The sequence below is a fragment of the Paenibacillus sp. LC231 genome, from assembly GCF_001860525.1.
Taxonomy (GTDB): Bacteria; Bacillota; Bacilli; order Paenibacillales; family Paenibacillaceae; genus Paenibacillus_AQ.
Genome location: NZ_JFOM01000026.1, coordinates 1 through 230,686, shown reverse-complemented (window position 1 = coordinate 230,686; position 230,686 = coordinate 1). Strand labels below are relative to the sequence as shown.

The following is a 230,686-nucleotide window of genomic DNA, read 5'->3' as shown; positions in this document are numbered from 1 at the left end:
GTTGGCGCTTATCTTGGGCGCGATGATTTCATTTGACATGGGTGGTCCCGTGAATAAGGTTGCGTTCCTGTTTGGTTCGGCCATGATCGGTGAAGGAAATTATGTGATTATGGGCCAAATTGCCGTAGCCATCTGTGTTCCTCCGATTGCAATGGGACTGGCAGCAATGATTAACAAAAAGAAGTTTACACCTGCGGAACGTGAAGCAGGCAAAGCAACATTTACGATGGGACTGTTCGGTATTACCGAAGGAGCGATTCCATTCGCGGCGCAAGATCCTCTACGCGTCATTCCGAGCATCATGGTCGGATCGATGACGGGTTCGGTGGTTGCCATGTTTGGCAGTGTCGGTGACAGCGTAGCCCATGGCGGCCCGATTGTAGCCGTGCTCGGTGCCGTTGATCATGTGTTGATGTTCTTCCTCGCTGTCATTGTCGGCGCAGCCGTATCGGTTATCATGGTGAGCCTGCTCAAGAAAGACGTTTCAGCTGTGACTCCGGCAGTTGTTGGAGGAGCGATAGAGGATTCTGCCGAAGCAGGTGAGGCGTCCGTAGTAAATGTGGATGCACCCTTGGCTGCGGACTCAGCCGAAGCGGCTCCAACCGTAATGAATAACGGTACAGCAACGGAAGTTTCTGCTATCCGCGTTGAGAAATTGACGGATATTGTTACACCGGATCTCATTAACCTGAATCTGGTCGGAACGACACAGGATGCGGTTATCGACGAAATGATCGGTGTATTGGAGCGGAATGGGGCGGTAAGAGCTGACGGAGATTTTAAACAGGCCATATTAGCCCGGGAACAAGAAAGCTCCACAGGCATCGGCATGAATATTGCGATTCCTCACGGTAAATCGGATGCTGTCCTGAAACCAAGCGTGGTCTTTGGTATCCAGCAGGATGGTGTAGACTGGAAGAGTCTTGACGGCAGCGAAGCCAAACTGATCTTTATGATTGCCGTGCCGCGTAATAGCAAACAGAATGCGCATTTAAAAGTGCTGCAAATGTTGTCCCGCAAGCTGATGGACGATGATTTCAGAGAAGCGCTCTTGGCGGTGACAACGAAGGAAGAGGCCTATCAATTGCTCGATCAGGTGCATTAATTCATGATGCTAAAGCGACTCCACCTAGCCATTGGTTGGGTGGGCAAAAGTAGCCAAGGAGCTTGGCTTATCGCAGAAGGATAATGGCTGATCTATTGGAGATAATCCTGCCGTTATCTCATCATATTAGGGTTTTATTCCAATGAAGCCAGCCCCGCACAGAAACGAGCGGGGCTGGCTTCAATTTTGCACATACTTGAACCGAAGTAGGCATTTCGCCTTTCCATGCGTTTGGTACTCATATCTGTATATCTGTCATCTGATCTATTAAGGGTATGTTTTGCTGTCATATTTTGCATAATGACAATGATATCCAGAATATGATAAAGTTTGTTCATTCCGTGTCCAATGGATTTTGTCCGTTTAGAGTGGACAATAAACGAAAATAACATCTGTGGGTGATAACAGCATGAACATGAAAAAACTTGGCTTACTTCCGAAAATCCTTATAGCCATTTTGCTCGGCATTGCGATCGGATCGTTCTCACCGGAATGGCTGGTTGCCGGATTAGCTACCTTTAGCGGGTTATTTGGAAACTTTCTTGGGTTTGCCATACCTTTAATTATCATCGGATTCATTGCTCCCGGAATCGGGGAGCTGGGAAGAGGAGCCGGTCGCCTGCTGGGCGTAACCACGGGCCTTGCTTATCTCTCCACCGTAATCGCCGGACTGCTGGCGTTCTTGGCAGCGACGTTATTGTATCCGTATATGTTGGAGGTTGGCGGTCTGGTGAATTCCTACACCAATCCGGAAGAGGCGCTGCTGGAACCTTATTTCAAAGTGGAAATGCCGCCTGTATTCGGGGTGATGACTGCTCTGCTGCTTGCCTTCACGCTGGGGCTGGGAGCGGCCGTAATCAAGGGACAAGCGTTGCAGAAGGTCATGGTTGATTTCCGGGAGATTGTGGAGAAGCTGATTGCCTCGATCATCATTCCGCTGCTGCCGTATCATATCCTCTGCGTGTTTGCTAACTTAACCTATGGCGGGCAAGTGACCACGATCCTGTCGGTATTCGCCAAAGTATTTATTATGATCATTGTCCTGCATGTGCTGTTCCTGATCATACAATACTTGGTTGCTGGTCAAGTCGCGCATAAGAATCCGTTTGCCATGCTGAAGAATATGCTGCCAGCTTATTTTACGGCGATAGGTACGCAGTCTTCTGCCGCTGCCATCCCGGTTACGCTGCGCCAAACCAAGCTGAACGGAGTCAGTGGGAAGGTCGCTGATTTTGTCATCCCTCTATGCGCAACTATACATCTATCCGGCAGCACGATTACGCTGGTAAGCTGCTCGATGGCCGTCATGCTGCTGACAGGGATGCCGACCTCTCTTGGCATGATGTTCCCTTTCATTCTGATGCTGGGCATTACGATGGTTGCTGCTCCCGGAGTTCCCGGAGGCGCCGTCATGGCGGCACTCGGCTTGTTGGAGTCCATGCTGGGCTTCGATACGACGCTAACGTCGCTCATGATCGCCCTCTATATTGCGCAAGACAGCTTCGGAACGGCTTGTAATGTAACCGGAGATGGAGCTATCGCCGTGATTACGGACCGCGTGAGTAAATCTGAGCCTGCGTGAATAACGTGAGCACATTTACATCGCGAATGATCAGAATCCAGCACCCTATAAGAGTTAGGGAGAAGCCTGCCCATTTCCTAAGAGATGGGCAGGCTTCTTATTGATTTTTGTTGTACGATCGTACTAAAATATAATCATGAATACTAAAAATAAAACGGATGACCAAAAGGAAATGTCGTTTATTGAGAAGGCTCGCCGTGCGCAGATCGTGGCATGCGCGATCGAAACCATTGCCGAGGTCGGTTATGCCCAAGCATCGATAGGTCAAATCGCCAAGCGTGCCAACGTTAGCAAAGGAGTGATTTCCTATCATTTTGCGGGTAAAGAGGAGCTCCTGGAGCAGGTGGTGACGGAGTATTATATCGCCTATGAGTCCTTTATGCAGCCGATTCTACGTAGCGAAGCTTCTCCCAGAAACAGGCTCAAGAAGTATATTGAAGCGAATTTGGAGTTTATCGTGGAGCATCGGAAGATGGTTTTTGCCGTTGTGGAAATCGTGACGGGCATGTGGACAAAGGAGGGGAAACCTCGTTTTTCGGCGGATACGGATGAAGGTGTGGTTCAACCGATTGAGGCGATTCTGCATGCAGGGGCGAAAGAAGGAACCTTTCGAGAATTCACCCCGTTATCCTCCCGAGTCATGTCGCTCGCTATCCGGCATGCCATCGATGGATTCAGCCTGGAATTGATGAGAAACCCCGATCTTCACGTAAAGGCTTATGTGCAGGAGCTAATTACGATCTTTGATCACGCCACGCGCAAATAAGAACGCTCCCAGGGAGGTGAAAGCATATTGATTTATTATGAGGTGGAATGCTTTTGCTGCAAGAAGACATTTCGGCTGTACGAAGGAAGCGTGGGATATAAAAATTTCAAGGAAAACCAGAAAGGGAAATATTCCTGCGAGTCATGCAATCACAACGTACGGCTGGAGGCGATTTTTAATCTCCTTAGGAAATAAGAAGGAAGAAAAACAATAAAAAGATTAAGCTTGTGAACTGTTTAGATGGGGAGAGTTAAACGACGCCTACAGTTTGACGTACAGTGCGCAAGACTAGCGAGTGTCGGCTGAACCGGCACTCTTTTTTTTGCATGCAAATAAAGAATTGAAATTGTTGATCACACTGGAAAACCAATTGGTGAATTAGATGAGATCGACTTGGATAATGGTATTTTCTATGAAGATAAAGCAGCTAAGGGATTGGGTATGATTAATCGAATGTGTTTTTTATTTTCTATAAATATGGTTGCAACTCTAGTTTATTTACATTTTTTTGTGCAATATTTACTCTAGGAGAATATTACCTTAATATTTCCGGTTTACTATAAAATAGGAATTTATATTGATTTGCAAGACCATATTCTGAAAATGACGATAACTAGGAGGAATCATAGTGAAGAAGCTACTAACAAGTATTATGGCAGCATCTATTGTTTTCAATGCAGGTGCTTTTTCAGGATCAGCTCAAGCAAAACTGGATGAACATCTATTCTCCAAAGATCCAGGTCTTACTTTTGATGTCATTAGTGACATTCAAGGGGATCTCAATGACTTTAAGCATGTACTTAACGATATGAAAAAGGTAAACCCTGCTTCAAAAGCATTAATCGTGAACGGTGATATTACGGACCGAGGTTGGGATTTTGAATATCAAGCCGTACAACAGGTGTTAGATCATAATCCTCATCCGGATAATGTTTGGTACAGCATAGGAAATCATGAGTTTTATAAACCGAAATGGGCAACACCGAACAAATTAGCGCAAAACACGTGGCCGAATCATACGCCGGAATCCGAAATGCTCCAAAATTTTAATAACTTTACTGGCGAGGAGAAAGTCTACCATAAAAAAGAGTTAGACGGATATCCGTTCCTTTTCTTAGGAACCGAAAAATATATGCACTATCATGATGCGTCTTTGTGGGATGAGGTTTATCTTAGCGATGAGCAGCTTGATTGGTTAAAGCAGAATCTTGAGGAATATTCCAAGAACGATCCAAATAAACCGATCTTCCTCTTTAGTCATCATATCCTCAAGGACAGTATTTCAGGCTCCAATCAATCGCCGTATACAGGTGATTACTTAGACCAGGCTAAATTAGAAGCTATATTAAAGGACTATCCGCAAGTCATTCTTTTTACAAGCCACAGTCACTGGGATCTGAATCTTCCGGATTGGGCAGGTAAAAAGGTAGTAGAAGGTGGAGATCAACGTGGTTTTACTGTTGTGAACACAGCTGGGATTCAAGCGGGCTGGGCATCGGCAGGGCCTAATGGTGGTGAAGTGTCGACGGGCAATGATTTTAAACAGGGACTTCAGGTTGAAGTGAACGGAAATGATGTGAAAATAAAAGCGTATGATTATAAAACAGATAAAGTCATTAAAGAGCTGGGTGTGCATCATGGTACGGTTGCTCAATTACCACCTAATGTTCAAGCTGATGATGAAAAAAATGAACTCATTGGTGCTACCCAATACATGGAATACTCTGTGAATGGGAATGGGAATGGTCGCTGGGTTGACTATGATCCAAAGAACCCTCCGAAATTTGAAGGAAACCAAAATGTATTCGTTCGCCATAAAGGTGAAATGAACCTGGAAGATGGATTATCTAAGAAGGTGACTTTTAAAAAATAATGTTAGAAAAAAACAGAGCGTTGATTCTATCAACGCTCTGTTTTTTGCGTACATCAATGTGTATCGGGGAACAACAACATAGTTCCATTGAAGTCACAAGAACATGTTCCGATTTGATGGTGATCTAACACGATCTGACTTGGGCATTTCAATATCAACGTTTCGAAGTAACTGGTTCGCTATTCGTCCGCATCCATTTTAACTGCACGCCCAAACTGTACATAATAAAACGCAGCTACTACAACGATAAGAATAGCAAGCACCATAAAAATATTGCTATAGATGATAGTCGTGCTATTTTGTGGTATCGGATTTAAGCGAATGGTCGATGTGCCCAAATCCAGTATCTTGCCGATAACAGCTGTTGATGTTGCCGTAGAAATAAAAGTGATCATGGAGAATAATCCCATACCTACTCCTATATGCTCTTTTGATAGCGTTCGTGAAACGGTGTTCGACATCGCAATTTGCATGAACGATTGACCAACAGCACCAAAAATAAGAAAGATCCCAATAAAAACTGGCGACATGCCAACGACGGTAGATAAAGAGATAAAGCCAATCAGAAGAAGTGCCGCTGCTGTATAAACAAGGAACGGATTTCCCTTTTCATCTGCTAATTTGCCGCCGAGCCGACCCAAAAACGCGGCCATTAAAGATGACGGCAACATAACCATTCCGATGAAAACAGGTGACGAATGGTTTATAGAAGAAAGCAACTGAGGTGTAATGAATGGAATGGCAAAGCTAATCCCGATCATTACGAAAGTAATAATTAGACCGAATGTAAAAGGTTTGTTTCGAAATATAGCCGGGTTAATGAATGGCGCCGAAGTGTATCGTATACGTAATAAGAAAAAAATGAGAGTAATAGTACCCACCAAGGCAAACCAGATACTTCCGTTTGTTAAAGCCAGTAACAGAATGGCCACTGTGCCCGCCAAAAGCAATCCGCCAATAAAGTCGATATTTCTGGCAACTCCCTTTTCTTCATCTAAATATTTCCGATACATCGGTAACGTAAGCAATGATAAAAGCGAAATTACAAATAAAACCCGCCAGTTCCACGTACTGCTTACCACTCCAGCAATGATCGGACCCATTGCCAACCCGAGTGAAAATCCGATTGCAACGGTACCCAACGCACGACCGCGGCTTTCAGCAGAGAAGTAACGAACCGGGACGATCATTGCAATCGCTGGAATGACCGATGCACCAGCTGCCTGTACAATTCGACCCACAATTACCATCCAATATTGAATAGCCGCTAAGCCTACAACAGATCCAATTGCAAAAAGTAGCAGGCCAAACGTCAACAAATTCTTCAGGCTGTATCTGTCTGTCAATTTTCCATAGGTTACCGAGCCGATTGCGTATACAATCATATAGCCTGTGATGATCCAGCTCGCTTGCGATGGAGAAAGTTGAAACTGTTCGCTGATATTAGGAAGTACAATATTAAACATGGTTGCATTCATGACGGAAATAATGAGCGTAAAGACAAGTAAACCAAGTAATAACTCTCTGTTATTTTTTTGAACGCTTTGATTGGATTGCATTGGAATGCCTCATTTCTGTAGGATAAAACAGCATTGCAGGGGAATGCCTTTAAATACTTTGCTTGGTAGATGCTCATCGCCAAAATACTGAAAAGTCCTCAAAATTGAGGACTTTTCTGTTACTTTGGACAATTTGAATTTGAATTTGTTTTTGATCTTGCTCCCACAGCCGCAAATGATCGTATGCTTCAAAACTAGAATGGGCTGCTGGCACTTGGGGCATATATTTTGATGCTGCGTCGCTTGGAGCATTAGACTTTTCAGCTCTTGTTGTATAGGAACACCAAAATTTTCCATACCATCGTCTCCCATGCCTAAACAGCTTGGATTACTTGATTTCCCCTGTTGCCATGAGAACGGCTCTCCCCAGCGTATGGCTCAGCATGGTAAATCCAAGGAGAGCCGGTGTGGAGTTAGGGGCGACGCCAATATTCTCGACATCCAGCGCATGAACGACAAAATAATACCGATGAGGGCCGTGTCCCGCTGGAGGCGCCGCACCGATAAACCGTTCAAGTCGCAAATCGTTCGGCAGTTGCAAGGAGCCTTGCGGCAAACCACTGCTATGCTCGTCACCTGCACCGGTCGGCAGTTCGGTGACATTGGCAGGAATGTTGATGACGGCCCAGTGCCACAAGCCTGATCCGGTCGGGGCGTCCGGATCATACGCGGTTATGGCAAAACTCTTTGTGCCTTCGGGCGCACCCGACCATTTCAAATGGGGCGAAAGATCTTTACTGCCTTCCAATCCTGACATCTCCGAGTATTGCTGGGGCTGTAGAGGAAGGCCCTCCGCAATGTCGTTACTCGTCAATTGAAAGACTGCGACTTCTGGCAACTTGGAAAATGGATTGTTGTTCACTGTATATTACCTCCTTTTATTTTATAATGTCGATAATACACAACATAATCGATTCTGTAAAGAATAATCGTTTTATTTATACATTATTGAATTTAGTCTTTGTTTTTTTATAAATTTCGGTGTAAACTATCGAAATACGTATAATTATAATGTGCATGAAGGAAGGTGCTGCTTCATGGCCAAAAGGAACGGTTCGCCCACCTTAAGCGAGAATGTCACGAAGAAACTACAGTCCGATATTCTGACTGGACAATATGAACCCGGCTTTCCATTAAAAGTTTCGGAATTAGCCAGAGATTTTGAGGTCTCGGTTGCCGTTGTTCGAGAAGCGCTGACCCGATTGGCGACCAAAGGTCTTGTACAGCAAAACCCTAACCACGGATTTTCAGTAAAGACGGCGTCGGAAGAAGAGCTGAATAACATCATACAAGCACGGTTAATCAATGAATCCGAAGCTTTACGCTTATCCATCGCTTATGGCGATCTCACATGGGAGTCCAATGTAATCGCCGTTCATCACAAATTATCGCAAACGGCTGAGCACAAGGAAGTAAATGAAAAGATTACCATTCGCGAAGAATGGTCCGAGATCCACCGTCAATTTCATTACGAACTTATAGCTGCATGTCCCAATCCGGTTCTCCTGGATATCTGCAGCAACCTTTGGGATTTGAGCGAATTTTATCGACATTATTCGCCCCCTAAACAGCAAGTTCGCGATGGCCTCGCTGAACATAAGGCATTAACAGATGCCGTTCTTAGCCGTGACAGTGATCGTGCTGTACAGATCTTTAGGGAACACATCCAACTCACCGCGGATGTCCTGTTTGACAACCATTAAGGGGTTTATGTACAAATACCAACTTTCAAACCCGTTGTAGACAAGTGCAACATAGTCGGAAAGGTGGCTGCCCATTATTTGAGCACAGCTGCTCTGCCGCACCACCGTTGTATGCACGCGGTTCATAAGTTTGCGTGTTGTTTTCGAAGGACTTGGATAGGACGGGGCTGTTTGAGATTCGCCAGTGGCCATTGGGGAAACTGAATTAGGGCACCCACAAGGGTGCCCTAATTCATCATATTACGAAGTGCTGTCTTCAATTTTTTTTGTGTTTGAACCCCGCTTACCCACTCGAAGACCCAAACAGTCGCTAAGCCCTCTGAATAATTTTTTTATCCTCGATTTCATATACGGTATCGGCTACATTCTCTATCAAACGGATATCGTGCGATATGAAAATGATCGTTCCAGCATAGTTCTTCATCAATTTTTCCAGCGCTTCCACTGCAGGGAGATCCAGAAAATTGCTGGGTTCATCCATCAGCAAGATGTTATATCTCCCTAACAGCAGTTTGGCAAGCTGCAATTTCATGATTTCTCCGCCGCTTAAAACGGATAAATCCTTGCGTACATCTTGCTGAGAAAATCCCATGGATGCCAGGACAGCGCGAATTTCATACGGTCATAATTGTAAAGCTCCGGATCGTCAATGTCCAAAACATTGCACCCCGAATATTCCACCAAAATATCTTTTGCTTTTATCAATAATTCCATATTGTTTCCTCCTTCAAAAATCGCAGTTTCTGTTCGCAGGATCGCCTGCGATTGAAGAAGAGAGGTCTAAATAAAGAAGTACCAATGCATGGATCTCATAAGATTTGCTCCTTTTCATATTTATTTGTCTAAATTTCGGATAGATGGAAGCAGCACGCTTAGAACTGCAATACCTATGATGCATACCCCAGATAACATAAACCACGTATGAATTCCAATTCGATCTGCAAAAATACCCGACACGATTAATCCAATCGGCATGGCGAAGGACATCAGGCTGCCCAATAAGCCAAATACACGCCCTAAATACTCAGGTCGAATTTTCTCTTGGATCAGAGCCGTCTGTACACCATTGTAAAATGGACTTGAAAAGCCCATCAATGCACTGCACAGAACGAAGATCAGGAAACCGTGCATCGGCAGCAGGCCGGATATAAACAAAGCAATACCCATCAACGATATGGAAAAAATGATGCTCATCGCTCGGTTCTTGAAGCCGCCCCACACACTAAGCAGCAAGCTGCCAACCAACATTCCAACGGCAAAGACGATTTCAACAATCGAAGCGTGGGTTGCCGTCCCGCCGAAATAACTCATGCTCATTAAGGGAAACAATGCGTTGATTGGCATGAAGACAAACATATATAGCGCACCAATCCATAGCAATGAAAATAACTCCTTTGATTCCCGGAAAATGCGAAATCCTTCTTTTGCTTCCTCAAAAAACTTCCCTTTTACATCTTCGACTAGCGCTACTTGCTTCGGAATAGCAACCATCGCCACGGTGGTGCTGGCAATCAATGCACCTAATACATCCATGGCAATAATGGCGTTTAATTCCCATGTTGCATATAGAAAAGCTCCTATGGCAGGACTCAGAATATAACTTACAGATTGTACCGATTGGCTGTAACCAGCGCATTTCGTTAATTGATCTTCCGGTACCAGTAAAGGCGTTACGGCACTCAAAGCAGGTGTGTGAAAAGCCGTTCCGCTGCTACGAATAAACAATACGATCATCACGACCCATACCGGCAGCTCGATGAAGAGTGCGACCATGGCCAAGGCAGCACCAGCGGCTGCAACCATAAGGTCTGCACCGATCATAACCATTTTTCGATTCCAACGGTCAACCAAAACACCGATCAGGTAAAAAACCAACCATGGTTGCCATGGAGAGCACCATAGCTGATCCTGTAGTTTCGGTTAAGTGCCAAATGATGGCCATTTGAAGGACGGCGCTCGTAATTAGTGAAACCGCCTGACCTGCCCATACTGTAAAGAAACTTCGTTTCCAATTTTGTTGTATCATGTCCATTCTCCCTGTATTTTTTATTGTCCGGCTGTTTTTTGGCAATAAAAAATACAGATCCGAGTCCACAACGGGGCTTAAATCTGCATTAATAACGAGAGAAGATGGCGATATGAAGGCATAGCAAAAAAGCTATCCGGATCGCAATCTATGTCTACATACGCAGGAAATAAGCAGCACAAAAAAAGCCCACATTTGTGGTTGGAAAATCCGCTTTTTTATTGCCAGCTTATCTTATACGCATGGAATGTAACATAGATAACGAGCCTCCTCATAAATGATACGTTGAATGATAACATTGGCTGCTACACCTGTCAATAAATTAGAGTGCAAAGGGAATACCGGATATTCCAATCAAACTTGATGTTGATTTTACAGCACTCCAAAGACGATCATTACCCCTAAAACCCCCACGTTCTCCCAGCTACCCCCATCGTAAAACGATCACAAAAAAAGGCCAACCAGAAGATTCTGGCTAACCTGATGCTACGAAAACTCCCGTAAAATCAGGAGTTAGTTATCGTATTGAATGCCGACTCAAAAGAATCGTATAGGGAAGAAAGATAGACATCTTTCGTAATGACATCTTTTGTATTGTTCATTTTTTATTTCCGGTATAACTCTTTAAGGATGTTTAATCCTTTTAATTGGTTTTCTTCATCTTGCTGTAATAGCAGCGAGTTAATTTCTAATATGATCTCATTATCTTTTTTACCTAATGACATAAAGTCAAAGAAGTCGAGACTAAGAGCTGTTGTAATCTTTTCGAGGGTTTGCACTGTAAAATTGCCTTCTCCTCTTTCCAGCCTGCCGATATAGCTAAACGAGGACTCGATTTTTTCGGCAAGCTCCTCTTGAGTTAAATTCTGGCTTTTTCTTATTTCTCTTATCACAATGCCCAATCTCTCTGCAATCGATTTATCCATATATGTATCGACTCCTCTTATATAAGAAGTGTAGACAAAAGATAGTCAATATTGGAGTCACTAAAAGGTTTATTATATATTAATTATTGTCCTTAAAAGGCTATGGCCCTTGGAAGGTTTATTTGGTAAATTGTAAATATATTCAAGTATAGAGGGAATGATTCCCGAAGGTACTTCCTAAACAAAGTGGGTTTTGTGCGGGAAGATAGAATTATGCTTTAATTGACAGGCGTTAAATTAATCTATACTATTACTATTATTATATTGATATACTAAATTATGGATGTTCCGAATGCGGATATTCTTATTGGAGGTTGTTGAATTGATACATACAACCACGATACGATCAGAATTGGATTTTTACCTGAAAAAGACAGGATTAACTATAAATCAATTTGCGGAACAATCAAAAATTAACTCAGGGACGTTAAGCACTATTATTAAGGGTGTACGCCCCATTGCTGTGCAGCAATTAGATCGAATGGTATCGGCGATGGGACTTCCCGAAGGCAGCTTTTATGAGCTGTATGCGGATGAATGTTTTGCTTATCCGCTGAATTGGAGAAGACTAAAGCCATTTTTGTACCGCTGTGCTGAACTGGATAAGCTGGAGTTAATTCAGAAGGTTGTTCGTTACATGACGGATAACCTAGCTTATGCGCCGATGCTTTTTGACACGGCAGAGGATTTGTTTAATCAAGGCAAAAATTCAGCTGCCGCAATTATTTACGAATCAGTAGCCGAAAGTGAGAAATATCAACATTCTGAACGGTTAGCCCTATGCCATTATCGCCTGTTTACGATCTCATTAGGTCATGACCAAGACAAAAATCTTCGAGTAGCCACTAAATTTGAGGAATTCGTTGAACGTTTAGATGAAGTGGATCAACTTGATGCGTTGAAGGATCTTGCAAATACATATCTTTCACTTCGGCAATGGAGCAAGGTCGACGAAATGGCAGAAGAAATGGGCAGAAAGGCAACGATTCAGTATAAATTTAATCAGACCAGTAGATATGGTATACATAAGAAACCTAAACAACCGTTGTTTTTGTATATCATATACTCGCACCTACTACGTTCAGCTGTTTGTGACGAACGAGGTGAATACGAGGAAGCGTTAAAGTATGTTTCATTATATTCTGATTTGAGTTGGGTCAGGGAGGATACAGCGGAAGCTCTCCGTCTCAAAGAAGAATTTGCCATGCTTGCTGTTGTGAATACATGTTTATATCAGCTTATGATGGGACAAGTTAAAATTCTGCCACAGTATGTAAATTATATTGAATCAAGAGAGGCTGAAATTCTTCCAGCACTAATCAAAATTGTTCAAGCAGCTAATAAATATAATTTTGATATAGATTTTATACTTAAGAAATTTAAAGGCCAGATTTCTGCATTTGCAGTGAAACAAGCCGATATTGGAACATATACCTATCAAGTGGTGGCCGATCGGTATACACGTTTCTTAAGCGAGTTATCTCTTTATTACTTGCGTAATCAGCAATATGATATAGGTATTAACAACTTGCTAGATTGCTTGACATCAGCCATTGAAATTCACAATGATAATGCTATTCTTAATTGTGTACGAACGTTTGAGCAATTTAGACATGTTACATCTGTTGAAGCACAGAATAGATATAATATTCTAATTAGCGAGGTGCCTATGAAATGAAAAGAAAAATTGTATTATGGTTAGTTGCCTTGATTGTCACCATGTCTATTAGTGTTCCGTTACATACCACTGAGCCACTTTTTGTTCAACATAATACTCATGGTTCTGGAGGATATTGAGATTTAAGCTGGAAAACCCGCAAGAATATTACCAACAGTGATGCATATCCACAGAAACGGGATGGATTCTGTGAGATTATTCGTAAGTGACTAAGCAAGCATTTGGAAGAATAGGAAGGGGTAACTGGTGATCAAACCAGTTACCCCTTTAATTTAGTAGTTTCATTTAAACTGAAACAGGTTCTTTTATTCTCATACTGTCACTTTGACGATATTCCATTGCAGCCATGGTGGTTATGAATTCTACAGTTGGATCGATACTATGAACGATATTTTGAAGATCCTCCACACTCGCGTAGAAGAACTCTTTTCGTAGATTAACTTTGTTTACACGTTGAGTTTCCAGAGTCTGATGAAGTTGCTGTTCAAGGCCAACGGCATCGTCACTGAATACCAGTGCATGTACATCGAATTTAAACGGAACAGAAGCGTCACCTAATTCGTCTACCCGCTCCAACGGATCTAACCGGCGAGTCATCCCTACCTTAAACATGTTGTCACCGAAGGACCCTAAGTTTGAAATGACATAGACATACCCAGCTTTGCCATTTGCTCGTTTGATAACTTCTTCCTTTTTTTCCTCAAGTCTATCAAATTGTTCTTCGAGTTCTTTTAGCCTGGCTTCAAGAGCTTCGATTTTGATTATGTCCGTCTCTTTATTAAGTAATTCCCTGTTTTTAGCCATCTCTTGGAGATATTTCTCTTCTTCTTTTTCGATTTTTTTACGTTCTTCTTCTAATAGTCGTTTTTCCTCTGCTTCCTGCCTCATCATTTCACGGATTCGACGTTGTTCTTCTTTTTCTAACTCTTTCTGCATATAATACTTGTATTCAATTCTTATTGCGATCTCAAAAAGAGGCTCAAGTTCGGATAAGAAGCGGGTGATAGTTGGCAGAATACTCGCATTACCATTGGCTGCGATTCTTAGATATTTCTCTATTAATGTTTTTGAGTTTTCAAGAGCGGTATCGAGATTGCTATAACTTAAGGTATACAATATATTCTGTAACTCAGCTTGCAAGCCAATGACCATAAGTTCATATATTGTTGCATTTGCTTTTGTGTTATAACGCGATTGATAGGATGCTAACAAATTACGGATATCTTTATAATTGGCATTCATCTCTGATTTTAAAATCTTAGAATTTTTATGATGGAGGTCCAACTGCACAATCGGTTCAAGCAATCCTTCTTCCTTCAAGGATTCTTCAAAAGTACCCATATGCATCTCAATAACTGAGTAGTCAATTGCGGATGGGAACTGCTCCATAAGATGTTTAATACCAAGGAGCTCGGCTTTATGTTTCTTTGCCGTTTTGGCATATCTATTGATCTCTTTATTGGTCTTTGATAGGGATTCTTCTGCTTGCAGTACCTCATTTGTGAGCTGATCCTTTTTATCGATAAGCTCAATGATGTCTTTTTTTGAGTCCTCGAGTAGATTAGCAGCTGTTTTTTTTGATTCTTCCAGAATTAATGAAGCTTCCTCCTTTGCTGCTCTGATGATCTCAACTCCTCGATCTTCAATAGCAATTCGAAGCGGGGCCACAGTATCTTCAATGACTTGTTCAAGTTTGGCAGTCTTGGATTCCACTGCTTTAAGTTGTCTTTGTTTTTCTTGCAGCAGCTGATCTTTCTCCAGTAATGACTTATCTAATCTAAACAACTCTTTGATTTTTTTAATCATAAATCCTCCCGATTAATAATGTTGATATAAAAAAGTTCAGTCTTTAATATGCAGCGGATTAGTTGCTGCACTATTAGACTGAACCATAGATGTTGAAGTTTGAGGTTGTGTCATATGAATATACGAAGGAAAAAATAATCAAGATATAGTTCTAAGGTCTGAGTAGTTAACACATAGAAAGTATAATAGTTATTGGTGAATATTGTCAAACTATGATTGTTAAAAAATATATACCTTATATTGGATGACTATCAAGATGGGTATCTACTTTTATAAAATGTACATACATGACAACAATTCCTATCAGCTGTTTGTCGATTTTCCACTAAGGTCAATAGTGAATTTTGTGTGATCAGAGGAATATCATGTCGTTTAATTGAATAAGTCTATAGAACTATATTATAGTTTCATTGTAATAAGGAGGATAAGGAGCGACAATATGTGGTCAGAGATATCAAAATTAATAGGTGCTAATCCTATTACTACTTTAGTAATTATTATTGCGGGTACATCGACTATTTGGATGTACAAAGAGTTCAAGGAAATGATTAATCAGAATAACAAGGCGAAGATCAATAATATTAACGAGAAAATAAGGGTATATAGTCAATTACAAGCGAGTACCGCAGGCCTACTTCATGATAAGGGGCACAGAGAATTAAAACTTAGCCTTATTAATAAAATTGGAGATTTTAGTCCCTTCTTAAGTGAAGATGTTCGGCGAGTAGTAATGGACTATCACAGATATGGAGATCCGGCCTATTTGGAAACAATGCTAGCCTTTATTGAAGTTGATATGAGGAAGTTAGAGGAAGATAAAAAAAGACTTTCTGAATATGACAGCAGTACCGATGTTGAAGGTTTTATTAAGAGATTATCGGATCCTTTCAAACCGATCATGATGATATGGCTTCTTCTATGGTTCTTGTTGCTGGGCTACATTAAGTATCAATCTCAAGACACTTGGTATTCTAAATTGTTTGTAGGATCTTTTTTAACTTCAATTTTTGTAAGCGCAATAGCAATACTAGCAGTTATAACTCTGATAAAGAGTAACGTTAGGGATAAGGGAAGGACATATAAGTGGTTTTTATTTGGATATATAATACTTTCACCAGTTTTAATTTTCATTTATGAAGGTCTATCAATTTTGTCTTTAGTCACTCAAATCGTCAGCTTTTATCTACTGATAAGAATACAGAAGAACAAAAAGAATATGATCATCACCTTTGACTAACTAGTTCACATACTTTCTTTTAATATCGCATATAACATTTTCAGTGAAATTTAGAGTGTTCCAAATTTACAAAGCATATATAATCCCCTTTATTTGTGTTTACCTATCATTCACTACCAATACTCTATCGGTAAATTCTGGATCAATATTAAGGGGGGAATGGATAAAGGTAAAAAGCTGCGCCTAAATCCAAGGTGGAAAATCAGATTTTATCAAAATTAACTGCACCCTCCATGAGTCTATGGAATTACTGTGACATTCAATCGAAGACCTCTCACCTCAACAAAACACAACCCCAACCCAAAAAAACAAAGAGGCTGTCATGGCATAACTTCTATAATGGAGGTTATTAGACGGTTCTGGCCGATGGCCGGCCAGCGAGGAGGGCGTGTATGAAGCGGGACGAATACATGGATGGGGCAGGACTTATGCAGGAAAGGTCCAATGTTCTCGCAAGCAATAAGCTGGTAAATGATCATGATCGTAACCGTCGGATAGCCTGGTGGCGCGAAGCTCGCTGTGGGCTCTTCGTGCATTGGGGGCCCTATTCGATGCTGGGCGGGAAGTGGAACGGCGAACGGGTGGATGCAAATTATGCGGAGCATATCCAGTTAAGGGGGAAGATTCCGGTGGCCGAGTATGCGGAGGCCGCTGCGGAAATGAACCCGGAGGCTTTTGATGCGCATGAATGGGCAGCGCTGGCCAAGCAGTCCGGGGCAAAATATCTTATCATGACAGCCAAGCATCATGATGGGTTTGCGATGTACGATTCCAAAGTCAGCGAGTATTCGATTACTCGCCACGCTCATTTTCCAAGGGATCCGATCAAGGAGCTGGCAGAGGTCTGCGAAGCGGAGGGGATTCGCCTTGGAATCTACTACTCCCATGCCATGGATTGGCATCATCCCGATTCGCAGGGGAACACGCTGGATTATCCGGGGAATATCGGCGCGTGGGATGTGCTGGAGGAATGGATCGACGATGACGATAAGCGGGAACGCTTTGAGCGTTACCTTCACGAGAAAGCTCTTCCTCAAGTGGAGGAGCTGCTGACCGACTACGGTCCGATTGGTTTGATGTGGTTTGATTGCGGTCATAAGATCAGCGACGAGTATGCCGTATGGTTCCATGATCGGGTACGCCGGCTGCAGCCGGATTGCTTGATTAACAAGCGGCTGCGGGATGACCGGTTTGCGGATTACGGCAATCCGCATGATAACCAGCTCCGGTTCCATCCGGTGCAGTCGGACTGGGAATCGATTCATACGCTGAATGATTCCTGGGGGTTCCGTTATGACGATGACAACTGGAAGAGTCCGGATGAACTGATCGAACAGCTGCTGCGCGTGGCAGCTGCGAACGGCAATCTGGTACTGAATATCGGGCCGCTCGGAAGCGGAGCGATTGACGATACGTCGAGACGCCTGCTGGAGACGGTGGGCAGCTTTTTGGAGCGGAACGGCGAAGCGATATACGGCACGAGCGGCAGTCCGATCGGTACGCCGCAGTGGGGTTATTGTACATGGAAGCCGGATGAGAATCTCTTGTACCTGCTGGTGAGAGAATGGCCGCAGGATGGTTTACTGGTACTGCCCGGTATCGCTAGCGGAGTTCAATATGCGAGCCCTATCGGAACGAGAGCGAAGGAGGACAACCTGCCGATTCGACAGCTTGGGACATGGGATTGGCAGATTGATGTGCGTTCGGTACCTCAGGACGCCTATGCGACGGTGATCAAGCTGAGGCTGGATGGAGCGTTGGAGACGAATCTCACTCCAAGGTTTATCTCCCAGATGGCGAATACGTTCTGGGCTTATGATGGTGTTATCGAGGGCGATGGTCTGCGATACGATAACGGAAAACGTGGTCATGACGGCGTTACCGGCTGGACCACACCTTCTGCGGCTGTTCTATGGACGTTTCGATCGGAGGAAGAGACGCCGATTCTCTGCCGGGTCATGGTCACTTATTCTGCAGGAGCCGATCAGGCGGGTGGACGGTTTGAATTGTCCCTGGATGAACGGAAGCTCGCTTATACCGTTTGCGATACGGGTGGCGACGGATGCTGGGGAGAATTTGAAATGGGTCAACTGGCCATTCTCTCGGCAGGCGTACACCGTCTTGAAGTACGGGGGCTATCGCTGGTATCGGATTCCTTAATGAATTTGCGCAAGGTTACGCTACTACCCGTGAAGAGGAGTGAGGATTCATGAACATCGTATTTGCTCCTGCACCGGTTGCAGGAGGCTTTCGAATGCCGGGTTATTGGATATGGTGCGGCAGCGTCATCAAGGGTGAGGACGGACGGTACCATATGTTTGCTTCACGCTGGCCGAAATCCTTGCCCATGCATCCCGGCTGGCTTGCGGCCTCGGAGATCGTCCGTGCGGTCTCCGACCATCCTGCCGGACCGTATGTATACGAGGAGACGGTGCTCGGGGCCAGATCGCCGGCCTATTGGGATGGATGCAGCGTGCACAACCCACATATCGTGAAGGTTGAGGGCTCGTACGTGCTCTATTATATGGGCACGACGTTTCCGTTTCCGCTGCCTGAAGAAGGGGTGCCGCTGCTTCCGAATGATCCGCTCGTCGTGGTTGCCAGGGCCAACAAACGGATCGGCGTGGCGACTGCCCCTTCCGTAACCGGCCCGTGGACTCGAAGGGATCATCCGGTTCTGCTGCCCCGCCCGAATTATTTTGACAGCTTCTTGGTGTCTAATCCGGCCCCCTGTGTTCATGAGGATGGTTCGGTGAAGCTCATCTATAAATCTCGTCCCTATGAAGGGCATTCCTATGGCAACATGCAGCTGGGTTTGGCCTGCTCGGAATCGGTATACGGGCCTTTCGCCCGTCAGCCTGAACCGCTGTTTCCCCCAGCCATTCATATTGAAGATCCCTTCGTTTGGCGCACGGCTCGCGGGTACGAGATGATTGCCAAGGACATGGACGGCTCTATCTGCGGAGAGCGTTATAGCGGAGTCCATGCTTGGTCGGCGAACGGGGAACAGTGGGAGATGACAACCCAACCAGGAGAACCGGTTTACTCTCGCAGAGTACGGTGGGATGATGGCTCGGAACGGCTAATGGGTAACCTCGAACGGCCGTTTTTACTCATGGAGGACGGTCGTCCAGCCTGGATGTTTGCCGCGACCTCGGACGGAACCAACGGATTTCACGACTGTACGGAGACCTGGAATATGGCGATTCCAATTCGGGAGATCGTGGAGAACGACGACGAGTAAGAGCGAAACGTATCCGAAACGGGGCATCACATAAAAAGATCCTGAAGCGGATGTATTCTTGTATCCCATGAATCGCTATTTAGGGGGGAATTATAAACTTAAATATATAGGCGCGATCCATATTGTTGGGGAAGCCCCAATCATTGGAAGCATGCGCGGTGCAGCGGCCATGCCCGTGTACGGCTGCGTGTACACCCCGTGCAAGCCCTACTGCTTAACATGGCGGGTTTAGACATAGACCATGTTAAGCAGCAGGGCTTTTTTTTCTATTTCCGCCCCGCAACCCGCGATCTCCAAACACAATCGTAAAAAAACACATCGACAAACAAATGCCGCCATTGTTGGTATGGACCTCCGCTTATACGATGAATACGAAGGAAAACTTACAACGGGAGGTCCTTATGGCGAACATCAACCCAAGCACGCGGCTAACACCGTCAGCGCGGAGCCGGGAATGGTTATCCAGCTTTCGCAAGTACAAGGCGATATACCTCATCTCGATTCCGGGCATCCTCTATTTTCTGGTATTTAAATATGTCCCTTTATTCGGCAGCGCCATGGCATTTCAGGAGTACAACTTATTCAAAGGCATATGGGAAAGCCCATGGGTGGGGCTGGATCAGTTCTACCGGATGTTTCAGTACGAGGAGTTTCTGCGGATCTTCTGGAACACTCTGCTGATCGGGATGTACAGCATTGTATTTGCGTTTCCGGTACCGATCCTTCTGGCCTTGCTGTTAAACGAGATTCGTCTTGTCCTGTACAAGCGGGTGCTGCAGACGGTCATTTACATGCCCCACTTTCTGTCCTGGGTCATTATCGGGGGGATTGCGGTAGGCATTCTGTCTCCGACCACGGGGATCATTAATCAGATTCTGATGTGGGTGGGACTCGAACCGATTTACTTCCTTGGCGAGGAAAGCTATATTCGCAGCATTCTGATCGGATCCGGCATTTGGAAGGAAGCTGGCTGGGGAACGATTATTTATTTGGCGGCGCTGGCCGGGATCAACCCGGATCTGTATGAAGCTGCACGCGTAGATGGTGCGAACCGGTGGCGCCAGACTCTGGCGATAACGATTCCGTCGATTCTGCCCACGATTATGATTCTGTTCCTGCTGAACATCGGCAATTTCCTCGATTTCGGGTTTGAGCGCGTGTTTGTGTTCCTGAATGCCTTGAACGAGAATAAAGGCGACATTCTGGATACGTACATTTACCGCGTTGGTCTTCTCGGACAGCAGTACAGCTACACCACGGCCATCGGCCTGTTCAAATCCCTCATCGGGCTGCTGCTCATCGTGGGCGGTAACGCCATAAGCCGCAAAACGACCGGAAATTCCTTATACTAGGCAGGTGACCGAAAACATGATAAAACGATCAAAAGGCGAATCCGTATTCGAAGTTTTCAACTATATCTTTCTGGCGGTTGTGTCGGCTGCCATGATATTCCCAATCCTGCACGTTGCGGCGCAATCGCTCAGCAGCGATGTGGCCATTTCGCGGGGAGACGTCGGCCTGTGGCCGGTTGAGTTCACCCTGTCCAACTACGCGATTGTCTTGAACGATACTTCCGTATGGCGTTCTTTTATGATCAGCGTATTCGTGACCGTCGTGGGGACCGGGATCAACCTGATCGCAACGGCCTCGCTGGCCTATCCGCTGTCGCGCAATGAATATCGGGGACGAAAAGTCATCCTTATGCTCGTGTTGGTTACTTTTATTTTCAGTGCGCCCCTGATTCCGAATTATCTGCTCATTAAATCGCTGAACATGCTGGATACGGTATGGGCCCTGATCATTCCGGGCGCGATCAGCGCGTACAACCTGTTCATCATGCGCTCGTTCTTCATGAATCTGCCGAACGAAATTATTGATTCGGCCCGGATCGACGGGTGCGGGGAGCTGCGGATCATATCGAGCATCGTGCTGCCTTTGTCCAAGCCGGTCATGGCGACGATGGGGTTGTTTTACGCCGTTGCGCATTGGAATTCGTACTCGTCGGCTCTATACTATATCAATAGCCGTCAGCTGTTTCCGCTCCAGGTTCGTCTGAGAGAGATCGTCATAACCGATCAGATGGGAGAGATGGACACCACGTTTGAAAATCTGGCGAATATGTCCCCGGAGGGCATCAAGATGGCCACGATTGTGATCGCTACGCTGCCGATCATCCTGGTCTACCCGTTCCTGCAGAAATATTTTATTAAGGGCATGCTCATCGGTTCGATCAAATCTTGATCGTAAAAGAACACAATCCCATAATAAGAACGCCAATACTGCATATGAGGGTTATGAGCTACGATGAAATGGATTAAACGAAAGCGCTTACCTCATGAATGAGCCACTTGTCTATTTTTTCGTGAAAAAGGGGAGAGGTTGATGAAAAAAAGTTGGACGGTCTTACTGATCAGCGTCATGATGATGTCACTGCTCGCGGGGTGCGGGGGAAAAGCGGAAGAGGGAGCTGTCAGTAGTCCCAAGCCGGAAGAAACGAAGCAAGGTACAGACTCCAGCAAGCTGGCCTTCTCGATTTCTTTTTCCACGGGCGGCAACACCTACATCGAATCGTCACCCGATATCAATAAGGACAAATGGGTGCTGAAGCTGGAGGAGATGACGAACACGGATCTCGATATCCGCTTGATGTCCCACAAGGAATTTGATCAGAAGATGAGTCTGATGTTTGCAGGCAACGAAATCCCGGACGTTGTGGGCAATATGCGGGGAGGTCCAACGACAGGGTCCATGTCAGGCTCGGTGGAAGCCGGGGTGTTCATGCCGCTGGATGACCTCCTTAAGGAGCATGCTCCGAACTTGATGAAAATGGTCACTCCGGCAGCGTGGGAGGAAGTATCCTATAACGGCAAAATTTACGGCATCCCGGCCTGGCTGGAAAATCCGTCCCGCCGTGCCACTTTCATTCGCACGGATCTGATGGAGAAGGCCGGCATCAAGGAAGCGCCTAAAACCGTGGAAGAGTACCTGGATATGCTGCGTGCCTTTAAGAAGCTGGGTGTAGAGCACCCATACCAGTACCGTGAGGGCTTTAAATATGCGGATACTTTCCTTGGGGCATACGATGTGCTACCGTTCCAGTTCATGGAGCTGAATGGGGAGGTCGTACCGAAGTTCTTCGATGTTGAGAACATGACTAAGGCACTTCAGACGTATAAGACGATGTACGATGAGGGTCTAATCCCGAAGGATTTCGCTTCGCTCTCTCAGGAGGATTACGGACGCAATATCAATGCCGGCAAATCCGGGATGTGGGCCTCCAACGGCGAGGGATTGATCGGGTTCCGCACCAAGCTGAAGGAAGTGGATCCTTCGATGAAGGTGGATATTTACCCGTCCCCGACCGGACCGGACGGCAAGGGCGGACTCGGCTTATACAGCTCGGTATCGACCACGTATTATATCAATAACAAGGTTGGTAAGGAGAAAGCCGTCGAAATCATTAAATTCCTGGATTGGATGCTGACGGAGGAAGCCGATATGTTCTTCTCCTTCGGGATTGAGGGCGAGAATTACACGATGGAGAACGGGAATGTCAACTATAAGTGGCCTGTGACCAAACAAGAGGTCGATGAGGCGGGCTTCCGGGCCAACCAGCTGTGGTTCGTTCATGAGCTGACTTACAACAAGAAGCAGACGGCCCTTACCGAGGATGGTCAGGACGTGATCAAGGCGTTCAGCGATGTGCTGAGCAATGAAGGCCGCGGCGGCATTACGTTCATGGCCAATCTGAACAGCTTCTCCAAGTTCCCGGATTTGGCTTCGACCGGTGATACGGGACCTAAATTCATCCTGGACAGCATGGTGAAGATGATTTACGGCAAGCAGCCGATCACCGATTGGCCGAAGGTGCTGGAGGAATACCGGGCCAAGGGCGGGGATGAGATCATCAAGGAAGCGACGGAGCGCTGGAAGAACAAAGAGAATGTGGTAGACCGTACGAGATAACATCCAAGATAGGAAGCAGGGCATCTCCTGTTTGCCCCTTAAATCGTGTACAATAGATCCAATATGTAAGCGTTTAAACAAAAATGAGCGAAGGATGAAAAATCAAGGTATCCGCCGGTCTTACCATCACAGGTATCCGCCGCGGGTACCTTATTGTTCCATTCGATGTTTGCCTCATACTTATTCTTTTACATACAGGAGGCTAAAATGATATGCGGTTGCTTATTGCTGACGACGAACCTGTAATCCGAAGAGGGCTGGTCAAGATGGCGGAGACCTACCGTCTGCAGTTTGATGCCATCGACACGGCCGTGAATGGTGAGCATGCGCTCTCCCTCATCAAGGAATTCGAGCCGGATGTACTGCTGACCGATATCCGCATGCCACGTATGGGCGGGTTGGAGCTGTGTCAGGAGCTTCATGAGCAGTACGGGCACATTCAAATAATCGTTATATCGGGTTATGGCGAATTCCAATATGCGCAGCAATGCCTGGCTTACGGGGTTAAGCATTATCTGCTAAAGCCGGTCACTGGCGTAGTGCTGCACCAAACGTTTGACGCGATTGTCAAACACCGCAATAAAGGTATTGTATCGCTGGCTTCCTATGTCGATTGGATTGAAAATATCGGGCAGGAGATCTGGATGCTGCAGACTGAACAGCTTGATCGGCTGTTGCTCGATTGGAGGGCGCATCTGCAGGCGGCGGGACTCAGTGTTCCACAGCTTCAGCAGCTGCTGGATGATGCGGTGGGCATGATTTTCCGTCGTCTCGTCTCGAAGGGGTACATGGAGGTTTCGGTAATTGAACCCATCGGTCACCACACGGTGCAGGAGCAGCTGTTGAACGAGTTCGAGCTGAGGGTCAAGCAGATGACCGCCGATCTGGTAACGCAGCGGTGGGGGAATTTCAAGAACCCGCTGGATGAAGTGAAATCGTATATCGACACGCATCTGTCCGAGGAGATCACCCTTGAGGAAGTGGCGGAAATGGCCGGTTATACGCCGACGTATTTTAGCGCGATGTTTAAGAAGATGACGGGCGATACCTTTGTAAGGTACCGGATTCACCGGCGAATGGAGCGGGCGAAGGAGCTGCTGGCCCTGCCGCATATGCGGATCATCGACGTGGCGGCTAATGTCGGCTACGAGGATTACCCCCATTTTACGAAAATGTTCAAGAAGGTAACGGGACATACGCCGACGGAATATCGGACGATGCTGGGCTTTAACGGATGAAAAATAAACTGTACCGCAAGCTGTTTCTGTACTTTGTATCCATCATTGTGCTGACTACCTTGTTGATCGGCATCGTTACCTACACGCGCTCATCAGCCGAGCTGGACCGCCAGCTGGACCGGCATATGTCGCAAATCGTACAGAATGCCTTGAACCATACCGATCTGTACATTAAATCCTACGACCGCACGATGATCTCCTTATTGACCAACCGGGAATTGAAGAAATTCGTGGATTTGCCTAACCCGGCGGACCATTACGAGTACTATCAAATCAGCTCGACGATCAAGGATACGGTATTCCGTCCCCTCATGGATCGGGGGCCCGAGCTGCTGACCATGTATCTCCTGTCTTACAACGGAAATGCCACGTACAGCTTCGGCTCTGATTTTACCGCTCCGGTATTCAGTGCAGGGGAGAAGGCGAAGCAGCTGACGGACCTCCGCAATACGACGAAGGATGAAAGCGGTCTCATGATTCATACGGAGAGCATTATACCAGGACGCAGCGGCAGCGTTGTACGCATGACGAGACTGATCAAGGGTCTATCCTCCACAGCGGAAAAAGGCGTGCTCGCCATGGAAGTGCGTTCCCAGGAGTTATCCTCCCTCTGGAAGGGAATTGATCTTGGCGAACGCGGATACTTCTATATCGCGGATGCCAGCGGCCAAGTAGTCTACCAGCCAGAGGGGCTGGTGCATAACGCCTCGTCTCCGGCCGAGGATCCGAAGCTGACTGCCGCCATTATGGGCGCAGACGAGGAATCCTTCAAATATACGACGGCCGATGGAGATCAGAGGGTGTTTATGACGCGGATGTCTCCCTATTCCGGATGGCGTCTGGTGGCTTCGATGCCGCTGGAGGAGTGGCGCAAGCCGATTGCCAGCATTCGTTCTACGGTTTGGACGATCGGCTTGATCAGCCTCATTGCCGCTTGTTTGCTTGCTTACCGCTTTACCCGGTCCATTACGCAGCCCATCCAGACGATTATCCGCGGGATGCGCCAGACGGAACAGGGGCGGTGGATTCCCTTGGAGCTTCCTAAACGCGAGGACGAGCTGACGGAAATGATGCAGCGGTACAATCTGATGGTGACCCGGCTGTCGGAATTAATCGAGCGGGTATACGAGACCGAGCTGCAGCAGCAGAAAACGATTATCGAACGGCAGAAGGCCGAATTCCAGGCGCTTCAGCTCCAGATCAATCCGCATTTTATGTACAACACGCTGGAGACCATCGTGTGTTATGCCGAGGTCGAAGGTTCATCGGAGATTACTGAAATGGTGTCCTCGCTTGGCTTTATGATGCGGTATTCCTTGCTGACGTCGCTGGAGGAGATCACGATCGCGAATGAGCTCAAGCATGTGTTGAACTATATGACGATCATGAAGCATCGGCACGACCTGGAGTTCGATCTTCAGGTGGAGGTACCCCATGAGCTGCTTCTATATAAAATGGTGCGATTGACGCTCCAGCCCTTAATCGAAAATGCATTCCAGCATGCCTTTCCGGACGGAATCGAAGCATCGCAGTACATCATGATCTCTGCCGGATGCGATGAAAATTCCTTCTGGGTCAGCGTGACGGATAACGGTGTCGGCATGACGGATGAACAGCTGCGCGAGGTTGCGGCACGGCTGTCCTACGAGTACGACCATGTGAATCATGTGCCTGAATCCTCCCTGAACCTTAGCGGTACCGGAGGCATCGGGCTGCTGAATGTGCATCGGCGGATTCAGCTGGTATTCGGCGAGAATTACGGACTCCGCGTAACCTCGGCAGGCGAGGGAACGGGAACCACCATCCGCATGGTCATGCCGTGTCCGCCGCGAGCATAGTGTAAGGCCTGCCTCCGTATTGGAGGTCAGGCCTTGTGCTTTTTGAAGTAATAGGTATAACCCTCAGAGGTTTCCCCTTCTTATCCCGCAAGAATGATTGGGTTACATGCTCCCCGTTTGCGGCGTGAGATGGATGGAAACGCCGCCGTACACCTTGAGACGTATCTTGATGGTATCCTTGGCGCAGCACGTTTCCGTATGAACCTCAATGGGAGGAAGAACGGAACGATATCGATATTCGTCCGCTTCAGCCTGTTCCTGATAGATCACGGCTTGGTAGGCTTGGTTATCTTCAAGGAAATCCAGCGGGATCTGGATGTCTCGACCTCCCGCGGCGCAGATCGATGCGACAAACCATTCCTCGCCAGAACGTCTTGCTATCGTAACGAATCGGCCCGGATAACCTTCCAGCAGCCGAATCTCATCCCAGACGGTTGGAACGGCGGCCAGAAGCGGTTTGCCGGGATGATCCGCGAAGACCGAGATCGCATCCGCATAGTGCTGGATGCCGGATTCGAAGAGGATGGCCAGGGCCAGCTGCTGCCCTTGGGTGGTCGTGGTCCGTCTGCTGAACGTGACCGGCGTAAAATCCATGGAGCCGATCACATTCCTCGTGAACGGCAGCGTACAGAGATGAACTGCGTTAGGCCCTTCACTCTGCGCCCGGTAGTATTCCGCACCGTAAACGCCTTCTCTTGTCATCACATGAGGCCAAGTCCGATGCTCGCCGCTTGGTTTGGTCGATCCATGGAAATTGACCATCAGCCGATGCCTGGCAGCAGATTCGGCAATGGCATCATAGACCTGGAGCGTCTCCTGGTTGTCGCTGTCGAAGAAATCGACCTTGATGCCAACGGTGCCCCAGGATGCCCACAGGCGCAACTTCTCTTCACGAAGCTCCCTCGTCTTCAGTCCTTTATAATGCGTCCACAGCCAGATGCCGACGCCACGCTGTTTCGCGTAAGCGATAAGCTGCGGCACGTCCAGCTTGCCTTCCCAGCCGCCGTCCACGACGCTGTATTCCCATCCCATCTCGGCGGCAAAATCCACATGCTGTCGTTGAATATTCATATCGCCGCAGGAATCGCCTTCCGCGTACCAGGACCAGGCTGCTCGGCCCGGGGAGATCCAAGAGATATCTTGAAGCACGGACGGGGGGCATAGGTGAGTCGTTACCGAAGAGGAGACCAACTCCCCTAGCGATCCGATGATCATAACACGCCAAGGCGTTAAGAGTGGAAGCTGCGCAGCAATCGGCGTTTCCTGATCCGGGGCGTACGAGATGCGGAGCTTCCGGCCATCTTGCTCATCCACTGCGAGATGACTGGCGCCATAACCGCCATCCACGGCAGCTTCTGTCAGCAGCAGCCATTGATCCTCTGCCGATTGGACCAGCAGCGGGAAACCGAAATGCCTTCCCCGAAGATGTTCCGGCATGGCATGGTCGAAGGTTCGTTCATAACACCTCATGAACGGCTGCGCCCAAACGTTGAGCATCCGGTCTTCCGGAAGATGGAATCCGGAGAGCTCGTTCTCGATGCGAATATCTCCTTCTCCGTGCAGCTCATACCGGTATGCAACGCCGTCTTGAAAAGCACGGAAACGAATCTTCACCTGATGATTCTCCACCGAAGTCAGCAGCACCATCTCGCTTGCTTCGTAAGACTGCGATTTTTGCTTGCCGGTCACAAGCTCGTAACGCTCCGTGATCGTGTTGTACTCAACCCCTTGAATGATGCCTTGCTGAAATTTGTATTTGTCGGTTATCAGTCCGAGCGGTGACTTCTCGAGAACCCGGAATTGCTTGTTCATAACCGTATAAAAGAGGGGGCTGTTATGTTCTTGTTCCAGTGTGATCTGCAGATTCCCGTCAGGCGAATGAAGTTGTGCGTGAAAGGGGGCTGACGGAGGCCGGGATAACTCATGATCCATAAACGAAACTCCTTCCTTGTCGCTACAAGAATGTCGTATCCATTGCAGTTTCATTGTAACGGACACAGCGAAGCCTTAGCATACGGCTCCGTTCGCTCCGGGTTGTGTTTTCTTACGTTGTGTTACTCCATAAAAAAACACGGCCATTCCGCAAGTTACGGCATGGTCTGGCGGGCAGTCGCCGTTTTATCATGGAAGCATCATCAAAGGTGTTTGAAAGGAGGGAGTCATGTAATCGCGGGATGGATCGTAGTCACTACATATGACAAAGGATGGGTGATGATTGATGAGACAGGTACGCAAGCGTAACAGGCAGGCAAGAAGAGGAAGTTTCATACTGCTGCTGGGTATTCTTCTGTTTTCGCTCGGCAATCCGCCAATACAGGGTGAAACGGCGTTGCCGGATGCCATGGAGCGGGTCAACCTGGCTTTGAATAAGCAGGCGACGGCCAGTTCCGAGATCAGCGGGCGTGAAGCTGTGAAGGCCATTGACGGTAGTCGTGATACCTACTGGCAGCCGGCGAGCACAGACCGTGAGGACATGAGTGTATACATACAGGTGGATCTGGGAAGCGAGCAGTCCTTGAACCAGGTCGTCCTGGATTTGAACCGGGGAGATAATTTGGGAAGTATCGAAGTGGATTACTCCCGGGACCGTGAGTCCTGGACCAGAGCCTACACGAAGAACGGGGGTATTCGAGCGGACGGTCAGGAATCGATCACCTTTGATTCCGTAAGCGCTTCCCAAATTCGGGTATCGCTGCAGCTAAGCCGAAATCTCAATGTTCAGCTTAAGGAGTTGGAGCTTTATATGCAGGATGGAGATCAAGGAATCCCGTCCGATGTAACGGAGCTGGCCTTCGTGAAGCCGGATGGAACCCCTTATAACAACAATGATGAACTTACCTTGGACATAGGAGGTACATCTGTCGTGGAGGCGCGCGGCAAACAGGTGAACGGCGAGTGGATGACGCTGCCTCAAGGCCAGGTTCAATATCATGTAGTGGGAACCAGCGCTGCGGTTACTTCCGAAGGCACGGTAACCGGTGTCAAGGTAGGAGCCACCCGGATGTATGCGGAAACCAGCATCAACGGCCAAGCGATGCGTACGCCGGATTTCTGGATTGTCGTGAAGGACGACCAGGAATTCCAGGATGCGAAGTACATTGCTTTCAGTTCGTTCACGCATCCGGCATTGGTCCAAAAGATTGGCGAGGCGGCGATCTTGGGGGAAGGCAAGGAACTGCCAGTTGTAACGATCGCTCCGAATTTGGATGGAACCGTATCCGCCAGATGGTTCAAGGACGGTCAATCCAGAGGCTCGCTGGGCACGAAGTCGCTGCAGGCAGGGGTAACGCAATCGTTAACACTTCCGGATGGGATGAAGGTACCGGGCACGTATGAGGTGCGGATGACTTTCCAAGCCACTGACGGGGGAACCTACTACGACAGCTTGTTTTATACCGTCATGCCCAAGAAGGGAATTCCTGACGGTCAGAGCCAAATCGCCTTTACCGGAAAAGACGGCAAGATGGTGTATGTTCCCGATTATAAGGGGAACCGGATCATCGATTTCTCAAACGTCGGTTATAGGGGTGGCGGTGTGAAACTGCCCGACGTTCAGGCGAGAATTGCCGTACAGCCGACCGGCGGGGACGATACTATGATGCTGCAAGCGGCAATTGATGAGGTGTCCCGGATGCCGCGTGAAGCGGATGGCTTCCGGGGGGCGGTGCTGCTGAAGAAGGGCACGTATCTGGTCGGCGGTTCCCTGAACATTCAGGCCAGCGGGGTCGTGCTGGGGGGTGAAGGCAAGAGCGAGGACGGCACCATTATTCGCGGCACGGGAACAACTGCCAGAAATTTGATTGTCGTGGGCGGAACGAATGGTGCGGCAATTGTTGACGGGACGGAGACGGACATCCAGGATCTGTACGTTCCGGCAGGATCGCGATCATTCCATGTGCAGAATGCCTCCGACTATCAGGTGGGCGATTCTGTCACTGTACGAAGAATCGGCAATGACCGCTGGATTCATGAGATCGGCATGGACCATATCTACATGCGGCCAGGAACCGGGGGAACGCAGCAGTGGTCCCCGTTCAATCTGGATTTTGACCGCGTCATTACGGCCATTGACGGCAACCGGATTACGGTGGATGCTCCATTAGCGAATGCCATTGAACGTCAATGGGGCGGAGGCAAGCTGTTCAAGGCGACGGATGAGTCACGAATCGAACAGGTTGGGATTGAGAACATGCGAGCCATATCCGATTTTGATCCGAGCAAGACCGATACCAAGATGGATAACGATGTTCTGGATACCCCGTATTATTCCGATGAGGCACATGCGGAACGATTCATTATGATGAACAGCGTGAAGAATGCCTGGGTGCGCGAGGTGGACGGCTACCATTTCTCCTACGCCTTGGTGCAAGTAGGACGGCAGGCCAAGTGGGTCACCGTGCAGGACAGCGAAATGTACGATATGGTCAGCGTGATTACCGGCGGGCGTCGTTACAGCTTTTTCATCCAGGGGCAACTAAATCTGGTGCAGCGCAATTATGCTGAAACTTCACGTCATGCTTATGTTATTGAGAGCCGCGTACAAGGACCGAATGTCATGTACGACAATAAGGCCACTCGCGAATACAATACAAGCGAGCCGCATCATCGCTGGTCCACGGGCGGCCTGTACGACAACGTCAGTGCGCGTATCAGCGTCCGCGACCGCGGCTGGCTGGGCAGCGGACATGGCTGGGCGGGAGCGAATTACGTCATGTGGAATACCGAAGGCGGGCTGGTTGCGCAGAAGCCCCCAACGGCACAGAACTATGTCATCGGCCATATCCCGACCGAAGACGGTCTGAATGTGAAACCGCTCGTTCCGAATGATTATGATTCAAGACCGCGCGAGGACGGCTATTGGGAATACGCTGACCGGCATGTAGCGCTTCAGAGCTTATTCGTCCAGCAGTTGAAGGATCGCCTGGGGCAGCAAGCAGTGGATAATTTGGCACGTACGCCTGTGGGCGGCGGTTCGGTAGATATACCAGAGCAGCCATAATTATATGGAGCGAACAGGGGATTATCAGGGGAAACGCTGATCATCCCCTTCTTCGCGAAGAAGGAGACGTGTATGAAGGTGGAGAAGGTGGAGAGGGAGACAATTGGAAGAGATACGGAACGTTCTCTTGGGGGACATCATGCCGAGCCAGATCGTGCAGGACAGCACGGCAAGATTGAAGCGGCAGGTCATGAAACCGCATGGCGACAGCCTGATACATCTGCAAATCGGCGCTTGCGGTTATGGTACGCTTCCCCGGCGGCCGAGTGGAACGAAGCATTACCCTTGGGGAATGGACGCTTGGGCGGCATGGTTTTTGGCAAGACCTCGCTTGAGCGGGTGCAGCTTAACGAGGATTCCCTCTGGTATGGTGGTCCGGGAAGGGGAGCCAACCCTGACGCCACCGAATATTTGAGCGAGATCAGGCAGATGCTGCGGGATGGACGCCAGGCCGAGGCTGAGCATCTGGCCCGGATGGCGATGACTTCATCCCCGAAATACGAGCAGCCTTACCAGCCGCTGGGCGATCTGCTGCTCAAGTTCCTGGATGCCGAGGAAACGGTGGAGCATTACGAGCGAGAGCTGGATTTGGAGCGGTCCATGGTGACCGTATCCTATTCTTCGGGCGGCATAGGCTATCGCAGGCAGTATTTTGTCAGTGCGCCGGATGACGTGATGGTGATTCGCCTAACTGCCGATCGGCCGGGGGCGCTGACCTTTGCGGCGAACCTGATGCGTCGTCCTTTTGACAGCGGAACGGATTCGTTAGGGCACGATACCTTGCTGATGAAGGGCGAATGCGGTACGGACGGCATTTCCTTTTGCACGGCGCTGCGTGCTGTCGCTGAGGGAGGAAGGGTCCGAACCATCGGTGATTTTCTCTCGGTAGAAGGGGCGAATTCGGTTTCGCTGCTGCTGTCAGCCCATACGACCTTTCGATGTCAGCAGCTGGACAAGGTATGTCTGGAACAGCTGGATCATGCAGCAGGCATGTCGTTCGAACAGCTGGAAAGCCGCCATCTGGAGGAATATCGGGAGAAGTTTGAACGGTTCTCGATATTTCTCGGTTCCAGCAAGAAGGGTGTGAATCGAGCAGGGTTAACTGAAAGGGAAAATGGCATTCCGAATGGGACAGACCGTATCTCCGGCTCAGATCCAGTTGGAAATTCGGATTGTGCAGAGGATGATTGTTCATTCCTGCCCACCGATCAGCGGTTGAATTTGCTGAAGGAAAGAGTCAAGGCAGAAGGGGCCCTTGCAGAGAATAGTGATCCCGAATTGATCGCGTTGTATGTCCAATACGGGCGTTATTTGCTTATCTCCTGCTCGAGACCCGGATCTCTCGCGGCAAATTTGCAGGGGATATGGAATGACAGCTTTACTCCGCCCTGGGAATCGAAGTATACGATCAATGTCAACATTCAGATGAACTATTGGCCGGCAGAGCTGCTGAGTCTGGCGGAGTGCCACGAGCCGCTGTTCGACCTGATTCATCGCATGCTTCCGAATGGCCGGGACACGGCTCGCGAGATGTATGGCTGCCGTGGTTTCGCAGCGCATCATAACACAAATCTATGGGGAGAGACCCGGCCTGAAGGAATATTGATGACCTGTACCGTATGGCCGATGGGAGCTGCGTGGCTGTGCCTGCATCTATGGGAGCATTACCGGTTTGGCGGGGAAACGGATTTCCTGCGGGAGCGGGCGTATCCGGTCATGAAGGAAGCTGCGGTATTCCTGCTGGATTACATGACCGTGGATGAGGAAGGAAGACGGATAACCGGCCCTTCCGTATCGCCGGAGAACCGATTTGTGCTTCCGAACGGAGCCATCGGCAGCTTGTGCATGGGACCCGCCATGGATTCGCAGATTGCGACGGCCTTGTTCCAGGCATGTCTAGAGGCAGGCCATCTCGTTGGTGATGAAGCTGCCTTCCTTGAAGAGCTTCAAACCGTACTGCAAGAAATTCCGGCACCGCGGATTGGAAGGCATGGAGGGATCATGGAATGGCTGGATGATTACGAGGAGGCCGATCCCGGACATCGGCATATCTCGCAGCTGTTCGCCCTGTATCCTGGAGAGCAGATTGATCCTGTCCAGGCACCGGAGCTTGCCGATGCGGCTTACAAGACCTTGGAACGGCGGCTTGCGCATGGCGGCGGTCACACGGGCTGGAGCCGGGCCTGGATTATCAATTATTACGCCAGGCTGCAGCGCGGCGCGGAAGCGCACGAGCATCTGGTGCATTTGCTGGCTTCCTCGACTTATCCGAATCTGCTGGACTGCCACCCGCCTTTTCAAATCGACGGTAATTTCGGCGGGATTGCGGGTGTCGCCGAAATGCTGCTGCAATCGCATACGGGAGAGTTACGGCTTCTCCCCGCGCTGCCCCCGCAGTGGAACAGCGGTGAGGTGAAGGGGCTTCGTGCCCGCGGCGGCTTTGTTGTCGACATGCGCTGGGAGGAAGGGGAATTGACCGAGGTGAAGATTCGCGCCGACAAGACGGGGGAATGCAGGATATGGTCCCGTTCACCGCTGGTCCTGATGGAGGAGATACAGCTTGAGGAGATTACGCTGACAAGTACCACGATATCCGGAGGAGCGTATTGCTACTCGTTCTCGATGCAGCAGGGTGCAAGCTGTAGTTGGGGAAAGTCTGTGAGGGAGACATATAAAGCGGTTGAAGAATAAATTTAATTTAAAAGAATAGAGAAATCTATCTGTGAGGGAACAAATAGAATGTTATAACAACGAAAGTAACCCACTCCTAAGGTTGGCGCCTAAGTGGGTTACTTTCTCATTCCTGACTTGATACCTCAATAACGGATCGATTGCACAAAATACTAGTGAAGAGTAAGGATACTTGCTGCGATTGAGTCCTCAAGACTACACTAGTATCATAATGAAACAGACAAACATCAAAGGAGGGACTGCCTTGTATCATGCAATTGGAAAGACGCAATTGGCGACATTTGCTGGCGGTTGTTTCTGGTGCATGGTGAAGCCGTTTGACGAGCTTCCTGGTATTCTATCCCTGGTTTCGGGTTACACGGGCGGCCATACGGAGAATCCAACCTATGAAGAAGTGGGAACGGAAACGACAGGTCATTACGAAGCTGTGCAAATCCGGTTTGAACCCGATGTGTTCCCGTATACAAGGCTGCTGGACATTTACTGGCGCTTGATTGATCCAACGGATGAGGAAGGCCAGTTCATGGACCGTGGGGCGTCGTACCGGTCAGCGATTTTCGTGCATGACGGGGCGCAGCGCGAGCAGGCGGAAGCCTCCAAGCGCAATCTGCAGCTTAGCGGCCAGTTCAAGGGGAAGATCGTGACGCCGATCCTGCCGGCGTGTCCCTTTTATCCCGCGGAAGATGTCCACCAGAATTACTATAATACCCACCGTTATGACTATAACCGGTATTATGAGGGCTCCGGCAGAGCATCTTTTGTTAAGCGGCATTGGGATCGGAAACAGGACAAGGAAGAGCTGCGGAGGCGTCTTACCGCGCTCCAGTATGCAGTGACGCAAGAGGGCTTGGATGAGCCTGCTTATGATAATCCGCATTGGAATAACACAAGCCGGGGGATTTACGTGGACGTGGTGAACGGAGACCCTTTATTCAGCTCAACCGACCAATATGATGCCCGCACGGGCTTGCCGGCTTTTGTAAAACCTCTCCATGAGGGATATATCAGCAAAAAAGGAGATCTTCGCGGCGGCAAGGTACGTACCGCGCTCTATGGCAGATTGTCCGGCTCTTACCTCGGTCACCTATACCATGACGGACCTCAGCCTGGCGGCTTGCATTACCAGATAAACTCTGCGGCGCTGCGCTTTGTGCCGGAGGGGGAGATGGTTCGGGAAGGGTACGGTGAATTCGCACGATTGTTTGAGTAGGGACAGGGAAATTTATTGGAGGCTGTCAGTACATGAATAACCTGAAAGAACAGGAATTATTATCTCAGGCGGGAGGCTGCCAGTCATTGAGGTCCAGTTGCTGCTGTTATATAACAAAAGGGTTAGGCAGAGGGCATGAGTGCCCGATCTGCCTAACCCTTTTTTCACAACCCTCAACAACCATATAAATACGACTTTACGTCCCGCCCGATGTAGGCCCTCCATACAATCAGATTGTAAGGATCGTCCCAGTCGATGTTCTGCGGCTCCTCGAACATGCGGTGCAGGCGGTTGTTGTTGAAGATGATCGAGCCGCGCTGATCAAAAGCTACCCCGTCTACCCACAGCATTCTGTCGTCGGACAGCAGCTTGTTGAACGAGCGTGTGTACGGTGAATAGTAACCGATTCCCTTGCCTTCGAGCATGGTGTAGAATACACGGCCTTGATTGTCGGCATGCATGCCGTCGGTTGTCGTTCCTTTGCTGCCCAGGGTCTGAACGGAATCCCGGATGATCGAATCGGGAACATCGAAATTTCGCAGAAGCCGCGTATCGACAGCGTACAGATTGCGCCCCGTTACCTGGCAGTAGAATAGAGTTCCGCGATCCGCGGACAGCGCTATGCCATCGGCCCCGGTCCGAATCGGCTTGTTGCGGTATACCGGCTCGGTATCGATCTCAAACCGGAAACGGGGGACGTCCTGCGTACTGTAATGACTGTCGAGGACGCGCCGAAATTTCTTCGTTCTCATATTGTAGACGATGATTCCGCCATACAGCGGATGGTCCGGCCAGCCGGAGCCCGAATCGGTAATATAGGCATAACCGTTGCGGTTATCCACCACGATGTCGTTCAGGAACGATGTTCGGGGCGGGGCAATATCGTCCGGAATGACAATAGAGTCGAGCAGGCGGTTAGCGCTCAGATCCCAGACGAGCAGCTTTTGCGAGCCTACGGGCGAGGTATCGTATGCGATTTTTCCTTGATCCAGAATCCACATCCGATGATGTTCATCAATCTCGTAGCCAAGGACGGATTGCAGCACCCGAACATCCCCCGGCGTATTCCACTCCCAGCTTGGAAAAGCCTCCAGTACGGGCTTGCCGTTCACCATCACAATGGTATTCAGCGTAGCGGGAACCCCTTCAGCCCAGCGCGGAACCGATACATAGAAGCGTCCCTGCCGGTCTACTTTGACGCCTGCGGGCATGCAGTGCTTCCAATCCTGACGCTCTTCGAATCGCTGCTTCATCGCAGGGTTCGGGAAATTCCAGTCCAGGCGGTTCCAGTGGAAGAGCATCTGGTACGGACTTGTATAGCTATGGGTTTGTTTACAATGAGGGACAGCAGGCTGCTGCCACTGGCCCTCCACTGAATGATGCGGTACAACCATTTCAAGACCTCCGATAACATGCTCGGTTCATCCATTAACGCAGCGCAGATTATTCTTCGAGCTTATTCCTCAAGTTAGTTATATGCCCAGAGGGATGGATTGGCGCCGATTAAATTCACCGGGAGGTCTTTTGGGAAATTACAAGTTACACTTGCAGAATCTTAATCAGATTCGTGTTACCGGATTGACCGATCGGCACGCCGGCAGACAATACGATAATATCGCCTTTTTCGATGTAGCCTGTCTTGATGGCATTGCGGGTAGCGGATTCGAACATTTCGTCCGTCGTTGTGACTTTGTCGCCTTTTACCGGAATGACACCGGAGAGCAAGCAGATCTTGGCCAGCACTTCTTCATGCTGCGTGACCGCGATAATCGGTGCCTTTGGACGGTATTTCGAAATCATCCGCGCCGTAAATCCGCTCTCCGTTGCCGTAATGATCGCTTTGGCATTCAGCACGAGGGAGGAGCTAACCGCACCCTGGCTAATAACCTCGGTAATATCGGCTACCTGCTGTCTGGATTTGAAAGCGAATTGGTCTTTATAATCAATCATCGTCTCGGCGCGGCGGGCGACTGCCGCCATCGTGCGCACGGATTCTACCGGATATTTGCCGGCAGCGGATTCGCCCGAGAGCATGACCACGTCAGCGCCCTGGATCACCGCGTTAGCCACGTCGCTCACCTCGGAGCGGGTTGGACGGGGATTGACCTGCATCGACTCCAGCATGTGCGTTGCCACGATAACCGGTTTGCCTGCCAGGTTGCATTTATCGATCATTTCTTTTTGCATCATAGGCACTTCTTCGATTGGCACTTCGACGCCAAGATCTCCGCGGGCAACCATGATTCCGTCGGATGCTTCAATGATGTCGTCGAGGTTCTCCATGCCCTCTCCGTTTTCGATCTTGGATATGATCTGTACATGCTCCGCGCCGCGTTCTTTCAGGATGCTGCGGATTTCGCGGATGTTGTCGCCATGACGCACGAAAGAAGCGGCAATGATCTCAATGTCGTTCTCCAGGCCGAAGCCGATGCATGACGTCACGCTCGGTTACGCCGGGAAGCGTCGTTTTGATCCCAGGGAGGTTGACGCCTTTACGTGGTTTGAGCACCCCGCCGCTGATAATTTTGCAAAGAATGTCCGGTCCGTCGACGCGGAGAACGTTCAGGTCCACGAGGCCGTCATCGATCAGGATGCGGTCTCCCGGTTTAACCACTAGATTCAGCTCGGCATAATTGACCGAGATGCGCTGGGCATCGCCAAGAATTTCTTCGGTAGTCAGGATCAGCTCCTCACCTGGTTTCAGAAGGCAGGAAGCCTCCTTCAGCTTGCCGATCCGTACTTCAGGTCCTTTAATGTCCATCATGATCGGGACATACGTGTTTAATTCGGCTGCGGCCCGGCGAACATTCCGGATCCGGGTGACGTGATCCTCCAGCTCGCCATGTGCCATATTCAAACGGGCAACGGTCATTCCCTCCTCAATCATGTTCTTCAACAGCTCAATGGAATCGCACGCGGGTCCCATCGTACATATGATTTTAGTTTTTAGCATGGCTGTTTGTTCCTCCTTTTATTTGTTCTCTTCTGCTTTTATACAGCATTTCGACTTCATTCAAACTTCCCTAATGATCACATTGTAGCCTGTCTTGTCGAATCATGATATGAACTATAGTACAATGGATGGATTATAGTATCGCATTTGAGGTGAGTTATGATCACTCCGATAGAAGTAGAGCAAATTAGCGGTGTCGATTGGTATGAAGAAGCTGATCATGAGCAAAGAGCATGGCGCTTAAGCCTTGTGACCTATGGAAAATGCGTATATTGGGTGAATGGCGATAAGCAGATTATGGAGAAAGGGGAATTGCTGCTTATTCCAGCCGGCGTTCCGTATTATGGCAAAAGCATCCCTACCGTGACGCACACGCAAACCGTCGTTCAATGGACGGAAGGCGTCTCGTCGGTCTTATCCGTGCTGGATCGGAAAGAAGCCTTGAAGTTTAAACCGGGTGTTTATGAGTTAATCCGCGAACGGTTGAAGGTGATCCATCAGCAGTGGCAGGAACGCCCATCTTATTATGTCTTGATGATCGAAGCATTATTGACCGAAGTGTTGATTTATATCAGTCGTGAACTGGACAAGGGCGTCATCACGCCGGAGAAGCACTTGCACGTGGACCGGATGAAATCTTATATCGAGCGGCATTACCGTGAGAAAATAACGAAAGAGGAGCTGGGCGATGTCATCGGCAAAACCCCCAATTACGCAGCGGTACTCTTTAAAAGCGTTACAGGGCAGACCATCAGCCAGTACGTGCACGCTCAGCGGATCAAACGGGCAGTGTATTTGTTAACGGAATCGAAGCTGACGGTACAGGAGATTGCCGTATTTCTCGGATATCAGGACCTCTCCTACTTCTATAGAATCTATAAACGAGTCACGGGCACCGCTCCATCGGATTTATTGCATGAGCGTCCACGAACGATATAGAAGATTTAACGCAAAAAAGAGGGCTGTCTATGCCCTCTTTCGATGATCGCTATTTTATTCCGGCGTCATTTTCGAATAACTGCTTCACATACTGCTGCAATTTATTTTTATCTACGCCGAGCACCTGTGCCCGACCGACCTTCTCGTTGGTCAGCAGCGAGAATGGGGGGAGCTGCTGCTGGTCGATTTTATCCAGATTCACATCAAAACCCAGAGCCATCAACTTCAGCATTTCTTTAGGGCTTAGATCGGTTTCGATGTATGGCGCAATTGAATCCAGGATGCCGGGAAGCTTAATTAATGAGCCCGTGGTCTGCATCTTCTTGGCGACTTCCGTCATGAGAATCCGCTGTCGTTCCGTACGGGCAAAATCGGACCTCGCATCGTGCCGAAACCGGACGTATTGCAGTGCCATCTTGCCGTCGAGATGCTGCAGTCCTTGTTTTAAATCGATGTCGTACATATGCTTGTCGGCTTTACTTGTGTAATACATGTCTTTCTCCACCTCGATGTCGACTCCGTCAATGGCATCGACCAGGGCTATGAAGCCGACAAAATCGGTGTAAACATATTTATGTATGGGCAGGTCCAGCAGATCGCTGATGGTTTGTCTGGTCAGCTCGATTCCGCCGTAAGCAAATGCCGAATTCAGTCGTCCTTTGCCATGGCCGGGGATGTCCACATAGGTGTCCCGCAAAATCGAGAATAAATGAGCTCTTTTCGTCACAGGATCGATGGAGGCCACCAGCATGGTGTCGGATCTGCCGGCATCGTCTCCCCGGGAGTCTCCTCCAATCAGAAGAATATTTATGCGTTCTTTGCCCTCCCACTTGGGTATTTCGATGATTTCTTCCGATGCGGCACCCGAAGCTTCCATTGGCTTCGCCGGATTCGAAGCGGTCGATATTTGGTTTGAGAACTGAATGATAGCGTAGGTATAGTACGAGATAATCCCCAAGATTCCAACGGATACTAAGAGCATGGCGTATTTTAACCATTTCCTTTTCATAGTTCCTATAACATCCTTTCTGTTTGACTGACTGCATAATGGACCATTCTAGCAAAATTATGAACAAAAATCATATTTTCCCGCAAGAAACGATTCTCAAGAGGCAACAAACCTTAGATAAATAACGAATTTGACTCTCCTCCAAGGGGAGGCCTTAGACTGGAAGTCGAAGGAGGGAACAGCATGATGTTATATACGGTAAAAGAGGTTTCGGAGCTGTCCGGGGTGACTATTAAAACGCTGCATCATTATCATAAAATCGGTTTGCTTCTGCCCGCCGAGATCAGCGAAGCGGGTTATCGCTTGTACGGTGCAGCCGAGCTGGAGCGATTGCAGCACATTCTGTTTTACAGGGAAATGGATTTTCCGCTGGAACAAATCAAGGTGCTGATGGAGGAAACTCCTGAACGGCGGCAGATGCTGTTACAACAGGAGAAGTTGCTGATGGACCGCGCGGATCGATTGAATGCGATTCTGAAAACCTTAAGAATATCCATAACCAGTACAGAGGAGGGCAAGCGCATGGAGCCTCAGGAATTGTTCAAAGGTTTTGAGAGCGAAGAAGAATGGGAGGCAGCTTTAACGGAGCAGAATGAACACCTGAAAGAGCAGTATGATATGGATTTGCTCGAAGGTGAACCCGTCGATGTTCCAAGCATGAACGAGCAGGCAAGGGAAGCGGCTGCCTTTATGGCAGGCATGGCAAACGCGTTGATAACGGGGATTAAGCACGATGATGCGCAAGTAAGAGATTCGATTCGCGATCATCTGCAGTTTATGAATGAGCAGGGCCACGCCTTTACGGCTGCGGATTTTGCGGGTCAAACGAAGTTTTTCCTGAGTGACGACTTTCATCTCCGGATGCTGGAGGAGCAGCAGACGGGGCTGGCTTATTATCTGCATGCGGCTGCCGAGGCGTACGCACAACAGACATAATACAGGCCGTTCTCCATCGATCAAGACCGCTTAAATCGCGGTCTTTTTTGCTATGTCTATGATTTATTGTCCAAACCTCTCGAGATGGCATTCCATATGATGTCTGGGAGACAAGTTTATGGGGGGTCTGGACATGATAACGATTAGTTTGTGCTTGATTGTAAAGAACGAGGAGCAAGTGTTGGATCGGTGCTTAAACTCCGTTAAGGATGTCGTTGACGAGATTGTCATCGTAGATACGGGGTCAACGGACCATACGCTCGGAATTGCAGCCAAATATGAGGCTCGAATCTTTCATTTTGATTGGATCGACGATTTTTCCGCTGCAAGGAACTATTCGTTCTCTCATGCGACGAAGGAGTATATCTTATGGCTGGATGCGGATGATTGGCTGCAGCCAGCCGATCTGGAAAGGTTCAAGGCACTCAAACCAAATTTGGACCCGGCGGTGGACTCCGTATGCATGGATTACTACCTTGCCTTCGATCCGTTGGGGAAGCCCACGGCAGTTGTTAAAAGAAACCGGCTGGTGAAGCGTTCTAGGCAGTTTCAATGGCGTGATCCGGTGCATGAGCATTTAGAGGTTGAGGGAAATATCATGTTATCCGACATTGCCGTTAGTCATGGACGCGTACACACGGATTCCGGGCGGAATTTGCGTATTTATGAGGCCCATCTTGCGAAGGGAGGCACCCTCTCCAAGCGCCAGCTGCTGCATTATGCAATGGAATTGTCTGCGAGCGCCTATTATGACAAGGCCATTGAAATATATGAAACGATTATTCATGATCCGGTCAGCTATTTTGAGGAAAAACTGGATGCGTGTGATCGCATGGCGCATTGTTACCACGAGCTGGGACAAAAAGAACAAGAACTGCAATCCCTGTTAAAGACCTTTAATTATGACGTTCCGCGGGCCGACTATGTATGCCGGATCGCGTACTATTTCCAAGAACTCAACGATTATGAAAAAGCGGTTCACTGGTACGAATTGGCGCTCAAGCTGGAGATGCCGGGCAATCGATTATACGGCGTTAATCAAGCGGCCTGGACATGGTTTCCCCATTTGCAGCTGACGTATTGTTACGGAAAACTAGGGAAGCTGGAGCAGGCTTATGAACATAATGAGAGGGCTTTATCGTACGCTCCGGATGATCCCGACATTTTATATAACAAACAATTGCTGGAGGAGAAGCTCCGCTTGTAAGTAATCGACGGCTCTAACCGCCGCCCTGTCGGTTCTGTCATGTTGGAGTACTGGATCGTGCCTTTTTTATGTCGTTTGGGCATATGCCGTTTCTGCTAAATCTATGAATCGATATACTACTATGAAACTAGTTTCGTAGAGAATATGGATAGAACGACAGGAGGAGAGTGAAATGGCATTCAAACGATCAGGGTCCAGAAAGCCTGTCCACAAGAAAACACTCAGTAAGCATGCCGCATCTAAGAAGAAGCGTGTCGGCAAAATAAGAAAATCCGCGTTTAGAGCGGTTTCTGGCATCGACCAAGAAATCACTGACGGCGTATTCAGCAAAGTCCAATATCAAGTTGAAGAATTGGATCTTAAGAATGAATACAATTCATCAACATCGACCTTCACTCCTAAGCAAAGAGGTATCTACTCCCTGTTGGCCAGCGTTTCTTTTACAACGATCACGCTTACGCCTGTTCGAATGGATTTGGAGATTCGGGTTAACGGCGTCCCGAGAATATCGGAGGAAGAAAACTTTGAGCCGAGAACAGGGAAAATTGATGCTGCCGGACTCATACAATTAATGGCGCGCGATCGAGTGGAGGTATTTGCAAGGGCAACCGGAGAAAACGGTACTATTCTCAGCGGATTCGCTACCCGGTTTGAAGGGGTCCGGATCAATTGATATAGCAATATAGTTTGATGATTCAGCCGCGCGGGTCGCGGCTTTTATCATTTTACCGGTACATAGAAGCTGGGAACATCATGAGTTACCGCTGTTTAATCTCGATCGGACCGGGTAAGAAATAATCGGACTTACCATCACGCATACGAGGGAGGACGATATGGATGTTTATTCACATGAAAGAACTTCAGTTCCGGGCAAAACCTGAGAAGCCGGATCCGGTATACGCGAGAAAGCTTCAAGAGGTGTTGGGTGGCCAGTATGGTGAAATGTCCGTCATGATGCAGTATCTCTTCCAAGGATTTAACTGCCGGGCAGACCGGAAGTATCGGGATATGCTGCTGGATATCGGGACCGAGGAGATTGGCCATGTCGAGATGTTGAGCACGATGATAGCCCAGCTTCTTGACGGCGCTCCTGCGGATCAAGTCGATGAAGCGGCGAAGGACCCGATGATTGCCGCCGCACTCGGGGGCATGAATCCTCAGCATGCCATCGTATCGGGACTTGGAGCAACCCCGACGGACAGCAACGGATATCCATGGAACAGCAAGTACATCATAGCGAGCGGGAATCTGCTGGCTGACTTCCGTGCGAATCTGAATGCCGAATCCCAAGGTCTGCTTCAAGTTGTACGCTTGTATGAGCAGACGACGGATCCTGGCGTCCGGGACATGCTGTCCTTCATGATAGCGCGAGATATCATGCACCAGAACCAGTGGCTGGCCGCGATTGAAGAGATCGAGGCCATTGAAGGTCCAATTGCTCCTGCTTCGTTTCCGCGCGAACGCAGCGTAGAAGAAGCTATACGCCAATTCATGAATTTCTCGGTTGGCGAGGAGAGCAGTGCGGGACGCTGGGCGAACGGACCGCTGCCGGACGGTACCGGCGATTTCGAATATGTGACTAATCCGACAGCCTACGGTGACGCACCCGTATTAAATCCTCCGGCAAAACACCAGCATTCTACGCTTGGCACAGGTCCATATGTGGTGAATGAAGGATTTGAAAAGTAATGTTTAATTGTTTACGGATGGGTTAAATACATGACATAGCAGCAACAAAAAACAACTTAGGAGTGATGAACAATGGCTAACAACAACGGTAACAAAATGAGCAGAGAAGAAGCGGGACGCAAAGGCGGCGAAGCAACGGCCAAGAATCACGACAAGGAGTTTTATCAGGAAATCGGCCGTAAAGGCGGAGAAGCCACATCGGAGTCCCATGATAAGGAATTCTATGAGGAAATCGGCCGCAAGGGCGGAGAATCCCGCGGCAATCAAAACAATAACGATTAAATGTAATCTATAATAAAAAAATAGCAAGCTTAAAAAAGCAGCGGCGGTTCCGGTTAAACGGAATCCGTCTCTGCTTTTTTGTGCTGAACGCTGGTTCCAAGCACGGTTGCAAAGATACATCAAGTCAACTTGAAGTCAAGTCCACCGCGCCGCCCACAGCTTCATTTCCTTGCAGATGACATGCAGGTCCATGCCTTTCGGCGTCAGCGTGTATTCCACCGTAACCGGAACGGTAGGGAATACTTCGCGTTCAAGAACGCCCTGTTCTTCCAGATGGCGGAGCGTCGTGGTCAGCGCCCGCGGGCTGACATTCGGGATTTGCCGCTGCAGCTCGCCAAAACGCTTCGTGCCGCCAAAGAGCTCGCGGATGACGAGAAATGCCCATTTTCCGCCTAAGACCAACAGTGTTTTTTCAATATTACATTCGATATGTTCGGGTGTTTTCGGTATGTAACTGCTCGATTTATTTCCCATATGGGTAGGCTCCTTCCGGTATTCTATTAACTATACTCAAGTATATCAACTATCCTCTCTATAATATAGTGAAGAACATTTCACTTCTTCCCTGGGAATAGGAACTACTTTAGAATAGATAATGCAGCATCCAAGTTATTCGATTGAAGGAGGAATTGCCATGAAATACAGAAGATTAGGACGCACAGGTCTCAAGGTTAGTGAGATCAGCTTGGGAAGCTGGCTTACATACGGTGGTTATGTGGAACGCGAGAACGCGGTAAACGCAATTAAAACGGCTTATGATCTGGGCATTAACTTTTTTGATACGGCGAATGTATATGAAAAAGGTGCAGCGGAAGTGTTGGTTGGCGAAACCCTGAAAGCGTATCCGCGCGAGTCTTACGTGCTGGCGACCAAGGCTTTTTGGCCCATGGGCGATGGCCCGAACGATCGCGGCTTGTCCCGCAAGCATATTATGGAGCAGGCACATGCCAGCTTGAAGCGGCTTAACCATGATTACGTGGATATTTTCTACTGCCATCGTCATGACCCGGAAACGCCGCTTGACGAGACGCTTCGCGCGATCGACGACCTTGTTCGCCAGGGCAAGGTGCTTTATGTCGGCGTCAGCGAGTGGCAGGCATCGCAAATCGCGGAGGCATTGACGGTAGCGGATCGTTACCTGCTCGACCGCATCGTGGTCAATCAACCCATCTACAATATGTTTGAACGTTATATCGAAAAGGAAATCATTCCGCTCAGCGAGCGTTCCGGCATTGGGCAGGTCGTATTCTCCCCGCTGGCACAAGGCTTGCTAACAGGCAAGTATACTTCGACTTCCGATATTCCAGAGGGCAGCCGTGCCGCGAAGCTGGAGTGGATGCGCAAAGGCATTACCGAGGAGAAAATCGCGAAGGTTCGCGAGCTGGAGAAAATTGCGGGTGAGCTTGAAGTGTCGGTGGGCAATCTGGCGCTTGCCTGGATTCTGCGCCAGCCGAACGTAGCCAGTGCGCTTGTCGGCGCAAGTCGTCCGGAGCAGGTAACCGAGAACGCGAAGGCAGCCGGCATTGAGCTCAGCGAAGATGTTCAAACTCGTATTGAAGAGATTTTGAAATAGGGAAGTCTAATCTTCAGTGCTGTCTAAATTATAGTTTCTAAATCTAGATGAAAAAACAGAGCTGCGCCAAAAGGGCAATCGTCCCTAGCGCAGCTCTTCGATTTGTAATAACGCTGTTTACCCCAGTCGATAAGTCGCGAACGGCTTGGCATAAACAAAGTCGTCGCTGATTTCATCCAGGCTGGAACCTAGTGTCTCATCGATCTCAATCTCCAGGCTCTTCAAGTTATCGTCCAACTGCTCGGTTTTCGTAGCTCCGACAATGACAGTGGAGACAGCAGGACGATTCATCAGCCAGGCCAGGGACAGGGCGCTTGGAGAATGACCATGCTCTGCAGCCAACTGGCTGACCTGCTGCCCAAGCTTCAGATTGCGATCTTCCAGGAAGCGATTGAAGTTCGGGTCCGTTTCCGCACGTGAGCCGGAAGGCGTGCTGGCTCCTTGACCGTATTTACCGGTCAGAATGCCCCCGGCCAGCGGGAAATAAGGGATAATGCCAACGCCCTGATCGAGGCAGAGGGGAACAAGCTCCAGTTCCGGCGTACGGTCGGCAAGGGAATAACTCGTTTGAGTGGATACATACCGGGCGTATCCGCGAAGCTCACTGATCCCGAGCGCCTTCATAATTTCCCAGGCGGCATAGTTGGAAGCGCCGATATATCGGACCTTGCCCGACGATACCATATCATCCAGCGTGCGTAAGGTTTCCTCGAGGGGAGTATTCGGATCAAACGTATGAATCTGATACAGGTCCACATAATCGGTTTTTAGTCGCTTTAAGCTGTCCTCCAGTTCTTGCTGCAGATGATAGCGGGAAGAACCGCGTTCGTTCGGCCCTTGGCCGCTTACGAGCCCGGCTTTCGTGGCTAATACGACATTATGGCGTTTGCCGGCGAGCGCCTCTCCGATGATGCGCTCGGATTCCGAGCCTGCATAAATATTAGCGGTATCGATGAAATTGATGCCGTGGTCCAGTGCATGGTCAATGATGCGGGCGGATGTCCCTTGATCAGCCCTTTTGCCAAAAGCGTTCGTGCCCAGACCGAGCTGCGAAACCTTCAGTCCGCTGTTGCCAAGACGGCGGTAGTTCATCTTGATCCACTCCTTTATGTATTGATTTTCCTATAGTATAAACATGATTCCGGAATCGGTTCAAATGAATCGAACGCAATAGAATGATATAGATGTAAGATAATTATATCTTATAGCCTAATCGATGAAGTGGTATGTGCGCAAATACTAAAGGCCGTGCGAATGCCTTAGGACTCCTTGCGGTAGGCTCAATATTACGATAGGATAGTTACGAACCATTTGGAAGGGGGATTATCATATGAATGAAGCGATTTTTAACCAATTGGATTTTGCCAGAGGCGGGACCTTAAAGTCGGTAGAAAATGTAACGGAGCAAGAGGCTGATATCATCCCGGAAGGATTTGCGAACAGCATTCGCTGGAACCTGGGACATATCTATACCGTTCATGAGCAGTTCGCTTTTGCAACGGCGGGCGAGCAGCCCCGTATTCCGGAAGGATTCGAGGCGTGGTTTGCGACCGGAACCAAACCGGCTGATTGGACGTCGAAGCCGCCTGCGATTTCCGAACTGGTAGAGCTTTTGCAGGAGCAAACGACCCGAATTCGTGAAACCTTCTCCAATCGCCTCGGCCAGGCTTCAGCTCATCCGCTGACCATCGGTCCCCTGACGTTCCAAACCGTGGGGGAATTTCTTGTGTTCAGCTTGTATCATGAAGGAATGCACACGCAGACGATTAAGGCATACAGAAAATTAATAAAGTAACGATGAAAACGAAGCGATAGAAGAGTGCCCTCGCGCATCCTTCTATCGCTTTTGTTTGTCGCTGCCGTGATCGATCCTTATAATGGGATCAGGCACAGATGGGGATCATCGATTGGAGGATGTAATTATGGCGATTGAAATCGAACGCAAATACCTTTTGGAGGCTTATCCGGAAGACTTGATCTCGGAAGGAAGCATCGTGGTCGAGAAAGAGCAGTTCATCGAGCAGACGTATTTGGCGCTGGATGGGGATCAGGAACTTCGTGTCCGCAAAATAACGGATCTGACATCTGGTCAGATTGAATTCACCCATACGTTCAAAAAAGGGTGGGGCATTGCCAGGGAGGAAGTAGAGTTCGCCATTTCCGAAGGACTCTATGACCAAGTGGTGAAGGCGCATGGCGCGATTCCGCTGACCAAGAGACGGGTTACCGCCCGCTTAGGGAACACGATCATCGAAATCGACGATTATGCGCAGATTCAATTGCTGGTGCTGGAGGTAGAGTTTCCTTCTATGGAAGCCGCAGACGGCTTTGTACCGCCGGCGTGGTTTGGACAGGATATCAGCACGGAGAAACAATACAGCAACAAAAAGGTGTGGCGGGAACTGCAGCAGCAAGCTGGCAGGGAATTGTAGGGGAAGTCGTCACAAAAGGGTAGCTGACTTAGAAAATGCATGCAGCTGGGATGTGGATACTACGCGTTCTCATGTGGTTGCAAAAAGGCTCTTGCGAGCGGTCATACCGGACCGTCCGCGAAGAGCCTTTTTTATGGCATTTAACCACGCATCCTGTTGTAAGGCTTATAGTAATGGTCGATTGAAAAGTGTTTTGAGAAGCGTTCGACTTTTTTTGACAAAAGCATTGTAAACGTTTTATTATTATAATATAATATTATCATGATAATTAATTATTATATCTAATGGATGATATCCATAATAAATGATGGCGTATCAGAGAAGGGAGAGGCTCTTCATGAATGAAAACCAGCAGCTGCTTGAAAGCTATTTTCCGATTGCTTCTTTTATCGCGGCGATCATCGGACCTCAATGCGAGGTGGTCGTGCACGATATCAGCGATCCGGAACGCTCCATCATCTTTATTGAGAACGGTCATATTAGCGGACGTCGGATCGGCGATGCCTCCACGGACCTCGTATTGAAGATTTTGAAAGCGGAGGCCTACCGCGAAGAGCAGTTCATCGCGAACTACAAAGCTTCCGGCGCGCGGGGGCAGACTTTCCGATCGTCTACGTATTTCATTAAGAACAGGAGCGGCGAACTGGTCGGTCTCATGTGCTTGAACATTGACATTACGCATATGGAGGTTGCGGCCGACTGGATCAACAGCATTTTGCAGGGAGGATCGCTTACGCCGCCGGCAGCCCTGGATGCACCCAAGGAGGAGAAGCCGTCCACAGAATACCTGCAGGGGAACGTGGACGATTTGCTGCAGCATATTATCCAGACCGTCCTGGGCAAAATCAGCATTCCGGCGGACCGTTTATCTTCGAATGAGAAGATCGAGATTGTGAAGGAACTGAATGAGCAAGGCGTATTTCTGCTGAAGGGCGGAGTATCCAAGGTTGCCGCGGCTTTATCCATATCGGAGCCTACCGTGTACCGCTATTTGCAGAAGCTGAAATAAGCGGCTCTCATCCTAATCATAACGCATTGCATCCTGAGACAAATGGAAGGTGACATCATGACATTTAATTTCGATAAGGTTGTCAGCCGCTTTGGCACGAACTGCGCGAAATGGGACGGGATGGCGCAGAGCATGGGCGGCGACATGATCTCTCTCTCCGTGGCCGATATGGACCTGCCAGCACCGCCCATGGTGGTGGATAAGGTCGCGGAGGCTGCGCGTCACGGCATTTACGGATATACCGATCCGTTCCCGCCTTACTTCGAAGCTGTCCGCACTTGGCTTGATAAAGCCTATGACTGGAAGGTCCGGCCCGATTGGATCGTATTTTGTCCGCGCATTATTCAAGCCGTTTCGGTCATTATACAGAAGTTCACGGAGATTGGAGATCAGGTTCTTATCCACACGCCTGTTTATCAGCCTGTTGCGAAAGCGGTTACGTTAAATGATCGGATATTGGTTGAAAGTCCGCTTATCCTTACGGACGGGCGGTATGAGATCGATTTCGAGGATATGGAGCGGCAAATGCGGGAAGGGGTCAAGATGATCCTGCTCATATCCCCGCACAATCCGGTTGGCCGGGTATGGACAAGGGATGAGCTTGACCGCATGGCGGAGCTTTGCATCCGGTATGACGCACTGATTGTGTCCGATGATATCCATGCTGATTTCATTCATGAGGGACACGAGCACACCGTCATCGCCAAGCTGTCCGAAGAGGTTGCGAATCGTTCCATTATCTGCACATCACCGGGCAAAACCTTTAACCTGGCAAGTCTCGAAATCGCTAACATCATCATTCCCAATGATGAGCTCCGGGGGAGGTTTAAGCATGGTCTGCTGCAGGCCGGAATTCATAATCCCACATTCTTCTCCGTGCCTACGCTGGAAGTTGCATACACATCATGTGATGAATGGTTAACGGAACTTCGTGCTTATATCAAAGACAACATTGCTTATGCCAGAACCTTTATAGCCGATCATATGCCGGAGCTGGCCGTGATCGATCCTGAAGGGACGTATCTGTTGTGGATCGACTGTACGGCCGTGAGCCGCCAAGAAGAGGATCTGGTAGAGTGGATCCAGGAAAAAGCGCGCGTCAGCGTCAGCTTCGGTTCCTCATTCGGACCCGGCGGCGAAGGTTTCATCCGAGTCAACGTTGCTACGCCGCGCCAAATATTGCAGGAAGGCCTTGAGCGGCTTGCCGCGGCTTATCCGCTACAGCGTTAACAACCAAAGTTTAAGAGATCAGAAGGAATAAACTTCAAAGGCTTACCATCCTTATCTCGCAAGAAAACTTCCGCTATATGAGGTCTGTCTTCTGAGAAGGTACGTCGATATATGTTTTCTTATTTACATCCAGGGGGAATCCATGATGGCTAAACCAAAAGAGGAACGAATGATAAAGCAGCCGACCATGTTTCTGGCACTGCTTCCTATTTTTACGATGGTGATTTTGCTGTGCCTTGGTTACGTATTATTTGAGCTGCCGCCCGAACCGCTAATTATTGCATCCGCCATTGTCGCAGGCCTGATCGCGATTAAGCTGGGTTACAGCTACAACGATATTCTGGAGTCCATCTCGCAAAAAATTGCGAAAACCATGCCGGCGATCTTAATCCTGATTGTGGTCGGATTTATGATCGGTGCATGGATGGTCGGCGGAACCATCCCCATGATGATCTATTACGGCCTGAAAATCATCGACCCGCAATTTTTGTTGATCACCGCTTTTCTCGTTACGGCCGTGGTCTCCGTATGCACGGGCACTTCCTGGGGTTCCGCAGGGACGATCGGGGTTGCCTTCATGGGGGTTGGTGCCGGAATGGACGCCAATCTTGCGGCTGTGGCCGGCGCGGTTGTAGCGGGGGCTTACTTCGGGGACAAGCTTTCTCCGCTTTCGGATACAACCAACATCGCTGCCTTGTCCACCGGCGTTAACCTGTATGAGCATATCGGCCATTTGCTGTACACGACGCTGCCGTCCTTCTTCGTGGCGGGGATCGTCTACGTGGTTACAGGACTGAACACGCATGTGTCCAGCATAGGAGTTCCCGAGAAGGTAACCGACATTATGAACACCTTGGCAACGATATACGACTGGAACCTGCTCCTGATCCTGCCTGTGCTGATTGTTCTGTACGGCTCGATCACCAAGAAGCCTACGATTCCCGTCATGCTGCTGTCGTCGATTGTTGCGATGGTGAACGGCATGATATTTCATGGCTTCACGCTGCATGATGTGGTGACTTCGGTTGTCAGCGGATTCGATATCGCGATGGTTCATGTCAGCAATTTTGACCCCAGTGCCGTCATTGCGGATGTTCCGCGTCTCATTAACCGGGGCGGTATGAGTTCCATGATGGGGACATTGCTTATCTGTTTCAGCGCGATCACATTTGCCGGCACCATATCGCTGACCAAATCGCTGGAGCTGATCGTGGACAAGCTCTTGAAGCATGTGCGCTCCACCGGATCATTGATCCTGGCCACCATTGCAACTGGTCTGACCATGATTGGGGTAACCAGTAACGGGCAGGTCTCCATCCTGATGCCGGGCGAGATGCTCCGCGAGGCTTACATCCGACGAGGTCTGCATCCGAAGAATTTGGGGCGGACGGTGGAGGATTCCGCCGCCATTACCGAACCGATTCTGCCATGGACGGCAGCGGGTGCCTATATGGCCGGTACGCTGGGCGTAGCGACACTATCCTATTTGCCCTGGGCGGTGTTGTGCTGGACGGGGATTATTTTTGCAACGATCTGGGGCTTTACCGGGTTCGGCATCGCGAAGCTTACGCCCGAGCAGCAGAAGGAAATGCTGAAGGAGTACGACAATCCGCATAAAGGCAGCCAGAACAGGCCTCATGCGGATGATGCAGGAGCTGCATCTGTCCATTAATGCAGGATGAATATTTCTTGATCAAGGCAAGAAATCATCAATATAAATGCGTGATCTTATACGCAAAAGAGGAGAGAACACCATGACACAACAAGAGAGAAAAACCATCGCAACCCAGCAGGCTCCAGGAGCAATCGGCCCTTATTCCCAAGCGGTGCAATACGGAAATCTTCTGTTTACTTCCGGTCAGCTTGGTATGGATGCGTCGGGGCAATTTGCCCCGACGGTAGAAGAGCAGGCGAATCGCTCGCTGCTTAACGTGAAGGCAATTCTGGAAGCTGCCGGTTTTGGTATGGAGAATATCGTCAAGACGACGGTCTTCTTAAAGGATATGAATGATTTCCAAGCCGTCAACGAGGTATATGCTTCTTTCTTTTCAGAGCCGTATCCGGCACGGAGCGCCGTGGAGGTTGCCCGTCTGCCTAAGGATGGACTGGTTGAGATTGAAGTGGTAGCCAGCAAGTCATAACACCATCGCTTTTTCTTTGTACTGCAAATAGGAATATGAACATCATTAGTTTTCAATAAAACTGCCGGGCACTAAGCCCGGCAGTTTTGTTTATTTCGAGAACGGTTTATCCTTATTATTTCGTACGCCCATAATGCTTTCCGTAAGAGAGAACCTTATGGTACAGGCTCCGATCCTTTAACGTTTTGAGCGGATAAATTTGCGGTCTGGTGTTCACCTCGAGAATCCATGGTCTGCCGTTGGAGTCCACAGCCACATCGAGTCCCAGTTCTTTGAAACCGCGATAATGGCGGTCAAAGTTTTTGCCAACAGCCACGCCAAGTCCTTTGAGCTCGGACTCCAGCTGCTGGGTGTAGGTCGAGGTGAAATTGGCGCCGCTCATCGTTTTGCGGAACGTTCCAATGGTGCCGCCTTGATTATAATTGGTTGCGACTTTGTTAGGGTTGCCGACTTTGGTGAATAAGGCGGTGCTCACCCAGGCTCCCTGCTTAGTCTTCTGGACCATCACCCGGATATCGAATGGCTTGCCATTGCTTTTGGCCAAACGAATTCCTTTTTGCAGCAGGTAGGGTCTGCTCCCGGCAAAGCGGTTCAGATCACGGTACAATTGAGATGAGCTGGAGTACGACGTTTTCTTGGTATTCAGCTGGCTTTGGTAGCCCCCGTCCGTTTTGCGGATTCGGATGATGTTTACACCGCCTGAACCATCCGTAGGTTTGAAGAAAACCGTGGTGTAGTCCGCCAGCATAGCGTTCAGGTTTTTTTTGCTGAACGGCAATGTGTGCGGTACGTATTGTCTGAAATAAGAATCTTCGTTTAACCATTTCGTTTTCTTCCATTTGCTTTTGATGGTACTGCTTTTATATTTCATAGTTAAGAGGCTCACCTCTCTCTTTTTTGTTCAGCATATGCCGAAAAAGTAGAGCAAGCCTCCACGTTGGCCTTGAACCAAGCTATGTATTTGAAAAATTTTTTTTATCGAAAATAATAAGATGATAAATAAGACTGCTGCAACTAGATTGAACAGGGAAACATCATCTACTATAATCAAATAGATCTGATGAAAGAAGGAGAGAATTTCCAGATGCGAAGCCCACTCATTGCTTACTGTCTTTCCAAGAAAGCTGCAACCGAAGACTATCCGTTCGGACCGCTTCCAATCGTCATGAAAGTCGGGGGCAAAATGTTTGCCCTGATTACCACAACGGCAGGAGAGAAGGTCAGCCATATATCCCTGAAATGCGATCCGGTGATCGCAGAGAATTTGCGTCAGCAGCATGACGCGGTGCAGCCCGGATATCATCTCAACAAGAAACATTGGAATACGGTTGCCGTGGATGGTTCCTTAACGGAAGCGGACCTGCACGATATGATTGATCATTCCTATGATTTGGTGCTCAAGAGTTTACCGAAAGCTCAGCGCGTTGCAATCGCTCAGCGGCTGGTCTGAAGCCTGATGAATGAATCATCGCCCTGTGGCAGAGTGGAGGCAGGAAAACATCCATTTGCCAGAGGGCGATGATTAGAGGATACCATTATACCTGTTCCAACCTCCGTAGGAAGGTTTCGTATCAGAATGGTCTCATTCCCAGCGTATCTACTTTCTCTCCCGTAATATCAACACCCATACGGCTTGTAATATCGCGGTAATGGCCGGCGCGCTGCTGCACCGGGCTGCCCTCGGTTTCACCGAGGTTGGCTTCCAGGCCGTTCAAGACCATTACGGTCGTACCGAAGCCGGGATCGCCAAGCCCTCTGAACTTCTCGAGCGGGGAAGGTTTCCATCTGCCAACTATGACGTCGTGGGCGGAAGGCTTCGGGTCTTGCGGCGTCATCCAGAACAGGTTGGCGGTCATGTAGCCGATCTTACCGTCAGTGGCAACGATCTCCGGATGGTCCAGCAGCACGCTTTTGTCTCCATAGATGATGGAACTGAACAGGCCGTAGTTAAAGTTCCAGCTGAGCATGATCGGTCCCCGTCCATAATAGCGTTTGTCTGGTGTTCCGCTGGCAGGATCGACGAAGGCGTCTTTATTAACGCCAGTCCGGCCGGCGATGTTCTCGTTCCAGAACAAACCCCAACGGAGCGGGCCTCCAGGTGCGGTAGCCCAGCCTCCGCCCGTCTCGTGGGACAGATTGGCGAGGAAGGCTGCCAGTTCGCGCTTACGGTCCTTCTTGAGCCCTTCCCTCAGGAAAGTGCCGCCATCAATGATAACGGTTTCAATCGTTTTGTTAAGGTTCTCAGCCGAATGGAAGTCAGCTGAACGCACAACGAGTGTTTCAACGCGGGCGTCCTTGTCTAATCGGTAAATCTCCTGTGCGGAAGGAGTTCCTTGCCGCGTGCTGATCTTGATCTTGAGATTGGAGACCTCCGCGACCGCGTTGATGAGATTATCGTATGAGAAATAGTCTGTCTGATCGGCTTTGTAGTATTCTTTGCCACTGGCGACTTTAAACCATTCCGCCGAACCCAGCCGGTAAGGGAACAACGCCTCGAAATCTTCCTCCGATAGCAGCGCTTTAACGGCTGCGATCGCATTCTCCGGTGTATAATCCGGATCGAGGCCGTCCCAGTTCTGGTCGATCTCCTTCCGGCTGATCAGCCTATGCTTCCCGATCGCCAGGGAACCGATTGGACTCTCCGTGATTTGTGCTGGAGCCGAGGTGCCGGATCTAGCGCCGGCTGCCGAATGAGTGGAAGATGCATCGGCTTGGGGCGCTTCATCGGCTGCAAAGGCATGAAGCGGGGGCATGAGGAGGGCAGGGCCGAGGGCTGCAATCATACTTCGCTGGATCATCTTGCGAGATAACGGATATTTCCACACGGTCATACACATTCTCCTCTGCATCATTGGGATTGGATTACACTGCCATCATATATACGGTATGTTAGTAAAAACATTATAATGTTATTATGTTTTTGATTCTATGATTCTATGATTCTAATGAAAGGATCCTTCACTTCATTTTGTTCTGTTCATTTGCGTAATTTCATATATATATTAGAGATTCATCATCTTATAGACAAAGAAGGGTTAACTGACATGAGTTTATTTGTTCGCGAAAAAGGGTTCTACAAAAGTTTTTTCTGGCTGACGCTTGTCATCGGGATGCAGAACCTGATATCGGTCGGCGTGAATTTGTCGGACAACGTCATGCTGGGAGGATACAGTGAATCGGCGCTATCGGGCGTTGCCCTCGCGAACCAGATCCAATTCCTGCTGCACATGCTGGTTTTGGGCGTATGCGAAGGATTGGTCATCATGTCATCCAGATTCTGGGGGGCGAAGGATTTAGGCTCCATCAAAAAAGCGGCAAGCATCGGCATGCGCATGGCGATCTTCCTCAGTATTGTGTTATGGATAATCGTGTTCTTTTTCCCGCATGAGGTATTGTCTTTGTTTACGAAGGAAGAGAATGTCATCGCCGCCGGCGTGGACTATTTACGAATCATCTGTTTTTCTTATATCTTCTTTGCCGTCACTAATTCCTTGCTGGCTTCACTGCGTAGCGTGGAAACGGTAAAAATCGGCTTTGTGGTATCGTTATCGACCTTGATAATCAACATCTGCCTGAACTATATCCTCATCTATGGGTATTTGGGTTTTCCTGAACTGGGCGTTGCCGGATCGGCTATCGCTACTCTGACGGCAAGAATCATTGAATGCGTGATTGTCATCGTTTATATTAAGCGGTTCGACCGTAAAATCTTGTTAAAAATGCAGGATTTCCTGCAGTTCGATATGGAACTCTTCAAACAGTACATTCGCGTAGGCTCCCCGATTCTGATGTCCAACACGATATGGGGGCTTGCCATGGCGGCACAAACCGCCATCCTGGGGCATATGGGAGAATCGGCGATCGCTGCCAACAGCATTGCCACAACGATTTTCCAGATGGTGACAGTCATCGTATACGCTTCGGCCAGCGCAACGGCTGTGCTGATTGGGAAGACCATCGGAGAAGGTTTGATGGACAAAATCATATCCTATGCCAAAACGCTGCAGATTCTGTATATCCTTCTTGGCTTGCTGACGGGCACCGTGCTGTTTGTGATTAAGGATTTCGTGCTGGGCTTCTACTCCATCTCCGATGAGGCGAAGACACTCGCGCTGCATTTCATGACGGTGTTGTCGATCACCGTCGTCGGAACGGCTTATCAAATGCCGGCATTGACGGGCATTGTGCGAAGCGGGGGAGACACCCGCTTTGTGCTCTACAATGATTTGATTTTTATGTGGCTGATCGTGCTGCCATCATCGGCATTATGCGCGTTTGTGTTCCATTTATCACCGCTCGCCATATTCATTTGCTTGAAGTCCGATCAGATTCTGAAGTGTTTTGTGGCGATCGTGAAGGTCAACCGATTCAAATGGATACGATCCTTCAGCTCATGATGGGTAGACGATAGCCATAAGATAAGGAAATCCATAGAGTAAAAAAACCTCGGGAATGCGTGAAGTGCACCCCTTAGAATGGACATTGGAATAAACCCCTGGTTTATCCGATGAAATTCTAGGGGGTGCATTTTTGTATGGTTATAAGTTCAATCCTCCAGCAGGTTTAATGACTGGGCTTTAACCAGAGCCTGGGTGCGGGTAGTCACGCCGAGCTTGCCATACAGTCTGGATAAATATACTCGAATCGTTCCTTCGGACAGGCCGAGTGCAGCGGCCATTTGTTTATTGGCGGCACCTTGCCGGATCAGGCGCAGGAGATTCATTTCGTTCCGATTCAGTTGTTCCGGGAGAACAGGAAGGTGTACTTTGGCCGATGAAGGATCCCCTTGGGAATAAACCGGGAAATGCTCCAACAGCATGCTTACATATTCAAGCAGCTGATGCTGCTCCGGCTTTATGCCGACTTCTTGTCTTTGGTGGTTTGCATACAGCCTCAGCAGCTGGTACATCTCCTCTCCTTCGTCCAGGAAGGAACGGACATAACTGTTCAGTACTCCTATACGCAAAGCGTCGCCAAGGAGAAGAAGCGACTGCTTTCGCTGACCACGCTGATATTCCAGCAGCGCTTGCAGGCCTGTGATTTCTATGATGCTGGATCGCTGCTGTTCGCGCTCAGCCTGGGGTTTCAATAGCTCCAGGAGGTGAAGCGCCTCGGCTTCCTTGCCCTGTTTGCCTAATAGGCGAACGAACGCCAGATATTCGATTTCCCGGCTGTAGGTTGGTTTGTCTTTGACGGAAATGGGGAGGCCGGCAGCTTCCTTCCGGGCTTCGGTTATACGCCCCTCCCTGATATAGAGTAAACATCGTATAGCCTTTAACGGAGCAAGCCATGAGCTTGCTTTCCTGGCCAGGACAGCGGTCCACGCTTCATCCAGAGCATAATGAGCCAGATGAAACTTGCCTTCCGCAGCGTACAGCTTGGCATCGGTTATATGAAGCGGCACGAACAAACCCATGGTTTCCTTGGCGGGGGCCGCATTTCGAATCTGCACCAGCAGCTGACGGCATTCGGCAAGCCGGTTCCATTCGTAATACCCCTCGCACAAGGATGCCTTTACATATAAATTCATGAGCGAATGCTCCCATCCATGGGATTCCAGCACACCGGTGAACAGATGCGCGATCCTCTCCGTATCGGCGGAAAGAGCTCCCTTCATGCCGAGAGGGGTACGTCTTACGTAAGGCTCACGTCGGTTGTAATCGAATTGGTAGTATATCGGATTGTCGGGCACCAGGTTGTCAAGGATGCCCTCACTGAAAGTGAACCATTTACCGAAGTCCCCGTTCAGAAAAACAAGATTGGAACGCACGAACAGGATGCTGCTGCGGAGCTGCTCCCGTCGATCCGATGGCGCGAGTGCGGCGCACGTTTCTTCAATACGGGACAGCATGCGCTCCGACCGCTCCAGATCCCCTGACAGAATCACGATAAAGGCATGCGCTAATGACATTTCAAGCGTAATCGAAAATTGGGATGGGATGCGGTCAAACCATTCCAGCAAGGTAGCAATTTCCCCCCGTTCAAGCACGGTTTGCATATGCTGCTCTAGCAAGTTCACGGCACTCTCCATATCCTGTGCTGCAAACATATGGTTAATGGCCTCATCCATTGAACCGATGGAAATGTAATATTGCCCGGCAAGCCGATGACGCTTTATATACTCCCCGTTATATTTACGTCGCAGGAGGTCCAGCAGAAACTGCGAGAACAGATGATGATAGCGAAAGCAGGTGTGATGATCATCCAGTGGAACCAGAAACAGATTCAGCTTCAGCAGCTCCTCCAGCATCGGGCGGCTCTCGCTGAGATCGGTTACAGCATCGCACACCTGAGGATGAAGCTCGGATAGGACTGCGGTCTGCAGGAGAAAAGTGAGCACCTCGGAAGGTAGCCTGCCTATCACCTCCTGAAACAGATATTTTGAGATTAGAAGTTGATTTCCCTTCATATCTTCGATGAATGGCTCCAGATCGTTGCCGGCTCGAAGGGAAAGCGAGGCAAGTTGGAGCCCGGTTATCCAGCCTTCCGTTTGATTAAGTAATGTATCCAGCTGTATCGGAGAAAGACGGGGCTGGCTGCTATCTGATTCATGACGGAAAAAGTGCTCCGTTTCATCGGAGGTGAATTCCAGCTGCTTCATGCCGATATGGTTGACCTCATGGTTAACCATCCCTTTCATCGTGGGGAATGGGAGCTCGGTTCGGGATGAGATGAATAGATGAATATGCTCAGGGAGGTAATCAATCAAGTAGGAAATTCCCTCATGGATTGCCTTATAGTGAATGCAGTGCAGGTCCTCGAGAATGAGATTGAGGGCTTCTTGCTCCTCATATAATTCACTGATCAGCGTGTCCAAAAAGGTTTCAATCGAGGCGCTTGGCAGCAGATGCGTATGGTTCATAAGCCGATCTCCTTGCTGTTGTGGAAGAACCGAAGCCAAGGCGGCTGTTACGTATCGCCAAAAGCGGACGGGATCGTTATCCCGTTCATCCAGTGACACCCAGGCGCATCGCTCGTTGGCTCCATGAACCCATTGGGCCAGCAGCGTCGATTTGCCGTATCCGGCAGGGGCAATAATGGCAGTCAGTTGTCCATTGTGACCTGCTGTCATCGCTTGAATAAGCCGATCCCGGTGAATGAGATGCTTTTTTAGCCCGGGTAGGCTTATTTTCGTTTTCAGGATGGGTGAATCGGTCAGTAATTTCATAGGTACCTCGCCATATACGAACGTTATTTTTACGGAATTTGAGTCAAGATAACTAGATTATATGAAAAAAATGATGAAAAGTTAACGTTTGTCAATCGTTTCCCTTCCATTTATTTGATAGCATCCTTGGTACCACGGTCCCGATCCGGATTGTGGTTTATAAGCGCTGATGAAATGAAGGAGGAGGAGATGATGATAAAGCGTTCAGGGAAAATCCTGCTGTGCATAGCTTTGTTGTTGATGCAGATGGATGGGGTATTCGGATACCGGCAAGCCTTCGCGGCCACCGCGGTTGCACCGAAGCTTGTTGCCGGTTACTATCATACCGTTTCGCTCGTAAGCAGCGGTGAGGTTTACTCTTGGGGGTATGGAGACAGGGGGCAGCTGGGCGACGGCAGTTGGAATACCCGGATCGCTCCGGTCATGGCGAAGAATTTGAACCATGTCATTGACATACACTCCGGCGTCCGCAGCTCCATGGCGCTCCGACAGGACGGAACGGTATGGACCTGGGGGGCAAACGAGAACGGACAGTTAGGAATCGGTACGACAACGAATGTGAACGCTCCCGTGCAAGTTGCGGGTTTAAGCGGGATCAAGGCCATATCGGGCGGATTGGGCTATCACGGCATGGCGCTTACCGATAACGGCAGCGTATGGACTTGGGGGAAAAATGACAACGGCGAGCTGGGCAATGGAACGAGAATACAACAAAACGCTCCGGTTCTGGTGAACGGTCTAAGCGATGTGACGGCGATTGCGGCTGGGGGATACTACAGTCTTGCACTGAAATCGAACGGTACCGTATGGGCCTGGGGCGTGAACGGAAGCGGGGAGCTTGGCGACGGGACGACAACGGACCGATACGTTCCGGTGCAGGTTGACGGGCTGACGGACGTCATTGCGATCGCTGCCGGGGGTTCCCACAGTTTGGCCGTTAAACAAGACGGCACCGTCTGGGCATGGGGAAAAAACACATACGGCATGCTTGGGGACGGCACGAGAACAAACCGAACGAAACCGGTGCAGGTTCGGAACCTGGAGCATATTGTTGCGATTGCAGGCGGAGGGTACCACAGCCTAGCAGTGGACCAAGCAGGAAACGTATGGAGCTGGGGGGATAACAGTCAGAAGCAGCTCGGCCTGGGCTCTAATGTTTCCGGCCTAATTCCGGTCTCTGTGTCAGGGATCGAGCATGTTCGTGAAATTTCCGCGGGAGGCTTTCATAGCGTGGCCATGAAAAAGGATGGAAGCGTCTGGGCATGGGGCTCTAACGCCGGAGGACAAATTGGGGATGGGACATACAATAATACGAGGGATATTCCTACCCTGTCGAAGGCCGTGCTGGATACCACGACCCCGGATCCAGGGGGCGGGATCTTGAATCCGTACAGCATTACCTCGGACTCGGTTGGATTGGAGTGGCCTAAGGCCCGTGACAATATGACGGAGCAGCACGAGCTGCAGTATCTGTTATATATATCCGGCAGCCCGAATGTCGGGGATGTCAGTCAAATGGAGAGGAATGGAATGCCGGTCGGAAGCTACGCGGCGGATCAAACCGGACTTGTAGTAAACGGACTTACGGAAGGTACGGATTATTATTTTAATGTCATTGCCAAAGATGCCGTCGGCAGGAAAAGCGCATACCGCATGCTGAAGGTGACAACCAATTGGCCGCAAATCTACTCGTTAACCTATGACGGCAATGGACATACCGCAGGGAATGTTCCGGTAAGCAGTGGTTTGTTTGCCAGAGGCGACGAAACGGTTGTGGCGGGCAATACGGGTCAGCTGGGTAAGGAGGGGTACACCTTCGTCGGCTGGAATACGGAGGCCGATGGAAGAGGGATCGATTATCCGGCCGGCGGCAAGATTACCTTCGGAACGCAGGATGTCACGCTGTATGCCAAATGGAGTAAGAACCCGGCACCGACCGAACTTACGGCGGTATCGTATATACCGGCTCATCAGTCAGTAGGCGTTGAAAGTGATGCGACCCTGCAGATTGTCTTTAATGAAGACGTGATGGCTGTGTCCGGTAAGTCGATTACGATTAGGCAAGCTGCGGATCAGCGCGTTGTGGAGAGTTTCGATGCTGCCGATGCAGGTAAAGTAGCGATTCTCGGGAACGCGGTGACTCTAGATCCGTTGGCCGATTTCGACTATGGAAAGAGCTATTATGTTGAGATTGAGTCGGGGGCCTTTGCCGGTAACCATTCGGGCACCTATTTCACCGGAATTCAAGGTGCTGATACCTGGAGCTTTACGGTCAGGGAACCTGCGGCCCCGGCGTATGACGCCACCTTGCAAGTATTGGCGCTGAATTCACCTGGAGGAGAAGTCGGTCTGAGCCCTGCATTCAATAGATATCACTATGATTACAAGGCACAGGTAGCCAACGAAAATGATCGCCTCACGGTGACTGCTCAGGTGTATGACGCCCGTGTGCAGGTAACGGTTAGCGTGTACGGGGAAGCCGGGGATTTGGAAGTGGGGCCGATCAATATCCTCTCCGGCCAGGAGAGCCCGGAATTGCCGGTTTCCGTCGGCAACCATGTCATCGAGGTCGTTATGACGGCGCCCGATGGCCAGCACCTGAAATATAGAGCGATGGTCACAAGAGCGTCGTCAACCGGAGGTGGAACGCCTGAAGAACCGGGAGGAGGTTCGTCTCCTGGAGGCACCGGCTCAAGCTCGGAATACGCTAATTCAGGTGCATCAGGCAGTGCCACGCCATCAGAGAATAAGGTGAATGTCAGAGTTACGCTAAACGATGAATCTCAGGAAGGGATGGTTACAGGCTTGTTCCATGAGACAGATGGACATACTGTCGTTTCGATGAAACTGGATACGGCAAAGCTGGAAGCACGTTTAAGGACCGTGGAATACAATCCGGTTATCGTCATTGCGCTTGCACAGCCTGCGGATCATGTCTCCCTGGAAATAAGCGGAGCTGCAATTAACCATCTTGATGCTAAGCAAGGCGCCATCGAAATCCGATCTGTTCTCGGTACATTCCGTGTTCCTGCTGCGGTGATGGCGTCATCGCGCTGGAAACAGTCGGGAAGTTTGGATCAGCTGATAGCAGCGGATCCAATGTTGGTGACTCTGACGATGGCGGCCAGCAATGCAGCTAAGGTAAAGGCCGTTCAGAAGGCGGCGCTGCAATCCGGCATAACCCTTGTCGGTTTGCCTGTCGATTTTGAGATTACAGCTAAGATTCATGACCAATCCCTGCAATTGGATCCGTTTCAACAATATGTGGAGCACCGAATTTCTTGGCCACAGGGACTGTCTGGCCCAATGACTACAGCTGTTGGGTTGGATGAGAATGGAGATTTCTATCATATACCGACGCGAATAGAGATGAAGAAGGATGGAAGCAGCGAGGCTGTTTTGCACCGTCTCGCTGCTGGAACCGTTGCTTTCGCATCTCATCAAGCGAGCGTTGCCGATGTTTCGTTTCATTGGTCCAAGGATGCCGTCAACGATCTTGCTTCGCGAATGATCCTGAATGGAAACGGACTTGTCGATGCTGCGGCAGGCACAAGTGCGAATCAGTCCGCGGCGCTTCATTTCGCGCCGAATGCTCAAGTGAACCGTGCGGAGTTTGCTGCTATGATCGTGAGGGCACTCGGTATGCCTGAGGCGAAGGGCGAAGTCCCTGCTTTTCAGGATGTCAGCGCAGGCGACTGGTATTCCGCCGTCGTTGCACAAGCTGGGCAGTATGAGCTTCTTCAGGGGTATGAGGACGGCCGTTTCCGGCCGGCTCAAGGCATCACGCGCCAAGAGGCGATGGCGGTCATGGGTAGAGTCATGGAGTTGGCAGGATTAACGACTGCAATGAATGAGATGGAATCAGCTGCTGTCCTTTCATCTTTCAAAGACCGTGAAGACCTGTCCCCTTGGGCCAGACCGGCTGCGGCTGCACTGGTGAAACTAGGAATTATCCATGGATCATATGAAGACCTTATGCCGCTGCAGGGGCTGTCCCGCGGCGAAGCAGCAGCCATGCTGCAGCGACTATTGAGAGCGGCAGAGCTGATTGATTGAGCGCCAAACAAAGACTTCCTTAATGATGGAGGAAGGTTCGAGAAGCAGCTCATATGTTGCTTGCTTCATCTAAATAGAAATCAAGTTTCAAAAGGATGCCATCAGGCATCCTTTTTTTTGCAGGTATGTTTGCAGGATACCGAGAAATTGAAAATAATGCGTTTTCATCCTGATCCTTGTCGAAAACGTTTGATCAAATGTTGGCAAATTCCGAACATTATCGACATTTGGATAAGGTAATGTTCTGTGATATCCGCAGTTTTCCACCAAATTTTTGCTAAAAAACACATTAAACTACATAAAACGCTAAAATTTTTGTTTTGACATCTGCTTGTCTATACCATAGGATAATAGTATAAAAAGTGCTCACTTAGGAGGATAAGGTCAGGAAATGAAAAAGACATGGTCAATTCTATTAACACTCGTATTATCCGTTGGATTGCTTGCAGGTTGCGGCAATAATGATAAGTCTACTGACAGTGGTGCAGCTAATGGCGGTTCTGAAGGATCTCAAGATAAGAAACGCATTGCACTTGTTCTCCCCGAGAAGATCGGCGTGAATCCTTTCTTTGCATTGATGGACGAAGGATTGCAGAAGGCTGCTGCCGATTTCAATGTCGAAGTGAAGACGATTGAATCGACAGACCCGGCTTCGATTGAGCAAAACCTGCGTACGGCGGTTGCCGAAAAATATGATTTGATTATTACATCCACCTTCCAGATGGAAGATGCACTGAAGAAGGTTGCACCGGAGAATCCGGATGTGCCTTTTGCCATTATCGATACGGTAGTGGATTTGCCGAATGTCCGCAGCGTCGTATTCCGCGAGCATGAAGCAGCTTACCTGCTTGGTGCAGCAGCTGGATTGGCTACGAAGACCAACAAGGTTGGCAACGTGGTTGCAGACGACATTCCTATTATGCATAAATATATGACCGGCTTTGCAGAAGGTGCAAAATCGGTAAACCCTAACGTTGAAATTTTCGTTAACTACGTCGGCGGTTTCACAGATCCGGCTAAAGCGAAGGAACTCGCACTCCTGCAGAACTCCAAAGGTGCCGATTTCGTTGCAGGCCTTTCCGCTGTTGGTGATTTGGGCGTATTCGAAGCCGCGAAAGAGAAAGGCTTCTACGCTTCAGGACAAGATACGGATAACACGGGCACGGATCCCGAGCACGTTGTGCTTGCTCAATTGAAAGGTACAGACGCTGTTGTCTACGAAACGGTTAAAGACTTTGCAGAAGACAAATACTCATTCGATATTCGTGATTACGGTCTGAAAGAAGGCGGCGTGGGTCTTACTTACGTAACCCATGAGAGCAAAACACCGCTTAACCCATTCATTGGACAAGACATCGTGGATCAGCTTAAGGTGATTTCCGACGATATTATCGCCGGAAAGATTAAAGTAACCAACGCATTGGAACAAAATTAGTTCTCACCTGGACCGGCTGCACATGAGCAGTCGGTCTTTCATTCAGAAGCGAAAGGAAGGCATGACTCGATGCTACTCCAGATGGACAATATTACGAAAAAGTATGGCGAGTTTAGCGCAAACCGCGGCATTGATTTTTCGCTGCGCGCGGGTGAGGTTCATGCGATAGTCGGGGAAAACGGTGCAGGCAAAACGACGCTGATGCGGATATTGTACGGGATGGAGCAGCCAACCTCGGGTACGATTCGGCTGAATGGCAAGGAAGTTTCGTTTGCAAGCCCGCTTGACGCGATTCAAGGCGGAATCGGCATGGTGCACCAGCACTTCATGCTGTTTCCTACGTTTACGATCGCCGAGAATATCGTGATCGGCAATGAGCCGGGCTCAGGTGCAGGGTTTGACCGCAAGCAAGCCGTGAGAATCGTGGAAGGACTCTGCGAAAAATACGGCATGAAAGTGGACCCGCGCGCCACCGTAAGCAGCAGCGCCCCCGGCGTGCAGCAGCGGGTTGAAATACTGAAGGTGCTGTATCAGGGCGCCGAGATCATTATATTGGATGAGCCAACAGGCGTGTTGACGCCGCTTGAGGTTCAGGAGCTTCTGGATGCCATTAAACAGCTCTCCAAACAGGGAAAGAGCTTTATTCTGATCAGTCATAAGCTGAACGAGGTCCTTGATGTGGCCGATCGCATCACGGTGCTCCGTGACGGCGCCGTCACAGGGGTAGTGGAGAAGGGGAATACCGATGCCCATGAGCTTTCCCGTCTCATGGTCGGCCGTGAGCTCATGGAGCTGGATCGTAAGCCGGTCACGCCCGGCGAGAAGGTGCTGGAAGTATCGGATGTTTCAATCCGCGGTACGAAAGGAAAGCCGGTTCTGGACGGCGTCAATATGGACGTCCGTGCGGGTGAGGTTGTCGGGATTGCCGGTATTTCCGGCAACGGGCAGTCCGAACTGCTTCAGGTGATCTCCGGTCTGGCTCAGCCGGACAGCGGGCGAATCGCCGTTTCGGGCAAGGACGTGACCGGCATGTCGACAAGAGAAATACGGGAGCACGGATTAGCTCATATTCCCGAGGATCGGTATGTGTGGGGGGCGAATCGCATTGCAACCGTTATGGATACCGGGCTTATGGGTCACCATCGCCGCTTGCAGAAGGGCGGCTTCCTCAATCTGAAGGACATCCGTAAGCTGGTTTCCGGATGGATTCAGAAGTTCTCGATCAAGACGGGCTCCCTGGAGACCAGCACGCAGTATTTATCCGGCGGCAATCTGCAGAAGCTGATCGTCGCACGGGAACTGGAGCAGGGAACACCGTTCCTGATCGCAGCCGAACCGACGCGCGGCGTCGACATCGGGGCCATGGAGACGATTCATGGCGAGCTGCTCAAGCGGCGCGAAGAGGGCACGGGAATTTTGCTCGTATCGTCGGAATTAACGGAAATCTTGAAGCTGTCCGACCGCATTCTGGTTATGTTTGAAGGCCGGATCGCGGGCGAGCTGTCGGCGAAGGAAGCGACAGAGGAGAAATTGGGACTGCTGATGGCGGGAGGAACCTTGTAATGAATAAATGGACAAAATTTACGCTTCCGCTGCTCCAGCCGATCGCCGCCATCATTGTGGGGTTGCTCGCCGGTGCCATTGCCATCATGATTGCCGGCGGCGATATCCTGCAGACTTACGCGGAGATGTGGAAGGGTGCCTTCGGCGGCATGTATTTCTTCACGAATACGCTGTCCCGGGCGACCCCGATCATTCTGATCGGTCTGGGCGCGGCGTTTGCCTTCCGTGCAGGTTTCTTTAACCTTGGCGCGGAAGGTCAGATGGTGTTTGGCGCACTCGCTGCCGCATTGGTCGGATTGTACATGCCGGGTCCCGGCTGGCTGGTGTGCATCGTTGCGATTCTAGCCGGTGTTATCGCAGGTGGATTATGGTCGGTGATGGCCGGTTATTTTGATGCCCGGTTCCGGGTGAACCTGCTGATCTCCACGCTGCTGCTGAACTATGTGGCGGTATTGTTTGCAGGCTATCTGGTTGCCTATCCGCTGAAAGACCGTTCGGGCTCGGCTGCGATGGCTCAATCCGAAATGCTGGATAACAGCGTGTGGCTTCCAAAGCTGATTTCCGGCATGCCGCTGCATGTAGGCTTTGTGCTCGCTGTGCTGGCTGCGTTGATTATATTCGTTCTGCTGAAGCGCTCCGTGATTGGTTACGAGGTGCGGATGCTTGGCGGCAACCCGCTGTTTGCCCTGTTTGGGGGCGTTAAACGCGGTCCCATGATGCTTGGGGCCATGTTCTTCAGCGGCGGCTTGGCCGGACTTGGCGGCGCCGTTGAAATTCTGGGCTCCCAGTATCGTTATATCGATGGTGCATTATCTACGGCCGACTATGCCTGGACGGGCATTATGGCTGCATTGTTGGCAGGATCGCATCCGATCGGCACGCTGATTGCATCGATCTTTTTGGCCGCGCTGCAGACAGGCGGTATGGGCGTGGAACGGAATACGGAAGTGCCGCTTGAGGTAGGAGCGATCATCCAAGCCGTGCTGATTCTCTTTATCTCCGCCCGATTCACATACAGCTTCCTGAAGCGCAGAAAGGGGAACAAATCCGATGGAACAGCTGTTTGATCTTGCTTTAATCAACTCGGCCCTCCGCGTGCTCACTCCGATCTTGCTTGCGGCCCTCGGCGGTGCCCTGTGTTCGCGCGTCGGATTGTTCAATGTCGGTCTGGAAGGCTTTATGCTGCTCGGGGCTTTCTCTGCCGTGGTGGGGAACCACTTCTTCGGCAACGTCTTTTATGCGATATTGTTCGCGATTGCGATCGTTTCGATTTTTTCTTTTATATTTGCTTATCTCAGCATCAATCTGCTGGCGAACGTCATTGTGGTCGGTATCGCGATGAATGCGTTGGCGGCAGGATTGACCACGTTTAGTTTACGGGCTATTTTTGATGTAAAAGGTGCATTTTATGATAATACGATGGTCGGGCTGCCGAAATGGAACATTCCGATTATCGAGGATATTCCGGTGCTCGGTCCCATTCTGGCCGGCCTGACGCCGCTTGTCTATCTGTCGTTTTTGATTGCGGGCCTCATGTGGTATTATTTCTATCGCACGAAGAATGGCTTCCGGTTCTTGGCTGCCGGCGAAAATCCGCTCGCTGCCAAAAGCGTGGGCATCCGTGTAAGACGGTATCAGTATGGAGCCGTGCTGGCGAGCGGCGTGTTATGTGCGCTTGCCGGCGCGCAGCTGTCGCTTGGACAAGTGACGATGTTTACGGAAGGCATGACGGCCGGGCGCGGCTTTATCGCGCTCGTTGCCACGATGCTGGGCCAATCGGGTCCGCTTGGGGTAACGGCGGCAAGCCTGCTGTTTGGCTTTATGGATGCACTCAGCATCCGGTTCCAGGGGCTGGCGCTGCCAACGCATTTTACGCAGATGCTGCCTTATGTCGTGACGATTCTGGCGATGTTCTTCTTTAAGGACAAAAGCTTCCAGCAGGATGCGCTGAAGCAGGGATCCAGCTCCAGATAGGCGCGTACGCCGCGCCGCGACGACCTGTGACTGAAGTCATCCAAACGATAAGGATGCAACAGCGATCAAGCGTAAAGGAGATGAATTTGGTGCACAAAAAGGCAGAACGATTGAAAAAAATGAAGCCGGTGGCGGTGAGCAACCTGACCGAGGAACAGCGTGCCAAGCTGCCGCCGGGGCAGACGCTGACCGAGAAATTCCCCATTTTGCACGAGGGGGAGGTTCCTCATTACGACATGTCGGAGTGGACGCTCAAGGTGTTCGGGGAAGTCGAAGAGGAACGGACGTTTTCTTATGAAGATATATTGGCGATGCCAACGGTGACCGTGAACGCGGACATTCACTGCGTCACGCGCTGGTCCAAGTTCGATACGGTATGGGAGGGAATCCTGTTCCGGGATTTCCTGGCGGGGCTGAAGATCAAGCCGGATGCCAAATACGTCATGTTTCATGCCGATCCCGATTACGACACGAATGTACCCATCGAGGATCTGCTTAAGGACGATGTGCTGCTGGCCTATCGCTTTAACGGCGAGCCGCTGACGGACAAGCATGGCTGGCCGCTGCGTACGGTTGTGCCGCATCGCTATTTCTGGAAGAGCGCCAAATGGCTGCGTGGCATCGAGTTTATGAAGGAAGACCGCCCGGGCTTCTGGGAACGCAACGGCTTCCATAATGAAGCAGACCCGTTTAAGGAAGAGCGGTTTAGCGGCGAGGCGCTGGATATACCCGAAGACGAATGGACACGTAAGGAGTTTGACTAATATGTTGATGCCTATTTTGCAAGTGAACTCGGAAGATATACCTGAATTTGTGATCGTCTGCGGCGATCCCAAGCGTGCGGAGACCATTTCCCGCAAGCTTACAAACGCGCGCGAGCTCGCGTTCAGCCGCGAGTACCGCACCTTCGTGGGAACGTATGAAGGCGTTGAACTCGCGGTAACCAGCCACGGGGTTGGATGTCCGGGAGCTGCAGTTTGTTTCGAGGAGTTGATCCGCGCGGGGGCGAAGACATTGATTCGCGTGGGCACGGCCGGGTCTTATCGGGCGGATACTCCCGCGGGAAGCCTTGTGGTCAGCACGGCTGCGATCCGCACGGATGGCCTGACGAAACAGCTCGTGCCGGACGGCTTTCCAGCGGTTGCAGACAGTCAGGTAGCGGAGGCGCTGTACGAATCCGCGGTTTCAATTGGCGAAGGCGTGGTTCGCAAGGGGATTACTGTAACCCTGGACGTGTTCTTTAACGGCGTTGAAGAAGTACCGCACCAGAAGTATAAAGCAGCAGGAGCGCTCGGCGTCGAGATGGAAATTGCGGCGCTGTACGTCGTTGCGGCGATCCGCGGCGTTCGCGCAGGCGCGATTGTCGCCATGGACGGTTTTGCCGACGCCGACCTCGCGGCCGAGTACGACCCGAACACGAATGTGGTTGCCGACGCGGTGGAACGCGAAATTAACACGGCCCTGCAGGCTGTGGTGAAGCTGGCGAAGCAGGGTTAGTAAGGGGTAAGAAAGCCGGGTTTCCTGAGCGTAAGCTGCAGGAGACCCGGCTTTTTATTTTGCGTGAGATGAATTCGGGGAGTATCAGGAACTTGCAGCTGCAAATCCAGTCATACCCATCTTTACTGTTTGGACGGCTGGACCGTGAAGAAGGGAACCTTCTCAATACCCACAGCTCGAACATAAGTGAATAGTTGCCCTTTATGGTGGATTTCGTGGTCGACCATGTTGCTCAGCCACACTTTTCCTGGGGCAACAAACCCGTTAAAGTCCAGCGGCTGCTCCAGCAGGATGTCGGACAATTCATTAAAAACCGCTGTAGTCGATTCGGTCGAGGCTTGCACGATACTTCTAATGTCATCGATGGTTTCGAATTCGGTGGAAATAGAGGGTGGAGAGAACGAGCCTTTTACAATGGAGCGCAGGAACATGTCTGAGGACGCCGCAATATGAACTGCTAATGCGCCCAAGGTATAGGCGTTCTCCCACGGTTTATAGTCCAAATGCTCGCTCTGAACGTCCTGCAGCAGATGAAGCAAAACCGTACGGTGTTTATGCCATCGTTCGAATAGCTGTTGACCTTCATGACTCATGATTTGTCCTCCTTGATCGATCACAGAATAATTTTCTTGGATGATGCGGCTAATTTGCGGTTCATAAAACAGTTCGATAAGAAATAGCGGATTCCTTCCCTACGCGTTAAGCTGTAGCCAGATGTTGAATTTAATAATTTTGGAAAAAGCAGTTGCAAAAATAAAGCGTACCGTATATACTGAGTTTAATTAGTGATTGGTCAATCAATAATGGATCGAAATGAAAGAAAGGAGGGGAAGAAATGGCTAGAGCATCAACCTCTGCGAATCGGCGCAATGATATCGTGGCGGCAGCCATCGAAGTGTTTGCAGAAATTGGGTATTATCGCGCGACAACGGCTCAGGTTGCCGAACGGGCAGCGATATCACAGCCTTACGTCTATCGGTTCTTTACCAAGGAGTCGCTGCTTGTGGAATCGCTGGCTGTTTCCTGGGAGCGCATTGTGAAGGCATTCCAAGCGGTGATCGAATCCGCTTCTTCAGAGAATCTGGAGTTGGGTTTGATTCAGGCATACGAAGGGATTGTGCAATCGCATCGCAGTGAGATCCTGCTCCAGATGCAGGCGCAGACGATTCAGGAAGCGCCCATCCGCGAAGCGATGCAGCAGGGAATGAATGAGGTGAAGGATCTCGTGGAGAATGCCTTTGTGCGAGCGGGATTTGAGGATGCCGACAAGAAAACCTCCGATTTTCTGGCCCGGGGCATGCTGTGCAATGTAGCTATGGCGATGGATATGCCGAATATGATGCCCATAAGATAGAGCACGCCCAGGCGCGCTCTGACAGTGCTGCACCGCGTACCTCAAGACTGGTGCGCGGTGGGATAAGGGCACTTTTTTATAAATCATTGTGATTGATCAATCAATAACTTGTAAATTAGTGTAGATTAGCTTTAGGAGGTGATACGGTTGGCTAAACTTCATCTTAAATTCGTTGATGGCATATTCGTTGCAGTCACCCTGTTATGCGTGCTCAGCTGGTGGGATTAAGGACAGGGGACGTTATCGTCATTGTCAGGTTAACTAAATGAAGGGAGCGAAATGATCATGAAGGAAAATATGGACTCCATGTGGTTCTCAAAGTATTCGTTCTTGTTCGGGGTTATAACGGTACTGCTGGTATTGTTCTCGATGTGGGATTAAAGGATGGAAGCACGCTGACCACGGGGGGTTAGCGTGCTTTTGTGGTTTGCGGTGCTGAGTCAATTAATGAAGAGGCTTAGCATTCGTATCGAGAGATGCCGTTTTTTTCTGTTTGAGCGTAACGAAAGCTACAAGGATGCCGATTAATGTTGTTACTGTATTTATAATGAAAGCGATCCGAATGGCTCCGTTCAAATCACCAGGATCCATTGACTCCATAGGCGTATTTGTACCCAAGCTTGACGAGATGATTGCCATGATGACAGCTAATCCCACGGCTCCTCCAATTTGCTGTCCGGTCGAGACGATCGAGGATGGAAGACCTTGCTCGTTCATATGGATATTTGAACTGCCGGCAATATACATTGTCGTAAATACGAACGCCTGACCTAGACCGATGATGACCATGCCCGGGATGATGCCCCACGCAGAGTCTGTTTCCGACAATCCGGTAAGGAGCATAAAACCGATAGCACCAAGGCCCATACCGCCGGCAATGGTACCGGCAACGCCAATGGTGGATATCATTTTGTTTATCAGCTTGGCACCGAGAAGAGCGCTTAAGGTCAGCGGCAAAAAACTGAGACCCGACTGGACGGCAGTATAGTGAAGAACCTCTTGGGTATACAGCGTTAAGAAGTAGTAGAGCGTTCCGAATGACGCGGAAAAAATGGTGGCGGTCAGAGCGGCACCGGTTAAACTGCGCAATCGAAACAGTCTAAAGGGAATCAAACGCTCCCTCGTCCGGGTTTCGATAATAACAAACAAGATGAGCAGAACTATTCCTATGACCCCGGGGATGATCGTTCTGGAATTCAGCCAGCCATCTACCGGAGATTGAATCAGATAATAGACAATCAGCAGCATGCCTGCCGTTACAGACAGTGAGCCGGCCACGTCAAAATGGCGTGAACGGGACGATGTTCTGCTCTCCTTCAGGGCGATCGGTGCAAGAATAAGGACAAGAACGGCAATCGGCACATTCACGAAGAACGTCGACTGCCAACCGATGTAACTCGTTAATAATCCGCCGAGAAGAAGTCCAAGCGATAAGCCGACTCCACCCATCGCAGCCCAGATTCCCATGGCACGATTGCGTTCTTGGCCTTCTTCAAAATTAGACATGATCAATGACAAGGTAGCGGGCGATAGAAGGGCGCCTCCAAGACCTTGAAGTCCCCTTGCAATAATTAACAGGGACTGGGAGTCAGCCAAGCCGCCAAGCAGAGAACCCAGGCCGAATAATCCCATGGCAATCATAAACATTCGGCGTCTGCCGAGCAGATCGGATAATCTTCCCCCGATAAGGAGGAACCCCCCGTAGACCAATGAATAAGCGCTGACTACCCATTGCAGATGCAGGGCCGAGAAACCAAGTTCCGCTCCAAGGGACGGTAATGCAACAAATATAATGGTGTAATCCAGCGCAAGAATGAGCTGGGATACGGCTAACAGCACCAATGCTAATCCTTTATAGTTGTTTGGATTCATATCGAATGAACATCCTTTCATCATGTTTTTAGACTAAATAGTCTGGAATTTGCAAAAAAAATTAGGTGTTGAAAATACTCACTCCTAGATAAGTAAAAGGCATAACTACCACCTCCTTTCTAGACTGATTGGTCTGAAATATCTAAAAAATGATGAAGCGAAACCCAATCGCTTCATTATTTTTTTCATTCTTTATTAGGCATCCAGTGCAGACAGCGTGACTGCAGCGATATCGTCCAATACCGCCGGATTCGTTGAAAGCTTCGCGGCTTGCGTTAACGCATATCGCGCATGATATAAATATCTGGCAAGCGCCCGCAGGTCATGCTGCCGATCGGTTAATTCACCTTGCTGCCGGGCACGGACCAGAGCCGTGTAGAAGGCTTCTTCCAGTCGCTCCGAATCCTGCCGGAACAATTGCGCAATCTCTGGATTGTGAGGAACCTGGTCAATGGCACTGTGCAGGATAAAGCATTCATTGCGGCGCTGCTCATCCTTAAGCACGGTGACGATCTCTTTAAAGATCGCGGCCACGGACTCCTTCACCGAACCGGGACGTTGCAGGATGGAGACGGCCGCCGCTGATTTCTCATTCACGTAGTGTTTCACAGCTAATATGAACAGATCCTTTTTCGTCCCGTAGGTGTCGTATAAACTTTGTCGTGCTATGCCTAACCCGTCAAGCAAATTTTGCAGCGATGTGCCCTCGTAACCGTAGTGGCCAAAAATCTCCATGGCCTTATGAAGAACAAGCGTTGTGTCGAACTCTTTGCTTCTTCCCATGGTCTTCATGACGCCCCCTTTAATTACACATCATATATTTTCCGGACTGTTTGGTCAAGAAAAATAATTTTTGGAGAAATCCATCAGATTCTTTTGCCCAAACGTTATATTAACAGAAAAGACAAAACGAAAAGTGAGAGGTTGGCTAATGCAAGTATGTGATCTCTATGAAAACCTGAAGGACGATGTCCAGCGTTATGCCAGATCCATCGCCAAGCATGCCTACGAAGCGGATGATCTGGTCCAGGATGCCTTTATGAAGGCCATCAAGGAGCCGAACCTGGCAGCTCAGCCCCTTCACAAGCAAAAGGCCTGGTTCTTCAGAGTCGTCAAAAATCGCATGATCGATATTAGCCGCCGGGAGAAGCGGCTCGTATCGTGGGAGGATGACCTGGACGTGGCCGAGCTCCCCGTTTCAAGCCGCAATATCGAAATGACGGAATGGCTCGCCCGTTTGCCGCAATCGCAGAGTGATATTGTGTTTAAGCGCTTTTGGCTCGGCATGTCCAGCCAGGAAATCGGCGAGCAGCTGGGCATGCCGGCAGCCACCGTTCGGTACAAATTGCAAACCGCCATCAAAAAATTGAGAAAACTATGGGAGGAAGATATGAAATGAGCAGAATCATTGAAAATGTGGGAATGTTGGATCTTACGCAGGCAACGGAGGAAACCGTAACAAGCATCGAACGGATCGGAAACGTAGGTCTTGTGATATACCGGGCAGAGACGGCACACCTGCTCACGCTGTTGAAAAACACAGGCAATATCGGCAAGACGATTGAAATCCCCGAGGGACACCGTTATTACAGCGGCACGCTGCGGCTGGACGAGGAATATTTTCAGCTCTTGGAGCAGCCGGATCGCGTATTCGTCAACGGTACGGTCATCATCGATAAAGGAGTATCCCTCGAAGCATTCCAGAATGGGACGCTGCACCTGGTGGTCAACGGCGAGGTTTATGCTCCCCGGCATCTGGCCGCTTCCGTTACCTCTGCACTCCTCAAAGTGGGAGGCGCCAGCGCGGAGATTCACGCTTACGATTACGAACCCAGGTTCGAGTCCGGGAAAGTGCAGTTGAACAATGCATACCTGTCCTCCAGCAGCGAGCCTATGGAGCTGGTCCTGAGCGGCATGGTTCACTTGGATAAGGAGCTGGATATGGAGCAGTTCATGGCCCGGATTGAAAGGATCCAAGTTAACGGAAAGGCGATTATCCATGAACATCAATCCCCATATTTTTATGAAAAGTTGAAAACGATAAACGGCTTGGTCGAGGTGATCCCGGCAGGGTTCGAATATGTAACCAAACCGTTAAGGCTAAACGCAAGAACTGTTCGGCGCTTTAAAGGCCATAAACTCTACACGAAAAAGCCGCTCATTCTCGAGGCGGACGTGACTCGGGACGCCTTCAGCCAGGCCGTGTCGGAGATACAATCAACTTCGTTTATCATTTGTGGCGAAGAGATCGAGGATCTGGTTTGGGAGCGCTGCCCGAACCTGAATACGGAAATCGTAAGTTACGAGCGGCTGTTTGTGTTCATCAACGGCGAGGAGACCTGGTCAAAGGATCAGCTGGCGGCTTTGGGGCAGCCGGCGAGCTTCATCGTTGACGGGACGCTGACCTTTGATGATGACGTCACCGAGGAAGATATTAAAGCCTCGGTGTCCTCCCTGGATCTTTTTGGCGAAGTCGTTGTAGGGGAAAAAAGAATTAAAGGCATTTTGTACCCTTACCTTCGGGTAAACAATGGAAGTATTATAGTGAAGGGGACGGAAGAGGAGCTTGCAGGTATTGGTAATGTCGGAATGTTGTCGCTATAAAAAGAAATGAGGAATGAAACCATGAATATCAATAATGAAGATATTGCCAAACAGCATGTTCGCGATCTCCGTCAGGAACTGGAACGATGCCGGATGGCAAAGCAAACACGGATCACAAGTGGTGTGGCTGCCATTTCGAAGGGGAGTACACGGAAATCCGATGGAAAATGGAAGTCTTTACTTGAAACCATCATCATGATGGGAAGAAGAATGCTCTAATCCGGCAGAACGGGTAGGGCGCCAATCCGATTCTTATGAATCGTCGATGCCATGCGCATCGGCGATTTTTTAATTGTGAGGAAGCTTGGATAAAGACGCACTGGAGGAGCTTGCCGATGTGTGGAAGTCATCCAGGCATTATCCAGGGTGCATGGTGCGGAGCCTTTGGATTATAGATGTGGAGTAAGTGGATTGCTATGCAGAACGTGATCGACATGTTTATTTATTAGTGAATAATGCTGCAATTTGGGTTCATCATGCGATAAAATCATGCTATATACTGGTTTTTCCCTAACCCGAACGTCATAACATAAGGGGTTGAGCATAGTAAAAAGGAGGTTCTTCCTTTGAAAATTGGCGAATTGTCTAGAGAGACAGGCGCAAGCATTAGATCCATAAGGCATTATGAGAAGCAAAAGTTAATTACAGCTATACGTATGGAAAATGGTTACCGAGAGTTTAACGAGTCCGATATTGAGCGTATTAAAACGATACAGAACTATTTGACGCTGGGACTAACCACCTTAGAAATAAAACAAGTTTTAGATTGTCAACTACAGTATGGTGATGCAGAGACGGATGAAAATTGCGAAACAGAAATGCAGGGACAATATGAAGAAAAATTGGATGAAATTAAGGGAAAAATCAATGCATTGACCGATTTACAAAACCGATTGGAAATACAAATCAATAAAAATGAAAGAAAGTCATGACCGCGGGACAGAGGTGTCCTCTTTCTTTGCAGTTTATCCATCCGTTGTCGGGTGGATATTTTTTTCTGTTTGATTCTGCACTACGGAATCTTCTGGGGAGCCGGTGCGAATGTGACGCAGCTTCCACATGATCATTAAGGCGACCAGTATTAACCCGAGCGCAGAGATCGAATACGAAAGTTGAATAGTCAACGAAAAAGAGGATTGTACAGCATGAAGCATTTCAGCTCCTAACTGATCGGGCAATTGTCCGGCTACCGCAACGGCTGCACCGAGGCTATCCAAGGCCGTACTTGCTGCTTCCTCAGGTACTTCCCTGGGAATGGAATCCGCTAATGATCCGCGGTAAATGATCATGGCGAGACTACCCAGAAAAGCGATTCCCATAGCATTGCCGAGTCCGGAGCCTACATCTTGCATGGCCGAGGCAGAGCCCGCGCGCTCCTGCGGCACACCGGCAATGATAAGTTCACTGCCAATGGTCATGACGGGTCCCACACCGAGCATGAAGAGTGAAACCCCGGTAATGAGGATCGCCGCCTCCGCTGTATTTGCGGTCAGGATGATTATCACTGCCCCTCCGATTGCAACGGTGAGCCCGGACGCCATCGCGTATGCCGGACGCATCCATCGGGTGAGTACGGGGGCTAACAACGTCCCGACAATCGACAGTATAGCAGGGGTCATAAGCAGCAGTCCTGCATGCGTTGGTGAGAGCCCAAGAACGGTTTGCAAATGTTGAATGAAAAGCATGTAGGCCCCACCGTTTACCAAGAGCACAAGCAGTAGGGAGAGTAAGGAGACGGAGAATGCAGATTCGCGAAACATGCGTAAATCCAACAGCGGTTCCTGCAAGCGCAATTGTCGGCGGACAAATAGGACCCCAACGATTACGCCCAATATCACTGTACCGACATAAAGAACATGGAATCCGCGCTCTGCGATTTCCTGCAGTCCGAAAATTACGGCTATCAAGGCAAACAGGGACAGGGCTACGCTGACAATATCCATACGACCGGCTTCCGAATCACGATACGTGGGGAGCAATGGAACGGCCAGTAAAAAGATCAGGGCAACCGGAGCATTGATGAGGAAAATCGCACCCCACCAAAAATGATCCACCAATAGCCCACCGATTGGAGGCCCCAGTGCCGCCCCGGCGGAGAAAGCACTCAAGTTCACCGCGATTGCCACCGAAAACTGTTTCGGATCGGGAAACATATTGCGCAATAAGGACATCGCAGACGGTGTGATCGTTGCGGCTGCCACACCAAGAAACGCACGGGCGACAATCAGCATCCAAACCGTGGTCGAGAAAGCGGCAATGATAGATGCTAGTCCGTATACCGTCACGCCGATCGCGAGCAGCCGACGCCTCCCGATGCGATCTGCCAGCCTTGCCATGGTAATCAAAAATCCGACGGTCAAGAACTCGCCGATGTGGAGAATCCAGAGCGTTTGGGTGCTGCTCGGCATTAAATCAGCCGAGATGGATGGCATCGCAAGAAACAATCCGGTTATATCGGTGGCCAGCATGAAAACCGGCAGCATCAAGGCTGCGAGTCCCAGCCATTCCCGCCAGGTTGCCCGGGGAGGGTTTTTCCTCATTTTGCTGACATGAGTGTTATTCATGTTTTTTTCACCTTCCATTCCTAAATGAGTTTCAGATGTGCTAAGCCTCATGCTAAAGCATGACACTAGTGTCACAGTCAACAAAATCATGATAATAATGCCTGGAGTTGTATAGAAATAGTTGGATCGCCTGCATTAAAGTTTGTACCTGGGCGGACAAAAGCGGGAGGCAGTGGAAGCGGCCATGCGTATCGCGAGTTATCATTCGGAGAACCACACAAACTGACCACCTTCCATCTAACAAAAAGACACCCTATACGCCCCTTGCGCACAGCCGCAAACAATGTTCCTCTTCCGATAAGACATCAGGCAGTCCACTCTTTCCATGAGAAGATTTACAATGAAAGCGATACTTCAGCGAAGGAGATGTCTTATGAATTTTGATCTGAATATCGTACCTTTCAGCCGTAGAGAATCCTTCTTGGCAATTTCCCTTCTGCCCGCGGCAAAGGACCGCAGACCAGGACTTTACCTGCGAACCGTCCGCGGAGGGGATGACAAGTTTGGCGAGGCGTTTCTGATAGAGCTGCTAAACCGGCAGAACGAGCCGGTTCCCTTTGAACCTGTAGCATCACCCGACAAAATCAGGCTAACGGCCTCCGATTCGGAAGGCCATGCGGACATTTGCATATCGGACTCCAGGACCGTCCGGTTTCGCGCGGAAGGCTGCGGCATAAGGCTTACCTTTTTCCCCGCAGCGTATGACTACGCCTACGAGACAAATCCGGACAGCTGGGAAGTGAACAGCTTCACGCACGGCTGCCGCTTCATGCTGACCCGGCTTGTTGGCCAGATGAGCATGGAGGTCGAATGGAACGAGATCAAGAGCTCGCGGGTGACCGCCGACTTCTCCGTGGATACTGCAACCGATACGGCTGAATTCGCCGTAGAAGAGTTCATGACCGTCATGACGCCGCGCACTGAATGGGAGTCCTTCGACGATGCGGTTGAAAGCGTTCGCGAGGATTATGCCGATTGGTTGAACAATACCCTGACCGTCCCTGAGCGGTGGCAGGCAGCAAGGGAACTCGCAGCCTATATTACCTGGTCCTGCGTAGTTCCGGCCGAAGGCTGTTTAACCCGCCCAGCCATGTATATGTCCAAGAATTGGATGACCAACATCTGGAGCTGGGACAACTGCTTTAACGCGATGGCACTCGTGCGGCACCAGCCGGAGCTGGCTTGGGATCAGTTCATGATCTTTTTTGACCGGCAGGATGAGAGCGGCCTGATCCCCGACTTCGTGAACGATAAATACGAGCTTTGGAATTGCAACAAACCGCCGATTCACGGCTGGACGCTGGCCTGGATGATGAGGCGAACCGATTTCATTAAGGAGACCCAGCTGCGCGAGGTCTATGGCCCATTATCCAAATGGACGGAGTGGTGGTTTACGCACCGGGACCATGACGGCGACGGCATCCCCCAGTATAACCACGGCAACGATTCAGGCTGGGACAACAGCACGGCATTTAATAACGGCATCCCCGTTGAGAGCCCTGATCTTGCCGCTTATTTGATTATCCAGATGGAGACGCTGGCTGAAATCGCGGGTTTGCTGGGCCTGACCGAGGAATCGAGTCAATGGAGACGGAGTGCGGATGATACGCTGGATCGCATGCTCCGGCATTTCTGGAGAGACGGTCGATTCACCGCCTGCCGTTCGGGAACGCATGAGGTATCCGAGGGAGACAGCCTGCTGCTGTTCGTTCCGATTCTGCTGGGAAAACGCCTTCCCGAGTATATCCGCACGGCTCTATTGGAAGGACTTCGAGAGGAAGGCCGATTCTTGACGAGCAACGGCTGGGCGACCGAGAGCGTAAACAGCCGTTACTATAAGGCGGACGGATATTGGCGCGGGCCGATCTGGGCCCCTTCCACGATGCTGCTGGTCGAAGGGGTGGCGGCCGCCGGCGATATGGAGCTGGCGATGGAGATTGCGCAGCGGTACTGCCGGATGGTCAGTCTCAGCGGGATGGCCGAGAATTTTGATGCCCTGACCGGAGCGGGGCTGCGCGACCGGGCGTTTACCTGGACTTCCAGCGTATTTTTGATTCTTGGACATGAATACACCCTATAACGATGACGGACAAATACTTCTTCCCGGGCTTTTGCCTTGCGGGGGAGGTGCTTTTTCCGTTTTCTCTCATTTTCCATTTGCCGCCTAATTACAAGCTCTTTGTTCGGGTTTATAATGAAAGCGGTATCACGAACGGGTTCACAGTTCTGCCTCATAGCGAACGAGTGGATGTAAGTTTCACGATACGATACGACAATAGGGAGAGTAACCATGAATCTTCAGGGGATCAAAGATCGAGTGGGCCGGCTGTTCACCGGCACCTATCACAGCATACGAACCAAGCTGCTTACTTGTTTTTTAATCGTCACCCTGATTCCGCTGTTCTCGCTTGGCGGACTTTCTTATGTTCAATCCGCTAAAGTGATTAATTCCCAGTTCGGCAAATACGGCGATAATGCCGTAGCGCAGCTGGAGCAGCAGACCAGTTCGGCATTGGAGCGGATGAAGCAGACGGCGGAGACGATCTATTCCTATTTACTGGACCCGAGCCACTCGGGAATCGGAGCCGGGACGCCATCCACATACGGCGACATTATGGAGAAGAACGACTTCGAATCGTTGTTGAAGTCGCTTCGGACGCAGCTGACAGCAGGAATTTACATCATAACGTCCTCCGGCTATTACTATGGGGAGAACAATCTGGATGTGAATAAACTCGGCAATATCCCGCTGTGGAACACGAGGCCGAAGGCATATGCCGGGACTTATTGGCTCGGTTTTTATAAACAGGATCATTCCATCAAGAGCAGCGATAGCGACAACGTGCCTGTCCTAGGATTGGCGGTGCCGATCCATCACCCGGACAAGGCTCAGGACGGCAGCGTCATTCTGATCGAGGAGAACGCAGAGGAGCTGCTGCGCAGTTATGCCAAGTTCGAGGCCGACACGCATGCCCACCTGCTCATTACATCGCCGGATGGGACGATTGTGTATGAGACGGATGCTCCGTATACGCCCCATGACAACGATGTGACCTGGTCGCGGACGCTTGACGTCAACCAATGGACCATGGAAGCCAGAATTCCCGCCAAGGCGTTCTATCAATCCTCGGGCATTATCCGGGCGAACACGATGGTTGTTGCCATCGTCTCCTGCCTGCTCGCTTTTGGCATCGCCTATCTGTTCTCCTCCCGGTTCACCTCCCGAATCCGGACCTTGAAGGACTCGATGCAGAAGGTAAGCTTCGGCAAGCTGGATACCCGGACGCCAATCGAGGGGAGGGATGAGCTGGGTAGCCTCGATATGAGTTTTAACCGGATGGTTACGGGCGTACAGACCCTGATTGGCGAAGTGGAGCAGAGCGAGCGGCTGAAAAAAGAGGCGGAGCTGCGCGCATTCCATTATCAGATCAATCCCCATCTCCTGTTTAACACACTCAACTCCATCCAGTGGAAAGCCAGGCTGGAAGGCGCGGAAGACATCCGTCAGATGCTGTATCATCTGACGATGGTGCTGGAGGGGAATTTGGATATTTCACAGGAGCTCGTCACGCTGAACAGGGAGCTGCGCATGATCGGTCACTTTCTGAAAATCCAGGAGATCCGGTACGGCGAGGTGTTCCGTTATGAGCTGGATTGCGATGAGGCGCTGCTGCCTTATTTGATTCCACGGATGACGCTTCAGCCGCTGTTCGAAAATATTTTTTTCCATGCTTTCACCGATGGTCAGGGAGAGATCCATGTCAAGGTCGAGGAGGATCATGACGAGCTGGTGCTTACGCTTCGCGATAACGGAGCCGGCATCAGAGAGGAGAAACTCGCACAGTTATTCTCGCCGGAGATGAAGCGGAAGGGACGCGGCGGGCTTGGCGTGCGGAACGCCGATCAGAAATTCAAGCTGCATTTTGGTCCTCTGTACGGACTCAAGGTGCATTCGGTTAAGGGGGAAGGAACAACGATTACTATACGCTGGCCGAAAAAGGAGGAGTCTTGCGATGATGAAAGCAGGGAACATTAGGGTGATGATTGCCGACGATGAGAGCATTGTGCGGAAGGGACTCCGCTCCACGGTCCCATGGGACCGGTTCGGGATGGAGGTTGTGGCAGACAGCCCCAATGGTCAGGCGGCCTGGGAGGCTTTTCTGGAGTTTCGTCCGCAAGTGGTCATTACGGATATCGTCATGCCGGAGATGGATGGGATCGAGCTGTCGCGCAAGGTGAAGGAGGTTGCACCGGAAACCCGGATCATTCTGCTCAGCTGTCACCGGGATTTCGAATATGCCCAAGAGGGGATGCGGCTCGGCGCTTCGGGATATCTGCTGAAAACCGCCTTCGAGGACGAAGAGCTCGAAGCGATGCTGGGGAAATTCCAGCGTGAGCTGTCCGATGCGCCGGCCCACGGGTACGAGTTGGAAGAGCAGGTTTCTGCTCACCTTTTTGCTTGGCTTAACGGGCACAGTGACCGTTTCCCTGGAGAACTCCGAAAGCTTTGCAGCCGCGTCGGGCTGGGAGAGGGCAAGCCCATCTCGCTGTATCTGATCAAAACGGCGGGCTGCAGCAGCAATTGGGAGCACCTGCTGCAGGAGCAGGGCACCGATGAGCCGGGTTTACGCAGCAGCAAGCTGATTCCTTACGGCGCGGACAGCTGTTACTGGGTTATACCGGAGGAGTTTAAGGGAGCGGCAGACAGCCTGTTGGTGGAGATCAAGAGCCGGTGCGGGAAGCTCATATGGAATTCGCGGGAATGTCTTCACGATTCAATGGATGTGCAGGCAGCCTTTCAATCCTTGCACAAGGAAGCCGAACTGGAACGGGTGTATGGTCTGAGCGGCGAGCATTGGCCGGAGCCGATCCTGCAGGCGGTTCATCTGCTGCACGAACATCCCGCGGACGAGTGGTCGGCAGCGGAGCTGGCCCAGCAGGTGGGGCTGAGCCGCAGCCATTTTTCGATCCTGTTCAAGAAAACGGTTGGCGACAGCTTCATCACATTCCAATATAAGCGCAAGCTCCGTCTCGCCTATGGCCTGCTGCGCGAAACCTCCTTAACGATGCAGGAGATCGCCGAGAAGACCGGGCTTGGCGACAGCAAATATTTCAGCAAATGGTTCAAACGCTGCACGGGTCAGACGCCAAGCCAATACCGTGCCGAACAAAAAGGGGAGCCATCGTAAACAAATGAACACCCGTCTATGCAAGTTCGAACAAAAATACGATCATCTGCGAATCAGCGCACGTTTTGAACCGCTTTCATCCGAGTTATGATGAAAGCGGTTCAATTCATATCAACTCAATACTTTAGGGGAGCTGACAATATGAAAAAGAAAATGTCATGGATCGCGTTGGTTTCGGTGATGACGTTAATGGCATCCTTGCTGGCCGCATGCGGCGGCAGCGGCGGGACCGGGGCATCGAAGGAGCCGGACGGCAATTCATCGGGCGCGGCAACGACGCTTCGCTTCGCTACCTGGGATACGGGAGATGCGCTGAAGATTGAACAAGAGATCGCCAAGAAGTTCGAGGAGTCGCATCCCGGAACCAAGGTACAGGTGGAGGCCTATGCCGACGGCTTCGATCAGAAGCTGGCCGCGGGATTTGGCGCAGCCAATCCGCCGGACGTGATGTACATGTGGGATTTTCCGACGTATCACCAGTCCCTGGAGCCGCTGGATTCCTACGCGTCCAAGGATGAGGACTTGAATATCGATGATTTTTACCAAGGATTGTTTAACTACGGCAAGATTGATAATCAGCTGTATGGAATCCCGGCGGGCTTTACGACCCGGGTGGTGTACTACAACAAGAAGATGTTCGACGATGCGGGCATTCCCTACCCGAGCGATGGATGGACATGGACGGAATTCCAGGAAATCGCCCAGAAGCTGACGGATAAATCCAAGAAGCAGTACGGCTTCGGCGTTCGGGCCGAGAATGATACGTATGACCTTCAAGGGTTCGTATGGAGCAACGGCGGTTCCTTTATTTCGGAGGACGGGACAACGATTGAAGGGTACATGAACAGCAAGGAAACGGCGGAAGCCATTCAGATGCTGGGCGATATGCTGAAGAACGGCTCAGCCGTCCTGACTGGAGGCAAAGGGCAGCAGAGCGGTGAGGATATTTTCAAGGCCGGCAAAATTGCCATGTGGGAGAGCGGTATCTGGCCGCTGGAATCCTTCAGGGAAGCTGGAATCGATGTGGGTACGGTGGAAATGCCGGCCTTCGAGGGCAAGCCTGTAAAGGGCGTATTGGCCGAATCCGCGCTGTCGATAGCGAAGGATTCCAAGAACAAGGACCTGGCGTGGGAGTTCATCAAGTTCTACGTATCGGATGAAGCGATCAAAATGCGAGTGGCCGACCTGCCGGTCCGGGTCAGCGTGGTCAACGAGCTGAAGAAGGACCAGGATCCGCTCTACAAGCCGTATTACACGATGCTGGAGCGTTCGGACAATACGCCGGCCTTCCTGCTGAATCCGAAATGGAACGAAGTGAACCGCCAGCTGTCGGCAGCCGTGGAATCCGTCATGTTCGGCAGCGATGCGCAGGAGGTTCTGAACCAGGCGGTGAAGGATAGCGAACGCTATTTGAAATAAACGAAGAAAGAAGGTTCGCGAAAATGGCCCACACTCATGCACCTTACTCACAACAGCAGACAGCGGCCCCGAAGCGACTTGGACCAAAACGATGGGGTGGGGCCGTGCCCTACCTCTTCATTTTTCCATGGATATTCGGATTCCTCGTTTTTACGCTTGGTCCGCTGCTGTTTTCCCTCGTCATTTCGTTTTTTGATTGGCCGATCGTTGGCCAGGTGACCTTTGTCGGCATCGACAACTATGTGGAGATGTTCTCGAACGATCCGCTGTTCTGGAAATCGCTGCTGGTTACGTTAAAATTCGCGGCTTTGTTCGTGCCGCTGAACATCATCGTGGCTCTGGGACTCGCCATGCTGCTCAATCAGAAGGTAAAAGGGAGCGCGTTCTTCCGCACTGCCTTCTACCTGCCGTCTGTCATTTCCGGCGTAGCCCTCGCCATGATCTGGTCCTGGGTGTACAGCGGGGATTACGGGATCCTGAATTTTTTCTTATCGCTTGTCGGCATCGAAGGGCCGGATTGGCTGAACGATACGAAGTGGTCCCTGGTCGCCATGGTCATTGCAAGCCTGTGGGGACAGGGCTCGATGATGCTTATTTTTCTGGCGGGTCTCAAAGGCATTCCGAAAGACCTGTATGAGTCGGCCTCGATAGATGGAGCGGGCAAGATCAGGCAGTTCTTCAATGTGACCATCCCGATGATCACGCCGACCCTGCTGTTTAACCTGATTACGTCCATCATTGCTGCCTTCCAGCAGCTGACGCTGGCGCTTCTGCTTACGGGCGGGGGCCCGCTGAAGTCGACGTTTTTCTATGCGATGTACATGTACGAGAATGCGTTCAAGTACTTCAAGATGGGTTATTCCGCAGCCAACGCCTGGTTCATGTTCCTGATCGTGCTAACGCTGACGTTTCTTGTGTTTAAGTCCTCGGAGGCCTGGGTGTTCTATGAGGGCGAGATGAAGAAGGAGAAGGCGAAGCCGAAGCGTGCCAAAGCAGGCGTGCCTGCCGGCAGAGAGGGGCGTTCCGCATGAAAAAAGTAATTACTTACACACTGCTCATCTTGTGCTCGCTGTTGTTCATTGCTCCGCTCTTCTGGGCTATCACAACAGCGCTGAAGTCGCAGCAGGAGCTGTATCTGTTTCCTCCAAAATGGTTTCCTTCCGTGTGGAGATTCAGCAACTTTGCGGAAGCCTGGAGCATTCAGCCGTTTAACCTGTTTTTGAAAAATACGCTGATCGTGACACTGCTGTCGACGCTCGGTCAGCTCATATCGTGCACGCTGGTGGCGTACGGGTTCGCCCGGTTTCAGTTCAAGGGGCGGGATGCGCTGTTTCTGATCGTGCTTGCCACCATGATGATTCCGTGGGAAGTGACCATGATTCCGCAGTATATGGAATTCAACTACCTGGGCTGGATCAATACGCTCAAACCGCTGATTGTTCCGTCCTGGTTCGGTTCCGCCTACTTTATTTTTCTGCTGCGCCAGTTCATCATGACCTTGCCGAAGGAGCTGGATGAAGCGGCAACGATTGACGGGGCGGGCAAAATGACGGTTCTGCTGCGAATCATCGTGCCGCTGATGGGACCCTCGCTCATTCTGGTGGCCGTGTTCCATATGATGAGCTGCTGGAACGATTATCTGGGTCCGCTCATCTTCCTGAACGATCAGACAAAATATACGCTGACGCTGGGGTTATCCCAATTCAAGGGCATGCACGGCGTCGATATGCAATCCATCATGGCGATCACCTGCCTGATCTCGATTCCGCCGCTGGCCGTCTTTTTCTTCGCGCAGCGTTATATCGTTGGCGGCATTGCCACGACGGGGATCAAGGGATAAACGGTGCCGGTTGATAATAGGCATCCAAGATCGATATGTTGCATGATGCAATATCCGAACATAGAAGTGCGTGTTCAAAAAAAGTCATGGACAGTTGACCTTTTGAACGACAACTAGAAGCTTAGACCGCTTGGGAAAGGATGGAGAGACATGATGAAAGACCGTCATATCGGCCGCGACTGGGATAACCTGAGCGTGCTGGAACGGAACCGGGCGAAGAGCCGGGCCTATTTCATTCCGTTCGCGGATGAGGACGGAGCGCTCAGTTATGACAGAGGCAGCTCGGCCTGGTACCAATCGCTGAACGGGGTGTGGAAATTCCACTATGCCGAGGAGCCGGAGAGCGCTCCTGAAGCATTTTATCAAGAGGATTACGATGTATCGGCCTGGGATGACCTTCCCGTTCCGGGGCACTGGCAGCTGCAGGGCTACGGGCATCCGCATTACACGGACCTGTACTATCCGTTTCCTGTGGATCCGCCGCATGTGCCAAATGCGAATCCGACCGGAAGTTACGTACGCGAGTTCGAGCTTCCGGAACATTGGGACGGCAGAAAGATTTGCGTCAAATTCGACGGGGTGGACAGCGCGTTTCATGTGTGGCTGAACGGGTCGTTTATCGGCTACAGCCAAGGCAGTCGGCTGACCTCGGAATTCGATCTGACGCATTATTTAAAGCCTGGGGTAAACAGGATGTCCGTCCGGGTATACCAGTGGTCCGATGGAAGCTATCTGGAAGACCAGGACATGTGGTGGATGAGCGGCATTTTCCGGGACGTCTATCTGATGGCTGAGCCGTCGGCGCTTCGCATCAACGACTTCCGCGTAACGACCGAGCTGGATGAGGAGTATCTGAACGCCAAGCTGAACGTACGTTTGGAACTGGGAGGAAGAGAGCACGGCTCCGCCCAGTTGCGGCTGTTGAATGGAGACGGAGCGGAAGTGGGATCAACCGGCAAAGACGTCGGGCACGCCGCCGTGGAGGACTTTGCGATAGAGGTAGCCGGTCCGGATTTATGGAGTGCCGAGTCACCGGCACTGTACCATCTGGTGATCACCCTGCGGAATGCCCAGGGGGAGACGCTGGAGACGGTTGCGCAGCGCGTCGGCTTCCGCACCATCGAAGTAAAGGACGGGCAGCTCCTCGTTAATGGCAGGGCGATCCTGCTGAAAGGGGTCAACCGCCATGACCATCATCCGGATACGGGCCGAACCGTCACCTTGTCCACGATGCTGGAGGACATCCGCTTGATGAAGCAGCACAACATCAACGCCGTACGGACGGCGCATTATCCGAATGATCCGCGGTTCTACGAGCTGTGCGACGTGTATGGGCTGTACGTGATGGAAGAGACGGATCTGGAGACCCACGGCTTCGAGCCGCTCGGCAACATTTCCCGCCTGAGCGACGATCCCGAGTGGAAGGAAGCGTACGTGGACCGCGTCCGTCGGATGGTGGAGCGGGACAAAAACCATCCGTCCGTGCTGTTCTGGTCCCTCGGCAACGAATCCGGCTTCGGCTGCAATTTCCGCGCAATGGCTGACTGGTGCCGGGAGAATGATCCCACGAGGCTGATCCATTACGAGGAGGACCGCGAAGCCGAGGTGTGCGACGTGGTGAGCACGATGTATTCCTCCGTCGAGAAGATGGAAGGCTTCGGCAAAATGACCGATCATCCCAAGCCGCATATTCTGTGCGAATTCGCGCACGCGATGGGCAACGGGCCCGGCGGACTGCGCCCCTACTTCGATACCTTTGAAGCGCATCCCCGCCTGGCGGGCGGTTTCGTATGGGAATGGATCGATCACGGGCTGAGCAGAAGGACTCCGGACGGCCGGAAGGATTATGCATACGGCGGCGATTACGGCGATGTGCCGAACAACGGCAATTTTGTTATTGACGGTTTGGTTCGTCCGGACCGGACGCCTTCACCCGGACTTCTGGAATACAAAAAGGTCATTGAACCGGTCCGTATGACGATGGGAAGAGTCGGTGTGCTTCATATCATGAACCGTTATGATTTCATTTCGCTGGATCATTTGCAGGCCCATTACCGGGTATTGTCCGATGGACAGCTTGTCCACAGCGGAGTGCTGGAGCTTCCCCGCATCGAAGCAGGCACAAGTGCAGAGCTTAGCCTCTCGAAGGTTTTGGAGCAGGCGACAATAGGCGTGAGTCCTTATGCCGAGCTGTGGCTTGAGGTATCCCTCTCGCTGGCTGCGGACTGCCGCTGGGCGGAACGGGGACATGAGGTGGCGTGGTCCCAGCTTCTGCTGCGGGAATCGTCCAAGCCAGAATTCGAGTCAACGGCTGCCCTGCGGCGGGGCCCCTTGCAGATTAGCGAGGAGAAGCATAGCCTTCAAGTGGGGAATGGAAGCTTTCAGTTGTCACTCAGCGCTCTCCGTTCAGGCTTCCAAGGCTTATCCCTGCATGGCAAAAGAATCATGCTTGGCGGTCCCGCGCTGAACTTCTGGCGTCCGCCGATCGATAACGATATGTACGTGCTCCCGGATTGGCGCAAGGCCCATCTGGACCGGCTCTCTGAACGGATCGATCATTTCGAATGGAAGCGATTAGACCAGGAATGCGTTGAGGTACGGCGGGTTTCCCGCATTGCCCCGCCGGTATATGACTGGGGCTTCCGCTGCGAAACGACCTATATGATCACCTCCAGTGGTCTGATGATCATGGACGTGAAGGGAGAGCCGATCGGCACGCCGCCTGCCATGCTGCCGAAAATCGGATTGCAAATGCAGGTCGCGGACGACATGGAACATGTCCGGTGGTACGGCAGAGGTCCTGGGGAAAGCTACCCGGACAGTCTGGAAGCGGGACGGTTCGGGGAATACCGCAGCACCGTGGATGGCTTGTTTACGCCTTATATTTATCCGCAGGAGAATGGTAACCGATCGGATGTCCGCTGGATCTCGCTCGCGGATGGCGCGGGAATGGGGCTTCTCGCCGTTGGCGAGCCCGCCCTGAACTTCAGTGCGAGCCGGTACACCGATCAGGATGTCGAGGCTGCGGCGCATGCCAGCGATCTTGTTCCGCGCAGTTTCATTACGCTGAACCTGGATTACCGGCAGAACGGGCTTGGCAGCAACAGCTGCGGTCCGGCACAGGCTCCCGAGCACTCGATCAAGCCGGAGCCGTTCTCGTTCCGCATTCTGCTGATGGCTCACGCTGCCGAGGATACCGACCCGGTACGGCTGAGCCGGCGGATGCGCTCGGAAGCGGAATTATACAAGTAACCGACTGATTTCATTTCAGATCGTTTTCGGATTTTCTGGAGAAGGGGAATAACATGTCCATTTACATCAAAGACCTGCTGAAGCTGTCTACGGGGGTGCGCCGGTTCCTGATAAGCGAGGCCTTCTACGGCATCGGAATCGGTCTCTATACACTCGTCCTGAATCTGCATCTGCTCTTCCGGGGGCTAAGGGAGGACGAAATCGGCGCGTTGGTATCGATGGGCATACTGATCATGGGCGTTCTCGCCATTCCGGTATCCCTGCTCGCTAACCGGACCGGAAGAAAAAAACTGCTGGTTACCGGCGTATTCTTTATTGCCGCGGGCAATGTGCTGTTTGCCGTCAGCGATGAATTGCTGTGGTTCTATGCCGCTCAAATATTGGTGTCTGCCGGCTTGACGCTGGTGGAGACGACGGAGATCCAGCTTCTCTTCCATTATTGCCGTTCCCGTAAGGAGGAAGCCCGTGCATTTTCCTTGATGTTTGCCGTGTTTACGGCTTTTACGGGTCTCGGAACGCTGGCAGCAGGATATATTTCGAAGGGGCTCGAAGGAAGCAGAGGTTATGAAGTGTCGCTTCTGCTGACCGGGCTGGTGCTTGTGCTTCACGGCGTCATCCGGGCGTTCTGGCTGCCTGCCGAGAACAAGGCTTCAGAGGAGGCAGCGGCGGCAGCAGTTTCACCTTCGAGAGGCATCTCCAGGCTAATGGGACCTCTATCTTCCGGGACCTTGTGGCTGTTCGCCGTGTTTACGGCGCTGCTCGGCGGCTGTATCGCCATGACCGGCTCATTCCTGAACGTCATCGTGAAGTTCCGCCTGGATTGGATGGACGACCAGGTATCCCTGATTCTGGCCATCGGCGCGATCCTGCTGTTTATATGCTCGTTGATGACGCCGTACGTCATGGAGCGGTTCGGTTATAACACGGCCATTATCTCGGTATTTATCGTTAATATTTTGCTGTTTGCCGCTCTATACATGATTCTCCCCGTATGGCTGTTTATCGGGCTGTTTCTACTGCGGGGCGGCGGCGTGACCATGCTGTCCAATCTGCTGGACAGTCTGCTGATGTCGGCCTTTAATGAAAAGGAACGGAATCTGTACGCCGGCATGAGGTCGGTATTCCGAAGTTTAGGCTCGTCCGGGGCAACCTTTGTTGCCGGACTGATCCTGGCCCGGCAGGATTATCGGCTTCCCTTTCTGGCCACGGCCGGCGTGCTGCTCCTATGCGGCCTGTATTACGTATGGTGGATTCGCCCTGTCTTATCCAAGAGAATAAACAGCGGTATCGAGCCATGAATGTGAAAGGCCGTCTAAGAGGGAAATCCCCTTTTAGGCGGCCTTTTTGCCGATTGCAGCAGGCTCTTTCAAATTCATCTTACGGTGTCTGCTTCACTGCTGCAGGCTGAATCCGTATTTGTTCGATGGAAAGTCTTTAAACATATTGACATCAAAAATTGGTACATGTTTAAATAGAAGAAGTGTTAGCACTCTGCTGTAAAGAGTGCTAAATGAAACCTCGTTCAGATTGGAAGGGAGATTTTTTCATGGCGAAAAAACAGTTTAAAGCTGAGTCCAAACGGCTGCTCGAGATGATGATTAACTCCATCTATACGCAGCGCGAAATTTTTCTGCGTGAGCTGATTTCAAATGCCAGCGACGCGATCGACAAGATTTACTATAAAGCGCTGACCGACGACAATTTGACCTTTAATAAAGAAGACTACTACGTTAAGATTACCGCAGATAAAGCAAACCGTACGCTGACCATTACCGATACGGGGATCGGAATGACAAAGGAAGACCTCGAGAACAACCTCGGCATCATCGCCAAGAGCGGTTCCCTTGCATTCAAGAGTGAGAACGAAGCGAAGGACGGCCACAATATCATCGGCCAATTCGGCGTAGGTTTCTATTCCGCCTTCATGGTTGCCGATGTCGTTACCGTGACGAGCCGTGCATTGGGCAGCGATGAAGCGTTCAAGTGGGAATCCGAAGGCGCGGATGGATACACCATTACGCCGGCCGATAAGGATTCCGTCGGAACCGAGATCGTTCTGAAGATCAAAGAGAACACGGAAGATGATCAGTATGACGAGTATTTGGAAGAATACCGCTTAAGAGCGATCATCAAGAAGTACTCGGACTTCATCCGTTATCCGATCAAGATGGACGTGAAAACGCAGCGTCCGAAGGCTGATGCCGAGAATGAGTTCGAGGAAGTCCAGGAAGAGCAGACCATCAACAGCATGGTGCCGATCTGGCGCAAGAACAAAGGCGAGCTGACGGACGAAGATTACGTGAATTTTTACAACGAGAAACGGTACGGCTTCGATAAACCGCTCAAACACATTCATGTCAAAGCGGACGGTGCCGTCGTATATAACGCGATTCTGTTCATTCCCGAGAATACGCCGTTCGATTATTACACCAAGGAATACGAGAAAGGGCTTGAGCTCTATTCCAACGGCGTCCTGATCATGGACAAATGCGGCGACCTGCTGCCGGACTATTTCAGCTTCGTGAAAGGGATGGTGGATTCCGAGGATCTGTCGCTGAACATCTCACGCGAGATGCTCCAGCATGACCGTCAGCTGACGCTGATTGCCAAGAACATCAAGAGCAAAGTGAAAAGCGCGCTGCAAGGCATGATGAAGGACGAGCGGGAGAATTACGAGAAGTTCTTCGCATCCTTCGGCAGAGGACTGAAATTCGGCGTCTACAACGATTACGGCATGAACAAGGAAGATCTTCAAGATCTGCTGCTGTTCACTTCCTCCAAGGAGAAGAAACTGGTCTCCCTGGACGAGTACGTATCGAGGATGCCGGAGGATCAGAAGTATATCTATTATGCTTCCGGCGATTCCATCGACCGGATCGAGAAGCTTCCGCAGACGGAAATGGTGCTCGACAAAGGTTATGAAATTCTGTACTTCACCGACGATGTCGATGAGTTTGCGATCAAGATGCTCATGAAATACAAGGAGAAGGAATTCAAGTCGGTATCCAGCGGCGATCTTGGCCTCGATTCCGAGACGGACAAACAGGAGAATGAAGCTGAAGAGAACGACAATAAGGAGCTCTTTGAAGCTATGGGCAGCCTCTTGGCCGGCAAGGTGAAATCCGTTAAAGCCTCCAAACGACTGAAATCCCATCCGGTATGCCTGTCCACGGAGGGCGATGTCTCAATTGAGATGGAGAAGATCTTGAAGGCGATGCCGAACGGACAGGATATCCAAGCCGACAAGGTGCTGGAGATTAACACGAACCATGAGGTGTTCAAATCGCTGAAGGCACAGCAAGCGGATCAGGATAAGCTGAAGCTCTACACGAATCTGCTGTACAATCAGGCGCTGCTGATTGAAGGCTTGCCGATTGCCGATCCGGTGGAATTTACGAACGATATTTGCAAAATCATGGTGTAACCGTCGTAGCTAGCTCATGCGATGATAATAAACAAACCCGAAACGCTGGTAAGGCACCAGGAATTCGGGTTTGTTTTTTTCTGCATGTCACCTGAACACGATGCAGTTCTCTACGCCACGTCCGCGGCAAGATCCGATAACAATCCGTTCTCGGGCGCCATGCCCAAGAGGTCATATACCGATATCGGGAACATCGGAAAGCCGACATAGTACGGCGTGATGGCATATAGCGGATAGAAGATGACCAGTGACTTATCTGCCAAATAGAAGTCCTGATTCGGCGAAACGGTGACCGGACCGCTCTCCAGCACGGGAATGCCGCGTTCCTTGATCTGACGATTCACTTCGGCGGCCAAAACGGCTTGATAGCCGGCGCCCGCACGGAACAGGTCGGATAAGGCGTAGGATTTACCGGTGGCCGTGGAAAAGGTCAGGCCTTTCGTTACCGTATGTCCATGTGCCATAGGTTGGGAGTAGGTGTAGTTGATCAGCACGAGGCTAAGGATGCCTCGTTCATTCGTTTTGATTTCAAAAGTGCCCGTCGTTTGCGGGTTGGTGCCGGTCTGAACTTGCTGCTGTTCACGCTGCATATCCTGGATTTGAACAATAATGGCCCGGTTGATGGCTTCTTCTGCTCCAGGATTCATGAGGCCGTATACCTGCGGATAATGAATCACGAGACCGGGTGCCGTATGCGTGAGGGTATGGATGCTCACCGGCGGTACATATTGCGCCATGCGTACCATCGCTCCAATCTAACATCAGATACGTTAGCCTATTCGGAAGCGGGCGCGAAGGTTACGAAGTCTGGAGGCTCGGAAGTCCGGAACGGCGGAAGTACGGAACCTCGGAGGCTGGCGGGCTTGGAGGCTCGGAAACTCGGAGGCTCGGAAGCTCGGTCATCCCCCGCGGAACGGCTTTCGAGCAGACAGAACGCTCTTATGCGGCGGTTTCGGTCCGGGGCGTGTTTGCCGGAAATCGGATAGCCTTCACTCTTTGTCTGCAACGCCAGACGTAAGCAGTCTTCTTACAAAGATCGTGAATATGACCAGGGATACGACAACCGATACTGCCGTAACCGTAAACAAATATGCATAGCCGATACGCTCGGAGACCAGGCCCAGCAGGATCGCGCCAAGCCCGATGCCGAGATCGAATGCGGTCATGAAGGAGGCGTTGGCTGCGCCTCTCCGATCTTCGGGAGCAATGCGCAGGGTGGCTGCTTGAAGAGCGGGCTGGGCCGAGCCGAAGCCGATGCCGTACAGAATAGCGGCGATAATGAGTCCGGGCAATCCGCTCGACAGGCTTAAGATGATCAGAGCGCCTGCCGTTACGACAAGGGACGGAATGATGACAGCCGCTTCGCCGAAACGATCCGACAGCTTTCCGGCAAAAGGCCGAATCAAGGTAAGAGCGACGGCGTACACCAGGAAAAAGGTTCCCGGATTGACCCGGATGGACTCGGCAAACAGCGGGAGGAAGGTTGTAATTCCCCCGTAAGCGACAGCCAGAAAAAAGATGGCGACCGTGACAGGGAGAACGGATTTCTCGACAAGCTGAATCCGGCCTGCCGAAGGTTTGGCTTGATAAGGTGCTCTGGTCATGTAGGCTAGTATGAAGGCAATCAGAGAGAGCCCGGTAGCGACAAGAAACAGGGTCTGAAAGGAATATCCACCGACAATATATGTGCCCAGCATCGGGCCGATGGCCATCGCAACCGTCATCGCCATTCCATACCAGCCCATGCCTTCTCCGCGGCGGGAGGCCGGGATTAAATCCGTAATAACCGTACCGATAGAGGTTGTCGAAAAAGCCCAGCTCGCGCCGTGCAGGATCCGCAGTGCAAGCAGAAGCAGAATGCTGCCGACCCAATCGTAGAGATACATCGAAAGAACAAAGAAGATAAGACCCCAAATGTAAAAAGCTCTTCTGCCATACCGATCCACCAATCCCCCGACCATCGGGCGAAAGACCACAGCCGTCAGCGTGAACGCGCCGGCCGCCAAGCCCACCTGGGTCTCGGAGCCGCCTAAATGCTTGATATACAGCGGAAGCGTGGGCAGCAGCAGATAGAAGCCCGTAAACAGAAACAGCATCCCGACCGTCATCTGAATAAACGGTTTCGTCCATAAACGTTCCATCTTCGTATCCCTCCTTATATCCAATGTGAAAACGCTTGAACGCTATTCTTCTTCGGAGTTAACGGCCGTTATTTCTTTCTTGACCCACTCGATATTCGTCATTCCCATCTGCTTCCGGTGATCCAGCACCCTCAGCAATTGAAGCCGCTGTTTCGCTGGCTCGGGCTTGTAGAACGTGATTTTCGCCTCGAAATCCGTTACATGCTGGAGGTTAGTTTCGAGATAAATTAAATATTGCTCGAGGCAGTCGAGTCGAACCTTCTTCGGAATATACCGGAAATAGACCATTTTGAAATGGAATACCTGCTCCGTATCCATGTTGTATTCCAGGGGTTTCTCCATGAGCTCGAGAAAGTTATTCCGTCCGGAATCGGTAATCCTGTAGATTTTTCGGGGGCGTTTGCCTCCGCCGGATTCGTCAAGACTAAGATGGATCCACCCGTTATCCACCATTCTGGAGAGCAGCGGATACAACGTTCCGGAACTGATCTGACGGTAAGGCCCGCCTGCATTTTTAAGGATCTCTTGGAGCATATAGCCGTGTTTATCCCCGGTCATCAATTCACCCAGAACAAAAATTTCATACATATGAGCCCCTCCATAAATATGTCGTATCGATATAAATGTATATCGATACGACATAAAATGCAATACCAGGAGAATATTTTTGGCAATCGCTCACCAAATAACGGTCGTCCGAATTTCAGGATAGAGAGGTGCAACAATTGAAGCCGATCCCAGAAGGATCGGCTGGAAGAATGCGAAGGAGGAAAGATGCCAACTCAAATTGAGAAATATAGCAGACTTGGATCCGTTTTGCACAGCAGGGAGTAGATGCATGTGCTTGCATAGGCGAGCCGTGCCCGGCAAGAGCATTAAGGGTTTTGCTTCCTGCGTTTACAGTCCGCCTGCGTTTTTTTCGTGACTCTCTTTAGGCTGACCGTTGACCTTCTCGACATAATCCAGATGTTGAAATCCCCAGGTGCACATGTCGGTCAGAACGCTGTCCAAGCTTTTTCCATGCTGTGAGATGGAATACTCCACCTTGGGCGGAATCTCCTGATATACCTTGCGTACGACCAGCCCATCCTGTTCCAGTTCGCGCAGCTGATTCGTGAGCATGCCTTGAGTCACGCCCGGAAGCAGACGCCGGAGCTCCCCGAACCGTTTGGTTCCGTCCTGCAGCAGTATAAACAGAATCAGCGGTTTCCACTTGCCGCCGATTAATTGCAGCGTTGTCAGGATGCCGTCGGTGTTAGGCCGTTCATGATCGGTTGTTCTCATGTTCTCATCTCCCATAGGAAGTGTGTCATCGGTCTTTGTTCATTTGATGTTAGTAATGTAGCACAGTATTCGATTTAAACCCAGTACTATTCTTCTTCGTACTTAGTACGTTTTATCGTACTATGCATGGGATGAATAGGTACGCTAAAACCGACTAAGTACATAAAAAGAGCGTACTTTTCAACGAAACGGATCCGAAACATAATGGGGGTGTCAAACAAACCAAATGGGACAGGAGAGACCTGAATATGAAAATCATGGTGATTGTGGTTCATCCGAATTTAGACAACTCGCGTGCGAATCGAGTGCTGATGCAGCACAGCAGGCTGTATGCGAATGGAAATGTAGATATCCGGGATCTTTACAAGGAGTATCCGAATTGGATTATCGATATTGAGCGCGAGCAGCAGCTTCTTCTTCAGTATGATCGGGTAGTGTTCCAGTTCCCGTTTTATTGGTACAGCTGCCCGCCCCTGTTGAAGAAATGGTTCGATGACGTTCTGACCTTCGGTTGGGCGTTCGGACCAGAAGGCAACAATCTGAAGGGCAAGGAATTTATGGTGGCCACGACGGTAGCAGGCTTAGAACAAGGATATCAGGCAGGCGGGGACAATTGGTATACCGTAAGTGAGCTGCTGCGCCCGATTCAAGCTACTTTGAACCGGTGCAAAGTTCGATATTTGCCGGCCTTTGCGACCTATAACGTAGAGAAGGTAAGCGATGAAGAGCTCCAAGCGGAGGCAGGCAGATATGCCGACCAGGTTCTAGCACTTGCAGCCGAAAGCCGATACTGAGGCATGCTTCTCGTCCTGAACCGATAGAAGATTGGCACTTGCCGGCCGGCGCCATAAAAGGCATGATGGAGTCATGTATGACATGACCTGAAGCAGTGCCTCGGGTTTTTGGGCCAGCCCATTTACAGGTTGGGTTGGCTCGAACCGGCTTCATCGCACATGCTTACAAAACTTGGAGGGGGAGCTTTTATGACAATTGACGAAGCCATTCATTTGGAGTCCTACGACAAGCAGTGGGCCGATCGGTTTAGCGATGAACTTCAGACGTTAACCAGGGAGATTGGTCCATTCACGGCTGCCATCGAACATTTTGGAAGCACATCGGTACCGGGGATGACAGCCAAACCCATCATCGATATTCTGGTGGGCGTGGAGAATGCGCTGCATTCGAGTGAAATCATCCCCAGACTGACTGCTATGGGTTATGAGGATCTCGGAGAAGCCGGAATTCCAGGCCGTTTATATCTCCGCAAAAGAGGCGGCTTTGCCTATAACGTTCATATTGTGTTATATCGTGGCGACATCTGGAATCATAACATCATGATCAGGGATTACCTGCGGGCACATGCCGATGAAGCCGAGCGTTACAGCGAGATCAAACGACGGATCGTTTCGCAAGGGACCCGGACCCTGCTCCGATACTCCGATGAGAAGAATGTGTTCGTTGAGCAGCTGCTTGCCAGGGCGAAAGCATGGAAGAACGGTGTGCAATCCGAATAAGTGCATGCGAATTTATTCTCCATTCATGGCCTTGCACTGCTTACGGTAAGCAGAAGGGGTGAGGCCATGAAATTTTTTGAACGTTTTGCTGAAATGGACATAGTCCGAGAAGCCGACACGGTAGGCTGTTTCCTGGGCGGAAAGCTCAGACTCCGCCAGCAATTCCCTCGCTTTTTCCATGCGTACCTGCACCAGGTATTTTACGAAGTTCATATTCGTTTCACTCTTGAAGGTACGGCTTAAATACGTGACCGACATCCCCACCGAATCAGCTACCTCCTGCAAGGACAAATCCATCGCGTAATTCTCTTCAATGTAACGTTTGGCTTTCTGAATATTGTGGCGAGACCCTAAATTTCGGGAGCCCTTAATCAACGCCAGCATTTCCTTGATCTTATCTTGTATTTGACGGCTGCAGGCAATGGGATCGTCGCCCTGTGGCCATTGATCCTCGCCAATCTCCATCGCAAGAGACAAACCGCGTTCTTTCATCGCCGTCAGCAGATCCTGCATCAGCATATGGGCGTACCGTGACATGCTGACTTCTTCTGGCCCGCTCGTCTTGAAAAGAGCCATGATCTCGCGAATTTGTTCCAGCGCTCCCTGTTCATCGGCAGAATACAGCAGCTCAGCCAGCCTGGCCTTATGGCGCTGCTGCGCAAGCGTCCATTCCGTTTGCCGGGAGAACCGCGCCTTCCGCTCATTCAGCTCCCTGCAGGCACGTTCCAGCGTCGTTTGGAACTGGGCAGGGTCGATGGGCTTCAGCAGGAAGTCCGAAACGCCATAGCGCAGGGCCTGACGCGCGAATTCGAAATTGTCATGGCCCGACAGGATAATGAAATGCATCTGAGGATGGGATTCCCGGACACGGCGGATAAATTCCAGTCCATCCATTTCAGGCATGCAAATATCGGTGACGATGATGTCGGGCAGGCTATCCTCCAGCATTTGGAGCGCTTCAACCCCGTCCTCAGCTTCGCCGGTGACGACAATGTGAAGACCCGACCTCTCAACAAGCTTTCGCAAACTCAAATGAATGGCGTATTCGTCATCTATCAACATGATCCGGTACATGGTGTCCCTCCTCGCTAGTCCTGTACGGCAATCTGATTTCAAATATCGTGCCTTCCAAGGGCACGGATTCCACAAGCTGCAGGCCATACTCGTCACCGAAGGTAAGCTGGAGTCTTTGATGCACGTTCAAGAGGCCGATGCCGCTGGTGGTTTCCTCTCCGTCGTTTGGTTGCATGCCTTCACCCGGCTTCTCGCGGGTTTGCAGGATTTGCCTGATTTGCCACAGCGTTTCCGCCGTCATGCCAATCCCCTTGTCCCGGATGATGATGGCAAAATAGTTCGCCTCCGCACGGGAGTTGATCCCAAGGTAGCTTGGCTTCTTGCCTCGGTATCCGTGGATGAATACATTCTCTACAATCGGCTGCAGCGTGAGCCTGACGGCGTTTACACGATTCAGGTCCCGTTCGTTCAGGTTCATATCGATCCGGAGCCTGCGGAAACGGGCGCTTTGAAGGTCGAGATAATACTGGACATGCGTCATCTCCTCCCGCAGCGGAACGACGGATCCGGCATGACCGATATTGTAACGAAACATATGGGCCAGCGCCCTCGTCATGCGGCTGATTTCCATATGATCGTCCGCAATGGCATATGAATTAATAATCTCCAATGAATTGTACAAAAAATGCGGGTTGATGTGGGACTGCATGGAGCGGAGCTCGGATTCCTTCTGCTTGATCATGAGCTCCCGTTCCTTCAGCTGGGAATCCTGGACCTCCCGGATCAGCCGCTTCAGCTCTCCCGTCATGCTGTAGAAGCTGTGAAACACGGCGGTCATTTCATTGTTGCGGAACCGGTTCACGTTGGTAGGAAGCACAAAATCCCCCCGCTCAACGCGGGCCATCAGCTTCTGCAGCATGGAGAGCGGTCTTGTTAAAGACAAGGAGAAGCCGCCCACAAGCGCCAATGCAATGATCATGAGAACGGCTGCGGCCGCAAGCGAGTAATTGCGTTGGGTGATTAAACCGCCGATGAGATTGTTCAGCGGCAGGTCGGCAACAACCGTCCAGCCGGTGATCTGCGAGCGTTCATGCAGGACCATCTTTTCGGTGCCCGAAACGGTGTCTTGATGCCGGAAGAAGGAGGAGTCCCGGTTTTGAATTCGTGTTAACAGCCCCGGTTCGACTGGGGTTCCGACCCGGCTCGGATCCGGGTGGTAGATCATCTGCCCGTCCTTGCCCATAATCCAGACGTCAAAGCCCCCCAGTGAATCGTTAGAGCAGATGGCTCCGAGCTGCTTCAGATTGAGGTCGACAATCAATAAGCCTTTATAGAGAAAGGACGAATTGTCATACAGCTTCCGGGCCACGGTAAGGGCTGGCGTGTTTCCTACCCGGCTGAGGCCGATGATTTGAAAATCGTTGAATTGATCCAGCTGCGCCTGATAGGATCGGTTGCGTTTGCGGATTTCACTCATATCGAGCAGTCCCGGCGCGCTTTCGTAATCGGTAATTTGTCTTTTGTTCTCGGCGACGAGCGAGATTCCGATAATGTCGGACCTGCCGTAAATCATCTGGGCAAACAAGTCGTCCTCCACTTTTTTGGCAAGCTGAAAGTAGGCATAGGGAGTAAGCTGGGCAGCCGAGAGAAATTGCTGGATCTGCGGGTTGTGGATAAAGGGATAGGTGGAATTCTCCAGATTGGATATGTACGAATCCAGCGAGACGTTGGTTTGCTCGATGATACGCTTGTTAGCGCCTGCGGCAAACTGTTCAATCGCTTCGGTAGACGACTGGTACCAGAAGCTGCCGAGCAGAAAGAAGGGGAGGCCAATGAATAGGATGATCAGCACGAACAAACGTTGATTAATGGTCAGATTACCGGTGGAAACGCCTTGGATGTTCATCGCTCTTCCGCCTTCCTCGCATTGAAGTAGGGAATGTAAGGAACATTGTAGCAAAAAAACACAAGTTGTAAATAAAAAACCATGATGCCGCAGCAAGAAATCACAAGTGGGCTAAGAAAGCACATGGGCGCATTCGGTCGTTATCAACTACAATCGCATTAATCCATTTCAAACAATAGGGGGCGAGGATTTGTGAAAAAGAGAAAAGGGTTTTACAGCTGGTTAACGGCCTTATTGCTGATATCCGTTATGGTAAGCGGTTGCGGCAATGCTGATGAAGGAAAGACCGGCACTGCCACACCCGGCACCGGAGGCGATGAAGGGAAAAAGGTAGAAATCCTGCTCGGGTATTATTCCAGTGACAGTTCCGATGCGAAGATGAAGGAGCTGATCGAGCAGTTCGAGAAACAGCATCCGAACATTACGGTGAAGACGCAGAGCGCGCCTTACGGCCAGTTCTACCAGAAGCTGGATACGCAGATCGCGGCCGGCCAGGCGCCGGACGTATGGTTGTCCGATGGCGTCTACGTGATGAAATACGCCCAGCGGGGCGCGGCTAAGGATCTGACCGATTGGATTGCAAGGGATCTGAAAGCCGATGAGTACTACGGCCTCGATTTCAACAAGGATGCGGACGGGCGCTATTGGGGCGTGCCGCAGGGCATACAGGTCGGCGTGCTGTTTTACAACAAGGAGCTGTTTGATAAGGCCGGCGTAGCATATCCTTCGGATGAATGGACCTGGGAGGATCTGAAATCATCGGCAGCCAAGCTGACGGTGGATGCCGGCGGAAAAACGGCCGAGGACAGCGGGTTCGACGCAGCCAGCGTGAATCAGTTCGGGCTTACGTTCTTCAGCATTACCGAGGGCTGGTTCTCCGTGATGAAATCCTACGGCGGCGGAACCCTTGATGAGAAAGCGGAGAACTCGATCATCAATTCCCCTGAGAACAAGCAGGCGTTCGAATGGATGGTCGACGGCATGCAGCGCGGCATCATTACGGATCCGGTCGATCTGAAGAGCTTCCAGAGCAATACCGCCGTGTTCCCAAGCGGATCGGCTGCCATGCGGATTGGCATCTATGCCCGGGTGCAGGCAGCGAATGAAGCCGGTCTGAATTACGATGTGACGCTGCTGCCGAAGGGACCTGACGGCAAGCGGGTGTCCCCGGTCATTGCCAACTCGTGGGTGGTTAATCAGAAGTCAAGCGACGAGAAAGCGGAAGCTGCCTGGGAGTGGATTAAATACTGGGCGACGGAAGACGATGTGCAGAAGCAGTGGACGGAGCTTGGCGAAGCCGTGCCCGTGAAAAAATCCGTTGCGGAATCCGAAGTGTTCCTCAAGGCGGGAGAGCAGCCGGCTAATCGCCAGGCTTTCCTGGATAGCCTGGAGTTCGCGCAGACGCTCGACAATAACGCGGTCTGGGAAGAATGGGTAGGCAAATTCAACGAGCATGCGGAGCGTGCCTTCCTGGGGGATGCAACCATCGATCAGGCTTTAAGCGAAGCGGACGCAGCCGTTCAGGCGGTCCTCGATGATTTCTATAAAAAATAAAACCAAGGGTGGAAGAAAGGCGGGAGTGAAATGGACAATACGCTAAACGACAATGCAGCACTCAAAGCCGATCCGATGCCGCACGGAAAGCCCGCCCGAAAACGGAAATGGGATCATGAGGGGAGATGGGGGCTGCTCATGGCCTCCCCCTATGTTCTCCACTTTATCATTTATGTGGCGGGGCCTCTCGCCGCATCCCTGTACTTCAGCTTCTCCGATTACGATATGCTGAATCCGCCCGAGTGGAGCGGACTGGATAATTTCCGGCGCATGGCCGAGGATTCGATGTTCTGGCGTTCCCTGTGGAATACCTTGTATTTTGCGGTTCTGTTCGTGCCGCTCCAGACCTTTCTGGCCTTGGTGCTGGCCGTCGCGCTAAACCAGCGTTTGAAAGGGCTTAAATGGTTCCGGATGGCCCATTTTATCCCGGTGATTTCCTCATGGACCGTCATCCTGTATGTTGCTGACGCCGTATTCAACCCTCGCTTCGGTTTGGCGAATACGCTGCTTGCCAAGCTGGGGCTGGAAGGGCAAGGCTGGCTGCAGGACCCGAAGCTGGCGATTCCGCTGCTTGTCTTTATCGCGGTCTGGAAAGGGATCGGCTACATTATGGTCATTTATCTGGCGGGACTTCAGAGCGTTCCCGGGGATTTGTATGAAGCCGCGGAGATCGACGGTGCTGGAGCCCTGCGCAAATTCCGGTATATTACCGTTCCCTTGATCTCGCCGACGACCTTCCTGGTTGTCATCATGAGCACCATCTCTACCTTCCAGGCATTCGAACAGATCTACGTGCTGACTGGCAGGGGCGACATCAGCTCGGCGGGAGGTCCGAATAACTCCAGCCTGGTCATGATGCTGTATTTATATCGCGAAGGGTTCACCTTTATGAGGATGGGGTATGCTTCCGCCATTGCCTGGGTGCTGTTCATGATCCTGTTCCTGCTGACGCTGATACAGCTTCGGGCCCAAAAGAAGTGGGTGCATTATGACTGATCAAGCGATCAAGATGGAACCGGGGATTTGGAACCGCATCGGAGGAAGGAGTGGCCTCAAATGAGAAGAAAGCTGCTGGGAAAAAGTATCGGATACGTGCTGATCGGGATCAGCTCGCTCATCATGATCGTGCCGTTTCTGTCGGCACTCATGAATTCATTGAAAACCTACAAGGAATATACAACGGTTCCGCCCCGCTGGATCCCTGAAGTATTCCAATGGTCCAATTACGCCCAGGTGTTCCAGCTTGGGAATATTGGCGGCTACACGCTGAATAGCATCTTCGTAGCCGCATTGTCTGTCATCGGCGCCCTGATCTCCTGCTCGATGGTCGGTTATGCGTTCGCAAGACTTCGCTTTCCGCTGAAAAGTGCGCTGTTCGTGATGGTGCTGGGTACGATGATGATTCCGGCGGTGGTCATCATCATCCCGCATTTTATCATTTTTAATAAGCTGAACATGCTGGATACGCTCACGCCGCTATGGATTATCGAATGGCTGGCTCAGCCGTTTGGGATTTTCCTCATGCGGCAGGCTTTCATGAATATACCTAAAGAGTATGAGGAAGCGGCCAAGATGGAGGGCTGCAATCCGTTCCAGATTTATCTGCGGATCTTCATTCCGATGGCCAGGCCCACGCTGGCGACGCTGGCGATCTTTACGTTCATGGGCAAGTGGAACGAGATTCTGACGCCTGTCATCTATTTGACCTCGAACGAGAAGTATACGCTGCCCATCGGCATTCTCTCCTTGTCCGGCCAGTGGACCGGCAATGAACAGCTTATGATCGCAGCCGCACTGGTCAGTCTGGTTCCGATCCTGCTGGTATTCCTGTTTGCCGAGAAATATTTTGTGCAGAACCACAATATGGCCGGGATTAAATAATGGAACGTTACTAACGTTACTGTTGGCTCCAGAAGGGGCCATGTCTGTGATGGAAAGGATGAAAAAGAAGATGAAAATAGCGGCATTCAGCGGATCGTTAATCGATTACAGCATCCATGAAGCGATGTCGATCGCGGCCGGGCTCGGTTTTAACGGAATCGAAATTGCCTGCCGCGAACCGCACTTAATTCCGGAAGCTTCGCTGCCGCGGGTTCGCGAAATGAAGGCTGTTGCGGAAGGCCATGGCTTGGAGATTCCTGCATTGGCAGGTTATATGGGACATTTCTCGACAAGCGGAGATGCGGAATGCGCTGAGGCTTACGATCAGTTTATGGGTCTGCTTGAACGCGCCGTAATGTTGGAGGCGGGGATGATCCGGATCTTTCAGGGAGGGCCGAATGCCTTCCTGGCAGAGGATTATCATTATGCCAAAGCGGCCTTCTGGATTCGGAAATGCGCGGAGGAAGCCCGCGCTGCGGGAAAACGGATCGTGCTGGAGATTCACAACCAGAGCCTGGTGGAGACGACTGATAGCGCTCTGCGACTGCTGGATATGATCGGCGATGACCAGGTTGGTCTGATTCATGACGCAGGGAATATGTACATCACCGACACGGAATTTGGGGAAGAGTCGGTCCGGCAGCTGGGAAGCCGTTTGTTCCATGTGCACATTAAGGATGAACGGCGGATCGCGCAGGGGGGCGGCCCGGGAACGTTCAAGAATTTGACCCGTCACGGGGAAGAGTTCTTCCTGCAGTGCCGCCTTGGTGAAGGAGAAGTGGATCACGGCGGGCTGCTCAGGGGACTTCGGGAATACCGATACGGGGGTTGGCTTACGCTGGAATGCGCAGCTCCCTATCCGCCGAAGGAACGGCTTGCTTATGATCTGTCGGTCATCAAGGAGTGGCTGCAGGCTGTGGAGGTGTCGATCGGATGACGGGGAACGCGCGGAAATTTGGAATCATCGGCTGCCAGCATGCCCACATCGGCATGTTCATCGAGGAGATGCTGGCATTGGGCTACGAATGCGCTGGCGTATACGAACCGGATAATATGCCGCTGGCCCGTACTCTTGCCGACCGGTACGGTCTGGAACTGACAGGGGATCAGGGATCGCTGCTGAGCGACGAAGGCGTGAGTGTTATCGGCTGCGCGGCTATCAACCATGAGAAGATGGATGTCATTGAGCAGTGCGAGCTGCACGGCAAGCCCGTCATGATCGACAAGCCTGCCGTGACAGATCGGGCGGGACTGACCCGGCTGCGCGGCGTTCTGGAGCGGGGAAGAATCGAGGTAGGGATGATGCTGACCGAGCGCTTCCGCCCTTCACTGCATACCATTCATCGGATGATCCGGGCGGGAGAGTTAGGGGACATCGTCCACATCTCGATGCGTAAGCCGCATCGGCTGAATCCGGAATCGAGGCCAGCCTGGCATTTTGACAAGTCGCAATCCGGAGGCATCATTAACGATCTCTTCGTGCACGATTTTGACCTGTTACGATGGCTGACGGGCCGGGAGGTGGAGGCTGCATCCGGTTATCTGGCGAAGCATATGCTGCCTGAATACCCGACCTTCTATGACGCAGCCGGCGTGCAGGTATTCATGGATGGCGGGATCACGGCACAGCTGTACGCGGACTGGCATACGCCCGCCGGCAGCTGGACTTGGGGAGACGGCCGGATATTCATTACGGGGACGCACGGCATTGCGGAAATTCGGCTGGAAGGCGATCCCTTATTATCGAGTGATGAGGTTGCGCTTGTCATCACCGATCAGGAGCTGCGTTCTTTGCCTTTGACACCGCCGCCCCTCTCCCTTGCACAGGATTTCCTGAACCGGGTGGAGGGGGAAGAGGGGATCATCACGCATGAAGATATTTACAAAGCCTCGGAGTCTACGGTGATGGCCGATGAGGGAGCACGGATCCTGATCCGGGAATAGGGAATGTATACGGCTTTCATTGAAAAAGAGCGTGTGGAGGAGGCGTAGGCAACATGACAAAGGAAAAGCTGCCCGTCCGATTCGGTATGATCGGCTGCGGGATTATTGCGGATATTCATGCGAAGGGCATCTTGAATACGGAGGAGGCTGAGCTTGCCGCCGTATTCGATACGAAACGGGAATCAGCCGTCAAGCTTACCGAAACGTACGGAGGAGACATCTGCAACACCTTGGAAGAACTGCTGGCACGCGAGGATGTGGAGGTCGTCTGTATCTGCACGCCAAGCGGCATGCATGCAGAACAGACGGCGATGGTTGCCCGGGCGGGCAAGCATGTGCTGGTGGAGAAACCGATGGCGATCCGGCTTGACGATGTCGAGCGCATGATTGAGGTGTGTGCGGAAAACGGAGTGCTGCTCGCAACCGTCTTTCCGAGGCGCATGTCCCCGCAGGCCGTGTATGCCCGGCAGGTCATTCAGGAAGGACGGCTCGGGAAGCTCAGTTTATGCTCGGCCTATGTCATGCTGTACCGCGATCAGGCCTATTATGACAGTGCGGGCTGGCGCGGGACCTGGGCCATGGATGGCGGCGGGGCGATGATGAATCAGGGAATCCATACGGTGGATATGCTGCAATGGCTCGTAGGCCCTGTTGCGTCCTTGACTGCAAAGGCCAAGGCCGTGCTGCGCAATATCGAGGTCGAAGATACCGTTATCGCTGCGCTTGAATTTGCGAGCGGGGCGCTCGGCGTGCTGGAGATCACGACCACGGCCTGCGACGGCAAAGGACAGCGGCTGGTCATCCATGGGGATAAGGGCGTGCTCGTCATTGAAGAGGATACGATCGTATCCCTTGAGATCGATGGCCAGCAGATTCAGCTGCCTGAGTTCGAGCCATTTAAAGTCATACCGGACGGTCATCGCCTGCAAATTCGAGATATGGCGCTTGCCGTTCGCGAAGGCCGACAGCCTGTTATCACCGGGAAGGACGGCAGGCATTCGCTGGAGATTATTCTCGGCACCTACGAGGCTTCCCGCCAGCGCAAGGAAATCGAACTGCAGATCGGAACACCGGTGTTGTAGGGGATGGAGGTGACTTTATGATGTCTCAGCGCAGCGTAAAGCCTGTGCTTGAAAAAGTTCAGGATCAACTGAAGGTCCGCATTTATGACCAGCGCGAGGCGATGGGGAAGGCGGCTGCCGCTGATATTCGTGCAGCCATGCAGCGCCTGCTGGCCGAGAAAGAGCGCATTCGTATCGTCTTTGCAGCCGCCCCGTCCCAGAATGAGTGCCTGGCGGCGCTGGTGCAATCGGACGGATTGGACTGGAGCCGAGTCACGGCTTTTCATATGGACGAATACATCGGGCTTCCCAAGTCGGCCCCGCAGCGGTTCGGGAACTTTTTATCCCGGCGGCTGTTTGATCTCGTATCTCCAGGAGAGGTGCATCTGATCGACGGCATGAATGATCCTGAAGCGGAGTGCGACAGGTACAGCGGATTGATTACCGCTGTGCCGATCGATATGGTGGTCCTCGGCATTGGCGAGAACGGGCATATCGCCTTCAACGATCCGCCCGTTGCCGATTTTGCGGATCCGTTATGGGTAAAGCGGGTGAAGCTGGACGAGGATTGTCGCCGACAGCAGGTGAATGACGGCTGTTTCCCGAGCTTGGAGGAGGTTCCGAAATACGCGCTTACGCTTACCATTCCGGCCTTAATGTCGGCTGCCCACCTGTTCTGCGTCGTTCCGGGCGCAAGCAAGCAAGCGGCGGTACAAAGGACGCTGTACGGCGATATAAGCGAGGCTTGTCCTGCCAGCATTCTTCGGCAGCATTCGGATTGCACGCTGTACGTGGACCGGGAGTCGTACGGGGAAATCCGGAATGGATAGCCATGAACTTGTTCGTATGGGCCGTCATTACGCAACAGGGGAGCGAATAAGGCTAGAATGGGACTCTGGCGGCCGGATAGAACGGATACTTCCTCACGATGGTGAAGAGGAGACGTGGATCGCTCCCGGTTTGATCGATCTTCAGATTAACGGCGGTTACGGACATGATTTCAATTCGCTGCCGCTCACAACGGATACGATCATTCAGGCAACCCGGCGCTTATGGGAGAAAGGCGTAACGCTGTACTACCCCACCGTCATTACCAACGGAGACGAAGAGATCGAGGAATTGCTGCGGGTTATCGACGCGGCTTGCCTGGAGGTTGAAGCGGTCGGTTCAACTATTGGCGGTATACATTTGGAGGGTCCTTTTCTTTCTCCGGAGGAAGGCCCAAGGGGAGCGCATGATTCCCGGTATATCAAGGCGCCGGACTGGGCATTGTTTGCGAGATGGCAGGCGGCATCGGGGAACCGGATTCGGATCGTCACCCTATCGCCGGAGTGGCCCGATGCCGCGAGTTTTATCCGGTCATGCGTCGAATCGGGAATCGTCGTATCGATCGGGCACACCGCTGCGACGCCTGCGCAAATTCGGGAAGCCGTGGAAGCAGGAGCCACGATGTCTACTCATCTTGGCAATGGCGCACATCTGACGCTGCCGCGGCATCCGAATTATATATGGGAGCAGCTTGCGCAAGATCAGCTGTGGGCAGGAATCATTGCGGACGGGAACCATCTGCCGGATTCGGTCATCAAAGTGATGCTCCGCGCCAAGTCGTCCAAAGCGCTGCTCGTCAGCGATGCCGTCTATTTAAGCGGGATGCCGCCAGGAGAATACGAGACCCATATCGGCGGAAATGTTGTCTTAACGCCGGAAGGCCGATTGCATCTCGCCCGCAAGCCCGAGCTGTTGGCAGGCTCGGTCATGATGCTTGCCGATGCGGTTTGGCGGCTGGCTCAGTCGGGGCTGTGCACGTTTCCTGAAGCTTGGGACATGGCTTCCATGCGGCCCGCCGAGGCGATGGGGCAAGCGGAACCCTATGGCCTAATGAGAGGAGCACAGGCCGACTTCGTAGTGCTGGAGAAGCGCAAGGGGTGCCTCTGCATAGTGGAGACCGTCAAGGGAGGGCGTTCAGTTTACCAAGGGGATTGTTAGATGTTAAAATATAGAAAATGTAACCAAAACCCAGATTGCGATCTGGGTTTTTCCTTATCATGGAACAGGAGGGAGAGAAGACATGCCATTGAAATGGAGAGTTCCCGTTGTACGGCAAATCTCATTGTGGACATTTGTGCTGCCTATCCTCTTGTTCACTATAGAGATTTTGTTTATCCGCGACGGGCACTGGTTTCACTTTTATGGACTTCTGTCCACTGTCGTTATTCCGCCATTTGGTATCGCGCTATCCATACGTTCCTATGACGTAACCGATTCAGCCAAGGACCTGTTATTAATAACCTGCAATGCGCTTGCGCTATTCTCTTATTTTATCTACACCTTTTTAGGATATCTAATAATGGGTCCATAGGTTGTAATGAATGCAACTGCAGAGACCACGTAAAAAATATCCCTTCTTGAATTCAAGAAGGGATATCTGCATCCGTTTTTTTCTAATGCAACGTTTTAAACGTATGGTTTTATTTCTTTTTGATAAAAGTCATATAATTGATTTACAGAAGAACTGGACAAGATCTGAGCGGCTCGTTCAACTTTCTCGCGTTCCCAATCGAACCATCGCATTTCCTTTAACTTCTCAATTTCTCCATTCGTAAAGCGTTTCTTTATCTCTTTGGCAGGGTTACCGCCCACGATACTGTAGGGCGGGACAGCTTTTGCAACAACCGAACCAGCCGCCACAATAGCACCTTCGCCAATGGTCACACCTGGCATAATCATGGCATTCATTCCAATCCAGGCATCGCTTTCGATGATGGTATCGCCTTTTGGTGCGTAAGAAGTTTCAATCTGATCGACAAAAGGATACACGGTTATCCACTCAGGATGATGATTGTGATTTCCACCCATCAATATAACAACACCACTTGCAATGCATACGTAATTGCCAATAATCAATTTATCTATATGCCAACCATGTTCTTCGATGGGATTAAACAACCTTCGGGATTTCTCATCCCCCCAAAGGTATCTAACGCAACCATCTTCAAAATCATGAAAATCGTAATAACCGGAATAGTAAGAGTATTCTCCTACTGTAATCATTGGGTTAGTGACAATATCCTTTAAATACTTAATTTCGGACCAGTGTTCGAACCGATGTTGTTTCATTCTTATACCTCGCTTCTAAGTAGAATAGATCATTTTTACTTAGAAGCTTAATACAGTAGCGACATTCTTAAACCTGATCAAGCGACGAACCATCGTCCTCATCCTTTTCCTCAGTATTGGTGAGATTGTAACAAAAGGTTGATCTTTTCGTCAAACGCATGCTTTACAAGTCATGTTGGGTACCTCTAATCATACTTCGCCATAACCTTCTTCAGAATCCCCTTCATGCAATCCACCAGCTCCTGCGGCTCCTTCACCGTGGCTTCATTTCCTAATCAGAGGAAAAATTTAGCAAAATACAAAAGCTCGCTGGCAGGGACGTTCTGATCAAGCCGTCCGCTACCATCCGGTTGCATGTCAATATGGGGAACAGGACACAATTCGGATTCGCAGCGCTGAACGCCTTCCCGGCTCAGATCAACGACCATCCGGGTATAGACTGATTTCTCTGCCCCGTATTCCCTCCAATTGCCCAGATGGATATGCCGGTGATCCCGCGGCTCGATTCCGGTTGTATCATATACCACGGTCTGCATGCGGTCACAACGGAACAGGCGAAAATCCTCCCGCAAAAAACAATAAGCGGCACAATACCAGAAGCCGTTGCTTGCATAGATGCCCACGGGCTGGATGCTACGCGCGGCATAGCCTTCCCTGCTCTCGTATAACACCGTAACGACCCGCTGGTCGACGGCGGCATCCAGCAGAACCCCGAGAGATTCAACCTTCTGCTGCCTTGTATGCGTCAGAAAATCCACCCGGTTCTTCATCTGGTCAATCCGGTCGCGCACATCCCCGGGCATGTAATAATAAAATTTCTGAAGCGCGGTAGAGGACTCGGCTTCAAAGGGAAGAAATAGATAGTGACGCAGGGCGTGGCTGGCAAAAAACATCGCAACGGCTTCTTCCTCGCTGAAGGCGATCGGGGGGAGAATTCGTTCTTTGAGCACCTGGTATCCGCCGTGCGGTCCTACCTCGGAATAGAGGGGAACGCCCAGCTCGCTCAGCTCCTGCAGGTCCCGCAAGATCGTGCGAGAGGACACGTCGAATTGATCGGCCAATTCCCTTACCGTGAATTTCCGCATCCGGTTCACGGTCATCATCAGCTCCATGAGACGTTTGGATTTGGACATAAAATCAGCTCCGTATCTGTTTGATGATTATGACAATAGTTGTCACCATTATACGCTATACTGGCTGTAGAACCCAGAGACCCCTTATAACTAAAAAATGGAGTGATGAAACGTGAATCAATTGCATGAAATGAAGCAGCTGTTGTTCGAGGAACTGGAGCTTATCGTTAGGACCAGTTCGAATTTGATCGGCAAAATTTCACCGGAGCATTGGGATTACAGGCCTGCCCATAATATGAGATCGCTTCAGGAACTCGTGCATCATCTGGTGTCGGTGCCTGCGACGGACCTGTTAATTTTGCAAGAGAAGAGCGAAGCGGAGATCCGGGAGCTGGAAGCTAGCATCGCCGCTGACGGCGTGGACAAGGACAAACTGATATCCTGGATGACGAAGGGACTTGCGGATGTGAAGTCTTACATGGACGGACTGACAGATGAAGAATTTATGCAGAAGAAAACCAAACCCTTCTACTTGGAGCATGGTTCAACCCAAGCCAAGTGGCTGATTGAAATCGTCACGCATGCCCAGCATCACCGGGCGCAAATGTTCAATTATCTGAAAGCCCAGGGCTATGAAGTGAGTATGTTCGATTTATATTAAACGTCAGGAGTGCTGATTAAGAACAGGAGGGGGAAGGATGCCGCGACAAATACCGGGGAAATCGCCGAAGCTGCCGTTAACCGGCAAAGAGCGAGCAAAGCTGCGGTCAAACAAAATGAAGCTCAGCGATATTGCGCATATGGATATCGAGTTATTGTCCGGCGTGCTTGGTGTTTCGGATAGCCGCGCCCAATATATCCGGGGAATGGCGCAGTTTCAGACGGTTCCTTCGATCGGACCGAAAGTGGCTGAACGCGTAGTCCAGTTGGGGTATTACGCATTGGAAGATATCAAGGATGAAGACGCTGCCGCTTTAACGGACCGGATGGAAGCGAGCAGCGGTTTCTGGGTGGATCCTTGCGTGGAGGATGCGTTTCGCTGCATCGTATATCATGCCAATCATCCGGGGAGCGGGAAGAGCTGGCATGACTTTACCGAAGTGCGTAAGCAATTCAGGGAGCAGCACGGATATCCTCCAACCCGTCCAACATTATCGTGGTACGACAACAAAGATGGACAACCATAGGATCTTTAACTTGACCTATTGAGAGGCACGGCCACAAGGCGGTGTCTTTTTCCTGTTTTTTACCGGTATTGAAAAATCGCTTGAAAGTGACGCTGCGTCATCCTGTACAATGGCTTCAATGTTGAAAAGGGGTGGAGAAAGATATGAAACGATACGCAGCTGCAATATGTTGGATCCTTATCGTGATCTTACTCAGTGCATGCGGTTCGAGGGGCGAAGAAGAGGAGCAGCTCCAACGTGCAACGCTTGAGGAGGTTGAAGTGCTGGAGATCGACCATGGCAGTACGCCCTTATACGTGGAGACAGCGGATGTGGAAGCATTGGAAGTTTCGCTGCTCAGAAACAGCAGTTCCGCAGGGGCCGTTGTTAATCAGGAAAACAATCGGGTGAAGATTCATTTAGATAACGATATTACTCGGATATTGAATATCGGCAGGATGCCGGAGCTCAGCGTGAGAATTCCTGCGGATTACGCAGGGAAGGTCGTGATTGACGGCTCTTCTGGCCATGTAACGGGGACCGGGTTGCAAAACCACAGCCTCCAGGTGAAAGGGAAAAGCGGGAATATCTCGCTTGCGTTTACCCGTTTGAACAACGATGTGGAGGTATCGGCGACGAGCGGAAACGTGAACATACAGCTCGATGAAGAAACGCCTGATGCGACATGGATGCTGCAATCTGGCAGCGGACATCGGTCCATTGCCGTTCCGCTCGAGGACAGGAAGGAGAGCAACCGGAAAACGGAAGGACGCTCTGGTGACGGGCAGCATGTGGTGAAACTCAAAACCTCCTCGGGGAATATCTCGATAAAATAACATGCTAGAAAAAAAAAAGAAGCATCCCCGTACTGGTCCGCTCCAGAGTTCACAGTTTATGTGCTCTAAGAAGCAGACGATCAGGGGATGCTTGGCATGTTAACCTATTAAACTCTTATATGATTAAGAAAAATGATAGCACCTTATTCTTCGGCAGGCACTGAAGCCTTGGATGAAGCGGAGAATCTCATATATTGCGGCGGGTTTACGTCATCGATCAGCAGAATACCGTCATACTGGTCGCGGGCGATTAAGCTTTCCGGAATCATACCCCAGCTATAGGCAAAACGCGGCTCGAACATCCAGGAATTACCTGACTCACGCTTTTGGTACCGCAGATCAACGAAGGTATACGGCGAGCCTGCGGCCGACAGGATCGATTCGATGGATCCCGGCTCTGCCGGCAGAACGTCATGCACATTCCCCATGTTATCTGCGGTTTGTCCGCTGGCCGGGTACAGGCCAAGCACGTAACTGTATTTTTTCATTTCATCCGATAGTTTTTCTCCCATTAAAGTCACCGGATATGGTGAACCCATCACCTTGGTTTGGGCTTTGCGGATGTGGTCGTTATGTCCCCAAACGATGAATTTCTCCGTCGGGTATACTTCGTTTGCCAGCCACATGAGATTGTCATGCATCGCCTGATCCCGCCATTCCATCGATTCCAGGAACGGAGCATAATCCCCGCTTTCCATGCCGAGGGTCGACTTGATGGAGAGCTCCACATATTCCTGAGCTACCCGAATCCGGTCGTTCAAACTTCTTTCAAGCAGCATGGACAGTTTGGGGTTATCTGGATATAGCCGCTTCAGATGAGACTCGTTTGCCTCCGTCTTTAAGGATTTTAGGGCATCTTTGTATACTTGAATCAGCTGATTTTTCTCTTGGCGGTATGCGGCAAGATCCGTACCAAGAGAGTACTCCGATAATTTCCTCTCCGCTTCCGCTAGCCGTTTAGCCATGGCCTGATCCTGCAGCCATTGCCCATCCAACAGCGGGTGCTGCAGCTGCATGTCAAAACCGGTCAGCACGAGCGGCTGCTTGCTCTTTTGTGCTGTTTGTATGTATTCGAACAACGGCAATATCTCCTTGGACCACCAGACACCAAAGACGGAATCCTTCATCGTTTGTTCCGCGCTCTGCTGTCCGGCACGGCCGTAAGCCAAGGAGCTATTGCCAAGACCACTCTCAAAGGCCAGAACGTTGTACCCCATCTCCTGATGCAGGAACTGGATTAAACGGGTCTTAGCCAGATTGAACTCGCCAACCCCGTGGGAGCTTTCCCCCAGAAACACGAAACGTTTATCTTGCAGCAATGGTTTTAGCATAGCCAGATCCTTATATTGGTTTGGACCGCCCGCCGTCTCGGCGGGTTGAATCGTATCCAGTCGGTATGCGTGGTCTTTGGCCCAATTCTCCCACTCGGCAATCTTTTCATCCGAAGTTCGGGCTGTTTTAACTTCTGTAACCTGGCCTTGGATGGGATCGGCTGTAGAAGCATATGCATCTCCGTGAGGGATTAGGGAAGTTCCTACAATAGAAGCGGTGAGCAGAAACACGGTGAATGCTTTTCTAGCGTTATGTAGTGGCACAGAGGATCACTCCTTATAAGATGTCGTATGATTATTAAATTGTATGAACGGACGTGTAAAGATGCACGCCACTAAGTGCTTTCTGCCTTGAATGTGGGAATCACCTCCTTAACATAGCCGTAATACGGCTCGATGGTTCAACGCCGCCATGAGCTGGCCGCTTAATCCTCTTCCCAGAACAGATCGTTCAAAGTACGCGATAATGCCTTGCATATAGCAACGCACAGACTGAGTGACGGATTATATTTCCCCAGCTCGATCAGGCCGATGGTCTGCCTGGAGACACCGACGATCTGGGCCAGTTCTTCTTGCGATAGATCCTTCTCGACCCGGGCCATCTTCAATTTGATGTTTTTCATGCGGCAGTCCCCCTGATATCCCTTTCTACGAGTCGAATGGATCGTTCTGTGACATTTTCTGGCTTACCTTGTTGGCGCCGTAGTGGATCAACCAATTCCCCCCGACAAAGAGCGGGATGTAGATGATCAGTGAAACGAAAAAAACGCTAAAGAAATATTTGAGCTCGGTCGCACTGTTGTCATTGCCAAACAGGATCGCGCTGCGGATACCGAAAAAAAGAGCAAGTGCGACACCGATAAAAAGCCCCCATATCGCCGTACGCATGCTGAACGAAATTTTGCTCCGCTGGTCATGGACCTCCACTTCATCCGAGTAAATCCCCAGCGCCACGCTGCGTATCCCGAAATATAAGCTTCCTCCCAGTATGATCAGCATTTCCAGCCAGACGGACTCCGTTCGCGGGAGCGCAAAAGATTTGATGATGACGGATATGCTGCATATGATCATGATCAAGGTATACACCTCTTTATATAACTTGTTCTTTAGATTGACGATACGCTCATCTTCAGCCGTGCTCTTCTTAAACCAATTCAAGCTCATCATTCCTTCCTTTGGTTAGAGATAGGTTCTTGAGATTTTCTGGATACATGCATTGTAATAGTATTTACGTCTTTTTGCAATATATATATGTCATTTTGAATTTAATATTTGTCTTTTTAAGTGAGCAGGTGGATAGAGCTTCAAGCACTCATCATAGTCCATAGGGGGAGCTAATTCTTGATATTTTTTGCTGAACCGGATGCTTGCCCCGGAGGTTTACATTCTGTGCCCGCGTGTTAAAATTGGATTAGGGCATCTCTCTTGCCCGAATTGATGTCAGGAGCGTGTTTTTTCGTGATCCATTTCATTCGTTTACGTTAATGTGAGGTACAGATCAAAGTAGGCTCGGCCCATTTTTTTGACAACTGCGGCCGGAGTTTATTTTTCTGTGCCTTTTTCATTGCGTTCAATCGAATGAAAGGGTGATTTTGCTGTGTCCAACAATGAAAAATTGTTAAAAAAAGCGCAAAAACTTTCGATACACGAGAAGATGTTTCAATGCCCGATTTGCAGCGGTGCCATGAAGGTAGAACGGATGGCCAGCCTGGAATGCGAGAACAGGCATTGCTATGATATATCCAGACAGGGATACGTAAACCTGTTGAACCAAACACCCAGAACCAAATACGATAAGGCTTTGTTCGAGGCTCGAAAAAAAATCAGCGGCAGCGGCTTCTTCGGCCCTATGGTAGAAGCGGTAACGAGCCGCCTGATCCAGGCAATGAAGTCCAGGGAATCCCGGAAGTCTGTAAGGCTGCTTGATGCAGGCTGCGGGGAGGGCTCCCATCTATCCGCCATTTTACGTAAGCTTCGAGAGCAACGAATGGTGCCGGACGTTCTCGGAGTGGGTATGGATATTGCCAAAGAGGGCATCGTTACGGCCGCTAAGACATCCCCGGACCCCATATGGTGCGTGGCTGATTTGTCTCAGAGCCCGTTTGCCGACCAACAGTTTGATTACATTTTGAATATTCTGTCTCCTTCCAATTATTCGGAGTTCAGGCGGCTGCTAACGAGTGACGGAATGTTAGTGAAAGTAATCCCGGGGAGCATGTATTTGCAGGAGCTTCGCGCTTTGTTTTATACAGGTACAGGTAAAGAGACATATTCCAATGACGGCACGATGGAGCTGTTCATCCGTCACTTTGAACGGATCGAATTCGATGAGCTTCGGTATCGCGTCATTCTGGATTCCAATCAGATGAAGCAACTGATTCACATGACGCCACTTTCCTGGAGCATCTCACCTGAGGTTATTGAACGGATGCCAGATGGAGAGATGGAGGTAACCGCCGACTTCACACTTCTGTATGGATGGATATGAGGGTAAGTAATGTTCCTGTCTAGATTTGCGTCATATTTTGCTAAAGTGATCCTGTTGGGAGATAATATGAGTTATCTACTTTAATATGAAAATAAAAGGTGGTTAACGATCGCATGACACTTCGATTGAATCCGTATCTCATTATGGACGGGAATGCTAAGGAAGCTATTCAATTCTATGAAAAGGCGTTGGATGCCCAGATGGTCATGGTTCAGACCTTCGGCGAAATGCCGGCGAACCCTGATTTTCCGCTGCCGGAGAGCGCGAGGGATCGCGTTTCCCACGCTTTGCTGAGGGTAGGAGAGACGGATCTGATGTTTTCGGATACATTTCCCGGTCAACCGGTTGAATCCAGCAATCAGGTTCAGATCTGCATCATGACCGATGCACCCGAACACGCGAAGCGGTTCTACGAAGCGCTGCTTGAAGGTGGTCAGGTGGTTATGCCGCTGCAGGAGACGTTCTGGAGCCCGGCCTACGGGATCGTAGCGGACAAATACGGCGTATACTGGAATATTTCAACCGAAGTTGAAGCGCAGAAGTAGATTCCACTCCTGCAGGTATAATAAAAAGGGCCCTGACGATTTGCCGTCAGGGCCCTTATTCGGTTATAGCAAAAAGGGAGATCCCTTATCTACGCCCGCGTTCCATCCCACCACTTATAGTAGATATGGACATGCCCTGCAGGGCTTGCCACTAGCGGATCAATCACGATGGTCTTACCGCTCACCTTCAGCTCGATCACCTTCTTGTTCTTCTCGGCGGAGTCTATCTTCGCGAGGAAGGCGGAATCGACCTGAAAGCCATACAGTTGGAGGAGCTCGATCAGCATGCTGCGCTGCGTTTTATCGGCGGCATTGGACAGTGCGATTCCGCTGAACTGCATAATCTGCGGCTCGAATTGAACGGATACGGCATAATCCGTTTCGCCGGTTTGCTTCGTGCTGGTCATCACAATTTTGTTCAACCCGTCGTCATAGATGCGGTATCCGCTGTAATTCGAGAATACCTTCTGACGAATCACGAGATACATCTCGTCCCGATACACATCCCAAGGCGTTGGCAGCTTCGGAAGCATCGCCTCCGCACTTGGCACGGCAGGACGATCGTACAGGTTCGACATTCCGCGATCAGTCAGGTTTTTGATCAGCTGAAGCACTTCGGCGCGCGTGATGGTGCCGCTTCCTACATACCCTTCAATCGTGTTTTCGCCCTTGATTCGGCCTTGTGCGTACTTTTTGCCCAAAACGTATTGAATCGCTTGATTTCCGTCGTAGTTCACACCATCGGCGCTGGATATCAGCTCGGCCACATGGGCCCGCGTTATGTATTGGCTGCGCTTGGTTTTGTCTGCGAATCCGTGAACGGGATAGTTCTTGAAGTGCAGAAAATGATAATATTTATCCGACCATAGCTCGGTCAAATAGTTCTCCTGCAGGTCTTTGCCCGTGATGCCGACAACCAGCATGCGAATGAATTCGGCCTCGGTCACATTCTGGTTGGGCATGAACATCCCGTTGGCATAACCGTTGACAATTCCCTTATCGACGCCCCATTCGATGGTCGTTTTTGCCCAGTGATTATCAATATCCCGAAACGTAACCCCAGCGGAAGCGCTGCCAGCCCCTACGAATAAGAAGGCAACCAGGAGTATAGGCGCACATAGTGCCCTGAACTTCAACATCTGCAATCCTCCATCTATAATTTGCTAAAATACTACAAAATACATTGTATAAGTGTGTTTTTCGACCGGTCAAGCGTCTGGAAGCGCTTCTGGTCAAAGATGGGCTGTTATAACTAGCTAACTAACTTAATCGATACTTAGTGACTACAGGACTATGGAAGTGTATATATCCTCCACTTTGAAAAATGGAATTGCGAAAAAAAGGCATGATTTTCGCGAAAGAGCTAGGGAATGAAGTACGATGTATTATGAAATAATCGAGCTCGGAGCAAGCAGGCAATAGTCTAAAAGTTAGGGGTTCGGAATTCCTATTGGAAGATACCAAGCCATTAGGTAAAATATCCCTTGTTTACTATCTATAGAAAAGGGGCGAAATTCGATGAGATTGGTGCGAAAATCCGTATTGACCCTATGCAGCCTTTTGCTTGCAGTCTCGATCCTATTTCCGCAAACAACGGTTCACGCAGCGGATCAGAAATGGATGAATCAAGTATGGAGCGAGTATAAATCCTATAACAAGAAGACGGTAAATGCGTATAACAATTACCAGAAACAAGTAGACAAGAAATATAAGGTGTTTTACGATGCAAGCCATGCGTCCCTGGATCAGCTGGAGAAAAAAGTGCTGGAGGATCAAAAGCAGTGGGACGAGAAGCTTCAAGCAGATCTGGATCAGCTGAAGCTGAAGTATGAAGGGAACCGTGATTTAAAGGATAAGCTGACACAATATGAACGGTTGATCAATCCAAGTTATTTAAACAGTCCGATGTGGAAGTATGCGAAAGCCGCAGACCGGGATTATTTGAACAGTACGCTCTGGAAGCTAAGCAAAGAAATGAACGAGGATTATTTGAACAGCCTGATGTGGACATACAAGAAGACGATCACCCCGAGCTATTTGAACAGTTCCGCATGGAAATTCAGCAAAATGGTCAGTGAAAGCTATTTGAACAGCCCGATGTGGAAGCTTCGTAACGGATCCAGTACGTCGTATCTGAACAGTCCGATGTGGAAGTACAAACAGGGGAAAATCAGCAAGGCAACAGCTAAGAGCCAATACAGCAAGCTGTTTAAGGAACAGACAACCGCGATCTCCAAGGGCAATGCTGCAAGAAAATCCGAAATAACGAAAATGGCAACCGGTACGCAGAAGAAGATAGGCGAGCTATACAAGGAAACGGTAATCACACTTGAGACACGCCGCGAGGAGGCACTGAAGAGCATCTCCGACCTCCGGACCGAAATCACCGGGGAAGGCTTGCAGTGGGAAGCGCTGCTCGTGGAGAAACCATAATATCGTAATATTATCTCTTACAAGAGAGGAGCTGTCCTGCTGGTCTGAACATGACCAGAGGACAGCTTTTGTTTTTGTAAAAATGAAAACAAGAAAATGCAGGATATTCTTTGACTTTGACTGCTTTTTCAAATAATATTATGTCTGTAACCTAACAAAAACTAACATAAATAACACGAGAAATGAACGACAAATTCGCACTTAAGTAGGTAGATAACGATGAAAACGAAAGTGACGATTCAGGAAATTGCCGATTTCACGGGCGTGTCTAAATTCGCGGTATCCCGTGCTTTGTCGGGAAAGTCGGGCGTCAGTCCGCAGACCAGGGACATGATTCTGAAGGCAGCGGGCCAACTGGGGTACTTTAAGGATCAGCCGAACCAAGCCGCGGGGAAAAACCAGCAGCTTCAAGATCCGGAAAACAGAAAATGGGCGGGGGCGGTGCTTGTTCTATTCCCGAATGTCCGTTATCAAAATCGGGAATCCCCCTATTGGGGACCAGTGTTTGACGGCATATCCGCTCGCCTGAATCAGAAGGGGCTGGACATTCTCACGCTAACGGAGCCATCGAATGACCATATGTTCACTCTGTTAAATCCCCAGGGCATTCTCGGGATTGTGACGGTGGGATCGGTATCCACCCAAAATTTAATGGATATCAAGAAGCTGAACATTCCCGTGGTCATGGTGGACCACATGGACCCGGCTTTTCAATCGGACACGGTATTCACCGACAATATGCACAGCATGAAACAAATCATGACCAAGCTGATCAGCAGAGGGTATAAAAAGTATCAGTTCATCGGCAATATCGAAGATGCCCAGAGCTATTACGAGCGCTGGATCGGCTTCTCGTCCGCGCTGGCCGATTACAAAATCGAACATCGTCAGCTGCCATCTCTGATCAGCCCGGAGATTGAGAATATACACGTAGCGTTAGAAAAGGCCCTTGCCGGAAGCGAGCTTCCGGAAGTGTTTGTTTGCGCCAACGATATCACCGCCATGTTCGCCATGGAGGCGCTCAGGAATCAGGGCATCGACGTACCGGGCCGCGTACAGGTGACCGGATTTGATAATATGTACGATAACCTGCCGATTATGGCAACCGTCAACATCGATAAGGAACTGCTCGGGATGCGTGCCGTCGATCAATTGCTGTGGCGGATATTGAACCCGGATTCCAATTACGAGCGGCTTTTAATTCAAGCGGATGTCATTGTTAGGGATTTGAATAACGCAACACGCGTTACGGATGAAGTCTAAGCTGCATTGTCATATTCTCACGTTAGCCCCGATGTCTCCATGACATCGGGGTTTTTATATACTCATAACAAAAAAATAACAAATTATATGATCTTATAAAGCTCTTGTTCGCTGCATTGGTTTGAAATATATCGTTGATATATAAGGGAATGTATCGAAAAAAGCCGAGTTATGCAGAATAAATTTGTAATCGCTGTCACTAAATATTTATGTTATTTTTAATAATTGATTAGGTTTATTGTTATTATTATCATAAAATATATTGACGAAATTACAATCGAAGTGATATATTTTTTGGCAAACAGGGATAACGGATTGGGGGGCGAGGATAGCAGCAGGGAAAACCGTGAATCAATCCATTCAACATCATCTTGGGGGACATGCAGCTTTAAACAGGGCGTTTAACAAATAGGGGAGGTTTTTAGCGTGAGAAAAATGAAAGGGCTTTCTTTATTGCTTGTCTGTTTATTATTTTTGATTACGGCCTGCAGTGGAGGAGGGGCTAAACAAGCGGAGACACCGCCTGCGACTCCGGCTCCTAGCACGGAAACGGCGGCAGAGACTCCAAAAGAAGAACCCGCTGAACCTGAAGCAGAACCTGTAGATCTAGGCGGCCGGGTGATTAAGGTTGCATCTTGGTGGGATCTGAAGCCGGCAGGCACAACAGCCGGGGAGAAAGCCCGCCTGGAGAAGATTGCTGAAATCGAGAAGAAATACAATTGCAAAATCGAGTTTGTTAACGTTCCCTTTGAGGAGTACATGAATAAATTTACGACAAGCGTGCTGGCAGGCGAGCCGTTTGCCGATATCGTGCAGCTGGAGTACAAATCGGCATTGCCGGCTATTATGAAAGGGCAGATCCTGCCGATCAGCGAGTTTACGACGGATCAGAACAATATCAATAACGAAGCCGATCTGCAGACGAAATATCCTGCCATTGGCGGAGGGGAATACGGATTCGATAATCCGACCTCCATCGGACTTGGACTTCATTACAATCGCGATTTATTTAAGAAGAACGGCCTCCCGGATCTTCAGGAGCTGTATGCCAAGGGAGAATGGAACTGGGATAAACTCATGGAGATTGCCAAGCAGGCAACCAAGGATACGAATAACGACGGGAAAACCGACGTATGGGGCTTCTCCGGTTGGGCGATTGATGCGGTTAAACATTTCACCGCCGCTAACGGGGGCAAAATCGTTGATGATTCCAATGGCAAAGAAGGCTTGTCCGATCCGAAAACATTGGAAGCAGCCGAATTTGTGAACCGCCTCTACAACGTGGAGAAGGTGGTTAAAGTCAAGAGCGGCAACAAAACGAACTGGGAAGAAACAAACACCTTTAAAGACGGTGATGTAGCCATGTTTACGGCAGCGGAATGGATGCTAGGCGACATTACGTTCGAGGTCGGCGTGGTTCCGATTCCTAGCGGTCCGCAAGGCTCGCCGGAAACAACGTATGCCAATACCGCCGCATCCGCGAAGTTCATTCCAAAGGGCGTGAAAGATCCGGCCATCGTCTATCAAATTTATGAAGAGACGTTCGATATACCGCCAACAGAGGAATATCCGGGTCAGGATTACCTGGAGAGCATCTATACCAATCAGGAAGACATTGACATGATTCGCGAGCATATTGCCGGAACCGGCGTCATCACGGTCGACGAAGCTTACACGGATTACCCTACGGGCGCTTTCATTGAGGATATTATCGTGAACAATCAATCGGTAACCGCTACGGCCGAGAAATATAAACAACAGGCGCAGGCTGCTGTCGATAAAATGGGCAAATAAGATGGACGGGGGCGTTAAAGCTTAAAGCCGCGCCCCCTTCTCCTGAACAGGGGGATGAACATTGACACTTCACGTGCAGCTAAAAAAATGGATGAGCCGACTATTGATTCTTTTGGCGGTCATGGCCGCTTTGATTCTGTTTTTTAATAGAGAGGGAAATGAACCCGGATCCGGCATCAAGGCCGAAGACAGCCGGACAGAGCTTTCATTGGAACGTCCCGCATCGCTGGTCAAACTCAGCACACAGCAGGGAAAAAGTATTTCTTATGCCCAGTATTTGTCGGATCATGACGGAAAGAGTCGACCTGATCGTGTAATCACGATTCCTGCGGCGGAATACAGTCGTGCCGACGGCGGGGAATTCCGCAGACTGGAAGCCTATGACGGTCATCCTGGAACCTCGCTTTTTACGGGGGAGAAGGGGGAGGTGGAATGGAAGGTTCATGTAGAGGAAGAGGGAATGTACAATCTGTCCCTGCTCTATTATCCAGTGGAAGGAAAGAGCTCCTCTATTGAGCGTTCCATCCGCATCGACGGGAAGCTTCCCTTTCAAGAGGCTGCCTATTTGCAATTCGACCGGATATGGGATAACGCCAAGGACGGCATCGATCAGGATAACCAGGGCAATGACCTGAGACCGAAGCAAATCGAACGTCCGGCCTGGGTCGAGGCAGTGCTGAAGGATGCGGACGGATATATCACGGAGCCGTTTCTATTTTACTTTGAAAAAGGAGAGCATACCGTGTCTCTTACAGCAGCAAGAGAGCCGATGGTGATCGGGGAGCTGAAGCTTTTCAAGCAGGAGCGCCCGCTGACGTACGCCGAGCTGCATCAACAGTATGAGACTGAAGGAGCTCGAATAACCGAAGGAACTTTACTGACGATTCAGGGGGAAGATGCAGTCGCCAAATCATCACCGACCTTGTATCCGCTAAGCGAGCGTTCGAGCCCGAGCGTCAGTCCCTACAGCGCATCGAAGGTCCGAATCAATACCATTGGCGGTTTCAACTGGCGGCTGCCCGGGCAGTGGATCGAATGGGAGCTGGATGTACCCGAGAGCGGGCTCTACAAGATTGCATTCAAATCGCAGCAAAATTTTGTGCGGGGCATGTACGCGACGAGAAAGCTGACGATCGACGGGAAGGTTCCGTTTGAAGAAATGAACCACGTTCCGTTCCAATTTAAGAACGGATATCGCATGAACGTGCTTGGAGGCGATGAACCCTATCTGTTCCGGTTGGAGCAAGGTAAGCATGTGTTACGCCTCGAGGCGAGTCTGGGTGAATTCGCTCCGCTTATTCACGAGGTGGAGGACAGTCTGCTGAACCTGAATGCCATGTACCGCAAAATATTGATGATCACTGGCACGAGTCCGGATGAATTCCGCGATTACCGGGTGGAGCAGCGGATACCGGAGCTGCTGGAAATCTTCCGATTCGAAAGCGACAGACTGAAAGTCATCGCGGCCAGATTGGTTGAACTGTCGGGACAATCCGGCGATCAGGAGGCGCTGCTAAAGACCATGGCGCTTCAGCTGGATGAGATGATCGCGAAGCCGGATACGATTCCGCGCAGGCTGGAGGCTTACAAGACGAATACCGGCGGACTTGGAACATGGCTTCAGCAGGCTAGGGAGCAGCCGCTCGAGATCGATGCCCTCTATGTTGCCTCGGCCGATGTCAAGCTGCCCAAGAGCGGGATGGGTGCCGGTGATAAAGTGAAGCATGAGGTGTCGACGTTCTTCAGCTCCTTCTTCATCGATTACAACAATATCGGTAATGTTGCGGATGCGAAGAATCAGCGTTCGATCACGGTATGGATCGGCAGTGGTCGCGATCAGGCCAACACCATCAAGGCGATGATTGACGAGACCTTTACGCCGGAGACCGGCATTAACGTCAATCTGAAGCTGGTCAACATGGGGACGCTGCTCCCCGCAACTTTGTCGGGGCAGGGACCTGAGGTCGCGATGCAGATCGGCAATGATCTGCCGGTGAACTTCGCCATGCGGAATGCCGCAGCAGACCTGACGCAATTCCATGATTTCGATTCGGTAGCGGACCGATTCAGGGACAGCGCCTTGGTGCCTTACCGATACCTGGACGGCGTGTATGCGCTGCCCGAGACGCAAACCTTCAATATGATGTTCTACCGGAAGGATGTGCTGGAGGAGCTTGGACTTGAGGTTCCGAAGACCTGGGACGATGTAGCCAGCCTGCTTGCCGTATTGAACAAAAATCATATGCAATTTGGTCTTCCCGTTGTGGCGCAGGCACCGGATCAGTGGACTACACTGCCGCCGAATTCCTTGTATGCGGCGCTCCTGATGCAATCCGGCGGGCAATTCTACCGCAACAACAATCAGGAATCGGATCTGGATTCCAAGATTGGGCTGGAAGCCTTTAAACAATGGACGGAATATTACACGGATTACAAGCTGGAGCGGGAGTATGATTTTGCGAACCGGTTCCGTACAGGACAAATGCCGATCGGCATTTCCGACTATAGCACCTATAACCAGTTGTCCGTGTTCGCGCCGGAAATTCGGGGCGTATGGGGCTTTGCGCCCGTTCCGGGAACCGTTCAGGCGGACGGCACGATTGATCGCACCGTTCCAAGCGGTGGCAGTGCCGTGCTGATGCTGGATGATGCAAAGGATAAGGATGCGGCTTGGGAGTTCCTGAAATGGTGGACCAGCGATGCAACGCAGACCAACTTTGGCCGCGAGATGGAAGGCCTGATGGGCGCAGCGGCACGCTATCCGACCGCGAATATTAAGGCGCTTGACAGTCTGCCATGGCCGGTTGCCGATTATGAGAATTTGAAATCACAATTTGAATGGGTGCAGGGAATTCCGGAGGTGCCAGGCGGCTATTCGACGGGCAGACATCTGTTCAATGCCTTCTACCGAGCGGTGATCAGCGGCATCGAGCCGCGGGAGGCCTTGATGGATTCCGTGCAGTATATTCATGACGAAATCCGGACCAAGCAAGAAGAATTCGGCGAGCCGCAGGGATAGGGGGAATCCAAATTGCATAATGTCAGCCTTCAGGATCCTGAGGTTACGATCTCTGCCGCTGTTCACCCGGTGAAGCCGCAATCATGGTGGAATCGGAAGCTGGCGGAGATCAAGGCCAGCAAGCATTCCTATATTTTGCTTGCGCCTTATATGATCCTGTTCACGCTGTTTACCGTTTTTCCCGTCGTTATTTCCATGATTCTCAGCTTTACGTACTTCAACATGCTGGAATTTCCGCGGTTTGTCGGTTGGGATAATTACACGCGTTTGTTCCTGGAAGACGATATCTTTCTGGTTGCGCTGAAGAATACCCTTCTCTTCGCCGCCATTACAGGACCCATCAGCTATTTGGCTTGTTTCCTGTTTGCGTGGGTCATCAATGAGCTGGGTCCGCGGTTGCGGGCGTTCATGACTCTGATCTTCTATGCGCCTTCGATCTCCGGAAACATTTACTTCATCTGGCTGATGATCTTTTCGGGCGACCGCTATGGCATAGCGAACGGCATGCTGATTAAGCTGGGCATCATCCTGGAGCCGATCCAATGGCTGAAGACCGAAGCGTTGATTATGCCGATCATCATTCTGGTCCAGTTGTGGCTCAGCCTCGGAACCGGCTTTCTGGCCTTCATCGCCGGTCTTCAGACCGTAGATAAAACGCTCTACGAAGCCGGTGCCGTGGACGGGGTCCGCAACCGTTGGCAGGAGCTGTGGTACATTACGCTGCCTTCGATGCGGCCGCAGCTCATGTTCGGCGCGGTCATTCAGCTTACGACATCGTTTGCCGTGGCCGACGTATCGATTGCGCTTGCCGGTTTCCCGAGCGTGAATTATGCGGCGGAAACGATCGTAACGCATCTCATCGATTTTGGCACGACGCGCTTCGAGATGGGTTTTGCTTCGGCGATTGCGACCGTGCTGTTCATTCTGATGGTGGGAACCAACCTGATCGTCCAAAAATTGCTGCGCAAGGTAGGTGAGTAGACGCATGAGGGTTACATACGAACTTCCAAAAAAACGGGGCAGCCGCCTGCTGAACGTAAGTCTTAAAGGGCGCAGCAAACGGGTAAACCGTTCCTTCATGGGCACCTTCTCCCTGTTTGCGCTGCTGGCGGTGTTCGGCGCTTTCATGGCGCTGCCCTTGGTGTACGCCATTAACAATGCGTTCAAGCCGCTGGACGAGATTTTCCTGTTCCCGCCCACGTTGTTTGTCCGCAATCCCACGTGGAATAATTTTTCCGATCTGATCAATCTGCTCGGTCAGTCTTGGGTACCGTTCTCGCGGTATATCTTCAATACGGTATTCATTACCGGCGTTGGCATTGTCGGGCACGTGATCTTTGCCTCCGCTGCGGCATATCCGCTGGCCAAGCACAAGTTTCCGGGCAAGGTTTTCCTGTTCCAAATCGTGGTGTTGTCGCTGATGTTCACGCCGGTCGTGACGGCGACGCCGAACTATATGATCCTGTCGTGGCTGGGACTGATCGACACCTACTGGGCGGTAATTATACCGGCATTCGGTTATTCGCTCGGCCTATACCTGATGAAGCAGTTCATGGAGCAGATACCGGATGCCCTGCTTGAAGCGGCCAAGATCGACGGAGCCAGTGAATACCGGATCTTCTGGTCCATCGTGATGCCTAACGTGAAGCCGGCGTGGCTTACCTTGATTATTTTGCTGTTCCAGATCCTATGGGGGACCGATGGCAACGGCTTTATTTACAGCGAGCAGCTCAAGACCCTGCACTATGCGTCCAATCAGATCATTCTGGGCGGTATATCCCGGGCCGGCGCAGGTGCGGCCGTGGCAGTCATCCTGATGAGTGTGCCGATTGTGCTCTTTCTGTTCTCGCAGAGCCGGATTATCGAGACGATGGCCACATCCGGGATGAAGGATTAGGGGGGATCACATGTCAGCGAAAAAATGGTTGCTATCGCTCGCGGCGGCCTCCCTGCTGCTAACCGGCCTGATGCCGGGGAGCGTCTCCGCCAATGCTCCGTATGAGAGCTATATCTACAATTATTGGGAGGAAACGGTTGCCGTGCCTGCAGCCTATCTGCCGGTACGCTCCGTGACGGGGAAGGATCTGGGCATCGGGGAGTTTTTGGAGCCCAGCGATATGCATGTGTCAGAGGCAGGTAACATCTACGTGCTGGACAGCGGCAACAAACGAATTGTATGCCTCGATGAAGCGTGGAATGTCGTTCGCGTCATTGATGCCTTTATGAATGAAGGGAAAGAGGACGGCTTTGCCAATCCTTCCGGCATCTTCATTGACGGGGACGAGAACATTTATGTTGCTGATACCGACCATCAGCGGGTTGTCGTATTAACGGCGGAAGGCGCGCTTGTCCGGATCATTGAGCAGCCGGAATCGGATGTACTGCCTCAAGGCTTTCAATTCATCCCGCTGAAAGTAACGGTGGATGAAGCCAAGCGGGTATTCGTTGTCGCCCGGGGTGTTTATGAAGGCATTATGCAGTTTGAGGAGAACGGTACCTTTCTCGGTTACGTCGGAACGATTAAGGTAAAACGCGATTATGGCGATTATTTCTGGCGACTGGTATCAACGAGTGCCCAAAAAGCCCAGATGAGACTGTTCATCCCGACTGAATTCTCCAATCTGGATATCGACGCCAAAGGGTTCGTTTATGCCACGAATATTGATGTCGGGTCCAAGGAGCCGATTAAACGCCTTAATCCGTCAGGTGAGGATGTGCTGAAACGCTTTGGCTACTTTCCGGTTGCCGGGGATATTTATTATCGGAGAACGGTAGGCCCCTCCAAGTTCGTTGATATTAAAGTGCTTGGCGACGGGATTTACAGCGCGCTCGACTCTACCCAGGGACGCGTATTCACCTATGATGAGTCCGGAAACCTGCTGTATGTCTACGGCGGCATCGGGAATCAGCTGGGCGTGTTTAAGACGCCGGCGGCGATTGAACGGCTTGGAGACCGTCAGCTTGTGCTGGACCGGGGAAAGGCAAGCATTGTCGTGTTCGAGCCAACCGAGTTCGGGAAACAGGTTGACCTTGCCGTGCGCCACCATTATCGCGGGGAAGACGCGGAGGCGGAAAGGTACTGGGAACGCGTGCTTCAGCTCAACGCCAACTATGACATCGCTTATATCGGCATCGGGAAAGCGAAGCTCATGAAGGGGGAGAACAAGGAAGCCCTTCGATATTTTGAGCTGGGCATGGACCGCAAAAATTATTCCGTTGCTTATAAACGCTACCGCAGAGAGGTCATGAAGGAGCATTTCGGCACCATTTTATCGGTTGGGACCAGCGTTGTGCTGCTCTATGCGGTCTATAGAACGGTGAGATACCGAAAGCAGAGGAGGGAAGGGAAGCATGAAACAGGATTATCTTAGATTCCCCCTTCATTTGATCGTGCACCCCTTCGACGGGTATTGGGACCTGAAGTATGAGAACAGAGGACGTCTCGGGGTTGCTTATGTCGTATTGGCGCTTGTGGTCATAGCCATGATTCTGCAGCGGCAATATGCGGGATTTCTGGTCAATTACAATGATCCGAGAACGCTGAGCAGCATCGACGAACTGATCTATATCGTGCTCCCGTTCTTTCTGTGGTGCGTCTCCAACTGGTCGGTCACCACGCTCATGGGCGGGGAAGGGAAGTTTAAAGAAATCGTGATGGCCAGCGCGTATGCCCTGATTCCGATGGTGCTGATTTATCCGCCCATGACGCTGGCGAGCCGGTTCATGGTGCAAGAAGAGACTGTGTTCTACTATCTGCTTACGACGGTTGCGGCGATTTGGTTTATCGGGCTGCTCTTTGTCGGCACGATGACGGTTCATCAGTACTCGGCCGGCAAAACGATCGTCACGATGTTTCTGACCCTGATCGTTATGGGCATCATCGTATTTCTGGGCACGCTCGTGCTGAGCATGATGCAGCAGATTTACACGTTCGTTGTCAACGTTTACCGAGAGATCCTATTCAGGCAATAGAGGAGGCCGTAGGCCGTGAAAAAAAGAAAATGGCTGTACACGGTGCTTGCATGTACCGTTATAACGTGCATGGCTGCGGGCTTTCTGATCTACGTGAATCGGGGAGCACCGGCAGTTGACGTGGCGGCTTACCGAATCGCGGCAGCCGAGTCGACGCCGGGCGGTGAGCTGACCCTTCTAAACGATTCGACAGACGGCGTAGCCGGTATGGATCTGGTAGCGGAGACGGCGGCGCTTGCCCTGTATTATCATCCGGAAACGACCGAAGTGGCGGTACGGGATAAACGGAGCGATACGGTATGGTACAGCAATCCGTCAGACCGCATGGAGGATGGAATTGCCTCGCCGTTTGAGAAGGAAGTGTTATCTTCGCAATTGACGCTGACGTTCCGGGATGCGATCGGCACGCTTGAGACCTATCCGAACTATACGTGGAGTGTGATGAACGGGAACTACACGGTGGAAAGCTTGGACAACGGAATTCGCGTCACGTATACGCTGGGAGATGTGTCGCTCGGAATCGACGCTTTGCCGAAATACATCTCACAGGACCGATTGCAGGAGAAGGTGATCAGCAAGCTGGATGAGTCGCTGGCGAGATATGTGCAGGCCCGGTATTACCCCATGAAGGATAATCCGGCGATGCTGGAGCGATTGGATGACCAGATCAAGAAAGAGCTGGTGCTGAAAAAAATGCTGGGGGCGTTCGAGCAGGCCGGCTACACCGCGGAGGATCTTGCCTTTGATAACGAAGCGGGCGGAGGAGCCGCCGCAAGTGCCTCTTCGAAACCGCAGTTCAAGATTCCGCTCGAGTACCGGCTGGAGGAGGATTCGCTGGTCGTTTCCATACCGCTTGATCAGGTAAAGGAAAGCGAGAGTCACCGTCTGCGCAGCGTGGAGCTGCTTCGTTATTTCGGCGCGGCCGGCTCGGAGGATCAGGGATATATGCTGGTCCCGGACGGCAGCGGCAGACTCATTAAGCTGAATAACGGCAAAGTGAAGGAAGAGCAGTACGTGCAGCGGATATACGGCACCGATCCGAATAACAACAGCGGCAGCCGTGGGCAGGTGGCGGAACAGGCACGGATGCCCGTGTTCGGAATGAAGAGCGGTGACCGCGGCTGGTTTGCCGTGATTGAAGAAGGCGACGCCATCGCGAGCGTGTCCGCTGATATCGGCGGGAAGCAGAACTCGTACAATCATGTATTCAGCAGCTTTGCCGTGCGCGGCGAGGATATGCTGGAGCTTTACACCGGCAGCACGGTGCAGGAGATTCAGCTGCTGAATGACAAGCTCTACAGCGGTAATCTGGCGGTTAGATACAGCTTCCTGTCGGGTGATGAGGCCAGCTACTCGGGCATGGCGCGCTTGTATCAGGAAACGCTCGTGGAGGATAACCAGCTGACTCCACTGGAAGAAGACGAGGGGATCCCGTTCTATCTGGATATGTTGGGCAGCGTGGATAAACGGAGATCTTTTCTGGGCGTACCTTATGATGCCGTCGTCTCGATGACCACCTTCGAGCAGGCAGGGGAGATCGCCGCTCTTCTGAATGGCGAGGGCATCGCCAATCTCCGAATGCGTTACCTCGGCTGGTTCGGCAAAGGCGTCCATCACAAAACCCCGGTTAAGGTGAAGGCCGATCGGGTGGTTGGAAGCACATCGGAGTTGAAGGCCCTGTCCCAGCAATTAAAGGATTCCGGCGGCGGATTGTATCCGGATGTTGCCTTCCAGCACGTCTATCATGATGATGGGGCGTTCACGCCGTCATCCGATGCATCCCGTTTCGTGACCAGGGAAACGGCAGCGCTGCATCCCTATGACCGGAACACGAACCGGATGGACTCTTATTACGGTACGTACAGTCTCATGTCGCCGGCGAAGCTTCCCTATTACGTGGACCGATTCGCGGGGCAATATGAACGCTTTGGCATCGGGGCTGTGTCATTGCGGGACCTGGGCGATGTTCTGAGCTCGGATTACCGGGTGCAGCGGGTGGTTTTCCGTGAAACCGCGAAGCTTATCGTGACCGATCAGCTGCAGAAGCTGCATGAAGCCTACCCGGATACGATGGTTTCCGGCGCCAATGCATACAGCTGGGCTTATGCCAGCCACGTGATCGACGCACCGACGTCGAGCAGTGGATTCGGGCTGACGGATGAGGAAGTCCCCTTTTATCAAATGGTCATTCACGGATACCTAGATTATGCGGGGGCAGCAGTCAATAACCTGAATGAGCAAAATTTACGCAAGCAGCTTCTGCAGTCACTGGAATTCGGATCAGCTCCGCATTTTCTGTGGTCCTATGAACAAAGCTCGAAGCTGAAGTACACGCGTTTTGATGACATGTACTCCACCCATTACAAGGATTGGTTCGAAGAAGCGGTTTCCTTGTACAAGGAGCTGAATGAGGTGCTGGCGCCGCTTCGGACGCAGCGGATGGTGGAGCATAAGCGGCATGAAGGCGGCGTGGTTGAAGTGAGGTACGAGAACGGCACGTCGATTCTGATTAATTATACCGATCAAGCCGTCGATGTTAACGGGGTCCTTGTGGAGCCGCAAAATTATGCCGTAGGGGGTGGCCGGGCATGAAAATGAGATTGTCCCTGACTCAAAAAAGATCCATGCTCGGTCTCCTTTTCATCGCACCATGGCTGATCGGGTTCATCTTTTTGTTTGCCGGACCTTTGCTCCAGTCCATCCTGTTCAGCTTCAGTAAATTGAACATTTCCCCCACAGGCTATGAACTGGAGTCGGTTGGATGGAGCAATTTCACCACGGCGCTGTTCGTGGACGCGAATTTTAACCGGATCTTGACGGAATCGATACTGGGCATGGTGGTGGACGTTCCGCTGATCTTGTTCTTCAGTTTGTTCTCCGCCATTCTGCTGAATCAGAAATTCAGGGGGAGAGCCCTTGCGAGGGCGATATTCTTCCTGCCGGTCATCCTGGCGTCAGGCGCAATTTCCGCAACGGAAACTTCCGGTCTGATCAATCTGGTCGGAAATGCTACGGTGGCGGAGGAGCTCGGGCAAGCTTCCGGACAATTCAATGTGCTGTCGATGGTGCGCATTTTATCCGAGGCCGGATTTCCCCTTACCGTAACCGAGTATATTATCGGGGCGGTCATGAGGATCTACGATATTATCAGCAGCTCAGGCGTGCAGATTCTGATCTTTCTTGCCGCCTTGCAGGCCGTCCCGGGTTCAATGTACGAGGTTGCGAAGATCGAGGGGGCTACCGCTTATGAATCGTTCTGGAAAATCACCTTTCCGATGGTGAGTCCGCTCATCCTGACAAACATGATTTATACCATCATCGATTCGTTCGCGGACAGCACCGTGACCCGGACGATATACGAGACGGCCTTCAAAACGCAGAATTTCGGGCTCAGTGCCGCGATGGCTTGGCTGTATACCATCGTTATCAGCTTGCTGCTGATTATTATGGGGATCATCGTCTCAAGGAAAACCTTTTATCAAAACTAATGGCTAAGAGATTCCTGACGGTACAGGAAAAAAAGGAGGTCCGTATGGCATCGATTCGGGATCGCTCGGACGAAACGGCTCAGGAACGAATGAACCGGTTCAAGAACAAGGCGCTGCCTATTCTGTGGGCGGTGTTCCGCTACCTGCTGATCATCGGCATTACATTTATCATCATCTATCCGATCATCTCCAAGTTCTCTGTGGCGTTTAAAGACAAACAGGATATTTATAATCCAACGATTTATATGATTCCGGTGCATTTCACATTGGATAACTTCAAGCTCGTGCTCGACCTGCTGGATTATTGGCCGCTGCTGCTGAACACGATGATTTACGTATTCATCACGATGCTGCTGACCACGATATCGACCGCGCTTGCCGGATATGGCTTTGCCCGGTTCACCTTTCCAGGAAGCAACCTGCTGTTCGGCCTGGTCGTGCTGACGATCCTGATTCCGATGAGCACGCTGATGGTACCGATGTATTTGCATTTTCGCAGCTTTGATATTCTGGGGCTGGTTCATTTGTTTACCGGAAAAGAAGGCGTCAACCTGCTGAACAGCTACTGGCCCTCGATTATTACTTCGGCAACGGCCACCGGGCTTAAAGCCGGACTGTTCATTTATATCTTCCGTCAATTTTTCCGGGGGCTCCCGAAGGAGATTGAGGAAGCTGCGCTGATTGACGGTGCAGGCGGGATTAAGACGTTTTTTGCGATCATGCTTCCCAATGCGATTCCGCCGCTTATTACGGTGACCCTGTTCTCGTTCGTCTGGCAGTATAATGACACCTTCTATACTTCGCTCTTTATGAGTGAGCAGTCGCTGATGCCGCTGAAGATCGCTTCCCTGCCCGCGGATGCGAACCAGTTTCTCCCGGCGCTGATGGGACTTGGTTCATCGGCCAAAGCCGATCCGAACTACGTGGCACTCGTGGTAGATACGGGGATATTGCTGGCCATTCTACCTCTTATTGGACTGTATTTGTTCGTACAGCGCCACTTTGTGGAGAGCGTGGAGCGTACCGGGGTTGTCGGGTAAAGGCTGCTGCAGGACAGGTGCATCGCCGAAGGATCGATATCATCTCGCAGGATAGATGCCGTATTGGAGGAAGGGTCATGTCACAGGATGAATGTTGTGTTGCGGGATAGGTGCCGTGTCGCAGAATGAGTTTTGTGCCTTGTTCTTGTGTTGCGGGCGGCAACCTTCACCTAATAAGAACTTACAGGACAGGAGTGAATCGCATGACAAAAGCAAGCAGCACCCGCTTTGAGGTCCAGCCGGACCTGATCAACCCGGCCGCTTCCGATCAAGCCAAAACGGCTAATGGAGTATTTATGCAGCATCTACGGAAAACGGATGCTGACAGGGCAGCAGATTGGTGTTGTATCCACGCCGGAGTTCGACATGGTCCACGAGGTCACGGGGAAATACCCTGCCGTCGGCGGATTCGATTTCATGAATTACTCGCCTTCACGGGTGGAGCGCGGAGCCGAGTGTCAGGACACGGATCTGGCGATGAAGTGGTGGAATCGCGGCGGGATCGTGACCTTCTGCTGGCACTGGAACGCCCCGAAGGATTTGGTGGATTTGCCGCCGGATCGGACCTGGGGCAGAGGCTTTTACACCAATGCGACAACCTTTGATATCGCACAGGCGATGGCGGAGCCTTCATGGGAAGAGTACGGCCTTATCATCCGGGATATCGATGCTATTGCAATCGAACTTAAGCGTCTGCAGGATGCCGGCATTCCGGTGCTGTGGAGACCACTGCATGAGGCTTCGGGAGGCTGGTTCTGGTGGGGGGCCAAAGGCCCTGAGCCTTGCATTGCGCTTTGGAAGCTGATGTACGAACGCATGACGCATCACCACGAATTGAACAACCTGATCTGGGTATGGAACGGGCAGCACAAGGATTGGTATCCGGGCGATTCCTACGTCGATATCCTCGGAGAGGACATTTACCCGCCTGCCCGGGATTACGGTTCGCAATCTGAGCGGTTCCGCACGGCTTTATCGTATACGGATACGGCAAAAATCATTGCGCTGACCGAGAACGGCGTCATTCCCGACCCCGATCTCATGCTGGAGGACGGATGCCCGTGGGCATGGAATTGCACGTGGTATGGAAACTTCGTGTTCACAGGAGAAGGAAATGAACGGAGGTATTCAGAAGAGTATACGGACGAGCAGCAGTTGATTCGAACCTATCATCATCCGTTTACGGTCACGCTGGATGAGCTTCCGGATTTAAAAGGCTGAGCGGCTTGTATCTGATAAGGGTGCAAGCATAAGCCGCACTTAGCCTGAGCGTAGAGTGGAGAACAAGCTGATGCGCGGAGAAGCCATATCTGTATGGAATATGACCCGATCCGCATCAAATAAATATATAGAGATGGAGAGACTACTATCATGAATCATAACGTTATGACCTTAAACCAATGGAAATTCAAAGCGTGCGACGAATCCGAGTGGCTTCCGGCACAGGTGCCGGGCTGCGTACACACGGACCTGCTGAAAAATGACAAAATCCCGGATCCCTTCTACGGAACGAATGAGCATGACCTGCAGTGGATCGACAAGAAGGATTGGGAGTATGAGACCACATTTGATCTGGATCCGAATCTGAGCGCCCAATCCCGCATTGAACTCGTATTTGACGGACTGGATACCTACGCGGACGTATTCGTGAACGGGACGAAGGTGCTTTCCGCAGATAATATGTTCCGTTCATGGCGGATCGACGTGAAATCGCAGCTAAAGACTTCCGGCAACGTGATTCACATTCGCTTTCGTTCCCCTATCCAGGAGGATCTGCCGAAGCTTGCGAAGCTCGGATATCCGCTGCCAGCTACGAATGACCAGTCTGAGCTTGGGGGTCTGGGTGATCAGAAACTGAGCATATTTTCCCGTAAAGCACCTTATCATTATGGCTGGGATTGGGGACCGCGGTTTGTGACCAGCGGAATCTGGCGGGAAGCCCGGATTGAGGCTTGGTCCGAGGTGCGAATCGATGACTTGTTCATCCGTCAGAATGAGGTTGCGGCTCACATGGCTAAAGTGACCGCGGTAGCTGCAATCGAAGCGGGGCAACCTTGGCAAGGAGTGCTGCGCGTAACTGCAGGCAGTCAGGTATGGGAACAGCAGCTACAGCTTGAAGAAGGCCGTCACTCGGTTGAATTAAATATTGCGATTGCGGATCCGAAGCTGTGGTGGTGCCGCGGCCTGGGTGAGGCTCATCTGTATTCGTTCCATGCCGAGCTGATGGAAGCGGAACGGATCGTTGCAGGGAAAGAGGTTAGAACCGGCCTGCGCACCGTCAAGCTGGTACGCGAACAGGATAGCCGCGGCACTTCTTTTTACATCGAGCTTAACGGCACGCCTGTGTTTGCCAAGGGGGCAAACCATATCCCGAATGACAGCTTCATAACGGAGGTGACTGCTGACCGATACCGTCATGAAATCGCGTCCGCAGCGGAGTCGAACATGAACATGCTGCGCGTATGGGGCGGCGGTATTTATGAAGAGGACGTATTCTACGATCTGTGTGATGAATATGGAATCATGGTATGGCAGGATTTCATGTTCGCTTGCAGCATGTATCCGGGCGACGAGGCTTTTCTGGAGAACGTGCGGCTGGAAGCGGAGGAGAACCTGGTCCGTCTGCGGAATCATCCGAGCATCGTGCTCTGGTGCGGCAACAACGAGATTGATTCTGCATGGGCGCATTATGAAGAGAATGGCGGCTGGGGCTGGAAGCAGGACTATACCGAGGAACTCCGTGAGAAGATCTGGAGCGACTACGAAAAGGTATTCCACGAAATTCTGCCTGAGGCTGTAACTGGTTATGCACCGGGAGCGGAGTATTGGCCTTCATCCCCGCTGGTATCGCTCAGCCATGACAAGGAGCAGCATGCCAATCCGTCCACAACGAGCGGAGATATTCATTACTGGGGCGTTTGGCATAATACGGAGCCGTTTGATAACTACAATGTTTATGTCGGCCGATTCATGAGTGAATATGGATTCCAGTCCTTCCCGGAACCGAAGACGGTCCGTACCTACGCCGAAGACGGCGATATGGAGCTGGAGTCAACGGTTATGCTGGCGCACCAGAAGAACGGTGCCGGCAATCGCTTGATCAAGACTTATATGGATCAATATTATAATGAGCCGAAGGATTTTGAAGCTTTCCTGCATATGAGCCAAATTCAGCAGGCTGAAGCAATGAAGATGGCGATTGAAGCCCATCGCCGCAACAAACCGTATTGCATGGGCACATTGTACTGGCAGATGAATGACTGCTGGCCGGTCGCTTCATGGGCGGGCATGGATTATCTCGGGAGATGGAAGGCGCTGCAATATGTGGCCAAGCGCAGTTTCCGGGATGTGAGTCTGTCGATCGAGTCCAAGGACTCCGAAATTCTGGTCCATCTTGTATCCGACATTTCAGAAGAGGTCCAAGGGACTCTTAAGGTTCAGGTATTCGATTTTAATGGAAAAGAGCTTTATGTATCGGAGCAATCGATCCGTGCGGAAGAGCAAGCGTCGCTCGTTGTATTCCGAGCTGTGAACGAGGAACTGCTTCGTGGACATGATCCAGCTGAGGTCGTGCTGTTGGCGCAGTTGCTTCAGGACGGGGACGTGGTGGACAGCAAAACATTCTATTTCGTGAATGACAAACAACTTCGTCTGCACAGCCCGACCATCCACGTGAAAGAAGTTGAGGGAAGCAATGGCACCACGTTTGTGCTGGAGAGCAACGTGCTTTGCCGCCACGTATGGCTGTCGTCGGAAGCGGAAGGCTTTTACAGCGATAACTTCTTCGACTTGATACCGGGCATTCCGATGACGGTTTCCTTTAGCCTCCGAGATAACGGAGAGCAGGCATTCGTACCGGGCAAGCCAGGTCAGGTCGAGGTTCGGTCCATGGCCGATTGTATTGACCCGGCGATGGTGCTGGCGAAATAAAAAGAGACCATAATAGATCAGCAAAAAAGAGCCGCCCCTTCAACCGATTCTGGTGAAGGGGCGGCTTGTTGTCTTTAATGGAGCCATGAATTGGATGCTAACCATTTCTTTGTTTTGTTGGCTTACTCATAAGCGGGTGATCACGGGGGGCGACATGATCTGGATCCCTCTATGCGATAAAGGTATGCCGCCAAAGATTCCTGATACGGGTCGGATGTCAGCAAATAATAAGAAGTCCGGCACGCTGCAATCAGTTATTCTAGGTTGGTACACATCCTGTTGGACATGCTCATACCTCATAAGCAAAGATCGGGAAGGAGACGAAACATGAAAAAACAAGTTTTGTTCATCCATAGTGCCGGCCCGAAAGGTATTCACCAAGGCAGCAGCGGCTTGATAGCCCATCTACAAGAACAGCTCGGTGAAGCTTATCATGTCCTATCTCCCGGCATGCCGGATCCGGATTGCGTTCTGTGGAAAGCGCAGATTGCCAATGAAATCGAGGCACTGGATGAGGAGCTTTTCCTCATAGGCCATTCCCTAGGCGGCTCGGTGCTGCTGAAATATCTCTCGGAAGAAGGCTGCAAGCGAACCGTCTCTGGACTGTTCTTGGTCGCGGCCCCCTATTGGGGCAAGGACGACGATTGGCAGAATGAAAAGTATACGTTACCCAATTCATTTGCAGCCAAGCTACCGCACATATCAAAGTTAATTCTATATCACAGCCGTCACGATCCAGTAGTACCTTTCGCACATGCCCAGCACTACGCGAAGCAGCTCCCCCAAGCCGTCACCCGGGCATACGAGGGCGACGATCACTACTTCGGCGAGGGCCTGCCCGAGCTTGCAGATGATATCAAGCGCATGTAATCCAAGCCTTTAATCTTGGTAAGCCCCCCCTGTATATGTTAATTACAGGGGGCGGCTTCCTCCCCCCTCCCAAAAAAGGGAGAGAGTAGCTGCGCAGCGGCTAATCATTCGTCCTTTGTTTAGTTTAGCATCTTCGAATAAGTGTGGATGCAGGTCCGTCCCGTTAAGACTTCAGCGGAGAAGGCGGAATGATTCTGGAGAAGCGGTAGCGGTCTCCTTTGCACCCGGATTTCTACATCAGCCCCATTCATTCATGGAAATCTGGGGGCAACAGAGATCGGAAGAATCATCCGCATGCGGAGCGATGCAAAGGGTCTATCGTCCTTAGTGACGTTATAGTAGTTAGCGGCGCCCATGTAAACCTCGCATCAAAAAAGACGACATCAGCTTTTCGCTAATGTCGTCCTCTTTTTTACTTGCTCGCTTTATATGCGCTCAAGAATTCCTTTACCTTCGCCGGATCAGCCACCAGCTCGTTGCCGGTTTTTACGATTGGGCTGACGGTGGAGTAGGCTTTGATTTTGTTATTGTTGTAGTAAGTCAAAATTTCATCCTGGTTGATGGAGTAGAGCACCGCTCTTCTCAGATCATCGCTTGTTGCCACATCACGGTTCTTCGTGTTGAACAGCAAGTAGGATACGGCGTTGCTTTCGATCGTTTGCAGCTTCAGCTTGCTGTCGCCTTTAACCACATCGTATTTCGTTTCAGGCACGCCGTAGTACAAATGAATCTCGCCGCTGCGCAGTGCGGAAAGCGTGCTGTCCGCATCCTTGATAAAGCGCACCTTCACTTGCTCGATTTTCGGTTCGTGCTCGGTGCCCTTCATGTAACCAGGGTTTTTGAAGAAGGTCGCTTCATAGTCATTTTTGGAAGACAGAATATAAGGACCGCTGGCATACAGCGTGTTGTTATATTTGTCGCCTTCGGTTACCGTGTTTTGGTCCCCGTAAGGGATGTCTTTGTTCACATCGAATTTCTCGACGTCATACGTGTTGATGGATTCCACTTGTTTCTTCGATACGATACCAGCCGATTGGTGAGCCAGGTAGTTCAATACTTGCGGGAACGGCTCAGTGGTCGTCAATTTAATGACTTGGTATTTACCGTCTTTCGTACTTGCTTGATTCTTGTCGTCAACGAGGGAAGTGATCTTGGTATCCAAGCCAGCTTCCAGCGCATCCTTAATGCTTTCGCTGCCACCGGATACTTTGGTGTTCTCCAGTGCGCTCAGATCGGTTACAGCTTCAACCGTGTTGATATGCTCGTGAAGCGTGTACGTGCGGTGATCCGGTACCGAATTTTTGTCTTTGGCTCTGTTCATGGAGAAGATGACATCGTCGGCGCCTACGCGCTCGCCGGAATCTTCAGCCTTTTTGTTTGTGATTTTAGCAAAGTTAATGTCGTCTCTAAGAATGAAGTAATACTCCGAGTTGCCTTCGCCAATGGCATGGTTATAAGACAGCGAGCCTTCGGATGTGATCTTGTCATCATCGGTCAGGTTGATCAGACGTACGTTCATGTTGGTGTTGATGATGTTGATGGAACCGTCATTACCCTTGATTGGATCAAGAGAAGTCAGTTCGGAGATCGATTGGGACAGAATCAGCGGCTGCGAAGCACGCTTGGATTGGTCTTTGAAATCAACGGCTTCCCAAGGAAGGGAACGGGACTTCGAGAGACGGACGGAATTTTCGTCCAGGACATCCTTGTTGAACGCTTGGCTCTTCAGGGAGATGTACAATGGTGCGATATAAGCTTTGTCTGTTACAAGACGTTGTTCCAGTTGTTTGTAAGTTTCAACAGCGTCTTCAGGCGTTTGCGTAGCTGCTTGGTCGATCAGCTTGTCCACTTCTTCGTCGGACAGGATGCTGTAGTCGCCGCCGGTTTTGAACAGGGAACGAACGGCATAGTCAGGGTTACCGGTTACGGTAGTCCAGCTGGACAGCGCGATGTCGTAGTTGCCGGCATCCTGCTGTGCCTTGAAGCTGCCGTAGTCCGCCTGCAGATTCAGCTTCACATTGAAGCCGTTCTTCGTGAGCTGGTCGCGAATGATGTTGACATCGGATTCGTTAGAGCTCATGCCAAGCAGTTCAATATTAACAGCGGATGTGTCTGTTGATGTATCCGATGGTTCTTGCTGATTTTGCTGTGCATCATCTTTGGTTGTTACGTTGCATCCGGCCAGTACAATGACTAGCGAGAGAAACAGTAACAGCAAGGAACTCTTTTTCATTGGTGATACCCTCCTGAGTTGTATATATATAAAATATTTTTTGAAACCGATAGTTAGTGTGCCAAGGGCACGAAAAGTTTTAATCCAGTTTAGGATCCAGGGCATCCCGCAGTCCGTCGCCAAGGAAGTTGAAGGACAAGACAAGCCCGATGATGGCTAGACCCGGATAAATGGCCAAGTAGGAATGCGTCTCAAGATACGTGCTTCCGATCTTCAGGATATTCCCCCATTCCGGGATGTGCGGCTCAACGCCGAGACCCAGATAACTCAAGCTGCTCGTCGAGATGACGGCTGCACCAATGGTTAGCGTAGATTTGACAATCATGGGTGCAAGCGAGTTAGGAACGATATGCTTGAATATAATCGAAAAATTGCTGGAGCCGAAAGCTCTGGCCGCATCGACATATTCAAAGGTGGAGACCAGGAGCACGTTCGCCCTCATGGTTCTCGCATACGTGGGTATTGCACCTACGCTGAGCGCCAGAATGAGGTTGACGGTATTGGCTCCGAATGCAGCAATGATCGCAATGGCGAGCAGGATGCCCGGAATGGCGTACAGCACGTCCAGCAAACGCATGATGATGTTATCGGTATGGCGGCCATAGTAGCCGGAGATGGCACCGAGAACACCGCCGATAACAACCGGGATCGCCGTAGAGGCAAATCCGACGATCAGCGAGATTCGGGCTCCGAATACGATTCGGGAGAACAAATCCCGGCCGAAGTTGTCCGTACCGAAGGGGTACACAAGGCTTGGCGGCTGCAGGATGGCACTGTAATTGTTATCGATCGCGATGCTGTAATCAAAGGTAAACAGACTGCTTACCGACAGACAGAACAGGAAGATCACAAAGAACAATCCGGACATGGCAGTCGAGTTGGCAGTAAGCTTCACCCACACGTCGCCCCAGCGGGTCATCGCCGGATTGCCGTTCTTGCGTATCTTCGCAAGCAGGTTGATGCCGAGCACCAAGGCAAAAATATTACCCGTCACCGCAGTCAGAATGAGCGGAAAGGCAAGCCAGGCCATCCGGGGAGGTGCAGAATTCGTTGTAACATATCGGGCAACGAGTATAAGCGCGATCAGCTGAATGACTGCAATAATCAGAAGCAAGGCCATCGCCGGCAGGAATGTATTCGACACGTAAGGCTTGAACAGATTCAGTGCCGAGACCGCGATGACAAACAGCTGGGTTAACAGCATGTAGACGGCAATTGTATATTCAGGAGGCTTCTGTTTTTTGATCAGATTGAAACCGAACGTGACGGTAAACAGATTTCCTGTGGCAATGCTCAGCAGCTGGATGTATCCCAGGATCCTTGTCGAGCGCCGGATTTCTCCCTGGCTTTGAAGATCTCTACGGATCAACAGCGTAATGATGATCTGAATGATGGTGAACAATGCATATACCGCAAAGGCGGCGAACACCCACGGTTTGATGGTTCCCCCAGTGAAATCAAAGCTGTTCAGAAGCAGGATCACCGTTAAGGTCAAAGAAATAACCCATGTGAAGCTGGCTTGACTGTACTCGTGTGAGGATTTCAGCTGGTGTTTGGTTTCTTGTTTAGAAAGAAGCTTCTTGATCATGAGTACACCTGCTTTAGTATTGTTTCATCTTGGACCTGATCCGTGGATCGAAGAACGCGTACAAGATATCAATGATGACGTTCACCAGCGATATGGTAATGGCGGTGTATACCACGCCGCCCATTATGGCCGGGATGTCAGGAATGAATTGTTTATCGACGATGTAGCTGCCGATTCCGCTGATGTTGAATACCTTCTCCGTAACGGCAGAGCCGCCGAGCATTCCGCCGAACTGAAGTCCGATGACCGTAATGATCGGAATGATGGCGTTGCGGACAGCATGCTTCATCAGAATGGTGCCTTTGCTGAGCCCCTTCGCTCTGGCTGTGATCATGTAATCTTCATTAATAACCTCCAGCGTAGAGGAGCGCGTCATTCTCGCTACCGAAGCGGTGAGTCCTGTACCGAGCACGATCACCGGCATGATCATGGACAACCAGTTCTCCGGATTAAAGGTGGCGGGGAGCCACTGCAGCTTGATCGAGAAATTCAGGATGAAGATCAGTCCCTGCCAGAAGTTTGGTATGGACAGCCCGATCAGCGCGATAAACATAAACGTATAATCAAAAAACGAATTCGGTCTCGTAGCCGAGATAATCCCGATCGGCAATGCGATCACAATCGCGATCATCAGGGAAATGACCGTAAGCGTCAGCGTAATCGGGAACTTTCTGGCGATGCTTGAAGTAATCTCTTCATTGCCCGAGAAGGATTTGCCGAGATCGAAGTAGGCGATTCCTTTAATGTTGTTCCACAGCTGCGTGAGATAGCCCTGATCCAGTCCGTGCATTTTGTTAAAAGCCGCGATCTGTTCCGGCGTTGCCGTCTCGCCCAGAATGTTGGCTGCCGGGTTGAACGGCGACAAGTGGAGAATCGTAAAGACGAGCACCGCTACCCCGAAGATAACGAAGACCGTCATCACGAGTCTCTCCAGAATATATTTCAGGTAAGGATTGCTGTACAAAAAAATAAGGATGTACATCAGCAAGCCCGGAATAAGTGATATAATGAAGAACAACGGATTCTCGATGAGAGAACCAAACGTATCGGCCATGGTCAACCGTTTCCGGTTGCACAGTTTCAGTTCCTTGACAGTCCGTTCCTTAAGGACTTCCCGGAATCTTGCTTCTACGATTTTGTCGACTTCCTGCCGAAGCTGCCCTTCATTGACTTTTTGCTTGAAGAAGTCGTGCTTGCGCTTCTGCTGCTCCATCATCTCGGAGCGAAGGGCCTCCAGATCTCCGGCAGCCAGCATCTCGCTGCGTATGCGGTTCTCAGCCGCCGCGTAGTCGTCCTTCTTTCTCTGAACCAAATAAAATAGGAAGACCACGAGATTCACGGGCGCTCCCAATAATAATAGTAAGTATCTATAAGAAGGATTCAGAAGGATCTTACTGTATGTGCTGCTTATCGAACCTATGAGTCTGTTTGGTCTTGCTGCTTCTGTCCCCCCCATAAGCTGCCTTTCCTCCTTGTTTCAAATTGCATTATTCCGAGTGATATAGTATATTTTATTTTAGCCTATTTTAAAAGTCAATAGATTATAAGAGTTGTAGATGATATTACTTTAATGACATAAACGCATAATGGCAGGTGAGCAGAGTTGGAACCGATATTGCAGGTTAAAAATTTGAGTGTAGCCTTTCAATCCCGTGATTCAGAATTTCACGCGGTGCGTGGGGTCAGCTTTGAAGTGAAGAAAGGGGAAACGCTCGGGATCGTTGGGGAATCGGGAAGCGGCAAAAGCGTCACCGCACGTTCGATCATGCGGCTTCTGCCTTCCCCGCCTTCTTATATGAAAGATGGGGAGATCCTGTTCCTTGGCCAGAACCTGGCCGAGAAAACCGAGAAAGAGATGGAGAGCATCCGCGGACGCGATATCGGGATGATCTTTCAGGATCCGATGACCTCGCTTAATCCGACGATCCGAATCGGGGAACAAATATCGGAGAGCCTGGTCAAACACCAGAAGCTGTCCAAGCAGGAAGCGAAGCAGCAGGCGCTTGAGATGCTGAAGCTGGTCGGCATACCGAACAGCGAAGCGCGTTATAATCAGTACCCGCACGAGTTCTCGGGCGGCATGCGGCAGCGGGTCATGATCGCCATCGCGCTGGCGTGCAGACCTGCGCTGCTGATCGCGGACGAGCCGACGACGGCGCTTGACGTAACGATTCAGGCTCAAATCCTCAATCTGATGAAAAATATGCAGGAGCGCTTCGGTTCTTCCATTATATTGATCACGCATGACCTTGGCGTTGTTGCGGGCATGTGCGACCGCGTGGCGGTAATGAAGGACGGCGTGATTGTCGAGACGGGAACGACGGAGGAAATTTTCGAGAATCCTCAGCATCCCTACACGTTGAAGCTGTTAAACGCGCTTCCGCGCCTGGACGAGAAGAAGAAAGCGAAGCCCGCGCCGATCATCGTGCCAAGCACGGATTACAAGGGACCTCTGTTAGAGGTTAAATCCTTGAAGCAGTATTTTGATATGGGTAAAGGTAATGTGCTTAAAGCGGTAAATGATATCAGCTTTCACATTCAGGCTGGGGAAACGCTCGGGGTTGTCGGGGAATCCGGCAGCGGAAAATCGACGACGGGACGAGCCATCCTTCGCCTTCACCAGCCAACAGGCGGAGAAGTGCTGTATCAAGGAATGTCCGTAAATCGTCTTTCTCCTTCGGAAATGAAGGCCATGCGGCGCCATATGCAGATGATTTTCCAGGATCCGTATGCCTCGCTCAACCCGAGATTGAAGGTGGTGGACATTATCGGCGAAGCGCTGGATGTTCACAAATTGACCGGCAGTAAGCAGGAGCGGAAGAAACGGGTCGAGGAGCTGCTGGATATGGTCGGATTGGATCCGGCCTACGCCACGCGCTATCCGCATGAATTCTCCGGCGGCCAGCGCCAGCGAATCGGGATTGCCCGGGCGCTCGCGGTGGAGCCGAAATTCATCGTGTGCGACGAGCCGCTCTCCGCGCTCGACGTGTCGATCCAATCGCAGATCGTGAAACTGCTGGAGGAGCTGCAGCATCGTCTGGGCTTGACCTACCTGTTTATTGCGCACGACCTGTCGATGGTGAAGCATATCAGTGACCGCGTTGCCGTTATGTATATGGGCAAAATCGTGGAGCTGGCTGAAAGCGAAGAGCTGTACTCCAATCCGCAGCATGATTATACGAAGTCCTTGCTCGCGGCGATTCCGGTACCCGATCCGAAGATCGAATCCAAGAAGAAACGGGTACTGCTGGAAGAGCGCACCGGTGAGGACAAATATAATCTCGAGCATTCGGAGCTTGTGGAAGTATCGGAAGGCCATTGGGTGGCCATGCCAACCGGAGCATAATTGAACAATAACAGAACCTGTCCCGACTTTGGGGCAGGTTTTTATATGAGGAAATAAGAATAAACTTCAGGGGCTTACCATCCTGATCTCGTAAGAAAAGCTTCCGCTTAAAGCGGTCTGTCTCCTGAGAAGATACGTCGATACACGTTATTCTCTTCCAACGGGCCGTGCCAAAAAATTTGCTCATAAAATCAACGATTTGCATGGTACATAAAAAGGAATTGAGCCCTGCATGGCAAATATTTAATGCTAGGAAGCGTTCTCACGAGTAATGAGCCTACGGATTTCCAATTGTACGTACATTAGCAACATACCGATGAGGAGGAAGTGGAATGAATCGTTTGCAGCAAGGGGATGTCGTATTATTTCAAGGAGACAGCATTACGGATTGCGGTCGTGACCGGAACTTTTCCGGCAGCTTGGGGAACGGATACCCGCTATTGATCGACTCGTTGTTCGGCATGAAATTTCCTGAGTTAAACGTAACCTTTTTGAATAGAGGGATCAGCGGAAACCGGGTCGTCGACTTGAATGCTAGATGGCAGGAGGATTGCCTGGACTTGAAACCGGACTGGGTATCCATCTATATCGGAATCAATGACACTTGGCGCCGGTATGATAGCGGGGACCCGACAAGCACTGAGGATTACAAAGCCGGCTACCGTAAATTGATCGAACGCACCAAAGGGGCGCTTGACGCCAAGCTGATTCTGGTTGAGCCGTTCGTGCTGCCGCATCCGGAGGATCGCAGAGTTTGGCGCGAGGATCTGGATCCGAAAATTACGGCTGTTCGCGAATTAGCAGTGGAATACGGGGCGCTGCTGGTGCCGCTGGACGGATTGTTCGCTGCGGCGTCGGCGCGCCGCGAAGCTGCCTTCTGGGCGCCGGACGGCGTGCATCCGTCACCGGCCGGACACGGCCTGATCGCGAAGGCTTGGCTTGAAACGATGGGCGTTCGTTTGGATTAATTCATAATATAAGCGAAAAGCGGAATGCAATGCTGCAGGATAAGCTTGGGTGAGCTGATCGATTAGGATGGGAAAAGAGCTCGGGGGGAATCACTGCCTTCCCGAGCTCTTTTTTTGATAGGATTTGCACGGGATATGAAATATGGGCGCGCCGTTACCGATACATATCAAATGAAGGGGCTGGCGTTTGGAATGAAAGCGTCCCGAAGACAGAACGAGAGTTAGAAATAACTTTCATTTTTTTTGCCTTTGTGGTGTAATGCATTAAAGCAAGAAAATAAGGGTTGACGCCTCTAATTAAATCCTATAGGATTACTTGTATTAATTAGTATAGTCCTTTTAACGGAAAACAGGGGGAGAGAGAACATGAAAGGCAGTAAACACGTAAGGAAATTAACCGCGCTGGTGCTTGCGTTTATGATTGTCTTAACCGGCTGTGCTGAATCGGGCAGCGGCGGCGGTAGCGGAGCAGGCAATCTGGCGGACAAGGTCGAGAACCTGCCGGCAGGCATTGCCGAGAAGGATCCGGTGAAATTGATGGTCGTCCGGAAAATCGGGGGCGATGATCATACGGCGCAATTTTTGGCAGGCGCGAAGCAGGAAGGCGAGGCTCTCGGGTTTAAGGTAGATACCTTCTCGGCGAACGGGGATTCCGCTAAATTCCACGATGCGATCGCCCAAGCCATTGACAGCGATTACGATGGATTTATCATTTCGCACGGAGACGATCCTGCATCCGTTCAAGACGTGAAGAAGATTACGGACAAAGGAATTCCTGTCGTCACCTTTGACTCCTTGCCGGAGATCGGCGACATTGCAGGGGTAACCCAGACGTCGCAGGATGATGAGCAGCTGGCGAAGCTGGCACTGGACAAGCTGGTCGAAGAGCAAGGGCCGGAAGCCAACATCGTCTATCTCTGGGTGGACGGATTTCCGCCGATGGTACGACGTAATGCCGTATACCAGGAAACGCTGAAGAACAATCCGGGCATCAAGGAGGTGGAGCGTTTCGGCGTGGCGAGCGACCAGACTTCGCTGGAAACGCAAAATGCGGTATCCGCCATCCTGACGAAGTATCCGAAGGGCGAAATCGATGCGATCTTCGCAACCTGGGATGCGTTCGCCATCGGCGCAGCCAGAGCGCTGGAGGAAGCGGGACGCACCGAGGTTAAGATTTACGGCATCGACGTATCCAACGCGGACCTGGAGCTGATCCAGAAGCCGGACAGCCCTTGGGTGGCTACCGCAGCCGTAGATCCGAAAACGATCGGCGCGATCAACGTCCGTTTGCTTGCTAAAAAGATTGCCGGCGAGGAAACGCCTGCCACGGTCAATCTGGAGCCTGTATTGATTGAGCGCTCCAGCCTTGAGGGGGCAGCCGAAGCAGTCAACATGGTCAACCTGGCGGATATTATCCCTAGCTGGGGGACGAGCACCGAATTCGAAGAGGACTGGATGAAGGCGTTAAAAGAAGCAAGCGGCAAATAAACAGCATTATTCATACAGGCGCTCTTGTCGGTTTTCGATAAGGGCGCCCTATCCTATTTGAAGGGAAGAATACACTTGCGAAGCGTTATGGAGCCAACAACTGCCACATCGACAGACGTGTCGGATGCGGCACCCTTACTTCAAATGAAGCATATCTCAATCTCTTTTCCAGGCGTTAAGGCGTTAATCAATGTTGACTTTCAGACGGTCGCAGGAACAGCACATGCATTGATCGGCGCGAATGGCGCAGGGAAATCTACATTAATGAAGATTTTATCGGGTGCTTACAACCATTATGAGGGAGAGATCTGGATCGATGGGAGCAAGGCAGACATCCGTTCCCCGAAGGAAGCGAAGGATCTGGGCATTCAGATCGTCTATCAAGAGGTGGATACGGCGCTCATTCCGAACCTGACGGTTGGAGAGAACATTATGCTCGATCGGACGGTTCACGATATGGGCAAGCGGCACCTGATCCGCTGGAAGGAGCTCCATCAGGAAGCTGAGTCGATTCTTGCACGGATGAACATCCGGGTTCCCGGCAAGAAGCTGATCTCGGAGCTGACGCTGGCGGAGAAGCAGATGGTGCTGATCGCAAGAGCCGTCTCCAAGCAGTGCCGGATTCTGGTTCTGGACGAGCCGACCGCGCCGCTCAGCCACAGCGAGACAGATCAGCTGTTCAAGCTGGTGCGCAAGCTGAAGCAGGATGGGGTCGGCATTATTTTCATCTCGCACCGGCTGCCGGAGCTGTATGAAATCTGCGATGATATTACGATCATGCGGGATGGTCAGCTGGTGAAGAGTGACCGCATTGCGAATATCGATCAGCCCAAAGTGGTGGAGTACATGCTGGGCTCCAGGATGGAGCAGCAGTTTCCCCGTATCCAGCGAGAGATCGGCTCCGTCTGCTTCGAGGTGAAGAACATGTTCGACCCAGGCAAAATCAACAGTGTTAACCTGCACATACGCAAGGGAGAAATTGTCGGCTTGGCCGGGCTGGTCGGAGCCGGGAAAACGGAGCTGTGCCGGGCGATATTCGGAGCATCCGATACATCAACTGGTGAGATCACGCTGAACGGGAATAAACTCCGCATCCGTTCGCCGCACGATGCTGTCTCGCATGGCATCGCATTGGTCCCCGAGGAACGCCGACGCGAAGCCGTCTTCGTGGAAGAGCCGGTGTCCGTCAATTTAACGGCTGCGGTGCTGTCCCGTTTTTCCAGATGGGGATCCTGGCTTAGCTTCGGCAAGGAGAAGCAGGCGGCGAGGGAGATGATCGAGTCGCTCGGAATTAAGACCCCGAACGAGCGGGCCCGAGTGAGGAACCTGTCCGGGGGCAACCAGCAGAAGGTGGCAATCGGCAAATGGCTGCTGGTCGACGCGGATGTGTATATTTTTGATGAGCCGACCAAAGGGGTTGACGTTGGCGCGAAGCGGGACATTTTTCATCTGGTGGCCGAGCTGGCCAAGCGGGGGAAGTGCGTGCTGTACGCCTCCAGCGAGCTGTCCGAAATCGTTGGCATCACGGATCGGGTGTATGTGATGTATGACGGCGGCATCACGAAGGAGCTGACGACGCAGTCATCCAACGAAGAGGAACTATTGCTTTATTGCACAGGAGGCGGGTTAACATGAATACAGCAAGACCAATTAAGGAGAAGCCGGCGGCTAGTTTCGCTTTTGATTTTCTATATAAATACGGCACGTTGATCACGGTATTTGCACTTATTCTCGTATTTGGGACCGTTGCCGACAACTTTTTGAATACAAGCAACATTATTAACATACTCCGTTCGATCTCGATCGTGACGATTATTGCCGTGGGACTGACCGTATCGCTGGCTGTGGGCGGCTTTGACCTGTCTGTCGGCTCAACGGCTTCCCTGGCGAACGCTCTGGTTATTTCCATGTTCGTCTGGCACGGGCAAAATATCGGCATCGGCATCGGCCTCACGCTGCTGTTCTGTCTAGCCGTCGGGCTGATCAACGCGTTTCTGGTCATCAATTTCAAGATCGACGACATGCTGATGACCCTGGCGACGATGTTTATCTTCCAGGGCATTGCCTTGACATATACCCGCGGCGCTACCATTTCCCAGAATATGATCCTGCCGAGCGGAGATTTTGCCACGGGTAAAATTCCGGCGGTGTTTGAGAAGATCGGGCAGGTGCCATGGATCATTATCATCATGGTGCTCGTGGTCCTCGTGGTCCATCTGTTCCTGACCTATACCAAACACGGACGGTATATGTACATGATCGGAGGCAACCGAGAAGCGGCAGCATTATCCGGGATTCCGGTGAGCAAATACCGTTTGATTGCATACCTGGTCTCCGCATTGTTTGCCGCCATCGGCGGGATTATCCTCGGGGCTCGCGTCATGACGGCCGAGGTGGGTTCCGGCGGACCTTATCTGATGGATGCCGTCGCTGCGACTTTCATCGGATACTCCGTATTCGGAGCCGGCAAGCCGAACGCGCTCGGGACCTTTGTCGGCGCCGTGTTGATCGGTATATTGCAAAACGGCCTGATCATGCTGTCCGTGCCGTATTATGCGATGGATATCGTGAAGGGCTCGGTGCTGGCGTTGGCGCTTGCCTTAACTTACTATAAGAAGAGACATTGATGGCTAAGCGGCACGTATTTTGACCAACTTGTTCCATTCATCCTTATCAAGACCATCCCTCCAGTGATTCTGCCCTGGAGTGGGTGGTCTTTTTTCATGGCCGGCTGCATTCTTGGCAGGTTATCCATGATTTGGTTAGGTAGTTGACGGACTCAACTTGTATTGACTATCCTTGTAGAAGACTGATTTAATTGTACATACATTTGTCTCTTACAGAGAGAAAGGGGACTCATCATGAAAAAAACAACCTTCATACAACCGGATCCCGAGGCTTGGCTGGACACGTTTCACTTTGAAATTCCGATAAAGATAAGGTACTGCGAAACGGATATGCTTGGTCATGTCAATAACGTCAGCTATTTCATGTATTTTGAGCAGGGACGCATTGAGTATTTCGAGAACCTGGGATTGACCGAGGACCTGTTCAGCAAACAAAAGGTGTCGGTGGTTGCGGATCTGGAATGCCAGTATCTTGCTCAATTGTATCTGAAGGACCCGCTTAAGCTTCATGTCCGGGTGGCTGAGATCGGACGCTCCTCCATGGACGTCCAGTATGCGATCGTGGTGGACGGCACCTTAAAAGCGGCCGGTCGCGGAACCATTGTGCTCATCGATACCGCGACAGGCAAGAGCACGCCGATTCCGGATTCGGCACGCGAGCGAATTTCGACTTTTGAAGGATGGATGTAACGCAAAGTGAAAGATCACTTACTATCAGATGAGAAGGGAAGGGATTAGGGATGAACATCCGTTTTGCCGTGATCGGCACAAACTGGATTACCGAGCGGTTTCTCCAAGCTGCTCTGGAGACGGAAGAATTTATACTTGCTGCCGTATACTCCCGTACGGAAGAGAAGGGCAGGGCTTTCGCGGCCAAGTACGCGGATCCCAAAGTGTATACGGATCTTGTGACGATGCTGCAGGATGACGAGGTTGACGCAGTGTACATTGCGAGTCCGAATTCCTATCACGTAGATCAGGCGATATTATGCATGAACTACGGGAAGCATGTTCTGTGCGAGAAGCCAATGGCTTCTAACGCAGCCGAAGTGTCCGCCATGATTGAAGCAGCGAAGAATAACAACGTTCTGCTCATGGAAGCCCTGAAGTCGACGTTGATGCCGAATTTCAAGACCGTCAGGGACAACCTGTACAAGCTGGGTCCGATTCGGCGTTATTTTGCAAGCTACTGCCAATACTCTTCCCGTTACGATGCTTTCAAGCAGGGGACGGTGCTCAATGCGTTTAACCCCGAATACTCCAACGGCTCTCTTATGGATCTGGGGATATATTGCCTGTATCCGATGGTCACCCTGTTCGGTAAACCGGACTCCGTCAAAGCTTCCGGCTATATGCTATCCTCCGGGGTTGATGGCGAGGGCAGCCTGCTGTTGTCCTATCCCGAGATGGATGCCGTGATCATGCACTCCAAGATCAGCGATTCCTATGCCCCTGCCGAAATCCAGGGCGAGAACGGCACGATGATTATCGACAAGATCAATCAGCCTTATGATGTGAAGATTCATTACAGAGACGGCACCATTGAGAACGTGACACAGCTGCAGACCCATGAATCGATGTATTATGAAGCCCGGGAATTTATCCATTTAATCCAATGCGGCGAACGGGAAAGTGCAATCAATACCCATGCCAACTCACTCATTACGGCTGAAATCATGCAGGAGGCCAGACGCCAGGTAGGACTGCGGTTTCCGGCCGATTCCCGCACCAATATATGATATTTGTCATACTCCCGAAATGACGTTTATGACTACGAGTTACGTGACATTCTATCTATAATTAGATTAGACAAGTGCGTGACATCTTCACAGCGTCCTTGCGTTTCATTTCGAGGAGGAAGACAACTATGGCTAAACCCGATAACAAATTGTCCAGCTTGAAAAAGAACGTTGCCCCTTATGAAGAAATTGACACAAAGGCGAGTATAGGTCAGCTTTTCAATACACTGGTTCCCTTGATATTGCTATGGTATGCAGCCTATTTAAGTTTATCCGTATCGTACTGGCTTACCATTCCCATAGCGGTTATTGCATCGGGGTTTGTTGTTCGGACATTTATCATATTCCATGACTGTTGTCACGGATCTTTCTTTAAAAGCCGCCGGGCGAACAAAATTCTCGGCACGATTACAGGCGTTATTACATTGTGCCCTTACGAGCAATGGAAGAACACGCACGCGATTCATCACGCGACGAGTAGCAATCTCGATAAGCGGGGAATCGGCGATATGTGGGTATTGACCGTTGAAGAGTATGGAGCGGCTTCCTTTTGGCAGCGTTTATACTACCGGGTATACCGTAATCCGATCGTGATGTTCGGACTGGGTCCCATCGCCATATTTCTGGTATCCTACCGTTTTAACCGTAAAGGTGCGAGACGCAAGGAGAAAATCAGTAACTATATAACGAATATTTCGATTGTTGCGCTGTATGCATTGCTGTGCTGGGCGATCGGATGGCAGGCCTTCCTGCTCGTTCAAGCTCCTATCTTCATGGTGTCGGGAATGCTTGGCATTTGGTTGTTTTATGTACAGCATCAATTCGAAGAAACGTACTACGAGCATGATGAAGAGTGGAGTTATATCAATGCAGCCGTAGAAGGCAGCTCTTATTACAAACTTCCGAAGGTTCTCCAATGGATCACGGGTAACATCGGCTTCCATCACGTTCACCATCTGAGCCCGAAGGTTCCTAATTACAATCTGGAGAAGGCGCATGAAGCTGCTCCTCCGCTGCAAAAGGCAACAACGATTACACTCAAGACCAGTTTGAAATCTATTCGTTTCCGTCTGTGGGATGAAGAGAAAAAGGAGTTTGTCACATTTAAGCAAGCAAAGAAGTCGCTCCGTAAACCGCAGGATTCGGTATTGGCAAAAGCAGAGAAGAGCCTGGCGAGCAGCAGGCCCAGAGTGCAGGGCGAGTAATTCCTTGCGGCTATGAGGTTATAATAGGAATAAAGAAGAATACGAGTCCGTTATACAGAAACGAGGACAAAGCTAGAACCGACAGAAGGTGGGACTCCATGCAGAAATGGTATCAGATATTTCATAAAAGTACGGGGCTGAGCCCTTATGTATGGGTCGTCTTCTATATCCTTCCGTTCTATTTCATCTTCCGGTCGACCTCTACCTATCAGGTTATATTCGGTACTCTGATGATCCTGATGTTCTTTGCTTTCTACGTGCTTTCATTTCTGGCCAAAGGCTGGCTCGTCTACTTCTGGACGAGTCTGCAAATTCTGATATCGATTACGATGTCATTGGTATTCGGGTATATCTATTTCTCGTTGTTCCTCGCCTTTTTTATCGGGAACATCAAGAACAAGGCCGGGTTTATCACGCTGTATTCGATCCATCTGGTCACGACCATCATTACGGTCAATTATGGATTGTTAACGCGGAATCCGTTCTTTATCACACAGCTGCCATTTGTGCTTGTCAGTGTAGTCGGGGTGATTCTGCTGCCCGTGACGAACTATAACCGGAATAAGAATGATCAGCTGCAGGGTCAGCTGGAGGATGCCAACAAACGGATTTCGGAACTGGTGAAGCTGGAGGAACGTCAGCGGATTGCCCGCGATTTGCATGATACGCTCGGACAGAAGCTGTCTCTCATTGGCCTCAAAAGTGATTTGGCCGGTAAATTGATGACGCAGGATACGGAAAGAGCCCAGGCCGAGATCAACGATGTACGCCAGACGGCCAGAACGGCACTCAAGGAAGTGCGCGAAATGGTGACACGGATGAGGGGGACCCGGCTTACGGATGAAATTTTCCGCATTCAGCAAATTCTAAAGGCTGCCCAGATTGAATTAACCTTTGAGGGAACGCTGGAGCCGGAAAATCTGTCGTTAATGAATGAAAATGTGATCAGCATGTGCCTGAAAGAGGCCGTGAATAACATTGTGAAACATAGCAATGCCACGGCTTGCTCCATTGTGATCGAATCCACGGAAATGGATCTGGTTGCGAGGGTGAAGGACAATGGAACAGGGTTCGTGACCGATGCGAGAAACCGCGGCAACGGACTGCGGGGAATGAGAGAGCGGCTTGAATTCGTAAACGGAAGCATGGAGTTCACTTCCGGCGAGGGGACTACGCTGGTGCTACGTGTACCTAATGTGCTCAGAATGCCGGATAAGGAGGCGGGAATATGATCCGAATTGTCATAGCGGAAGATCAGCGATTGCTGCTTGGAGCCCTGGCCTCACTGCTTGATCTGGAAGAAGATATGCAGGTTGTCGGGACGGCAGGTAATGGGAAGGATGCCGTACAGCTTGTCAAACTTCATAAACCGGATATCTGTATCATGGATATTGAGATGCCGATGATGAACGGACTTGAAGCGGCTGAAGAACTAAAGGGCTCTGGCTGCAAGGTGATGATTTTGACAACCTTTGCCCGGCCGGGGTATTTTGAGCGTGCCGTGAAGGCCGGCGCCAACGCCTACCTCCTGAAGGACAGCCCTAGCGAGGAACTGGCGGCATCCATTCGGAGCATAATGGCCGGCAGACGAATATACGCCTCCGAACTGGTGGATGAAGCGTATTCCGGCGAAGAGAATCCGCTGACGGAGCGGGAAAAGGAAGTGCTGGGCCTGATTGCGGACGGCAAGAACACGAAGGAAATTGCCAATCAGCTGTTTATTACAACGGGCACCGTCCGGAATTATATTTCCGTTATTCTTGATAAGCTCGGTGTCAGCAACCGGATCGAAGCGATTACGCGTTTTAAAGAAAAAGGTTGGTTTAAATAATCATCCGAAAATAGCCGGAAGCCCCGTGGTTGCAGCCACCGGGCTTCTTTTTTGTGCGGATAAAAGATAATGGGGGATGGTCGCAAGGACGTTTTTTTCGCGATATATGTATTTTTTTACCTGGTATAGTATTCAATATTATGCATAAATATTCATTTTCTTTTATAGGGTAAAGTGTTTGGATATAATTTATATTTTTTGGAAACCATAAAATCACTAATAAAATTAACCCTGATCATTATGGGGTAAATATAGCAACTATTGGGTTATCAAGCAAGAATACTGTTGTCACTTTGTAAATGTATGCATTTTTATGTATAATAGAAATGATTGCCAGAAGTCAAATTTGAGGAGGAGGAGGTCTTCTATGGACCATATGATGTTTGAGGTTGGAACTGCTCTGATTCTGGTTGCTATAGCCTCCGTAATTGCTGGAAAGCTCAAGTTCTCGATCATACCGTTCTTGATTGTACTCGGGATGCTTGTCGGTCCGCATGCACCAACGATAGGGATTCTTGACTTTAAGTTCATCGAGAGCCAGGGGATCATCGATTTTCTGGGACAGATCGGTATTCTATTTCTGCTCTTTTACCTTGGTCTTGAATTTTCTGTTCAAAAATTGATCAAATCCGGAAAAAACATTGTGGTAGGCGGAACCGTATACGTAGTATTGAACTTCGTGTTGGGTGTGGCCTACGGTTTCGTGATCAATATGCCTCTGTACGAGACGCTGATCATTGCAGGGATGCTGTCGGTTTCCTCCAGCGCCATTGTCGCTAAGGTGCTCGTGGATCTACGGCGCACAGGGAATGCGGAGACGGAACTCATACTTGGCATGATTTTGTTCGATGATATTTTTCTTGCCGTGTTCTTATCGATTATGTCGGGACTGTTATTAGGCGGGGCTACATCGATAGGGGCAACCATCATCTCGGTTTGCATTTCCATAGGCTACATGCTGTTGTTCTTTGTTATTGCGAGAAAAGGTCCGCCTATACTTAACAAATTGCTGAATATTACGTCCAGCGAGATTTTCATTATCGTAGTATTCTCGTCGATGTTCTTTATTGCCGGGTTTTCCGAGACACTCCACGTAGCCGAAGCGATCGGAGCGCTGTTGTTCGGACTGGCTTTATCGGAGACGGATCATAGCGAACGGATCGAGCAGCTGGTGATTCCTTTCCGTGATTTTTTTGGAGCAATCTTCTTCTTCAGCTTCGGTCTCGGCATCGACCCGACCACGCTTGGGAATGCGTTATGGCTTGCTCTTGGCGCCGTGGTATTGACCATTATCGGCAACCTGGTCGCAGGCATGATAGCGGGTCGGAAGGCCGGATTATCGCATAAATCGTCACTTAACATCGGATTGACCATTATGGCTCGCGGGGAGTTCACGATCATCGTTGCGAATCTGGGACTAGCCGGCGGACTGTCCGCTATGCTGAAACCATTCTCGGCCCTCTATGTTCTGATTCTTGCGATTCTCGGTCCTCTTCTAGCCAAGGAGTCAAAACGTATCTACCGCGGAGCGAATAAAATATTCAAATGGAGCGAGCCTGTGGAGAAAGTAAAAAAAAGGAAGGCGTAAGGCTGCTGGGCTGATTTACTTTCTTCCAAGTAATCTATATAATCTAGAGATTGAATTAACCCCAGAACGGAGGATTTTCACATGAGTATTATTCGCGAATCTGATCTGCCGGGTATCGGTAAGAAATTCCTTATTCAGGCGAGATCAGGGGATAAGCTGGTTATTGTTATTCATGACGATGGCCGTAGAGAGCTGTACCATTTTGAAGATGACGATCCTGAGGAGACCATCTCCCAGATTACATTAGAGGATGATGAGGCTAGACAAATCGCCGGCATCATCGGCGGCATGACGTATAAACCGAAAGCGCTCGAGACCATCGAGGTGACACTCGAAGATCTGATCATCGAATGGGCGCGTATCGAACCGCATTACAAATGCGTGGGACAATCCATTGCAGGGCTTCAGGTTCGTCAACGTACAGGTGCTAATGTATTAGCGATAGTGAACAAGAAAGAGCAGAAAATCAATCCGGGTCCGGACGACATCCTGACAGCGGGATCGACGCTGGTGCTAGCGGGCGAGCGTAAGCAGATCAAGCAGCTGAAAGAACTGCTGGTTAACGGCTAATAGTGCTCCTTCGTGGATGCGAAGATAACCATACCGAAAGCAAGCTCCTCCTTTTGCGGGGGGCTTGCTTTTTTATGTGGAGAGCAACCTATTGATCAAAGGGATGATATCTTTTTACATAAGAAAAAGCGCCAAGGTCTCGTCCCTTTGCGCTTTTTCTGTTTAACAGCGGGATGCTGCGGGTTATGGATTGCCAGAGGGCCGGTTACTTCCGGGCCACGATCATAAAGCGGGCGGAATTCGTCCGGATCCCCCGATCTGTGCGATGGTCACTGATAAACTGCTGCAGGATGCGAAAATCCGATTCCTCCTGCCCAAACCCGGGGATAATGGGCGTGTGCTTCAGCAGAAAGATAAGATCCTCTTCACGCTCATAGTATTCATCCGCATCGTATTCGGCATATTGGATATTGCGGAACCCGGCTTGCCGAAGTTCCTCCATATATTGATCCTTTAAAGCGCCGTCTTCACGGGAAGATTGCCCTCTGCCAAAGGCTTGAGCCAGATTGGCTTTATCAGATTCGCGAACCTGCTGCGTCAAAAACACGCCATCCTCTTCTAGTACTCTTCCCACCTCTGATGCACGAAAAGGGGAGTGTCTGCAAGAGATCAAATTGAAAAACGCCTCCGGAAATTGAAGCGACCCTGCGTCCATCTGCATAAAGCGTACATTGGAAGCCGAAGCCTTCCGTTTATTACTCTGGGCAGTCTCTATCATCGAATGGGAAAGATCGATTCCAACCAGCAGGGCTGCTTGGTCGGCAATGGACAACAAGCTCTCTCCACCACCAGTGCCGATATCAAGCACCACATCGGATGATTTGCATAATTTGCCGACCTCATCGTAAAAATCCCACTCCATACCCTCCGAGATACATCTTAGCTGGCTGAAGTCCCAGCCGTTTAGGGCTCCTACTATATCATAAAACTGCTTGTATTCCTGTGAATTCATTTATATTGTTCACCTTCCATATGAGATAAAATGGGATGCTGAAAACAGATCGTCTCTTATTCGTTCGCAGCCAGCTACTGTGATTCTGACTAGGCCCGGTCCAGTATGATAGACCGGGCCTAGCTACTTCGAACGGCAAGGATCCTAATCAGCATCCAGTTCACCTCAATTCTGAAAGATTATTTTTAAGAGATAAGAAAGTATGAGCTTCAGAGGCTTACCATCCTTATCTCGCAAGAAAAACTTCCGCTATACGCGGTCTGTCTTCTGAGAAAGTACGTCGATAGATGTTTTTCTTATTGTAAGTCCAAGGATTCTTCATTATCAAGGAGAATTTTATTAGGAGGAAGGACCATAATCTTAAGCAAATGATAAGAATTTGGAAGTATGGCGTTAAGAACTGTCTACTATACTTGATGAATCTGTTCAAGGAACGAGAATAATCGGATTTTAAAGATGAGAGGGTACTGTCATGAACAAATTAAAATCTTTGTCAAGGGAACGTCTTCCCGAGCTGCAATTGGTACGCGCATTCGCCATCATCGGCGTGCTGTCCGTTCACTCCACATCGTATGCCGTATCTGCGATGACGGCTTCCAACTACTTTTTTATGTACAATTTCATGAACATCTTCATGAAATTCGGAACGCCGACATTTATATTTTTGAGCAGTCTGGTACTCTTCTATAATTACTATGACCGTCCCACAACGAAGAAGCTGATCGGCGGATTTTACAAGAAAAGACTGCTGTATATTATCATTCCGTATACGCTGTTCTCCGTGTTCTACTTCGCGCTGCTGCACTATTTGCATTATCAGGGCAGGCCGTTCGGTGAGACGATGGAGAGCTTTGTGCAAAAGCTGTTGACGGGCAAAGCGTATACGCATCTCTATTTCGTATTTATCAGCATTCAGTTTTATGTGCTGTTTCCGCTTGTATTATGGCTGTTCAAGAAGATGCCCCAGCTGGCGAAATGGGCGATACCGATTGGACTGGTGATCCAGTGGACGTTTATACTAATGAATAAGTATTATTGGCAGGTACCGAATAAAGGAAGCTGGGCATTGTCCTATATTGCCTATTTCATGCTGGGTGCTTTTATCGGCGTCTATTACCCGAAACTGAAAGCCTGGCTTGTTATTAGCCGCGGGAACGCACGGCCTCATCGCATTACCGCCTGGGTAGTGCTGTGGATCGCATGGGCGGCGGCCGGTCTCGGGCATGTGTACATTTATTACAAAAGCCGGCTGCATGGAACCGGGTATAATTCAACGCTGTATGAGTTGCTGTGGAATATGCATACGTACCTGGGGGCGCTCGTTCTGCTCCAGCTTGCGATTCTTTTTTATCGGGCAGGGGTGCGGGGATGGACGCCGGCACTGGAGAGACTGGGGGCCGTTTCTTTCGGGATATATCTCATTCATCCGTTCTTTCTGCTCGTCTACCGGGAGTTTCCGTTAACTACGGGGAATTCAATGCTGACCCACCTGTGGTATGCGGGCGGTTTTGCGGCAGCATTAGGCTGTTCATGGATCGTCGTTGAATTGACGGTTCGATTTATACCAGGCTCATGGGTGATATTCGGTAATATTCCGAAGGCGAAGAAGTCGGTTAAACCAGTCGATTCGCCGTCTGTGCCGCTTTCCGGTTCGTAGTCTGCTTCATGGCAAACCAGGACGTATCCGAAGACGAGGGCATGGCTCTGGCGAAGCGAAGAGACAACTATTACCGCACCACGCAGTCTGACATCCGTGAAGAATGACGCCGTACGGCGGTGTTCTGGCAGCCGTTGATCAAGGAGGAGCCATGTCTGGAGTTACGATATTAATGGTTGATGATGAAACCGAAATTTTGAAATTGATGGAGATTTACGTCAGGAATGAGGGTTACACGCTGCTCACCGCATCTCACGGCCTGGAAGCGCTGGAGATTCTAAGAACCCAGAAAGTGGATTTGATCATCCTTGATGTCATGATGCCGCAGATGGATGGCATTGAGGCATGCATGAGAATTCGGGAGGAGAACAACACGCCGATCATCATGCTCTCGGCAAAGAGTCAGGAGATTGACAAAATCGCCGGACTCAGCATCGGCGCGGATGATTACGTGACCAAGCCGTTCAGCCCGCTGGAATTGATCGCAAGAATCAAATCGCAGCTCCGCCGATACAAACAGCTGAACAGTAATTCGGTGAGGGATGAGAACGAAATCCAGATCGATGAGCTGGTTATTAATGTCGCTTCCCACCGGGTGACGGTGGCAGGCGTTGAGATTAAGCTGACGCCCCGCGAATTTGCTCTGCTGCATATGCTGGCCATCAATCGCGGACTCGTGCTTAGCATGGACAAAATTTATACCGAGGTGTGGAACGAACCGTTCATGGAATCGAAAAATACGGTCATGGTACATATTCGCAAGCTGCGCGAGAAGATCGAGAAGGATCCGCAGCAGCCCGAATATATTAAGACGGTGTGGGGGATTGGCTATAAAATAGAGTAAACTTAAGCAGAGGTGACGAACTTGAAAATAATGAAGCTTCATAGCATCCGCCTGAAGATGCTGCTTATGCTGCTTGCCAGCATCGGCATCACGGCCGCCCTGCTTATCATACTCTACGCATTAAGCACGCTGATACTCTCTATTCCGGCCATCAAGCCGCCGCTCGTCTGGATCATTAACAACATTGGCTCGGATCCGGTTATGCTGGTTGCAGGCATTATTCTTTTTTTGGTCAGCTATTATGTGAGCACGAAGTGGTTTGTCCTTGATCTGCAGAAGATTCAGACCGGTCTTCAGGACATTACGGCGGGCCGATTCGATTCCAGAATCGAGCTCAAATCCCAAGACGAATTAGGCGTCGTCGCTTCCAGCATAAACCGCATGACCGATCAGTTGAACGTTTATCTGGAGGAAATCAGGAATGGGCTTCGCGAGATTGCCAAGGGGAATTTCGACACCGACATTCCGGTTCAGTCAGGCAGCCAGCTGGGTGAGGTGGCCGAGAGCATCAATCAGATGAGCAGGCAGCTTCACCAATCCATTCTGGAGGAGCGTAACGCGGAGAAAACAAAGAATGATCTGATTACGGGAGTTTCCCATGACTTGCGGACGCCGCTTACATCGATACTGGGATTTCTGGAGGTTATCGAGGAAGATCGGTACCAGGATGAAGTGGAGCTGCGATATTACGTAAATATCGCTTATGAGAAGGCGCAAAGTCTGAAGAAGCTGATTGATGATTTATTCGAATACACCAGGATTAATAACGGGCTTCCGCTGGATATCCGGGAGATCGATATGGCTCAGTTCATGAGACAGCTGATCGAGGAATTCGTTCCTGCCCTGGAGAAAGCGGGGCTGGAATGTAAGCTTGCTGCAGAGGAAGGGCTCGTGGTTCGGGCAGACGGCGCCCAGCTCGTCCGGGCTTACGAGAATTTGATATCCAACGCGATCCGTTACGGGGAGTCGGGCAAAAGAATCGACATTGCCGTCCGCAACGATGGCAATCAGGTGAGCATCAGCTTCACCAACTATGGCGATCCGATTCCCGAGCGGGATTTGCCGTTCATCTTTGACCGCTTCTACCGTGTAGAGGCTTCCCGTTCGAAGCAGACCGGTGGCACCGGCCTGGGGTTGGCCATTACGAAGAGCATAGTGGAAGTCCAGGGCGGCGAAATCCGGGTGCGGAGCGATCGGCATCGAACGACTTTTGAAACGAGGTTTCCTAAAGTCGTATAGCGACTGCTTCAACTTCCTGTATTGCCTATTTTCCCAGGAAAACAGGATGTGATCTTGAATGTGTGCCCCTTAATGAGGGCACTGCAAAACGAATGCAATTTCTATAAAACACAACCCAGTGCCTCGGGCGGTACTGGGTTTGTTGTTATATTGGAAAAAGGAACAAGGGAGAGAAGTCGTTTGATTCACAAGGCAGACAATTAACCGTGTTCGTCGTAAACCTGAACTGGATGGTCGATAGAATAAAGCGTCCCATCTTTATATTCGCTCTGAACCGGGAAAGGGTTCAAAAGAAATTCAGTCTGTCTCAGACGTATCATTGTTCTCTCGAATCACTTCCATAAACTCCAGGACAATCGTTGATATGGCATCCTCTTGAGGCATATAGATATATTGACTGATTCTCATTATATCGTCTTTGTATAAATCAATGAGTTGCAGAATGGCTTGATCTTCATTCTGCTTTGCAGCTTTCAGCAAAATCATGAATTCGCGATCTGAGATAACTTTTGAATCATTTTTCTTTTCCATCGGTTCACCGCCTGTTGAGAGATATGGAGCTGCTTGGCTACTTCCGCTTCAGTGAGGTCTTCTAAGAAGAGTTTATATATAATGGTTCTTCCTTGAGGGGGCAATGAATCCAGTAATTGACCAATCCAAATGCGGTCATCGGATCTAGCATGAAATGACCCCGTCTGCACGGTACTAAAATCAGGGTATAGCGTTTCTCGTCTTCTAAGTTTTTTAGCCTGATATTGTATTCTCCAACCAATTCGATAAATTTCAGTTTTATAGCGCTCGTATGCTGTTATATGCTTTTTCATAACGCGTCCCTCCTATGCCGGTCTATCATCGTATTCATTATTTAGGGAAAAAGAGAAAGCTAACGAATTGCAAAACAGGAACGTTTGTTCTCGTTTTATTGTACCATTTTTTACATCTATTGTGAAATGGTAATCTACTCTATAAGTTGAATTATTGAATTCACTGTAGAAATCCACTCACAAAAAGGACAATAGAAAAAGGACAGCTCCGATAAATAAAATGTACCCCGTAGAGTAGACCTTTTTTAGGTGTTTACTCTACGGGGTACATTTTAAAAGCCCGAGCTGTCCTTTTTCATTCTCATATTATTGGAGTGTGACCTTAGGATTGAGCGTGATCTCAAAGGCGCGCCACCAGATGAAATCAGGATTGTCATAAACCAGCGAAGCACTGTCGTATTCTGACAATGTCCACAAAGCCCCCTTTATTTGTTTGACATTGCATGTCGGAGTGGGGGCACCGATCAGGAAAGCGTTCCTTCCGGCCAGCGTTGTTTGGTGGATCTGCATTTGATCTCGAAGAATCGTGAACACTTGCTGGTAAGCTGATTCTGTGTTAAAGAGACGCATGTTTTGATCAGCGAACGAGGCTTGAAGATTATCGTAACGAATATTGCTTGGAGTTCTGGAATAGCTTCGGACATCGACTACAGCAAGCCTCTTATAATAATAATCCTTCAAAAATCGTTTGAAGAGTAGTGACCCATGAGCGTTCACGGCCATATTCAATTCGGAGGCAGAGGTCTCTGACACCATAAAAGCGTAGCGCGCTTGTCCCATGCCAAGCGAGATGCCCATAAGGTTCCCGGCAGTGTTCCATGCACTATAACCCAATAGGCGTCCCGTGTACTGGCTGTCTAGCAGCCCTTCCGTTACCGTTGGATTGGCAGAGCCTTTTCCCGTGAAATCCATAACCACAGTTGCTACGAAGTTTGTTCCATTGGCATGGATACGGCTTACGGCACTGGACACCTGTGTTTCGTCTGTGATTGCCAGGATTTCAATGTTTGGTGTGCTAGTGACACATTGGCCACCAACAACATCAATATGACGAAGAATATTCTGATGAACAGTCATGTATTCATAGTTGTTGATGATTGTGGATCCATGAGGACCGAAATATTGCACCGAAATTTGCGTTTTTCTTCCTTCCCGATGCAATTGATTAGCCATCCGTGCTACCAGAGAATGACCCAAGCCATCTGCATCAGGCAATATAATGGCACGATTCGGATTTTGCCCCTCACAACCGCCTAGATAACGATCGATGTAGTTCTCCACAAATCGAATTTCATTGATTTGCACGCCTTCTTTATTCGCATCGTCCACCCCAACGGCCAGGAAATCAATATAACCCTGACATACAAGGCTGTCCAAGACATAATGATTGGTTTTAAACTTATGCTGCCTTGTATTGTAGTAATGGGTTTTATTGAAGTGGACGGTATCGCCCAACTCGGTGCCATCACTGGATATATTATAGCCGTTCAAAATATCGTTGAAGTCTGTATATTTTTTGCGAGCTATCCCCATGAGACTGCGAGACTCTGTGTACGCGTTGTAAGAGAGTCCTTCCACATATGTGGTCGTAGCGAGTCGCATAATGGTATCCAACACATAGATTGGCTTGTTGGGATAAAGCTGTTTAATCTCGCGGATTACGTCAAGCAAGTCTGCTGTCCCTGAATCATAATGGGGATACGTCCCTCCTCCGCTTGTTCGTAAACGTCTGCTACCGATTAAGCCTCCATAAACGAGCATATCGATCGAAATAATAAAACCCTGGACGGAAGAGGCGTGACTCAATATGAACTGACGAATATCTTCCGGTTTACCAAAGGTAGGTGCCGAGGTGCCTATAAGTTGGCTGCCTGAAGCTTCTGCGACCGAATCGAGCCGGTTACGAATATCTGCAGCAAGAGGAGTTATCAGGTTCAAGCCTGAGGCTTGTCCTAGTTTGATTACATCATCAAGGTTTACCGGGCGGTCATCCAAGGGTACATACAATACATTTCTCATTGGTCAACTCTCCTTATATATGGTTTAATGGGCCTTCATATATATAGGTGAATTTCCCATTCCTTTTACAACCACAAATCAGTTTTTTTCATTAAGCAGTCCAAAAAAAGGGGTAGAAAAGGAGTTCGAATAAGCTTGCTAAGATCTGTTATAACGTGGCGAAGGTAATTGTTCAGCTTTATTTAAGTATTCGTTAAGATTTTGGACCATGGAATGGTAAGATGTGTTCCTTATACTTTCCTTCAGGAACGTACATAAGGAGGCAGTCGGGATGGGATCCATACATCATGCGAAACGGAATATCAGGCTTACGATGGCATGGCCGGCAATCATTGTGATGGTTGTTGGTGTCATGTTGATATCGGGATGTGCAGAGTTCAAAATGTCCCGCGAAGATACGCGGATTGAGAATCGATCCGCTCAGGGGATGGTGACAGCAAGCAATAGAAGCACGTCAATGACTCCAGCATCCTTTCTCGAGCAGTTATGGGGGGACATATCGGACGGGGTGACGAACCGCACCAGAATAATGACAGGCAGGCCAACGCCGAGCCGTACTCTATCCGAAGCGAGTTGGCGTATGGAGGTACGATAATGCGGAGAAGACGGCTAATTGTGAATTTGCAGCAAGAATCATTTTAACGAGAATCTTTTGTGAATGTACATGGGCAATAAGAGATGGATAGACTCCTTTCCTGGAAGGGAGTTTTTTTGTTTTGATTTTGGAACAGTTTGCCTTATAATAGCGTTTACATTATATAGGCTTGTATTGGAGAGGATGGTTTCTGTGAGTTTACGCGTATCGATCCGAAAGCGACTATTCATCGGAATAACGGCAGCCGTCTGTATTTTACTTGTTGGGCACCCAACTCAGCGGACACAGGAAAGCGCACATGTCGTATTCGCTGATGCTGCAGAAGCTGAGGGCTTTACATCCGGCCAACGGGTTACGATTCAGCAGAAGGCTGCATTGTTTCCTAATGCGCTTAGTAAGAATAGCCATCTGACAAATCTCAAGGTGAGCTATTACGGCGCCAAGGGAGAGAGGCTCCGGCTTACCTCCGTGAAAGGGGAATTAGCCATTATTCAGGCCGATTCCCGGGGAGATTTGTGGCTCCCGACATGGTATGTATCCAAGGAAGCAGCCCAAGTGAAAGAAACGTTCCCGCTCTCGCTTCAACTGCGCAGCAGCGGTAATATATATCTTGCTCCTGGAAGCGCAATGAAATGGCCGGTATCCCAAACCGGAACGTCGCTCATCGCCGTAGCGCAGTGGAAGGACTGGTACGGCGTCATGGTCGCACCTTCCAAGTGGAAGGAAGATTACCGGATCTACCGCCCGGCAATGATGTGGGTACAGGGTAAGGACATAACGGCCAAGAAGGCGATGCCTGATGGGCTGCTCGATGGAAATTCGGAAGTAACGACGGATGTGGTACGCAACCTGACGGAGCTTCTTTTTAAGAAAGGGACTCCTTCTTCATACGTGAAAAAGCTGCTCGGTGAGCCGCAGGTAAGGGAAACATCGCGGAATCAGGAGATGAGCTCCAATAAACCGATGATACTCGGCAAGACCTGGAGATATGAGCAGCGGGATGTCCATTATACCGTGACGTTCTCCCCATCCGGAAAGCTGACATCCAGCGAGTGGGTAATCCCTGGGACCGGATCCTTTGAGCGGAGTTACAGTCCTGGCGATGATTACGAGTTTACCTATCGTTTTGCCGCCGTGCCGCCTCAAAAGACGATTGAAGCTGAACCCGACTGGCGAAATCAGGGCAATCTGAATTTCACCTTCCTGCTTGAGGCAAGCGAGGATGTCCTGCTCCTCAAGGGAGATGATGGCGGATACAGCGGGATGCACGATAATTCTTCCCTGTATGCGATTGACCGCAGCACCGGCAAGAAGCTGTGGCAGGAGGATGCGGGATTTGGCTGGTATACGGCTTTCACGGATAAGGAGCGGAAGCATGTTACGATGTACTCGGCTTATAACCCGGAGGTTAAGGATTATGTGGCCAGAGTGAGGCATATTCGAATGTCGGATGGAAGAGTGTTGTGGGAGGTTAAGCCGAAGAATGAATTTGGCCTGACAATGACGGCTGCGGCCGATACGATTATTCTGGATGAGGCTTTGAATCTGAACGAAACCAAAAGCATGCTGAGCGTGCTGGAACAGGAAACCGGAAAGCTGCGTTGGAAAAAGACGTTGTCCGGCGAACACCGCTTGCTGAATGCAGGATCGGGTGATCCGTATGTGCTCGTCGAGCAGAACGGACAGCTTACCGCTTACGATCCGGTCGCCGGCAAAGCAGTATGGAATGTAAAGGTTGGTAAGAGGGTTATGGACGATCCGACCCAGGATCCGTATTTTATCGGAGGGTACCGCTACAATCCGGTATCTCCTGCGGATATGACAACAAGATGGATGCTGCTTGGCAAGGAATGGGTTCTGCTCAATACGGAAACCGGGGTGCGCGAAGCCGTGTATCCGGCCCGTGAGATGGAAAGGTTCGAGGTGCTGAATGAGCGGTATCTATTGGTGCAGCGTGCGCTGAACGGGGAGTATTTCAGCGGGGCTACCGCTTACGAAAGCGTATTGTATGACAGCCTGGAAGATAAGGAAATGTGGACCGTGAGAGGCAAAGCCGCACGCGGCGTCATCGAGGGAGAACGGATCTACCTTATGTTGAACGGCATTCCGGCAGCGGTGGATACAGAGAGCGGTAGCATCATATGGAAAATGGAGACCACTTCCAAAGCGGGCGACGATCTGTCCCATCCGGTTGGCAGCAGCTACGAAATCATGGATTCGTACCTGCTGGTAAGTTTGGGAAGCGATCTCGTGGTGTTGAACAAGGAAGACGGCAGGAGCTTGGGCAGATTGCATAACGTAATCACCGGCAGCGTCGATTTGCGAGAGGTGTATGCCAAGAACGGCGCGCTGAACGTAACGGAACGGGAAGTGCTCGTCGGCACGGTCAACGGAGCTTTTATTCGTTATGATGCCCGGGCATTAAAGGAACGCTTGGATGAGCTGTAATAGCTGTTATCGATAAATGACAAAAACCGTAGGGAGACGTTCGCAAAGGAGGAAGACTGATGGGCAAGAGGCTTAAGATAGCAGGGATTTCGATCATCAGCCTATTGTTGATCCTATGTTTGGGCTGCGGCAGCAAACAGTCGGCCAGTTATGCGTCTCTGTTAAAGTACGATGACCAAGAGTATATCGGAAAAGGCATTGAGGGTGCCGAGGCTTTTGCTGAGGCGGATTTGACCTTAGCGGGCACGATTCAGAAGCGGCTCGAACCGGATCAATACCCGGATACGCATTTATCGTCGAACGAGCTGCCGGAAGGCACGGAAATCTACGTAGTCGATGAACATACGTTGGTGGCATTGCAGGAAGATCGAAGGTTCAAGGTGTTTGAGCGCATGGAATAAAACGAATGGATGGATAAGCGTCCCTGGCGTCTGGCGACAGATGCGGGGGCGTTTTTGGTTTTCTGCAATCTTGCAAATTTTGATATGGTTTCATTTCTATTCAATGGTATTATATTCCTGGTTCGAATGCACTAGATTTGAAAGACTTACATTCTGACAAGAGATGAGGTTCATAAACAGCGGATAAAAACCCCCTGTCTCCTTAACCCGGAGCCAGGGGGTTTTCGCTTCTAATCAACCCTGATTCCATGGAGTTCACACCGCACTCTCAGCCTCAGGGATAGGCACCTCATGCTGAACGGATTTTACCCGTTTGATGGAATAGTAGACCAGCCCGATTACAAGCCAGCCGGAGCCGAGCATCAGGGAGGAGAGATCCAGCAGCGTGATCAGATAGAACACGAAGCCGGCACCCAGCAACGGACATAACAGGCGCAGCAGCAGGTCTGTGGGCGTGCGTCGTTTTTCACGGATGATGTAATGAAAGATGACGGACACGTTCACAAACAGGAAGGCGGTTAGGGCGCCGAAATTCACGAATTTGATAGCTGTCTCCAGGCTGACAAACATGGCGGACAGCGAGATGATACTGGCAAGCACAATGTTGAAAACAGGCGTGCGGTATTTGGGATGGATGGAACCGAATTTCTTCGGCAGCAGGGACGTTCGGCCCATGACGAACAGCAGGCGGGTGACGGTGGTCATCGAGGACATGCCTTGTGACAGGACCGAGAAGATGATCACAAAGGTGAAGACCGATGCGAGCGCGCCTCCGCCGATGGATTGCATGAGCTCAAAACCTGCAGAGTCGATGTTGCCAAAGGCAAAGGACGGATACAGCTGTTGGATCAAATAAGCGGTGACAAAATACATCAGTCCGGCCAGGACCACAATGATGATGATGGCACGGGGGATGGTTTTTTTCGGATCCTTGGTTTCTTCAGCCATTGTGGTAATAGAATCGAACCCGAGGAAGGAGAAGCATACAAGCGAAGCGCCGGCAAGAATCGCCGAGAAGGAGACTCCCTCACTTGCGGCAAAAGGATTCAGGCCAGCCGTTATGCCGCCCTGCATGGCTTTATATACGAGAAGGGCGCAGAAGCCGGCAATAAAAACAATCTGCATCAGTACAAAAATTTTATTGACATTGGCGGAGGTTTTGATGCCGATAATGTTGATGGTCATTACGATGACGGTTAACAGAGTAACCCATAGGGCCGAAGGCACGGTCGGGAATTGGGCATTCAAGTTAATGCCGAACATGAGCACAGCGATGATGCAGGAGAACAGGTAGTCGAGCAGTACGGCCCAACCGACAAGGAAACCTAGAAAGGGATTCATCGCTTTGGTCACATAGGTATAGGCTGAACCTGACACTGGAAAAGCCCGGGCCATCTGGCCATAGCTTGCAGCCGTAAACACAATAGCAATAAATGCAAGCATGTAAGCCGCTAGCAGCATCCCCCCTGATCCTTCATGGAGCACTCCGAAACTCGTGAAAAAAATCATAGGTGACATCCAGGCCAAGCCCATCGTCACGACATGGGAAAGGGATAGATTTCGCTTTAATGTTATATTTTGTGACATGCGTTTTCCTCCTCCAATGAGAATGAATCTAAGGCAAATCGAAACATATGTCATGACATCTCACATTCTTACAGGGCTTTCAGAAAAAATCAAGCCTTTTTTTCACGGATCAAAGTGAATTCAGTGTGTTTATGTTCATTTACCTTACATAATCGTGAGTTTCAAGCTGAAAAACACAAACAATATTTATTTTTTAGCTTGTTTTTGTTGCAGGGTATAATTTATTGTGTTAGGATACTTAACATAAATAATTGAATAACAATGTTTTCTAGGGTTCCGAATCGCATCTGCGGTTGACTGGTCCGAGAGAAAACGCATCGATGCTCGAATGGTCGATGTACACGGCGGGAAAAAAGCCCGGGAGAATCTATCAAATGATCTTTGATGTTTCTCCCGGGCTTTTTTCTATTTTTTTATAACAGGAGGAATTCAGATGACATCATCCTTTTCAATCACCATTCAACCAGGCGGCAAGTGGTCTGCTTATATCAGCAGAGGAAAATCCATGACGCTGACGGCAGCCGGTAACCGGGCGAATCTGTCGACCCTTCTCTTCCATGCTCCGTATCCTTCGGAGCGCTACAATATGCCGGATACGCTGAAGGCTCAGCATACCGCGATGCTCACGGCGGGACATGTGCTAATGAGTGACCAGGGGAGAGTGCTGGCATCTATCACCAGGGATTCGGTCGGCTGGCATGATCCGTTATCGGGTTATACCACCCGGCAGAGTACGGACCAGAAGTATGGTCGTACCAGCTACCAGAATGAGCGGAACGCCTGGCTGCGCAGCGGAGAGGAAAATCTGATTGTGGAAATGTACCGCCACCAGCTTACGCCGCGGGATCTGAGCGCTCCGGTTAATTTTTTCTCCAAAGTGGTTTGCGAGCTGGATGGGACCCTGCGGTATGAGGAGCAGGAAACGGCAGGAAGTTCTGTGACACTGCGTACGGAAATGGATGTGCTGGTGGTGTTCTCCAATACACCGAACCTGCTCGACCCGTCCCCGGACTACCCGGATGCGGCGGTTGAGATCCGAGTGACCGATGCGGAGGCAGTGCAGGAAGATGATTCTTGCGTACAGCATTGCGGTGAGAATCGGCGTGCTTTTGAAAATACGTGGAGCGCTTATGCTTTAATGAAAGGGGCGAATTAATATGGGCATGAGTACATTTGAGCCGACACGCAGCAAACGGAATCCAGCGAATGCTGTTTATGATAAGACGATTCCAGCAGGAGAAGGATGGCTGTATGATCTGCTTCCCGGTCAAGTGCTGCGGATCGTGGATGTGGAAGGGAACCAAGCGGTGGATACCCTGTTCTACTCCACAGAAGATCCGGGTGATCATTACAGTGCGATCCGAACGATTACAGGACAGCAGAATCTGTATTTAACGACAGGATCTCTGCTAATTGCAGAATCAGGCCGGGAACTGCTGAAGATTACGGCAGATACCTGCGGTCGTCACGACACCATTGGCGGTGCGTGCTCGGCACAGAGCAACACCGTCCGCTATTCGCATGATACGCTGCCGATGCATAACTGCCGGGATACATTCATGCTTATGCTGTCCCAGCGACATGAATTTACGAAGCGGGACTTGGCCCCGAATGTGAACTTCTTCATGAATGTGCCGGTCACACCGGAGGGGGAGCTCACCTTTGCAGATGGCGTATCCGGTCCAGGACGCTATGTAGAATTGACTGCACTTGCACCGGTCACCGTGCTCATCAGCAATTGCCCTCAGCTCAACAATCCTTGCAATGCTTACAACCCAACTCCCGCACAGGTTCTGATCTGGGATGAAGAAGGGGGTAAAGGGGATGTTTAACAAAATTCTGATCGCTAACCGCGGCACGATTGCAGTACGGATTATCCGCACTTTGCGGAGCATGGGCATCTCATCGGTTGCTGTGTACACGACAGCAGATCGCGACAGCCTACATGTGGAGTTTGCAGATGAAGCGGTACTGATAGGAGAAGGCCCTGCCAAAGAGAGTTATGTCAATGCTGAGCTTATTTTGCAAGTTGCTCGTGAGACCGGAGCCGATGCCATTCATCCCGGTTATGGATTCCTGAGCGAGAACGCTGCTTTTGCCAGAGCCTGCGTGGAGCAAGGAATCACGTTTATCGGGCCAACACCTGAGCATATCGAGCTGTTCGGCCTTAAGCATACGGCCCGTTCCATGGCAGAGAAGGCAGGGGTTCCGATGCTGCCGGGGACCGGCCTGATGAAGTCGCTGGAGGAAGCAATTGAACATACGGGGAGAATCGGGTATCCGGTCATGCTCAAGAGTACAGCGGGCGGCGGCGGCATCGGGATGCGGATCTGTGCAGATGAAGCTGCTCTACGTGACGCATATGATTCGGTAACGCGGCTGGCTACGGTGAACTTTAACGATGGCGGCGTGTTCCTGGAAAAATACATCGCGCGTGCACGGCACGTCGAGGTGCAGGTTTTCGGTAATGGCGATGGGGAAGCGGTAGCGCTTGGGGAGCGCGACTGCTCCGTGCAGCGCCGCAACCAGAAGATCATTGAGGAGACGCCTGCACCGCTGCTGCCTGCGGATGTACGTAGGGAGATGCATGAGAGTGCGCGCCGCCTGGCGCTTGCCGCTGGATACCGCAGCGCGGGAACCGTGGAGTTCCTGTATGATCCGGAGCAGGAGCAGTATTATTTCCTTGAGGTGAACACCCGGCTTCAGGTCGAGCATGGAGTGACGGAGGAAGTGCTCGGGATTGATCTGGTGGAGTGGATGGTTCGTGAGGCAGGCGGAGACTTAAGCGATTTGGGTGGTCGGGTTCGAGAGCCCCAAGGTCACAGTCTTCAAGTAAGGCTCTACGCGGAGGATTGTGCCAATGACTTCCGTCCGGGTGACGGCCGGATCGACGGCATGGTATGGCCTGAGAACACGCGGGTCGAGACATGGATTCAGAGCGGACTAGAGGTAACGACGCTATATGATCCGATGCTGGCCAAAATTATTGTGCATGCAAAGACCCGTAAGGATGCAATTGAAGCGATGATTACCGCTCTGCAGGAGCTCCGAGTCTATGGCGTGACGACAAATCAGTCTTACATCGAAGCCTTTTTGCACACGGATGCTTTTGCGGAAGGTCTCGTAAATACTAATATGTTAAACGGATTCCAGCCCCCCGAGCGTGCTATTGAAGTGCTGGATGGGGGAGTTCAGACAACGGTACAGGATGTTCCGGGAAGAATCGGCTATTGGGATATCGGAGTTCCCCCTTCCGGGCCGATGGACGCCTTGGCCTTCCGGATCGGCAACCGTTTGCTCGGCAATGAAAAAGGGGCGGCCGGTCTCGAAATGACACTTCGAGGCGGAACCTACCGGTTCCGGTGCGACATGCAGTTCTGTCTGACTGGTGCGGACATGTCAGCGACGCTGGACGGGGTCCCAGTTCCCATGTACACACCAGTTACAGCAGCCTCAGGCTCCATCCTTGTGCTTGGTGAAGCGGCAGCGGGCATGCGCACGTACCTTCTTGTAGCTGGCGGGCTTGACATGCCGCTCACGCTTGGAAGTGCATCCACGTTTACGCTTGGCGGATTTGGCGGTCATACCGGCAGCGCGCTTCGTACAGGTGCGGTACTGCGCGTTCGCAAAGGTACTGGCACAGCGCTTGGTGCGCTGGCCATGCGGTCCCGTCCGGAATTGACTCGGGAATGGAGCATCGGGGTAATTCCGGGACCTCATTGTACAGAGGAATATCTGCTGCCTGCCTATATGGAGCAGCTGACCGGGACCGAATGGGAGGTTCACTTTAACAGCTCAAGGACCGGGGTCCGTCTGATAGGGCCTTCGCCGCTATGGGCCCGTGAGGATGGGGGCGATGCAGGACTGCACCCGTCGAATATCCATGATAATGCCTACGCCGTTGGTGCGCTGGACTTGACCGGTGACATGCCGATTCTGCTCGGACCGGATGGCCCGAGTCTGGGCGGATTTGTCTGCCCGGTAACGACGGCGACGGCAGAGTTCTGGAAGGTTGGTCAGCTTCGTCCCGGGGATAAGGTACGCTTTAAGCTAATCACCGTAGAGGAAGCGGGGCAGCTTAGAGCAGTACAAGAGCTGTTCCTGGATAACCTGGATGGAGGGGTGAAACTGCCTGCCCTTCCGAAAGAGTCGAAGAAAGAGTATATGCCGCTCCTCGCCTATGAGGAGGAAGGCAGACGCTTCCCGATAGCCATTCGATGCTCTGGCGATGAGAATGTTCTGATTGAGTACGGGGAGCGGGAGCTTGATCTGGTGTACCGGTTCCAGGTCTATGTGCTGATGCAGGCTGTGAAAGATAGCGGGAAGATCCCTTATATCGAAATGACGCCGGGTATCCGCTCCCTGCAGATTCATCTGGATGCTGCCCGAATGACCGTGAAAGAAGCGGCGGCGCTCATTATGGATATTGATCTTACGCTGCCAACGCTAGATTCGATTGAGGTTCCTTCCAGGATCGTGAAACTCCCATTGTCCTGGGATGATCCTGCCACAAAGCTAGCAATTGAGCGTTATCAGCAAAATGTTCGCCCCGACGCGCCGTGGTGTCCAAGCAATCTGGAATTTATCCGCCGGATGAACGGGCTCGGTTCACTGGAGGAGGTGGCGGAAATTGTGTATAACGCCTCGTATTTAGTCATGGGATTGGGAGATGTTTATCTTGGTGCACCGGTTGCGGTACCGCTTGATCCACGCCACCGGCTGGTGACCACCAAATACAATCCTGCCCGGACCTGGACCCCGGAGAATGCCGTTGGCATCGGAGGTGCTTACCTCTGTGTATATGGAATGGAAGGCCCTGGCGGATACCAGTTCGTCGGTCGTACCGTACAGATGTGGAATAAGTTCCGGCATACGGCAAATTTTGAGCAGGGCAAGCCGTGGCTGCTGCGCTTCTTCGACCAGATTCGGTTCTATCCGGTATCTGAAGAAGAGTTGTTGAAGATGAGAGAAGATTTTCCGCGCGGCGAATTCAAGGTTGAAGTCGAAGAGACGACATTTAATCTGGGCAAGTACTTGGCTTGGCTGAATACCATTGAGGAGGAATCTTCGGCGTTCAGGCAATCGCGTCAGGCTGCATTTCAGCAGGAACGTGCCTACTGGAAGGAGCTTGGGATTGCAGAACACGTGTCAGAGCCGGAAGCTGCCGCAGCACTTGCGCAGGAAGTGCTGCCGGAGGGAAGCCTCGCTGTGAACAGCTCCATGTCCGGCAGTGTATGGAAGGTGCTTGTACAACCCGGGCAAAAGGTTCGGAAGGGTGAAGATATTATAATAGAAGAAAGTATGAAAATGGAGTTTCCGCAGCAGGCTCCATTTGACGGAGTAGTTGCATCGGTGTATGTATCATCCGGGGATCAGGTAAGGGCCGGTGACTGCATTGCAGCCATATATCCTGTGGAGGAGGAGGCGACAGTATCATGACGATTGAAGCGGTTCCTGCAGCGATATCGATTGAAGCTTTACGGAAGGGGTATCGTCATGGCGGGTTTACGCCTGAAGACGTGATTATGGCTATTGTTGAGCGGGTGGATCGGGAGCGGGATAGCAGCATCTGGATTCTACCGCCAACGCTTGATCGGATAAAGCCGTATTTGGAGCGGCTGAGCGATCTGAATCCGGTTGAATCTCCTTTATGGGGAATTCCATTTGCGGTCAAGGATAATATTGAGGTGGCAGGTTGGCCCGTGACCGCGGCGTGCCCGGATTTCACTTATGTACCGGAACAACATGCTGCTGTTGTCGAGAGACTCATTGCGGCTGGAGCTATCCCTGTTGGAAAGGCCAATCTGGATCAGTTCGCCACAGGACTTGTGGGTACGCGGAGTCCATATGGCGCAACGCATAATGCGCTGAGTCCCGAGTTAATCAGCGGCGGATCGAGCTCCGGCTCAGCCGTTGCCGTAGCCTGCGGTCAGGCTGCCTTCGCGTTGGGGACGGATACCGCAGGCTCGGGCCGGGTGCCCGCTGCGCTGAACGGGCTTGTTGGTTACAAGCCGGCTGTAGGCGCCTGGCCTTCACAAGGCGTGATCCCGGCATGCCGCAGCCTGGATTGCGTCACCGTGTTTGCCCGCTCCGTAGAGGATGCAGAGCTGGTGGACGGAGTCGTTCGCGGGTACCTCGCCAGCGATCCGTATTCCAAAGACCGCCCGCTCGGCCGACCTATGCTGCCAGTCACATGGCTCTTTCCATCGGAGCCGCCGCAGTTCTTCGGCCCGTTTGCATCAGAATATGAAGCGGCATGGAATCGGGCGAAGGAAACCCTCATTCGATCCGGCGTCAAAGTAAAAGAGGTGGATGTATCCTTGCTGCAGGAAGCGGCTGCCCTGCTCTATGAAGGCCCTCTCGTTGCGGAGCGATGGTCACATCTTGCGGACTTCATCGAGAGTCATCCCGGCTCGGCAACTCCGTTGACTGAAACCATTCTTCGCTCTGGAGCCAAGGCAGAGTTTACAGCAGCAACGTTATTTCAAGCACAGCACCGCCTGGCCGACATTCGTCGTCATACGGAAGAAATGCTTAAGGGCGGTGTGCTTGTCCTTCCGACATGTGGAGGCACTTGGACCCGGGAGCAGGTGAATACTGATCCGATTGCAACGAATAGCCAAATGGGTTTGTACACAAACCACTGCAATCTGCTTGATTTAAGTGCGATTGCCATTCCCGCCGGTTTTGCCAAGGATCGTCTGCCGTTTGGCATCACGCTGTTTACGCTGCCTGAGGAGGAGGCTAATATGGTGGCCGCGTCGCGCTTTTTTCTGAAGCAGACGGAGCTGATCACCGTGGCTGTCTGTGGACTCCACATGCGAGGGATGGTACTTGAACCGCAAATGACTGGGCTTGGTGCAATTTTCGTGGAGGAGGCCGTAACTGCTCCGAAGTACCAATTGTTCCAACTGCCGACGGCCCCGCCCAAACCTGGGCTCGTGCGGGTAAGAGAAGGGGGCTCATCGATGGCCTTAGAGCTGTGGGAGATGTCGGCTGATGCCTTCGGCATATTTACAGCCTCCATTCCAGCCCCGCTGGGGATTGGCAAGATTGAATTGGTCGATGGACGCTTAGTTTCAGGATTTGTCTGTGAGTCGTATGCCGTAGAAGATGCGCTTGATCTAACCTCTGCCGGAGGGTGGAGAAACGCGATGCAGAATGTGTGAACAGAATGCTTTAACTTGTACGAGGATAGTGCCCGTTGTTCCGAGGTGCAGCTTATCTGTTGAACAAGAAAATAGAAATAGACCGCTCCTTCCATGGATAACGGTCTATTTCTTTTTTATATCGTCAATCCCGTCCATTTCCAATAAGAGAAGTAGAACAATAGCATAACTACTATATAAACGGGCATTAAAACAATACTGAGCTTCACTAAATCCTTAGCCTGATAGGAAACATGCTCATCTTCGTAAAATAGGAGCAGTGCCTTTGAACTTACTGGAAATGTAATGCAGTAGTTCATGCCTACCAGCGTCAAAAACACCACCGAAGGCGCATGAAGTCCAAGAATCTGGCTCAGCACAATAAAAGCCGGCGTCATCACTACCGCTCTGGTTGTATGCGACGTAATATATAAGTGTGAGGTAACCGATATGAGGATCACGATGAGCACCGTCATAAATGTGGGGGCCGCTTGCAGAAAACTTAGTTTACTGAATACCATATGCTGAAGCCAAGCAACCACGCCATTCTCAACAAGTGCTTTTCCCAGTGCCGTAGCTGCGGCGACAAAGAGGATCAAATTCCAAGAAACACTCTGTATGCCCTGCTTCCATCCCATTATCCCGATAGAGGGCAGCATGAAGAGCATGGAGCCAACCATGGTAATAAAGGCAATGTCATAACCGTGCAGGGCTTCAGTCATCCACAGGATCACTAAAACCGCAATCATAACGATGGTTTTCTTCTCACTGTTGGTTAGAGGGAGCTTTTCTACATTTTTATATTCAGAGGTCATGACTTCGCTGCGCGGTTCATTTCTCCAAAACATGATTTTTATGAATACAAGAGCCAGACCGCACATGACAAGCGCGAAGGGCGCTCCCCAAAGAACCCATGTTACATACGAAATATCTTCACCGGTTGCCCCGTTTAATAACCCGATGCCAATGATGTGAGAGCCCGCCCCGATGATCGTAGCCGATGAAGCGAGTAATATCATAACGGGAACGAGCATCGCGACTGCTCTTTTTTGCTGCGTATTCCTTAATACAGTCTGAAGCTCTTTCACCACAGGTAACGTTAGTGCCGCTCGGCCGGAAGTAGACGGTATAAAAAAAGTTAAGGGCTGGATGACCAAAGCGAGCCACCCCAATAAATGCTCGGGTTTGCCGGCACGCTGTAACACGAAGCGAGTAAATCGCGAGGCAAGTCCGCTGGTTTTTACACTTTCACCGATTATAAATGAACCTATCATCAACCATACGATTTCTTCAGCAATGGATTCGTAAAGTAATGAAGCGGATGAGCCCTTCAATAAGACTATGCACATCAGGGCGCCTAAAGCAATCATCCCGGCCGGTAGGCTGGAGAAAATCCACAAAACCATGGCTATGATAAAGAATAAGAGTGCTATTTTTCCTGAATAAGATAAACGATCGACAGAAGCGATCCAAACACTGCATCCTGCAATACCCAATACAATCCACCAGGTTTTTGGGGAAAAGCGTTTGGTAGACTGGACTGCCTCTGATCCGAGGGCAGGTTTGCCCAGCTGTTTTCCCGTAGATCGTACGTATTCAGGCTCCATTATGGTCGCTTCCCTTCGACAAACGACCTATGGGCAATCTGATATCCGATACGCACATGCCGGAGCGCAGCTTCGGTACTATCTGCAATCCATAGGGCTGCTTTTTTGATGGCTTGATCTAATGAGGTCGGTGTTTGAATAATGCTTGAATACGCATCGATTCCATTTTCATAATTGATTTCAGCATTTTCGCCGATCGTTCCGGTGATTGCAATAACCGGGATTCCTTTTGATTTGGCAATTCTCGCAACCTCAGAAGGTATTTTCCCGTTTGGGGTTTGGTAATCCAGACAGCCCTCTGCCGTTAACACGACATCCGCTCCAAGGATATGCTCTTCGATATTTATGTATTGCATGATGATCTCGTAACGTGGGTGAAGCTTAGCCTTGGTGAAAGCGGCTAGTCCTGCGCCTAAGCCCCCGGATGCCCCGCTTCCAGGAGCATGGGTTATATCCACTCCAAGCTGGCTGTGTATCAGATAGGCATAATGATGAAGAGCGCCTGCCAATTGCTCCACTTCTGCTTCAGTAGCTCCTTTTTGCGGGGCAAAAACGTGAGCAACGCCATCCATTCCGCAAAGGATGTTATGCCAATTGCAGGCCACGTCGATCTGCACATCCCGAAGTCTTGGATCTAATCCTGCCAATTCAATGGTCTGCACTTTATGTAAATCCCCGCCGCCCCTAACAAAGACCGGTTTCCCAGCTTCATCGCTAAACACTGCTCCCAAGGCTTGTGCCATTCCCGCACCACCGTCGCATGTTCCGGAATCTCCGCAGCCGATCAAGATATGGTCGACGCCATAGTCCAGTGCCCCTTTGATGAGCTCCCCCACGCCATAGGTGGTCGTCCATAAAGGGTTGCGACGGTCTCTTGGAACAAGCTTCAAGCCTGCTGCTGCAGCCATTTCGATGACCGCAGTCTTTTTATTATGTTCAGAGTAGACTCCGAAGCAGCTCGTGATAGGTTGACCGACTGGCCCGGTTACTTCCATATGATACAGCTGTCCTTGCTTTATATTGACGATGCTCCTAGCAAATCCTTCCCCGCCGTCAATCATAGGGATAACGGTAATGCTTGCATCCATATGTAAACGATGAACGCCCCTTTCCATGGCTTCTCCCACTTCATCTGCATCCAGGCACTCTTTAAATCCGGATGGAACCATAACGATTTTCATATCTTTTCCTCCTGTTGTCTGTTGTTGCTTAAACTTTAAAACAGAAAGAGGAGAGGACGGTTAGAGATGAATTAGAATTTGCTGTGAAATAATGCCATGACCGGGTGCCGTGAAATAAGAGGAGATTCCGAATGGTTTCTATTAAGAATATTATAACTAACATCAAAATATAGTAAAAATGACGAGCCCGATCATGCCAAGGGGATTCGCTATCCTTAAATTTAAAATACAAAGGGGGATATTTATGAAGCGAAGGATACCACCTAACCGATCTCCTGAGTTAGGAGCTGCTTCTCCTCCTCCCAGGAGGCATACCCTTTTTTGGAGGCTGTTCGCGAACTATTTCCTCCTGATTCTCATTCCGGTCATTGTTGCATGTGTGCTTGCACAGGTGCTTGTCGTTCGGATCATTGAAAAGGATGCGGAGCGCTTCAACAACGTCATGATGAGCCGGTTCTCCGAGCAGACCGACACAGAGCTGCAATCGTTGAAGACCCATATGATTAATATCCTCAGCACCTCGAGACTGCGAAGCGTGCTCCTCACACCCATGGCTTCATCCCCGGACCGTCAGCTCCTCCCGGAGCTGCTTCATTCGCTGCGGGAACAGCTCCAGCAGCTGGAATCGGATGATTTGGTTGATAGAGCATACTATTATTTTGTACACGAGGACCTGATCATTGATTCCGAAACGTATACGAATAAATCGTATTATTTCTCCTCCCGATATCCCATGGATTTGAACCGCCGCAATAAGCTGGAGGCTGAACTGTCCGGTAAGAAAATGATGGACTTTATGGATTCTTCAGCCACCTTAACGGCTTCGATTAGCTATCCATTCAATACCGCCGCCCCTGAAGTATATCTCCTGGTCGATGTGAACCCAGACAAGCTTCAAGAGCAAATTCATATTACGGAAAGCTGGGTTAACGGTACTGCAATTGTGGATGATGCAGGAAAACTGATCTCTCAAACCGGATTGACCGAGCAGGATCAGCAAGCGCTGCAGCAGCGAATCCGCACAGAGGGCATGGCCCCGCAATTTACGATATCGGACAAGATGGGGCTGTCCTTCCTAACTTCGAGCTTTGACGAGTCCTGGCATTATATCAGCATGATTGATTTAGGAACATTAATGAAGCCGGTATATATTACCCGCTTGATCAGCTGGTTGTTCCTTATCTTCTTCCTGACTGTCGGCGCTCTCGCCTCGTATTATTTAAGCCGGCGATTATATCGGCCGATCCGGGAGATTAGGGAAGGGCTGAAGCCACATTACCTCTCTGGCGAGGCGCTCCGTCACGAAGGAGATGAGTTTGATGTCATCAAACGCTACTCCCAGTTCATCATGACGGAGAATAAAGAGCTGTTCCAGATGGTGAGCGGGATGCTGCCGATTGTGCAGGAGCAGTTTTTTACGAAAATATTACTGGGCCAGTATCGTGACGCATTATCGATTGAATACTACGCCAAGGAGATTGAGTTTGCCTACAGCCATGAAGCGGCCAGAACCGTCCTGTGCATCTCCTTCCACTATGATCCGCCCGTGTACGATGGGGCATCGGAGTCGACCAAGACGTTTCTGCTCACAGAGCTGAAGGACAAGATCCACCAGCTGGCGCCCGGTATGGTGTGGATCTGCCAGACAAGGCCGGATATACTCGCTTGCATCGTTCAGCATGATCCGATTCGGGAAGACCACCCGGAGTATATGGCGGAAAGCGTTCGACTCATTTTCCTGGAATATAGCGCTTATTATAAAGCGACCATCGGTATCGGCAAAACCGTTCACGCCATGGAAGAGCTGCATCTGTCCTATGAGCATGCCGCCGCCATGCTGAAGTATCGGGGACTGCACTCTATGATTGAAATTTGCACGAGTCAGCCTAACCGGGAGCTGCAGCAATGGGACCCTTTTTTGTCCGTGCAGGAGGTCCAGCGAATTCTCAATCAGTACAAAACCAGAGAGTACGACAAGCTGCTCCAATCCGTGTTTGATCTGTTGGAGGAGGGGAAGTCCAAAGACGCGGCAGCCGTGCAAATGAAATATTTGCTCGCTGACGTGCTGAACACATGGATCCGGGCGGTGGAGTCAGAGCGCAATGAACTGAACGTTCCTTATTATTCGGGTCTGTTTGAACGAATGAATCGCTGCATGACATGGGACGAGTTAAAGCGCTGTTTCGAGGACATACACAGGTTTCTGTTCCGGATGCCGCAGGCTAACAGCCGCAGTCAGCAATTCATAGAGATTGTGGACTACATCCACAAGCATTATGATCAAGAGCTGTCGATTGAGTATTTTGCAGGCATGATGAACATGTCCATAGGACATTTCAGCCGGACCTTCAAGGAGGAGGTGGGTGAAAAATATGTGGAATATATCGCGAAGTACCGGTTGATGAAGGCCAAGCAATTTTTGCTGGAGACCGATCTGAAAATGGACGAGATTGCCGAGAAGGTGGGGTATTGGGGCAGGAATTCGCTGATTCGGGCTTTCCGCAGATACGAAGGCATAACACCTGCAAAGTACCGGAACATTCACCAATAAGGGAAGAAGAGACTGCATTATTTTCTGAAGTCTCTTTTTTTGCATTCGGCTGCCGATAAAGCCTTGTGCCAACAGGCCTGCAAAAGAAGTGTCTCGATGAAAAGATGCACGCTTTACGCCTTGAAGCACGGCTCGTATAGTGGGGACAACAACGAATCTCCGCAATCGTGGAGATGCTCAGGCTAAGATTCTTTCGTTCATCTTAAACAGAATTGGAGGTGGGGATGATTGGCGCAGCTATCGCGGATCGGGTATGTTCTGAAAAAGCATAAAGCGCTGTACTTGCTGATGCTGCCCGGCATTTTGTACTACTTGATATTCAAGTACGCGCCGATGTATGGCATTATCATCGCCTTCCAGGACTATTCGATCGGCCGGGGCATTCTGGGAAGCGAGTTTGTCGGACTGAAGCATTTGATTGAATTCTTCTACGTTACTCCCGATGCATGGAAGCTGATTCGCAACACGATCATGCTGAATGTGTACGACCTCCTGTTTCATTTTCCTGCTCCAATTATTCTGGCGGTCCTGTTCCATGAACTGAAGGGCAAATGGTTCAAACGATTTGTGCAAAACATCAGCTATATGCCGCATTTCCTCTCCACCGTCGTTATCGCGGGCATACTCGTTACCTTTCTTTCGCCGACAACCGGAGTTGTCAATCATCTGCTCGTCAAGATGTTTGGCATCGAGCCCATTATGTTTCTAGGTATGCCGGAGTGGTTCCGTACAGTCTATGTCGGCTCCGAGATCTGGCAGAAGGTGGGCTGGGGCACCATTCTCTATCTGGCAGCGATTGCCGGAATCGATCCAACGCTGTACGAAGCGGCCAAGATGGATGGGGCGAACCGCTGGCAGCAGGTCCGGCATATTACGTTCATCGGCATGGTGCCGGTCATGATTATTCTGTTCGTGCTGTCGCTCGGTAGTTTCATGGAGGCCAGCTTCGAGAAAATACTCTTGATCTACAACACGATGAATTACGAAACCTCGGATGTCATTAACACCTTTGTCTATAGGCGGGGGATTCTTGATGCCGATTTCAGCTTCGCAACAGCGGTGGGCCTGTTCCAATCCGCGATTGGCTTCATTCTGGTCGTTGCGGCGAATCGGATCGTACGCAAATATTCAGAGACCAGCCTGTGGTAAGGGAGGTGTGTGATGAAGAAGCAGGAAAGCTTGGCCTCGAAGGTGTTTGATGTATTGAATGTGGTGTTCATGCTTGTGCTTGTCATCGTGATGGCCTATCCGATGGTGTATGTATTTTCGGCATCGATCAGCAACAATGCCATGGTAGCGAGCGGTGCTGTCCTGCTCTGGCCGAAGAAGATTACGCTGATCGCTTATGAGCAGCTCATCTACAATCCGGATCTTTGGGTGAGCTATTGGAATACGATCCGCTATACATTTGTCCATACGGTATTAACCCTGATTGCAACGTCTGCGATGGCATACCCGCTTGCGAAGCGCTGGCTGCCGGGTCGGAGGGTGATTCTGCTGATGGCGGCTTTCACGCTTCTCTTCAGTGGCGGCATGATTCCAACCTTCCTGATCGTTCAGAAGCTGGGGATGCTCGACACGATCTGGGCGATCGTCCTCCCTTCCCTGATCAGCACATGGTATTTGTTCATTATGCGGACATTCTTCGAGGCGCTGCCGGAGGAGCTCGAGGACGCGGCTGCCATCGACGGGTGCGGATCCCTGCAGATTCTGGTACGGATCGTGCTGCCGTTATCCGTGCCCGTGATGGTCACGATCGGCCTGTTCACGGCCGTGAATCAATGGAACTCCTTCTTCAGCGCTTTGATCTATCTGAATGACCGCGATATGTACCCGCTGCAAATTATGATGCGCAACATCCTGATCGCCGGTACAAATGTGCAGGGCGAAGGGGACCTGACCCATTTGGAAACCTTGAAGTACGCCATGATTATGATTGGTACACTGCCGATTCTGTGCGTCTATCCGTTCATCCAGAAGTATTTTGTACAGGGCACGATGATTGGGGGGATCAAGGGGTAATCCAATAAGCTGCGAACGAGATCGAATTTTGCAAAATGCTGAGTTAGAAAAGGGGAGGTTATGGAATGAAGCGAACGGGGTTCAGAATGGCGCTCACGATTCTACTGCTCTGCGTAATGCTCGTTACAGGCTGCACAAGCGGAGACAAGAAGGATACGGGCACGTTAAGTCCGGACAATCCGGTTACATTCTCGTGGCTGGTCTATGATCGGGTGGAGGGCAAGGTACGGGATGATTGGGAAATATTCAAAGAAATTGAGGCCAAGACGGGCGTTAAGGTTGAGTTCCAGATCGTAAGCCAGGAAGGTCTTGAAGAGAAGAGACAAATTATGATCGCGACGAACACTGCTACCGACTTTATCCAGGTACCAACGCAGGACGGCAGGGAGCACGGGCCGGAGAAGGTGTTCTTGAATTTGAATGACTATCTGGATAAGGCTCCGAATCTTAAAGCATTTTACGAGAAATACCCTGAAGCCAAGGCGCTGGCAACGGGCACGGATGGAGGATTATACACCGTACCTGTCCTGGAAGGGGACGCGGAGGGCAAGGGCTTCAACTTTATATGGTATGCCCGCAAGGACATCATGGATCAGCACGGGATACAGGCTCCGACCACGGTGGATGAATTTTATCAATATTTAAAAACACTCAAAGAAAAGGTGCCGGATTCATATCCGCTGATCTCGAACGCCATTGTTGGGGATACAGGGCTGTATACAACATTCGGACGAATCTTCACCGGTATCAGCGGCTTCTACAATCTGGATCCGACAACGGATCAGTACGGGTTCGCTCCTTATCATGAGAATTATCAGGATATGCTGGTGTTTCTGAATAAGCTGTACGCAGAAAAATTGCTGGATCCGGAATTCTCGCTGCTGACGCAAGCGCAGTGGGAGGAGCGTATATTGACCGGCAAATCCCTGGTTACGTTTTTCTGGAAGGCGGATTTGGAATCCTTGGTTGCCAAGGCACGGGGTGCCGGTACGGCCGAGTATGAGCTGGACGCGATTCCTTCCTTTGCAGCCGAAGGAATTAAGAACTATCAGTTTTCCCGTCCGGTTGTCGGCACCGTCGGCAGAGCGATCTCCGCGAAAGTGAAGGATAAGGAGCGGGCGGTTCAATTCCTCGATTATTTAGTCAGCGAAGAGGGGACGAATTATCTGTCCCTGGGCATCGAGGGCAAGACGTATACGATGGAGGACGGCAAGGCGGTATACAACAAGGAATTCGGAGAGTCTCCGTTTAATGCGCTTCGCAAGGACTGGGGCGTCTGGTATGACCTGATTACGCTGAACAATGCCAAGTCCCGCGAAGTATGGGAGCGCGGCTTAAGCGAGAAGAGCAAGGATATCAATGCACGGTATGAGCAGTATATCGTCCCGGCACCTAAGCAGATCGTTAAGACGGAAGAGGAGCTGGAGCTTGAGAAATCGAAGCTGAACAATCTGAATAAATTCCTTGAGCAGAAGGTGACGGAGTTTGTAACAGGCAAAACACCGATTAATGATACAACCTACCAGCAATTTATTGACCAGGCCAAGAAACTCGGCTCCGACGAACTCCTTGCCATGTATAACAACGCATATACGCGCACGTATGGCGGGAAGTAATCTGTAATGGAGATGGAGGAATGGGACATGGACGACTACAAAATCATCGATGTCGATGTTCATAATGAACAGGATGACAGGGCACTGCTTCCTTATCTGCAGGAGCCCTGGCGCTCGCGGGTGGCCGCCTCTGGTATCGGCTATGCCGGCTCGGGTTATTACTCGCCGATCGGCGTGATGAAAAAAGACTCGATCCCTCCGGGGGGAGGCAAAGCCGGCTCCGATCCCGATTATATGATCAAGCAGCTGATCGAAGGCTACAATCTGGATTATGCCGTGCTGACGGGGGTCGTCTACAACATTTCGTCAACGCATGATCCGGATTACGCGGCAGCCATATGCTCGGCCTATAACGATTACCTGATAGCCGAGTGGCTCGGTAAACATAAAGCGTTCAAAGGCGCAATGGCGGTCGCTACCCAGGATCCGCTGCTGGCGGCACGCGAGATCGACCGCATCGGCGGGCACCCGGATATCGTGGAGGTGATGATCTCCAGTGCGGCGCGTTCGCCGCTGGGGCAGCGCTTCTATCACCCGATCTACGAAGCGGCGGAGCGTAACGGGCTGCCGCTCGCAATCCATCCGGGAGCTGAGGGAGGCGGCAGCTCGACCGCTCCCACCGCAGCCGGTTACCCGACCCGCTACATTGAGTGGCACACCTGCCTCTCCCAGATGTTTATGGCACATCTGGTGAGCATGGTATGCGAGGGCGTGTTCGTGAAGTATCCGAACCTGAAGGTGGTTCTGGTTGAAGGCGGAGTCGCTTGGCTGCCGGGCCTGATGTGGCGGCTGGATAAAAATTATAAAGCGCTGCGCGCAACCGTTCCCTGGTTAACGAAAATGCCAAGCGAGTATATTCGGGAGCATTGCTACTTATCGACGCAGCCGATTGAGGAGCCCGACAACCCGCAGCATCTCATCGATCTCTTCAATATGATCGATGCGGAGAACATGCTGCTCTATTCCAGCGATTACCCGCACTGGGACTTCGACTCGCCTGGCCATATTTTACGGGGCCTGAAGCCGGAGGCGCGGCGAAAAATTTTTTATGAGAATGCGAAGCAGTTGTACAGGTTGGCTTGAGCGGAACGGATAAATGGATAAATGGATGCACGGTATCCGTATGAAAGCTTGCTTGAATAATTGAAGCTGGGGTTATGGGTAAAGCAAGGTCAGACCAAAGACGGACCAAAGATGAGCCAGAGACAAACGAAAGACAAACGAAAGATGAGCCAGAGAAAAACGAAAGACGAACCATAGGCGAGAGAAAGTCGAAACCAAAGTAGAGAGAAAGTCGAAACCAAAGTTGAAAGAAAGGCGAAAAAACGTCGAAAACAAAGGTGAACTAAATTCAAAGCAAAGTTGAACCAGAGGCGAAAGAAGAAGTTCGAAAACATAAAAACAAAGTTGAACCAAAGGCGAAAGAAGAAGGGCGAAAACAAAGGCAAAACAAAGTTGAACTAAAGATGAACCAAAGTCAAAGCAAACTCAAAGCAAACTCAAAGCAAACTCAAAGCCAAACCCTACAAAGCTGGGCGCATAGGCAAGGAGGTGGCATATATGGCGGTACATTACGTGCTGGCGGAGGAGGACGTTCCGGAGGGCGGGCACGCGGTCGTGAACATAGAGGGACGCGAAATCGGCATCTATCAGGTCAACGGCGAGTATCACGCGATTCTGAACTACTGCCCGCATCAGGGGGCGCCAATCTGCGCAGGACTGGTCTCCGGTACGACGCTTCCTTCGGAGGTATACGACTACGAATACGGCCGGGCAGGCGAAATTGTCCGCTGTCCCTGGCATGGATGGGAGTTTGACCTGCAGACCGGCAAGTCGCTGTTTAGCGACCGCATCCGGGTGAAGAAGTATAAGGTGGAGGTCCAAGAGGGCAGGATTGGGGTGGTGATGGGGAGGAAATAGGCGGGGAAATGAAGGGATGTAATTCATGGGGCTGAAGGTACATTACTACCCATGGGCACTCAAGTTACTTGTGTCAACTTTTAACGGACCCTAGATCCGTTATTTAAGATCAAAACTCGATTTTTTACAATGTACCGGACTCCAGATCCGCTATTGTGCGAATTACGGGTGCCAATACCAATAAAAACAGCAAATAAGGTCCTCTGTGTCCGCTAAAGCTACCCAAAGGGCTATTTTGTACAAAATAAGGTATTCTGAGTCCGTTAGAAAGTCCTCACGACCATAGAGCAAGAGGACTTAGGGACATATGGAATGATATTTGTACATCGTGCGCACGATTCGTGGTTCGGGGCATGCTTGGATGGCTGTTGACCATATGGCGATCATATTTTTGGACGTCCGGTTCACAGTGACCTGCTGCTCATTGCACTGTTCGTCTAAGTGGGTCATAGGTACGGTGCGTAGTCCGGTGACGGCTTGGATGGCTCTCGATTGAAAAAAGGGCGAGTATGGTGGGAGTGAGCCCCTCATACTCGCTCTTTTGGTCATAGCGATTGTTTCGAACGGGTTACTGTTGTCCGAAACAAGTTTACGCTAGCATATTGGGTGCTCCTCTTAAGAATGAAATACACTAATGTTCAACCGGCTTCATAGATCTGGCGACTTCAATCATTTGTTCCTTAGTCAAAACGACGCTGCTCATTTCAATGTAAGTATTATCTTGAATCCATTTTAGAAAACCGCCATTCTGTTCTTTAGTGGCCCATGACTCAAATCGCGCTTCGACATCATCCCATGTGACCAGTTCGCCCCTAGAATCAAATGTAAATGTACGCTCTTTTTGTTTAGTTGAGCTGGTGTTATTTTTGATATCTATGTTTGTAATGGACTGAGTGAACCTGTAACCGTACGCTTTATGTTGTTCGACTCCCATTAAATAAATGGATCCAGACATATCAAAGTAACTAAATCTGGTAAAGGTAATTTTTTTCTCGCCGGGTTTATACGGATAAGGCACTGGAATGTCCAGTTTCCAATCGGTCTTCGGCAGTTGAGGCGCATAAATAACAAAATCAGTGTCTTTACTGAGCTGGTGCAAAACTTGCTCATCTGCAAACGCCGACTGCGCTAATCCAAATGAAAGCAGGACACACATTAGGGCTAATGTGATCTTCTTCATCTTCTTTTTATTCCCTCCAGACCTAGAATGTTTATCCTAGTTTTACCATGCTCAACCGATTTATCCTTTCGAATACAATACCAGGTTGAAATAAAATAAAAGACTACGGTATTCCGTAGCCTTCTCTTTAGATAATCTATTAGTGAGTGTAAATAAATTTACTGAAAAAGAATCCCCCCTCACACCACCTGCGACAACACCAAGCCCCCGTAAGCAAACGCGGCCAGGATCACCAATGCCGGGTGGATCTTGCGAATGTTCATGGCCCAGAAGGCGACGGCGGCGATGCCGAGGGATTGCAGGAGGCCGATGGAGATGACGGAGCTTTGGCCGATCTGCCACGTCAGAGTCAACATCATGATGGCGATGACCGGCTGAACCAGCAGGGTCATGCCTTTGACTACGGGCGACGTGCGGTATTTCTGCAGCAGATTCAGCAGCCAGATGAGCGCTACCGCGGAAGGGATGATCGTCGCCGCGAGGGCGAGGGTCATGCCCATCCAGCCGGATACCCCGTACCCGACAAAAGCGGCAATTTTGGTGGCGATCGGCCCGGGAAGCGCGTTGCCAAGGGCAAGCATGTTGGAGAATTCCGGGTCGGTCAGCCAGCCGTGATTCGTGACGATTTCCTTATACATGAGCGGGATCGAAGCAGGGCCGCCGCCATACCCGAGCACGTTGGAGACAAAAAAGCTGACCAGCAGCTGAAGCCATTCTTCCATCAGGCGGACCCCTCCTTATCCCGTCTTTGTTTTTTGAGTTTGGCTACGGTTCTAAAATGCACGGTGCCATAAGCAAGGAACAGCATAATGACGAGGGCCGGATGGAGCTGGAAACGCTCCAGCAGGAGAAACGACACCATGAAAAATCCAATCCCGGCATAGATGCCTAGCCCCTTTACAGCCTTCTCGCCAAATTCGTAAGCCATCGTGCCCAGCATGACGGCAATGACCGGCGTAACGCCGGCAATCATCCCCGCCACCACTTTGGAGCTGCTGAGGAATGTCACGGCCGACAGCAGCGCGATCATCGCGATGCAGGTCGGGAGGATATGCGCAAGAACCGCGACCACCGCGCCAAGCACTCCTTTTTTTCGGTAACCAAGATAGGCGGCCATCTTCGTGGCAATCGGGCCCGGGAGCGCGTTGGCCAGCGCGAGCACCTCCCCAAATTCATCGTCGCTGAGCCAGTGGTAACGAACGACGGCCTCGTGACGGATCAACGGAATAACCGAAGGCCCGCCGCCGTAGCCGAGTATCCCGGTTCGGAACATGCCGAACGTTAATTCCATGAATGGATTGCTATTTTTACTGCTCAAGGTATGAGTCCTTTCTCCGTGAGGCTACAGTCTGATGCCCATTCGGCTTTTATAACGCTTGATTAAAATCTGCGTGTCCACACTCGTAATGCCCGGGAGCGGATAAAGCTTCTCATTTAAAAACATTTCCATTTCCTTATGATCGGTAAAAAGTCCGTGCATATGCAGCTTACTGGGACCGGTCATATGATACAGACTTGTTACATACGGCTCGTTCTCCAATGTGTCCGCCACCTGCTGCAAATATTTGGGCTCCACCTCCACATTAAAAAAAGCGGACACCGAAATCCCCACTTTCTCCGGATTAATGACGGCCGCGAAGCGCTCAATGACGCCGTCATCGAGCAGCGCATTGACCCTGGCCTGTATGGCAACACGGGACAATCCGATCTCCTTGGCCAAATCCGTGTACGAGATTCGCCCGTTCTTGCCGAGGATCGCAATGATTTTGCGGTCCGTATCATCAATCATGGGAGATGAGTTCTCGCCGGCAGCGTGAATATTCATGGGTTGCAGCTCCTTTTGTTTTACTTATATGTAAGACTTACCTCATCTAAATATTACGAAACGTAATTAAAATTAAGATTTCAATTACGATACGTTTAAATATATAAGCAAGTTGCGATGTTTTCAATATAATTTGCGAAAATTGAAACTTTTTCTCCGCATTTCAAGTCTAAGGCTATGGGTAGTGCTGGAAGGGCTGACTGGTTAGCATCCAGATTAGGATTCTATTAAATGGTTTGTTTGATATAAATACCCTTTTCTATCAATTTATGATAGGATAAATATGGTAAATGACTAGCTTCTTAGAAGTTCTTATTTGGAAAGGCGGCATGGAGATGAAGAGATTATTTTGCCTCATTTTGGTTATCGTTATGCTTCTCCCGGTCAGCGTCGTTTCGGCGGCAGGCACGGATGGAAAAGAGACTCAGAGCAAAGTCCAGGAGACTAATAATAAAGCGGGCACAACCACTCAGGCCAAGTCGAAGAGTAAACCGATAGATCTTGTTTTTGCAGGTGACATTCTGTTAGACGGATACGTGGGGAACCAGATTGATAGATTCGGGAACCTATATCCTTTTAAGAAGGTAGCCCCCATCTTGAAAAAAGCGGATATGGCGTTTGCCAACCTGGAGACGCCGGTCTCCATTCGCGGTAAGGCAGCCGATAAAACCTTTGCCTTCCGTTCGAAGCCGGACACGCTCAAGGGCCTGGTATACGCGGGAATCGACGGCGTAACGCTGGCGAACAACCACATCCTGGACTATGGCCAGCAGGCCATGCTGGATACGATTACCCATCTGAAGCGTCAGAAGATCGGGTACACGGGAGCCGGGCGCAATATTGACGAGGCCTTCCAGCCTTACGTGAAGAACATTGACGGAAAGAAAATTGCGGTGCTGGGCGTCAGCCGGGTGCTGTCGGACAATTCCTGGATCGCGGGCAAGAACCATCCGGGCGCTGCTTCCGCCTACACGATGGAGCCGATGCTGACCCATATCAAGAAATCGGCAAAGACCAACGATTACACAATCGTGTACATCCACTGGAACGAGGAGTTCGCTGACTATCCGGAAGAATATGCGCGCACGATGGCGAAGAAAATGATTGACGCCGGGGCCGACATCATAATCGGATCGCACAGTCATACGTTGATGGGCATCGAATATTACAAGAACAAGCCGATTTATTATTCACTCGGCAACTTCGTGTTCAACCGCTCGACCCGGGGCGGGGACAAAACCTTGCTGTCGATGATGGTGCATGTTGAGATTCAAGGCTCCAAGATCACGAGCCGGATTACGCCGGTGAAGATTATTCAAGGCCAACCGAATCTGATGGACAAGAAGTACAACAAAGAGATCATCGCGAAACTGAACAAACTCTCCTACAATGCAAAGATTGATGCCAACGGCAACGTCAGCAAAAAATAATTGGGAATGTTGAAAGCAACTGGGGCTATATGCTGCGGTTGTTTTTTTGTGTGCTTTTGGAAGCTCACCTTAAAAATAAGTCGGAAATTGGCAGCAAGGCGTTTGTTTTCATTCCCCGCATTCGACAAAAGCTCCGCTTACGTCATCCGACCGGAAATTCCTGCTAAAAAAATAAAATAAAATTTTATAAAATATATTGTATTTTAAAATAAAATTTCAATATGATGAAGGGAAGAAGACGGGTTAATTTCGTTCGTCGGAAGCGGAGAATACGGATCGGCAGCATACTTTTTTGCAGCCCTTCCAGCTAATGACTGAATGTAAAGCCGATACCGGCAGAGTTAACTTCGTCTTAACACAGATTGGAGGTGGAATTAACAAGCGAGCGCTATACTCCCGAGTAGGTCTTTCGTTCATGAGCGGACTTACAACCGAGAGGAACCAGAGTCCAAGCATAGAGAAGGAGGAATTCATGTACATGTTAAGGAGCAAAAAGAGAATATCATCGCTGCTCAGCGGTGTGATGTTTCTATCGCTGCTGTTTCCCGCAGGACAAGCTGCTGCCGACCCAGCGGCCGCCGCTGCATCGGTCATTGATATGCGGCAGATGGAGATCGGGCCGGGGGCTACATACACGTGGGCGAATATGCAAAAAGGCAGCGGCGAGCAGAAGGTCCATATGGTGGAGTTTGATCCATCGCAAGGAAATCTGGAGCTTCAGCCGGGTCTCACGGACGGCAAGGTATACGGCATGCAGGGAGTCAGCAAAATGGCGTCCGATGCCGACAGGGCAGGCAATCGCGTCATCGCCGCGGTAAACGGAGATTTCTATGACATGTCCACCGGAATTCCGCTCGGATTGTTTATGGGGGACGGGGAGTTGTTGACCGACCCGCCCAGCGGCCGGAACGCCTTTGGTATTAAGCAGGACGGGACGAGCCTTTACGGCAGTCCGAAATTAACGAAAAACGTGACGATAGGCGGAACGGTCAGCAGCCTGTCCTCTATCAACCGTCTAAGAGGGACGGACGCACTTGTTCTTTATACCGAAAAATTCAATGCCACCACGATGACCAATACTCTGGGAGACGAAGTGATTCTGGATATCGTGAGCGGCAGGGTCGCCAGCGGGGAGACCTTGACGATGAAGGTGGCTTCCGTTCTTAAGGATCAGGGGAACTCGCCGATTGGCCAAAGTCAAGTGGTTCTGTCCGCTTCGGGCTCGCAGCGGAGCAAGCTTGCCGGGCTGAAGGCAGGGGATGAAGTGACGGCGAGTTTTCAGCTGGATAACGAATGGCAGGACGTCACGATGGCGATTGGCGGCACCGTAATGCTGGTCAAGGATGGCGTCGTGCAGCAGCATACCGATCCGGCTGTACACCCGAGAACGGTGGTGGGCACCAAAGCGGACGGCTCTGTCGTGCTGTTTGAGGTTGATGGCCGCCAGCCTGGGTTCAGTGAAGGACTTAATTACATCGAGCTTGGTGAAATGCTGCAGGAGCTTGGCGTAGTGAACGCACTGAATCTGGACGGAGGCGGTTCGGCTACCTTCGTTGCCCGCTTACCGGGAGAAACGGAGCGCAAGGTGCTCAACTCGCCGTCGGACGGCGGGGAACGCAAAACGGCCAACGGTATTTTGCTGGTGAACAAGGCGCCTGAAGGAGCGGCGAATAAACTCGTTGTAGCACCCACGCTTGAGAGAGTGCTGACCGGTTCATCCGCTACCTTCAAAACGGCGGCCGTGGATCAGAATCTGCATCCGGCGAAAATGACGGAGGCCGCGGTTTGGAGCGTTGACCCAGCCTATGGGACAATCGACGCCAGCGGGACGTTTAAGGCAGGCAACCAACCTGGATTGACCGAGGTATCCGTACAATCCGGTAATCTGACGGGTAAAGCCGCATTGGAAGTCGTCGATGAGCTGACCGAGCTCAAGTTCTCCGACGCCGTGAAGACCTTCTCCTCCGGCTCGACCGAGACGCTCAAGGTCACGGCGCTTCGCAATGGTCAAGTGGTACAGGCCGACAATAGCCGTTTGGAGTGGCGTACCGAAGGCGATATCGGGACGATTGACGGCAACGGAACGTTTACCGCTACGGACAAACAGGACGTCAGCGGCAAAATCTTCGTGAAGTACGGTCAAATCGAGACTTCAATCGAAGTGAACGTCGGGCTTCCGCCGGTGATGCTCGAGGATTTCGAGAACGGCCTTAGCCGTTATAAACCAAGCGCAGGTGCGCGGTTCAAGTCGACCCAGGTATCCATTGAAACCGATGAGACCTATATTCGTTCCGGGAATGGCGCCTTGAAGCTGGAGTATGATTTTACCGGAACGACAGGCACCTCCGGCGCTTATCTGGAGACGACAGGAACCGCGGATTATATCGAAATTCCGGGCTATCCCGAGAAGATCAGCATGTGGGTGTACGGGGATGGCAACACGCACTGGCTACGTGCCCAACTGCGTGACAGCAAAGGCACAATCGGGCTTGATTTTACCGATCAGACAACCGGCGTCGACTTTAAGGGATGGAAATATCTCGAGGCGTCCGTACCCAAAGGAAGAACCCTTCCGCTGGTGATGGACGCACCTGTACGATATATGGAAACAAATAACGCGAAAAAAGACGCCGGAGCCATCTACGTGGACGAAATTCGCGCATTGTACGGTCCGGCCAATGACGATATCGATCCGCCGGTTCTGAAGAGATTTTCGCCAGCTGACGGTGCGGAGATTACAGAGAACACGCCGACCATAACGGTGTATGCCGAGGATGCAGGCTATGATCCTGTCGCACACCCGGGAACGACGCTGATCGATCCGGACAAAATCCGATTCTATCTGGATGGAAGTCTGGTGCAGCATACCCTGTATCCGCCGGAAGGAAGAATCCATTACACGCCGAATGTTCCACTCGCCGATGGCGTTCATCAGGCGAAAGTCACCGTCCGTGATCTGTCGGGCAACCAAACGACCCATGAATGGAACTTCACCGTAAATACCGGTGCAGCCAAAGTGGTATACAATACGCCGGATACAATCTATGTTGGCGGTAGTTACACGCTGGATATCGGCGGTGTGAAGACATCCCAAATTCGCAGTGGTCATGTCGATTTCCAATTCGATCCTGCCAAAGTGGAGAATCTGGAGCTCATACCGGGGAACAAGCTGAGCCCATCCCAGGTTAGCGCGAGCATTGACGCTACGACAGGAAAGGTGAGGATAACCTGGAAGGACATCCATACCGCATCCCTGCAGGATACGGATTGGATCGGCCAAATCCGGTATGACGTGAAAAAGAACGCAACCGGCAGCAGCATCATAGCGCTCACGTCCGGGTCGGTATCCTTCACCGATACGGGCAATACCGAATTTTCGTTCTACGGTCTTCCGATCGAATCGCAGATCGCAGCGCATTATGCGCTGAGCTGGAATGAGGAGGGAACGGTACAGGGTTATGAAACCGAATTTAAAGTGACCGATGCCCAAGGTCAGCCTGTGGAAGGCGTGCAGATCATGGCTGACGCGGCAGCGGTAGGCACAACGGATGCGGCGGGTATCCTGAAGACCGGGGCGCTGACGTCCCAGGTCAAGACGTATACCGTGCAGGCCGTGAAAGGCAATCAATACAGTCCGGCCTTGGAGTTTAAGATTTCGCCGCTGGCTGGAAGCCCGACACCGTTCAACATCAGCGTAGGTATGGGCGAAGATCCAACTACGACGCGGATGCTGAACTGGCACACGGACCCGGCAACGGATGGGACCGTTGTGGAATTGGCCAAGCGGTCCGAATTTACGGATTTCGATGCGCCGAACGTCCAGAAGTTCAATGGTGCCAGCGAGCTGTACCATACTTTGGATCTCGGCACGGTCCGCGTCCATAAAGCGACGGCATCTGGCCTTGAGCCGGGCACAGAATATGTGTACCGTGTGGGTGACGGCCAAGGCCATTACAGTGCCCAAGGCTCGTTTAAAACGACAGAGCTCGCGGGAGACACAACGAAATTCTTGTATTTTGCGGATTCCCAGGCATCCACCGCAAAAGAGTTCGAGCTGTGGGGGAATACGATCGATAAGGCCGCAGCAGAGCATCCGGACGCCGAATTCATGGTCCATGCCGGGGATATGGTGGACAAAGGCTTCCTGGAGGAGCAGTGGAACTATTGGTTCGATGAAGCCCAGAAGCATTTCCTGAATACAACGTTAGTGTCGGCCATCGGCAACCATGAAGTGATGGGGAATAAGGAGAACGGGGATTTCCTGGCTCACTTTAACCAGCCGGGCAATGGCTTGGACAGCCTGAAGGGAACCAACTTCTCTTTTGATTACAAGGACGTTCATTTCATTATGCTGAACAGCGAGTATCAGCTGGAGGAGCAGAAAAAGTGGCTCCAGCAGGATCTGGCTAGCAATGACAAGAATTGGACCATCGTGATGTTCCACCGCGGACCTTACGGCAGCATTTATGATTCCGCTGAGGTACGCAGCCTGTGGGCGCCGGTGCTGGAGGAATTCGGCGTGGATCTCGTATTAAACGGACATGATCATATTTATATTCGTTCCTACCCGATGATGAACAACCAGATTGCCGCGGAAGGGAAGGGCACGACCTACGTCGTGGCGGGATCGTCAGGTCCTAAATTCTACTCCCACACGGAGCGGGGCTGGCATGAGGTGGTCGATGAAGAAAAGACTCAAATGTATGCCTCCGTGGAAGTGAAGGGAGACGAGCTTCATTTCGTAACCAAAACGGTTGGCGGACGCGTCGTGGACGAGTTTACGCTGACGAAATCGGATACGAAGCCGGAGCCGCAGCGGATTGAAGTAACTCCAAACCAGCTGACGCTAGCTGTAGGCGAGAGTCAAAAGTTACTGGCTGATGTGAAGCCGAGCGGTGCGGAGCGAACCGTTGTGTGGTCCGTATACCATTCTGAACCGTCGAATGACGTCGTCAGCGTGTCCGCAGACGGCATCGTGACGGCTCGAGGGTTGGGCAATGCCGTAGTCAGAGCGACCAGCACGGCGGCACCGGATGTCTATACAGACGTGAGTATTACGGTAGACCGAATCCCGAACGGCAGCATCGAATCGATACGCCTAAGCGGCAAATCCGAGCTGAAAGTCGGGGGCGACGATCAGACGGTAACAGAGGCGGTATATACCGACGGCAGCCGTATCCGTTTAATCGAAGGCATTACCTATGCGAGCAGTAAGCCGGACGTAGCTTCCATTGATGAACAGGGCTCGGTACGGGCTTTGGCAGCAGGGGCGACCGTCATTTCGGCAACCTACGAAGGGTTCAAATCGGAGTACGATTTGAAGGTAATCGCCCGTGGCGGGGGGAATCCTGATCCGGGACCGGAGCCGCCGGTAGACCCGCCGGTAGACCCGCCCGTGCAGCCACCGGTAACACCACCGGTAACACCACCGGTAATACCACCAGTAACGCCGCCGGTGACACCACCGTCAGGCAGCATCACCTTATCGGCCAGCGAGCTTGCAGCTAAGCTGTCGAACGGGCAAGTAACCTTGTCGGTGGATGGAAGCTTTACGGATATTACGCTGCCAGGGAATGCCTCTAATCTTATTAAGGACGGTTTCGTACGAATCGAAGCGAAGAATTTGTCCCTAACGATCCCGGCCGAAGTGCTTCGTCAGCTGGGTGATCTTGCAGATGCTGGCCAGCTGGAGAAGGGCACGATAAAACTGAGTGCCACCACATTAACGGAGACCGAGATGAAGCAGCGAATCGCGCAAGCTGCCCGCGTCTCCGGTGCGAAGCTGACAGCAGCCGGAGCCATGCAGGAGTTCGAGCTTAAACTGACGACAGCGGATGGCAAAGTCCACAGCTTAACTGAATTCGATCGTCCGATCACGCTGGAACTGCCGATATCTTCAGATACTAATGGCAAAAGAATCTCCATGTACTATTTATCAGGCAACGGAGAGCTGGAGTATATTGGCGATGTAAACAAAGACGGCCGCGTGGCCGCGGGAATCCGCCATTTCAGCGCTTACGGTTTGCTGGATTACGAGAAAACCTTTGCGGATGTTCCATCTTCATTCTGGGCCGCGGAGGTGATCGGCGATTTGGCTGCGAAGCAGCTCATCGAAGGCGTCAGCGCTGACCGCTTCGCACCGGCCCAGCAAGTGACCCGGGCTGAATTTGCCGCGATGCTGGTTCGTCTGCTGGATCTTAAGGCGGAAGGACCTGCGCCGTTTGCCGATGTAGCTTCAAGCAAATGGTACGCCAAGGCCGTGTCAGCAGCTGCCCAGTCCGGCATCGTGAACGGAACCAGCAAAGACCGCTTTACTCCCGACGCACCGATCAAGCGCCAGGAAATGGCGGCGATGCTGGTGCGTGCTTATGCCCACGCGATGAAACTGCAGCAGGAGAGCATCAGCGCGGGAAGCGGATTTACTGATCTCGCCGAGTCCCCGGACTGGGTTCGGGAAGCGGTAGAAACGGCGCATGCCCTCGGTTTTGTTCAGGGTCATACGCCGAGCCGCTTTGAACCGGAAGGCCTGACCACGCGTGCGGAAAGCGCGCAGGTCATTTATAATCTGCTGAATAAGCTGAAGTAAATTCTAGAAGTCATAATACCGCTTCTCTTCTCCTGTAGACCATCACAGTGGAGAGAGGCGGTTTCTTTTTTTAAAACTAACCGCGGTCTATCTTCATGGCATATAGGTCGAAAGACATTTTTCTTACAGGTTAAAGAATGGCGGAAGTTCCGATATAATGATTACATGGTCAATGAGTGAATGTAAATCGGAGTAATGGCTAATCTGGTAACCGGGAAGAGGGAAAGAGGATGACGGAATACGCGAACACGCCGAAGCCGCCGTATTATGCCTGCATTTTTGTGTCCAAGCGTACAGAGGGTGACCGGGGTTATGGGGCGATGGCCGATAAAATGGTAGAGCTCGCAGCGCAGCAGCCCGGCTATTTGGGGGTGGAGTCTGCCCGGGATGAGGGACTCGGGATCACGGTATCGTACTGGGATTCCTTGGAGGCCATTCGTTTATGGAAGGAGAATGCCGCACATCAGGTAGCGCAGGAACGGGGCAAGAACGAGTGGTATGAAAGCTTTGGCTTGCGAATTTGCAAGGTGGAGAGGGATAGCTTCTACAAGCTTTAGGCAAGGCCAATCAAGGAAGAGGATGAGGAGGAGTAATGATGAAGCAGAATCCGGGCAAGATCAGATGGGGAATCATGGGGACAGGCTGGATTGCGGAGCAGTTCGCAGCCGATCTGGCGTATGTGGAGAATGCTCAGTTTGTGGCCGTAGGCTCACGTACGGCGAGCAGTGCAGGTGAGTTTGCGTCCAAGTATGATATACCACAGGCTTATGGCAGTTACGAGGAGCTCGTGAGAGATCCCGACGTCGATGTTGTGTACATAGCGACCCCGCATCCGCTGCACCGGGAGCATGCCTTAATGTGTCTTCAGGCCGGCAAAGCCGTCCTGTGCGAGAAACCCTTTACGATTAACGGGGATGAACTGGAGGAATTAGTGGCGGCTGCACGGGAGCAGAAGCTGTTCCTGATGGAGGCCATGTGGACGCGTTTCCTTACGCCGATCCGGCAGGTGCGCGAATGGCTGAACGCTGGACTTATCGGCGACGTTCGGCTCCTGAAGGCCGATTTTGGTTTTCGGAGCGGCTGGAATCCGCAGGGCCGTTTGCTGAATTTGGAGCTTGGCGGCGGCGCGCTGCTGGATGCGGGTATTTATCCGGTATCGTTTGCATCCATGATTTTTGGAACCGAGCCGGAGAAGATATGGAGTACCGCGCATATCGGCGAAACGGGCGTCGATGAGCAGTTCTCGGTTATTCTATCTTATGAATCCGGGAAGACTGCTTCGTTAAACGGGGCGATCCGGCTAGGATTGACGAATGAAGCTTATATTTATGGCACAAACGGGTATATTCACATTCCGTCCTTCCTGAATGCAACATCCGCTTCGCTTCATGTTGATGGCGAGGAACCGGTGGTTGTTACGGATGATCGTCAGGAAAAAGGGTATAGCTTCGAGGCTTACGAAGTGGGGCAGTGTCTGTTGGAAGGGCGGCTGGAGAGCGACGTGATGCCGCTTGATGAGTCGCTTGCGATTATGAGGCTGCTGGATCAGATCCGGGGGCAGTGGGGCCTGAAGTATCCTTCGGAAGATTAAGCGTTGACGCTGATTATCGACCTTTTGGAATATGTGAACTGAATGAATTATGAAGCCAATACGGGGGATTGTCCCGTGTTGGCTTCTTTTTTGTGTTTGCTACGTCATGGGCAGCTTAAATTCCTGCCTGATTTATAAAATTATATTTTATTAAAACTATTGATATTTGAAATAAAATTTCAATATGATAGAGATAGAGATGAACATGTATGTACAAACCATCATGATCATCTACTCCAGCAGATCGACAGGAGGTGAGCTGCAGCCGATTTCGCTTGGAATTGGACTTCAGTTTGGATAGCAAGCACTCATACTAAAGGGAGTGAATTCGTGAATGATAATCAAAAGGCGTGTCTATCGAAGTAAGTCGATCCTATCCGTGACGCTGGCGTTAGCCGTGATGTTCAGCTCGGCTGTTTATGCTTGGGGTTATTCCGTTGATGAGTACGCAAGCACCGGAGAACCAGGGGCGGTCGTTATGGAAGATTTTGAATCGGTAACAAATTTGTCCGCATCCTCTGCAAGGGGGAAGGCCCAGCTGGATGTAGTGGGGAGGCCGGAGCCAATCTATTACGGACATCACGCTGCAGCTCTAACTTATGATTTTGTGGGCAGCGAATCCGGCACCTCGGCAGCATATCTCAACTTCAAAGACCCGGACGGTTCTACCGGCAGAAGCGTCCCCGGTTCACCGACTGCCCTCGGCTTATGGGTTTACGGCGATGGCGGGAACCACTGGCTCCGGGCCCAGCTTCAGGATTCTTCCGGCGGCAAGCATGCCGTGGATTTAACGTCTACCTCCGGTTTTAGCTGGAAGGGCTGGAAATACGTCAAATTTAACGTTCCCTCTACCATCAAGGCTCCTCTCAAAGTGAATCAAATCTATATCACCGAATTAAAAGATACGAATAAAAACAAAGGCACCGTGTACTTCGACAGGCTGTCGGCATTCTATACGGGTTCCCAGGTGTACGGACTCGACATTGGCGGGCTGACGCCCATGGGCGTTGGAGAAACGGTGAAACCCCAAGTATATGCAACCTATGAAGGACAAACGGAACCTGCATTATTAACAACCGGCGTGAAACTCACCAGCAGTGACGACAACATCGCTACGGTGACAGGCGCTACATACGACACCATTAAAGCATTGGCGCCGGGAACGGTAACCATAACGGCTGAATACGGAGATGCACCACAATCTCAGTATGAGCTTCATATTACGCAGGATGTGCCAGCCCCTGAAGAATTGCTGTTATCCGGGCCACTGCATATGGAGACCAGTCTTACCGGAAAAATGAGAACCAGTGTGGTTTACTCCGTCTACGGAAACCAGACGGATCCTGTATGGCTGACTGAAGAAATTAGTTATGCAAGCGATCAACCGGGCGTTGTATCGGTAGATCAAGCTGGTCAATTGACCGCAGTTTCTGCGGGAACGGCAGACATTACAGCAATGTACCGCGGAGTAACCGCACAGCATGCCATTACGGTGACGGACCCGGTTCCGGTTCTGCAGAGCATCGAACTTCAAGGTCTTACAGCGGTTACGGTTGGAGACTCCTTCGAGACGGCGGTGTCCGCAACCTACTCCTGGATGGAGGAGCCGGTGATCATAACGGAAGGTGTTACGTTTACCAGCAGTAATCCGAGTGTAGCCGCTGTCGATGATAAAGGAGTGGTATCCGGCTTGAAGATAGGTTCCGCTAGAGTAACAGCCACATTCCAAGGAAAGACCAGCTCACTTTACATTACGGTGAATAAAGCTTCGGAGCATCCGAAAGCCGAGATGAGAGCGGCGTGGATTGCAACCGTCGACAATATTGACTGGCCCGCCAAAGGAGTCACCGATCCGGATCAGCAGAAACAGCAATTTATCAGCCTGCTTGATCAGCTGGAGGATGCGGGAATGAACGCGGTCATTATGCAGATCAAGCCGACGGCGGATGCATTCTACCCGTCCAACTACGGGCCATGGTCAGAATGGCTGACGGGAGTTCAGGGCAAGGATCCGGGGTACGATCCGCTGGCATTCCTGCTGGAGGAAGTCCACAAGCGGAACATGGAGTTTCATGCCTGGTTTAATCCATACCGCATCAGTCTTCAAGGAGATGTTAACAAACTTGTGGCAGACCACCCGGCCAGGCAGCATCCGGAGTGGGTCGAAGTTTATGGCGGCAAGCTGTATTTCAACCCGGGGATACCGGAGGCACAGCAGTTTATCATCGACGGGATTATGGAGGTCGTTCGGAATTACGACATCGACGCTGTGCATTTTGACGATTACTTCTACCCGTATCCCGTAACCGGCGTGGATTTCCCGGATACGGATACATTTAACCAGTACAAAGGCTCTTATACGAATAAGGGCGACTGGAGAAGAAATAACGTCAATCAATTCATTCAGAAGGTGAACGAAGCTATCAAGGCCGAGAAGAGCTACGTGAAATTCGGCATCAGCCCGTTTGGTATCTGGAAAAATAAATCCAGCGATCCGACCGGCTCTGAAACCAATGGTCTCGAGAGTTACAATGCCATCTATGCCGACTCGAAGAAATGGGTTGAAGAAGAGTGGATCGATTATATCACGCCTCAGATTTATTGGAATATCGGTTATTCCGCCGCCGCTTACGATAAGCTGATCGATTGGTGGAGCGGGATTGTGTCCGGCAAGAATGTTCATCTATACAGCGGGCAAGCCGTATACAAAATCGGGTCGAATGCCGATTGGTCCAATCCCGAAGAGATGCCGAACCAGATCCATTACAACCGCAACTTTGAGGAAGTCCGGGGCAGCATGTACTTCAGTTCCAAATGGTTTAAGGATAATGCGCTCGGATTTACCGACAGACTGAAGAACGATCTGTATCGATATCCGGCATTGATTCCGGCGATGCCTTGGATCGATTCGGAAGCGCCGACAGCGCCCAAGAAGCCCAAGGCTGATCACGAGCAGGATGGTGTGAAGCTAAGCTGGAAGTCGACAGATGAGGAGACGTATTATGCGGTCTATCGTTTTGATGGAAGAGGCACCGGCAGTGTTCAAGATCCGTCGCATTTGTTAGGAACTCTCCGAAAAACCGCCGATAAGACGCAATTCTTTGTTGATCATACCGCAGCGGAGGGACAAACTTACACGTATGTTTTGACGGCTGTCGATCGTCTGCATAACGAGAGTGCCGCAAGCAAACCGGTCACGGTGAATGTGAAACATCATGGTAAGCCTGGAAAGCCTCCGGTGAACCCACCGGGGAAACCGAACAAACCGTGAGTTTACATCCTTACTGTTAACGGTTGGTTTACTTCCCTAAGTAAGGAGTCGCTTTAGAGGGCGGACTGGCCCGCATCAGGAAAAAGGGACACCCCGGCTTATAGCCTTGGGGCGTCCCTTTTGCGTTTGTTCCAATGGACATGCTGCGTGATACAATAGGTGCATTACGACCTGGAGTGTGGTGTATGTTCAAGAAATTAGGAATGGCATTGGTTTACGCCGCCATAGGTGGTCTTGTGTATTTTTATGGAGATACCATATTGGTCTGGATTCGATCGACAGATAGTATGACGCTGATCATGTTCATGGCTGTCATCATGGCCTTGTTTCCGGTGATCCCTTATCCGGTGGTAGGAGGTGTAATCGGTGCTGCCCTCGGGCCGGTTATCGGTGGAATCGTCACTTGGGTCGGCTCTACCGTTGCTTCCATCCTTATGTTTATGTTTATCCGATACGGGTTTCAGGAATGGGGCGGCCGGGTGCTTTACCGTTATAACAGGCTGGGAAAAGTGACAACGATGTTCGAACGAAACGCCTTTATGACCATCCTGTTTACCCGGTTGATCCCGTTTATTCCTTCCATTGTCATCAATGTGTACGCGGCTCTCAGCAAGGTAACGTTCGCATCTTACAGCATCGCGTCCGCGCTAGGCAAAATCCCTGCCATGCTGCTGTTCTCGATGGTAGGCGATCATCTGATGACCGACCCTTCCCACATCATGATAACCATTGGGGTATACGGCGTATTTCTCGCGATAACCCTGCTGGTTTATCGGTTATCAGGCTTTGGCCGTTCAGGAAGAACGGAGGGCAAACGGTTATAACTGCTCAATGGATGAGGCGGGACCGCTTCGTTCTGCAGATGCGGAGGTCTCGCCCTTTTTCTTTTGGAACCATGCCCGAACCGCCTCGATCTCTCGCTGATCCATGCCGTTTAAGCTTTCGTTGATCTCGCTGAATATCATCTTCACCTGCAGAGACAGGAGCCCTCTTCTTCGCTGTCTGCGGGTACCGCTGACCTCCATGGCGATAATCTGCGGCCGGCGTATATACCTGGTGGACATTGCAATGAAACGGCTGCGGATCGTCAGCTGTTTGTCCGTTACATTAAGTCCGGAATCCCGGTGCGAAAGGAGTCCCCAAGCTAACGAGAGCGGGAGGAGCAGAAGCGATAACAAACCGAGTCTGTCAAAATACCAAATGCATGCGCCACTAACGATCGCGGCAAAAGCCAGCTTCCACCGCAGGTACATCCATTTTGCGCGGGGCGGCGGCGAAGCGGTAATAGGCTGAGCGCTGAATTGAGGTGTGACCCGGTTCAGCAGCGCTGGAATATCTACGGTCTTCAGTAGAGGATGAAGCATGAAATGCTTGTCGGACTCGGACGTAAGCACATGAACCTTCACTTCAGCGTAACCGAACCAGCGCCGGAATACGCCTTCTTTTACGGTAATGGCCAGCACTCGTTCGGGAGAGAAGAGCAGCCTTTTTCTCTCCAGCAGCCCGCAGCTGACCGAGATTTGTTTTCCGATGCGCTCGACGGTAAATCCCGCATATTTGATCGTGTAGAGCACGGCGGAGAGCAGCCAGGATATAATAAGCGCCACCGCGGCAATGCTGATCCAGCTCCCGGGCAGCAGCTTCCCTGCCGATTGAAACAGCGATTGGTACATTTGATCCGGGAGCAGGTCATCGGCAAATGATATAATACCGCCTACAAAGGCTAAAGCCAGTGACAGGTTGGGCGAGGAGAGCGCGGCAATGAGCAGGCGTCCGGAGGATAGCTGGAGCAGCGTGCTGCGTTCTTCCTCTGCCGTCCCTGGATCGTCTGCGGTATGTCTCCCGGCGGCGCCGCCGGAATCGGAATCCTCCAAAAGACCGCTTCCGTATCCCATGTTCTGATTCGACGGTTGAATGGATTCGTGATTCTCTCGGGTTTCCGACGGTTGAACAGCTGCCCTCTCGCTCGGAGCGGGAAAGCTCTGATCGGTTGGGTCGGAACTCTCATGAGCTTGGTGAACCTCCCGTTCCGTCTGCCTTGTTCGGGTTTGCTCGCGCAGCCAGCGCTGCAGCCGTTCGCCTTCGCTATTGGTGATGGCAGGCAGTATGCCGCCGCCTTCCGTTTTGCCCGGTGTTTCAATTCGGACCTGGGTAAGTCCCAGTATACGCTGCAGCAAGGGCTGCTCCATATTCATAGAATGAATGCGGCCCGTATAGATGGACAGCTCCTCACGGAACAGAACACCGCGGCGGATGAGGATTTTGTCCTCTTCTAACGTATAGACGAAGCGTTTCCACTTCAGATACCCGTACAGAAGCAGAAGCGAGACCATGATGACGATGACGGCGGACAGCCAGTACCAAGGGATGTCCCGCAGCGATTTTCCGTTAAGGAATTTGATGGATACGAGAGCGGCGATGGGAATGAGTGATTTTACGCTGCCTACGAGCGGGAACAGGATGAACAGCCGGTGCAGTCTTGTCGGTTCATTCATCGTGATCCACCACTTTGGCCAGCTCGCCGATCTGTTTTTTCAGTTCCTCTGCATCTTCCAGCTTGAGCGCCTGAATAACATGAGTCGTTGCGGCGGTAACGACCTTTACCTTGGCTAGACCATATTTACGAAGGAGCGGCCCTCGCTCAAGCTCCACATGCTGTACACGCGTCATCGGGACAAGGGTGTCACTGAGCCAGATCCAGCCGGAGCGAAGCTCCAACTCTTCCTCGCTTACCTTGAAGCCGAATTGTTTGTAGGTGAAAGAGGGCACGGCCCAAGTAAACCAGGCTCCGAGAACCAGCAGTCCGATGGTGATCCAGCCCGGTATCAGGGTCCACCCGAATATAGCGGCGATGATCAGATAAGCTGCAGCAGCGAGCAGGATCACTCCATCCGTAATGAAACCCGTGATGCGGGAGATCGTTACGGAGTCCGGGTGACATCTGCGCATAGCGTCAAGCCGATTGTCCATATGTATGTTCCTCCTTGATGTTTAAGATTCAAACAGTCCTTGCATTTATATGTATGTCTACGTTGCTCGGGAAGGATTCGTTTCATCCCGTCTCCCGACTTGCTTGCCGTGCTTATCATTGTAGCATAACAGGCTAACGAGCAATTGAACCTGACCTAACGGTTGCATGAACATATGCTGAATCTGTTAAGCTTGAGTTAAGGAAGAACTTGAAATGATCGAGAATGAAAGGATCGCGTGTAATGAAAATAGACCGGCTATTAGCCATAACCGTCCTGCTTCTGAACCGGGGGAGACTGAGCGCCAAGGAGTTGGCCGATCGGTTTGAAGTATCAAGCAAAACCATATATCGCGACATGGATACGCTATGCCAAGCCGGGATCCCGATTGTGGCCCACCAGGGAATATCCGGCGGGTTTGAAATTATGGAGCATTATATGATTGACAAGTACTGGCTGTCCGCCGAGGAGATGAGTGCGCTGGTTACAGCGGTTAAAGGGATGAGCAGTGCACTGGAGGATCAGCAGATGGGCATCCTGCTTGAGAAGGTAAAATCGCTGCTGCACAGGGTAGAGCAGGGGCTTGGCGATGAATATCGAAGGGAACCGGTGGTCATGGACTTTCAGCCTTGGGGACAGCGTCAAGGACTGAAACCGGCCGTGGGCTTGCTCAAAAAGGCTATTCAAGAAAAGCGCAGGGTCGTGATGGAGTATATCGATAATCGGGGCAACGCGGAGCGAAGAACCATTGAACCGGCATCCCTGATTCTGAAGGGCAATATTTGGTATGTACAAGCCTTTTGCCTGGAGCGGGAAGACTTTCGAATCTTTCGGTTATCGCGCATGCAGCATATCGAGATGCTGGATGAGACTTCGGAGACAAGAATGATACCGAGTATGGAACGCTTGGAATGGGAGTCCTCTTGGTCAAGCGCGCTGGAGCAGGAGACGGTGCTGCTATTCGAAGCTGCCGCGCGTCAGCGGGTGGCGGATATTTTTCCGTCCGAACAAGTAACCGTCAACCCGGACGGCTCTTTACGCGTTCGAGTGTTATACAAATTGGATGAATGGTTTTACAGCATGATACTAAGCTTTGGTGATCAGGTGCTGATTGAGGAGCCAGGCGAAGCAGCCGAGAAAGTGAAACGAAGAGCGCAATTGATTATGCAGCGCTACGTTAACCAGGACAGATAGATGTCCACGTTACCTCTTTAAAATTGAAATATATTCATCTCAAGGAGGAAACAACATATGAGTCATAGTCAACAGCAGAATCAAAGTGAACGATGGGTCGAGACTAGACCCGCCATGTTCATTCAGGGTGTCGGCGTTCGAACGACGAACGAAGCGGAGGCAGGACCGCAAGGCAAAATACCGCAGTTATGGGATCGGTATTTCCAAAGCGGGTTGCAGACGCAATTATCTGATAAGGATCAAGCCATCTATGCGTTGTACACGGATTACGAGAGCGATGCATCCGGGGCGTACACCTTAATTATAGGCAACAGGATAGATGAAGCTGTGGTAGTTGCGGCTTCTACCGAGGAGCTGCAGCAGGCGGCCGTCCCGGCAGCCAAGTACATGGTATTCCGGACTAGACGTGGTCCTTTGCTGGAAGTCGTTCCGCAGGTGTGGCATGAAATTTGGAGTTATTTCCAGCAATCAGCCGATAAAAGGACGTATACCGGGGATTACGAACGCTATGACATGCAGCAGTTTGATCCTGCGAATACTGTGGTGGACGTATATATCGCGATTGAATAGGAGTTAATATCGGCAGGGCGTTCCAGTGCCTGGAGTGGAAAGCGACTATTCTTCGGATGATATGACCTAACCCGGGAATACGCGATATTGGCCAATGATGAAGAAGAGGGTGATCCCGCAGCGGGATTACCCTCTTTATTTTACAATCCGGAGCCCGGCTTCTTGATCATCGTTATGAACGTAGTGCCGCCATAATCAAACGTTGCAACTTCCGAGAAGCCCAGCTGGGTATACAAGCGAATGGCTCGTTCATTGAATTTGGCAACGGTCAGCCGAAACGATTGGCGCTTGTGAAATTCAGCGATGGATGCCAGCACGAACGAGAGAAACTCTTTTCCCCGGCATTGTCCGGTCGATTCCGGTTTCATCCCAAGTCCGAAATCCAGCAGATCCTCGTCATATGCACCTAACGGGATTGCGATCGGAATTTGGGCTGATGAGCCTGTACAGCAAAAGCCGAAGAGCTGCCCTTCCTTGTCCAGTATGGCGTAATACGAGCACTCCAGAAGTTCTTTCCGAAACTCCTCATCCGGTTCGCTGTTGTAGAAATCATAGGGAGGTTCATAGCTCCATTGCATAATTTGATCGGCATACGTTTCGGTCATGGCCGTGATACGAAGAGGCATTATTCTCATCCTTTGGGTTTGTTGATATAGGTTTCTTCCCCATATACTTTAATTCGATTTGGAAGCGAAAAAACCTTCTCTTCCGCGTACATGGCCGGGCATATGCCCGCCACGCCGAGAAGAGAAGGTTTTCTTTTGTCACAGCGACCATTCATGATCCGCTGGCATGGGTCTGCACCACATGCTGCCTGCGGTAGGCGCCCGGCGTCATGCCGACGGCCTTCTTGAACGTCCGGTTGAAGGAGGTAATGTTGAGATAGCCGACACGCTGGCTGATCTCATTGACGGTCAAGTCCGTGCATGCCAGCAGTTCCTTCGCTTTGTTCATACGGATGCCAAGCAGATGGTCGCTGAAGTTAAGACCGGTCTTCTCCTTGATATAGACAGAGAGGTAGGCGCTCGACAGGTTCAGCTTGGCTGACAGATAGTCGAGAGACAGATCATCGGCATACTGGTTATGGATAATGTTCATGAACATGGCGATGAGCGGCTCTTCGCCAGTATCCTTTTTCTTGCGAATGAGGGCGCAGGAGGCTTCGACGAGCTGACGGAATACCCCCTGGTAATCTGTTAGGCAATGGCATTCTGCCAATCTTGCGCTCCACTGCTTTAAGGATTGGACAGATGTTTTGTCAATCTGGGCCGTCTCCATATAACTTAGAATCTTGGAAGCGACCGAATCGGCGAAGAAACGGAATTGCGAGATGCCGGCCTCCTTGCGCTGCATGGCCTCGAGCGCCTGATCGATGATTTGCAAGGAACGGCTGTCGCTGCCGGATTGCAGCGCGTCAAGCAGTCCTTTTTCCTGAGACGGGCTTAGGTTGACAGTGTTTGGGAGGACCCGCTGCTTGGTTACCATCTGTGATTCCTCCAAGAGTTGTGCCTGTGCGGTCAGTCCTTTGACCTGATGGTAGGCTTGATTGAATTCGGACGAATGGCTCACTTGGGAACTGACGGCGATGGTGACAAGGAACAATTCCTTTTCCTCATTTAACATGTCCTTGATTTCCTGCAGCAGTTCCTCCAGGCGGGCGGCTTCCTCCCGTTTAAAGATGGATACGATCTCATTCTTTTCGATCTGGAACGTGTGGGATCCCGGATAGCGTTCTGCCGTGATCAGATGAATATGCTCCAGCATATGGCGGACGGCCTGATCGGTCTGGAGGGGGAGCTCATAAACCGGATTCATCCGGAAACGGATGTGATACAGAACCACGATAAAGCTTCCGTCGTCCGACAGGAAATCCTCCCACTCGCTAATATCGGTATTGATGCTCTTCAGCTGACTAATATAAGAGTAGCTGGTTAGAACGGATTTATGCTTGTTCATGCGCTCCCGTATTTCTTCCTTCTCCCGGAACAGCTCTTGAATCCGGTTCTGGATCAGATCGTATTCGGTGATGCTTCCGGATTCCGGCATGGATGAGCTGTTGGCTCTGTTCAGCACGGTTGTTAAAATCTGCTTCACCGGCTTGTGCAATCTGCGACTCAGGAAAAAGGAAGCGGCAAGGGCCACGCCAAGCGACAGGCAGAAGATGAGCAGCAAACCGCCGGTTAACCGGCTGAGCTGCGAAGAGACATGGCTGTAAGGCACGGCGGAGACATAGGTCAGTCCATCGGACCCGGCTTCGGCAAAATAGTAGGTTCCATCTTTGAGCACGGCCTTCTGTCCGGCTTCAAACGTCGGAAGCTGATCCTGGTTCATGGAGCCCAGCGTATAGAGCACTTGGCCTTCGTCATTCAGAATGGCGAGTGCACGATCATCGGATTCGCCGAAGAAGGACTGAGCGGCCTTGTCGATATCGATAAGGGCAATGACCTCATAAGGACTGTCCGGCTGCTTGTAGACAAAAGGCATCAGTGTTTTCTCGGACAAATCGTTGTTGACTCGATAAGTGGCCGCAGGGAGAAGTTTGAAGGATTCCTGAGGGCCCTCGTAGCTGCTCCAGAACGAATAAGGATACCTCGGGCTTGCATAGGAACGATTGAACATATAGGAAGCATCGCCGCTTCCGGATTTGCTCAGTACAAAATCAAACTCCCGGAGATAAATCAGGGTATCCTCCAGAAAGAACAGCGGGTTATAGATATCGCTCCGCATCTGCATCATCACATCTCGAGCCTTCAAGTAATTGACTTCGCTTCCGGCCTGGTGGCGAAGCTGATTATTGAAGCCGATTAATTCGGATTGATTGTATATATCGAACATTAATACCTGCAATCTGCTGAATTGGTTGTTGAACCGCTCTGCCGTATCGTGAACCGCCTGCTGGCTCGTATCGATGATTTCTTTCTGCAGGCTGGTCTTAAAGAGTTGGAAAATGACCGTATAGAACAATCCGAATAACACGATGATGGCCAGAAAGCTCAGAAAAATTTTAAAGAATACACTGCGGCTTTTATGTCTGATCCAATTCACAGCCTTCCCCCCTTTATATTTTTCTGACGTTCAAGGTTTCACAACATTATATAGGACAAGTGTTAAGGATTGTGCCCGATTCATGTTAATCGTTCGTAAAAAATGGATAGTCAATATTTTAGATTTTAAGCAATGCTTTAGGAAAACGGCGCTTCTGCCCATCCATCCAATGAAAGGCGAGACATCATTAAAATGGTCAATACCCCATATGCGTTCGGGTCGTTTATGATGCAGACGTGGACCTTTAAGACACACGAAGACGCATAGACGAAAGAGGGGGGATTGCCGATTTTACAACGTCATCTAAACACCTTGGAAGCGCATTCAAACATTCGCAGGAAAAGTGCTTGGCGAAGATGGATGATGCAGGTTCGCAGAAACTGGCAGCTGTACGCTTTATTTGCACCAGTTCTGTTATACTTCATTGTATTTCATTATGTACCCATGTATGGCGTCCAGATTGCATTTAAGGATTTTATTGCGAACAAAGGGATTATGGATAGTCCATGGGTAGGCTTCAAGCATTTTGAACGCTTTTTTGACAGCTTTTATTTTTGGCGCATTATCAAAAATACGATGGGCATCGGGTTATATGAGCTGGCGGTCGGATTTCCGATTCCGATTATCCTGGCATTGATGATTAATGAAGCCAGATCGGGCCGGTTCCGCCGATTTGTACAAACCGTAACTTATGCACCCCATTTCTTATCTACGGTGGTCGTCGTCGGCATGATCATGATGTTCCTGTCGCCGGTCAGCGGCCTGGTCAATTCGATTATCACCTCCTTCGGCGGAGAGCCGATCGCCTTCATGACGGAGCCATCCTGGTTCAAGAGCATCTACGTATGGTCCGGCGTATGGCAGGGTATGGGCTGGAGCTCTATTATCTACTTGGCGGCACTCGCCGGGATTGATCCGCAGCTGCATGAGGCGGCCAAGGTGGATGGAGCAGGCTGGTTCCGGCGAATATGGCATATCAATCTGCCGGGCATTGCTCCAACGATGACCATTCTGCTGATTCTGAACATCGGTTCCGTTCTGGGCGTCGGCTTCGAGAAGATCTTCCTGATGCAAAATTCACTCAATATGGAAGCGTCTGACGTCATTGCTACGAATGTATACCGGAGTGGTATACTGGGTGCCCAGTACAGCTTCTCGGCTGCGGTTGGCCTGTTTAACTCCGTTGTAAACTTCATCCTGCTGATTACCGTAAACCGGATCGCCCGAAAAGTCAGCGAGAACAGCCTATGGTAAGGAGGAATGATGCGTATGCCGCAAAGCCGAAGTGAACGAATAGCCGGAGTATTTATTTACATTATACTATCTTTTATCACGCTCCTTGTACTGTATCCTTTATTTTTTGTACTTATTGCTTCCATTAGTGCACCAGAAACGGTCATGCGAGGGGAAGTATGGCTCTGGCCCAAGGAGCTGTCATTTGTCGGATATGAGCGGTTGTTTGCCAATTCGGAGCTTGTACGAGGATTTCTGAACACCTTGCTCTATACCACGACGGGAACGGCGCTGAATGTTCTGATGACCATTGCGGCAGCCTATCCGCTCTCCAGGGTTGATTTCAAGGGTCGACATGTATTTACACTAATCATTGTATTTACCATGTTCTTCAGCGGTGGGATGATCCCCAATTACTTGCTGGTGAAGGAACTGGGAATGCTGGATACGATTTGGGCCATCATTATTCCTTCGGCCGTATCGGTGTGGAACATTATCATCATGCGGACCTTCTTCCAGAGTTCCATTCCGAAGGAAATGCAGGAGGCCGCGTTCATTGATGGGGCGTCCAATATGCGGGTACTGCTGCGGATTGTGCTGCCGTTATCCGGACCGATATTGGCCGTGATGGTGCTGTTCTACGCCGTAGGTCACTGGAATTCGTATTTCAGCGCGCTGATCTACTTATCTGATCGTGCCAATTATCCGATGCAGCTGTTCCTGCGCGAGATTCTGGTACAGGGACAGATGCAGGAGATGGTGGATATCAGCGATGATTCACTGGCGCGAAGTCTGATGGACGCGGAAGCCATCAAATATGCGGCGGTCATTGTGACGAATCTGCCGATGCTGCTGCTGTACCCGTTCCTGCAAAAGTATTTTGTGAAGGGCGTTATGATTGGTGCAATTAAAGGTTGATTACGTACATTTCATGAGGAGGAATTGAATTTTATGGTGATGAGAAAATGGACTTCACTCACATTGGCAGCTGTACTGGCAGCCGGATTGCTGGCAGGCTGCGGTAGTAAAAGCGGGGAAGGTGCAACGGATAAGGGTGAGACGCCGCAAGCCAATTTTAACGAGACCGGCATGCCGATTGTGAACGAGCCCCTCGATCTGACGTTCTTCACGGGCAAGTCGCCATCAAACGGGAGCAAATTCGAGGAAACGCTCGTATGGAAAACCTATCAAGAGATGTCCAATGTGAATGTGACCTGGAACCTCATTCCATTCGATACCCTGACCGAGAAGCGGAACTTAGCGCTGGCAGGTGGAGATTATCCGGATGTATTCTACTCCGCAAGGGTCAGCTCCGCAGAGTTAACCCGTTATGGGGAGCAAGGAGTATTTATACCGCTGAATGATCTGATCGATAAATACGCACCGAATTTCAAAAAGCTGATGGAAGAGTACCCGGATATTCGAAAAGGCCTGACGATGCCGGACGGCAACATTTATTCCCTGCCTTCTTTCTACGATCCTGCGCTGCTCTCCATGTTGATTGGTACACCGATTTGGATTAATCAGGAGTGGCTGGATCAGCTCGGGATGAAAGAGCCGCAGACGACAGAAGAATTCTATGCGTATTTGAAGGCGGTAAAAGAAACCGATCTAAACGGTAACGGAAAGCATGATGAGATTCCTTTCGCTTCAGCAGGCATTACCGGAATCATCGATCACTTGAAAGGCTCTTGGGGACTTGGCACAAGCGGACTTGGCCATAAATTGGTGGACATAGATCCGGACACAGGAAAACTTCGCTTCACCAAAGCTTTGCCGGAGTATAAGGAAATGCTCCAGTTCGTAAACAAGCTGCACCAGGAAGGACTGCTCGATAAAGAGATCTTCACGATTGAGGGCGGCGCATTGAATGCCAAAGGGCAGGAGGGCCTGCTCGGTGCCACAATTGTGCCGAATCCGGAGATGGTGATGGGTCGCAAAGAATACATCGGGCTCGGGGCGCTTAAGGGACCGCATGGTGATCAGCTCTATTCCCACGTCAAAGTGCCGATGGTTCACGTAGGTGCATTTGCGATTACCGATAAGAACCCGAATCCGGAAGCAACGATCCGCTGGATGGATTACTTCTACGGGGATGAGGGCGCCCAGTTCTATTTCATGGGTAAAGAAGGCGAGACATTTACGAAGAACGCTGACGGCCAACTGGAGTATGTGAAGGAGATTACGGAGAATCCAAATGGATTAACGCAGGATCAGGCGTTGGCCAAGTATTTCACTTGGCTCGGGGGCAGCTATCCGGGCTTTGTACGGGAGAAATGGTTTAAAGCCTCGGAGACACGACCTAACGCCATGGCCGCAGCCGAAAAGGCAGAGCCGTATGCCGTGAAGGAGATCCTGTACAACTTTAACTTTACATTGGAGGAAACGGACGTCATGACCTCGATCGGTAAAGATATCGAGGATTACGTTAAGGAAATGGAAGCGAAATTCGTGAACGGCTCGGCCTCGTTCAGCCAATGGGATGAGTATGTGAATACACTCAACAAGATGGGACTGGACCGATACATGGAGGTTTACCAGGCCGCTTATGAGCGCTACCAGGCGGAGTAAGTAGTAAGTAACAGTTAGATCCTTTAAAAGACGCGGTGTGGAGAGATTCCTGCATCGCGTTTTTTGCCTGCTCAAATAATTGGTGAAATATCCCAAATGGGGTGATAAGATCAGATTACGGTAACAGACTGAGAATATCAATTTACAGGAGGAGGGCGAAGTCAGCCGCGTGAGAATCGTTTTAATTGTTATAGGTGCGTTCAAAGGGTTGGCCCATTGGTTTTTCAAACCTAGGCGAAGATATACCTCAATTAAGAAGGTCGAATGGATTGTTGAGCGATTGATTCAAGGCTTCCTTATCATGTGGGCGATTCTGTTCATACGTTGGGTTATATTGATAATTATAGCAACGATGCGGCATTTTGGAGCCTTTGATTAAGGTGGGAAAATCTCTTGATCAAGTGCCGTCCTCTTCAAACCGTTCGGGTAGTTTGCTTATTTTAAAGAGCGACTGTATATGATAGGCTTACACTATGTTACTGTATTCATCTATTTAAAGGAGAAGTCCATGCAGCATAGACCATCTTTAGAAGCTCAAGTGTACGACACGATTCGTGATAATATGATCAAGGGTGAGTACTTGCCTGGAACCATGCTGTCAGAGAACGAACTGGCTAAAGAGCTCGGTGTTAGTCGGACCCCGGTACGGGCAGCCATTTCCATACTGGAAAAAGAAGGTCTGGTTGAATCCTTTAAGGGCAGAGGGGTGCTTGTGAAGGAGATTTCCTTCCAGCAATTCTATCAAATTTTTGAGGTGCTTGTATCCATGCAGTTATTCGTCATGGATATAGCTATCGAACGAAAGCTGTCCTTCGATTTGGAGACCCTTCGTCTCTGTCTGGATCGGCAAAAGGCTGCACTGGAACAGAATGACAACTTCGGATACTACGATAATTCCTTGCTGTTTACGGAGAGCATTTTGCGGACGCTCCGTAATGATTATATGGTGGGTGTCCTGGGCATGTACCGGACCAAGTTTCTAACCAAGATGGTATCCCACCGCAAGCGCTATCCGGATGATAAACCGGAATGGGCCATCGCAACCAACAGTTTGATGTATGAGAGGTTATGTCTGCATGACGTAGCCGGTGCCAAGAAGGCACTGAGCGAGCAGTATCATTATATGGCCGAGAAACTGATGTGGGGCAGTATTTTTTAATCCGCTGTTTTTCGGAGGAATCCAAGATACATCTATTTCAATAATGTAAAACGTATGCTTCCATCAAGGTATTACTGGAAGCATACCAAACAACGCTTTTTGGGCTGTTTCGACACCCCGGAAGGCGTTTTTTTATGCTTACGTGACAGGATTTTATGTTTGATTCCTTCATTTTACGGGATACATTCAATGCTGGAAAATTAACAATGGAATAACATAGTTCTTGTTTTCAACTTACATACAACCTGCATACTTGTTGTTGAAGCGATGAAAAACAACCATTTCCGAAAGAGGGTATGATCATGAAACCATTTCAGTTACAGCACATGAATGGAGAGCATGCGGTTTGGTTTGCGTCGGAGAGCGGGACGACGGATCGGCGTCCGTGGTTTGGGGAGTTGAAGGATATTCCAACAGAGGATTTCAGCTTCGCGGTATTAGGTGACCGATGCGGTATGGCAACAGCGGGCATATTTGAAAAGGCGCTCGAGACCGTGCGTGATTTGAAGCCGGATTTTGTGCTCAGTGTTGGGGATTTGATTGAAGGCTACTGGAGAGAAGCGTCATCTGCCAGAGCGGAATGGGATGAGATCGACCATCTTATCGAAGCAACTGGTTTGCCCTTCTTCCAAATAGTCGGCAACCATGATTGCGGCAGTCAAGTGATGCTGGATGTATGGAGGGAACGGAAGGGTTTAGAATATTATGCTTTTCGTATCGGCGATATCCTCTATCTTATGCTGAATACGGAGGACCCGCCGTCTGAGCTGCCTGATGCGTTTATAGACATTATTAAAAAAGCAACCTTTCAGATACAGCATGACCCAGCGAGTACGGACGAGCATATGCAAGCATTTTACCAGGACATCTTGACTCTTTTGCCTGAAGATCAGCTGCAAGATCTGGGACGGATTGAGTTGTCGATCAGCGATGAGCAGTTGGACTTTGCGAGAATCATACTGGAGGAGAACTCGGATGCCAGATGGACCTTCGTGAGCATGCATAAGCCTGGCTGGAAATCGGAAGATCCGCAGTTCAAAAGGCTGGAGGAAATGCTGGGTTCCCGATCGTATACGATTTTTGCCGGACATTTGCATGCCATGGAGTACAGCTCGGAAGGGAATCGGGAATATATTCAGCTTGGCAGAACGGGGGGACATGCTCACGGCACCGGCCCTGAAAGTCAAAATGTGATGCTGTGGGTCAACATGCGTGGCGGCAAGCCCTCCTATCGTGTTATTCAACTGGATGGTGTGCAGGAAGCGGGAATTTATAAACCGAGTTCGTCGGGTCAACATTTAGAACCTCAGGAGGTATAAACGATGCAGGATACGGTGTTCTTTGTTCACATGACGGATACCCATATTAATATTCCGGGGAAAAACCCATTATTTAAAATCGATGCTTCTCAAAAGCTGCGTGATGTTTTTACCGAGCTGGAAAAGCTGGAGCGGAAGCCTGATTTTGTTGTGATCAGCGGTGATTTGACCCAAGACGGCAATGTCGAGGATTACAGCTATTTACGGCTGCTGCTGGAGGAAGAGATGTCTAAACTCGGTGTGCCGCTGTATCTTGCACTGGGGAACCATGATTCCCGTCCATATTTCCGGGAGGGTTATCTGGAGGAAGAGCCCACTGAAGAATCCTATTATTATTCGGTCATGGAATCCGGGCTTCGGCTCATCGTGCTGAACACCCAGGTTCCAGGGTTGAATGAGGGTCATCTGGATGAAGAGCAGCTGGAATGGCTGCGGGAGACTCTCTCCACTCCTGCACCGAAGGGAAGCATCATCGTGCTTCATCATCCCGTGGTGCCCACACCCACAGCGCTAATGGACAGCCACCTGCTGTGCAATCCGCAGGATCTGGCAGATGCCATTGCCGGCAGCGATGTGATCGGACTGTTATCCGGGCATATTCACGTGAATAACATCGGACTGTTCGAGGGGATTCCAAGCGCGGCGGCTACCGGCGTAGCCTTCGGCATTGAACCGACAGCAGCGCATAGCATGAAGTTTATTGATAACAGCGGCTACAATCTGGTTTTGGTGAAAGACGGCCGGATGATCGTTCACCCGATGGCGATGCCTGGTGAGCAGCGGCTCGTATTCGAATGGAAGATGGAGATGGAACAAGCTCATTCGTAAGCAGCTATTAAAGCCCCTCCCCCGAATTAATCTACATATAAAAGGAGATGGAGTATGAAACACCATAGCAAAAAGTGGACGGCAGCTGCCCTGCTGCTTACGGTATTGACCTCTACTGCCTGCGGCAATGCCGGTTCGACGGAGGATACAGCCAGTGCTGCATCGGACACGAAAATCAAGGTTTCGTTCTATAGCTACAATCTGGCCATCGCAAGCCAGGTGCCAGGTACCGAAAAGCTGATTCGGGAGTTTGAAGAAGCTCACCCGAATATCGATATCGAACCGATTCCGGTGTCTTCGACAGACATCAATTCCAAGGTACAAGCCGATATTGTTGCAGGTTCCACGCCGGACATCGCCCAAATTACATTCGATGGCCTGGATTTTGCGGTTAACAATTTCAATGCAAAACCCCTGGAGGACATCGTTCCCGCCGATGAATTGGCATCCAACTTTCAGGGCTTCTCGGAGAATGGCTTGAAGCTGGGTCAACTGAACGGCAAAACCTATGGTCTTCCGTTCACCTTCAGCACCCCAGTGTTGTTCTATAATGCAGATCTCTTCAAGAAGGCAGGTCTTGATCCGGAGCAGCCACCGAAGTCCTGGGAGGAAGTGAAAGAGTACGGCCTTCAAATAGCCAAGTCATCCGGTGCATCCGGGGTTCATGTAGGAGGAGCCACGGGCGGGGACTGGATTATTCAAGCCCTCATCGGAAGCAATGGGGGGCGCGTATTGTCCGAGGACCGGACGACTCTGCAATTCGGACAGCCTGAGGCCATTGGCGCTATTCAAATGTGGCAGGATCTGATTGCCAGCGGCGCAAATGGCAAACTGAACGACGGCGAAGCGATCGAAGCATTCAGTCAAGGCAAGGTCGGCATGCTGCTGTTCACGAGTGCGCTGCAAAGCTCACTGCTTGCAGCAGCAGAAGGTGGCGGGTGGGAGCTGAAAGCCGGCAAAATGCCGTCCTTTGGCGACCGGGAGACAACGCCGGTCAACTCCGGCAGCGCCTTGTTCATTCTATCAGACGACAAGGAGAAGCAGCAGGCCGCATGGGAGTTTCTTAAATTCGCTACAAGCGAACGCGGTTATACCATCATTACGTCGGAAATTGGGTATTTACCGCTTCGGCCAGCCATTGTTGACGACCCTGCCTACCTCAAAGACTGGGTAGAAGCCAATCCGCTCATAAAACCGAATCTGGAACAGCTGGAGAGCTTGAAGCCATGGGTGTCCTATCCGGGAACGAACTGGAAGCAAATCGAGACGATTCTGAATGACGCGGTATCAGAGGCTATTATCAGTCAAGGTGACATCGCACCGATTATGCGAGGTGCCGAGGAGCGGGCTCAAGCCTTAATGCCATAGCGAAGGAGATGTAAGCGAACATGAGTTATGAGATTGCCGGAGCCCCATCTTCTTCCGCTGCTCCCTCCGCCAAGACCAGGGACCAGGCTAAGCTGAAGAAGCGATTAAAAGGATTCAAGCCGTATTTGTACATGCTGCCAGCCCTGTTTTCCCTTGGCTTTTGGATTTATAAACCGCTGGTGGAAACATTCCGGCTAAGCCTCTATGAGTGGAACCTGCTGCCAACGTCTCCAAAAACCTATGTGGGAACGAGAAATTTCGAGCAGCTGTTCTCGCTTCCGGAGATGGGGATATCCATCTGGAACACGCTTCTGTATATGATTGGTGTTCTCCCGTTTTCCATTATACTGCCGCTATTTATTGCTATTGCGACGGACAATATCGGGAAGAGGTCACGAAATGTGTATCGTGCGCTCATTTTCCTTCCGATGATCATGGCTCCGGTGGCGGTTTCATCGGTATGGCGCTGGATTCTGCATCCGACGAACGGCATATTAAATCAAACGCTGGGCCGGTTTATTCCGATGGATGAGCCCATCCGCTATTTTACAGATGAGCGTATCGCGATATGGAGCATTATTTTTATAACAGGATGGAAAATGATCGGTTTCAGTACACTGATCTTCTCGGCTGCGCTCACTGGCATTAATAAGGAGTATATCGAAGCGGCCAGAATGGATCGTGCCAACGGATTCCAGGTTATATGGAGCATTATCCTGCCGCTGCTGTCGCCAACGATTCTGTTTATGACCATGATGAGCACCTTGTTCGCTGCGGAATGGACCTTCGCGTATATCAATGTTCTGACACAAGGCGGCCCGTTCAACTCGACCACGAATATTTATTATCTGCTCTGGACCTATGGATTTCAGACCTTTAACATTGGCTCAGGTTCCGCTGCTGCCGTTATGTTCTTCCTGGCTTTCGGGCTCTTGGCCTTTGGCTTCATGAAATTAACGAAGAAGCTCTCATTCTATGATAACTAGAGGAGGAAGGTAAGCGTGCAGAGGTTATATACTTCAATGAAAGATCGAATATCCTCCATAGGCCAACATGCGCTGCTTCTCTTGCTTAGCTTTTTGGCTGTATTTCCGCTCTACTGGATGGCGGCTACATCCTTCAAGCCGGAAGCGGAGGTATTCTCGGCGAGCCTGCTGCCTGCCCAATGGACCTTTAACAACTATGTACAGGCCTGGAACGCGATTCCGATGGCCCGCATGCTCAGCAATTCCATGCTGGTGGCAGTCAGCCAAACATTATTGCAGCTGCTTACAAGCATATTGGCAGCGTATGCGATGGTGCGGTGGCAATTCAGGGGCAGCCGCCTGATATATGGTATGATTGCCTTGACCTGGCTTGTGCCGTTTCAAGTCATTATGATACCTAATTATGTGGTCATCAGCGGTCTCGGATGGAGAGATTCCTTAATGGGGCTCATTGTGCCAAATATCGTTTCTGCCTTTGCGATTTTGCAGCTGTATCATGCGTTTAAATCATATCCCAAAGCATTGATTGAGGCGGCTCATCTGGATGGAGCAACCGACTGGGGTGTGCTGTGGAGAACCATGATACCTAACCTGCGTTCCTCCATTGCTTCTATAGGAATTCTGCTGTTTATCACGGTATGGAATGATTATTTCTGGCCGCTGCTTGTGACAACCAAGCTGGAAAACTCAACGGTACAGAAGGGGCTTCAAATGTTCATATCGTCTGATGCCAATATGTGGGGACCTCTCATGGCGGCAACTACGATTGCCAGTTTTCCAGTGCTGGCTATTTATCTGGTACTGCAGAGACAAATTATTGATTCCTTTGTAAAGGGTGGTCTGAAATGACAATTCAGCAAGATGTGAGTATGACACCACGGGTGGTTCCGCTGGAAGGGGCATTTAATGTACGTGATCTTGGCGGGTATCGTACCGGGGATGGGCGAATCGTAAACCGGGGACGTTTCTATCGGGGAGATGGACTGCACAAGCTAACAACTCAGGATCAGAAGGATCTGCTCAGCCGGGACATAACAACGGTGATCGATTTGAGAAATGCGAAGGAGCTGGAAACTGCCGTTAATGTGTTTGCCTCGAATTCGAAGGTTTCCTATTATAACGTGAGCCTGCTTAATCCTGCTCATCCATCCGGAACGATGATTAACTCCTTAGGTGACCTGTATGTCATGATGCTCGATATGTGCGGTCCGTTATTTCGTGAAGTGATGATTCTGATGGCTGAGTCAAACGACGAAGCTGTGTTGTTTCACTGCTCGGCCGGCAAAGACCGGACAGGGATGATATCCGCGCTGCTGCTTGATCTTGCAGGTGTTCCCAAGGAGACGATCATTGAGGATTATGCATTGACCAGCCAGTGTCTTGCACCCATCATGGATGAACTGCGGTTAGGACGACCGGCTGGTATCTCGGCTGAGGACTATGAGAAATTCTTAGGCTGTGACCCGGCTCATATGGAGCGGATGATGTCACATCTATACAGCCGTTACGGCGGTGCGTTAAGCTATCTTACCAGCATTGGTGTGCAGCAAGAGCAATTAGATATACTGAAAAACAAGCTGATCGGGACGTAGATGCTCTGATTATCCTGAAGAATGAGGCTGAAGCCGCTGACAATGATGTCGCGGCTTTTTTGCTGCTTAGCGTCCATTTTACACAAACCGTGACTGATATTGAGCATGCGTTAACACTTCTTCCTTACACTTGGAATTAAATAAGGATAGAAGAGGGGATATGGAGTTGAAGCATAAAAGCATGAAAGTAGTCTCGCTGTTGATGGCGGTGGAAATCACGATGGCCTCTTTATTTTCGGCAGGCACCGTGATGGCTGAAGAGGGACAGGAGATACTCCAGACGGCCAGCGCGGAAACAGCATCACAAGATGCAGCTATCGATATCGCTGCCGTTGATTTCGGCATTACCGATAAGATCTTTCCGGATGCGCATGCAGAAGAGGCATATACGGTAACCGTTGATGTGTATGGTGGACAAGCGCCCTATACCTTCTCGGCGACGGGTCTGCCGGCAGGCTTTAACATTGCGTCTGATACAGGATTCATTACGGGTACGCCTGCTGCTGGGCAAGAGGGCGAATATACCGTTGAGGTAACGGTGCAGGATAGCGCAGCCGTACCTGCGACCGCTCAGTCGCTTGTGAAATTGCAAGTATTGGGGAAACGCCCAGATCCGGTGGCTGACAAGCTGGCCATGAGGATGATCGGTCATTATTCCGTAGGTACCTCCAATAAGGATGGCGGCGTGGCGGAAATTGTAAAATACAACAAAGATAACGGAAAGCTCTATCTAGTCAATGGTTCAACCCAGCCGGCAAGTCTCGAAATCGTGTCACTTGGCGCTGACGGCAGTTTGTTGAAGGACAAGCAGATCAATGTAGAAGATTTGGCGAGCACGGGCGGTTTCCTGTATGGAGACCTGACCAGCGTGGATATCAACACCAAGACGAAGCAGGTTGTGGTCGCTGTACAGGAGCAGGATCATGCAAAAGCCGGCAAGGTTTTGGTACTTGATTATGACGGCGGCTTGATCAAATCTTATGAAACCGGCATCCAGCCGGACATGGTCAAATATACGTCCGATGGCCGTTATATCCTGACGGCGGATGAAGGCGAGCCTCGTACGGAGACCGCTCCTGATCCGGAAGGAAGCATTACGATTATCGACACATTATCAGGCGAAGCAAGTCATCTGAAGTTTGATGACCCGTCGATTATTGACGATCTGGTACATATTCGCGGACCTGTGGAAGCGGACGGGCAAATTCGCAGCACCGGAACCAAAGGTGAAGCGATTCGTGATCTGGAACCCGAGTACATCTCGTTGTCCGAGGATGAGCTGACGGCATATGTCGCCTTGCAGGAGAATAATGCGATTGCCGTGGTCGATATCGCCGCGAAGCGTATTCAATCGGTCAAAGGGCTCGGGTATAAAGATTTCAATCAACCAGAGAACCAGCTCGACCTCCTGAAGGATGGACAAATCAAGTTTGAGAACGTTCCTTTTTACGGCATGTATATGCCGGACGGAATTGCGACCTACAGCGTGAACGGACAGCAGTATATCCTGTCCGCGAACGAAGGGGATGCTACTGGCTGGGATGACCGAAGCAATGAAAGCAATATTGGCAAAATGAAGCCTAGTCTGGATCCGTTGTCTCCGGCAGCTCAATTTTTGGCTGACAAGGGAACCACCTATGACAAGGTTGAAGTTGCCAGCGATATGGGCACTGGAGGGCTATATCTGTATGGGGGTCGTTCATTCTCCATCTGGAATGCAGCCGACATGTCCCAGGTGTACGACAGCGGCAGTGATTTTGAGAAGATTACGGCCGAGCGCTTGCCGAATCATTTCAATGCCAGCAATGACAAAACTGATCTGGACAGTCGCAGCGCCAAGAAAGGACCTGAGCCGGAATATGTTGCCGTGGGTAAGGTCGGACAGAAAACGCTGGCTTTTGTCGGACTGGAGCGCATTGGCGGGGTTATGACGTATGATGTCACGAATCCATCCGATCCTGCGTTTCTGAACTATATCAACACACGGAATTTTAACGGCGGTATTGAGTCGGATTCCGGCCCGGAGGGACTGGACTTTATTCCGGCCGCGGACAGCAAGACAGGACGACCGCTGCTGCTGGTCGCTAATGAGGTCAGTGGAACGGTGGCCCTGCTGGAGCTCCAGGTGACCAAAATTACGCTGGACAAGACATCGCTGAAGCTGAGTCCAGGCGGCGCACCGGAACTGTTGCAGGCGAGCGTGGAGCCGATCCAAGGCGGTTCAACCGAGCTGGCTTGGAGTTCCTCCGATGAAACGGTAGCCACCGTGGATTCGAACGGCCTGGTCACGCCGGTATCTGTTGGTGAAGCCGTAATTACCGTCCTGAGCAAGGATGGCTACGGATCAGCGGAAGTACCGGTTAAGGTAACGGACGGTTCAGTGGATGGAGAACCGTGGAAGTTAACAGTGATGCATACCAATGATACCCATGCGCATCTGGCGGAAGTGGCCAGACGGGCCACGCTGGTTCAGGAGGTCCGAAGCGAAGGCGGGAACAGCCTGCTGCTGGATGCAGGGGATGTATTCTCCGGCGATCTGTATTTCACCAAATGGTTTGGGCTGGCGGATCTGGCCTTCATGAACTATATGGGTTATGACGCAATGACGTTCGGTAACCACGAATTCGATCAAGGAACCAAGACGCTTGCAGATTTCGTGAGCAAGGCGCAATTCCCGCTTGTCAGCGCGAATGTGGATCTTAGTCAGGATGCTAACATCTCGCACCTGATTCGTAAGCCGGCGGTGATCGATACCGATCAGCCAAAGACAACGGCAAATAACGGGGTATATCCATACGTAACATTGCTGGTTGACGGCCAAAGGGTCGGGGTATTCGGCCTAACGACTGAGGATACGGCCGAGACGTCCAGCCCGGGGAAAGACGTAGTCTTCCGCAATGCGGTGACTTCGGCCCAGGCAACGGTTGAAGCGATGGAGAAGGACGGGCTTGATAAGATCATCGCCTTGTCTCACCTGGGTTATGCCAAAGATCAGGCGCTGGCCGAGGCCGTCGAAGGCATCGACCTCATTGTCGGAGGCCATACCCATACGACGCTCAATGCACCGGAAGTGGTGACGGACAGTCAACACGGTACACCAACCGTCATCGTGCAGGCGAATGAATGGGGCAAGTTCCTCGGCCGGGTAGACCTGCAGTTTGACAAAAACGGCGTTGTTCTCGTTGGCGACGGCGAACTCGGCGGCAAGCTGATTCCGGTAGACAGTACGGTCCAGGAAGACACGCAGGCCAAGGATATGCTGGCTCCTTACAAAGCGGAATTGGGAGAACTGATGAAGCAGGTTATCGGTACTGCAGGCGTCGTACTTGACGGCAAACGCGAGAATGTCCGCTCCAAGGAGACGAATCTCGGCAATCTGATTGCGGATGGCATGCTGACTAAAGCCAAAGAGCTTAAAAATGCTGATATTGCCCTCACCAATGGTGGAGGTATTCGCGCCGCAATCGATGAGGGCGAAATCACGATGGGCGAGCTGCGTACGGTGATGCCTTTCGGAAATACGCTGTTTGTTATGGACGTCACCGGACAGCAGCTGAAAGACGGATTGGAGAACGGAATAAGCGGTGCCAAACTGGCGGATCTGCCAGGAAAGTTCCCGCAAATCGCCGGGATGAAATTCAAATGGGATCCTAGCGCTCCGGCAGGCGATAAAGTGTTCGACGTACAGATCATGAAGGACGGAAGCTACAAACCTCTGGTATTGACCGAGACGTACCGGATGGCAACGAACAGCTTTGTAGCCAAGGGCGGGGATGGATATAAATCCTTTGCCGATGCGATTGCCGAAGGAAAATACAACGAGGATTTGGGTTACCCGGATTATGAAATTTTCATGGAGTATGTGAACAAGCTGGGCGGTAAGGTTACGCCTAAGGTCGAGGGTAGAATTACGGAGCAGAAGAAACCGGCGAATCCGGGCGACGGCTCTTCTCCTGGATCAGGATCAGGCGGGTCGGGAGGCGGCTCCGTAACACCGCCGGTATCACAGTCTAATCCTCCTTCCTCTGGCGGAAACACATCATTGCCAAACGTAATGGCAGGCAAGGATCTGAATATAAGTGATGCAGGCGGAGCAGTGGACCGCATTACGGTGAAGGAAGAGGCGTGGAAGAAGGCAGTTGCCGGATTGTCTGCGAACGGGAAGCAGGAGCTCATTATTCGAGCTCCAGAGTTGAACCGTGCCGCCGAGTTATCCCTTTCGGCAGCAGATCTGAAGTTGGCCATGGAACAGAATTCGAATGTGACCCTGGTGCTGGAGACCGCGCTTGGCGCATTCCGTCTTCCAGTAACGGCTCTACATTTGGATGAGGCTTTGAAGCCGGCACAAGGCTCCGGGAGCATCCAAGTGAAGGTATCCGTGGCTCCGGTAGCAAGCAAGGTAGCGGATGCTATGACAAGCAAGGCAGCTTCCATGGGCGCCTCGATGGCAGGAAGCGGAGCGCTTCAGTTTGGCGTAGCGGTTGGAGCACCAGGCGCAGAGCAAGAACTGAAGGATTTTGGGAATCGCGTAATCAGCCGTATCCTGCCGCTGCCGGCAGGGACAACAGCTCTGAATTCGTTCACTGCGGTAATTTTTGACGCAGATGCGGGAAGCTTCCGATTTGTACCGGCTACAGCGACGACGTGGAATGGTAAACCGGCTATCGAAGTGAAGCATGCCGGAAACGGCATTTACGCACTGCTGCAGTATAAGAAGACCTTTGCCGATCTAAACGGCCACTGGGCGAAAGCGGAAATCGAATCCATGGCTTCCAAGCTGCTCGTGAACGGAGTTAACGCTAACTCGTACGCGCCGGGCAAAGTAATCACGCGAGCAGAGTTTACGGCTATGCTGGTCCGCGCGATGGGACTTAGTCCGGTCATCGAGAGCGGAGCATTCAAGGATGTTCAGGATGCCTCCGGTTATGCCGGCGAGATCGGCGCAGCGTTGCGTTACGGCTTGATCGAGGGCGGCACTGGGGGGGCCTTCTCGCCCAATGCCAGCATGACTCGAGCGGAAATGGCTGTCATGATCACCCGGGCCATGGAGGCGGTGAATCCGACAGGCCTATCGGATCAGGGTGCGAATGCCATTATTGAATTCAAAGATCAGGCATCCATCCCTGCCTGGGCGGCTGCCTATATTGCCAGACTTACGGAGCAAGGCATCCTGCGGGGTGACAACCATGGTCATTTCGGAGCACTCGATTCGGTTACCCGTGCGCAAGCGGCACTTGTTCTGAAACGTACTTTGGCAGCATTGAAATTTATGAACTAAGCGAAGCAGGAATTCATTAGAAATTATAAGACCGTCCTTAAGGTTGCTGTGAACTGTGACCCAGTTTGTGGACAGTTTGAAATAAACCGCCTAGAGCTTAGCTAGCAAGCAGATGACCTCTGAATTCATCGGGGGTCATCTTTTTTAATGTCCACTGGTATCGTTCTGAGTTGTA

At 50.7% G+C, this 230,686-nt stretch carries 175 protein-coding genes, 5 pseudogenes and 1 riboswitch (1 of these 181 cut by a window edge); of the genes and pseudogenes, 130 read left to right on the top strand and 50 right to left on the bottom strand.

All coding sequences use genetic code 11. The annotated features are described in order from the left end of the window. From AK95_RS18200 to AK95_RS18185, 4 genes are all read left to right on the top strand, one after another. Positions 1–1,105, top strand: the 3' portion of a protein-coding gene (locus AK95_RS18200; protein WP_071221311.1) for a fructose-specific PTS transporter subunit EIIC. The gene continues 908 nt to the left of window position 1, outside the view; only the last 1,105 of its 2,013 coding nucleotides appear in the window; its start codon lies beyond the left edge, outside the window; its stop codon occupies positions 1,103–1,105. Between the two features lie 415 nt (positions 1,106–1,520). After that, positions 1,521–2,687, top strand: a complete 1,167-nt coding sequence (locus AK95_RS18195; protein ID WP_071221606.1) for a dicarboxylate/amino acid:cation symporter — start codon at positions 1,521–1,523, stop codon at positions 2,685–2,687. 136 nt (positions 2,688–2,823) lie between these two features. Continuing rightward, positions 2,824–3,453: a TetR/AcrR family transcriptional regulator gene (locus AK95_RS18190; RefSeq protein WP_071221310.1), complete on the top strand. Its 630-nt coding sequence runs from the start codon at positions 2,824–2,826 to the stop codon at positions 3,451–3,453. A 628-nt stretch (positions 3,454–4,081) separates the two neighbouring features. After that, positions 4,082–5,326, top strand: a complete 1,245-nt coding sequence (locus AK95_RS18185) for a DUF4073 domain-containing protein (RefSeq protein ID WP_071221309.1) — start codon at positions 4,082–4,084, stop codon at positions 5,324–5,326. Between the two features lie 179 nt (positions 5,327–5,505). Here AK95_RS18185 and AK95_RS18180 read toward each other — a convergent pair whose 3' ends face one another. After that, complete coding sequence (locus AK95_RS18180; protein WP_071221308.1) at positions 5,506–6,885, bottom strand: MFS transporter; 1,380 nt, start codon at positions 6,883–6,885, stop codon at positions 5,506–5,508. A 328-nt stretch (positions 6,886–7,213) separates the two neighbouring features. Continuing rightward, on the bottom strand, positions 7,214–7,747 hold the full coding sequence (locus AK95_RS18170; protein ID WP_071221306.1) for a YbhB/YbcL family Raf kinase inhibitor-like protein: 534 nt from the start codon (positions 7,745–7,747) through the stop codon (positions 7,214–7,216). A gap of 175 nt (positions 7,748–7,922) precedes the next feature. Between AK95_RS18170 and AK95_RS18165 the strand changes: the two genes are divergently transcribed. Continuing rightward, positions 7,923–8,588: a GntR family transcriptional regulator gene (locus AK95_RS18165; RefSeq protein WP_071221305.1), complete on the top strand. Its 666-nt coding sequence runs from the start codon at positions 7,923–7,925 to the stop codon at positions 8,586–8,588. 310 nt (positions 8,589–8,898) lie between these two features. Here the strand turns inward: AK95_RS18165 and AK95_RS18160 are convergent. The 4 genes and pseudogenes from AK95_RS18160 to AK95_RS18150 form a co-directional block, all read right to left on the bottom strand. After that, a pseudogene (locus AK95_RS18160) lies at positions 8,899–9,204 on the bottom strand (ATP-binding cassette domain-containing protein); the annotation flags it as partial. Then, positions 9,135–9,302, bottom strand: a complete 168-nt coding sequence (locus AK95_RS34175; protein ID WP_162487599.1) for a hypothetical protein — start codon at positions 9,300–9,302, stop codon at positions 9,135–9,137. The gene AK95_RS34175 and the pseudogene AK95_RS18160, both read right to left, overlap by 70 nt. A gap of 120 nt (positions 9,303–9,422) precedes the next feature. Then, positions 9,423–10,614: pseudogene (locus AK95_RS18155) on the bottom strand (MFS transporter). A 605-nt stretch (positions 10,615–11,219) separates the two neighbouring features. Next, entirely contained in the window at positions 11,220–11,540 is a 321-nt protein-coding gene (locus tag AK95_RS18150) for a helix-turn-helix domain-containing protein (RefSeq protein ID WP_071221303.1), read from the bottom strand. A gap of 322 nt (positions 11,541–11,862) precedes the next feature. Between AK95_RS18150 and AK95_RS18145 the strand changes: the two genes are divergently transcribed. Continuing rightward, on the top strand, positions 11,863–13,218 hold the full coding sequence (locus AK95_RS18145; RefSeq protein ID WP_162487598.1) for a helix-turn-helix domain-containing protein: 1,356 nt from the start codon (positions 11,863–11,865) through the stop codon (positions 13,216–13,218). A 285-nt stretch (positions 13,219–13,503) separates the two neighbouring features. Here AK95_RS18145 and AK95_RS33855 read toward each other — a convergent pair whose 3' ends face one another. Next, positions 13,504–15,024: a GIY-YIG nuclease family protein gene (locus AK95_RS33855; protein WP_083397658.1), complete on the bottom strand. Its 1,521-nt coding sequence runs from the start codon at positions 15,022–15,024 to the stop codon at positions 13,504–13,506. A 439-nt stretch (positions 15,025–15,463) separates the two neighbouring features. Here AK95_RS33855 and AK95_RS18135 point away from each other — a divergent pair, with 439 nt between their 5' ends. From AK95_RS18135 to AK95_RS18100, 8 genes are all read left to right on the top strand, one after another. After that, positions 15,464–16,261, top strand: a complete 798-nt coding sequence (locus tag AK95_RS18135) for a hypothetical protein (RefSeq protein WP_071221301.1) — start codon at positions 15,464–15,466, stop codon at positions 16,259–16,261. Positions 16,262–16,653: 392 nt separating this feature from the next. Continuing rightward, a complete protein-coding gene (locus AK95_RS18130) occupies positions 16,654–18,474 on the top strand; it encodes an alpha-L-fucosidase (RefSeq protein ID WP_071221300.1) in 1,821 nt (606 codons plus the stop codon). Then, positions 18,471–19,505 (top strand): glycoside hydrolase family protein, encoded by a 1,035-nt coding sequence (locus AK95_RS18125; protein ID WP_071221299.1) that lies wholly within the window; start codon positions 18,471–18,473, stop codon positions 19,503–19,505. The genes AK95_RS18130 and AK95_RS18125 overlap by 4 nt, the downstream gene beginning before the upstream one ends. A gap of 401 nt (positions 19,506–19,906) precedes the next feature. Then, complete coding sequence (locus AK95_RS18120; protein ID WP_071221298.1) at positions 19,907–20,857, top strand: ABC transporter permease; 951 nt, start codon at positions 19,907–19,909, stop codon at positions 20,855–20,857. A gap of 16 nt (positions 20,858–20,873) precedes the next feature. Beyond that, complete coding sequence (locus tag AK95_RS18115) at positions 20,874–21,746, top strand: carbohydrate ABC transporter permease (protein ID WP_071221297.1); 873 nt, start codon at positions 20,874–20,876, stop codon at positions 21,744–21,746. 141 nt (positions 21,747–21,887) lie between these two features. Beyond that, complete coding sequence (locus AK95_RS18110; RefSeq protein ID WP_071221296.1) at positions 21,888–23,471, top strand: extracellular solute-binding protein; 1,584 nt, start codon at positions 21,888–21,890, stop codon at positions 23,469–23,471. Between the two features lie 212 nt (positions 23,472–23,683). Next, positions 23,684–24,709, top strand: a complete 1,026-nt coding sequence (locus tag AK95_RS18105) for a response regulator transcription factor (RefSeq protein ID WP_071221295.1) — start codon at positions 23,684–23,686, stop codon at positions 24,707–24,709. Beyond that, on the top strand, positions 24,706–26,547 hold the full coding sequence (locus AK95_RS18100) for a cache domain-containing sensor histidine kinase (RefSeq protein WP_071221294.1): 1,842 nt from the start codon (positions 24,706–24,708) through the stop codon (positions 26,545–26,547). Before AK95_RS18105 ends, AK95_RS18100 begins: the two co-directional genes overlap by 4 nt. A gap of 102 nt (positions 26,548–26,649) precedes the next feature. On the opposite strand, the gene AK95_RS18095 is transcribed toward AK95_RS18100, so the two are convergent. Continuing rightward, on the bottom strand, positions 26,650–28,479 hold the full coding sequence (locus AK95_RS18095) for a glycoside hydrolase family 97 protein (protein ID WP_071221293.1): 1,830 nt from the start codon (positions 28,477–28,479) through the stop codon (positions 26,650–26,652). Positions 28,480–28,765: 286 nt separating this feature from the next. Here AK95_RS18095 and AK95_RS18090 point away from each other — a divergent pair, with 286 nt between their 5' ends. The 3 genes from AK95_RS18090 to msrA all read left to right on the top strand — a co-directional run bounded on the left by AK95_RS18090 (position 28,766) and on the right by msrA (position 35,447). Continuing rightward, positions 28,766–31,546 carry a discoidin domain-containing protein gene (locus AK95_RS18090; RefSeq protein WP_071221292.1) on the top strand — a complete coding sequence of 927 codons (2,781 nt, stop codon included), beginning with the start codon at positions 28,766–28,768 and terminating at the stop codon, positions 31,544–31,546. A gap of 72 nt (positions 31,547–31,618) precedes the next feature. Then, entirely contained in the window at positions 31,619–34,237 is a 2,619-nt protein-coding gene (locus AK95_RS18085; protein ID WP_071221291.1) for a glycoside hydrolase family 95 protein, read from the top strand. A gap of 244 nt (positions 34,238–34,481) precedes the next feature. Beyond that, positions 34,482–35,447 (top strand): peptide-methionine (S)-S-oxide reductase MsrA, encoded by a 966-nt coding sequence (msrA, locus tag AK95_RS18080; RefSeq protein WP_071221290.1) that lies wholly within the window; start codon positions 34,482–34,484, stop codon positions 35,445–35,447. A gap of 173 nt (positions 35,448–35,620) precedes the next feature. On the opposite strand, the gene AK95_RS18075 is transcribed toward msrA, so the two are convergent. Together AK95_RS18075 and pyk are read right to left on the bottom strand one after the other, a co-directional pair. Next, on the bottom strand, positions 35,621–36,841 hold the full coding sequence (locus tag AK95_RS18075; protein ID WP_071221289.1) for an L-dopachrome tautomerase-related protein: 1,221 nt from the start codon (positions 36,839–36,841) through the stop codon (positions 35,621–35,623). Between the two features lie 145 nt (positions 36,842–36,986). Continuing rightward, positions 36,987–38,400 (bottom strand): annotated as a pseudogene (gene pyk, locus AK95_RS18070) (pyruvate kinase). A 159-nt stretch (positions 38,401–38,559) separates the two neighbouring features. Here pyk and AK95_RS18065 point away from each other — a divergent pair. Continuing rightward, entirely contained in the window at positions 38,560–39,339 is a 780-nt protein-coding gene (locus tag AK95_RS18065; RefSeq protein ID WP_071221288.1) for an AraC family transcriptional regulator, read from the top strand. 49 nt (positions 39,340–39,388) lie between these two features. Here the strand turns inward: AK95_RS18065 and AK95_RS18060 are convergent, their stop codons facing one another. Continuing rightward, positions 39,389–40,348, bottom strand: a complete 960-nt coding sequence (locus tag AK95_RS18060) for an LCP family protein (RefSeq protein WP_071221287.1) — start codon at positions 40,346–40,348, stop codon at positions 39,389–39,391. Positions 40,349–40,534: 186 nt separating this feature from the next. Here AK95_RS18060 and AK95_RS18055 point away from each other — a divergent pair, with 186 nt between their 5' ends. The 5 genes and pseudogenes from AK95_RS18055 to AK95_RS18035 all read left to right on the top strand — a co-directional run. Beyond that, positions 40,535–41,284, top strand: a complete 750-nt coding sequence (locus AK95_RS18055; protein ID WP_071221604.1) for a MerR family transcriptional regulator — start codon at positions 40,535–40,537, stop codon at positions 41,282–41,284. A gap of 133 nt (positions 41,285–41,417) precedes the next feature. Further along, entirely contained in the window at positions 41,418–42,491 is a 1,074-nt protein-coding gene (locus AK95_RS18050) for a glycosyltransferase (RefSeq protein ID WP_071221603.1), read from the top strand. Between the two features lie 172 nt (positions 42,492–42,663). Next, a complete protein-coding gene (locus AK95_RS18045) occupies positions 42,664–43,164 on the top strand; it encodes a hypothetical protein (RefSeq protein WP_071221286.1) in 501 nt (166 codons plus the stop codon). 164 nt (positions 43,165–43,328) lie between these two features. After that, positions 43,329–44,180 carry a manganese catalase gene (locus tag AK95_RS18040; protein ID WP_071221285.1) on the top strand — a complete coding sequence of 284 codons (852 nt, stop codon included), beginning with the start codon at positions 43,329–43,331 and terminating at the stop codon, positions 44,178–44,180. A 72-nt stretch (positions 44,181–44,252) separates the two neighbouring features. After that, positions 44,253–44,459, top strand: a pseudogene (locus tag AK95_RS18035) (KGG domain-containing protein); the annotation flags it as partial. Positions 44,460–44,597: 138 nt separating this feature from the next. On the opposite strand, the gene AK95_RS18030 reads toward AK95_RS18035, so the two are convergent. Continuing rightward, entirely contained in the window at positions 44,598–44,936 is a 339-nt protein-coding gene (locus AK95_RS18030) for a winged helix-turn-helix transcriptional regulator (protein WP_071221283.1), read from the bottom strand. A gap of 160 nt (positions 44,937–45,096) precedes the next feature. Between AK95_RS18030 and AK95_RS18025 the strand changes: the two genes are divergently transcribed. Next, positions 45,097–46,035 (top strand): aldo/keto reductase family protein, encoded by a 939-nt coding sequence (locus tag AK95_RS18025; RefSeq protein ID WP_071221282.1) that lies wholly within the window; start codon positions 45,097–45,099, stop codon positions 46,033–46,035. 117 nt (positions 46,036–46,152) lie between these two features. Here AK95_RS18025 and AK95_RS18020 read toward each other — a convergent pair whose 3' ends face one another. Further along, entirely contained in the window at positions 46,153–47,127 is a 975-nt protein-coding gene (locus tag AK95_RS18020) for an aldo/keto reductase (RefSeq protein WP_071221281.1), read from the bottom strand. Positions 47,128–47,365: 238 nt separating this feature from the next. Between AK95_RS18020 and AK95_RS18015 the strand changes: the two genes are divergently transcribed. The 6 genes from AK95_RS18015 to AK95_RS17990 all read left to right on the top strand — a co-directional run bounded on the left by AK95_RS18015 (position 47,366) and on the right by AK95_RS17990 (position 52,847). Beyond that, positions 47,366–47,830: a DinB family protein gene (locus AK95_RS18015; protein ID WP_071221280.1), complete on the top strand. Its 465-nt coding sequence runs from the start codon at positions 47,366–47,368 to the stop codon at positions 47,828–47,830. Between the two features lie 127 nt (positions 47,831–47,957). Beyond that, on the top strand, positions 47,958–48,467 hold the full coding sequence (locus AK95_RS18010) for a CYTH domain-containing protein (protein WP_071221279.1): 510 nt from the start codon (positions 47,958–47,960) through the stop codon (positions 48,465–48,467). Between the two features lie 337 nt (positions 48,468–48,804). Next, a complete protein-coding gene (locus AK95_RS18005; protein ID WP_071221278.1) occupies positions 48,805–49,476 on the top strand; it encodes a helix-turn-helix transcriptional regulator in 672 nt (223 codons plus the stop codon). Between the two features lie 57 nt (positions 49,477–49,533). Beyond that, positions 49,534–50,706 (top strand): MalY/PatB family protein, encoded by a 1,173-nt coding sequence (locus AK95_RS18000; protein WP_071221277.1) that lies wholly within the window; start codon positions 49,534–49,536, stop codon positions 50,704–50,706. A gap of 145 nt (positions 50,707–50,851) precedes the next feature. After that, positions 50,852–52,378: a Na+/H+ antiporter NhaC gene (gene nhaC, locus AK95_RS17995; RefSeq protein ID WP_071221276.1), complete on the top strand. Its 1,527-nt coding sequence runs from the start codon at positions 50,852–50,854 to the stop codon at positions 52,376–52,378. 82 nt (positions 52,379–52,460) lie between these two features. Next, entirely contained in the window at positions 52,461–52,847 is a 387-nt protein-coding gene (locus tag AK95_RS17990) for a RidA family protein (protein ID WP_071221275.1), read from the top strand. Positions 52,848–52,962: 115 nt separating this feature from the next. Here the strand turns inward: AK95_RS17990 and AK95_RS17985 are convergent, their stop codons facing one another. Then, positions 52,963–53,718: a YheC/YheD family protein gene (locus tag AK95_RS17985; protein WP_071221274.1), complete on the bottom strand. Its 756-nt coding sequence runs from the start codon at positions 53,716–53,718 to the stop codon at positions 52,963–52,965. A 213-nt stretch (positions 53,719–53,931) separates the two neighbouring features. Between AK95_RS17985 and AK95_RS17980 the strand changes: the two genes are divergently transcribed. Further along, a complete protein-coding gene (locus tag AK95_RS17980) occupies positions 53,932–54,297 on the top strand; it encodes an MmcQ/YjbR family DNA-binding protein (protein ID WP_071221273.1) in 366 nt (121 codons plus the stop codon). Between the two features lie 121 nt (positions 54,298–54,418). Here AK95_RS17980 and AK95_RS17975 read toward each other — a convergent pair whose 3' ends face one another. Further along, positions 54,419–55,678, bottom strand: coding sequence for a chitinase (locus tag AK95_RS17975; protein WP_071221272.1), 1,260 nt, complete (start codon positions 55,676–55,678; stop codon positions 54,419–54,421). A 213-nt stretch (positions 55,679–55,891) separates the two neighbouring features. Here AK95_RS17975 and AK95_RS17970 point away from each other — a divergent pair, with 213 nt between their 5' ends. Next, positions 55,892–57,244 (top strand): MATE family efflux transporter, encoded by a 1,353-nt coding sequence (locus AK95_RS17970; RefSeq protein WP_071221271.1) that lies wholly within the window; start codon positions 55,892–55,894, stop codon positions 57,242–57,244. 149 nt (positions 57,245–57,393) lie between these two features. Here AK95_RS17970 and AK95_RS17965 read toward each other — a convergent pair whose 3' ends face one another. Beyond that, positions 57,394–60,015, bottom strand: coding sequence for a winged helix-turn-helix domain-containing protein (locus AK95_RS17965; RefSeq protein ID WP_071221270.1), 2,622 nt, complete (start codon positions 60,013–60,015; stop codon positions 57,394–57,396). Positions 60,016–60,204: 189 nt separating this feature from the next. On the opposite strand from AK95_RS17965, the gene AK95_RS17960 reads away from it, so the two are divergent. The 7 genes from AK95_RS17960 (at position 60,205) to AK95_RS17930 (ending at position 70,540) form a co-directional block, all read left to right on the top strand. After that, positions 60,205–64,071, top strand: coding sequence for an RCC1 domain-containing protein (locus tag AK95_RS17960; protein WP_235613142.1), 3,867 nt, complete (start codon positions 60,205–60,207; stop codon positions 64,069–64,071). Positions 64,072–64,462: 391 nt separating this feature from the next. Then, the gene (locus AK95_RS17955) at positions 64,463–65,506 is read left to right on the top strand and encodes a BMP family lipoprotein (RefSeq protein WP_071221268.1); all 1,044 of its coding nucleotides are present in this window, start codon (positions 64,463–64,465) and stop codon (positions 65,504–65,506) included. A gap of 69 nt (positions 65,507–65,575) precedes the next feature. Beyond that, the gene (locus tag AK95_RS17950) at positions 65,576–67,069 is read left to right on the top strand and encodes an ABC transporter ATP-binding protein (RefSeq protein ID WP_071221267.1); all 1,494 of its coding nucleotides are present in this window, start codon (positions 65,576–65,578) and stop codon (positions 67,067–67,069) included. Beyond that, positions 67,069–68,136 carry an ABC transporter permease gene (locus AK95_RS17945; protein ID WP_071221266.1) on the top strand — a complete coding sequence of 356 codons (1,068 nt, stop codon included), beginning with the start codon at positions 67,069–67,071 and terminating at the stop codon, positions 68,134–68,136. The genes AK95_RS17950 and AK95_RS17945 overlap by 1 nt, the downstream gene beginning before the upstream one ends. Then, positions 68,120–69,043, top strand: coding sequence for an ABC transporter permease (locus AK95_RS17940; protein ID WP_071221265.1), 924 nt, complete (start codon positions 68,120–68,122; stop codon positions 69,041–69,043). The genes AK95_RS17945 and AK95_RS17940 overlap by 17 nt, the downstream gene beginning before the upstream one ends. An 89-nt stretch (positions 69,044–69,132) precedes the next feature. Next, complete coding sequence (locus tag AK95_RS17935; protein WP_071221264.1) at positions 69,133–69,807, top strand: sulfite oxidase-like oxidoreductase; 675 nt, start codon at positions 69,133–69,135, stop codon at positions 69,805–69,807. Position 69,808: 1 nt separating this feature from the next. After that, the gene (locus AK95_RS17930) at positions 69,809–70,540 is read left to right on the top strand and encodes a nucleoside phosphorylase (RefSeq protein WP_071221263.1); all 732 of its coding nucleotides are present in this window, start codon (positions 69,809–69,811) and stop codon (positions 70,538–70,540) included. A 122-nt stretch (positions 70,541–70,662) separates the two neighbouring features. Here the strand turns inward: AK95_RS17930 and AK95_RS17925 are convergent, their stop codons facing one another. Continuing rightward, a complete protein-coding gene (locus tag AK95_RS17925; RefSeq protein ID WP_071221262.1) occupies positions 70,663–71,133 on the bottom strand; it encodes a DinB family protein in 471 nt (156 codons plus the stop codon). A 242-nt stretch (positions 71,134–71,375) separates the two neighbouring features. Between AK95_RS17925 and AK95_RS17920 the strand changes: the two genes are divergently transcribed. Then, positions 71,376–71,894, top strand: coding sequence for a TetR/AcrR family transcriptional regulator (locus tag AK95_RS17920; protein WP_071221261.1), 519 nt, complete (start codon positions 71,376–71,378; stop codon positions 71,892–71,894). A gap of 444 nt (positions 71,895–72,338) precedes the next feature. Here AK95_RS17920 and AK95_RS17915 read toward each other — a convergent pair whose 3' ends face one another. Beyond that, the gene (locus AK95_RS17915; protein ID WP_071221260.1) at positions 72,339–73,766 is read right to left on the bottom strand and encodes an MFS transporter; all 1,428 of its coding nucleotides are present in this window, start codon (positions 73,764–73,766) and stop codon (positions 72,339–72,341) included. A gap of 195 nt (positions 73,767–73,961) precedes the next feature. Then, entirely contained in the window at positions 73,962–74,549 is a 588-nt protein-coding gene (locus AK95_RS17910) for a TetR/AcrR family transcriptional regulator (protein WP_071221602.1), read from the bottom strand. A gap of 148 nt (positions 74,550–74,697) precedes the next feature. On the opposite strand from AK95_RS17910, the gene AK95_RS17905 reads away from it, so the two are divergent. The 4 genes from AK95_RS17905 (at position 74,698) to AK95_RS17890 (ending at position 77,302) form a co-directional block, all read left to right on the top strand. Then, positions 74,698–75,165, top strand: coding sequence for an RNA polymerase sigma factor (locus AK95_RS17905; RefSeq protein WP_071221259.1), 468 nt, complete (start codon positions 74,698–74,700; stop codon positions 75,163–75,165). Beyond that, positions 75,162–76,370 carry a hypothetical protein gene (locus AK95_RS17900; RefSeq protein ID WP_071221258.1) on the top strand — a complete coding sequence of 403 codons (1,209 nt, stop codon included), beginning with the start codon at positions 75,162–75,164 and terminating at the stop codon, positions 76,368–76,370. The genes AK95_RS17905 and AK95_RS17900 overlap by 4 nt, the downstream gene beginning before the upstream one ends. Before the next feature lie 21 nt (positions 76,371–76,391). Beyond that, the gene (locus tag AK95_RS17895; protein ID WP_071221257.1) at positions 76,392–76,589 is read left to right on the top strand and encodes a hypothetical protein; all 198 of its coding nucleotides are present in this window, start codon (positions 76,392–76,394) and stop codon (positions 76,587–76,589) included. A gap of 347 nt (positions 76,590–76,936) precedes the next feature. Further along, complete coding sequence (locus tag AK95_RS17890) at positions 76,937–77,302, top strand: MerR family transcriptional regulator (RefSeq protein WP_071221256.1); 366 nt, start codon at positions 76,937–76,939, stop codon at positions 77,300–77,302. A 33-nt stretch (positions 77,303–77,335) separates the two neighbouring features. Here AK95_RS17890 and AK95_RS17885 read toward each other — a convergent pair whose 3' ends face one another. Continuing rightward, positions 77,336–79,030, bottom strand: a complete 1,695-nt coding sequence (locus AK95_RS17885; protein WP_343225168.1) for an MFS transporter — start codon at positions 79,028–79,030, stop codon at positions 77,336–77,338. Positions 79,031–79,307: 277 nt separating this feature from the next. Between AK95_RS17885 and AK95_RS17880 the strand changes: the two genes are divergently transcribed. From AK95_RS17880 to htpG, 9 genes are all read left to right on the top strand, one after another. Next, positions 79,308–81,014, top strand: coding sequence for an amylo-alpha-1,6-glucosidase (locus AK95_RS17880; protein ID WP_071221254.1), 1,707 nt, complete (start codon positions 79,308–79,310; stop codon positions 81,012–81,014). 210 nt (positions 81,015–81,224) lie between these two features. Further along, positions 81,225–82,970 carry a cache domain-containing sensor histidine kinase gene (locus tag AK95_RS17875; RefSeq protein ID WP_071221253.1) on the top strand — a complete coding sequence of 582 codons (1,746 nt, stop codon included), beginning with the start codon at positions 81,225–81,227 and terminating at the stop codon, positions 82,968–82,970. Next, complete coding sequence (locus AK95_RS17870) at positions 82,948–84,123, top strand: response regulator (protein ID WP_083397656.1); 1,176 nt, start codon at positions 82,948–82,950, stop codon at positions 84,121–84,123. The genes AK95_RS17875 and AK95_RS17870 overlap by 23 nt, the downstream gene beginning before the upstream one ends. Before the next feature lie 141 nt (positions 84,124–84,264). Beyond that, positions 84,265–85,542, top strand: a complete 1,278-nt coding sequence (locus AK95_RS17865) for an ABC transporter substrate-binding protein (RefSeq protein WP_071221252.1) — start codon at positions 84,265–84,267, stop codon at positions 85,540–85,542. Between the two features lie 23 nt (positions 85,543–85,565). After that, positions 85,566–86,573, top strand: coding sequence for a carbohydrate ABC transporter permease (locus AK95_RS17860; protein ID WP_071221251.1), 1,008 nt, complete (start codon positions 85,566–85,568; stop codon positions 86,571–86,573). Further along, entirely contained in the window at positions 86,570–87,382 is an 813-nt protein-coding gene (locus AK95_RS17855) for a carbohydrate ABC transporter permease (protein ID WP_071221250.1), read from the top strand. Before AK95_RS17860 ends, AK95_RS17855 begins: the two co-directional genes overlap by 4 nt. A gap of 153 nt (positions 87,383–87,535) precedes the next feature. Next, positions 87,536–90,634: a glycoside hydrolase family 2 TIM barrel-domain containing protein gene (locus tag AK95_RS17850; RefSeq protein ID WP_071221600.1), complete on the top strand. Its 3,099-nt coding sequence runs from the start codon at positions 87,536–87,538 to the stop codon at positions 90,632–90,634. Between the two features lie 53 nt (positions 90,635–90,687). After that, positions 90,688–91,932, top strand: coding sequence for an MFS transporter (locus AK95_RS17845; RefSeq protein ID WP_071221249.1), 1,245 nt, complete (start codon positions 90,688–90,690; stop codon positions 91,930–91,932). A 248-nt stretch (positions 91,933–92,180) separates the two neighbouring features. Continuing rightward, positions 92,181–94,058, top strand: a complete 1,878-nt coding sequence (gene htpG, locus AK95_RS17840) for a molecular chaperone HtpG (RefSeq protein ID WP_071221248.1) — start codon at positions 92,181–92,183, stop codon at positions 94,056–94,058. Between the two features lie 110 nt (positions 94,059–94,168). On the opposite strand, the gene AK95_RS17835 is transcribed toward htpG, so the two are convergent. From AK95_RS17835 to AK95_RS17820, 4 genes are all read right to left on the bottom strand, one after another. After that, positions 94,169–94,795: a DUF3298 and DUF4163 domain-containing protein gene (locus tag AK95_RS17835; RefSeq protein ID WP_071221247.1), complete on the bottom strand. Its 627-nt coding sequence runs from the start codon at positions 94,793–94,795 to the stop codon at positions 94,169–94,171. Between the two features lie 252 nt (positions 94,796–95,047). Then, complete coding sequence (locus AK95_RS17830) at positions 95,048–96,199, bottom strand: MFS transporter (RefSeq protein WP_071221246.1); 1,152 nt, start codon at positions 96,197–96,199, stop codon at positions 95,048–95,050. A 42-nt stretch (positions 96,200–96,241) separates the two neighbouring features. Continuing rightward, positions 96,242–96,787, bottom strand: coding sequence for a PadR family transcriptional regulator (locus AK95_RS17825; RefSeq protein WP_071221245.1), 546 nt, complete (start codon positions 96,785–96,787; stop codon positions 96,242–96,244). A 309-nt stretch (positions 96,788–97,096) separates the two neighbouring features. Beyond that, entirely contained in the window at positions 97,097–97,483 is a 387-nt protein-coding gene (locus tag AK95_RS17820; protein WP_071221244.1) for a winged helix-turn-helix transcriptional regulator, read from the bottom strand. Between the two features lie 248 nt (positions 97,484–97,731). On the opposite strand from AK95_RS17820, the gene AK95_RS17815 reads away from it, so the two are divergent. Both AK95_RS17815 and AK95_RS17810 read left to right on the top strand, forming a co-directional pair. Next, a complete protein-coding gene (locus tag AK95_RS17815; RefSeq protein ID WP_071221243.1) occupies positions 97,732–98,277 on the top strand; it encodes an NAD(P)H-dependent oxidoreductase in 546 nt (181 codons plus the stop codon). A gap of 189 nt (positions 98,278–98,466) precedes the next feature. Then, positions 98,467–98,997, top strand: coding sequence for a GrpB family protein (locus AK95_RS17810; protein WP_071221242.1), 531 nt, complete (start codon positions 98,467–98,469; stop codon positions 98,995–98,997). Positions 98,998–99,009: 12 nt separating this feature from the next. On the opposite strand, the gene AK95_RS17805 is transcribed toward AK95_RS17810, so the two are convergent. Continuing rightward, positions 99,010–100,071 carry a response regulator gene (locus tag AK95_RS17805; protein WP_071221241.1) on the bottom strand — a complete coding sequence of 354 codons (1,062 nt, stop codon included), beginning with the start codon at positions 100,069–100,071 and terminating at the stop codon, positions 99,010–99,012. Continuing rightward, the gene (locus tag AK95_RS17800; RefSeq protein WP_071221240.1) at positions 100,046–101,917 is read right to left on the bottom strand and encodes a sensor histidine kinase; all 1,872 of its coding nucleotides are present in this window, start codon (positions 101,915–101,917) and stop codon (positions 100,046–100,048) included. The genes AK95_RS17805 and AK95_RS17800 overlap by 26 nt, the downstream gene beginning before the upstream one ends. A 192-nt stretch (positions 101,918–102,109) precedes the next feature. Here AK95_RS17800 and AK95_RS17795 point away from each other — a divergent pair, with 192 nt between their 5' ends. The 9 genes from AK95_RS17795 to AK95_RS17755 all read left to right on the top strand — a co-directional run bounded on the left by AK95_RS17795 (position 102,110) and on the right by AK95_RS17755 (position 110,716). Next, positions 102,110–103,471 (top strand): ABC transporter substrate-binding protein, encoded by a 1,362-nt coding sequence (locus AK95_RS17795; protein ID WP_071221239.1) that lies wholly within the window; start codon positions 102,110–102,112, stop codon positions 103,469–103,471. A gap of 30 nt (positions 103,472–103,501) precedes the next feature. Then, positions 103,502–104,467 carry a carbohydrate ABC transporter permease gene (locus AK95_RS17790; RefSeq protein ID WP_071221238.1) on the top strand — a complete coding sequence of 322 codons (966 nt, stop codon included), beginning with the start codon at positions 103,502–103,504 and terminating at the stop codon, positions 104,465–104,467. 60 nt (positions 104,468–104,527) lie between these two features. Then, the gene (locus AK95_RS17785; RefSeq protein ID WP_071221237.1) at positions 104,528–105,352 is read left to right on the top strand and encodes a carbohydrate ABC transporter permease; all 825 of its coding nucleotides are present in this window, start codon (positions 104,528–104,530) and stop codon (positions 105,350–105,352) included. A 70-nt stretch (positions 105,353–105,422) separates the two neighbouring features. Beyond that, positions 105,423–106,289, top strand: a complete 867-nt coding sequence (locus tag AK95_RS17780; RefSeq protein ID WP_071221599.1) for a sugar phosphate isomerase/epimerase family protein — start codon at positions 105,423–105,425, stop codon at positions 106,287–106,289. Then, entirely contained in the window at positions 106,286–107,296 is a 1,011-nt protein-coding gene (locus tag AK95_RS17775; protein WP_071221236.1) for a Gfo/Idh/MocA family protein, read from the top strand. The genes AK95_RS17780 and AK95_RS17775 overlap by 4 nt, the downstream gene beginning before the upstream one ends. 53 nt (positions 107,297–107,349) lie before the next feature. Beyond that, on the top strand, positions 107,350–108,378 hold the full coding sequence (locus AK95_RS17770) for a Gfo/Idh/MocA family protein (RefSeq protein ID WP_071221235.1): 1,029 nt from the start codon (positions 107,350–107,352) through the stop codon (positions 108,376–108,378). Between the two features lie 20 nt (positions 108,379–108,398). Next, positions 108,399–109,187, top strand: coding sequence for a glucosamine-6-phosphate deaminase (locus AK95_RS17765; RefSeq protein ID WP_481855857.1), 789 nt, complete (start codon positions 108,399–108,401; stop codon positions 109,185–109,187). Continuing rightward, positions 109,180–110,343: an N-acetylglucosamine-6-phosphate deacetylase gene (locus AK95_RS17760; protein ID WP_071221233.1), complete on the top strand. Its 1,164-nt coding sequence runs from the start codon at positions 109,180–109,182 to the stop codon at positions 110,341–110,343. Before AK95_RS17765 ends, AK95_RS17760 begins: the two co-directional genes overlap by 8 nt. Before the next feature lie 82 nt (positions 110,344–110,425). Next, positions 110,426–110,716, top strand: a complete 291-nt coding sequence (locus AK95_RS17755) for a hypothetical protein (RefSeq protein ID WP_071221232.1) — start codon at positions 110,426–110,428, stop codon at positions 110,714–110,716. 95 nt (positions 110,717–110,811) lie between these two features. Here the strand turns inward: AK95_RS17755 and AK95_RS17750 are convergent, their stop codons facing one another. Beyond that, positions 110,812–111,474, bottom strand: coding sequence for a CatB-related O-acetyltransferase (locus AK95_RS17750; protein ID WP_071221231.1), 663 nt, complete (start codon positions 111,472–111,474; stop codon positions 110,812–110,814). A 185-nt stretch (positions 111,475–111,659) separates the two neighbouring features. Then, positions 111,660–112,607: pseudogene (locus AK95_RS17745) on the bottom strand (helix-turn-helix transcriptional regulator). Between the two features lie 112 nt (positions 112,608–112,719). Between AK95_RS17745 and AK95_RS17740 the strand changes: the two are divergent. From AK95_RS17740 to AK95_RS17730, 3 genes are all read left to right on the top strand, one after another. Beyond that, positions 112,720–113,208: a DinB family protein gene (locus tag AK95_RS17740; protein WP_071221230.1), complete on the top strand. Its 489-nt coding sequence runs from the start codon at positions 112,720–112,722 to the stop codon at positions 113,206–113,208. A gap of 37 nt (positions 113,209–113,245) precedes the next feature. After that, a complete protein-coding gene (locus AK95_RS17735) occupies positions 113,246–113,734 on the top strand; it encodes a helix-hairpin-helix domain-containing protein (RefSeq protein WP_071221229.1) in 489 nt (162 codons plus the stop codon). A 143-nt stretch (positions 113,735–113,877) separates the two neighbouring features. After that, positions 113,878–114,549, top strand: a complete 672-nt coding sequence (locus tag AK95_RS17730; RefSeq protein ID WP_071221228.1) for a DUF4097 family beta strand repeat-containing protein — start codon at positions 113,878–113,880, stop codon at positions 114,547–114,549. Positions 114,550–114,692: 143 nt separating this feature from the next. Here AK95_RS17730 and AK95_RS17725 read toward each other — a convergent pair whose 3' ends face one another. From AK95_RS17725 to AK95_RS17715, 3 genes are all read right to left on the bottom strand, one after another. Then, entirely contained in the window at positions 114,693–116,144 is a 1,452-nt protein-coding gene (locus AK95_RS17725) for an erythromycin esterase family protein (RefSeq protein WP_071221227.1), read from the bottom strand. Between the two features lie 161 nt (positions 116,145–116,305). Continuing rightward, positions 116,306–116,503 (bottom strand): helix-turn-helix transcriptional regulator, encoded by a 198-nt coding sequence (locus AK95_RS17720; protein ID WP_009594955.1) that lies wholly within the window; start codon positions 116,501–116,503, stop codon positions 116,306–116,308. Positions 116,504–116,528: 25 nt separating this feature from the next. Next, entirely contained in the window at positions 116,529–117,044 is a 516-nt protein-coding gene (locus AK95_RS17715) for a DUF6773 family protein (protein ID WP_071221226.1), read from the bottom strand. Between the two features lie 433 nt (positions 117,045–117,477). Here AK95_RS17715 and AK95_RS17710 point away from each other — a divergent pair, with 433 nt between their 5' ends. Next, a complete protein-coding gene (locus AK95_RS17710; RefSeq protein ID WP_071221225.1) occupies positions 117,478–118,368 on the top strand; it encodes a putative RNA methyltransferase in 891 nt (296 codons plus the stop codon). Between the two features lie 113 nt (positions 118,369–118,481). Then, the gene (locus tag AK95_RS17705; protein ID WP_071221224.1) at positions 118,482–118,913 is read left to right on the top strand and encodes a VOC family protein; all 432 of its coding nucleotides are present in this window, start codon (positions 118,482–118,484) and stop codon (positions 118,911–118,913) included. 89 nt (positions 118,914–119,002) lie between these two features. Here AK95_RS17705 and AK95_RS17700 read toward each other — a convergent pair whose 3' ends face one another. Continuing rightward, positions 119,003–120,052: an S-layer homology domain-containing protein gene (locus tag AK95_RS17700; protein WP_071221223.1), complete on the bottom strand. Its 1,050-nt coding sequence runs from the start codon at positions 120,050–120,052 to the stop codon at positions 119,003–119,005. A gap of 379 nt (positions 120,053–120,431) precedes the next feature. Here AK95_RS17700 and AK95_RS17695 point away from each other — a divergent pair, with 379 nt between their 5' ends. The 14 genes from AK95_RS17695 to AK95_RS17630 all read left to right on the top strand — a co-directional run bounded on the left by AK95_RS17695 (position 120,432) and on the right by AK95_RS17630 (position 140,722). Beyond that, complete coding sequence (locus AK95_RS17695; protein ID WP_071221222.1) at positions 120,432–121,346, top strand: hypothetical protein; 915 nt, start codon at positions 120,432–120,434, stop codon at positions 121,344–121,346. Between the two features lie 219 nt (positions 121,347–121,565). After that, positions 121,566–122,609: a LacI family DNA-binding transcriptional regulator gene (locus AK95_RS17690; protein WP_071221221.1), complete on the top strand. Its 1,044-nt coding sequence runs from the start codon at positions 121,566–121,568 to the stop codon at positions 122,607–122,609. A 426-nt stretch (positions 122,610–123,035) separates the two neighbouring features. Continuing rightward, entirely contained in the window at positions 123,036–124,403 is a 1,368-nt protein-coding gene (locus AK95_RS17685; RefSeq protein ID WP_071221220.1) for an ABC transporter substrate-binding protein, read from the top strand. Positions 124,404–124,464: 61 nt separating this feature from the next. Then, the gene (locus AK95_RS17680) at positions 124,465–127,422 is read left to right on the top strand and encodes an extracellular solute-binding protein (protein WP_071221219.1); all 2,958 of its coding nucleotides are present in this window, start codon (positions 124,465–124,467) and stop codon (positions 127,420–127,422) included. A 12-nt stretch (positions 127,423–127,434) separates the two neighbouring features. Beyond that, the gene (locus AK95_RS17675) at positions 127,435–128,403 is read left to right on the top strand and encodes a carbohydrate ABC transporter permease (protein ID WP_071221218.1); all 969 of its coding nucleotides are present in this window, start codon (positions 127,435–127,437) and stop codon (positions 128,401–128,403) included. Positions 128,404–128,407: 4 nt separating this feature from the next. Then, positions 128,408–129,319 carry a carbohydrate ABC transporter permease gene (locus AK95_RS17670; protein ID WP_071221217.1) on the top strand — a complete coding sequence of 304 codons (912 nt, stop codon included), beginning with the start codon at positions 128,408–128,410 and terminating at the stop codon, positions 129,317–129,319. 10 nt (positions 129,320–129,329) lie between these two features. Then, positions 129,330–130,793, top strand: a complete 1,464-nt coding sequence (locus AK95_RS17665; RefSeq protein WP_071221216.1) for a gluconolactonase — start codon at positions 129,330–129,332, stop codon at positions 130,791–130,793. Continuing rightward, the gene (locus AK95_RS17660) at positions 130,774–131,394 is read left to right on the top strand and encodes a Yip1 family protein (protein WP_071221215.1); all 621 of its coding nucleotides are present in this window, start codon (positions 130,774–130,776) and stop codon (positions 131,392–131,394) included. The genes AK95_RS17665 and AK95_RS17660 overlap by 20 nt, the downstream gene beginning before the upstream one ends. 15 nt (positions 131,395–131,409) lie before the next feature. Then, the gene (locus AK95_RS17655; protein WP_071221214.1) at positions 131,410–133,986 is read left to right on the top strand and encodes a DUF5696 domain-containing protein; all 2,577 of its coding nucleotides are present in this window, start codon (positions 131,410–131,412) and stop codon (positions 133,984–133,986) included. After that, complete coding sequence (locus AK95_RS17650) at positions 133,983–134,882, top strand: carbohydrate ABC transporter permease (RefSeq protein WP_071221213.1); 900 nt, start codon at positions 133,983–133,985, stop codon at positions 134,880–134,882. The genes AK95_RS17655 and AK95_RS17650 overlap by 4 nt, the downstream gene beginning before the upstream one ends. Before the next feature lie 44 nt (positions 134,883–134,926). Then, complete coding sequence (locus AK95_RS17645; protein WP_071221212.1) at positions 134,927–135,922, top strand: carbohydrate ABC transporter permease; 996 nt, start codon at positions 134,927–134,929, stop codon at positions 135,920–135,922. A 285-nt stretch (positions 135,923–136,207) separates the two neighbouring features. Next, positions 136,208–137,143: a glycosyl hydrolase gene (locus AK95_RS17640; protein WP_235613141.1), complete on the top strand. Its 936-nt coding sequence runs from the start codon at positions 136,208–136,210 to the stop codon at positions 137,141–137,143. A 150-nt stretch (positions 137,144–137,293) separates the two neighbouring features. Next, complete coding sequence (locus AK95_RS17635; protein WP_071221211.1) at positions 137,294–139,852, top strand: beta-mannosidase; 2,559 nt, start codon at positions 137,294–137,296, stop codon at positions 139,850–139,852. Between the two features lie 327 nt (positions 139,853–140,179). Then, positions 140,180–140,722 (top strand): alpha/beta hydrolase, encoded by a 543-nt coding sequence (locus AK95_RS17630; protein ID WP_071221210.1) that lies wholly within the window; start codon positions 140,180–140,182, stop codon positions 140,720–140,722. A gap of 412 nt (positions 140,723–141,134) precedes the next feature. Here the strand turns inward: AK95_RS17630 and AK95_RS17625 are convergent, their stop codons facing one another. The 3 genes from AK95_RS17625 to AK95_RS17615 all read right to left on the bottom strand — a co-directional run bounded on the left by AK95_RS17625 (position 141,135) and on the right by AK95_RS17615 (position 145,999). Further along, positions 141,135–142,955, bottom strand: coding sequence for an ABC transporter substrate-binding protein (locus AK95_RS17625; protein WP_071221209.1), 1,821 nt, complete (start codon positions 142,953–142,955; stop codon positions 141,135–141,137). Positions 142,956–143,034: 79 nt separating this feature from the next. Beyond that, positions 143,035–144,543, bottom strand: coding sequence for an ABC transporter permease (locus AK95_RS17620; protein WP_071221208.1), 1,509 nt, complete (start codon positions 144,541–144,543; stop codon positions 143,035–143,037). A gap of 13 nt (positions 144,544–144,556) precedes the next feature. Beyond that, positions 144,557–145,999 (bottom strand): ABC transporter permease, encoded by a 1,443-nt coding sequence (locus AK95_RS17615; protein WP_071221207.1) that lies wholly within the window; start codon positions 145,997–145,999, stop codon positions 144,557–144,559. Positions 146,000–146,146: 147 nt separating this feature from the next. Between AK95_RS17615 and AK95_RS35210 the strand changes: the two genes are divergently transcribed. The 12 genes from AK95_RS35210 (at position 146,147) to AK95_RS17555 (ending at position 159,905) form a co-directional block, all read left to right on the top strand. After that, positions 146,147–147,889 (top strand): ABC transporter ATP-binding protein, encoded by a 1,743-nt coding sequence (locus tag AK95_RS35210; RefSeq protein WP_009589764.1) that lies wholly within the window; start codon positions 146,147–146,149, stop codon positions 147,887–147,889. Between the two features lie 332 nt (positions 147,890–148,221). Next, the gene (locus AK95_RS17605; RefSeq protein WP_071221206.1) at positions 148,222–148,857 is read left to right on the top strand and encodes an SGNH/GDSL hydrolase family protein; all 636 of its coding nucleotides are present in this window, start codon (positions 148,222–148,224) and stop codon (positions 148,855–148,857) included. Positions 148,858–149,223: 366 nt separating this feature from the next. Continuing rightward, positions 149,224–150,345, top strand: a complete 1,122-nt coding sequence (locus AK95_RS17600; protein ID WP_071221205.1) for a sugar ABC transporter substrate-binding protein — start codon at positions 149,224–149,226, stop codon at positions 150,343–150,345. A 144-nt stretch (positions 150,346–150,489) separates the two neighbouring features. Next, on the top strand, positions 150,490–151,980 hold the full coding sequence (locus AK95_RS17595; protein ID WP_083397667.1) for a sugar ABC transporter ATP-binding protein: 1,491 nt from the start codon (positions 150,490–150,492) through the stop codon (positions 151,978–151,980). After that, positions 151,977–152,972, top strand: a complete 996-nt coding sequence (locus AK95_RS17590; protein WP_071221204.1) for an ABC transporter permease — start codon at positions 151,977–151,979, stop codon at positions 152,970–152,972. The genes AK95_RS17595 and AK95_RS17590 overlap by 4 nt, the downstream gene beginning before the upstream one ends. A 234-nt stretch (positions 152,973–153,206) precedes the next feature. Further along, complete coding sequence (locus AK95_RS17585) at positions 153,207–153,662, top strand: acyl-CoA thioesterase (RefSeq protein ID WP_071221203.1); 456 nt, start codon at positions 153,207–153,209, stop codon at positions 153,660–153,662. A 50-nt stretch (positions 153,663–153,712) separates the two neighbouring features. Further along, complete coding sequence (locus tag AK95_RS17580) at positions 153,713–154,711, top strand: Gfo/Idh/MocA family protein (protein WP_071221202.1); 999 nt, start codon at positions 153,713–153,715, stop codon at positions 154,709–154,711. 128 nt (positions 154,712–154,839) lie between these two features. Continuing rightward, positions 154,840–155,916, top strand: a complete 1,077-nt coding sequence (gene desA, locus AK95_RS17575) for a Delta(5) desaturase DesA (protein ID WP_071221201.1) — start codon at positions 154,840–154,842, stop codon at positions 155,914–155,916. A 98-nt stretch (positions 155,917–156,014) separates the two neighbouring features. After that, positions 156,015–157,148 carry a sensor histidine kinase gene (locus tag AK95_RS17570; protein WP_071221200.1) on the top strand — a complete coding sequence of 378 codons (1,134 nt, stop codon included), beginning with the start codon at positions 156,015–156,017 and terminating at the stop codon, positions 157,146–157,148. Further along, positions 157,145–157,747, top strand: coding sequence for a response regulator transcription factor (locus tag AK95_RS17565; RefSeq protein WP_071221199.1), 603 nt, complete (start codon positions 157,145–157,147; stop codon positions 157,745–157,747). The genes AK95_RS17570 and AK95_RS17565 overlap by 4 nt, the downstream gene beginning before the upstream one ends. Positions 157,748–158,114: 367 nt before the next feature. After that, complete coding sequence (locus AK95_RS17560) at positions 158,115–159,335, top strand: cation:proton antiporter (protein ID WP_071221198.1); 1,221 nt, start codon at positions 158,115–158,117, stop codon at positions 159,333–159,335. A gap of 81 nt (positions 159,336–159,416) precedes the next feature. Next, entirely contained in the window at positions 159,417–159,905 is a 489-nt protein-coding gene (locus AK95_RS17555; protein ID WP_071221197.1) for a cation:proton antiporter regulatory subunit, read from the top strand. A gap of 205 nt (positions 159,906–160,110) precedes the next feature. On the opposite strand, the gene AK95_RS17550 is transcribed toward AK95_RS17555, so the two are convergent. After that, positions 160,111–160,857 carry a class I SAM-dependent methyltransferase gene (locus AK95_RS17550; protein WP_071221196.1) on the bottom strand — a complete coding sequence of 249 codons (747 nt, stop codon included), beginning with the start codon at positions 160,855–160,857 and terminating at the stop codon, positions 160,111–160,113. 472 nt (positions 160,858–161,329) lie between these two features. On the opposite strand from AK95_RS17550, the gene AK95_RS17545 reads away from it, so the two are divergent. From AK95_RS17545 to AK95_RS17535, 3 genes are all read left to right on the top strand, one after another. Beyond that, complete coding sequence (locus tag AK95_RS17545) at positions 161,330–162,514, top strand: acyltransferase (protein WP_071221195.1); 1,185 nt, start codon at positions 161,330–161,332, stop codon at positions 162,512–162,514. Positions 162,515–162,665: 151 nt separating this feature from the next. Then, positions 162,666–163,358, top strand: coding sequence for a response regulator transcription factor (locus tag AK95_RS17540; protein ID WP_071221194.1), 693 nt, complete (start codon positions 162,666–162,668; stop codon positions 163,356–163,358). Positions 163,359–163,388: 30 nt separating this feature from the next. After that, the gene (locus tag AK95_RS17535) at positions 163,389–164,597 is read left to right on the top strand and encodes a sensor histidine kinase (protein ID WP_481855856.1); all 1,209 of its coding nucleotides are present in this window, start codon (positions 163,389–163,391) and stop codon (positions 164,595–164,597) included. A 297-nt stretch (positions 164,598–164,894) separates the two neighbouring features. Here the strand turns inward: AK95_RS17535 and AK95_RS17530 are convergent, their stop codons facing one another. The 3 genes from AK95_RS17530 to AK95_RS17520 all read right to left on the bottom strand — a co-directional run bounded on the left by AK95_RS17530 (position 164,895) and on the right by AK95_RS17520 (position 167,440). After that, complete coding sequence (locus tag AK95_RS17530) at positions 164,895–165,128, bottom strand: hypothetical protein (protein WP_071221192.1); 234 nt, start codon at positions 165,126–165,128, stop codon at positions 164,895–164,897. Further along, a complete protein-coding gene (locus tag AK95_RS17525; RefSeq protein WP_071221191.1) occupies positions 165,080–165,421 on the bottom strand; it encodes a sigma-70 family RNA polymerase sigma factor in 342 nt (113 codons plus the stop codon). Before AK95_RS17525 ends, AK95_RS17530 begins: the two co-directional genes overlap by 49 nt. A 306-nt stretch (positions 165,422–165,727) precedes the next feature. Continuing rightward, on the bottom strand, positions 165,728–167,440 hold the full coding sequence (locus tag AK95_RS17520; RefSeq protein ID WP_071221190.1) for a DUF4127 family protein: 1,713 nt from the start codon (positions 167,438–167,440) through the stop codon (positions 165,728–165,730). Positions 167,441–167,711: 271 nt separating this feature from the next. Between AK95_RS17520 and AK95_RS17515 the strand changes: the two genes are divergently transcribed. From AK95_RS17515 to AK95_RS17505, 3 genes are all read left to right on the top strand, one after another. Beyond that, complete coding sequence (locus AK95_RS17515) at positions 167,712–168,035, top strand: hypothetical protein (protein WP_071221189.1); 324 nt, start codon at positions 167,712–167,714, stop codon at positions 168,033–168,035. Between the two features lie 183 nt (positions 168,036–168,218). Further along, positions 168,219–170,483: an outer membrane protein assembly factor BamB family protein gene (locus tag AK95_RS17510; protein WP_235613140.1), complete on the top strand. Its 2,265-nt coding sequence runs from the start codon at positions 168,219–168,221 to the stop codon at positions 170,481–170,483. A 59-nt stretch (positions 170,484–170,542) separates the two neighbouring features. Then, positions 170,543–170,884 (top strand): hypothetical protein, encoded by a 342-nt coding sequence (locus tag AK95_RS17505; RefSeq protein ID WP_071221187.1) that lies wholly within the window; start codon positions 170,543–170,545, stop codon positions 170,882–170,884. Positions 170,885–171,139: 255 nt separating this feature from the next. On the opposite strand, the gene AK95_RS17500 is transcribed toward AK95_RS17505, so the two are convergent. After that, positions 171,140–172,471: an APC family permease gene (locus AK95_RS17500; RefSeq protein ID WP_071221186.1), complete on the bottom strand. Its 1,332-nt coding sequence runs from the start codon at positions 172,469–172,471 to the stop codon at positions 171,140–171,142. Between the two features lie 257 nt (positions 172,472–172,728). Next, positions 172,729–172,837: riboswitch (guanidine-I (ykkC/yxkD leader) on the top strand. 67 nt (positions 172,838–172,904) lie between these two features. On the opposite strand from AK95_RS17500, the gene AK95_RS17495 reads away from it, so the two are divergent. The 4 genes from AK95_RS17495 to atzF are packed head-to-tail and all read left to right on the top strand — an operon-like array spanning position 172,905 to position 179,640. After that, positions 172,905–173,627, top strand: coding sequence for an urea amidolyase associated protein UAAP1 (locus tag AK95_RS17495; RefSeq protein WP_071221185.1), 723 nt, complete (start codon positions 172,905–172,907; stop codon positions 173,625–173,627). 7 nt (positions 173,628–173,634) lie between these two features. Beyond that, positions 173,635–174,303, top strand: coding sequence for an urea amidolyase associated protein UAAP2 (locus AK95_RS17490; protein WP_071221597.1), 669 nt, complete (start codon positions 173,635–173,637; stop codon positions 174,301–174,303). After that, a complete protein-coding gene (gene uca / locus AK95_RS17485; protein WP_071221184.1) occupies positions 174,296–177,910 on the top strand; it encodes an urea carboxylase in 3,615 nt (1,204 codons plus the stop codon). The genes AK95_RS17490 and uca overlap by 8 nt, the downstream gene beginning before the upstream one ends. Then, positions 177,907–179,640 carry an allophanate hydrolase gene (atzF, locus tag AK95_RS17480; protein WP_071221183.1) on the top strand — a complete coding sequence of 578 codons (1,734 nt, stop codon included), beginning with the start codon at positions 177,907–177,909 and terminating at the stop codon, positions 179,638–179,640. Before uca ends, atzF begins: the two co-directional genes overlap by 4 nt. A 116-nt stretch (positions 179,641–179,756) precedes the next feature. Here the strand turns inward: atzF and AK95_RS17475 are convergent, their stop codons facing one another. Together AK95_RS17475 and AK95_RS17470 are read right to left on the bottom strand one after the other, a co-directional pair. Further along, the gene (locus AK95_RS17475) at positions 179,757–181,226 is read right to left on the bottom strand and encodes an SLC13 family permease (protein ID WP_083397654.1); all 1,470 of its coding nucleotides are present in this window, start codon (positions 181,224–181,226) and stop codon (positions 179,757–179,759) included. Beyond that, positions 181,226–182,407, bottom strand: a complete 1,182-nt coding sequence (locus tag AK95_RS17470; protein ID WP_071221182.1) for a glycerate kinase family protein — start codon at positions 182,405–182,407, stop codon at positions 181,226–181,228. Before AK95_RS17470 ends, AK95_RS17475 begins: the two co-directional genes overlap by 1 nt. A 244-nt stretch (positions 182,408–182,651) precedes the next feature. Between AK95_RS17470 and AK95_RS17465 the strand changes: the two genes are divergently transcribed. The 6 genes from AK95_RS17465 to AK95_RS17440 all read left to right on the top strand — a co-directional run bounded on the left by AK95_RS17465 (position 182,652) and on the right by AK95_RS17440 (position 190,516). Further along, positions 182,652–184,958, top strand: coding sequence for a helix-turn-helix domain-containing protein (locus AK95_RS17465; RefSeq protein WP_071221181.1), 2,307 nt, complete (start codon positions 182,652–182,654; stop codon positions 184,956–184,958). 228 nt (positions 184,959–185,186) lie between these two features. Beyond that, positions 185,187–186,107, top strand: coding sequence for an ABC transporter permease (locus tag AK95_RS17460; protein ID WP_071221180.1), 921 nt, complete (start codon positions 185,187–185,189; stop codon positions 186,105–186,107). A gap of 12 nt (positions 186,108–186,119) precedes the next feature. Next, entirely contained in the window at positions 186,120–186,980 is an 861-nt protein-coding gene (locus tag AK95_RS17455; protein WP_071221179.1) for a carbohydrate ABC transporter permease, read from the top strand. A gap of 65 nt (positions 186,981–187,045) precedes the next feature. Beyond that, positions 187,046–188,596, top strand: coding sequence for an ABC transporter substrate-binding protein (locus AK95_RS17450; protein ID WP_071221178.1), 1,551 nt, complete (start codon positions 187,046–187,048; stop codon positions 188,594–188,596). Positions 188,597–188,623: 27 nt separating this feature from the next. Beyond that, positions 188,624–189,679 carry an amidohydrolase family protein gene (locus AK95_RS17445; protein WP_071221595.1) on the top strand — a complete coding sequence of 352 codons (1,056 nt, stop codon included), beginning with the start codon at positions 188,624–188,626 and terminating at the stop codon, positions 189,677–189,679. 477 nt (positions 189,680–190,156) lie between these two features. Further along, on the top strand, positions 190,157–190,516 hold the full coding sequence (locus AK95_RS17440; protein ID WP_071221177.1) for a Rieske (2Fe-2S) protein: 360 nt from the start codon (positions 190,157–190,159) through the stop codon (positions 190,514–190,516). 631 nt (positions 190,517–191,147) lie between these two features. Here the strand turns inward: AK95_RS17440 and AK95_RS17435 are convergent. The 4 genes from AK95_RS17435 to chrS all read right to left on the bottom strand — a co-directional run bounded on the left by AK95_RS17435 (position 191,148) and on the right by chrS (position 193,521). After that, positions 191,148–191,696 (bottom strand): hypothetical protein, encoded by a 549-nt coding sequence (locus AK95_RS17435; RefSeq protein ID WP_071221176.1) that lies wholly within the window; start codon positions 191,694–191,696, stop codon positions 191,148–191,150. 179 nt (positions 191,697–191,875) lie between these two features. Further along, the gene (gene chrA / locus AK95_RS17430; protein ID WP_071221175.1) at positions 191,876–192,418 is read right to left on the bottom strand and encodes a chromate efflux transporter ChrA; all 543 of its coding nucleotides are present in this window, start codon (positions 192,416–192,418) and stop codon (positions 191,876–191,878) included. After that, on the bottom strand, positions 192,418–192,987 hold the full coding sequence (gene chrB, locus AK95_RS17425) for a chromate efflux transporter ChrB (protein WP_071221594.1): 570 nt from the start codon (positions 192,985–192,987) through the stop codon (positions 192,418–192,420). The genes chrA and chrB overlap by 1 nt, the downstream gene beginning before the upstream one ends. A 51-nt stretch (positions 192,988–193,038) precedes the next feature. Next, positions 193,039–193,521 carry a chromate efflux transcriptional regulator ChrS gene (gene chrS / locus AK95_RS17420; RefSeq protein ID WP_071221174.1) on the bottom strand — a complete coding sequence of 161 codons (483 nt, stop codon included), beginning with the start codon at positions 193,519–193,521 and terminating at the stop codon, positions 193,039–193,041. Positions 193,522–193,856: 335 nt separating this feature from the next. On the opposite strand from chrS, the gene AK95_RS17415 reads away from it, so the two are divergent. From AK95_RS17415 to AK95_RS17390, 6 genes are all read left to right on the top strand, one after another. Next, entirely contained in the window at positions 193,857–194,951 is a 1,095-nt protein-coding gene (locus tag AK95_RS17415) for a CapA family protein (RefSeq protein WP_071221593.1), read from the top strand. Positions 194,952–195,429: 478 nt separating this feature from the next. Next, positions 195,430–201,537, top strand: coding sequence for a phosphodiester glycosidase family protein (locus tag AK95_RS17410; protein ID WP_071221592.1), 6,108 nt, complete (start codon positions 195,430–195,432; stop codon positions 201,535–201,537). A 230-nt stretch (positions 201,538–201,767) separates the two neighbouring features. Further along, the gene (locus AK95_RS17405; RefSeq protein WP_071221173.1) at positions 201,768–202,094 is read left to right on the top strand and encodes an antibiotic biosynthesis monooxygenase family protein; all 327 of its coding nucleotides are present in this window, start codon (positions 201,768–201,770) and stop codon (positions 202,092–202,094) included. Between the two features lie 38 nt (positions 202,095–202,132). Further along, positions 202,133–203,128 (top strand): Gfo/Idh/MocA family protein, encoded by a 996-nt coding sequence (locus AK95_RS17400; RefSeq protein WP_071221172.1) that lies wholly within the window; start codon positions 202,133–202,135, stop codon positions 203,126–203,128. A 334-nt stretch (positions 203,129–203,462) separates the two neighbouring features. Next, positions 203,463–206,399, top strand: coding sequence for a family 10 glycosylhydrolase (locus tag AK95_RS17395; RefSeq protein WP_071221171.1), 2,937 nt, complete (start codon positions 203,463–203,465; stop codon positions 206,397–206,399). A 185-nt stretch (positions 206,400–206,584) separates the two neighbouring features. Beyond that, entirely contained in the window at positions 206,585–207,223 is a 639-nt protein-coding gene (locus AK95_RS17390) for a TVP38/TMEM64 family protein (protein ID WP_071221170.1), read from the top strand. Here the strand turns inward: AK95_RS17390 and AK95_RS17385 are convergent. After that, positions 207,218–208,894 carry a PH domain-containing protein gene (locus AK95_RS17385; protein ID WP_071221169.1) on the bottom strand — a complete coding sequence of 559 codons (1,677 nt, stop codon included), beginning with the start codon at positions 208,892–208,894 and terminating at the stop codon, positions 207,218–207,220. The genes AK95_RS17390 and AK95_RS17385 overlap by 6 nt on opposite strands. Beyond that, positions 208,887–209,369 carry a PH domain-containing protein gene (locus tag AK95_RS17380; RefSeq protein WP_071221168.1) on the bottom strand — a complete coding sequence of 161 codons (483 nt, stop codon included), beginning with the start codon at positions 209,367–209,369 and terminating at the stop codon, positions 208,887–208,889. The genes AK95_RS17385 and AK95_RS17380 overlap by 8 nt, the downstream gene beginning before the upstream one ends. A 242-nt stretch (positions 209,370–209,611) precedes the next feature. On the opposite strand from AK95_RS17380, the gene AK95_RS17375 reads away from it, so the two are divergent. Together AK95_RS17375 and AK95_RS17370 are read left to right on the top strand one after the other, a co-directional pair. Beyond that, positions 209,612–210,562 carry a helix-turn-helix transcriptional regulator gene (locus tag AK95_RS17375; protein ID WP_071221591.1) on the top strand — a complete coding sequence of 317 codons (951 nt, stop codon included), beginning with the start codon at positions 209,612–209,614 and terminating at the stop codon, positions 210,560–210,562. A 57-nt stretch (positions 210,563–210,619) separates the two neighbouring features. Then, positions 210,620–211,132, top strand: a complete 513-nt coding sequence (locus AK95_RS17370; RefSeq protein ID WP_071221167.1) for a GyrI-like domain-containing protein — start codon at positions 210,620–210,622, stop codon at positions 211,130–211,132. Between the two features lie 140 nt (positions 211,133–211,272). On the opposite strand, the gene cpaA is transcribed toward AK95_RS17370, so the two are convergent. Beyond that, on the bottom strand, positions 211,273–211,758 hold the full coding sequence (gene cpaA, locus AK95_RS17365) for a capreomycin N-acetyltransferase CpaA (protein ID WP_071221166.1): 486 nt from the start codon (positions 211,756–211,758) through the stop codon (positions 211,273–211,275). A gap of 151 nt (positions 211,759–211,909) precedes the next feature. Next, positions 211,910–214,177, bottom strand: coding sequence for a helix-turn-helix domain-containing protein (locus AK95_RS17360; protein ID WP_071221165.1), 2,268 nt, complete (start codon positions 214,175–214,177; stop codon positions 211,910–211,912). 363 nt (positions 214,178–214,540) lie between these two features. Between AK95_RS17360 and AK95_RS17355 the strand changes: the two genes are divergently transcribed. The 11 genes from AK95_RS17355 (at position 214,541) to AK95_RS17300 (ending at position 230,511) form a co-directional block, all read left to right on the top strand. Continuing rightward, positions 214,541–215,431: an ABC transporter permease gene (locus AK95_RS17355; RefSeq protein ID WP_233355163.1), complete on the top strand. Its 891-nt coding sequence runs from the start codon at positions 214,541–214,543 to the stop codon at positions 215,429–215,431. Between the two features lie 15 nt (positions 215,432–215,446). Then, complete coding sequence (locus AK95_RS17350; RefSeq protein ID WP_071221163.1) at positions 215,447–216,328, top strand: carbohydrate ABC transporter permease; 882 nt, start codon at positions 215,447–215,449, stop codon at positions 216,326–216,328. Between the two features lie 33 nt (positions 216,329–216,361). Further along, positions 216,362–217,981 (top strand): extracellular solute-binding protein, encoded by a 1,620-nt coding sequence (locus AK95_RS17345; protein WP_071221162.1) that lies wholly within the window; start codon positions 216,362–216,364, stop codon positions 217,979–217,981. Positions 217,982–218,489: 508 nt separating this feature from the next. Continuing rightward, positions 218,490–219,140: a GntR family transcriptional regulator gene (locus AK95_RS17335; RefSeq protein ID WP_071221160.1), complete on the top strand. Its 651-nt coding sequence runs from the start codon at positions 218,490–218,492 to the stop codon at positions 219,138–219,140. A 302-nt stretch (positions 219,141–219,442) separates the two neighbouring features. Beyond that, complete coding sequence (locus AK95_RS17330; protein WP_071221159.1) at positions 219,443–220,459, top strand: metallophosphoesterase family protein; 1,017 nt, start codon at positions 219,443–219,445, stop codon at positions 220,457–220,459. Positions 220,460–220,462: 3 nt separating this feature from the next. After that, positions 220,463–221,287, top strand: a complete 825-nt coding sequence (locus tag AK95_RS17325) for a metallophosphoesterase family protein (RefSeq protein ID WP_071221158.1) — start codon at positions 220,463–220,465, stop codon at positions 221,285–221,287. Between the two features lie 54 nt (positions 221,288–221,341). Further along, positions 221,342–222,655: an ABC transporter substrate-binding protein gene (locus AK95_RS17320; RefSeq protein ID WP_071221157.1), complete on the top strand. Its 1,314-nt coding sequence runs from the start codon at positions 221,342–221,344 to the stop codon at positions 222,653–222,655. Between the two features lie 20 nt (positions 222,656–222,675). Then, complete coding sequence (locus AK95_RS17315; protein ID WP_071221156.1) at positions 222,676–223,641, top strand: carbohydrate ABC transporter permease; 966 nt, start codon at positions 222,676–222,678, stop codon at positions 223,639–223,641. A gap of 15 nt (positions 223,642–223,656) precedes the next feature. Next, a complete protein-coding gene (locus AK95_RS17310) occupies positions 223,657–224,490 on the top strand; it encodes a carbohydrate ABC transporter permease (RefSeq protein ID WP_235613139.1) in 834 nt (277 codons plus the stop codon). Continuing rightward, entirely contained in the window at positions 224,487–225,233 is a 747-nt protein-coding gene (locus AK95_RS17305) for a tyrosine-protein phosphatase (RefSeq protein WP_071221154.1), read from the top strand. Before AK95_RS17310 ends, AK95_RS17305 begins: the two co-directional genes overlap by 4 nt. Positions 225,234–225,393: 160 nt before the next feature. Beyond that, positions 225,394–230,511 (top strand): choice-of-anchor I family protein, encoded by a 5,118-nt coding sequence (locus AK95_RS17300; RefSeq protein ID WP_071221153.1) that lies wholly within the window; start codon positions 225,394–225,396, stop codon positions 230,509–230,511. Positions 230,512–230,686 lie beyond the last annotated feature (175 nt).

Excerpts from the sequence above, each read along its gene's own strand:
- AK95_RS17960 (WP_235613142.1), top strand. The coding sequence starts at position 60,205 with ATGATGATAAAGCGTTCAGGGAAAATCCTGCTGTGCATAGCTTTGTTG.
- AK95_RS18195 (WP_071221606.1), top strand. The coding sequence starts at position 1,521 with ATGAAAAAACTTGGCTTACTTCCGAAAATCCTTATAGCCATTTTGCTC.
- AK95_RS17555 (WP_071221197.1), top strand. The coding sequence starts at position 159,417 with ATGAGTATTATTCGCGAATCTGATCTGCCGGGTATCGGTAAGAAATTC.
- AK95_RS17345 (WP_071221162.1), top strand. The coding sequence starts at position 216,362 with ATGGTGATGAGAAAATGGACTTCACTCACATTGGCAGCTGTACTGGCA.
- AK95_RS17940 (WP_071221265.1), top strand. The coding sequence starts at position 68,120 with ATGGAACAGCTGTTTGATCTTGCTTTAATCAACTCGGCCCTCCGCGTG.
- AK95_RS17370 (WP_071221167.1), top strand. The coding sequence starts at position 210,620 with ATGAGTCATAGTCAACAGCAGAATCAAAGTGAACGATGGGTCGAGACT.
- AK95_RS17965 (WP_071221270.1), bottom strand. The coding sequence starts at position 60,015 with ATGAAATTACTGACCGATTCACCCATCCTGAAAACGAAAATAAGCCTA.
- AK95_RS18065 (WP_071221288.1), top strand. The coding sequence starts at position 38,560 with ATGATCACTCCGATAGAAGTAGAGCAAATTAGCGGTGTCGATTGGTAT.
- AK95_RS17990 (WP_071221275.1), top strand. The coding sequence starts at position 52,461 with ATGACACAACAAGAGAGAAAAACCATCGCAACCCAGCAGGCTCCAGGA.
- AK95_RS17350 (WP_071221163.1), top strand. The coding sequence starts at position 215,447 with ATGCCGCAAAGCCGAAGTGAACGAATAGCCGGAGTATTTATTTACATT.
- AK95_RS17335 (WP_071221160.1), top strand. The coding sequence starts at position 218,490 with ATGCAGCATAGACCATCTTTAGAAGCTCAAGTGTACGACACGATTCGT.
- AK95_RS17585 (WP_071221203.1), top strand. The coding sequence starts at position 153,207 with ATGAAAAAAACAACCTTCATACAACCGGATCCCGAGGCTTGGCTGGAC.
- AK95_RS17930 (WP_071221263.1), top strand. The coding sequence starts at position 69,809 with ATGTTGATGCCTATTTTGCAAGTGAACTCGGAAGATATACCTGAATTT.
- AK95_RS17520 (WP_071221190.1), bottom strand. The coding sequence starts at position 167,440 with ATGAGAAATGTATTGTATGTACCCTTGGATGACCGCCCGGTAAACCTT.
- AK95_RS17595 (WP_083397667.1), top strand. The coding sequence starts at position 150,490 with ATGAAGCATATCTCAATCTCTTTTCCAGGCGTTAAGGCGTTAATCAAT.
- AK95_RS17545 (WP_071221195.1), top strand. The coding sequence starts at position 161,330 with ATGAACAAATTAAAATCTTTGTCAAGGGAACGTCTTCCCGAGCTGCAA.
- AK95_RS18055 (WP_071221604.1), top strand. The coding sequence starts at position 40,535 with ATGTTATATACGGTAAAAGAGGTTTCGGAGCTGTCCGGGGTGACTATT.
- AK95_RS17535 (WP_481855856.1), top strand. The coding sequence starts at position 163,389 with ATGAAGCTTCATAGCATCCGCCTGAAGATGCTGCTTATGCTGCTTGCC.
- AK95_RS17630 (WP_071221210.1), top strand. The coding sequence starts at position 140,180 with ATGAAAAAACAAGTTTTGTTCATCCATAGTGCCGGCCCGAAAGGTATT.
- AK95_RS17730 (WP_071221228.1), top strand. The coding sequence starts at position 113,878 with ATGAAACGATACGCAGCTGCAATATGTTGGATCCTTATCGTGATCTTA.
- AK95_RS17780 (WP_071221599.1), top strand. The coding sequence starts at position 105,423 with ATGAAAATAGCGGCATTCAGCGGATCGTTAATCGATTACAGCATCCAT.
- AK95_RS17525 (WP_071221191.1), bottom strand. The coding sequence starts at position 165,421 with ATGAAAAAGCATATAACAGCATACGAGCGCTATAAAACTGAAATTTAT.
- AK95_RS17985 (WP_071221274.1), bottom strand. The coding sequence starts at position 53,718 with ATGAAATATAAAAGCAGTACCATCAAAAGCAAATGGAAGAAAACGAAA.
- nhaC (WP_071221276.1), top strand. The coding sequence starts at position 50,852 with ATGGCTAAACCAAAAGAGGAACGAATGATAAAGCAGCCGACCATGTTT.
- AK95_RS17695 (WP_071221222.1), top strand. The coding sequence starts at position 120,432 with ATGAGATTGGTGCGAAAATCCGTATTGACCCTATGCAGCCTTTTGCTT.
- AK95_RS17980 (WP_071221273.1), top strand. The coding sequence starts at position 53,932 with ATGCGAAGCCCACTCATTGCTTACTGTCTTTCCAAGAAAGCTGCAACC.
- AK95_RS17470 (WP_071221182.1), bottom strand. The coding sequence starts at position 182,407 with ATGAAAATCGTTATGGTTCCATCCGGATTTAAAGAGTGCCTGGATGCA.
- AK95_RS18105 (WP_071221295.1), top strand. The coding sequence starts at position 23,684 with ATGCGGTTGCTTATTGCTGACGACGAACCTGTAATCCGAAGAGGGCTG.
- AK95_RS18030 (WP_071221283.1), bottom strand. The coding sequence starts at position 44,936 with ATGGGAAATAAATCGAGCAGTTACATACCGAAAACACCCGAACATATC.
- AK95_RS17825 (WP_071221245.1), bottom strand. The coding sequence starts at position 96,787 with ATGTATGAAATTTTTGTTCTGGGTGAATTGATGACCGGGGATAAACAC.
- AK95_RS17455 (WP_071221179.1), top strand. The coding sequence starts at position 186,120 with ATGAAGAAGCAGGAAAGCTTGGCCTCGAAGGTGTTTGATGTATTGAAT.
- AK95_RS17645 (WP_071221212.1), top strand. The coding sequence starts at position 134,927 with ATGGCATCGATTCGGGATCGCTCGGACGAAACGGCTCAGGAACGAATG.
- AK95_RS18050 (WP_071221603.1), top strand. The coding sequence starts at position 41,418 with ATGATAACGATTAGTTTGTGCTTGATTGTAAAGAACGAGGAGCAAGTG.
- AK95_RS18015 (WP_071221280.1), top strand. The coding sequence starts at position 47,366 with ATGAATGAAGCGATTTTTAACCAATTGGATTTTGCCAGAGGCGGGACC.
- AK95_RS17380 (WP_071221168.1), bottom strand. The coding sequence starts at position 209,369 with ATGGACAATCGGCTTGACGCTATGCGCAGATGTCACCCGGACTCCGTA.
- AK95_RS17855 (WP_071221250.1), top strand. The coding sequence starts at position 86,570 with ATGAAAAAAGTAATTACTTACACACTGCTCATCTTGTGCTCGCTGTTG.
- AK95_RS18005 (WP_071221278.1), top strand. The coding sequence starts at position 48,805 with ATGAATGAAAACCAGCAGCTGCTTGAAAGCTATTTTCCGATTGCTTCT.
- AK95_RS17395 (WP_071221171.1), top strand. The coding sequence starts at position 203,463 with ATGATAATCAAAAGGCGTGTCTATCGAAGTAAGTCGATCCTATCCGTG.
- AK95_RS17435 (WP_071221176.1), bottom strand. The coding sequence starts at position 191,696 with ATGAAGAAGATCACATTAGCCCTAATGTGTGTCCTGCTTTCATTTGGA.
- AK95_RS17385 (WP_071221169.1), bottom strand. The coding sequence starts at position 208,894 with ATGAATGAACCGACAAGACTGCACCGGCTGTTCATCCTGTTCCCGCTC.
- chrB (WP_071221594.1), bottom strand. The coding sequence starts at position 192,987 with ATGGAATTAACGTTCGGCATGTTCCGAACCGGGATACTCGGCTACGGC.
- AK95_RS17775 (WP_071221236.1), top strand. The coding sequence starts at position 106,286 with ATGACGGGGAACGCGCGGAAATTTGGAATCATCGGCTGCCAGCATGCC.
- cpaA (WP_071221166.1), bottom strand. The coding sequence starts at position 211,758 with ATGCCTCTTCGTATCACGGCCATGACCGAAACGTATGCCGATCAAATT.
- AK95_RS17805 (WP_071221241.1), bottom strand. The coding sequence starts at position 100,071 with ATGTACCGGATCATGTTGATAGATGACGAATACGCCATTCATTTGAGT.
- AK95_RS18025 (WP_071221282.1), top strand. The coding sequence starts at position 45,097 with ATGAAATACAGAAGATTAGGACGCACAGGTCTCAAGGTTAGTGAGATC.
- AK95_RS17735 (WP_071221229.1), top strand. The coding sequence starts at position 113,246 with ATGCCGCGACAAATACCGGGGAAATCGCCGAAGCTGCCGTTAACCGGC.
- AK95_RS17410 (WP_071221592.1), top strand. The coding sequence starts at position 195,430 with ATGTTAAGGAGCAAAAAGAGAATATCATCGCTGCTCAGCGGTGTGATG.
- AK95_RS17440 (WP_071221177.1), top strand. The coding sequence starts at position 190,157 with ATGGCGGTACATTACGTGCTGGCGGAGGAGGACGTTCCGGAGGGCGGG.
- AK95_RS17790 (WP_071221238.1), top strand. The coding sequence starts at position 103,502 with ATGGACAATACGCTAAACGACAATGCAGCACTCAAAGCCGATCCGATG.
- AK95_RS17580 (WP_071221202.1), top strand. The coding sequence starts at position 153,713 with ATGAACATCCGTTTTGCCGTGATCGGCACAAACTGGATTACCGAGCGG.
- AK95_RS17705 (WP_071221224.1), top strand. The coding sequence starts at position 118,482 with ATGACACTTCGATTGAATCCGTATCTCATTATGGACGGGAATGCTAAG.
- AK95_RS17550 (WP_071221196.1), bottom strand. The coding sequence starts at position 160,857 with ATGAATTCACAGGAATACAAGCAGTTTTATGATATAGTAGGAGCCCTA.
- AK95_RS17330 (WP_071221159.1), top strand. The coding sequence starts at position 219,443 with ATGAAACCATTTCAGTTACAGCACATGAATGGAGAGCATGCGGTTTGG.
- AK95_RS18150 (WP_071221303.1), bottom strand. The coding sequence starts at position 11,540 with ATGGATAAATCGATTGCAGAGAGATTGGGCATTGTGATAAGAGAAATA.
- AK95_RS17625 (WP_071221209.1), bottom strand. The coding sequence starts at position 142,955 with ATGAAAAAGAGTTCCTTGCTGTTACTGTTTCTCTCGCTAGTCATTGTA.
- AK95_RS17720 (WP_009594955.1), bottom strand. The coding sequence starts at position 116,503 with ATGAAAAACATCAAATTGAAGATGGCCCGGGTCGAGAAGGATCTATCG.
- AK95_RS17325 (WP_071221158.1), top strand. The coding sequence starts at position 220,463 with ATGCAGGATACGGTGTTCTTTGTTCACATGACGGATACCCATATTAAT.
- chrA (WP_071221175.1), bottom strand. The coding sequence starts at position 192,418 with ATGGAAGAATGGCTTCAGCTGCTGGTCAGCTTTTTTGTCTCCAACGTG.
- AK95_RS17635 (WP_071221211.1), top strand. The coding sequence starts at position 137,294 with ATGAATCATAACGTTATGACCTTAAACCAATGGAAATTCAAAGCGTGC.
- AK95_RS17815 (WP_071221243.1), top strand. The coding sequence starts at position 97,732 with ATGAAAATCATGGTGATTGTGGTTCATCCGAATTTAGACAACTCGCGT.
- AK95_RS17755 (WP_071221232.1), top strand. The coding sequence starts at position 110,426 with ATGCCATTGAAATGGAGAGTTCCCGTTGTACGGCAAATCTCATTGTGG.
- AK95_RS18090 (WP_071221292.1), top strand. The coding sequence starts at position 28,766 with ATGAGACAGGTACGCAAGCGTAACAGGCAGGCAAGAAGAGGAAGTTTC.
- AK95_RS17445 (WP_071221595.1), top strand. The coding sequence starts at position 188,624 with ATGGACGACTACAAAATCATCGATGTCGATGTTCATAATGAACAGGAT.
- AK95_RS17620 (WP_071221208.1), bottom strand. The coding sequence starts at position 144,543 with ATGATCAAGAAGCTTCTTTCTAAACAAGAAACCAAACACCAGCTGAAA.
- AK95_RS18165 (WP_071221305.1), top strand. The coding sequence starts at position 7,923 with ATGGCCAAAAGGAACGGTTCGCCCACCTTAAGCGAGAATGTCACGAAG.
- AK95_RS18040 (WP_071221285.1), top strand. The coding sequence starts at position 43,329 with ATGTTTATTCACATGAAAGAACTTCAGTTCCGGGCAAAACCTGAGAAG.
- AK95_RS17305 (WP_071221154.1), top strand. The coding sequence starts at position 224,487 with ATGACAATTCAGCAAGATGTGAGTATGACACCACGGGTGGTTCCGCTG.
- AK95_RS17505 (WP_071221187.1), top strand. The coding sequence starts at position 170,543 with ATGGGCAAGAGGCTTAAGATAGCAGGGATTTCGATCATCAGCCTATTG.
- AK95_RS17865 (WP_071221252.1), top strand. The coding sequence starts at position 84,265 with ATGAAAAAGAAAATGTCATGGATCGCGTTGGTTTCGGTGATGACGTTA.
- AK95_RS17500 (WP_071221186.1), bottom strand. The coding sequence starts at position 172,471 with ATGTCACAAAATATAACATTAAAGCGAAATCTATCCCTTTCCCATGTC.
- AK95_RS18020 (WP_071221281.1), bottom strand. The coding sequence starts at position 47,127 with ATGAACTACCGCCGTCTTGGCAACAGCGGACTGAAGGTTTCGCAGCTC.
- AK95_RS17845 (WP_071221249.1), top strand. The coding sequence starts at position 90,688 with ATGTCCATTTACATCAAAGACCTGCTGAAGCTGTCTACGGGGGTGCGC.
- AK95_RS17510 (WP_235613140.1), top strand. The coding sequence starts at position 168,219 with ATGGTTTCTGTGAGTTTACGCGTATCGATCCGAAAGCGACTATTCATC.
- AK95_RS17540 (WP_071221194.1), top strand. The coding sequence starts at position 162,666 with ATGTCTGGAGTTACGATATTAATGGTTGATGATGAAACCGAAATTTTG.
- AK95_RS17925 (WP_071221262.1), bottom strand. The coding sequence starts at position 71,133 with ATGAGTCATGAAGGTCAACAGCTATTCGAACGATGGCATAAACACCGT.
- AK95_RS17800 (WP_071221240.1), bottom strand. The coding sequence starts at position 101,917 with ATGAACATCCAAGGCGTTTCCACCGGTAATCTGACCATTAATCAACGT.
- AK95_RS17390 (WP_071221170.1), top strand. The coding sequence starts at position 206,585 with ATGTTCAAGAAATTAGGAATGGCATTGGTTTACGCCGCCATAGGTGGT.
- AK95_RS17320 (WP_071221157.1), top strand. The coding sequence starts at position 221,342 with ATGAAACACCATAGCAAAAAGTGGACGGCAGCTGCCCTGCTGCTTACG.
- AK95_RS17915 (WP_071221260.1), bottom strand. The coding sequence starts at position 73,766 with ATGAATCCAAACAACTATAAAGGATTAGCATTGGTGCTGTTAGCCGTA.
- AK95_RS18100 (WP_071221294.1), top strand. The coding sequence starts at position 24,706 with ATGAAAAATAAACTGTACCGCAAGCTGTTTCTGTACTTTGTATCCATC.
- AK95_RS33855 (WP_083397658.1), bottom strand. The coding sequence starts at position 15,024 with ATGATTAAAAAAATCAAAGAGTTGTTTAGATTAGATAAGTCATTACTG.
- AK95_RS17515 (WP_071221189.1), top strand. The coding sequence starts at position 167,712 with ATGGGATCCATACATCATGCGAAACGGAATATCAGGCTTACGATGGCA.
- AK95_RS17905 (WP_071221259.1), top strand. The coding sequence starts at position 74,698 with ATGCAAGTATGTGATCTCTATGAAAACCTGAAGGACGATGTCCAGCGT.
- AK95_RS17415 (WP_071221593.1), top strand. The coding sequence starts at position 193,857 with ATGAAGAGATTATTTTGCCTCATTTTGGTTATCGTTATGCTTCTCCCG.
- AK95_RS18115 (WP_071221297.1), top strand. The coding sequence starts at position 20,874 with ATGATAAAACGATCAAAAGGCGAATCCGTATTCGAAGTTTTCAACTAT.
- desA (WP_071221201.1), top strand. The coding sequence starts at position 154,840 with ATGGCTAAACCCGATAACAAATTGTCCAGCTTGAAAAAGAACGTTGCC.
- AK95_RS17405 (WP_071221173.1), top strand. The coding sequence starts at position 201,768 with ATGACGGAATACGCGAACACGCCGAAGCCGCCGTATTATGCCTGCATT.
- AK95_RS17450 (WP_071221178.1), top strand. The coding sequence starts at position 187,046 with ATGAAGCGAACGGGGTTCAGAATGGCGCTCACGATTCTACTGCTCTGC.
- AK95_RS18190 (WP_071221310.1), top strand. The coding sequence starts at position 2,824 with ATGAATACTAAAAATAAAACGGATGACCAAAAGGAAATGTCGTTTATT.
- AK95_RS17530 (WP_071221192.1), bottom strand. The coding sequence starts at position 165,128 with ATGGAAAAGAAAAATGATTCAAAAGTTATCTCAGATCGCGAATTCATG.
- AK95_RS17850 (WP_071221600.1), top strand. The coding sequence starts at position 87,536 with ATGAAAGACCGTCATATCGGCCGCGACTGGGATAACCTGAGCGTGCTG.
- AK95_RS17945 (WP_071221266.1), top strand. The coding sequence starts at position 67,069 with ATGAATAAATGGACAAAATTTACGCTTCCGCTGCTCCAGCCGATCGCC.
- chrS (WP_071221174.1), bottom strand. The coding sequence starts at position 193,521 with ATGAATATTCACGCTGCCGGCGAGAACTCATCTCCCATGATTGATGAT.
- AK95_RS17490 (WP_071221597.1), top strand. The coding sequence starts at position 173,635 with ATGAGTACATTTGAGCCGACACGCAGCAAACGGAATCCAGCGAATGCT.
- AK95_RS17560 (WP_071221198.1), top strand. The coding sequence starts at position 158,115 with ATGGACCATATGATGTTTGAGGTTGGAACTGCTCTGATTCTGGTTGCT.
- AK95_RS17605 (WP_071221206.1), top strand. The coding sequence starts at position 148,222 with ATGAATCGTTTGCAGCAAGGGGATGTCGTATTATTTCAAGGAGACAGC.
- AK95_RS17880 (WP_071221254.1), top strand. The coding sequence starts at position 79,308 with ATGAATTTTGATCTGAATATCGTACCTTTCAGCCGTAGAGAATCCTTC.
- AK95_RS17910 (WP_071221602.1), bottom strand. The coding sequence starts at position 74,549 with ATGGGAAGAAGCAAAGAGTTCGACACAACGCTTGTTCTTCATAAGGCC.
- AK95_RS17810 (WP_071221242.1), top strand. The coding sequence starts at position 98,467 with ATGACAATTGACGAAGCCATTCATTTGGAGTCCTACGACAAGCAGTGG.
- AK95_RS17785 (WP_071221237.1), top strand. The coding sequence starts at position 104,528 with ATGAGAAGAAAGCTGCTGGGAAAAAGTATCGGATACGTGCTGATCGGG.
- AK95_RS17400 (WP_071221172.1), top strand. The coding sequence starts at position 202,133 with ATGAAGCAGAATCCGGGCAAGATCAGATGGGGAATCATGGGGACAGGC.
- AK95_RS17770 (WP_071221235.1), top strand. The coding sequence starts at position 107,350 with ATGACAAAGGAAAAGCTGCCCGTCCGATTCGGTATGATCGGCTGCGGG.
- AK95_RS17895 (WP_071221257.1), top strand. The coding sequence starts at position 76,392 with ATGAATATCAATAATGAAGATATTGCCAAACAGCATGTTCGCGATCTC.
- AK95_RS17750 (WP_071221231.1), bottom strand. The coding sequence starts at position 111,474 with ATGAAACAACATCGGTTCGAACACTGGTCCGAAATTAAGTATTTAAAG.
- AK95_RS17565 (WP_071221199.1), top strand. The coding sequence starts at position 157,145 with ATGATCCGAATTGTCATAGCGGAAGATCAGCGATTGCTGCTTGGAGCC.
- AK95_RS17955 (WP_071221268.1), top strand. The coding sequence starts at position 64,463 with ATGAAAAAGACATGGTCAATTCTATTAACACTCGTATTATCCGTTGGA.
- AK95_RS17835 (WP_071221247.1), bottom strand. The coding sequence starts at position 94,795 with ATGGCGCAATATGTACCGCCGGTGAGCATCCATACCCTCACGCATACG.
- AK95_RS18120 (WP_071221298.1), top strand. The coding sequence starts at position 19,907 with ATGGCGAACATCAACCCAAGCACGCGGCTAACACCGTCAGCGCGGAGC.
- AK95_RS17640 (WP_235613141.1), top strand. The coding sequence starts at position 136,208 with ATGGAGTATTTATGCAGCATCTACGGAAAACGGATGCTGACAGGGCAG.
- AK95_RS18180 (WP_071221308.1), bottom strand. The coding sequence starts at position 6,885 with ATGCAATCCAATCAAAGCGTTCAAAAAAATAACAGAGAGTTATTACTT.
- AK95_RS18095 (WP_071221293.1), bottom strand. The coding sequence starts at position 28,479 with ATGGATCATGAGTTATCCCGGCCTCCGTCAGCCCCCTTTCACGCACAA.
- AK95_RS18075 (WP_071221289.1), bottom strand. The coding sequence starts at position 36,841 with ATGGTTGTACCGCATCATTCAGTGGAGGGCCAGTGGCAGCAGCCTGCT.
- AK95_RS17920 (WP_071221261.1), top strand. The coding sequence starts at position 71,376 with ATGGCTAGAGCATCAACCTCTGCGAATCGGCGCAATGATATCGTGGCG.
- uca (WP_071221184.1), top strand. The coding sequence starts at position 174,296 with ATGTTTAACAAAATTCTGATCGCTAACCGCGGCACGATTGCAGTACGG.
- AK95_RS17715 (WP_071221226.1), bottom strand. The coding sequence starts at position 117,044 with ATGAGCTTGAATTGGTTTAAGAAGAGCACGGCTGAAGATGAGCGTATC.
- AK95_RS17975 (WP_071221272.1), bottom strand. The coding sequence starts at position 55,678 with ATGACCGTGTGGAAATATCCGTTATCTCGCAAGATGATCCAGCGAAGT.
- AK95_RS17950 (WP_071221267.1), top strand. The coding sequence starts at position 65,576 with ATGCTACTCCAGATGGACAATATTACGAAAAAGTATGGCGAGTTTAGC.
- AK95_RS18085 (WP_071221291.1), top strand. The coding sequence starts at position 31,619 with ATGAAGGTGGAGAAGGTGGAGAGGGAGACAATTGGAAGAGATACGGAA.
- AK95_RS17570 (WP_071221200.1), top strand. The coding sequence starts at position 156,015 with ATGCAGAAATGGTATCAGATATTTCATAAAAGTACGGGGCTGAGCCCT.
- AK95_RS17615 (WP_071221207.1), bottom strand. The coding sequence starts at position 145,999 with ATGGGGGGGACAGAAGCAGCAAGACCAAACAGACTCATAGGTTCGATA.
- AK95_RS17590 (WP_071221204.1), top strand. The coding sequence starts at position 151,977 with ATGAATACAGCAAGACCAATTAAGGAGAAGCCGGCGGCTAGTTTCGCT.
- AK95_RS18125 (WP_071221299.1), top strand. The coding sequence starts at position 18,471 with ATGAACATCGTATTTGCTCCTGCACCGGTTGCAGGAGGCTTTCGAATG.
- AK95_RS18000 (WP_071221277.1), top strand. The coding sequence starts at position 49,534 with ATGACATTTAATTTCGATAAGGTTGTCAGCCGCTTTGGCACGAACTGC.
- AK95_RS17700 (WP_071221223.1), bottom strand. The coding sequence starts at position 120,052 with ATGTTGAAGTTCAGGGCACTATGTGCGCCTATACTCCTGGTTGCCTTC.
- AK95_RS17375 (WP_071221591.1), top strand. The coding sequence starts at position 209,612 with ATGAAAATAGACCGGCTATTAGCCATAACCGTCCTGCTTCTGAACCGG.
- AK95_RS17665 (WP_071221216.1), top strand. The coding sequence starts at position 129,330 with ATGTCAGCGAAAAAATGGTTGCTATCGCTCGCGGCGGCCTCCCTGCTG.
- AK95_RS17860 (WP_071221251.1), top strand. The coding sequence starts at position 85,566 with ATGGCCCACACTCATGCACCTTACTCACAACAGCAGACAGCGGCCCCG.
- AK95_RS17830 (WP_071221246.1), bottom strand. The coding sequence starts at position 96,199 with ATGGAACGTTTATGGACGAAACCGTTTATTCAGATGACGGTCGGGATG.
- AK95_RS34175 (WP_162487599.1), bottom strand. The coding sequence starts at position 9,302 with ATGGAATTATTGATAAAAGCAAAAGATATTTTGGTGGAATATTCGGGG.
- AK95_RS17870 (WP_083397656.1), top strand. The coding sequence starts at position 82,948 with ATGATGAAAGCAGGGAACATTAGGGTGATGATTGCCGACGATGAGAGC.
- AK95_RS17495 (WP_071221185.1), top strand. The coding sequence starts at position 172,905 with ATGACATCATCCTTTTCAATCACCATTCAACCAGGCGGCAAGTGGTCT.
- AK95_RS17670 (WP_071221217.1), top strand. The coding sequence starts at position 128,408 with ATGAGGGTTACATACGAACTTCCAAAAAAACGGGGCAGCCGCCTGCTG.
- AK95_RS17900 (WP_071221258.1), top strand. The coding sequence starts at position 75,162 with ATGAGCAGAATCATTGAAAATGTGGGAATGTTGGATCTTACGCAGGCA.
- atzF (WP_071221183.1), top strand. The coding sequence starts at position 177,907 with ATGACGATTGAAGCGGTTCCTGCAGCGATATCGATTGAAGCTTTACGG.
- AK95_RS18110 (WP_071221296.1), top strand. The coding sequence starts at position 21,888 with ATGAAAAAAAGTTGGACGGTCTTACTGATCAGCGTCATGATGATGTCA.
- AK95_RS17355 (WP_233355163.1), top strand. The coding sequence starts at position 214,541 with ATGCAGGTTCGCAGAAACTGGCAGCTGTACGCTTTATTTGCACCAGTT.
- AK95_RS17465 (WP_071221181.1), top strand. The coding sequence starts at position 182,652 with ATGAAGCGAAGGATACCACCTAACCGATCTCCTGAGTTAGGAGCTGCT.
- AK95_RS17970 (WP_071221271.1), top strand. The coding sequence starts at position 55,892 with ATGAGTTTATTTGTTCGCGAAAAAGGGTTCTACAAAAGTTTTTTCTGG.
- AK95_RS17660 (WP_071221215.1), top strand. The coding sequence starts at position 130,774 with ATGAAACAGGATTATCTTAGATTCCCCCTTCATTTGATCGTGCACCCC.
- AK95_RS18135 (WP_071221301.1), top strand. The coding sequence starts at position 15,464 with ATGTGGTCAGAGATATCAAAATTAATAGGTGCTAATCCTATTACTACT.
- AK95_RS17475 (WP_083397654.1), bottom strand. The coding sequence starts at position 181,226 with ATGGAGCCTGAATACGTACGATCTACGGGAAAACAGCTGGGCAAACCT.
- AK95_RS17820 (WP_071221244.1), bottom strand. The coding sequence starts at position 97,483 with ATGAGAACAACCGATCATGAACGGCCTAACACCGACGGCATCCTGACA.
- AK95_RS17760 (WP_071221233.1), top strand. The coding sequence starts at position 109,180 with ATGGATAGCCATGAACTTGTTCGTATGGGCCGTCATTACGCAACAGGG.
- AK95_RS17765 (WP_481855857.1), top strand. The coding sequence starts at position 108,399 with ATGTCTCAGCGCAGCGTAAAGCCTGTGCTTGAAAAAGTTCAGGATCAA.
- AK95_RS18130 (WP_071221300.1), top strand. The coding sequence starts at position 16,654 with ATGAAGCGGGACGAATACATGGATGGGGCAGGACTTATGCAGGAAAGG.
- AK95_RS18010 (WP_071221279.1), top strand. The coding sequence starts at position 47,958 with ATGGCGATTGAAATCGAACGCAAATACCTTTTGGAGGCTTATCCGGAA.
- AK95_RS17650 (WP_071221213.1), top strand. The coding sequence starts at position 133,983 with ATGAAAATGAGATTGTCCCTGACTCAAAAAAGATCCATGCTCGGTCTC.
- AK95_RS17690 (WP_071221221.1), top strand. The coding sequence starts at position 121,566 with ATGAAAACGAAAGTGACGATTCAGGAAATTGCCGATTTCACGGGCGTG.
- AK95_RS17315 (WP_071221156.1), top strand. The coding sequence starts at position 222,676 with ATGAGTTATGAGATTGCCGGAGCCCCATCTTCTTCCGCTGCTCCCTCC.
- AK95_RS18045 (WP_071221286.1), top strand. The coding sequence starts at position 42,664 with ATGGCATTCAAACGATCAGGGTCCAGAAAGCCTGTCCACAAGAAAACA.
- AK95_RS17600 (WP_071221205.1), top strand. The coding sequence starts at position 149,224 with ATGAAAGGCAGTAAACACGTAAGGAAATTAACCGCGCTGGTGCTTGCG.
- AK95_RS18060 (WP_071221287.1), bottom strand. The coding sequence starts at position 40,348 with ATGAAAAGGAAATGGTTAAAATACGCCATGCTCTTAGTATCCGTTGGA.
- htpG (WP_071221248.1), top strand. The coding sequence starts at position 92,181 with ATGGCGAAAAAACAGTTTAAAGCTGAGTCCAAACGGCTGCTCGAGATG.
- AK95_RS17300 (WP_071221153.1), top strand. The coding sequence starts at position 225,394 with ATGGAGTTGAAGCATAAAAGCATGAAAGTAGTCTCGCTGTTGATGGCG.
- AK95_RS17875 (WP_071221253.1), top strand. The coding sequence starts at position 81,225 with ATGAATCTTCAGGGGATCAAAGATCGAGTGGGCCGGCTGTTCACCGGC.